The sequence below is a fragment of the Bacteroides sp. D2 genome, from assembly GCF_025147085.1.
Lineage (GTDB): Bacteria > Bacteroidota > Bacteroidia > Bacteroidales > Bacteroidaceae > Bacteroides.
Genome location: NZ_CP102261.1, coordinates 3575636 through 3806321 on the forward strand (window position 1 = coordinate 3575636; position 230686 = coordinate 3806321).

General features: G+C 40.0%; 168 protein-coding genes, 2 tRNA genes and 4 pseudogenes (2 of these 174 cut by a window edge). 93 read left to right on the forward strand and 81 right to left on the reverse strand.

Annotation, left to right across the window (positions count from 1 at the left end):
- On the reverse strand, positions 1–775 hold the 5' portion of the coding sequence (locus NQ505_RS12525; protein WP_009000661.1) for a tyrosine-type recombinase/integrase. It extends 152 nt beyond the left edge of the window; the window shows 775 of its 927 coding nt (coding positions 1–775); the start codon lies at positions 773–775; the stop codon falls past the left edge of the window.
- Between the two features lie 77 nt (positions 776–852).
- Here NQ505_RS12525 and NQ505_RS12530 point away from each other — a divergent pair, with 77 nt between their 5' ends.
- The gene (locus tag NQ505_RS12530; protein ID WP_259824845.1) at positions 853–1947 is read left to right on the forward strand and encodes a restriction endonuclease subunit S; all 1095 of its coding nucleotides are present in this window, start codon (positions 853–855) and stop codon (positions 1945–1947) included.
- On the opposite strand, the gene NQ505_RS12535 is transcribed toward NQ505_RS12530, so the two are convergent.
- Positions 1940–2497, reverse strand: a complete 558-nt coding sequence (locus tag NQ505_RS12535; protein WP_083852341.1) for a restriction endonuclease subunit S — start codon at positions 2495–2497, stop codon at positions 1940–1942. The genes NQ505_RS12530 and NQ505_RS12535 overlap by 8 nt on opposite strands.
- Before the next feature lie 67 nt (positions 2498–2564).
- Here NQ505_RS12535 and NQ505_RS12540 point away from each other — a divergent pair, with 67 nt between their 5' ends.
- A complete protein-coding gene (locus NQ505_RS12540; protein ID WP_009000663.1) occupies positions 2565–3122 on the forward strand; it encodes a restriction endonuclease subunit S in 558 nt (185 codons plus the stop codon).
- On the opposite strand, the gene NQ505_RS12545 is transcribed toward NQ505_RS12540, so the two are convergent.
- The 9 genes and pseudogenes from NQ505_RS12545 to NQ505_RS12585 all read right to left on the reverse strand — a co-directional run bounded on the left by NQ505_RS12545 (position 3115) and on the right by NQ505_RS12585 (position 17353).
- Positions 3115–4359 carry a restriction endonuclease subunit S gene (locus NQ505_RS12545; RefSeq protein WP_259824846.1) on the reverse strand — a complete coding sequence of 415 codons (1245 nt, stop codon included), beginning with the start codon at positions 4357–4359 and terminating at the stop codon, positions 3115–3117. The two genes, NQ505_RS12540 and NQ505_RS12545, sit on opposite strands and share 8 nt — an antisense overlap.
- 52 nt (positions 4360–4411) lie before the next feature.
- The gene (locus NQ505_RS12550) at positions 4412–5956 is read right to left on the reverse strand and encodes a type I restriction-modification system subunit M (protein ID WP_004302007.1); all 1545 of its coding nucleotides are present in this window, start codon (positions 5954–5956) and stop codon (positions 4412–4414) included.
- Positions 5957–5971: 15 nt separating this feature from the next.
- Entirely contained in the window at positions 5972–8803 is a 2832-nt protein-coding gene (locus NQ505_RS12555; RefSeq protein WP_009000666.1) for a type I restriction endonuclease subunit R, read from the reverse strand.
- Positions 8804–9025: 222 nt separating this feature from the next.
- Positions 9026–10252 (reverse strand): hypothetical protein, encoded by a 1227-nt coding sequence (locus NQ505_RS12560; RefSeq protein ID WP_009000667.1) that lies wholly within the window; start codon positions 10250–10252, stop codon positions 9026–9028.
- 76 nt (positions 10253–10328) lie between these two features.
- A pseudogene (locus NQ505_RS12565) lies at positions 10329–11121 on the reverse strand (AAA domain-containing protein); the annotation flags it as partial.
- A 23-nt stretch (positions 11122–11144) separates the two neighbouring features.
- Positions 11145–12770, reverse strand: a complete 1626-nt coding sequence (locus NQ505_RS12570; protein ID WP_009000670.1) for a DUF4435 domain-containing protein — start codon at positions 12768–12770, stop codon at positions 11145–11147.
- Positions 12763–13032: pseudogene (locus NQ505_RS12575) on the reverse strand (type I restriction enzyme endonuclease domain-containing protein); the annotation flags it as partial. The gene NQ505_RS12570 and the pseudogene NQ505_RS12575, both read right to left, overlap by 8 nt.
- A gap of 1 nt (position 13033) precedes the next feature.
- Positions 13034–14110 carry a YhcG family protein gene (locus NQ505_RS12580; RefSeq protein ID WP_004316539.1) on the reverse strand — a complete coding sequence of 359 codons (1077 nt, stop codon included), beginning with the start codon at positions 14108–14110 and terminating at the stop codon, positions 13034–13036.
- Positions 14111–14575: 465 nt separating this feature from the next.
- The gene (locus tag NQ505_RS12585) at positions 14576–17353 is read right to left on the reverse strand and encodes an AAA domain-containing protein (RefSeq protein ID WP_009000672.1); all 2778 of its coding nucleotides are present in this window, start codon (positions 17351–17353) and stop codon (positions 14576–14578) included.
- Positions 17354–17602: 249 nt separating this feature from the next.
- Here NQ505_RS12585 and NQ505_RS12590 point away from each other — a divergent pair, with 249 nt between their 5' ends.
- Together NQ505_RS12590 and NQ505_RS12595 are read left to right on the forward strand one after the other, a co-directional pair.
- Positions 17603–18643, forward strand: a complete 1041-nt coding sequence (locus NQ505_RS12590; RefSeq protein ID WP_242063729.1) for an alcohol dehydrogenase — start codon at positions 17603–17605, stop codon at positions 18641–18643.
- 15 nt (positions 18644–18658) lie between these two features.
- Positions 18659–19135 carry a low molecular weight phosphatase family protein gene (locus NQ505_RS12595; RefSeq protein ID WP_009000674.1) on the forward strand — a complete coding sequence of 159 codons (477 nt, stop codon included), beginning with the start codon at positions 18659–18661 and terminating at the stop codon, positions 19133–19135.
- Positions 19136–19145: 10 nt separating this feature from the next.
- Here the strand turns inward: NQ505_RS12595 and NQ505_RS12600 are convergent, their stop codons facing one another.
- Together NQ505_RS12600 and mnmE are read right to left on the reverse strand one after the other, a co-directional pair.
- Positions 19146–19988 carry a TrmH family RNA methyltransferase gene (locus tag NQ505_RS12600; protein WP_009000675.1) on the reverse strand — a complete coding sequence of 281 codons (843 nt, stop codon included), beginning with the start codon at positions 19986–19988 and terminating at the stop codon, positions 19146–19148.
- 52 nt (positions 19989–20040) lie between these two features.
- Positions 20041–21438 (reverse strand): tRNA uridine-5-carboxymethylaminomethyl(34) synthesis GTPase MnmE, encoded by a 1398-nt coding sequence (gene mnmE, locus NQ505_RS12605; RefSeq protein WP_009000676.1) that lies wholly within the window; start codon positions 21436–21438, stop codon positions 20041–20043.
- A gap of 134 nt (positions 21439–21572) precedes the next feature.
- On the opposite strand from mnmE, the gene NQ505_RS12610 reads away from it, so the two are divergent.
- Both NQ505_RS12610 and NQ505_RS12615 read left to right on the forward strand, forming a co-directional pair.
- Positions 21573–23480, forward strand: coding sequence for a PAS domain-containing hybrid sensor histidine kinase/response regulator (locus tag NQ505_RS12610; RefSeq protein WP_009000677.1), 1908 nt, complete (start codon positions 21573–21575; stop codon positions 23478–23480).
- 82 nt (positions 23481–23562) lie between these two features.
- Positions 23563–24222: an NAD(P)-dependent oxidoreductase gene (locus NQ505_RS12615; protein WP_004302018.1), complete on the forward strand. Its 660-nt coding sequence runs from the start codon at positions 23563–23565 to the stop codon at positions 24220–24222.
- Positions 24223–24336: 114 nt separating this feature from the next.
- Here the strand turns inward: NQ505_RS12615 and NQ505_RS12620 are convergent, their stop codons facing one another.
- From NQ505_RS12620 to NQ505_RS12635, 4 genes are all read right to left on the reverse strand, one after another.
- Complete coding sequence (locus tag NQ505_RS12620) at positions 24337–25215, reverse strand: nucleoside phosphorylase (protein WP_004302019.1); 879 nt, start codon at positions 25213–25215, stop codon at positions 24337–24339.
- Positions 25216–25371: 156 nt separating this feature from the next.
- Positions 25372–26373: a flotillin-like protein FloA gene (gene floA, locus NQ505_RS12625; protein ID WP_004304885.1), complete on the reverse strand. Its 1002-nt coding sequence runs from the start codon at positions 26371–26373 to the stop codon at positions 25372–25374.
- A gap of 22 nt (positions 26374–26395) precedes the next feature.
- On the reverse strand, positions 26396–26866 hold the full coding sequence (locus NQ505_RS12630) for an NfeD family protein (protein ID WP_009000678.1): 471 nt from the start codon (positions 26864–26866) through the stop codon (positions 26396–26398).
- 16 nt (positions 26867–26882) lie between these two features.
- Positions 26883–28304 carry a tetratricopeptide repeat protein gene (locus NQ505_RS12635; RefSeq protein ID WP_009000679.1) on the reverse strand — a complete coding sequence of 474 codons (1422 nt, stop codon included), beginning with the start codon at positions 28302–28304 and terminating at the stop codon, positions 26883–26885.
- A 183-nt stretch (positions 28305–28487) separates the two neighbouring features.
- On the opposite strand from NQ505_RS12635, the gene NQ505_RS12640 reads away from it, so the two are divergent.
- Together NQ505_RS12640 and NQ505_RS12645 are read left to right on the forward strand one after the other, a co-directional pair.
- Entirely contained in the window at positions 28488–29234 is a 747-nt protein-coding gene (locus tag NQ505_RS12640) for an ATP-binding protein (protein ID WP_009000680.1), read from the forward strand.
- A gap of 15 nt (positions 29235–29249) precedes the next feature.
- Entirely contained in the window at positions 29250–29621 is a 372-nt protein-coding gene (locus NQ505_RS12645) for a DMT family protein (protein ID WP_004304892.1), read from the forward strand.
- Between the two features lie 67 nt (positions 29622–29688).
- Here NQ505_RS12645 and NQ505_RS12650 read toward each other — a convergent pair whose 3' ends face one another.
- The 6 genes from NQ505_RS12650 to NQ505_RS12675 are packed head-to-tail and all read right to left on the reverse strand — an operon-like array spanning position 29689 to position 34200.
- Positions 29689–30702 (reverse strand): FAD:protein FMN transferase, encoded by a 1014-nt coding sequence (locus NQ505_RS12650; RefSeq protein ID WP_009000681.1) that lies wholly within the window; start codon positions 30700–30702, stop codon positions 29689–29691.
- Between the two features lie 30 nt (positions 30703–30732).
- Positions 30733–31314 carry a manganese efflux pump MntP family protein gene (locus tag NQ505_RS12655; protein WP_009000682.1) on the reverse strand — a complete coding sequence of 194 codons (582 nt, stop codon included), beginning with the start codon at positions 31312–31314 and terminating at the stop codon, positions 30733–30735.
- Positions 31315–31320: 6 nt separating this feature from the next.
- Positions 31321–32070, reverse strand: a complete 750-nt coding sequence (locus tag NQ505_RS12660) for a DUF6048 family protein (protein ID WP_009000683.1) — start codon at positions 32068–32070, stop codon at positions 31321–31323.
- On the reverse strand, positions 32054–32638 hold the full coding sequence (locus tag NQ505_RS12665) for a DUF6452 family protein (RefSeq protein WP_009000684.1): 585 nt from the start codon (positions 32636–32638) through the stop codon (positions 32054–32056). Before NQ505_RS12665 ends, NQ505_RS12660 begins: the two co-directional genes overlap by 17 nt.
- 21 nt (positions 32639–32659) lie before the next feature.
- Positions 32660–33610: a glycosyltransferase family 2 protein gene (locus tag NQ505_RS12670; RefSeq protein ID WP_009000685.1), complete on the reverse strand. Its 951-nt coding sequence runs from the start codon at positions 33608–33610 to the stop codon at positions 32660–32662.
- A 32-nt stretch (positions 33611–33642) separates the two neighbouring features.
- Entirely contained in the window at positions 33643–34200 is a 558-nt protein-coding gene (locus NQ505_RS12675; protein WP_032853840.1) for a DUF4199 domain-containing protein, read from the reverse strand.
- A gap of 308 nt (positions 34201–34508) precedes the next feature.
- Between NQ505_RS12675 and NQ505_RS12680 the strand changes: the two genes are divergently transcribed.
- A tRNA-Thr gene (locus NQ505_RS12680) sits at positions 34509–34582 on the forward strand.
- Between the two features lie 160 nt (positions 34583–34742).
- Here the strand turns inward: NQ505_RS12680 and eno are convergent.
- The 5 genes from eno to NQ505_RS12705 form a co-directional block, all read right to left on the reverse strand.
- Positions 34743–36023, reverse strand: a complete 1281-nt coding sequence (gene eno / locus NQ505_RS12685; RefSeq protein WP_004316472.1) for a phosphopyruvate hydratase — start codon at positions 36021–36023, stop codon at positions 34743–34745.
- 179 nt (positions 36024–36202) lie between these two features.
- Entirely contained in the window at positions 36203–36865 is a 663-nt protein-coding gene (locus tag NQ505_RS12690) for a pentapeptide repeat-containing protein (RefSeq protein WP_009000687.1), read from the reverse strand.
- A 30-nt stretch (positions 36866–36895) separates the two neighbouring features.
- Positions 36896–37273, reverse strand: coding sequence for a fluoride efflux transporter CrcB (gene crcB / locus NQ505_RS12695; RefSeq protein WP_004309778.1), 378 nt, complete (start codon positions 37271–37273; stop codon positions 36896–36898).
- An 18-nt stretch (positions 37274–37291) separates the two neighbouring features.
- Entirely contained in the window at positions 37292–38068 is a 777-nt protein-coding gene (locus tag NQ505_RS12700; RefSeq protein ID WP_004302049.1) for a hypothetical protein, read from the reverse strand.
- A 10-nt stretch (positions 38069–38078) separates the two neighbouring features.
- On the reverse strand, positions 38079–38912 hold the full coding sequence (locus tag NQ505_RS12705; protein WP_009000688.1) for a M23 family metallopeptidase: 834 nt from the start codon (positions 38910–38912) through the stop codon (positions 38079–38081).
- A 268-nt stretch (positions 38913–39180) separates the two neighbouring features.
- Here NQ505_RS12705 and NQ505_RS12710 point away from each other — a divergent pair, with 268 nt between their 5' ends.
- From NQ505_RS12710 to NQ505_RS12735, 6 genes are all read left to right on the forward strand, one after another.
- Positions 39181–41340 (forward strand): glycoside hydrolase family 97 protein, encoded by a 2160-nt coding sequence (locus tag NQ505_RS12710; RefSeq protein ID WP_009000689.1) that lies wholly within the window; start codon positions 39181–39183, stop codon positions 41338–41340.
- A gap of 164 nt (positions 41341–41504) precedes the next feature.
- Positions 41505–42914, forward strand: a complete 1410-nt coding sequence (locus NQ505_RS12715) for an amidophosphoribosyltransferase (protein ID WP_004302052.1) — start codon at positions 41505–41507, stop codon at positions 42912–42914.
- A 153-nt stretch (positions 42915–43067) separates the two neighbouring features.
- Entirely contained in the window at positions 43068–44291 is a 1224-nt protein-coding gene (pepT, locus tag NQ505_RS12720; RefSeq protein ID WP_009000690.1) for a peptidase T, read from the forward strand.
- A gap of 68 nt (positions 44292–44359) precedes the next feature.
- Entirely contained in the window at positions 44360–45445 is a 1086-nt protein-coding gene (gene gcvT / locus NQ505_RS12725; protein ID WP_009000691.1) for a glycine cleavage system aminomethyltransferase GcvT, read from the forward strand.
- Between the two features lie 151 nt (positions 45446–45596).
- Positions 45597–47870: a cation:proton antiporter gene (locus tag NQ505_RS12730; RefSeq protein WP_008644441.1), complete on the forward strand. Its 2274-nt coding sequence runs from the start codon at positions 45597–45599 to the stop codon at positions 47868–47870.
- 49 nt (positions 47871–47919) lie between these two features.
- Positions 47920–48345 (forward strand): HIT family protein, encoded by a 426-nt coding sequence (locus NQ505_RS12735; RefSeq protein ID WP_004302057.1) that lies wholly within the window; start codon positions 47920–47922, stop codon positions 48343–48345.
- 134 nt (positions 48346–48479) lie between these two features.
- On the opposite strand, the gene NQ505_RS12740 is transcribed toward NQ505_RS12735, so the two are convergent.
- The 4 genes from NQ505_RS12740 to NQ505_RS12755 form a co-directional block, all read right to left on the reverse strand.
- Positions 48480–48896 carry an RNA-binding S4 domain-containing protein gene (locus NQ505_RS12740; protein ID WP_004302058.1) on the reverse strand — a complete coding sequence of 139 codons (417 nt, stop codon included), beginning with the start codon at positions 48894–48896 and terminating at the stop codon, positions 48480–48482.
- Between the two features lie 101 nt (positions 48897–48997).
- A complete protein-coding gene (gene pth, locus NQ505_RS12745) occupies positions 48998–49564 on the reverse strand; it encodes an aminoacyl-tRNA hydrolase (RefSeq protein WP_032848766.1) in 567 nt (188 codons plus the stop codon).
- Positions 49565–49700: 136 nt separating this feature from the next.
- On the reverse strand, positions 49701–50291 hold the full coding sequence (locus NQ505_RS12750) for a 50S ribosomal protein L25/general stress protein Ctc (RefSeq protein WP_009000692.1): 591 nt from the start codon (positions 50289–50291) through the stop codon (positions 49701–49703).
- A gap of 137 nt (positions 50292–50428) precedes the next feature.
- A complete protein-coding gene (locus tag NQ505_RS12755) occupies positions 50429–50830 on the reverse strand; it encodes a PUR family DNA/RNA-binding protein (protein WP_009000693.1) in 402 nt (133 codons plus the stop codon).
- Between the two features lie 168 nt (positions 50831–50998).
- Between NQ505_RS12755 and nusB the strand changes: the two genes are divergently transcribed.
- The 6 genes from nusB to NQ505_RS12785 all read left to right on the forward strand — a co-directional run bounded on the left by nusB (position 50999) and on the right by NQ505_RS12785 (position 55102).
- Positions 50999–51925 (forward strand): transcription antitermination factor NusB, encoded by a 927-nt coding sequence (gene nusB / locus NQ505_RS12760; protein WP_009000694.1) that lies wholly within the window; start codon positions 50999–51001, stop codon positions 51923–51925.
- Positions 51926–51964: 39 nt separating this feature from the next.
- Complete coding sequence (yajC, locus tag NQ505_RS12765) at positions 51965–52288, forward strand: preprotein translocase subunit YajC (protein ID WP_004302063.1); 324 nt, start codon at positions 51965–51967, stop codon at positions 52286–52288.
- A 20-nt stretch (positions 52289–52308) separates the two neighbouring features.
- Positions 52309–53322: a CdaR family protein gene (locus NQ505_RS12770; protein ID WP_004305632.1), complete on the forward strand. Its 1014-nt coding sequence runs from the start codon at positions 52309–52311 to the stop codon at positions 53320–53322.
- Positions 53312–53929 carry a dephospho-CoA kinase gene (gene coaE, locus NQ505_RS12775; protein WP_009000695.1) on the forward strand — a complete coding sequence of 206 codons (618 nt, stop codon included), beginning with the start codon at positions 53312–53314 and terminating at the stop codon, positions 53927–53929. Before NQ505_RS12770 ends, coaE begins: the two co-directional genes overlap by 11 nt.
- Before the next feature lie 20 nt (positions 53930–53949).
- Positions 53950–54378 (forward strand): DUF5606 domain-containing protein, encoded by a 429-nt coding sequence (locus NQ505_RS12780; RefSeq protein ID WP_009000696.1) that lies wholly within the window; start codon positions 53950–53952, stop codon positions 54376–54378.
- 475 nt (positions 54379–54853) lie between these two features.
- Positions 54854–55102, forward strand: a complete 249-nt coding sequence (locus tag NQ505_RS12785) for a hypothetical protein (protein WP_004302068.1) — start codon at positions 54854–54856, stop codon at positions 55100–55102.
- Positions 55103–55158: 56 nt separating this feature from the next.
- On the opposite strand, the gene clpB is transcribed toward NQ505_RS12785, so the two are convergent.
- The gene (clpB, locus tag NQ505_RS12790) at positions 55159–57747 is read right to left on the reverse strand and encodes an ATP-dependent chaperone ClpB (RefSeq protein WP_004302069.1); all 2589 of its coding nucleotides are present in this window, start codon (positions 57745–57747) and stop codon (positions 55159–55161) included.
- Positions 57748–58032: 285 nt separating this feature from the next.
- On the opposite strand from clpB, the gene NQ505_RS12795 reads away from it, so the two are divergent.
- Both NQ505_RS12795 and NQ505_RS12800 read left to right on the forward strand, forming a co-directional pair.
- On the forward strand, positions 58033–58620 hold the full coding sequence (locus NQ505_RS12795; protein WP_004302071.1) for a DUF6621 family protein: 588 nt from the start codon (positions 58033–58035) through the stop codon (positions 58618–58620).
- Positions 58621–58690: 70 nt separating this feature from the next.
- Positions 58691–59587: a LysR family transcriptional regulator gene (locus tag NQ505_RS12800; RefSeq protein WP_009000697.1), complete on the forward strand. Its 897-nt coding sequence runs from the start codon at positions 58691–58693 to the stop codon at positions 59585–59587.
- Between the two features lie 228 nt (positions 59588–59815).
- Here NQ505_RS12800 and NQ505_RS12805 read toward each other — a convergent pair whose 3' ends face one another.
- Positions 59816–60442 (reverse strand): HU family DNA-binding protein, encoded by a 627-nt coding sequence (locus NQ505_RS12805; RefSeq protein WP_004302073.1) that lies wholly within the window; start codon positions 60440–60442, stop codon positions 59816–59818.
- 349 nt (positions 60443–60791) lie between these two features.
- Here NQ505_RS12805 and NQ505_RS12810 point away from each other — a divergent pair, with 349 nt between their 5' ends.
- The 4 genes from NQ505_RS12810 (at position 60792) to NQ505_RS12825 (ending at position 63762) form a co-directional block, all read left to right on the forward strand.
- Positions 60792–61766: a GNAT family N-acetyltransferase gene (locus NQ505_RS12810; RefSeq protein ID WP_009000699.1), complete on the forward strand. Its 975-nt coding sequence runs from the start codon at positions 60792–60794 to the stop codon at positions 61764–61766.
- A 58-nt stretch (positions 61767–61824) separates the two neighbouring features.
- Positions 61825–62256: a DUF1810 domain-containing protein gene (locus NQ505_RS12815; RefSeq protein WP_032853842.1), complete on the forward strand. Its 432-nt coding sequence runs from the start codon at positions 61825–61827 to the stop codon at positions 62254–62256.
- 18 nt (positions 62257–62274) lie between these two features.
- A complete protein-coding gene (locus tag NQ505_RS12820; RefSeq protein WP_004305673.1) occupies positions 62275–62649 on the forward strand; it encodes a YccF domain-containing protein in 375 nt (124 codons plus the stop codon).
- A 120-nt stretch (positions 62650–62769) separates the two neighbouring features.
- On the forward strand, positions 62770–63762 hold the full coding sequence (locus tag NQ505_RS12825; RefSeq protein WP_009000701.1) for a YeiH family protein: 993 nt from the start codon (positions 62770–62772) through the stop codon (positions 63760–63762).
- Between the two features lie 116 nt (positions 63763–63878).
- Here NQ505_RS12825 and recA read toward each other — a convergent pair whose 3' ends face one another.
- The 4 genes from recA to NQ505_RS12845 form a co-directional block, all read right to left on the reverse strand.
- Positions 63879–64913: a recombinase RecA gene (gene recA, locus NQ505_RS12830; RefSeq protein WP_009000702.1), complete on the reverse strand. Its 1035-nt coding sequence runs from the start codon at positions 64911–64913 to the stop codon at positions 63879–63881.
- A gap of 26 nt (positions 64914–64939) precedes the next feature.
- Entirely contained in the window at positions 64940–65395 is a 456-nt protein-coding gene (bcp, locus tag NQ505_RS12835; RefSeq protein ID WP_004325328.1) for a thioredoxin-dependent thiol peroxidase, read from the reverse strand.
- 29 nt (positions 65396–65424) lie between these two features.
- Entirely contained in the window at positions 65425–66618 is a 1194-nt protein-coding gene (locus tag NQ505_RS12840; RefSeq protein ID WP_004302080.1) for a saccharopine dehydrogenase family protein, read from the reverse strand.
- 97 nt (positions 66619–66715) lie between these two features.
- Positions 66716–67999 carry a hypothetical protein gene (locus tag NQ505_RS12845; protein ID WP_032853843.1) on the reverse strand — a complete coding sequence of 428 codons (1284 nt, stop codon included), beginning with the start codon at positions 67997–67999 and terminating at the stop codon, positions 66716–66718.
- 145 nt (positions 68000–68144) lie between these two features.
- Here NQ505_RS12845 and NQ505_RS12850 point away from each other — a divergent pair, with 145 nt between their 5' ends.
- The 11 genes from NQ505_RS12850 to brxL all read left to right on the forward strand — a co-directional run bounded on the left by NQ505_RS12850 (position 68145) and on the right by brxL (position 88737).
- On the forward strand, positions 68145–68933 hold the full coding sequence (locus tag NQ505_RS12850) for an META domain-containing protein (protein WP_009000704.1): 789 nt from the start codon (positions 68145–68147) through the stop codon (positions 68931–68933).
- 328 nt (positions 68934–69261) lie between these two features.
- Positions 69262–71175 (forward strand): molecular chaperone DnaK, encoded by a 1914-nt coding sequence (dnaK, locus tag NQ505_RS12855; RefSeq protein ID WP_009000705.1) that lies wholly within the window; start codon positions 69262–69264, stop codon positions 71173–71175.
- Positions 71176–71494: 319 nt separating this feature from the next.
- Positions 71495–72124 carry a BrxA family protein gene (locus tag NQ505_RS12860; protein WP_004319900.1) on the forward strand — a complete coding sequence of 210 codons (630 nt, stop codon included), beginning with the start codon at positions 71495–71497 and terminating at the stop codon, positions 72122–72124.
- The gene (locus NQ505_RS12865; RefSeq protein WP_009000707.1) at positions 72121–72732 is read left to right on the forward strand and encodes a BREX protein BrxB domain-containing protein; all 612 of its coding nucleotides are present in this window, start codon (positions 72121–72123) and stop codon (positions 72730–72732) included. Before NQ505_RS12860 ends, NQ505_RS12865 begins: the two co-directional genes overlap by 4 nt.
- 3 nt (positions 72733–72735) lie before the next feature.
- Positions 72736–76344, forward strand: a complete 3609-nt coding sequence (gene brxC, locus NQ505_RS12870) for a BREX system P-loop protein BrxC (RefSeq protein ID WP_009000708.1) — start codon at positions 72736–72738, stop codon at positions 76342–76344.
- A gap of 21 nt (positions 76345–76365) precedes the next feature.
- Positions 76366–79881, forward strand: a complete 3516-nt coding sequence (gene pglX / locus NQ505_RS12875) for a BREX-1 system adenine-specific DNA-methyltransferase PglX (RefSeq protein WP_009000709.1) — start codon at positions 76366–76368, stop codon at positions 79879–79881.
- A gap of 7 nt (positions 79882–79888) precedes the next feature.
- Positions 79889–82228: an ATPase gene (locus NQ505_RS12880; protein ID WP_009000710.1), complete on the forward strand. Its 2340-nt coding sequence runs from the start codon at positions 79889–79891 to the stop codon at positions 82226–82228.
- Positions 82225–82461, forward strand: a complete 237-nt coding sequence (locus NQ505_RS12885; protein WP_009000711.1) for a hypothetical protein — start codon at positions 82225–82227, stop codon at positions 82459–82461. The genes NQ505_RS12880 and NQ505_RS12885 overlap by 4 nt, the downstream gene beginning before the upstream one ends.
- A 34-nt stretch (positions 82462–82495) precedes the next feature.
- Positions 82496–84094, forward strand: coding sequence for an RNA-binding domain-containing protein (locus NQ505_RS12890; RefSeq protein WP_009000712.1), 1599 nt, complete (start codon positions 82496–82498; stop codon positions 84092–84094).
- A complete protein-coding gene (locus NQ505_RS12895; protein ID WP_009000713.1) occupies positions 84091–86631 on the forward strand; it encodes a PglZ domain-containing protein in 2541 nt (846 codons plus the stop codon). The genes NQ505_RS12890 and NQ505_RS12895 overlap by 4 nt, the downstream gene beginning before the upstream one ends.
- A 24-nt stretch (positions 86632–86655) precedes the next feature.
- A complete protein-coding gene (brxL, locus tag NQ505_RS12900) occupies positions 86656–88737 on the forward strand; it encodes a BREX system Lon protease-like protein BrxL (protein ID WP_009000714.1) in 2082 nt (693 codons plus the stop codon).
- 142 nt (positions 88738–88879) lie between these two features.
- Here the strand turns inward: brxL and NQ505_RS12905 are convergent, their stop codons facing one another.
- Positions 88880–93754, reverse strand: coding sequence for a RecQ family ATP-dependent DNA helicase (locus tag NQ505_RS12905; protein ID WP_009000715.1), 4875 nt, complete (start codon positions 93752–93754; stop codon positions 88880–88882).
- Between the two features lie 445 nt (positions 93755–94199).
- Between NQ505_RS12905 and NQ505_RS12910 the strand changes: the two genes are divergently transcribed.
- Positions 94200–95846, forward strand: coding sequence for a M64 family metallopeptidase (locus NQ505_RS12910; RefSeq protein WP_032853846.1), 1647 nt, complete (start codon positions 94200–94202; stop codon positions 95844–95846).
- A gap of 175 nt (positions 95847–96021) precedes the next feature.
- Here NQ505_RS12910 and NQ505_RS12915 read toward each other — a convergent pair whose 3' ends face one another.
- The 5 genes from NQ505_RS12915 to NQ505_RS12935 form a co-directional block, all read right to left on the reverse strand.
- Positions 96022–98277: a cation:proton antiporter gene (locus NQ505_RS12915; protein WP_009000717.1), complete on the reverse strand. Its 2256-nt coding sequence runs from the start codon at positions 98275–98277 to the stop codon at positions 96022–96024.
- Positions 98278–98328: 51 nt separating this feature from the next.
- Positions 98329–99345 carry an inorganic phosphate transporter gene (locus NQ505_RS12920; protein ID WP_004305685.1) on the reverse strand — a complete coding sequence of 339 codons (1017 nt, stop codon included), beginning with the start codon at positions 99343–99345 and terminating at the stop codon, positions 98329–98331.
- 15 nt (positions 99346–99360) lie between these two features.
- Positions 99361–100008, reverse strand: coding sequence for a DUF47 domain-containing protein (locus tag NQ505_RS12925; protein WP_004325331.1), 648 nt, complete (start codon positions 100006–100008; stop codon positions 99361–99363).
- A gap of 72 nt (positions 100009–100080) precedes the next feature.
- Entirely contained in the window at positions 100081–100722 is a 642-nt protein-coding gene (locus NQ505_RS12930; protein ID WP_009000718.1) for a DedA family protein, read from the reverse strand.
- Positions 100723–100871: 149 nt separating this feature from the next.
- Positions 100872–101303: a hypothetical protein gene (locus NQ505_RS12935; protein WP_009000719.1), complete on the reverse strand. Its 432-nt coding sequence runs from the start codon at positions 101301–101303 to the stop codon at positions 100872–100874.
- Between the two features lie 281 nt (positions 101304–101584).
- On the opposite strand from NQ505_RS12935, the gene NQ505_RS12940 reads away from it, so the two are divergent.
- From NQ505_RS12940 to NQ505_RS12985, 10 genes are all read left to right on the forward strand, one after another.
- Positions 101585–102844 carry a carboxypeptidase-like regulatory domain-containing protein gene (locus NQ505_RS12940; RefSeq protein ID WP_009000720.1) on the forward strand — a complete coding sequence of 420 codons (1260 nt, stop codon included), beginning with the start codon at positions 101585–101587 and terminating at the stop codon, positions 102842–102844.
- Positions 102845–102894: 50 nt separating this feature from the next.
- Positions 102895–103446, forward strand: coding sequence for an RNA polymerase sigma-70 factor (locus NQ505_RS12945; protein ID WP_009000721.1), 552 nt, complete (start codon positions 102895–102897; stop codon positions 103444–103446).
- Positions 103446–104300 carry a FecR family protein gene (locus tag NQ505_RS12950; protein WP_009000722.1) on the forward strand — a complete coding sequence of 285 codons (855 nt, stop codon included), beginning with the start codon at positions 103446–103448 and terminating at the stop codon, positions 104298–104300. The genes NQ505_RS12945 and NQ505_RS12950 overlap by 1 nt, the downstream gene beginning before the upstream one ends.
- A 21-nt stretch (positions 104301–104321) precedes the next feature.
- Positions 104322–105866, forward strand: coding sequence for a carboxypeptidase-like regulatory domain-containing protein (locus NQ505_RS12955; RefSeq protein ID WP_009000723.1), 1545 nt, complete (start codon positions 104322–104324; stop codon positions 105864–105866).
- Positions 105867–105927: 61 nt separating this feature from the next.
- Positions 105928–106104, forward strand: coding sequence for a DUF4250 domain-containing protein (locus NQ505_RS12960; protein WP_004302174.1), 177 nt, complete (start codon positions 105928–105930; stop codon positions 106102–106104).
- A 199-nt stretch (positions 106105–106303) separates the two neighbouring features.
- Entirely contained in the window at positions 106304–106843 is a 540-nt protein-coding gene (locus NQ505_RS12965) for an RNA polymerase sigma factor (protein WP_009000724.1), read from the forward strand.
- Positions 106844–106847: 4 nt separating this feature from the next.
- A complete protein-coding gene (locus NQ505_RS12970; RefSeq protein WP_004305697.1) occupies positions 106848–107192 on the forward strand; it encodes a hypothetical protein in 345 nt (114 codons plus the stop codon).
- A gap of 33 nt (positions 107193–107225) precedes the next feature.
- Positions 107226–107786, forward strand: a complete 561-nt coding sequence (locus tag NQ505_RS12975) for a hypothetical protein (RefSeq protein WP_009000725.1) — start codon at positions 107226–107228, stop codon at positions 107784–107786.
- Between the two features lie 48 nt (positions 107787–107834).
- The gene (locus NQ505_RS12980; protein WP_009000726.1) at positions 107835–110591 is read left to right on the forward strand and encodes an outer membrane beta-barrel protein; all 2757 of its coding nucleotides are present in this window, start codon (positions 107835–107837) and stop codon (positions 110589–110591) included.
- A 90-nt stretch (positions 110592–110681) separates the two neighbouring features.
- Positions 110682–112253, forward strand: coding sequence for a ClC family H(+)/Cl(-) exchange transporter (locus tag NQ505_RS12985; RefSeq protein ID WP_009000727.1), 1572 nt, complete (start codon positions 110682–110684; stop codon positions 112251–112253).
- Between the two features lie 85 nt (positions 112254–112338).
- Here NQ505_RS12985 and NQ505_RS12990 read toward each other — a convergent pair whose 3' ends face one another.
- From NQ505_RS12990 to NQ505_RS13090, 21 genes are all read right to left on the reverse strand, one after another.
- Positions 112339–114291 (reverse strand): LruC domain-containing protein, encoded by a 1953-nt coding sequence (locus NQ505_RS12990; RefSeq protein WP_009000728.1) that lies wholly within the window; start codon positions 114289–114291, stop codon positions 112339–112341.
- 187 nt (positions 114292–114478) lie between these two features.
- Positions 114479–115312, reverse strand: a complete 834-nt coding sequence (nfo, locus tag NQ505_RS12995) for a deoxyribonuclease IV (RefSeq protein ID WP_009000729.1) — start codon at positions 115310–115312, stop codon at positions 114479–114481.
- 200 nt (positions 115313–115512) lie between these two features.
- Positions 115513–118134, reverse strand: a complete 2622-nt coding sequence (locus tag NQ505_RS13000; RefSeq protein ID WP_009000730.1) for a DUF4962 domain-containing protein — start codon at positions 118132–118134, stop codon at positions 115513–115515.
- A gap of 40 nt (positions 118135–118174) precedes the next feature.
- A complete protein-coding gene (locus tag NQ505_RS13005) occupies positions 118175–119443 on the reverse strand; it encodes a sugar MFS transporter (RefSeq protein WP_009000731.1) in 1269 nt (422 codons plus the stop codon).
- Entirely contained in the window at positions 119440–120411 is a 972-nt protein-coding gene (locus tag NQ505_RS13010) for an ROK family protein (protein WP_009000732.1), read from the reverse strand. The genes NQ505_RS13005 and NQ505_RS13010 overlap by 4 nt, the downstream gene beginning before the upstream one ends.
- Before the next feature lie 42 nt (positions 120412–120453).
- Positions 120454–122082, reverse strand: a complete 1629-nt coding sequence (locus NQ505_RS13015; RefSeq protein WP_009000733.1) for a Tat pathway signal sequence — start codon at positions 122080–122082, stop codon at positions 120454–120456.
- 67 nt (positions 122083–122149) lie between these two features.
- Positions 122150–123766: a sulfatase gene (locus NQ505_RS13020; RefSeq protein ID WP_009000734.1), complete on the reverse strand. Its 1617-nt coding sequence runs from the start codon at positions 123764–123766 to the stop codon at positions 122150–122152.
- A 53-nt stretch (positions 123767–123819) separates the two neighbouring features.
- The gene (gene hepC / locus NQ505_RS13025) at positions 123820–125820 is read right to left on the reverse strand and encodes a heparin-sulfate lyase HepC (RefSeq protein ID WP_009000735.1); all 2001 of its coding nucleotides are present in this window, start codon (positions 125818–125820) and stop codon (positions 123820–123822) included.
- Between the two features lie 28 nt (positions 125821–125848).
- A complete protein-coding gene (locus NQ505_RS13030; protein ID WP_259824958.1) occupies positions 125849–127135 on the reverse strand; it encodes a DUF4995 domain-containing protein in 1287 nt (428 codons plus the stop codon).
- A gap of 179 nt (positions 127136–127314) precedes the next feature.
- Positions 127315–129753 carry a glycosyl hydrolase family 95 catalytic domain-containing protein gene (locus NQ505_RS13035; protein ID WP_009000739.1) on the reverse strand — a complete coding sequence of 813 codons (2439 nt, stop codon included), beginning with the start codon at positions 129751–129753 and terminating at the stop codon, positions 127315–127317.
- Position 129754: 1 nt separating this feature from the next.
- The gene (locus tag NQ505_RS13040; RefSeq protein ID WP_009000740.1) at positions 129755–132685 is read right to left on the reverse strand and encodes a chondroitinase family polysaccharide lyase; all 2931 of its coding nucleotides are present in this window, start codon (positions 132683–132685) and stop codon (positions 129755–129757) included.
- A 107-nt stretch (positions 132686–132792) separates the two neighbouring features.
- Positions 132793–134484, reverse strand: coding sequence for a RagB/SusD family nutrient uptake outer membrane protein (locus NQ505_RS13045; protein WP_009000741.1), 1692 nt, complete (start codon positions 134482–134484; stop codon positions 132793–132795).
- Between the two features lie 13 nt (positions 134485–134497).
- On the reverse strand, positions 134498–137644 hold the full coding sequence (locus NQ505_RS13050; RefSeq protein WP_259824960.1) for a SusC/RagA family TonB-linked outer membrane protein: 3147 nt from the start codon (positions 137642–137644) through the stop codon (positions 134498–134500).
- 18 nt (positions 137645–137662) lie between these two features.
- Entirely contained in the window at positions 137663–139804 is a 2142-nt protein-coding gene (locus NQ505_RS13055; protein ID WP_009000742.1) for a surface glycan-binding family protein, read from the reverse strand.
- Between the two features lie 23 nt (positions 139805–139827).
- Entirely contained in the window at positions 139828–141951 is a 2124-nt protein-coding gene (hepC, locus tag NQ505_RS13060) for a heparin-sulfate lyase HepC (protein ID WP_009000743.1), read from the reverse strand.
- 240 nt (positions 141952–142191) lie between these two features.
- Positions 142192–144459 carry a glycosyl hydrolase family 95 catalytic domain-containing protein gene (locus NQ505_RS13065; RefSeq protein ID WP_009000744.1) on the reverse strand — a complete coding sequence of 756 codons (2268 nt, stop codon included), beginning with the start codon at positions 144457–144459 and terminating at the stop codon, positions 142192–142194.
- Positions 144460–144971: 512 nt separating this feature from the next.
- Positions 144972–149033 (reverse strand): two-component regulator propeller domain-containing protein, encoded by a 4062-nt coding sequence (locus tag NQ505_RS13070; RefSeq protein WP_009000745.1) that lies wholly within the window; start codon positions 149031–149033, stop codon positions 144972–144974.
- A gap of 97 nt (positions 149034–149130) precedes the next feature.
- Positions 149131–149538 carry an ATP-binding protein gene (locus NQ505_RS13075; protein WP_004325354.1) on the reverse strand — a complete coding sequence of 136 codons (408 nt, stop codon included), beginning with the start codon at positions 149536–149538 and terminating at the stop codon, positions 149131–149133.
- Positions 149539–149550: 12 nt separating this feature from the next.
- The gene (locus NQ505_RS13080) at positions 149551–151488 is read right to left on the reverse strand and encodes a SpoIIE family protein phosphatase (RefSeq protein ID WP_009000746.1); all 1938 of its coding nucleotides are present in this window, start codon (positions 151486–151488) and stop codon (positions 149551–149553) included.
- 12 nt (positions 151489–151500) lie between these two features.
- Positions 151501–152451, reverse strand: coding sequence for an ABC transporter substrate-binding protein (locus NQ505_RS13085; RefSeq protein WP_009000747.1), 951 nt, complete (start codon positions 152449–152451; stop codon positions 151501–151503).
- Between the two features lie 11 nt (positions 152452–152462).
- Entirely contained in the window at positions 152463–153203 is a 741-nt protein-coding gene (locus NQ505_RS13090; RefSeq protein WP_032846221.1) for an anti-sigma factor antagonist, read from the reverse strand.
- A 210-nt stretch (positions 153204–153413) separates the two neighbouring features.
- Between NQ505_RS13090 and NQ505_RS13095 the strand changes: the two genes are divergently transcribed.
- Positions 153414–154559 carry an AraC family transcriptional regulator gene (locus NQ505_RS13095; protein ID WP_032853934.1) on the forward strand — a complete coding sequence of 382 codons (1146 nt, stop codon included), beginning with the start codon at positions 153414–153416 and terminating at the stop codon, positions 154557–154559.
- A gap of 132 nt (positions 154560–154691) precedes the next feature.
- Here the strand turns inward: NQ505_RS13095 and NQ505_RS13100 are convergent, their stop codons facing one another.
- Complete coding sequence (locus tag NQ505_RS13100; RefSeq protein ID WP_004325359.1) at positions 154692–156062, reverse strand: TrpB-like pyridoxal phosphate-dependent enzyme; 1371 nt, start codon at positions 156060–156062, stop codon at positions 154692–154694.
- Between the two features lie 132 nt (positions 156063–156194).
- On the opposite strand from NQ505_RS13100, the gene NQ505_RS13105 reads away from it, so the two are divergent.
- Genes NQ505_RS13105 through NQ505_RS13115 form a run of 3 tightly spaced genes read left to right on the forward strand, consistent with a single transcriptional unit; the run spans position 156195 to position 159778 of the window.
- Complete coding sequence (locus tag NQ505_RS13105) at positions 156195–158024, forward strand: TrkH family potassium uptake protein (RefSeq protein ID WP_009000750.1); 1830 nt, start codon at positions 156195–156197, stop codon at positions 158022–158024.
- A 4-nt stretch (positions 158025–158028) separates the two neighbouring features.
- On the forward strand, positions 158029–158715 hold the full coding sequence (locus tag NQ505_RS13110; protein WP_009000751.1) for a potassium channel family protein: 687 nt from the start codon (positions 158029–158031) through the stop codon (positions 158713–158715).
- Positions 158716–158746: 31 nt separating this feature from the next.
- Positions 158747–159778 carry an endonuclease/exonuclease/phosphatase family protein gene (locus NQ505_RS13115; RefSeq protein WP_009000752.1) on the forward strand — a complete coding sequence of 344 codons (1032 nt, stop codon included), beginning with the start codon at positions 158747–158749 and terminating at the stop codon, positions 159776–159778.
- A gap of 31 nt (positions 159779–159809) precedes the next feature.
- Here NQ505_RS13115 and NQ505_RS13120 read toward each other — a convergent pair whose 3' ends face one another.
- The 10 genes from NQ505_RS13120 to NQ505_RS13165 form a co-directional block, all read right to left on the reverse strand.
- Entirely contained in the window at positions 159810–160736 is a 927-nt protein-coding gene (locus NQ505_RS13120) for a CapA family protein (protein WP_009000753.1), read from the reverse strand.
- A complete protein-coding gene (locus NQ505_RS13125) occupies positions 160730–163165 on the reverse strand; it encodes a DUF3160 domain-containing protein (RefSeq protein WP_009000754.1) in 2436 nt (811 codons plus the stop codon). The genes NQ505_RS13120 and NQ505_RS13125 overlap by 7 nt, the downstream gene beginning before the upstream one ends.
- 49 nt (positions 163166–163214) lie before the next feature.
- Entirely contained in the window at positions 163215–163664 is a 450-nt protein-coding gene (locus tag NQ505_RS13130) for a hypothetical protein (protein WP_004302200.1), read from the reverse strand.
- 261 nt (positions 163665–163925) lie between these two features.
- Positions 163926–166373, reverse strand: coding sequence for a beta-galactosidase GalB (gene galB / locus NQ505_RS13135; RefSeq protein WP_032853850.1), 2448 nt, complete (start codon positions 166371–166373; stop codon positions 163926–163928).
- Between the two features lie 65 nt (positions 166374–166438).
- Positions 166439–167527 (reverse strand): arabinogalactan endo-beta-1,4-galactanase, encoded by a 1089-nt coding sequence (locus NQ505_RS13140; RefSeq protein ID WP_009000757.1) that lies wholly within the window; start codon positions 167525–167527, stop codon positions 166439–166441.
- Between the two features lie 23 nt (positions 167528–167550).
- The gene (locus NQ505_RS13145; RefSeq protein ID WP_009000758.1) at positions 167551–169293 is read right to left on the reverse strand and encodes a DUF5114 domain-containing protein; all 1743 of its coding nucleotides are present in this window, start codon (positions 169291–169293) and stop codon (positions 167551–167553) included.
- 23 nt (positions 169294–169316) lie between these two features.
- Positions 169317–170894, reverse strand: a complete 1578-nt coding sequence (locus NQ505_RS13150) for a RagB/SusD family nutrient uptake outer membrane protein (RefSeq protein ID WP_009000759.1) — start codon at positions 170892–170894, stop codon at positions 169317–169319.
- A 21-nt stretch (positions 170895–170915) separates the two neighbouring features.
- A complete protein-coding gene (locus tag NQ505_RS13155; protein WP_009000760.1) occupies positions 170916–173891 on the reverse strand; it encodes a SusC/RagA family TonB-linked outer membrane protein in 2976 nt (991 codons plus the stop codon).
- A 223-nt stretch (positions 173892–174114) separates the two neighbouring features.
- Complete coding sequence (locus tag NQ505_RS13160) at positions 174115–176724, reverse strand: cellulase family glycosylhydrolase (RefSeq protein WP_004325368.1); 2610 nt, start codon at positions 176722–176724, stop codon at positions 174115–174117.
- Between the two features lie 115 nt (positions 176725–176839).
- Positions 176840–180364: a two-component regulator propeller domain-containing protein gene (locus tag NQ505_RS13165; protein WP_009000761.1), complete on the reverse strand. Its 3525-nt coding sequence runs from the start codon at positions 180362–180364 to the stop codon at positions 176840–176842.
- A 147-nt stretch (positions 180365–180511) separates the two neighbouring features.
- On the opposite strand from NQ505_RS13165, the gene NQ505_RS13170 reads away from it, so the two are divergent.
- The 25 genes and pseudogenes from NQ505_RS13170 (at position 180512) to NQ505_RS13290 (ending at position 208333) form a co-directional block, all read left to right on the forward strand.
- Positions 180512–181063 carry a DUF4738 domain-containing protein gene (locus NQ505_RS13170; protein WP_009000762.1) on the forward strand — a complete coding sequence of 184 codons (552 nt, stop codon included), beginning with the start codon at positions 180512–180514 and terminating at the stop codon, positions 181061–181063.
- A 123-nt stretch (positions 181064–181186) separates the two neighbouring features.
- The gene (locus tag NQ505_RS13175; RefSeq protein WP_009000763.1) at positions 181187–182365 is read left to right on the forward strand and encodes a heparin lyase I family protein; all 1179 of its coding nucleotides are present in this window, start codon (positions 181187–181189) and stop codon (positions 182363–182365) included.
- A gap of 259 nt (positions 182366–182624) precedes the next feature.
- A complete protein-coding gene (locus NQ505_RS13180) occupies positions 182625–183575 on the forward strand; it encodes a tyrosine-type DNA invertase cluster 3b (RefSeq protein WP_009000764.1) in 951 nt (316 codons plus the stop codon).
- Positions 183576–183927: 352 nt separating this feature from the next.
- On the forward strand, positions 183928–184524 hold the full coding sequence (locus NQ505_RS13185; protein WP_004297022.1) for a UpxY family transcription antiterminator: 597 nt from the start codon (positions 183928–183930) through the stop codon (positions 184522–184524).
- Complete coding sequence (locus tag NQ505_RS13190; protein ID WP_259824983.1) at positions 184502–186916, forward strand: SLBB domain-containing protein; 2415 nt, start codon at positions 184502–184504, stop codon at positions 186914–186916. The genes NQ505_RS13185 and NQ505_RS13190 overlap by 23 nt, the downstream gene beginning before the upstream one ends.
- A gap of 22 nt (positions 186917–186938) precedes the next feature.
- On the forward strand, positions 186939–188066 hold the full coding sequence (locus NQ505_RS13195) for a Wzz/FepE/Etk N-terminal domain-containing protein (RefSeq protein ID WP_009000767.1): 1128 nt from the start codon (positions 186939–186941) through the stop codon (positions 188064–188066).
- A 19-nt stretch (positions 188067–188085) separates the two neighbouring features.
- The gene (locus NQ505_RS13200; protein WP_009000768.1) at positions 188086–189498 is read left to right on the forward strand and encodes an undecaprenyl-phosphate glucose phosphotransferase; all 1413 of its coding nucleotides are present in this window, start codon (positions 188086–188088) and stop codon (positions 189496–189498) included.
- A 63-nt stretch (positions 189499–189561) separates the two neighbouring features.
- The gene (rfbH, locus tag NQ505_RS13205) at positions 189562–190908 is read left to right on the forward strand and encodes a lipopolysaccharide biosynthesis protein RfbH (protein WP_009000769.1); all 1347 of its coding nucleotides are present in this window, start codon (positions 189562–189564) and stop codon (positions 190906–190908) included.
- 6 nt (positions 190909–190914) lie between these two features.
- On the forward strand, positions 190915–191700 hold the full coding sequence (gene rfbF / locus NQ505_RS13210) for a glucose-1-phosphate cytidylyltransferase (protein ID WP_009000770.1): 786 nt from the start codon (positions 190915–190917) through the stop codon (positions 191698–191700).
- A complete protein-coding gene (gene rfbG / locus NQ505_RS13215) occupies positions 191700–192776 on the forward strand; it encodes a CDP-glucose 4,6-dehydratase (protein ID WP_009000771.1) in 1077 nt (358 codons plus the stop codon). Before rfbF ends, rfbG begins: the two co-directional genes overlap by 1 nt.
- On the forward strand, positions 192776–193678 hold the full coding sequence (locus NQ505_RS13220; protein WP_009000772.1) for an NAD-dependent epimerase/dehydratase family protein: 903 nt from the start codon (positions 192776–192778) through the stop codon (positions 193676–193678). The genes rfbG and NQ505_RS13220 overlap by 1 nt, the downstream gene beginning before the upstream one ends.
- Positions 193666–194925 (forward strand): protoporphyrinogen/coproporphyrinogen oxidase, encoded by a 1260-nt coding sequence (locus NQ505_RS13225; protein WP_009000773.1) that lies wholly within the window; start codon positions 193666–193668, stop codon positions 194923–194925. Before NQ505_RS13220 ends, NQ505_RS13225 begins: the two co-directional genes overlap by 13 nt.
- Positions 194926–194981: 56 nt before the next feature.
- Positions 194982–196517 (forward strand): lipopolysaccharide biosynthesis protein, encoded by a 1536-nt coding sequence (locus NQ505_RS13230; protein ID WP_009000774.1) that lies wholly within the window; start codon positions 194982–194984, stop codon positions 196515–196517.
- A gap of 15 nt (positions 196518–196532) precedes the next feature.
- Positions 196533–197417, forward strand: a pseudogene (locus tag NQ505_RS13235) (DUF4422 domain-containing protein).
- A 184-nt stretch (positions 197418–197601) separates the two neighbouring features.
- Entirely contained in the window at positions 197602–198651 is a 1050-nt protein-coding gene (locus tag NQ505_RS13240) for a hypothetical protein (protein WP_009000775.1), read from the forward strand.
- A 134-nt stretch (positions 198652–198785) separates the two neighbouring features.
- The gene (locus tag NQ505_RS13245; RefSeq protein ID WP_232293048.1) at positions 198786–199640 is read left to right on the forward strand and encodes an acyltransferase; all 855 of its coding nucleotides are present in this window, start codon (positions 198786–198788) and stop codon (positions 199638–199640) included.
- Between the two features lie 142 nt (positions 199641–199782).
- The gene (locus NQ505_RS13250; RefSeq protein WP_009000777.1) at positions 199783–200976 is read left to right on the forward strand and encodes a glycosyltransferase; all 1194 of its coding nucleotides are present in this window, start codon (positions 199783–199785) and stop codon (positions 200974–200976) included.
- Positions 200973–202013, forward strand: a complete 1041-nt coding sequence (locus NQ505_RS13255) for a dehydrogenase (protein ID WP_009000778.1) — start codon at positions 200973–200975, stop codon at positions 202011–202013. Before NQ505_RS13250 ends, NQ505_RS13255 begins: the two co-directional genes overlap by 4 nt.
- A 27-nt stretch (positions 202014–202040) precedes the next feature.
- A complete protein-coding gene (locus NQ505_RS13260) occupies positions 202041–202637 on the forward strand; it encodes an SIS domain-containing protein (RefSeq protein ID WP_009000779.1) in 597 nt (198 codons plus the stop codon).
- Positions 202638–202643: 6 nt separating this feature from the next.
- A complete protein-coding gene (locus NQ505_RS13265) occupies positions 202644–203348 on the forward strand; it encodes a nucleotidyltransferase family protein (RefSeq protein ID WP_009000780.1) in 705 nt (234 codons plus the stop codon).
- A gap of 125 nt (positions 203349–203473) precedes the next feature.
- On the forward strand, positions 203474–204604 hold the full coding sequence (locus tag NQ505_RS13270; protein ID WP_008648566.1) for a hypothetical protein: 1131 nt from the start codon (positions 203474–203476) through the stop codon (positions 204602–204604).
- Positions 204605–204640: 36 nt separating this feature from the next.
- The gene (locus tag NQ505_RS13275) at positions 204641–205108 is read left to right on the forward strand and encodes a D-glycero-alpha-D-manno-heptose-1,7-bisphosphate 7-phosphatase (RefSeq protein ID WP_008648565.1); all 468 of its coding nucleotides are present in this window, start codon (positions 204641–204643) and stop codon (positions 205106–205108) included.
- The gene (locus tag NQ505_RS13280; protein ID WP_009000781.1) at positions 205105–206235 is read left to right on the forward strand and encodes a glycosyltransferase family 4 protein; all 1131 of its coding nucleotides are present in this window, start codon (positions 205105–205107) and stop codon (positions 206233–206235) included. The genes NQ505_RS13275 and NQ505_RS13280 overlap by 4 nt, the downstream gene beginning before the upstream one ends.
- A gap of 54 nt (positions 206236–206289) precedes the next feature.
- Entirely contained in the window at positions 206290–207363 is a 1074-nt protein-coding gene (locus tag NQ505_RS13285) for a glycosyltransferase family 4 protein (RefSeq protein ID WP_009000782.1), read from the forward strand.
- 235 nt (positions 207364–207598) lie between these two features.
- Positions 207599–208333 (forward strand): WecB/TagA/CpsF family glycosyltransferase, encoded by a 735-nt coding sequence (locus NQ505_RS13290; protein ID WP_009000784.1) that lies wholly within the window; start codon positions 207599–207601, stop codon positions 208331–208333.
- Positions 208334–208869: 536 nt separating this feature from the next.
- On the opposite strand, the gene NQ505_RS13295 is transcribed toward NQ505_RS13290, so the two are convergent.
- Both NQ505_RS13295 and NQ505_RS13300 read right to left on the reverse strand, forming a co-directional pair.
- Entirely contained in the window at positions 208870–209082 is a 213-nt protein-coding gene (locus NQ505_RS13295; protein ID WP_157179095.1) for a hypothetical protein, read from the reverse strand.
- A pseudogene (locus NQ505_RS13300) lies at positions 209021–209468 on the reverse strand (primase C-terminal domain-containing protein); the annotation flags it as partial. The pseudogene NQ505_RS13300 and the gene NQ505_RS13295, both read right to left, overlap by 62 nt.
- Before the next feature lie 40 nt (positions 209469–209508).
- On the opposite strand from NQ505_RS13300, the gene NQ505_RS13305 reads away from it, so the two are divergent.
- The 5 genes from NQ505_RS13305 (at position 209509) to NQ505_RS13325 (ending at position 213000) form a co-directional block, all read left to right on the forward strand.
- On the forward strand, positions 209509–209865 hold the full coding sequence (locus NQ505_RS13305; protein WP_009000785.1) for a hypothetical protein: 357 nt from the start codon (positions 209509–209511) through the stop codon (positions 209863–209865).
- A gap of 304 nt (positions 209866–210169) precedes the next feature.
- Positions 210170–211744, forward strand: coding sequence for an ATP-binding protein (locus NQ505_RS13310; RefSeq protein WP_009000786.1), 1575 nt, complete (start codon positions 210170–210172; stop codon positions 211742–211744).
- 3 nt (positions 211745–211747) lie between these two features.
- Complete coding sequence (locus tag NQ505_RS13315) at positions 211748–211819, forward strand: smalltalk protein (RefSeq protein ID WP_157179099.1); 72 nt, start codon at positions 211748–211750, stop codon at positions 211817–211819.
- 192 nt (positions 211820–212011) lie between these two features.
- On the forward strand, positions 212012–212458 hold the full coding sequence (locus tag NQ505_RS13320) for a PepSY-like domain-containing protein (protein ID WP_009000787.1): 447 nt from the start codon (positions 212012–212014) through the stop codon (positions 212456–212458).
- A gap of 41 nt (positions 212459–212499) precedes the next feature.
- Complete coding sequence (locus NQ505_RS13325; protein WP_009000788.1) at positions 212500–213000, forward strand: PepSY-like domain-containing protein; 501 nt, start codon at positions 212500–212502, stop codon at positions 212998–213000.
- Between the two features lie 64 nt (positions 213001–213064).
- Here the strand turns inward: NQ505_RS13325 and NQ505_RS13330 are convergent, their stop codons facing one another.
- The 3 genes from NQ505_RS13330 to NQ505_RS13340 form a co-directional block, all read right to left on the reverse strand.
- Positions 213065–214273 (reverse strand): L-serine ammonia-lyase, encoded by a 1209-nt coding sequence (locus NQ505_RS13330; RefSeq protein WP_009000789.1) that lies wholly within the window; start codon positions 214271–214273, stop codon positions 213065–213067.
- 19 nt (positions 214274–214292) lie between these two features.
- A complete protein-coding gene (gene corA, locus NQ505_RS13335; RefSeq protein WP_004302250.1) occupies positions 214293–215345 on the reverse strand; it encodes a magnesium/cobalt transporter CorA in 1053 nt (350 codons plus the stop codon).
- A gap of 86 nt (positions 215346–215431) precedes the next feature.
- Complete coding sequence (locus tag NQ505_RS13340; RefSeq protein WP_009000790.1) at positions 215432–217933, reverse strand: endonuclease MutS2; 2502 nt, start codon at positions 217931–217933, stop codon at positions 215432–215434.
- A 133-nt stretch (positions 217934–218066) separates the two neighbouring features.
- On the opposite strand from NQ505_RS13340, the gene NQ505_RS13345 reads away from it, so the two are divergent.
- From NQ505_RS13345 to NQ505_RS13390, 10 genes are all read left to right on the forward strand, one after another.
- Positions 218067–218151 (forward strand) — tRNA-Ser (locus NQ505_RS13345).
- Between the two features lie 306 nt (positions 218152–218457).
- Positions 218458–219642 (forward strand): trans-sulfuration enzyme family protein, encoded by a 1185-nt coding sequence (locus NQ505_RS13350; protein ID WP_009000791.1) that lies wholly within the window; start codon positions 218458–218460, stop codon positions 219640–219642.
- A 134-nt stretch (positions 219643–219776) separates the two neighbouring features.
- Positions 219777–223016: a SusC/RagA family TonB-linked outer membrane protein gene (locus NQ505_RS13355; RefSeq protein ID WP_009000792.1), complete on the forward strand. Its 3240-nt coding sequence runs from the start codon at positions 219777–219779 to the stop codon at positions 223014–223016.
- A 27-nt stretch (positions 223017–223043) separates the two neighbouring features.
- Positions 223044–224492, forward strand: coding sequence for a SusD/RagB family nutrient-binding outer membrane lipoprotein (locus NQ505_RS13360; RefSeq protein WP_009000793.1), 1449 nt, complete (start codon positions 223044–223046; stop codon positions 224490–224492).
- Between the two features lie 69 nt (positions 224493–224561).
- A complete protein-coding gene (locus tag NQ505_RS13365; RefSeq protein WP_004302256.1) occupies positions 224562–225212 on the forward strand; it encodes a response regulator transcription factor in 651 nt (216 codons plus the stop codon).
- Positions 225213–225284: 72 nt separating this feature from the next.
- Positions 225285–226214, forward strand: a complete 930-nt coding sequence (gene rlmF, locus NQ505_RS13370; RefSeq protein WP_009000794.1) for a 23S rRNA (adenine(1618)-N(6))-methyltransferase RlmF — start codon at positions 225285–225287, stop codon at positions 226212–226214.
- Positions 226215–226269: 55 nt separating this feature from the next.
- On the forward strand, positions 226270–227049 hold the full coding sequence (locus tag NQ505_RS13375; RefSeq protein ID WP_009000795.1) for an N-acetyltransferase: 780 nt from the start codon (positions 226270–226272) through the stop codon (positions 227047–227049).
- A 141-nt stretch (positions 227050–227190) separates the two neighbouring features.
- A complete protein-coding gene (locus tag NQ505_RS13380; protein WP_004302259.1) occupies positions 227191–228948 on the forward strand; it encodes a helix-turn-helix domain-containing protein in 1758 nt (585 codons plus the stop codon).
- Between the two features lie 64 nt (positions 228949–229012).
- On the forward strand, positions 229013–229375 hold the full coding sequence (locus tag NQ505_RS13385) for a DUF488 domain-containing protein (protein WP_004305785.1): 363 nt from the start codon (positions 229013–229015) through the stop codon (positions 229373–229375).
- An 83-nt stretch (positions 229376–229458) separates the two neighbouring features.
- Positions 229459–230686: the 5' portion of a Cof-type HAD-IIB family hydrolase gene (locus NQ505_RS13390; RefSeq protein ID WP_004302261.1), read on the forward strand. Its footprint extends 5 nt past the window's final position; only the first 1228 of its 1233 coding nucleotides appear in the window; its start codon is at positions 229459–229461; its stop codon lies beyond the right edge, outside the window.

Below are 230686 nucleotides of genomic sequence, written 5' to 3' on the forward strand. Positions count from 1 at the left end.
CAAAACTATGTCTAAGACCATGAAATTTTAGTTCTGGAATATTTAGATCTTTCATTAGTTTCTTGTAATAATTGCGATATGTTCTAGGCTCTGTAGGCTTTTCTTCATTTGTTAGAATGTAATAGTTGCCGTTCACTATCTTTTTCAATGGCTTTAGAATTCTGATTAATTCTTTTGTAATTGGGATCTCACGAATGGAATTTTTAGTTTTTGGAGTATTGATAATAAGTTCTGTATGTCTTTTCTCTCCATCAATGATATAGATGCGTTCAATTGTCCTTTTAATAGAAATTATTCCTAATTCTATGTTTATATCATCCCACGTTAAAGCACATACTTCTCCTATTCGTAGTCCGGTGCTAAGGCAAATATAAATTCCTAAATTCTTGAATGTAAAATGCTCTTGGATAAAACTCATGATCCTTTTTTGATGTGAGATACTAAGAACTTCTAAATGTTGTTTCTCATCTTCCGTTGGAAATCTGATTTCCCATTCTTTATAATTTAAGTATCCATGTTTTACTCCGAATTTTAATATCATTTTCAATACAATTAAAATATCCTTAATGGATTTTTTACTTAACCCATTATTAATCTTCTGAAGAGCAAATTCCTGTACCTTATTTTCTTCTAACTCATACATTTCTCCAAATGTCGGATAAATGTGATTTTCAAGAATTAGTACATACGCAGCAAATGTCGATTGTTTTACATATTGCTTTTTGTCTTCTTTCCAAAGTACGGAAATTTCTTTGATAGTTTTTTTTTGAATCATACTTATATATTTTTAGTTAAACAAAACAAGGTAAAGCTACGGGACATTGAGGATATAATTGCTATAATGTTCCCCATTTGAGATTTCCGGAGTTCAGTGGGGAGTGGAAAGAAACTACACTTGGCAAAATCGCAGAGATAACAAAAGGCAGTGGAATATCAAAAGACCAATTATCAGAGCAAGGTTCTCCTTGTATATTGTATGGTGAACTTTATACCAAATACAAGTCTGAAATTATAAATGAGGTATATAGTAGAACAGAGTTGGATTCATCTCCATTGGTTAAAAGTAAGGCAAATGATGTCATAATCCCATGTTCTGGGGAAACAGCTATTGACATATCAACAGCTCGATGTGTTCTGTTTAATAACATCCTGCTGGGTGGCGATTTGAACATCATAAGACTCAAATATGATGATGGAGGATTCTTCGCCTATCAACTTAATGGTGCTCGTAAAAAAGATATTGCTCGTGTTGCCCAAGGTGTTTCTGTTGTACACCTATATGGTGAAAACTTAAAGCAGATTAGAGTTTATTATCCCAACATTGAGGAGCAAAGGAAGATAACTCATCTATTGTCTCTCATAGATGGGCGCATTGCCACCCAAAACAAAATCATTGACAAATTAAAATCCCTAATTAAAGGGCTTGCGGTTGCGCTAACGACTAAAGGAAAACCTAATACTGCAATTTCGCAATGTTTAGAGTGTCATAGTTCTGCACTTCAAGAAAGCGAAGTTATTCCGAATGGATTGTATAAAGTATTTGGCGCAAATGGATTGGTTGGTTATACAGATGTGCCACAGATGAACGGTGATGCGATACTGGTAATCAAGGATGGTTCAGGTGTTGGTACAGTTTCCTATGCACAGGGCAAATTTTCGGTAATTGGCACACTCAACTATCTTACAGTCATAGGCAACAATAATTTGCGGTATCTGTACTTTGCGCTGTCAGTGTTCAACTTTCAACCGTACAAAACTGGTATGGCAATACCACATATCTACTTCAAAGATTATGGTAAAGCGAAAATATATTTCCCTCCGATTACCGAACAAAAGCGTGTCGCAAATGTGCTTGACAAATTGGAGAATAAACTCTTATTGGAACAAGGTATCCTTGCATCGTTCAACTGGCAAAAACGCTACCTATTGGGACAGATGTTTATATAAACATTTGGCTTAATAGATATTGTTTTTGTATTTGATATTTCTTTAATAGTTGATTTTCAATATCTTCTTTAAGCGATAACGTTGAAAGAGCATGACTAATTTCCTTTTGCTTATCTGAATCAGGTATTGGACATTTTATGTGATTTATATCCTTTAAGTAGGCTGTTTTCATCGTACCTTCTGTTACAATACGTTCAACTTCTTTTTGGAAATAGGAGGAACGCATAAAGTAATAAAGGTATTCAACATCAATGTTTGAATTAGGGATAATTCCTAAAATTCCTTGCTTGGTACAGATAGGATATTTGTTTATAGAAATAGCTCCGATTGTTGCTCCATTAGAATATATAATGGAGTTCGTGGGAATTAGCCATGCAGAAGATTTTTTGAGTCCTAACTCTGTAATACAGTCCTTGTTTGTTAATAAATATTTATTGTTCAAATCCTCTATTTTTATAAATGGGATATTGCCGTTATCATAAAATTCCATATTTGACGTAGTGGGTGTTCCGCCCTCACCTGCTTTACTATATAATGTTTCAAATGTCACTAACAGCCCACACTCCAGAGTTATTATATCATCTATAAGCCCTTTAATTAAGGATACGACATCAGTAATGTCTGCAATTAGTTTGAATTTACTTCATTCCGAAACTTGGGAACAATTCAAAATCAAAGATATAGCCCAAATAGGGCGTGGTAGAGTTATTAGCTTCATAGAAATTAGCCAGCAAAAGAACCCTACATATCCCGTATATTCCTCTCAAACATCAAATGATGGTATTATGGGCTACCTTGACGATTATATGTTTGAGGGCGAATACATCAGTTGGACAACTGACGGTGCAAATGCAGGAACTGTATTTTATCGTAATGGAAAATTTAATTGCACAAATGTTTGTGGTTTGTTAAAACTTAGGAAAGAGTTTGATACTCATTTTGTTTCATTGGTTTTGGCAGAAGCGACAAAGAAATATGTCTCAATAAACTTAGCCAACCCAAAACTTATGAACAATACAATGGGAAACATTCAAATACGCCTGCCAAAATTGGATGAACAAAAAAGAATTTCCATCATTTTCAGAAAGTTACAAAAACTATTGACCACACATAATAGTTTACTCGCCGAGTATACAAAGCAGAAACAATATTTACTCTCGCAAATGTTCATATAAACATTTGCGAGAGCAGGTATTGCTTCTGTTGATTGTATTGGTTAAGTATGAGTGATTCGTTATCAAGTTTTACATCGATACTTTGTAACATAGAAGCAATCTTAATGTTGTGACGATACTCATAATCAGGTATCATTATTCCACAAACAATGTCGGCATTGATATTGCTTTGTGTACCTGTTTCAAGATACTTATGAATATGCCTGCGCTTAAAATAGGACAAATAGTAATATAGATAATCTAACAGAGATTCGTCTTTCAATAGCATTGAAAACATTGCTTGGCTTGTAGCTATGGGAACTTGATTTATGGTGACTAACCCCACAGAAGCATACATTGACATAATTAAGCTATGTTTCGGTACTATCCAAGCTGAAGAATTGTCTAACCCGTTTTGACTTATATGGTTTTCTGTCTGCCAAATATACTTACCTTGTTTAGTAATGTCGTTGATACTTAAAAAAGGTATATCTCCATCATAGAACTTCTTATTTGTAGATGTGGGTGTCCCTCCAGCTTTCCCTTTAATAAAGTAAGAATTTAATCTATTCCATACTATTGGTTCTTGAGAGAATAATTTTGCACTAATTGCAGACTTTAGTTTCTTCAAATCCTCAATGATTTTGTTTTGGGTGGCGATACGCTCATTTATTAGACGTAATAGAGTTACTATTTTTGTTTGCTCCTCTTTCGAGGGAATACCTATGTAACACTCGGAGAAATTCTTTGTGCTGATTGAGAATACCTTTGTGCCTTGTGCAATACGTCTAATTTGATGATGAAATGTGTCCGAAGAGAAGGCATAGCCTTTGAAACCTATAACAGTTCTATCTGCATTATCTCGACCGTGAATTGTATGTAATCCACAAACAACATCCTTTTCATCAAGATCGTAAAACTCTACAGCTTTTGCAACTTCATTGGTGTCCTCCGAAGCATCAGCAAAGGCAATGTCCCCATTTTTACACAATTCAAAGTTTTTAGGCATATTCCCCTCTTTGATATTAGGCAACTTATCTTTACTCAAGTCAATCATAGTTGGAAGTCCAACGTGTATAAGCCCGTAGTGTAAGTTTTGAACTGTATTAGTCTCATATTCTAATTGTTCCCAGCACAGAGAATTGGTTGAATAGAAATCCAACAACTCTGAAACTTTGTATATTTCCCATTCTTCCGTAAACTCCGGAAATCTCAAATGGGGAACATTGCACTTATCTTTATTGTTATTATTTGCCATAATCATTTTATTTTTCTAGAAAATAACATTGAGGATTTGTAACGAACAAAAATTATTGGATTAAGCCTAGCTCTTTCAAATAAACATCTATCTGTTTATCTAGTTCTGCTCGTTTTGCTTCTAATTCTTTAATTTCAGTCATGACCGCATGGATATCTATTTCTTCTTCCTCTTCAAAAGTATCTACATAGCGAGGTATATTCAAATTATAATCATTCTCTTTAACTTCCTGCAAAGTGGCACAATGGCTATATTTTTCTATTTCTTTTCTTTCACGATATGTATCGATAATTTTTTGAATATGTTCAGGACGTAACTTATTCTGTGTCTTTACTTTTTCAAATTCTTTACTTGCATCTATAAAGAGGATATTATCATCTTCTTTGCGGCATTTTTTTATTACTAAGATACAAGTTGGAATACTGGTTCCATAGAAAATATTGGCAGGCAATCCGATAATGGCATCGATATAATTTTTCTTTTCAATTAAGAATTGGCGGATTTTTCCTTCTGCAGCTCCACGAAATAATACTCCGTGTGGTGCTACACAAGCCATTGTTCCTCCATCATTGAGATGGTAAATCATGTGAAGGATAAAAGCATAATCTGCTTTAGATCTCGGAGCTAATACTCCAGCCTTACTAAAACGGTCGTCGTTGTTGAATTTATCTGCTGCAGTCCAGTCTGCGGAAAAAGGAGGATTGGCAACTACGGCATCAAATTGTCTGTCTCCAAAAGCATCAGCTTCTAATGTATCTCCATTTTGGATGTCAAAGTCATTGTATTTTACACCATGAAGAAGCATATTCATTCTACAAAGATTGAATGTTGTAGGATTCTTTTCTTGGCCAAAAATAGAATCGGCTTTGCCACTTTTAGCTGTACGAAGAAGTAGGGAGCCGCTACCACATGTCGGGTCGAATACATCTTTTAATCGTACTTTGCCTGTTATCACAATCTCTGCTAAAATCTGACTAACCTCTTGCGGAGTATAAAACTCTCCCGCTTTCTTTCCTGCTCCGGCAGCGAATTGACTTATCATGTACTCGTAAGCATCCCCTAGAATATCTATATCTCCGGCTTCTTGTAATCCAAAGTCGATACCATTTAGTGCAATCAATACATCACTAATTAACTTATTCTTGTCGTCAGCAGTCTTTCCTAGTTTGGGAGAAGCTAAATCCAGATCAGAAAATAAACCACCAAAATCATCTTCACTATCCTGTCCTATTGTAGAATCTTCTATTTTTTTGAGTGAACGTTCTAAAGACGGCAAGATATTTTCTTTCTTGCTGATTAGCTCTATGATGGTGGAGTAAAGATATTCCGGTTCTATAAAATAACCTAGATTTTGAATACATTCTTCTTTTACATCCTGTTTTAATTCCTCATCCTTGCCATTCCATACCTCTTTGAAAGTAATATGATCTTCTTCTAATATTTCGTTGGCATAAAGTTCTATTTTTTCGGATAGATATTTGTAGAAAATAAAGCCTAAAGTGAAATACATAAAATCACTAGCAGACATATTTCCTCTTAAAGTATTGGCGACAGTCCATAATTGACTGCGCAATTTTTGTTGTAGTTCTTCGCTCATATATTTAATGTAATTTTATTCCCAGTTAAATAATTCTATTATCGAATGTAGTTTGTCCATTATCCTTTTGAGTAGTGTACGGCGTTCTTTTAGTCCGATTCTTTTCTTTTTGACGGCCTCCTGAAGGATTTCGGGCTTTTCTTTCTGTAAAAAATCGTATTCATTTAGAAACTTAATGAGGGCTTCTTCATCAATTCCTTCTTCTTCTGCCAACTCTTGAATAGCTTTATAACGTTGTTGACTAACATAATTCGTCAGTCTACTTTCTAAGTCAATTGAACCATCAGATTTAGATTTGCTAAATCCATCTTTGTCATTATCCACGTTTTGACGAATAAATCCATCTATAAGTTTGGCTTTGTTACGCATAACAGCATCTTTTATCATGGTATCTAAAATCTGCTGACGTCTTTCTTGATAATCATTGCTCGAAGGATCTAAGTCATTGATTAGTGTCAGGATATATGCTACATTTATCACGTCACTATGAAGGAGTTCCAGACAGAAATCAATATCGTCTAGAGTTCTTTCATCTTTGCCATAAGGAGGCACATCTGTATCTCCTGTATTTTTCTTGTCATCAGGATTGGGGTTAATTACCCCGGTGGTAATATCCAAATATTTACTTCGAAAATCCATGAACTCTTGTTCTGATAAGATGAATTCTTTGTCGTCAGATTCGAAGTCTTCATAGATTTGCATTTCTGCCCGCTTTTTTATAATTTCACGGAAAGCTAATACAAAGTCTCTTTTTTCATATTCACTTTGTAATTTGTCAATACTTTGTACATCAGGATATTTTTCTTTAAATTTCAAAGATAACTCATTAAACTTTTCTTTTACAACAGGAAAGGGCTCACGTAGAATTGTGTCTGCGGGATTATTGTTGCTAAATAATTTTATGGCAGCATCTACATTGTTTTTTAAATCACGGAAACATACAATTTTTCCGAAACGTTTCTTTTCATTTAATACACGGTTGGTTCGGCTAAAGGCTTGTAGCAATCCATGATATTCTAAGTTCTTATCAACATAAAGTGTATTTAGCTTTTTAGCGTCAAAGCCAGTAAGAAACATACCTACAACAAGAAGCAGGTCCAAAGGTTCCATATCCTTCTTTTTTTTCTTCATGCGTAGATTTATGTCATCATAATAGGCACTAAAGTTATCTGTTGTGAAAGATGTACCAAATGTGTTGTTATAGTCATTCATAATGACTTGTAGCTCATCTGCCGTAACTTTATCATTAGCATAGCCTTGGTTCATTCCTGTTTGTTCGTCATCTTGGCTGCTATTTGCTGCATATGTAAATACAGCCCCAATCTTAATTTTAGGATTGAGTTCTTTAAATATTTTGTAATATTGTAATAGCATGGGGACAGATTGGATTGCGAACAGCGCATTGAATTCGCCATCAACTGTTGACTTGTTGAAATTTGTAAGAATGAATCTGGCTATCTCTTTCATGCGAGCTTCATTCATATAATCAATCCCAGATTCATCTTTACCTTTATAATATTCAACTAAGAAACCTAGCACATTTTCATCAGCAATAGCATCTTTTATAAGATAGCGGTGAAGGCAGTCACTAAATACTTCTTTTGTGGTATGCTCTTGTTTGGCATTTTCTACAAATATAGGGGTACCAGTGAATCCGAAAATTTGAAGATTACTGAAGAATTTGACAATATTTTTATGGCAATCACCAAAATGACTACGATGACATTCATCAAAAATCATCACAACTTTCTGATGGCGTACTTCTTGAAGATACTTGTTATAGTAATCTTTGGTAATAGCACAATTCAACTTTTGAATAGTAGTAATTATGATTTTAGAATTACCACTTAATCGTTTGATTAGTTCATAAGTATTATCGGTCCCATCAACAGCACCTGGTTCAAATGCTTCGTATTCTGATTGTGTCTGTGTGTCTAAATCATGACGGTCTACAACAAACATAACTTTGTCTATACCATCAAGCTCTGAAACTAACTGGGCGGCTTTGAATGATGTTAATGTCTTTCCTGCTCCAGTAGTATGCCATATATAACCGTTTTTATTGGAGTTCTGTACTCGTTCTAATATACGTTCTACTGCGTAGAATTGATAGGGGCGGAGTACCATCAAACATTTATCCCCTTCGTGCAATACAATATATTTGCTTATCATTTTACCCAAGTTGCATTGGTCAAAAAAGAAATAAGCAAATTTACTTAAATCGTTAAAAGGTATATTTTCGGCGTCTGTCCAATTAAAAGTAAATTTGTAGCCTCCATTAGGATTGTTGGCAAAATAGCGTGTGTTTACACCATTGGATATGACGAATAATTGTATATAATCAAATAATCCATGAAATGAGGTTTTATGATAGCGTTGAATTTGGTTATATGCTTCTTTTAATTCAACTCCTCGTTTTTTTAATTCTATCTGAACTAATGGTAATCCATTTATTAAGATGGTTACATCGTAGCGACATTTTTTTCTCCCTTCTACTGTAATTTGATTGGATACCTGAAATTCATTTTGGCACCATTTATTTTTATTCAAGAATTCTACCCAAATACGTTCCCCATCTTCTGTTTCTAATGGGTATAGGTCACGCAGCTTTTTAGCTTTCTCAAAACGTGTACCTCCTTCTAAATAAATACAGATCTTTTCAAATTCTTTATTAGTGAAATGTTTTCTCTTGTGTAGGGAGAGTTCTCTTTTATTGTGTTTCTCAAGTTGCTTTTTAAAATTGGCGTACAGATTATCTTCTTCCTTGATGGAAATATATTCATAGTTCATTTCCATTAAGGTCTTTATTAATCCGCTTTCTAATACTTGTTCACTTTGAGTAACCATATGTTGTCGTATTTTTAATCCATAATCTAATAGATTAAGGATAAAAGAGCTCAAAGTTACAATTTTTTTAATGCAGAAAAAGAAAAGATAGTTTTAATATCTTACTTTTCTATCAAATTATGTCGTAAAACATTGATTTTATCGTTTTACTCTTGTGTAATTTAAAACTTAATCTCTCTTTCTGGTTACTTATTTGAAGTATATGGGAAATGATTTTCTAAATTAGGTTGGACGATATTTATTTATAATTTCTTCAAAAGAGGTTATAGTTTCATCTTCTAGAAATTCTTTAGCGAAAGGAAAACCGTCTATTGAATGATTGTGCTTACGTAGGTTCTGCAAATCAACAATATAATTGTTGATGTCTTCTTGGTTGAGCATAAGCTGACGATCTTTTAAGAAATCATATGATATCCCATTCTTTTGGGCTTCAATCATCTTCATATAGGCTGCTTCAAAACGATACAATTTGCGTACTCGGAGATGTACATTTTCACTATCGACTAAATGCGCCATGTCCATAAGTTTCTTTACTTCGTATTTGTTTACTGGTTTTCCTTGCGATCGTTCATATTCCCTAATCTTACGGGCCAGTTTTTCACGTTCTGCACCTAAGCCTTCATTATATCCATTATCAATAATATTATCACGGAATTCATAAAACTCTTCAATAGATATTTCAATATAATCGAAAGGTTTATCAGGCGTATTTATATCTTCTTTGTATATTTCCCAATTAAAAATATGCACTTTACTATGTAGTTTTTTGTAATTGCTGAATAATGCAACAACGTAATCTGCAACTAATATTACGTAGGGACAATGTGGGGTTCGAGTCCCCAATATACCTGAATCTCCTTTAATAATACCATCTTTTACTCTAAAAATAACATATCCATAATCGCCTAGTTTTTCTTTCGAGTTTATAATTTCATTATACGAATGTATATTTTTATTTAATATATCGCGTAGGGCGAATTCGTCTTCTCCATCCATGAATATCCCCATATAGCCAATTGCCATTCGCCAGTAGACAGATAACCAGAATAAATAAGCTATACGTGGATTAATGTCATTTTTCAAACCTTTATAATATTCTCCATATGTGGTCTCTAATACTCCGAAACGATTTTCACATTGATAGCAAAAGATGTTGTCGTAACAAAGGAGATTGGTGTTTTTCTCTAATTCTTCATCTGTAATTTCATGTCCCAAATCTTCTGCTATTTTTTCAGGTGCAACCTGGCTACCATAATATATCGCATTGTCTTCGGGATTGTTTATATGATAGAGTTCTACTATTTCACGATCACGTTTTGTTTTTCCGTCAAATGAGAAAGTTACTGCTGTAAGTAAATTGGGCACCATATGACTTCCTGTTTTATCAGCTTCCCTTATTGGGCATAGTGCACATAGACTGTCATTGCGTGGAATTATACAAGATTTCATAATATATTATTTTTATTGTAAGAGGACTATTTACTGGAATAATAAAAGATACAATTGAATACTTATTAAACTTCCATTATTGTGTTTGTAAATGTAATATTTCGTTTAGCTTATCCTCCATAATTTTCTTCTCATTACTACCAATAGTAGACAATCTCACCAACGGAATTCCGTACAACTCTAAAATACGATCCTTTTTAATATCACGTTCTGACTGACTCATTCCTGATTTATGGAATGTATAACCATCCGTCTCAATAGCCAATACCGGTTGTTTGCTCACACGATTATAAATCAGAAAATCAATGTGAGTATTTATATTTGCAGCATATTTGCTTTCCTCTTCATTCAACAGAGAATAATCCTGAATCAACATATAGAGTGGTAAATGGCAAATGATATTCGTTTCCCGATGCGACTAAATAGAATTGTGATTTAGCCCTCGAAACAGCAACATTGAGCAGGTTGGGATCGTCGGAAAAGGAAGTGATGACATCGTCGACAGTGGTCATAATGATAGCATCCTTTTCTCTTCCCTAAAATTTATGGACTGTTGCGACATCAATATCCTCTTCAAGTGCGGATTTTACTGCATCTACTTGTTTGTTATATGGAGCTATGACGCCAATTTCATCTGTTTCATAAGATAGATTCGGTAGTACTTCTTCTTCTTTGATGACATCTATTTCCCGTTGATTCATGTGGCTGCGGGAGTGGTTACCTTTGGCTGTCCGTATGGCACAAATGACATCCTCTTCTCCTTTATCACGTGTCATGATGACAAGATCTCCACCATAAAATTTCTGATTACAGAAGTTGATGATTCGAGGATGGCATCGATAATGTTCCCGTAACAAGGTTTGCGGTACAAATGACCAATCGGGGATAAAGTTTAGATGACTTCGATGGATGGCTCTTTCTCGTCCAAAATTGGCATATGTTTTTTAAGCGCTTCTATAATTCTTTCTTTTTTATCCGTTTTCATCATTCTCAGAATCAATTTAGGATATTCATTTGATGATAACTTTAGAATACCTGAAATTTGGAGGTGTAAGCTTTTCCGATTATAGATTTTCAGTAGGTTATCATAATCTTGCGATGTAACTATGGCATCAATTTTCTGTTTAGATTGGTTATATATTTGCGGAATATCAATAGAATTCACAATCTTTTGTGCTTGCGCCTCTAAAGCTTCCATTGTATTTTCACTAGGTTTTGTGTAACATTGAAGTTTATGGCGGATTTCTCTAGAACAAATTGAACATAGTTGTAAATCATATTCTTCTTTAAACTTGTTGAATAAAAACTGTTTTACCTGATTAAATGTTTCATTAGGTTCTAATGCTTGGTTCTCTGCCACTAGTTTTATTATATCCTCGATTAGGTATAAATTTTCGACTTCAGCCACATCTAGAGTGTAAATATTCGATTCCTTATAGCATGAAATCTCCGCTTCCGTCATATAATCACGATCTATTAGCCCTTTTATGCTGTAATTATGCATGTTTTTTATTCGCTCATTATTGAATGATTTTGTCATTTCTATGACTTTAGAGCAATCATGGCATGGAATTATGTTATAGTTACTGTAAACGAAAGGGTATAATTGATTATCGTAACTTCCTCTTTCTCCTTCGACAAATAGAACAGGTTTTCTATTGCCTAATACCTCAAACATTAAACTATCAGGAATATTTTCATCGGGATCTAATATTTTAATATCCCATCGATTATTGCCAAAATATGACTTAACCCATATTTTAGTTGCTTCTTTTCTTGAAGCAGCAAAGTCTAAATCATGAGTTATATATATGAATGTTTTGTTTGGACAGAATTCTTCAATTTTATCCCATAAACGATACATAATAGATTTGTGCAAATGTATTTCAGGTTCATCTATTATGATTATCATATTGTTCGGCGCAATAAGGCATTGACCTAATAGATAAATTGTTACTCTTTCTCCATCAGACATTTCTTTGGCATGATATTCCTCTGATGAAGTGGTTTTGGCTTTTATCTTTGCATCCTCAAGAATAATTTGTCTATGAGGATATATAGCATTCCATATAGAAGTAATTTTGTCTATAATCATTTGTGGAACATCGGCTTTCGTTTCACCTCTTTTTTCTTTATCCTTACAGTCTATAACATAAGCTCTATCTTCTTTATTTAAACGGGCAAAGATAGCAGATAAAACGCTGTCATAATCATCTATTAGTTTAGTAGTTAATCCATTCCCCCAATTCCATTTGTAATTTTTATCATGGTGAAGTTCTTCACCATAATATATTTTATTCCATGCCGCTTCTTCGCTTTTGATAGTGATACTATCCGGGATTGACAATGCTCTTTGAGCTGAAATTCTAAGGACTTCTCCATTTGCTGATTGCTGTTCAATCCAAGCACCTAGATGGCTTTTTCCACTTCCATTTGCGCCTACAATAACAAAATTTTGTACACTCTCAATTTTTGTAGGTTTATTGTTCACAGGTATGATTATAGACTTGTTACTCATTGTTTTTTTCTGATAAATTATTGTATTTGATGTTTGGTTCAGCAGCTATGGTGTATGAACTGCTTTCAGGAAACTCATATTTCTTCGGGGCTTTCTGATAAAGAGGTTCTGAATCATCATTATCCGTTCATTGTTCGCATTGACGAATGACTGTTTCCAAAGCATTAGCAGCTTCCTCGGGCGGATATTTATATTTCTTCAGCAACCGCTTTATCATTTTGCGCATTCCGGCTCTGGCAGATTCTTTTTTCTGCCAGTCAATGTTAGTTATCTCTTAATTTAGCTTCTATCTCTTCAATGGTAGGCATGGTACCTTCCACTTTTTCGGGATAGAACTTCTCCAGATCATATTCGGAAATACCCAAAGGTTGGCTGCTAGACTCCAAAGCATACTGAGCTTGTATGCGGTCTTTCTCTTTGCAAATCAGTAAGCCGATGGTTGGGTTATCCCGTCCTTCCTTACGCAGCAAATGATTGCAAGCCACCACATATCCACCTAATTGACCGATGTCGGCAAAAGCAAATTTGCCGATCTTTACCTCTACCACTACATAGCAGGAAAGCGAAAGATTATAAAAGAGCAAGTCGATAAAGTTTTCCGTTTCGCCTATTTCCAAACGATATTCTTTGCCCACATAAGCGAAACCTGTACCCAGTTCAATCAGGAATCGGGTAATGTTATTCAGTAGAGCATTTTTGAGCAATCGTTCATTGTAACGCCCAGTTATACCCGTGAAAGCAAAATTGTAGGGGTCTTTGGTCAACTCCTGTGCAAGGTCGCTCATCGCATCGGGCAATGTTTTTGTAAAGTTAGTCAGTGCCTTGCCCTGCCGCTCATAAAGGTCGGTGCTAATGAAATTGAGCAGCATACTACGACTCCAGCCGTTCTCCACCGTCTGGTGAACATAGAACAGAGCTTTGTCTATATCGTCTTTCACTTTATCCATTATCAAGCAATGGTGTCTCCATGGGACTTCAAATATTCCACCAACTTGGTGGAATAATTCCGTTTCATTTTTTCCACCAAGTTGGTGGAAAGTTTTCAGAGCATCCTTATATAACAAATAAAACTTCCTACAATAGTAGATATTACTCTTTGACAAACCAGCTGCATTGGGTATAGCTTCACGTAAATCTTTGCTCAATTGAGTGATAACACTTTCGCCCCAGCGTTCTTCTACGTGCAATTCAACAATGTCACGACCTAAAAGCCAGTTGAATTTCAACTGTTCCACATTAACTTTCACCGCTGCCTTTATTTGGCTTTGACGATAGCGACCGCAAAGGTCTTTCACCCATTGCAGATATTCTTTATCAAGTATGTTTATTGACTTGTTCATCGTAATCTATAATACTTCAGTTGCGTTAATTTTTAGTTCTCCTGACATCAGCTTCGGGAGAAGTGTGTCGCGCAGAATTGTTAACCTAATACTTTCCTGTTCATTTCTTAGTATTTGGTCGAAATACGATTTATTTATCTGCCTATTTTTGTAAAACAGATGATTCTTATTGTTATATGTATTGTATCTTATCCGCATTTTAATTAATGTATTTACGATGAGATAGTTTTTTGTCATTGTGATTAATGTTTATTTATGTACTCACTTTAAGTTCTTAGAAACTTTTAATGAGGTTGATGCAAAAGTAGAAAATAATTTCCATAGTGCTGTCGTACTTTAAATGAGAAGTAAATGTAGGCATTATTATTGATGTGATTGTTATAGTTGGGGTAAAATTTATTCTTTTGGTTGTTAGAATATGCAGAAACTCCTATTCTAACAAAAGAATGATTTGCAATGAACACTCTAATGCAAGTTTAATACTTCGCTTAACTTATCTCCAATAATTTTCTTCTCATTACTACCGATAGTAGACAATCTCACCAACGGAATTCCGTACAACTCTAAGATATGATCCTTTTTAATATCGCGTTCTGATTGACTCGTTCCCGATTTATGGAATGTATAACCATCTGTTTCAATAGCCAATACCGGTTGTTTACTCACACGATTATAAATTAGAAAATCAATATGAGTATTTATATTTGCAGCATATTTGCTTTCCTCTTCATTCAATAGAGAATAATCCTGAATCAACATATAGAGTGGTAAATGGCAAATGATATTCAAATGACGCATATTGATATTTTCTTTCAGGATATCTTCAAGTAATGCAAATGTGAGATTCTCGGAATCGTATTCGGATATTTTCTTGTGTTTCTTCAAATAGGCAATTCGGGCATCTGTATATTGTTCATATAGATAATCGAATATAGAATGAATCTTACTGGTGGAAACAGTGCCATTGTTATATTCGATATAAGCGATCAAATCGCTGATATTGCAGTCTTTGGGTTGTTCGTTTCCCGATACGACCAAGTAGAATTGTGACTTAGCCCGCGAAACAGCAACATTGAGCAGGTTTGGATCGTCGGAAAAGGAAGTGATGACATCGTCGACAGTGGTCATAATGATAGCATCCTTTTCTCTTCCCTGAAACTTATGGACTGTTGCAACATCAATATCCTCTCCAAGTGCGGATTTTACTGCATCTACTTGTTTGTTATATGGAGCTATGACGCCAATTTCATCTGTTTCATAAGATAGACTTGGTAGTACTTCCTCTTTGATAACATCTATTTCCCGTTGATTCATGTGACTGCGGGAGTGATTACCTTTGGCTGTCCGTATGGTACAAATGACATCCTCTTCTCCTTTATCACGTGTCATGATGACAAGATCTCCACCATAAAATTTCTGATTACAGAAGTTGATAATTCGGGGATGGCATCGATAATGTTCCCGTAACAAGGTCTGCGGTATATTCGGAATAACTTTGCAGATGGATTGCAAAAAACTCATATTGGCACAATCATATTCCGGCTTAATCAGGCACGCATTAGCGATAAAGTTTAGCTTTTCCTTATTTTCTTCCGTGACCACATTGGGAAGTTGCATGGTGTCACCGACAATGATTGCATTTTTAGCACATGACAAGGCTAAAGCTCCGGTCTCAACGGAAACCTGTGATGCTTCGTCCATAATGATATAATCATATACGGCATCTCGTTGCAGACTGCTTAATGATGAAAAGGTCGTACTTAAGATAATAGGGTATTCTTTCTGTACCTCTCGCCAATTATTTTTTAGATCAGGGAGCGTAAAGATGGGCTTGTCATGATTATTGCCATAGGTATGAAATAACTGATTCTTTAGATATTTCATTGATGTATCGGCCATTTGTCTAGCCATTTCTGCTGCATCTTTGTTGGCAAGTTCCTTTTCTAATGTGTCTATTTCAACTTCCAGCTCTGCGTACTTTGTTTGGTAGAATAAGATTTGGAAGTCAGCGATAATCAAACTCATCTCCCGTTTATAGAAACCTTTATCGGGGATTCTACAAATCGTTTTGCTCCTGAATTTAAAGAATAACCATTTCAACCGTTGAATAAAAGCTGCTATTCCCTGAAGACTTAATGATTGTTCTTTTTCTGCAAATTGCTGACATTCATTCCATAAATTCAGAAGGTCTGCCGAGCTGGAACTTTTCCGTTGTTGGAGAGTAATTTCTTTTGTTCCGAACTCTTGCAGATAATGTTGCCACTCTATTTTTAAAGCTTGTATTTCCTGTCTTGCCATGGCAAGGCGTTCCTGTTTGTAAAATATGCTTTTTAGTTCTTCGGTCTGATGATGTATCTGATTGAGAAATTGAGGTTGGTCGGCATCCGCATCATGCCATGACTCAAAGTTCTCCGGATATTGTTTTTCCTCTTCTTGAGTCTCGATGAATTTCTCTTTGTTAGCTGTGCTGCCAAGCAATGCAACAATGAATCCCATATCGTATTTGGATAACTTCTCAAGTACATTGACGATGGCGGAGTTATTATTAGATACTACCTGAACAGTCTTACCACGCACAAGGATATTGGCTATGATGTTCAGAATAGTTTGTGTCTTTCCGGTTCCCGGAGGTCCTTGCACAACACTGATTTGATTCTCAAAAGCTGCCTGGACTGCTTTTTGCTGGCTTGCATTACAACCAAAAGGAAAAATCAAGGTTGAGGCAGTCCGGGTCTGCATTTTATATTTTTGAGGATTCAGATATACAGCAATAGCTCTGTTGTTTGCGATAAAATGAATCTTTTCATATTGTTTTGCCAATAGCTTCGTTCCGTCATCGGCTTTCAATTCGTTCGCATCGGCAACTTTCTTCAAATATTCGAATATACTTTTCGAACGACTCTCTCCCAAGCATGATTCGATAATTTCTAAGTCCTTTTCTCTGTAATCATACTCTTTACCATTCTGAAAACGAATGTGCCAATAGCTGTGTGATCCGGCCTTGAAAATAGATAAGGCTTTGATATTTGATAAAGTTCTCCCTTTACTGATTATTTGATAATTATTGGGGTCCGGTTTGTCCGGATCAGTCAGCCAAAGGACATTTTCTTCTTTGTAAGTATACGCACTAGGAACATTTCGGAATACTACCTTATAGTTGCCATTATGATTTTGGCAGCTCTCTATTTCGGGAGTCTTGATTTGTCCTTTTATAATAATCAGATTTTCGGAAGTATCTATCATAGGCTTGTGTGTAAATATAATAAGTCGTGCTGGTGTTTTTATTTATTATTTTGGATATAAAAGTAAGAATATTTTCCAGAATATCAAAGCTGAAGTAGAAAAAACAGTGAATGACTTTATTCAGCTTTGTATTGTTATAAATATAGAGTGAGATTCGGTTTGGGAGTATTGAACGTGATAAAAGAGATTTGTTTTGCCAATGAAATCATTATCTTTGCAAGGTATACATTAATGAACAAGGAGGATATTATGCTTGCATACACATATATTGAGCACGGAAGGTTTGAATTGCAGGAGAAAGCGAGACCGGAAATAAAGGAATCACGGGATGCAATCGTGCGTGTAACACTTGGTAGCATCTGCACCAGTGATCTTCATATTAAACATGGCAGTGTGCCGCGTGCTGTGCCCGGAATAACTGTCGGGCATGAGATGGTAGGTGTGGTAGAACAAGTAGGGGCTGATGTCACTTCGGTGAAGCCTGGTGACAGGGTGACTGTGAATGTCGAAACTTTCTGCGGTGAGTGTTTTTTCTGTAAGCATGGATATGTGAATAACTGTACTGATCCTAATGGCGGTTGGGCTTTAGGTTGTCGAATTGATGGCGGTCAGGCGGAATATGTCAGAGTTCCTTATGCGGATCAAGGTTTGAATCGTATTCCGGATACAGTGAGTGATGAACAAGCTTTGTTTGTCGGTGATGTGCTTGCAACAGGTTTTTGGGCAGCACGTATCTCGGAAATAACCGCGGAAGATACTGTTCTTATCATCGGTGCCGGACCTACCGGGATTTGTACTTTGTTGTGTGTGATGCTGAAGAAGCCAAAACGCATTATTGTCTGTGAAAAGTCTCCTGAAAGAATTCGGTTTGTCTGTGAGCATTATCCTGATGTGTTGGTGACTGAACCGGAAAACTGCAAGGATTTTGTTCTCAAGAACAGTGACCATGGTGGTGCAGATGTTGTTTTGGAAGTGGCAGGGAGTGACGATTCCTTCCATTTGGCTTGGAATTGTGCCCGTCCTAATGCTATTGTCACGATTGTAGCCCTCTATGATAAACCACAGCTTCTTCCTTTACCTGATATGTATGGCAAGAATTTGATTTTCAAAACAGGGGGAGTGGATGGCTGCGACTGTAACGAGATTCTCATGCTGATTGAGGAAGGTAAAATTGATACTACTCCTCTTATTACACATCGATTTCCGTTGAATGAGATTGAGGAGGCCTATCGTATCTTTGAAAACAAATTAGATGGAGTTATTAAAGTAGCTATATCAGGAAATAAATAAAAATAGAATTTGTGTATGAAGAATATACTGATAGTAAGTAATAATGATATGTGCCGCAGTCGTATGGCACAGGAAATTTTGAACTCCTTCGGTAGAGGGATGAAGATTAGTACTGCCGGTATTTTGGCTGGAAATTCTGTCCCTGACGTTGTTTGCCAAGTGATGGAACAAAATGGATATGACTTTTCGCGTAGAAAACCCTGTGATGTTGCGACGTATGCCCAACAGACGTGGGATTATGTCATTACCCTTTGTCCGGAAGCAGAGGAAGTGCAAAAGGAAATGCAGGGTGTAGTGAGAAAATACGTTTCTTTCAATTTTACAGATCCCTTTCAGGGAGGAATTTATGTAGAAGATGAGCAGGAAGAACGGGTTAGGGCACTATATGACATCATGCATAAAGAACTGTATGAGTTCTTTCGGAGTGAATTGATGGAAAAGTTGTTGCCTCGCTGTTCCTGTGGCGCAAATACGTATTGTAGGTGTGAGTAGGAATTAAGTATCATATATGTACATCATCCGGTAATGGTGGCAGAATTGCGTCATTTTGAACACGAAGTTGCCAGAAAGCAATAGCGGATGCGGCAGCTACATTGAGAGAATCGACACCGTTTGCCATAGGAATGCGGACTACATAGTCCGCCTCATTAATTGTTTCGTTTTGAAGACCATCCCCCTCTGTTCCCATTACGATGGCTAACTTGGGTTCGGTTGCTAAGATAGGATTATCGATAGAGATTGATTTCTCCGTGAGTGCCATAGCGACTGTACGAAAACCCAGTTTGCGCAACTCATAGGGAGAACCGTCCAACCAAGTCCATGGTATCAGGAAGACAGAACCCATCGAAACCCTGACTGCACGTCGGTTTAACGGATCACAAGAATTGCGTGTTAATAATATAGCATCTATCCCCAAGGCGGCTGCGGAACGGAAGATGGTTCCGATATTAGTAGCGTCTACCACGCCCTCAATGACTACGATCCGTCGAGCTTTCCGACACACCTCCTCTACACTTGGTAGTGCCCGACGACGCATGGCACAGAGGACACCGCGCGTCAGTGTATATCCGGTCAATGTGGCAAGTAACTTTCTTTCACCGGTATAGACAGGTATATCACCACAACGTTCAATGATGCCAGCGGCATCACCAGTGATATGCTTCTGTTCACACAAGAGGGCTAAAGGCTCATAACCAGCATTCAGAGCTACATGGATAACTTTGGGGCTTTCTGCAATAAACAATCCTTTATCAGGCTCGATACGATTGCGTAATTGAGCTTCGGTGAGGGTACTGAATATTTCTACTCCGGAGTCTGTTAAGGATGATATTTCTATAATGGGCATAGTGATTTCTTTAAACGATCTATTTTATTGCAGCAATGATAGTATGCGCTTCTTACTTACCGATGCAAAAATGTTGAAAGATATTTTGAAGCACCATATCATTCGTAACCTCCCCCGCTATGTCCGAAATGAAGAAGATACACTCTCGTATGTCTTGCGAAAGAAAATCCCCGGAAATCTGCGAATCAAGTCCGTTTTGTACTCTATGAATAGCTTCCAAAGCTTTGTTTAAAGCTTCGTAATGTCTTACGTTTGTCACAATAATATCATTCTGTGTCACTGTAGGCAAGTGTGCGGCATCAATAAGCATTTTTTGTAGCTCACTTGTATTCTTCCGTTGTTTGGCCGAGATGAAAATAGATTCCGTAGATTCTTTGGGGAAGTCTTTTAATAAAGATAATAAATTCTCTTTCTGTTTATCTTCAATCAAATCAGCCTTATTGAATACAACAATCAAATGTTTTCCTTCGCAACGTGGAATTATTTTCTCCGATAACTGTTCAATTTGAGAAGCGGCATTCACAGCATCTACCATCCAAAGAACAATCTCCGCCTGATCCAACTTCTGAAAAGTACGTTCAATACCCAAACTTTCAATCGTGTCATTGGTTTCCCGGATTCCGGCGGTATCAATGAACCGGAAAGTGATTCCTCCGATATTGACAGTATCTTCGATTACATCACGTGTTGTCCCGTGAATATCACTGACAATGGCTTTATCCTCATTCAATAATACATTCAGTAAAGTCGATTTTCCGGCATTTGTTTCACCGATGATAGCTACGGGAACACCATTCTTAATGGCGTTGCCGACACTAAATGAATGAGCCAACCGCGAAATGACCTGTTCAATTTCATCTGCCAGTTTCCTTAATGCCGAACGATCGGCAAATTCCACATCCTCTTCGCTGAAATCCAACTCCAATTCAATCATGGAAGTGAAATTCAACAACTTGTTGCGTAGATCTGTCAGCTCTTTACTGAATCCACCCCGCATCTGGCTCATAGCCAATCGGTGAGTGGCAGCAGATGAAGAAGCAATCAAGTCCGCCACAGCTTCTGCCTGACTTAAATCCATCTTTCCATTGAGGAAAGCACGTTGCGTATATTCTCCTGGCTTGGCCATGCGGCAACCGTTCTTAATAAGCAGCTGCATCACCTGTTGAAGAATATAAGTGGAACCATGACACGTGATTTCCGTGCTGTCTTCTCCCGTATATGAATGAGGAGCACGGAAAAGGCTGACGAGCACTTCATCAATCATCTCATCTCCGTCATAAATACGTCCGAATGTCAAAGTATATGGTTTTTGTTCGCTTAATAATTTGCCAGTTTTGGCTGGCTTGAAGATGCTGCCGGTAATGGAAATAGCTTCCGGACCGGAAACGCGGATGCTTCCGATAGCACCGCCTTGAGCGGTAGCGATGGCGCAGATAGTATCTTGAATCATTGTTTTTTCTTTTTGGATGAGCAAAGATAATTGTTTCTAAGTAAAAAACAGAAAATTGAGCACAACTTGTGCTTTATTTGTTTATATTTGCTGCCGTGCAGTGGTACACCAAACAAAATAAAACAATAATGCTTATGGAACCAGCGATTAATTTATATTCTTCCAATGAAAAGAGTGAACTCATACGGGAGAACTCACAAGAAATACTTTCTGTCCTTGCAGCTCATCAAATAGCTTTGTGGGAATATGATATCATTACGGGCGAATGCTCTTTTTCTGACGACTATTTCTCTACACTTGGCTTGAAGAATGCCGGAGTCCTTTTTGAAGATATTGATAGTTTCTATCGGTTTGTTCATCCGGACGATACCGAAGCTTATAAGCAGGCTTTTGCAGAGATGCTTTCATCAGACTCTAAGACTTCACAAATCAGAGTTCGTTGTATTGGTGAACAGGGGAAAGTGGTTTGGCTGGAAGATCATTTCTTGTCTTACAAAGAGAGTTGTAAAAGCCATCCGGGTAAACTGCTGGCATATACGGTGAACGTCACTTCACAATGCGAAAAGGAGCAACATATCAAATATCTGGAAGAGTATAATCGCAAAATAATTGAAGCATTGCCGGAATTCATTTTTATTTTTGATGATAATTTCTTTATTACCGATGTCCTAATGGCACCGGGAACGATATTGCTTCACCCTGTGGAAGTGCTACGCGGAGCAGATGGACGATCTATTTATTCACCGGAGGTTAGCGACTTGTTTATTTGTAACATTCGCGAGTGCCTGCAAGACGGACAGTTGAAAGAAATAGAATATCCGGTTGAAGTGGATGGCGGTGTACATTATTTTCAGGCGCGTATCGCTCCTTTTGAAGGGAACAGAGTGTTGGCATTGATACATGATATTGGAGATCGCATTCTGCGTTCGCAGGAATTGATTGAAGCCAAACGTCGTGCGGAGGATGCTGATAAGATGAAGTCGGTTTTCCTAGCGAATATGAGCCATGAGATTCGTACTCCGTTGAATGCTATTGTTGGCTTCTCGGAGATTATTGCGGTGACGGAAGGTGAAGAAGAGAAAAGGGAATATCTGGAGATTATCCAGAGAAATAGCAACCTGTTACTACAGTTGATTAATGATATTTTAGACCTTTCCCGTATTGAATCCGGCAAATCGGAAATGCATTTCCAGCAGGTTGAGATTGCAGGACTAGTGGAAGAAGTGGAAAAAGTGCACCAGCTGAAGATGAAGTCGAATGTAGAATTGAAAGTGATTCGTCCCGAAGGAGAATACTGGACTTCTACTGATCGTAACCGTGTGATGCAGGTATTGTTCAATTTCTTGTCGAACGCGATTAAAAATACGGAAAAGGGAAGTATAACTTTAGGCTTGAAACATGAAGGACCCTGGCTGAAACTGTATGTCAGCGATACGGGTTGCGGTATATCCAAAGAGAAACTCCCTCAAATTTTCACCCGGTTTGAAAAACTGAATGATTTTGTGCAAGGCACCGGATTAGGGCTTTCAATTTGTAAAAGCATTGTAGAACGACTGGGCGGCCGTATCGAAGTAACTTCAGAATTAGGGCAGGGGAGTGTGTTTGCACTCTATTTACCCTATCAGGAAATACCGAAGGAGGTTGTCGAAAGAAGACTTCCGCATAAGAAGAATGTCGATGAGGATAAACGTAAAAAGATATTGGTGGTAGAAGATATTGAGTCGAACTTTGCCCAACTTAATATTCTTCTGAATAAGGAATATATTATTTCATGGGTACGCAACGGACAGGAAGCCATCAATAGTTTTATCCGCGAAAAGCCGGATTTGATTCTGATGGATATTCGTATGCCGATCATGGACGGTATTCAAGCTACTGAAAAGATCCGTACTATTTCCCTGACTGTGCCTATTATTGCAGTGACCGCGTATGCTTTCTATACTGAACAGCAACAGGCTATTCAGGCAGGATGCAATGCTGTTATCTCAAAGCCCTATTCTTTGGAAAGGTTGAAAGAGACAATAGAATCTTATATCGGATAATTAATTTTCTAAAAGAGAACTAACATTCTGAATGTTGTAGTGTTATTTATTATATAGTAGTAACATTATAATATATTAGAATATGGAGAAAGTGAAAAAGATAGTCCTTATCGGGGCAAGCGGCTTTGTGGGCTCTGCCCTTCTGAATGAAGCATTGAATCGTGGTTTCGAGGTTACGGCAGTGGTTCGTCATCCGGAAAAGATAAAGATAGAGAATGAAAATCTGAAAGTGGTGAAAGCCGATGTCTCCGCGCTTGATGAAGTGGCTGCCGTTTGTAAGGGTGCAGATGCGGTTATTAGTGCATTCAATCCGGGATGGAATAATCCTGATATATACGATGAAACAATCAAAGTTTATCTGACCATTATTGATGGAGTGAAGAAAGCGGGTGTTAATCGCTTTTTGATGGTAGGCGGTGCCGGTTCTTTGTTTATCGCTCCGGGCTTGCGTCTGATGGATTCCGGTGAAGTACCCGAAAATATATTGCCGGGAGTGAAAGCTCTAGGAGAGTTCTATCTGAACTTTTTAAAGAAAGAAAAGGAAATAGACTGGGTATTTTTCTCTCCGGCAGCGGATATGCGTCCGGGAGTACGTACAGGACGTTATCGGTTGGGAAAAGATGATATGATTGTAGATATTGTAGGAAACAGCCATATCTCTGTTGAAGATTATGCCGCCGCCATGATTGATGAACTGGAATATCCGAAACACCACCAGGAGAGATTTACGATTGGTTATTAATAAAAAAAATGGCTTGAATCCACACATATTATCAGTGAAAGATTCAAGCCATTATACATTCTTTTAATTGCAATTTTATTCTTTCGATTACAATTTATCCTTTTAAATATAGATTTATATCCTGTCAAGTACTGTCTTAATCAGCGTATCGATTGTATTCTTATATCCGGTGTTGGCCTCTTTGATAAGTCGGTTGGCTATCACCATGCAGACGGTCATTGCCTTGTGTCCCATCAACCGGCTAAGTCCTGCCAAAGCCGAACTTTCCATTTCGAAGTTGGTAATTTTGTAACCTTTATATTCGAACGCTTCAATCTTATCATTCTGTTTCGGGTCTGCTAACGGGATACGCAGTTCACGTCCTTGGGGACCGAAGAAACCTCCGGCAGCGATTGTCACTCCACGTACCATGTCATCTTTGGCGATCCGGTCGATCAATTCTTCACTGGCATCAATGACGTAAGGAGCAGGAGCGCACATATTTCCCGACCAACCCATGTGATTGAGGAAAGCACGTTCGAAAGGCAAATCGCATACGGCATTACGTCCGGCATAGAAATTCAGTAACCCATCGAAACCGATGGACTTTTGTGAACAGACAAAAGTTCCGACAGGCGTATTGGGTTGCAGACCGCCACATGTGCCGATACGCACTAATTCCAGTTGGCGGAACTGATCCTTTTCTTCGCGGGTGACAAAGTCGATATTGGCGAGTGCATCCAATTCATTCATTACGATGTCGATGTTATCGCAACCGATTCCTGTAGAGACTACCGTAATTCGTTTACCTTTGTAAGTACCCGTGATGGTTTTGAATTCGCGGCTTTCCACTTCACATTCTTTGTTTTCGAAATGAGAAGCTACGAGTGCTACACGTCCAGGGTCACCTACCAGGATTACTTTATCTGCCAACCATTCGGGTTTTACGTGAAGATGGAATACTGAACCGTCTTCATTGATTATCAATTCAGAGGATGGAAAGTACTTTTTCATGTCATTGAAAGGTTTTAGTTTTATAATAGGATTGTATCTATAAATAGAAACGCCGGAACCGGATTTAAGTTCAGAAGAAGTCTCTTTCTTTTTCCATAGAAAAGGAGAGAACGTCTTGCGACTGAAATGAAATCGGATTCCGGCGTTTGTGAACGATTATTTGCTCAATGGCTGATTGCCAGCATTGCCTGTTGTCGGCTTGGCGATATTCTCACGCATGGAAGTATCAGCTTCGATATTCTTCATGCGATAATAATCCATGATGCCTAAGTTTCCACTGCGGAAAGCTTCAGCCATTGCTTTAGGAACTTCAGCTTCTGCTTCGATCACTTTGGCACGAGCTTCCTGTGCTTTTGCTTTCATTTCCTGTTCGGAAGCTACTGCCATAGCACGGCGCTCTTCAGCTTTTGCCTGTGCAATATTCTTATCTGCATTAGCCTGATCGATTTGCAGAGCCGCACCGATGTTCTTACCTATGTCGATGTCCGCAATATCAATAGACAGAATCTCGAAAGCAGTTCCTGCGTCCAGACCTTTACGAAGTACAAGTTTAGAGATAGAATCCGGATTCTCCAATACCGATTTATGGTTTTCAGAAGAACCGATAGACGAAACGATACCTTCACCTACACGGGCAAGGATCGTATCTTCACCTGCACCACCGACCAGCTGGCGGATATTGGCACGTACTGTAACACGAGCCTTAGCTATCAACTGGATACCGTCTTTCGCAACAGCCGTTACAGGAGGAGTATCAATCACTTTCGGGTTTACAGACATCTGTACAGCTTCGAATACGTCACGTCCTGCCAGGTCGATAGCAGTAGCCATCTGGAAAGGCAATTCGATGTTGGCTTTCGATGCCGATACTAAGGCGTGAACTACCTTTTCTACGTGTCCGCCAGCCAGATAATGGGCTTCCAGTTCGTCGCGGGTGATATTTTTCAGACCGGCTTTGTGAGCTTCGATCATTCCCGGAACGATGATATACGGCGGAACGTTACGTATACGCATTAAGAATAGTTGTATCAGCGAGATGTTAACTCCCGAAACTTTAGCCGACAACCAAAGGAAGAACGGCACGTAATGGAAAAATATTATCAAGAAGATAATACCTCCGGCTATCAGAAAGATAGGCAAGTAGAAAGATGATTCCATTGATGTTTTTATTAAGTGAATATTATTCTTTGTGTTTCTCAACCATGATTGTACCGTCGGTGATCCGGCTTACGATTATCGGAGTCTTCTCATTGAGGAACCCGTCTATTGACTTTACCTCTACAATTTTTCCGTTAATCTCGGCAGATCCGATTTGTGCCAGGCGGGTAGTACTGATTCCTGTATCACCCACTTTGACGCTATCTTCTGCGCTACGGTCTACTTTTGAATCAATATCCTTTTTCAACGCCAGTTTGTCTAGCATCTTCGACCGCATAAACCAAATCAGTGATCCGATGCAGGCAACCGCTGATATGCCGAGAGTGGCAAATCCTCCTGCCATACCTAAATTGTCGAACGCATAGTAGTTGGCATACAGGATGCAAACCAATGCAGAAATTCCGGCCAGGCTAATGCCCGGGATGACGAACAGCTCTACCAGAAACAGTATGACTGCGGCAATAATGAGAACGGCGATAATGAGTATATCCATAGTTCAGAGTTATTATTTATTTTGTTTTTTCTGCATTACGTACATTCACTTCGAGAGCATCGAGTTCTTCGGACATTTGCAGTATCCGCTTTTCGAGGTCGAGAATGGCAGGAGCCATTTTTGCTTTTCCCTGTTGGTTGGCACCGGCATATTGTTGACGAAGGCTGTTCAGCTTTTCTTCTTGTTGATAATAGTCTTTTTCCATCTGCTGATAGCGTTGGAAAAGTGTCTTGGCTTTTGCGGATTTAAAGTCGCTCATCAGATAGTAAGTCGTATGGTCGTCAATGACAAACTCAAAATCCATGGCACGGCGTTCTTTGGGCTTATGACTGATAGCAGCTTTCAATCGTTGCAGTGCTTCGGTAACCGCTTGTTTATCCTTCCAGGTTTCTTTCAGCGAATGAATCTGTGCCAGACGAATGATCTCTTGCTGCTCCATTGCTTCATAATTATAAGTCTGTTTGGAAGTGTTAGGGATGAATACATAAATACATACCTTTCCTTCCGGTTGGAAACGGTCGGAAGCAAACCATCCGAGGTTGTTGTATTCATCGATGACGTACATATAATCGTTGTACGGCGAGTTGAACGGCATACCCACATTTTCCGGAACAAGATAAGTGTCGGTATTCGTGTTGTAGCGAGTGACAAAAATATCATAGCCACCCAATCCCTCGCCATCGCTGGCGTAATAAACGGTGACTCCATCCGATAGAACAAACGGATAATTCGCATTCCCGGAAGCATTGATACTACCCGGTAACGGACGTCCGTCACTCCATTCATTCAACAACTTGTTCTTTGAAAAGATATCAAGATTACCTTTCTCGCCCTTTTCGCTATAATAAATTTTATTTCCGATTTCTGTTTCATAAACAGTTCCCGGATGATCTCCTTCTGTCTTGAAGAATTCATTGAAAGTAAACAGTTTGCCCGATTCTTCGCTAATCTTATAAGCGTTCAGGAAAGTCGCTTTGTCCACAACGAAACTGTCGATGATACATACATCTTCAACTCCCTTCAACATACGGAGGTCGGATTTGCTTTTTTCCAGAAGCTTTTCTGCTTCTTCCGTCGGTTTTTTACGTTTACTTAAATCTGCGATATATTCCTCAAAGCAGTTCACAGCGTCTTCAAAGCGGTATGTCTCATTATATGCTTGTCCCAAATAGAGTTGTCCACCGGTGATACGTTTCTTTACCGCTATTTCAAGAGGTTTCACCGCCTCTTCCGCCTCTCCGGTTTTCAGGCAACATACGCCATACCAATAATTATAATTCCCGTTCGACGGTTGTGATTTAGCATACTTCTTAAAAACTGGTTTGGCTTGTTCGTACTCACCTTTGGTAAATAAGGTGCGTGCCTGTTCCAACGTTTGTGCAGAGACTTCGCAAAGGAAGAGGCTGCAAATTAAAAATAGAATATATTTTCCTTTCATCGTTTTGAGCGTTTATGAGTGACGGGTAGATTGAAAACATTGCTGCTTTCGGGCACCGGTCCATTTATCAATTGTTCAAAAGTACAAATTTATTAGAAATAAACCCTTTTTCAGTGATTCTATTATGTTAATTCTTCTTTAAATCATTCTTTTCGCTTACTTTTGCAGCCGATTTTCAAAGATATGACACAATTTACGGAAGAAGAGAAAACCATTCGCCGCATTGAACGGCGGTTTAGCAAAGGAGTGGTGCAATATGGATTGATAGAAGAAGGAGACAAAATCCTTATCGGACTGTCGGGAGGAAAAGATTCGTTGGCGCTTGTGGAACTATTGGGGAGACGCGCACGTATCTATAAACCTCGCTTTTCTGTCGTTGCCGTCCATGTAGTGATGAAGAATATTCCTTATCAGAGTGATACTGAATATTTGAAAGCGCACTGTGAAGCGTATGGAGTTCCCTTTGTGCAGTATGAGACTGCCTTTGATCCTGCTACCGACACACGTAAATCTCCCTGTTTCCTCTGTTCATGGAACCGTCGGAAGGCCCTGTTCACAGTTGCCAAGGAACACGGATGCAATAAAATCGCTCTCGGTCACCATATGGATGATATTTTGGAAACTTTATTGATGAATATCACTTATCAGGGAGCTTTCAGTACAATGCCGCCCCGGTTGGTGATGAAGAAGTTTGATATGACAATTATTCGTCCGATGTGTCTGGTTCATGAAGCTGATTTGGTAGAATTGGCGACTTTGCGTCATTATCAGAAGCAAGTGAAGAATTGTCCTTATGAATCGCAGTCCAGCCGGAGTGATATGAAAGGAATTTTACGGCAGTTGGAAGTGATGAACCCGGAAGCTCGTTATAGCCTTTGGGGCAGTATGACTAATGTACAAGAGGAATTATTACCAGATAAAATAGATTAATTTGAATAGATTGTTATGAAAGGATTCTATACCATTTTGTTGCTGATCGTATCTAATGTCTTTATGACATTTGCTTGGTACGGACATTTAAAGATGAAACAGGAGTACAGTTGGTTCGCAGCTCTTCCGCTGATCGGTGTGATTGCGTTCAGTTGGGCGATCGCCTTTTTTGAATATTCCTGTCAGATACCGGCCAATCGTATTGGCTTTATAGGCAATGGAGGCCCGTTTTCATTGATGCAACTAAAAGTCATTCAAGAGGTAATAACACTTGTTATTTTTACAGTGTTCACTACAATCTTTTTTAAAGGTGAGGCTTTACATTGGAATCATCTGGCTGCATTTGTCTGTCTGATTGCAGCAGTGTATTTCGTGTTTATGAAATAGATATTTGCCAATTGAATAGAGGTTCTGTTTTCTCAAGTAGAACCTCTATTTGTATAAAATATATATATTACGGAGTAGTTATGTATTTTTTCATTCCCTCCGTATAATAAGTCTTGAACTCTCCATTTTCTCCGCTATAAATAAAGTAGGCGTCAATCGTTGTATCCGCTTTGCAGAAAGCTTCCGCTTCTTCCAGTCCCATCACCATGAAGGCGGTGGCAAGGGCATCGGCAGTCATACAGTCTTTGGCGATTACCGTAGAGGACAAGATATTGTGTTGTACCGGATAGCCAGTTCTAGGGTCAATCGTATGGGCGTATTTCTTCCCATCCTTATAATAATAATTACGATAGTTTCCGGAAGTAGCCAAGCCTAAATCTGTTATCTCAAGAATTGTCTGTAAGTCTTGGTTTATGGCCAGTGAATCGTCGATAGGCTTATTGATTCCAATGCGCCATAAGCCTTTGGAAGGATTTTTCCCTTTCACTACCACCTCGCCTCCTATATCTACCATATAGTTTTTTATTCCCTTACGGTCGAGTAGTTGTGCAATTACGTCTACCGAATACCCTTTGGCAACGGCACTACAACTTAACATGGTACGAGGATCCTGTTTGATAACTTTGCCGTTATCCATTTTCACTTTTTCATATCCGGTGATTTGTAACAGACTGTCTATCATTAATGAATCAGGAAAAGCACCTTTTTTGAAACCGAATCCCCAAGCATTGGCAAGAGGGGCCACTGTAATGTCGAAAGCACCCTTTGTCTCTCGGGAAATTTCCATCGAGCGATGGAAACATTTCTGGAAAAAACTATCAGTCACCAGCTCTTCATTGCGGTTGACACGACTGATAACAGAACTGTCATTGAATGGAGATAAAGATTGGTCGAAGCGTTTCAGTTCAGCTTCTATTTCCGGTTTTAAATCACCATCATGCTGATAAGTAATCTTATATACTGTCCCAAACACTAAACCTTTGACACTGTAATAGTCAACTTGTTGATTATGTCTGACTAATATCCAGATAGTTGCCAAAATCAGGAAAGCCAGCCAAAGGAAACTTTTCTTTGTTTTCATACGCTCTTCTATTTGATGAGAAAACTCGTTTTATTGAAGAAATAAATGTTCAATTAATATCTTTAGTCCGATAATGACTAGAATGATACCTCCCCATAACTCTGCTTTCAGTTTCCGGGCGATGCCGCAGCCACATTGGATACCAAAGATCAGACCGATGAGTGACATGACAAATGAAACAAACCCGATGATGCTGATAGGCGGAAGGATTTCGGTATAGTCCTGAACTCCCAGAAAGGCAAAGGAAATGCCGATTGCCAATGCATCAATACTTGTGGCTATTGCCATGGTCAATACCACTTTCGGATTTGCCGGATTGAACAGTTTACAACATTCTTCTTCTTTGAAAGATTCTAAAATCATTCGTCCGCCTAAGAAGGCAAGGATTGCGAAAGCAATCCAATGGTCTACACTTTCTATAAGACGACTGAATGTCTTTGCACACATCCATCCGATAAATGGCATGATTGCCTGAAAAAAGCCGAAAGCAAAAGCCATGACTAGCATGGGTTTCCATCGGGTACGTTTCAGAATAATACCGCTTGCAATTGAGACAGCGAAACAATCCATCGCCAGACCTATTGCAAGCAGCCAAATCTCTAGTCCTGTCATTGTATTCTAAAGAGGCAATTTATAAATAAGGGAATAAGTGATTCCCATGTTACTCGATTTAAATTTTCCGTAACCGGGCACGTACCATGGGTCTCCATATTCTCCGGTAGATGCTTTGGTTTTGTATTTCATACGTACTGACCACCCCATGTTGAAGTTTTTGTAAATACGTACTTTGACGCCTAAAACGATTTCCAGCCATTGCACCGATCCTTTCATACCCAGATGACTGAATGGCACACTTCCTCCCCAATAACCGTCTTCCAAACTGGGGTTACCTATTACATCTCCCCAGATAGGATCATCTGCTGGCATCGTGGAAACATCATATTTAAATGAACTGAATGCATAGCGAAGTCCTGCATACAAGTAGCTGTTCTTCTCTTTTTTCTTTGCCATGGTGTTGTAGTCCACACCGATTCGGAAGAATGGGGCCATTTTGCTCTTATAGTGTATGCCTGTTTCGCTCCAGGTATCTGTTCCTCCCATACCAAACTCAATGGTAGGGATGAATTTATTCTTGAGGTTAACGGCTACGCTGACTTCAGAACTCATAAAGTCGCCTCCCAGCAGCTTGCTTCCAATGCCATATAAATCCACACCGACATACGTACCATTGTAGAGCGGAATGGTATCTATCTCGGCAACCTCTTTTTTCTTCTGATCTCTTTTGGGCGTTTGCGCTGGACGTTGCTGTTGTGCCAGCAACGGAAGCCCAATGCAAAAGAGCAGAAGCAGACTAATTAGTCGTTTCATCAGGTGTGCGTTCTGGCCGATAATTATAGAATATCTGCAAGTTCTCGATTTCATTTGTATTGGCTTCTTTATTTTTTATATGAAGAGAATCTATCTGATCCGGCTGCCCGTTGCCATAGGGAGGAGGGTTACCCGGTCTTCCCGGTTTTCCAAATTTAGCGCTGATTATATTTTGTTTCATCATATAACCACATTCCATGGACTGGAAATAAGGGGTATTCTGTTGTACAATGTATAATGTGTCAACATCTTTATCTCTACGTTTGGGATCGTATCTGAATATGAACACAGTAGTGTCACTTGTGTATCGTAGTGGCAACATCAGGGTATGCACATTCTTTTCATTGTTCAGGATGATAGAGTCGGTGCCCAATGCTGTGATTGTTAATGAATCAAGCGTGTCTTTTAATGCAATAGTAGGGTTATCCGGATTAATGGTATATATTGTGCAGTACATCATCGGACGTCCTGCCAATGAGCAATCGTTCTCATCCGAGCAGGCACTGTGTAAGCTGACTGCAGCGCCAATGATAGTCAATATGAGAAAGATACGAATTAAATTCTTCATAGTCAGTTTATTGAATGTGAATCAAATTTTCTTTTCTATCTGATAGTTATTCCGTTCCGGGGCATTGCGCGAGATGAGTTCGCCAAGGAATCCGGCTAAGAATAATTGCGTACCTATAATCATTGCCGTAAGTGACAAATAGAAATAGGGAGAGTCGGTCACCAGTCGGTAGGGGAGACCGTTGTACATGGCATATAGTTTACTGGCACCTACGATGATGACAGAAATCATTCCGATCATAAACATCAATGATCCCAACAGTCCGAAGAAATGCATCGGCTTGATGCCGAATCTGGAGAGGAACCAAAGAGAGAGTAAATCCAGATACCCGTTTACGAAACGGTTCAGTCCGAATTTGGTCGTACCATATTTGCGAGCCTGGTGTTGAACCACCTTTTCACCGATTTTCTTGAATCCGGCGTTCTTTGCCAGATAAGGTATATAACGATGCATCTCACCGTACACTTCGATATGTTTTACGACCTCTTTGCGATAGGCTTTCAGTCCGCAGTTGAAGTCGTGCAGGTTTTTGATGCCTGATACTTTGCGGGCGGTAGCATTAAACAACTTGGTGGGCAGTGTCTTTGAAATAGGATCATATCTCTTTTGCTTCCAGCCGGATACCAGGTCGTAGCCATCCTTTGTAATCATCCGGTAAAGTTCGGGGATTTCGTCCGGGCTATCTTGCAGGTCCGCATCCATCGTTATGACTACGTTTCCTTCCGCTTCAGCGAATCCGCAGTAGAGTGCAGGTGATTTACCGTAGTTACGGCGGAATTTGATACCTTTTACATGTTCCGATTGAGCTTTAAGCTTTTCGATCACTTCCCATGAATGGTCGGTACTTCCATCGTTAACGAAAATCACTTCGAATGAGAATCCGTTGGCTTGCATTACCCGTTCTATCCAAGCATAGAGTTCGGGTAGTGACTCTTCTTCATTGAATAATGGGATTACAACTGATATATCCATTTTTTAATTACTAATTACTTACGAATTACAAATTACGATTGAGCCACTCCGTCATTTTCCGGTTTGGCCTTTTTCATTACCATCAATGCGGTGGGAATGGCCAGGATACTTCCCCAAAATACATCCCATGACAATAGTTGCATGGTGATATTGATGGAAGTAAGTGAACGGGCGGTATCTATCGTTTCTTTTATAACTTCTTTGTTTTCTATCAGAGCCGGGGTGTTGGTCATCAGTTCGTCCCACAACTGGATGTAAGAGTTGATGATAAATCCATGATCGATGAATTGGAAATAGGCGTAGTGGGCCACAGCTACCAGCAGAGAAGCAAACATATACATAAATATGGTAAAGAGCATGGCATGCGAAAATTGGATACTTCCCCCGCAAATCTTATCCCGGTACATTTTCGCATAGTGATATCCGATGAAAGGTACGGATAATGTCAGGATTACAAATAAAAGCGAAAGGAAAGGTATGTGGAATCCCAGCGGAAATAATATGAACTTCAATATCCAGTAGATTCCCATATACGTGCCAAAATGCATGGCATATTTTTGTAAATAGCTTCTGTTCTCTGTCATCTTCATTTATAAATTGCGCACAAAGGTACAAATAATATCGGTTGGTAGGGGAAATCTGGTTGTTAAAGTTAATAAAGCAGAGGAAGTTGCTGTCTGAATATTTTTTTGCAATTTTAATTGCCTGAAATGTAGCCTGTTAGTCTTTTGTTAGTAAAAAAGTTGTCTGCAGCTATTGCAGAATACATAAAAATGTCTACCTTTGCAACCGCAAAACGGGTAAGTCCTATACGGCCAGCTCCCTTCGAATCCTCCAGGGCTTGATCGCAGCAAAGGTAGTTGGTTGTAGCGGCGCGATATAGATAGCTTACCCACCCGCCTCTTTAGCTCAGTTGGCCAGAGCACGTGATTTGTAATCTCGGGGTCGTTGGTTCGAATCCGACAAGAGGCTCAAAAAGGATATATAACAAATCCAAGAAAAAAGCATTCAGGTATTAGTCTGGATGCTTTTTTTCTTTTTATACCTTTTATTAAGAGGGTAAACAATGTAAAAGAGGTGCGTCAAAAAAAGTTCTTGACACACCTCCTTTAGTTTTATAGGGATTCAGTTTTTACTTGATTCTCTTGTATCCATACACAGCCAAATCGCCCAATTCCTCTTCAATGCGGAGTAACTGATTGTATTTAGCCATACGGTCTGAGCGGCTTAAAGAACCTGTCTTGATCTGTCCGCTGTTAGTAGCTACTGCGATATCGGCGATAGTAGCATCTTCTGTTTCACCCGAACGGTGAGAAGTAACAGTAGTGTATCCATGGCGGTGAGCCATTTCGATAGCGTTCAGTGTTTCTGTCAGCGAACCGATTTGGTTTACTTTAATCAGGATAGAGTTGGCACAGCCTTTTTCGATACCCATTGCAAGGAAATCTACGTTGGTTACGAACAAGTCGTCACCTACCAGCTGGCAACGGTTGCCGATGCGTTCGGTCAGCTTTTTCCAGCCTTCCCAGTCGTTTTCGTTCATACCGTCTTCGATAGAGTCGATAGGGAATTTGTTGATTAGTTCTTCCAGGTAGTCAACTTGTTCTGCGGAAGTGCGTTTCTTACCTTTTTCACCTTCAAACTTGGTATAATCGTAAATACCATCGTGGTAGAATTCGGAAGAAGCACAGTCCATACCGATCATAACGTCTTTGCCCGGTTCGTATCCTGCTGCTTTGATAGCGGCCAGAATAGAATTCAAAGCATCTTCCGTACCTTCGAGGTTAGGTGCGAAACCACCTTCATCACCTACAGCAGTGCTAAGGCCACGGTCTTTCAAGACTTTCTTTAAAGCGTGGAATACTTCAGCACCCATGCGCAGACCTTCTCTGAAAGAAGGAGCACCTACGGGGCGGATCATAAATTCCTGGAATGCGATCGGAGCATCGCTATGTGAACCACCGTTGATGATGTTCATCATCGGTACAGGCATTACATACGTATTTGTTCCACCGATATAGCGGTATAGAGGAAGGTCCAGATAGTTGGCAGCAGCTTTAGCTACGGCAAGAGATACGCCGAGAATAGCGTTAGCACCTAAATTCGATTTAGTCTTAGTGCCGTCCAATGCCAGCATTGCGTAGTCGATACCTCTCTGATTGAGTGAAGACATACCAATCAGCTTCGGAGCGATGATTTTATTTACATTATCAACCGCTTTTTGTACTCCTTTTCCACCATAGCGCTGTTTGTCACCATCGCGAAGTTCCAATGCTTCGTGTTCACCAGTGGAAGCACCTGACGGCACAGATGCACGTCCCATAATGCCGGATTCCAATACTACGTCAACTTCTACTGTGGGGTTACCTCTTGAATCGAGAATTTCTCGAGCTACAATTTTTTCAATTTTCATCGTTTCTATTGTTTTTGAATAAGATTTCTGCAAAAGTACGGACTTGACGGGGAGTGAGAAATCACTATAAATAGGTATTCTTTTTATGCCTATTCCCTATATGTCGTTAGTCCGACCTTATACTATAACAACGGGACGATGCTTTTTGTTTGAGTGCGGCGGAGTGAATTTGCAGGATTTTAATCTTCGATAATAACCCCTAACAGTGGAAGCAAATCCATAGCTTGCAGGGAAGTGATGACAGCCCCTTTCAAATCGCTGATGTTAAGCGTGATTCCGCTGATACGGGAAGTGCGCAAATCTATTCCGCGAAGCGGAGCGTGTGAAAAATCGGCTTCTACGAGATCGCAACTCTCAAATGCGACGGATGAAAAACGGCAGTCGTTCAGACTTCCGTTGCGGAGCTGGCTGTGTGCAAAACGTACCTGGTTCATTTTACTCATAGCCAGATTGATATAACCTGCGTTGCAGTCATGCAGCAAGACGTGATTCATCGTTGTTTCCGATAAATTGGTACCCAATAGTTTGCAGGAAATGAATTCTACCCGGTAGAGCGAACTTTCAGCGAAAGAAATGTTGGATAAGTCGCAGTTCTCAAACCTGACATCGGTCAGCTGGGAAGAACGGAATTTACATTCGCTGAATGTCTGATGCTGAAAGGTGCAGTTTTTGAAACTTTTATAAGATTTGTCGATGCCTTCTTCTTTTCCTTTGCAGAATAAAAGATGAGAGACGGTTTCTTCTCTGTCGAGCCATTCCTGTAGGGTAGTAGTACTGACTTCCTGCTCTTCCATCATGGGAGGAACAACGCGGACGGGTTTGGTTGGGTTTCTTTTAATCATGCCGTAAAGGTAGGATTTATATTCGAATTATTAAATCTGTTTTCCCACATATCCGCCGGCTAACGTTGCGGCTAATCCTATTCCTATACTTAATAATGTATATAGAACAAATGCTCCGTAAAATTCTCCTTTCAGCAGACCTACGCCGTCACTGGAGAAAGTAGAGAACGTTGTGAAACCTCCACATAAACCCGTTGTCAGAAACAAACGGACCTCGAACGGAAGGTGGAATCGCTCTGAAAGGGCATAGAACAGGCCGATGAGAAAACTGCCGAGAAGATTGACCGTGAAAGTGGCCCATGGAAAATGATAAGGGACGATTCGTTCGTGCATTAGCAACTGGATGAAATAACGCAGTGCACTACCGGTTCCTCCACCGATAAAGATATAGATAACTTCTTTACTCATTTGATTGAAAGATTGATATTATTTGTAGGCGGCTTCAAAATCCTTTTCGAATTGCTGGAAGCCTCCGGGATAAACAAGATTGATTTGTTCTGAAACGGTTGACGGATCATTTTTGTTTTGCAGAACGGATATGAACTTTTTGAATATCTCGCGGGGAACGCTCTCTATCCAAAAGGTGACAAGCGCATGCGAAAGGATATAAGAGTATTGCTCGTCCGTCATTTGCTGTTTCATAAATTTGCCTTGGCTGCTATTTAAAAATGTAGGAAGGTTTACTTCCCCCAGCATATACATCGTCCGAACTCTCCCTTGTTCGTATTCGGTAAATGTGTGGCGGACTGCTTTTTTGTGAATGGTGCAATGTTCGAAGTACTCCGACAGTCCTTCGTTAAGCCAGCTTGGAGGACGCTTGCCGAGAATCTGCGAAACGAAATGATGACTTAGTTCGTGATAGATGATGGCAAGACTTCTCTCCCGTCCATTCTCCCGTCCTAAGATGACTGCCTTTTGTAGCTTAGGTGAGTATGCACCGCTTGCCTTGATAGGCAGAGACACATTGATACTTTCTAAGTAATCTATTGCTTCTCTTCTATTTTCAAAAACATATAGTTGGAGGCTAAGCGTATCGGGCAGTCCGAATTGTGAATAGAAATCAACCTCATGTTGAAGAAACTGTTCTATCTTCTTCCGGTCTTTGTCGGGAAGCGGGTCACCGCCATATTCCACTTTTACGGTTTGGGCATGAAGCAAACCGCAGAAAAAGAAGACCGGGAAGAAAAGTAAAAATATGCGCATGATACATCTATTATTTCAGGTTGTGTAGCTTCATATATTTCTTTTTATCACGTTTACTCATGTCCTGCATGATAAGGTCATGGTCGGTCACAGCCTGATAGATGGTTTTCTCTTCCGGTTTCACATCTCCTTCAGTTGTGCGGAATACAGGAATAAAGTGGGAGTAAGGGTATCCGGATGATAATCCTCCTTTGAACTTATTTTCATCCAGAAAAAAGAAGGAGATGGCAGCACCTGTGGGGCCTGCCTTTCCTATGGCTTGTCCAACTTGTACTTCTTCGCCCGGTTCGATGAAATTCTCGTTCATCACCAGATAGGCTGCAAAAGTCTGATCGGGATGATAGATGAGCAGCTGTTGCGGGTTGGAGGTTTTACAGGCTATTCCGCTGCGGGTGGCGTAGATTGTATCACCTTGTTTGATGTGAAAATTCAAGGTCTTGAATGGTTCACGCGGATCGGTTTTCCAGGCTGTCTTTTGATTGTTTTTTACGGGTAAAGCATAAGGAGTCTGAATATTGAAATCTTTAGGAAACTTGCCCCGGTAGAACGTATAAGAAGAGGCACTTTTAAACGGATTGTCTACCTGTGCGTTCTTTTCTATTTTAAATATAGTGTTTTTTCCGTTACTTAAATTGTAGGAACGGTCGTTGGCACGATACAGATAATAGTCGCAATAGTCTTCATTGTAGTAATTGAGTTCGGTAGCTCCCTGAGCATCTTTTTCCCATTTTGACTCGATGATACCGTATGGACGTTCCAGCAGTTTACGTAAAGACTGCGCGGAAGTGTAGCTGGCGGACAATGTGAAAATCAATAGAGCGATCAATTTAAGGTGCTGTGCCATATTCTAAATAGTAAAGTGTTTATTGATATAGTTGGGATAATACGTTGCAAATATAGAAAGATTATGTAATATGCGTCTTTAATCCTTTTAATTTCTTCACCATAGACACTATATTTTTTCTAGCTTCTGGATTTGTTATCTGCTTTATATTTAAATGTTTATCCCGTTTTAACTTCTATATCCTTCTATATTTTCTTTATAAAGAAAAACACCTCTATTGTTTCCTGTCTATCTTTGCCATACGATTATTAACTAACTCATTTATGTCATGAAGAACATGAAAATAGGAACTGCAATATGGGTCTGCCTGTTGCTCTCTTTTTTCTTCGGCACATCAGCAAAGGCCGAAAGTATCACTTCTCCTGACGGACAATTAAAACTTAATTTCTCTGTCAACACGCAAGGAGAACCGGTGTATGAACTCTCTTATAAAGGAAAAGAGGTGATTAACCCTTCGAAACTGGGACTGGAATTGAAAAATGATCCCGGACTGATGAATGGATTCACTCTGGCCGATATTAAAACTTCTGCTTTTGATGAAACATGGGAACCGGTGTGGGGAGAGGTGAAATCAATCCGCAACCATTATAATGAAATGGCTGTTACCCTGAATCAAAAGGCGCAAGATCGTAATCTGATTATTTGTTTTCGTCTTTATAATGATGGCTTGGGGTTCCGCTATGAGTTCCCGCAGCAAAAGAATCTGAATTACTTCGTTATAAAAGAAGAACATTCGCAGTTTGCTATGGCCGGCGATCATAAGGCATTCTGGATTCCAGGCGATTATGATACGCAGGAATATGACTATACCGAATCCAAGCTTTCTGAAATTCGCGGATTGCTGCAGGGCGCAATCACCAGCAATGCTTCTCAAACGCCTTTCTCTCCAACGGGGGTGCAAACGTCCCTGCAAATGAAGACAGCCGACGGATTGTATATCAATTTGCATGAAGCGGCTTTGGTTGATTATTCTTGTATGCATCTGAACCTTGACGATCAGAACCTGATTTTTGAATCATGGCTGACTCCTGATGCGAAAGGGGATAAAGGCTATATGCAAACGCCTTGCCGTTCACCCTGGCGCACGGTGATTGTCAGTGATGATGCTCGTGATATTCTGGCTTCCAAATTGACTTTGAACTTGAATGAACCTTGTGCCTATGAAGATGTTTCCTGGATTAAGCCGGTGAAATACATTGGTGTGTGGTGGGAAATGATTACCGGAAAAAGTTCCTGGTCGTACACGGATGATGTTTATTCTGTGAAACTGGGACAGACGGATTATTCCAAAACAAAACCGAGCGGGCGTCATGCGGCCAATAATGACAAAGTGAAGCGTTACATTGACTTTGCTTCGGAACATGGATTCGACCAGATCTTAGTGGAAGGCTGGAATGAAGGCTGGGAAGACTGGTTCGGAAATTCGAAGGATTATGTCTTTGATTTCGTAACTCCGTATCCTGATTTTGACGTGAAGATGCTCAATGCGTATGCAAAGGAAAAAGGAGTGAAGCTGATGATGCATCACGAGACTTCCGCTTCTGTACGTAACTACGAGCGTCATCTTGATAAAGCCTATCAGTTTATGATAGATAACGGATACAATGCTGTGAAGAGCGGGTATGTAGGTAATATTATTCCGCGTGGAGAACATCATTACGGACAGTGGATGAACAATCATTATTTATATGCGGTGGAAAAAGCGGCCGAATATAAGATCTGTGTAAATGCTCACGAAGCAACCCGTCCGACAGGATTATGTCGCACATATCCGAATCTGATCGGTAATGAATCGGCTCGTGGCACGGAATATGAAGCCTTTGCAGGGAATAAGCCGTTCCATACCACCTTGCTTCCTTTCACTCGTCAGATTGGTGGACCGATGGATTATACACCGGGTATCTTTGATACAAAACTTTCTTTCCTGTCAGGCGACCACAGTTTTGTACGTACAACTTTGGCAAAACAGTTGGCACTTTATGTGACGATGTACAGTCCTTTGCAAATGGCAGCCGACCTTCCGGAGAGTTACGAACGTCACATGGATGCATTTCAATTTATCAAGGATGTAGCCGTTGATTGGGATGACAGCAAGTATCTGGAAGCGGAACCGGGAGATTATATTACCGTAGCACGTAAGGCAAAAGGTACTGATAACTGGTTTGTAGGTGGTATCACCGATGAGAATCCCCGTACTTCTGCTTTTACACTTGATTTTCTCGAACCGGGAAAACAATATGTAGCCACTCTTTATGCTGACGGAAAGGAGGCGGATTTTGAAAAGAATCCTACTTCTTACCAGATAAAAAAAGGACTGGTAACAAACAAGAATAAGATGTCTGTGAAGCTGGCACGTAGCGGAGGATTTGCAGTAAGTCTGATTGAAGCAACTCCCGCTGACTTGAAAACGATCAAGAAATGGAAATAAGATTCCGGTAAAAAGATTGTTTACGGATTCCCCGCTTTTTAATAAATATTAGTTGTGCTTCGCAAAGAAAACTAAAACTTTGCGGAGCGCTTTTTTTATAGGACGGATTCTTTTTTGTACTTTTGCGCCATCTTTTTTAAAACATCATCAATAAAGAGAACAACATGGGAGGTTTTTTCGGAACAGTCTCGAAAACTAGCTGCGTGACTGATTTATTCTACGGCACAGATTATAACTCACATCTGGGTACCAAGCGAGGAGGACTCGCAACATATAGTGAGGAAAAAGGTTTTATACGCTCCATTCACAATTTGGAAAGTACTTATTTCCGAACCAAGTTTGAAGGAGAACTGGACAAATTCAAAGGAAACGCCGGCATCGGCATCATTAGCGACACAGACGCACAACCTATCATCATCAATTCTCACCTCGGGCGCTTCGCCATTGTCACAGTCGCTAAAATAGTCAATATCCAGGAATTGGAAGAAGAACTTCTCAGTCAAAACATGCACTTCGCCGAACTTAGTTCGAGCAACACCAACCAGACGGAACTTATCGCATTACTTATTATACAAGGCAGAACTTTTGTGGAAGGTATCGAAAATGTGTTTAAGCACATTAAGGGTTCTTGTTCGATGTTGCTTCTGACGGAAGATGGTAGTATCATCGCTGCCCGTGACCGATGGGGACGTACTCCGGTGGTGATTGGAAGGAAAGACGGTGCTTATGCTGCAACGAGCGAATCGTCCAGTTTTCCGAATCTGGATTATGAGATTGAGAGATATTTAGGTCCCGGTGAGATTGTCCGTATGTATGACGATCATGTTGACCAGCTTCGCAAGCCCAATGAGGATATGCAGATTTGCTCGTTTTTGTGGGTATACTACGGTTTCCCGACTTCTTGTTATGAAGGAAAGAATGTAGAGGAAGTGCGTTTCACCAGCGGATTGAAAATGGGACAGACGGATGAATCGGAAGTGGATTGTGCTTGCGGTATTCCTGATTCGGGAGTGGGTATGGCTTTAGGATATGCCGAAGGAAAGGGGGTTCCTTACCATCGTGCTATTTCAAAATATACACCGACATGGCCTCGTAGCTTCACTCCGAGCAATCAGGAGATGCGTTCGCTTGTTGCTAAGATGAAGTTGATTCCAAACCGTGCCATGTTGCAAAATAAACGTTTGTTATTCTGTGACGATTCAATCGTGCGGGGAACTCAATTGCGTGACAATGTGAAGATTCTGTATGATTACGGAGCAAAGGAGGTGCACATGCGTATCGCTTGTCCGCCATTGATTTATGCTTGTCCGTTTGTTGGTTTTTCGGCTTCTAAAAATGCATTGGAGTTGATTACCCGTCGTATTATCAAGGAACTGGAAGGGGATGAGAATAAGAACCTGGAGAAGTATGCTACTACCGGTTCTCCGGAATACGATAAGATGGTTAGCATTATTGCCGAGCGTTTCGGTCTCAGTTCATTGAAGTTTAATACACTGGAAACGCTGATTGAGGCTATCGGATTACCTAAATGCAAGGTTTGTACACATTGCTTTGATGGTAGCAGCCATTTTTAAAGTAGTCAAATAGGATATTTAAGTATCCGGATAAAAGTATACAATAAAAAAGAGCCGTGAATTGCTTTGTAATTCACGGCTCTTTTTTTACCTTTACGGCACTATAAACTATCAATTTGTAAATTGTAATTAGTAACTTGTAATTAAAACAATATGACTTTAGTAGACAGATTTTTAAAGTATGTAAGCTTCGATACACAATCTGATGAATCGACAGGGCTTACTCCAAGTACTCCGAAGCAGATGATTTTTGCTGAATACTTGAAAAAAGAGTTGGAATCTTTGGGATTGGAAGATATTACTTTGGATGAGCATGGCTATCTTTTTGCTACACTTCCTGCCAATATAGATAAAGAAGTACCCACTATCGGGTTTATTGCCCACATGGATACAAGTCCTGATATGACGGGTAAGGATGTCACTCCGCGCATTGTGGAAAAGTATGACGGTTCGGATATTGTGCTTTGTGCTGAAGAGAATGTAGTCCTTTCTCCATCACAATTCCCGGAATTGCTGGATCATAAGGGAGAAGACTTGATTGTGACCAATGGAAAGACGTTGCTTGGTGCTGACGATAAAGCCGGGATCGCGGAAATTGTATCTGCAATGGTGTATCTGAAGGAACATCCGGAGATCAAACACGGAAAAATCCGTATCGGCTTCAATCCGGACGAAGAAATTGGTGAAGGTGCTCATAAATTTGATGTAGAGAAATTCGGTTGCGCATGGGGATATACGATGGATGGAGGTGAAGTAGGGGAGTTGGAATTTGAGAACTTCAATGCTGCCGCTGTTAAAATTACTTTTAAAGGACGTAATGTGCATCCGGGATATGCCAAGAATAAGATGATTAACTCAATCTATCTTGCCAATCAATTTATCACATTGCTTCCCTCGCAGGAAAGGCCGGAACATACGACCGGTTACGAAGGATTTTATCATTTAATCGGTATTCAGGGAGATGTGGAGCAAAGCACTGTATCTTATATCATCCGCGATCATGACCGTGCGAAATTTGAGAATCGTAAAAAAGAGATGGAACGCCTGGTTGCTCAAATGAATGCTGAACATGGAGCGGGTACTGCAACTCTCGAACTACGCGACCAGTATTATAATATGCGTGAGAAGATAGAACCGGTAATGCATATCATCGACACCGCTTTTGCTGCGATGGAAGCTGTGGGTGTGAAACCGAATGTAAAACCGATTCGTGGAGGTACGGATGGTGCGCAGCTTTCCTTTAAGGGATTGCCTTGTCCGAATATCTTTGCCGGTGGTCTGAATTTCCACGGTCGTTACGAATTTGTGCCTATCCAGAATATGGAGAAAGCGATGAAGGTGATCGTGAAAATTGCAGAACTGGTGGCTTCCAAATAAAAAGACGGTAATCTCCGGTAATACTGAATGCTTTTAATTTAATGCCTGATAATTAATACTTTTAAATAATGAAAACCACTCCGTTTACAGAGAAACACATAGCACTTGGTGCTAAAATGCACGAGTTTGCAGGTTATAATATGCCTATTGAATACTCCGGTATCATTGATGAACACATAACTGTTTGTCAAGGTGTCGGTGTATTTGATGTATCGCACATGGGAGAATTTTGGGTGAAAGGTCCGCAAGCGTTGGCCTTTCTGCAGAAAATAACATCCAACAATGTGGCGGCACTGGCTCCGGGTAAAATACAATATACTTGTTTTCCGAATGAGGATGGAGGTATTGTAGATGATTTGCTGGTTTATCGGTATGAACCGGAAAAATACATGTTGGTGGTGAATGCTTCCAATATGGAAAAAGACTGGAATTGGTGTGTTTCTCACAATACGGAGGGAGCCGAGTTGGAAAATTCGTCGGATAACATAGCTCAACTTGCTATACAGGGTCCGAAGGCTATTTCGGTTCTGCAAAAGTTGACGGATATTGATCTTGCTTCTATTCCTTATTATACATTTAAGGTTGGAACGTTTGCAGGTGAAGAGAATGTGATTATCTCCAATACGGGTTATACCGGTGCGGGAGGTTTTGAGCTTTATTTCTATCCGTCTGCGGCTGATTCTATATGGAAGGCTATTTTTGAGGCTGGTGAAGAGTATGATATTAAACCTATCGGTTTGGGTGCCCGTGATACGCTCCGGTTGGAAATGGGCTTCTGTCTGTATGGCAATGATCTGGATGATACGACTTCTCCGATAGAAGCCGGATTGGGATGGATTACTAAGTTTGTGGAGGGTAAGGATTTTATCAACCGTCCGATGCTGGAAAAACAGAAAGCGGAAGGTGTTACCCGTAAATTGGTTGGCTTTGAAATGATTGATCGTGGAATTCCCCGACATGGCTATGAACTGGTGAATGATGAAGGCGAGAAAATGGGAGTGGTGACCTCCGGTACGATGTCGCCTACCCGTAAGATTGGTATCGGTATGGGATATGTGAAACCGGAATATAGTAAGGTGGGTACGGAAATCTGTATCGATATGCGTGGTCGGAAATTGAAAGCTGTGATAGTGAAACCACCTTTTAGAAAGTAAAAAATAAGCTTGTTATTGTGTATAGCCCCGGATAAGTTACGACTCTATCCGGGGCTAACTTATTTTATGATGGTTATTGCAAAACATATCCGTAAATATGTTGTTTATCCCATAGAAATAATATAATTTTGTCATCAAATACGATAAAATAATGTCTCAATTACCTACTCTTATAGCTGACCTCGCACTTATATTGATTTGTGCCGGTGTTATGACTTTGTTGTTTAAGAAGTTGAAACAACCTCTGGTCTTGGGATATGTAGTTGCCGGATTTCTGGCAAGTCCGCATATGCCGTATACTCCTTCAGTGATGGATACTGCCAATATTAAGACTTGGGCGGATATTGGTGTTATTTTCTTGCTGTTTGCTCTTGGTTTGGAATTTAGTTTTAAGAAGATTGTCAAGGTGGGCGGTTCTGCCATCATAGCTGCCTGTACCATCATCTTTTGTATGATTTTGTTAGGAATAGGAGTCGGCATGGGTTTCGGCTGGCACAGGATGGACAGTCTGTTCTTGGGCGGTATGATTGCGATGTCGTCTACTACTATTATTTATAAAGCTTTTGATGATTTAGGATTAAGGAAGAAGCAGTTCACCGGACTTGTGTTGAGTATCTTGATTTTGGAAGATATTTTGGCCATTGTATTAATGGTGATGCTTTCCACCATGGCGGTAAGTCAACATTTTGAAGGTACCGAAATGTTGGAGAGTATCGGGAAATTATTGTTTTTTCTTATTCTGTGGTTTGTTGTCGGTATCTATCTGATTCCTGAATTCTTAAAGCGCTGCCGGAAATTGATGGGAGAGGAGACTCTGCTTATTGTGTCGTTGGCGCTTTGTTTCGGTATGGTAGTGATGGCGGCACATACAGGATTCTCTGCTGCATTTGGTGCATTTATAATGGGATCTATTCTGGCGGAAACAATCGAGGCGGAATCCATAGACCGGCTGGTGAAACCGGTAAAGGATCTTTTTGGAGCTATCTTTTTCGTATCGGTCGGTATGATGGTGGATCCTGCAATGATTGTAGAATATGCCGTACCTATTATAGTTATTACTTTGGCTGTTATCTTGGGACAGGCCGTTTTTGGTACATTCGGTGTTATTCTCTCCGGAAAGCCTTTAAAGACGGCTATGCAATGCGGCTTTAGTTTAACGCAGATCGGCGAATTTGCGTTTATTATTGCTTCTTTGGGAGTCTCTTTGCATGTAACGAGTGACTTTCTGTATCCGATAGTGGTAGCGGTTTCTGTGATTACTACTTTCCTGACTCCTTATATGATTCGTTTTGCCGAGCCGGCTTCTACTTTTGTGGATGCTCATCTTCCGGAATCATGGAAAAAAATAATGATGCGTTATTCTTCCGGTTCGCAAACAGCTCTGAATCACGAGAATTTGTGGAAGAAGCTAATCTTGTCAATGGTACGTATAACAGTTGTTTATTCAATTGTCAGTATGTCGATTATTGCACTTTCTTTTCGTTTTGTCGTGCCATTCTTTAAAGAGAATCTGCCTCATTTCTGGGCATCATTGTTGGGAGCGGTATTTATCATTCTGTGTATTGCTCCTTTCTTGCGTGCCATTATGGTGAAGAAAAATCATTCGGTTGAGTTTATGACCTTATGGCATGACAGCCGTGCCAACCGCGCACCGCTGGTATCGACAATCGTGATTCGTATTATGATAGCGGCACTTTTTGTTATCTTTGTTATTTCCGGATTATTTAAGGCGTCTATCGGATTGATTATTGGAGTGGCTGTACTTGTTGTATTGTTGATGGTATGGTCTCGCCGTTTGAAAAAGCAATCGATATTGATTGAACGTCGTTTCTTCCAGAATCTCCGTTCCAGAGATGTACGTGCAGAGTATCTGGGAGAGAAAAAGCCGGAGTATGCCGGTCGTTTGTTGTCGCATGATTTGCATCTTGCCGATATGGAAATTCCGGGTGAATCCAGTTGGGCGGGAAAGACATTGATGGAGCTGAATCTGGGGAAGAAGTTTGGAGTTCATGTTGCTTCTATTCTTCGTGGAAAGAGGAGGATTAATATCCCCGGTGGTTCTGTCCGCCTGTTTCCGATGGATAAGATACAGGTGATAGGTACAGATGAACAATTAAGTGTGTTTAATGAGGCGATGCAAAACGGAGCGAAGATAGACTGGGAGGTCTATGAAAAGAGCGAGATGGCTTTGAAGCAGTTTATCATTGACAGTGATTCTGTTTTTCTGGGTAAAACGATTCGTGAATCGGGTATCCGCGACAAATATCATTGTATGATAGCCGGTGTTGAAAGTGAAGACGGTACACTGATGGTTCCTGATGTAAATGCTCCACTCGAAGAAGGCGATGTTGTTTGGGTGGTAGGCGAAAAAGAGGATGTGTACCAATTAGTCGATCAAAAAAACGAAAAAGTACAAGCAGGATAAGAATGGAATACTTATTTTTGCAACGATAAAAACTTAAAATAATAATATCATGAAGAGTGATCCGAAAGAATGTCTGTATTGCCAGAACAATGAAACGCTGCATAATCTGATGATTGAGATTGCGCAATTGAGTGTGTCACGTGTGTTTTTGTTTAAGGAACAAACCTACCGTGGACGTTGTCTTGTTTCTTATAAAGACCATGTGAACGATTTGAATGAATTGAGTGATGAAGATCGTAATGCTTTTATGGCAGATGTAGCGCGTGTCACTCGTGCCATGCAAAAAGCTTTCCAGCCGGAAAAGATTAATTATGGTGCTTACTCGGATAAATTGTCTCATTTGCATTTTCATTTAGCACCTAAATATGTGGATGGACCTGATTATGGAGGTATATTCCAAATGAATCCGGGAAAGGTTTATCTGACTGACGCAGAATATCAGGAACTGATTGATGCTGTTAAAGCAAATCTGTAAAAAGAAAGGGCGAACTGCAACTCTATAAGTGGTAAGCTATACAAATCGTAAACAATGAACGGTGAGCAAGCCTGTGGATATAACGCAGTCTGTTCACCGTTCATTGTTTACGATTCATCGTTTTTCTATTTATCCTATTCTTCAAAATCGAAATCAAAGTCAAAATCATCCATAAACTCTGGAGTTGTAAATTCTTCCAGTTCCCGGCGATCTTTCTTGGTCGGGCGTCCGGTTCCACGTGCCCGGTCTACGAATCCGCTGATTTTGCTCATTTCAAGTAATTCATATTGATCGGGCGTCGTTACATTTTCCATCATTTCCGATACCAGTTTGGCTCCTACACGTTTCTCAATCGGTTGTAATACTTTGAATGAGTATGTGATAGGTGGTTTCTTCACTTGAATAACGTCACCCGGTTTTATCATACGGGCAGCTTTGACCAGCGAACCGTTGATGGTAATACGTCCTTTTTTGCAGGCTTCTGCTGCAATCGTACGTGTCTTGAAGATGCGGACAGCCCACATCCATTTATCTATTCTTGCTTCAGCCATTTTAGTTAGTTATTTAGTGATAAGTAATTAGTCGGTTAGTGGACGTTATCATTGATCGCTAACCGTTCATTGCTATCTTTATTTTTTATAGAACAGGTTCATCATTTCTTGTTGAACTGGTTCATTGTGATGTCGATACCGGCAAGACAGAAACTTTTGATAATTTCCCCTGCCATCTCCAGTCTTTCATCCATTGTCTTCCAGTCTTCATCAGTGAAGTGACCGAGTACGTAATCGATTTGTCCGCCACGTGGAAAATCACTCCCGATTCCAAAACGCAGACGGGCATAGTTTTGAGTACCCAGAGTGGCGGCAATATGCTTTAATCCGTTATGGCCTGCATCACTTCCTTTTCCTTTTAGGCGTAACGTTCCGAAAGGAAGAGCCAGATCGTCTACTACGATCAGCACATTTTCCAATGGAATATTTTCTTTCTGCATCCAATAACGAACGGCCAATCCACTCAGGTTCATAAAAGTCGATGGCTTGAGCAGGATCAACTGACGTCCTTTGATGGAAAAGCTGGTGGTGAATCCATAGCGTCCATCCATAAAAGGAGGAGCATTGTTAATTCTGGCCAATGCTTCTACTGTCATGAATCCGATATTATGTCGGGTTTCATGATACTCGGGACCAATGTTTCCCAGTCCGACAACTAAATATTTTATCATCGTTTTTCCGTAAAACAGTTCATTAATATAGAAAGAGAAACGCAGATTAATACAAATTAATGCAGACTGAACATCTGCTTTAATCTGCATTAATCTGCGTTTGAAGTATATCTCTTTACAGGGATAATCTCAATTACTTGCCAGCGGCTGCTGCTGCACCTCTTGCTGCACGAGTCAACTTAACAGCACATACAACGGCTTCTTTAGCACTAATCAGTTCAAGACCTTCGAAGCTCAATTCGCCAACTTTAACAGTCTTACCCAATCCCAGGTGAGAAACGTTAACGATCAGTTTCTCAGGAATTACATTGTACAAAGCTTTCACTTTGATCTTACGCATCTGCAGTGCAAGTTTACCACCGGCTTTCACACCTTCTGCAAGACCTTCCAACTGTACAGGTACTTCCATTACGATAGGTTTAGCTTCGTCAATCTGATAGAAGTCAACGTGCAGGATAGTATCTTTTACCGGGTGGAACTGAATATCTTTCAGGATAGCGTTTACTTTTTTGCCATCGATAACCAGGTCTACAACGTAAATGTGCGGAGTATAAACCAAGTTACGAAGTCCTTCGTTAGTCACTGTGAAGTGAACTACTTCATTACCTCCGTAAAGTACACAAGGTACACCACCGTCTTTACGAATTTCTTTCAAAGCTCTAGCTTGTTCAGAAGAGCGTTCTGCAATTGTTCTTGCAGTTCCTTTTACTTCAATTGATTTCATTTCTTTAAAAATTTGTGTTACTCTAAATTAAGTTAGTTTGCTTAATTCACCATCACACGATGTGGATTATCACACGATGTTGCAAAAAAGCGGTGCAAAAGTACGTCTTTTTTTTGAAATATCAAAGAGTTACTTTCTTAAAAGTCAATATCGATCTTAATTTCGCTCTCTAACTTGTTTGCCCGGGCTTCTTCGATTGCTTTCTGTTCACTTTCTTCATCTGCTTCGGTGTTCAGGCGGGCGATGTATTCGTTCGCATCACTGCACTCAATGAAGTTGACTGCTTCTTCGAGTCCTGCCATAAACTTCTGAAAGTCCTCCCTATATAGGAAGATTTTGTGTTTTTCGAAACTAACCTGAGAATCGTCACCTTCTCCCGTTATCACTTTCTTACTCTCTGTAATAGCCAGGAACATTTCATCTTTACGATTCTTCTTTACGTCAAGGTAATAGATGCGTTTACCTGCTTTAATGGACTTGGAGAATACAATCTCCTTATCATTCATGTCTGCGCTCATTTTCTTTTTTAAATCTTCCATATCTTTCGGTCCGTTTATAATCGGCCTCAAAATTGGATATTTTTTTTAAACTGTCAAAAGAAAAAGCGCAGAGAATCAAATACTGCATTAAAAAATGTGATTTATTAGTGGAAACTCATTAAAAATATCTACTTTTGCAGTTCGATAACAACAGTATTAATTTGAATTATGATCAACAGAGTTCTTATTCGTCTTAAGATTATACAGATAGTATATGCCTATTATCAAAATGGCAGCAAAAATCTAGACTCAGCGGAGAAAGAGTTATTCTTTAGTCTTTCAAAGGCGTATGACCTTTATAATTATTTGCTAATGCTGATGATAGCATTGACAGAGTATGCACAAAAACGTATTGATGCGGCAAAAGCTAAATTGGCACCTACGAAAGAAGAGTTGTACCCCAACAAGAAATTCGTGGATAACAAATTTATTGCTCAATTGGAAGTCAATAAGCAATTGGTAGAGTTTATAGCCAATCAAAAAAGAACCTGGGCAAACGACCAGGACTTCATCAAGGAACTTTATGAGAAAATTGTAGAAACCGATATCTATAAAGATTATATGGCTTCTGACGACCACTCATACGAGGCCGATCGTGAATTATGGAGAAAACTCTATAAAACATACATCTTTAATAATGATTCTCTCGATCAGGTATTGGAAGATCAGAGTCTGTATTGGAATGATGACAAAGAAATTGTAGATACATTCGTCCTGAAAACGATCAAACGTTTTGATGAAAAGAAGGGTGCCAACCAGGAACTGCTTCCGGAATTTAAGGATGACGAAGATCAAGAGTTTGCACGTCGTCTGTTCCGTCGTACTATTTTGAATTCCGACTATTACCGTCATTTGGTTAGTGAGAATACAAAAAACTGGGATCTGGACCGTATTGCATTTATGGACGTTATCATTATGCAGACTGCATTAGCAGAAATTCTTAGTTTCCCGAACATTCCGGTCAGTGTTTCGTTAAATGAATATGTAGAGATAGCGAAGTTGTATAGCACAGCTAAAAGCGGTAGCTTTATCAACGGTACGCTGGATGGAATAGTTAATCAATTAAAAAAAGAAGGTAAGTTGACTAAAAACTGATACCTTTGTCCATATAGTAGAAACTAAAACAGATTATTTATGAACGTATTGACTGTATTATTGCAAGCTCCTGCCGGTGCTGCCGGAGGTGGAAGTATGATGTGGATCATGCTGATAGCTATGTTTGTTATCATGTATTTCTTTATGATCCGTCCTCAGAATAAGAAGCAAAAAGAAATAGCAAATTTCCGTAAATCTCTTCAGGTAAATCAGAATGTGATTACTGCAGGTGGTATCCACGGAACAATCAAGGAAATTACTGACGATTACATAGTACTTGAGATTGCTTCTAATGTAAAGATTAAAATAGACAAGAATTCTATTTTCGCTGATGCTTCAGCTGCTAGCAATCAATCTAAATAATAGTTGATAAATAAGTGCCTATGTTTGATCGTAGGAAAATAGAATATACATATTTAAAACTATCAAAGAAAATTAAGGATTTTCTGCTCAGTGATAAGAGCAGAGAGTTCTTAATTTTTTTATTTTTCTTCTTGATAGCCGGTGGATTTTGGCTGCTTCAGACTCTGAATAGTGACTATGAAGCCGAGTTCTCCATTCCGGTACGAATAAAAGATGTTCCCAATAATGTAGTGCTGACTTCGGAACCGCCTTCCGAACTTCGCGTCAGAGTGAAAGATAAAGGTACGGTGCTGCTCAATTATATGCTGGGGAAAAGTTTTTTCCCGGTAAATCTAGGTTTTCTTGATTATAAAGGAAAAGATAATCATGTGAAGATTTACGCATCTGATTTTGAGAAAAAGATATTGAGTCAATTGAATGTGTCTTCCAAAATTCTTTCAATCAAGCCGGATACATTAGAGTATATCTATTCTGAAGGAAAGTCTAAGTTAGTACCTGTCCGCTTTCAGGGGAAAGTGACAGCCGGACTTCAATATTATGTATCAGATACGATTTGTAATCCGGATTCTGTATTAGTTTATGCTCCGGAAGGAATTCTGGATACTATCACCACCGCATATACTCAAAAGATAAACCTGGAGAATATTTCAGATACAACCCGGCGACGAATTCCGCTGAATTCTGAAAGAGGAGTGAAGTTTGTTCCGGCTTCGGTAGAAATGATATTTCCGGTAGATATTTATACGGAGAAAACAGTAGAGGTGCCATTACACGGAGTTAATTTCCCAGCCGATAAGGCATTACGTACCTTCCCTTCCAAAGTTCAGATAACTTTCCAGGTGGGGTTAAAGCGGTTCCGCAGCATAAAAGCAAGCGATTTTATCATCAATATTTCTTACGAAGAGTTGTTGAAGCTGGGTTCTGATAAATATACGGTTAAATTGAAGTCGTTCCCAAGTGGAATCAATCAAATCCGTATTGTTCCTGAGCAAGTAGACTTCTTGATAGAACAAATTACTTCTAATGTCGATTAAGATTGGTATAACCGGTGGTATCGGTAGCGGGAAAAGTGTGGTTTCCAGATTATTTGGAATAATGGGAATTCCTGTTTATATTTCAGATATAGAAGCAAAGCGTATCACGCAGACAGATCCGGTGATTTGTCAGGAACTTTGTGCGCTGGTCGGTCAGGATGTGTTTCAAAATGGTGTGTTGAATCGTTCTTTGTTGGCATCCTATATGTTTGGTCATCCGGATCGTGTGCAGAAAGTGAATGAAATTATTCATCCACAGGTGAAAGAAGATTTTCGTCGGTGGGCTGCCCGGTTTGGTGGTGAACAATTGGTAGGTATGGAGTCTGCCATACTTGTGGAAGCCGGTTTCAGGAGTGAAGTTGATTTTCTGGTTATGGTGTATGCGCCGCTGGAAGTGAGAGTGGAGCGCACCATAAAACGGGATTGTTCATCGAGAGAACAGGTGATGAAGCGTATTGAGGCACAAATGAGTGATGAAGTTAAGAGAAGTCATGCTGATTTTGTGATAGTCAATGATGATGAAACACCGTTAATTCCGCAGGTTTTGGAGCTTATTTCTTTGCTATCTAAAAATAATCATTACCTTTGCTCCGCAAAAAATAATTAATAAATAAAAGGATATATACTATGTTGAAGACTATCTTGTCTATCTCAGGTAAACCGGGATTATACAAACTTATTTCGCAAGGAAAAAATATGTTGATTGTTGAATCAGTCAATGCTGAGAAGAAACGTTTCCCCGCTTATGGTAATGAGAAAATTATTTCTTTGGCCGATATAGCAATGTATACGGACGATGCAGAAGTTCCTTTGTATGATGTGCTGGAAGCTATAAAAGAGAAAGAGAAATCAGCGCAGGCTTCTATCGACCCGAAAAAGGCTACTCCTGAACAATTGCGTGAATACTTGGCTGAAGTATTACCAAACTTTGATCGTGAACGCGTATATGTAGCAGATATCAAGAAATTGGTAGCTTGGTATAACATCTTGATTTCTAATGGAATCACAGAGTTCAAACCGGAAGGCGAAGTTAAGGAAGAAGCAGTTGCAGAATAATCTGTACCGTTTATTTAATTAAAAATAGAGAACATGATAATCATTTAAAATGGTTATCATGTTTTTTCGTATAAACACTTGTATGTTCAGGAAAAAATTAGTATTATTTGGGTAATCTTTTACTAAAATAAATATCTTCTACTTATATTGTAAATAATGATGCTTTTTTATGTATCTTTGTCGCTGTTCACTATTCTTGGGAATAGCAGTAGTGAACGGCGAATAACAATAGAGAACAAAAGCGTTATAAAGATATTATTCAAGACTTGAGATCTGGACAATATTGAACTACTTAGGAATAATGTTTAAACGCTCGTGTTCTGCCATGTATGTAAATATGTGGTTGAACATTAGTTGTTTTGCATGATTTAGCTAGTAGATGTCTAAAGCGTCAAGGGGGGATAATTGTAGTAAGTTCCCACGCTTTTTATTTTTAATAGCCTTCTAGGGGAGCAGATGGTTTTTGATGTAGGGTATGGAGACAATAACAAATAAAGAAGTAAACGTCCGTTTGGACAATGAAAAAGGGACATTATGCCTAACAGGTTTGTTGGCAGGTACAATGGTATTCCTTTATGATTCACAGGGAGAATTAAAAGGCAAACATAAATTTGCTTTGCCTTTATTGACTATGGAAATCCCTCAACAGGGTACCTATGTTTTGGTAATGAGCCATCCGAATTGCCAACCGGAAGTCCGGAGATTTACATATTCAGGGATATAAATAATACCGGTATGCTTCTTATCAAGCATACCGGTATTCTATTTAAATGGAAACTCTTAATTTCTGAATACCAATCCGTCTCCACCAGCGTCAACGGTAATTGCTTTACTGCGGTCGACTTCCTGGGAAAGTAACTTTTTGGATAGATCGTTCAATAGATAACGTTGAATAGCCCTCTTTACCGGACGAGCTCCAAATTCAGGATCATATCCCACTTGAGATAAGAAGTCCAATGCTCCTTCCGTCAGTTTCAGTTCCACTCCGTTTTCGGCAAGCATTTTCTGAACTCCCTTGATTTGTAAGAGTACGATCTGCTTGATTTCCTTTTCATTCAATGGTAAGAACATGATCGTTTCATCAATACGGTTCAGGAATTCCGGGCGAATCGTCTTTTTCAACATATTCATGACTTCCTTCTTCGTTTCTTCAATCACTTCTTCTTTATTGGAACCGTGCAACTTCTCCATCTGACTTTGTATATAAGAACTACCCATATTCGAAGTCATGATGATGATTGTATTTTTGAAGTTGACCACCCTTCCTTTATTGTCAGTCAGTCGTCCGTCATCCAATACCTGTAACAGGATATTGAAAACATCCGGATGAGCTTTTTCTATCTCGTCAAACAGGACAACAGAGTAAGGTTTCCGACGTATAGCTTCTGTCAGCTGACCGCCTTCATCATATCCTACGTATCCCGGAGGCGCTCCGACTAAACGGGAAACACTGTGCTTTTCCTGATACTCGCTCATGTCGATACGAGTCATCATCGTTTCGTCATCGAACAGGAATTCTGCCAATGCCTTCGCCAGTTCGGTCTTACCTACACCGGTGGTTCCGAGGAAAATGAACGAGCCAATCGGACGTTTCGGATCCTGTAATCCGGCACGACTACGGCGCACGGCATCTGCCACGGCTTCAATCGCTTCATCCTGACCGATTACACGTTGATGAAGTTCCTCTTCCAAGTGCAATAGTTTATCCTTTTCACTTTGCAGCATCTTGCTGACAGGAATACCTGTCCAACGGGAAACAACATCGGCAATGTCCTCAGCATCTACCTCTTCCTTAATCATGGCTTTATCGCCTTGCATATCACGTAGCTGCTTTTGAGTATCTTCTATCTCTTTGTCCAAAGCCTGAAGTTTACCGTAACGGATTTCGGCTACTTTACCATAGTCACCTTCACGTTCAGCTTTTTCTGCTTCAAATTTAAGATTCTCTATCTCAACCTTATTCTGCTGGATTTTATCCATCAGTGTTTTTTCACTCTGCCATTTGGCTTTAAAGGACTTTTCCTGTTCTTTAAGTTCGGCAAGCTCCTTACCGATGATTTCCAGTTTCGGTTTATCGTTTTCACGTTTAATAGCTTCCCGTTCGATTTCCAGCTGCTTGATTTTGCGGGAGATTTCATCCAGTTCTTCAGGAACAGAATCTACCTCCATACGCAGTTTGGCTGCAGCTTCATCCATCAGGTCAATGGCTTTATCCGGCAGGAAACGATCGGTAATATAACGGCTACTCAATTCGACGGCTGCAATGATGGCATCATCTTTGATACGCACATGGTGATGGTTCTCGTAACGCTCTTTCAGTCCACGAAGGATAGAAATAGTACTCAAGTTGTCCGGTTCATCCACTTGTACGATTTGGAAACGACGCTCCAAAGCTTTGTCCTTTTCGAAGTACTTTTGATATTCGTCGAGGGTTGTTGCTCCGATAGAACGTAGTTCTCCACGAGCTAAGGCAGGTTTTAGAATGTTTGCAGCATCCATGGCGCCTTCACCCTTTCCGGCTCCTACCAGTGTATGAATCTCATCAATGAACAGAATTATATCACCTTCTGATTTCTTCACTTCATTGACAACTGATTTCAGTCGTTCTTCAAACTCACCTTTATACTTTGCACCGGCAACCAGTGCTCCCATATCCAATGAATAGACCTGTTTGTTTTTCAGGTTTTCAGGTACATCTCCTCGAAGGATACGATGTGCCAAGCCTTCTACGATTGCTGTCTTACCAGTTCCCGGTTCACCGATTAGAATCGGATTATTCTTTGTACGGCGGCTCAATATCTGGAGTACCCGGCGGATTTCTTCATCACGTCCAATTACAGGATCCAGTTTTCCGCTACGGGCAGCTTCGTTCAGGTTGATAGCGTACTTTTCCAATGATTGATAAGTATCTTCACTAGATTGTGACGTTACTTTTTCTCCTTTCCTCAACTCGCTGATGGCATTGCGTAATTCTTTTTCCGTCATACCGGCATCTTTCAAGATAGTGGAGACGGTACTTTTCACAGTCAGCAATGCTAGTATGATATGCTCTAATGAAACAAACTCATCGCCCATTTCTTTAGAATACTGTGTTGCTTTCTGCAATACTTCGTTAGATTCACGACTCAGATACGGTTCTCCGCCGGATACTTTTGGCAGGGAGTCGATCTGTTTGTCGACAACAAGAGCTACCTGCTGTCCGTTCATGCCAAGTTTCTGGAAGATGAAGTTAGTGACATTTTCACCCACCTTCATTACTCCCTGCATGATGTGGACAGGTTCAATGGCTTGTTGTCCCCGGCTTTGTACCAGGTTCACGGCCTCCTGTACCGCTTCTTGAGATTTGATGGTAAAATTGTTAAAGTTCATATCTTTGTTCTCCTTTCTTATTTCACGTTTTTAATAACACCTAAGAGGGCGCAAAAGATTTGCCAAGTATAAAAATATGACAAAATAGCATGAGTATTAAGGAGTTAAAGGACAAAATGACCTTTTTATCTGGGAGTAACTGACGAATTTGCTATAAAATATCATTTGTTACCTGATACGCTTGTTTGTGTAATCTTAGCCTGTGATGAAAGAAAATAAATATTGAAAAGTGGATAAATAAAAGTATTGTAGTATCTTTATCCGCTGTAATAATATAGATGGTATATGAGTGATAAGCCCCAAATAAAACTTGCTGAAACAGTGGTGTTGATTGACGCTGCTTTTTTGAATTTTGTAATAACGGATATAAAAGGATATTTTGAAGAAACTTTGCATCGTTCTTTACAAGAGATAGACCTTTCGATGTTGACCACCTATATAACCTTGGATGCAGGGATTACAGAAGGGAAGAACGAGGTGCAATTTCTTTTTGTGTATGATAAAGAATCCAGTCGATTGCAATATTGCCAACCTTCCGGTTTGCAGGAAGAATTGAATGGAGTTGCGTTTCAGAGCCCTTATGGTGAATATTCTTTTGCCAGCGTTCCATCGGAAGGAATGGTGTCAAGAGAAGATTTGTTTTTGGATTTACTCTCTATCGTTTCCGATTCGGCAGACGTGAAAAGGATGATCGTTATTTCTTTCAATGAGGAGTATGGAAAGAAAGTGACTGATGCTTTGCATGAAGTGAAAGGCAAAGAGGTCATTCAATTCCGTATGAATGAGCCCGAACTTCCGGTGGATTATAAATGGGATATGCTGGCTTTCCCTGTCATGCAGGCGTTGGGGATAAAAGCGGAAGAATTGCAATAACTATTGTGCTTTTATTCTTTCTGTAATTCATTATTCGTCATTGATTTCTTAACTGTTAATCATAATTGCCGTGTCCGATTTTCGTTTAAAAGTATTTCAGAGCGTAGCGAAGAATCTAAGCTTTACGAAGGCTTCGCAAGAATTGTTTGTCAGTCAACCTGCTATCACCAAACATATTCAGGAGCTGGAGACTTACTATCAAGCTCGTTTGTTCGACCGTCAAGGGAGCAAAATCTCACTGACTAAGGCCGGAGAATTGCTGTTGAAACATAGCGAGAAAATCTTGGACGATTATAAACAATTAGAATATGAGATGCATTTGTTGCATAATGAATATATCGGCGAACTGAAATTGGGGGCCAGTACTACGATTGCGCAATATGTACTTCCTCCTCTGTTAGCGAACTTTATAGCCAAGTTTCCGCAAATCAATCTTTCTTTGATTAATGGAAATTCCCGGGGAGTGGAAGCTGCCTTGCAAGAGCATCGGATTGATTTGGGACTGGTCGAAGGGATCTTCCGCTTACCTAATCTGAAATATACTCCATTTTTGCAAGACGAACTGGTTGCCGTGGTGCATACACAGAGTAAATTAGCTGTCACGGATGAGATTACTCCGGAAGATTTGCTGAATATTCCTTTGGTTTTGCGGGAGAGGGGCTCCGGAACATTAGATGTGTTTGAACGTGCCTTATTGCAACATAATCTCAAACTTTCTTCTTTAAATGTATTGATGTATCTCGGTAGTACAGAGAGTATCAAGCTTTTTTTGGAACATACGGACTGTATGGGAATTGTTTCTATCCGTTCGGTGCATAAAGAGCTTGTAGCTGGCCATCTCCGTGTAGTCGAAATAAAAGGAATGCCAATGCTGCGCGAATTTAACTTTGTGCAGCTGCAAGGGCAGGAGGGAGGATTGTCACAGGTATTTATGCGTTTCGCTGGACATCATAGTAAAAGCCTGTAAGTTTGTCTTTTTCTCTCGTGCAATCGCTTCTCCAGAATAAGAAAAATGATTTTCATTTCTCATATTCTCATAATTGTTTTATAATAATCTTATAACCAGTTGATTACTGAATGAGAAATGTTTTGAGAAAGCCTATTTCTCATAGCTTCTTTAGTGAAATAGGCCTCAAAACTGTTATTTCTCATCTATTTTCGAGGTATTTCTCATACTGTTATCCCCTTCATTCGACTATTTTTTCTTTATATATACCCTGTGTGCTCCTCTTCCTGTGATTTCTATTCCAGAATCCGGTTGATGTCCCCACTGTCTTAGTTCGTTGGTTGCTGCTGTTTGCAACAATCCTGTTAGTTTGCGATATTCCCAAACGGTCAGGAAGGGATGTTCATCCAGATACTTTAGAGCTAATGCCAGTCGTTGTTCCGATGTGAATTTATTAGAGGATCGTTGCTTTTTCCAGGGTGCTCTTTCCAGTTGGCATCTTTCGCTGATATTTCTCACCATTTCTCGGTCTACCCGGAAATTTACACCTCCTATAAAGATACTTTGTGCGTTGCGATGACTCCCACCTTCTTCCGGATCTTCCCGCTCCTTGTCTCTGCCTAAAGTAAGAGAGGGAGTAAACGTTCCTATTCCGTCTATCTTTACCGAGCGTCCTTCTGCCATCAAATGCGCCATTTCAATGGCGGTCTGAAGTAGTACGCCTTCTATGTCTCCTGCACTGAATCCACTGACGTCGCCAACTCGTTGCGCCAACTCTTTTATGCTTGTATTATCTATCCGCGCAAATTTAGGATAAGTAATTCTTTTGCCTGTTTTCTGAAGATCGGGCATCTCCTCTATGATATATCTTGCCATATCATCTATTGTTTAAAGTATTAATAGATAAGTTCTTTTGTATTAGAGGCAAACTTCCTTTCTTCTAATAGTAAAGTTCCTTTTGATTAATTATAAACTATAAATGCAACTTTTGTTTTTATAATTGAAGCTTGCGTTTATAAAAACAAAGCTTTCATTTTTATAATCAAAGCTTGCATTTATAGTTTACTCTTATACAAAGATAAGTTTTCTATTTGACAAAAAGAAGTTTATCCTTAATAAAGAAGAAGTTTTCTATTAATAGTTTGGGAGGGAATGAAGATGATTAAAGAGAAAGGATATAACGGGATTTTATGCTTAATATATTATTTTCTAAAAAGTGGATGCAATGCTTCTGTTAGTTTTTAGAAAAGTGTATATTTGTAATATTATGAGTCATACTAATATCATGCAAGCTGAAGAAAATGATTTGGTAAACATTTTATCTTTGCAAAAGAAATCTTTTATGGTGGTGGCCGAACGAATGAATAAATTCGATCTTCCCCCTTTGTTGCAAAATCAGGATGAGATTTGTGATGAGTATCAGACAGGCATTATTCTAAAATACGTATCAGATGATGGACAGATTGTAGGTTCTGTCAGGGGATGTATGGATGAAAATAGAGTATGTCATATTGGTAAATTGATAGTGCATCCCGATTTTCAGAATAAAGGTATAGGTAGAGAACTTATGACTGAAATAGAACGATTATTTCCCCACTGTCATAAGTTTTCTCTTTTTACGGGTGAAGAGACACCCAATACTTTGCATCTATATAGCAAAGTCGGTTATAATATTGTATGTAGAAAAGAAATGGAGGGTATCAGCATGATTATTATGGAAAAAGAAAAACTTACTTATAGAGATTTTACGTTTGACGATTTAGAAACTGTTTGTAAATTACCTCGAAACAAGCTGGAACTGTTTTTTATGTTTCCTAAAGCTGATTTTCCTTTAACAATCGATCAATTAAAGAATACAATAAAAGATAGATTTGATTCGACTGTTGTTTTATTTAATAATGAAGTAGTAGGGTTTGCAAATTTCTATGAGGTAAGAGAATCTCAATATTGTGCTATTGGAAATGTAATAGTAAGTCCTTGTTTTCGTAATCGTGGCGTTGGCACATTTCTGATAAATGCTATGGAAGATATTGGGAAAAAGAAATATAATGTATCGGAGCTTCATTTGTCTTGTTTTGATGCTAATACGAGTGGGCTTCTGTTATATACTAAATTAGGATATAAACCCTATGAAATAGAGAAGTACATTAATAAGGAAAACGAAGTCTCGGCTTTAATAGAATTGAAAAAAGTGCTGTGATTCGAAATAAATCACTTATTTGATTCTGTTATCTCCTGAAAGTATGATAACTTAAAAAATGCGAGAAGTATCTATGACTAACTATAACTTACAACGATTTTTAGATGCCCAGCGAGGTGATTATGAACAAGCCCTTGCAGAAGTTAGAAACGGGCGGAAATATTCCCATTGGATTTGGTATATATTTCCTCAACTGAAAGGATTGGGCATGAGTTATAATTCACAGTATTATGGTCTTAGCGGCAAAGAAGAGGCTGAAGCATATCTTGCCCATCCAATTTTGGGAGAAAGACTTCGTGAAATAACGTCTGTTTTTCTTCAATTGAAAAATAAAACGGCGCAGGAAGTTTTCGGTTCGTTAGATGCGATGAAAGTATTGTCATGCATGACGCTTTTTAATGAAGTTGCTTCGGATGATTTGTTTCAGCAAGTGATCGGCCATTATTATCAGGGTAAAGTGGATGAGACAACAAAAAGAAAATTGGAATAATAACTAATACTATTTTATATGGGCTGTTTAATGAATCTATTGTGGTTGCTGCTTGGTGGTATCTTTACTGCTGTCGAATACCTCATTTCGAGTTTATTGATGATGCTGACCATTATCGGCATTCCTTTTGGGATGCAAACATTGAAGTTGGCCGGACTTGCTTTATGGCCTTTCGGTAAAGAAGTCAGAAGTGGGAACCGTTCCGGTGGTTGCCTCTATATATTGATGAATATCCTGTGGATATTTCTGGGTGGCATTTGGATCTGTCTGTCACATTTGGTTTTCGGGGCTATATTGTGCATTACCATTATCGGAATCCCTTTTGGATTACAACATTTCAAGTTGGCATCTTTGGCATTATCGCCTTTTGGGAAAGACATTGTAACAGTGTAAGAGTAGTTGGGAGAGAGTATGCTTATAATTAAAAGTTATAATGCATAATTAGAAACTATTGGTGGGGCTTGATTGTTTATCGTACCTTTGCACTCGGAAAACGATTAAAGACAAAAAGATATGATTTCAACAGCTACAAAAACTTTGCAGGCAAATAATAAGATGATTTATATTGCGCTGCTTTCCACTCTGACTTTCTTCCTGTTTTTAGACTATATTCCGGGATTGGAAGCATGGTCGGCTTGGGTAACTCCTCCCGTTGCTTTGTTCCTCGGACTTATTTTTGCATTAACTTGCGGACAAGCACATCCAAAGTTTAATAAGAAAACATCGAAATATCTGTTGCAATATTCAGTAGTAGGATTGGGATTCGGTATGAACCTTCATTCTGCTTTAGCTTCCGGTAAGGAAGGTATGGAATTTACGGTCATTTCAGTAATCGGAACATTGGTAATTGGCTGGTTCATCGGACGTAAATTGTTTAAAATAGATCGGAATACAGCTTATCTTATCAGTTCGGGAACCGCTATCTGTGGTGGTAGTGCTATCGCAGCAGTGGGACCGGTGTTGAAAGCGAAGGACAGTGAAATGTCTGTGGCATTAGGTACAATCTTTATCTTGAATGCTATTGTACTTTTCATTTTCCCTGCCATTGGTCATGCATTGAATATGGATCAACAACAGTTCGGAACATGGGCAGCTATTGCCATTCATGATACCAGTTCTGTAGTAGGCGCGGGAGCTGCTTATGGAGAAGAAGCATTGAAGGTGGCTACTACTATCAAATTGACCCGTGCTCTTTGGATTATCCCGATGGCTTTTGCTACTTCATTTATATTCAAGAGCAAAGGACAAAAGATCAGTATTCCATGGTTCATCCTCTTCTTTGTATTGGCATTGGTGGTAAATACTTATTTACTGGATGGAGTGCCACAATTAGGAGCAGCTATCAACGGTATTGCCCGTAAGACTTTGACGATAACTATGTTCTTTATCGGTGCTTCTCTTTCTATTGATGTTCTGAAAGCCGTTGGAATTAAACCTCTGATTCAAGGAATATTGCTTTGGATAATTATCAGCTTGAGTACATTAGCATATATTTATTTTGTATAAGAGATAAAAGAGAGAATGATATAAAAGAGAAAAAGGTGGGAGAATGATCGTATACGACTTTCTCCCACCTTTATTTATTTAGCTTTCAGCCTACGGATAAGCAGATCTAAAGCTATTTATTTCTTCTTCAATTCTTCAAAAATCAGTCCTTCCAGTTCTTCTGCCAGTTCAGGATTATCCATAATGCATTGTTTTGCAGCATCACGTCCTTGTCCTAACTTAGTGTCGTTGTAGCTATACCATGAACCACTCTTCTTGATGATTCCCAGTTCAGCACCCAAGTCGATAATTTCTCCGGAGTGGGAGATACCTTCACCGAACATGATGTCAAATTCAGCTCTGCGGAAAGGAGGCGCTACTTTGTTCTTCACTACTTTCACTTTGGTCAGTTTACCAAGGATCTCTTCACCATCTTTGATAGGTTGGCTACCACGGATATCCAAACGTACGGAAGCATAGAACTTCAAAGCGTTACCACCAGTCGTTGTTTCCGGGTTACCGAACATAACACCGATCTTCTCACGCAACTGGTTAATGAAAATACAAGTTGTACGTGTCTTGCTCACTGCAGCTGTCAACTTACGGAGAGCCTGAGACATCAAACGTGCCTGAAGACCTACCTTATTGTCACCCATGTCACCTTCGATTTCCGCTTTAGGAGTCAGTGCGGCTACAGAGTCGATAACGATGATGTCGATAGCAGAAGAACGGATCAGTTGTTCTGCAATTTCCAAAGCCTGTTCTCCATTGTCCGGTTGAGAGATATAAAGATCATCAATGTTTACTCCCAGCTTAGATGCATAGAAACGGTCGAAAGCATGCTCGGCATCAATAAAAGCAGCGATACCGCCAGCTTTTTGCGCTTCAGCAATGGCATGAATAGCCAATGTTGTTTTACCGGATGATTCCGGGCCATAGATTTCGATGATTCTACCTCTAGGGTAACCTCCAACACCAAGTGCCACGTTCAAGGCAATAGAGCCTGTCGGGATCACTTCTACTTGTTCAACACTATCATCTCCCATTTTCATGATAGAACCTTTACCGAAGCTCTTTTCTATCTTTTCCATGGCAGCCTGTAAGGCTTTTAGTTTTTCGCTTGATGCCATTTTATTATCTGTTTCAAAATTAAGTTCATCTTTCTTTGCCATACCTTATTCTTATATAATTAATGGAGTTATTGATTTAAAATCTGTGAGGCATGTTCCTTGGTCTTCACTTCTTTAGGAGTGATAATCCGTTCTACGATTCCCTCTTCATTAATCAGGAAAGTAGTGCGGAAAGTACCCATATAAGCACGTCCGTACAGTTTCTTTTCTCCCCATACTCCAAACTCTTCCACTAACTTTTTGTCAGTGTCGGCAATCAGGGTAAAAGGAAGATTGTTCTTTTCGATAAATTTCTGGTGCGACTTTTCATTGTCTACGCTGACACCGATTACTTCATAGCCGGCTTTACGTAGTTCGGAATAGTTGTCGCGCAGATTACACGCTTGTGCCGTGCAACCCGATGTACTGTCCTTCGGGTAGAAGTACAACACAATCTTTTTTCCTTTATAAGCACTTAAACGGATTTCTTCGCCTTTTTCATTGATGCCTAAGATTTCCGGTGCTTTATCTCCTACGTTTATCATAACTATCTTTTTAATGAACAAGTCTACTCTTATAATTCCAGATTTTTGTCGAACTCTTCATGCCAGGGAAGACCTTGCTTGTTGAGTTGTTCCATAAACGGATCTGGATTGAACTCTTCTACGTTGTTTACACCCGGACGCTTCCACTCACCTTTGAAGAACATCATGGCTCCGATCATTGCCGGAACTCCAGTGGTGTAGCTCACTCCTTGCATACCTGTTTCCCGGTAAGCTTCCTGATGGCTGCAATTGTTGTATACATAATAAGTACGTTCCTTGCCATCTTTCAAACCGCGGATACGACAACCGATAGAGGTTTCTCCTTCGTAGTTTTCTCCTAAATCCTGCGGGTTAGGCAATACAGCTTTCAAGAATTGCAGCGGCACAATCTTCACTCCGTTGTAATCAACTTCGTCGATTCGTGCCATACCGATGTTTTGGATAACGCGTAAGTGGGTTAAATACTCTTGTCCGAAAGTCATCCAGAAACGTGCACGTTTGATTGTCGGGTAATGTTTCACCAATGACTCTAGTTCTTCGTGATAAAGAAGATAAGAATCACGCGGACCGATGTTCGGATATGTCAGGTCTTTATGAATTTCCAGCGGACCGGTAGTTACCCATTTGCCATTTTCATAATAGCGTCCGTTCTGCGTAATTTCGCGGATGTTGATTTCCGGATTGAAGTTCGTAGCAAATGCTTTATGGTGGTTACCCGCATTACAGTCTACAATGTCCAGATATTGAATCTCATCAAAATAATGTTTAGCTGCATAAGCGGTATAGATGCCACTTACTCCCGGGTCGAATCCGCAACCGAGAATAGCTGTCAGACCTGCTTCTTTGAAGCGATCGTGGTAAGCCCACTGCCAACTGTATTCAAAGTGAGCTTCATCCTTCGGCTCGTAGTTAGCGGTGTCCAGATAGTTCACTCCAGCTTTCAGACAAGCTTCCATAATAGTCAGATCCTGATAAGGGAGAGCCACATTAATCACCATTTCCGGTTTGAAATCGTTGAATAAGGCTACCAGCTCATCTACATTGTCTGCATCAACTTTAGCTGTTTTTATATTGGGGTTACCTATTGCCTCGACGATTTTATCGCATTTTTCTTTCGTACGGCTGGCAATCATGATATCTGTAAATACATCGGCATTTTGTGCCACTTTGTGCGCAACGACAGTGCCAACACCGCCCGCACCAATAATAAGAACTCTACCCATTTCGTTAATTGCGAATTAAAATATTAAGAATATTGGAATTGTTAGCTTTGCAAATATACGTGATTATTTTCAGATAATCATTCGCAGCTACCCCTTTTTATTTGTAACGCTGCAAGGTTCCATTTTCAAATTCCAGTGTTTTGCCATTGTAGAACCAAGTTTCGAAACGATTGTCTTTTTTCAGCTCGATTTCTATCGGATCACCAATGGATAAACGACATTCCACTGTACTCATGCCCGTCTCCAGATCTCCCCGGGAGATAATCTGCCAACGATTTTCTGTGATACCCGGATATTTTTTATGTATATCTTCGAATCCGAAAAAGTCTTCGATATAATTTTCATTTCTGACGATAACATCATATTTCAGATCGGTTTCCAATTCATAGATTGCTCCGTCCTTGTCTTCTAATGAGAGAACAGCCAGACTGCCGGGAGGAGATAATCTAATATCTTTGATTTGCAGAACTGTATATCGGGGCAGGTGAACGCGTGATTCGGTCTGCTTGTCTTCAAAAGATATAATTCTTTTGGCTGGCAGCACCTTTTTAGGATAAACTGTCATTCCCATATATTTATTTTTCAGGCTTTCGATAGTGCCCAGACTCTTATTGGTGAAACTGAATGCATTTGAGAAATATTTCATTCTCTTTTCTCCTTGAAAATCATTCAGGTCCATGCCGGAGTTTGTTCGTGAAAGGGCAACTTCCAGATAATAAGAATGTCCCTGTGTATCTTTGAATACGATTTTTGCCGGATATGCCTGACTGCCGACCCCAATAGCGGTAATCGTTGCTTCCGTATTGACGGGAATGGCTATATCCCGGTAGCCGGAATAATTGTTGGCATCGTCTATCCGGACGCTTTCTGCTTGTATATAGACAGTTTTTCCTACCAACAGTTCTTTTGCAGTATCCACATCTTTCAGATAAACCAATCCGTTGATGCCGGCACGGGGAGCTTTTTCGGAGATCTCCTCCAGCCGCATATTCTTTATCTCATAATAATATTTTCCTCCCTCACATTCGAAGATGAAGCGAGTGGAGTAGTTAGTCCCGTTGGGGATATTCTGAGCTTTCTCTTCAGTTCCCGTGAAAGTGAGTATTTTATGTTTCAGCAGGCTGTTGTCTACCCCTTTCTCGGTCTCGTAACTGGAAAGGGTGGGAAGGAACATGCTCCGTGGAGATGGAACGAACATAAATTTCATTCCGGGTGTCCATTTGCCCAGCGGTAGCAACGGAAAGTTACTTTTGATAAACTGTTCTTCTTGGCCTACAGGGATTTCCTGTGCAGAAGGAGTAGTGACGATGTAATCGCTTTGGGCTGTGATAGGAGACGTACCACAGCAGAATAGAATCAAAGACAGGACAATTATTCTCATATTTGTTTACTTTAAGTGAACTATGTAAATTGTTCGTTTGTTGTACATTTACTGGCAAATGTATATATTTTATGTTGCATTGGATGTTATTTCCCAATCTTTTTGATATCTTTGCCCTCGATTTTAACTTAAACGTTATAACAATATGAAGAAAGTATTTGTTTCAATTTGCATTGCTGGTGCAGCACTTGCAATGTCTTCGTGCCGTTCGGTTGAGAAGGCAATTCCCCTGTCATCTATCAATGGTGAATGGAATATCATAGAAGTCAATGGCTCGAAAATCACTCCGGGCGAAAGTAAATCCCTTCCTTTTATCGCTTTTGATACAGCAACCGGTCGTGTGTCCGGCAATAGCGGCTGTAATCGGATGATGGGTAGCTTCGATGTAAATGCGAAGCCGGGAAGTCTTGAACTTACAGGAATGGCTAGTACCCGGATGATGTGTCCGGATATGACTACTGAAAATAATGTATTGAATGCTTTTGCGCAAGTAAAAGGATATAAGAAGGCAGGTAAGGACAAAGTGTATCTTTGCAATTCGTCCAACCGTCCGGTTGTCGTTCTACAAAAGAAGGAGGCTGATGTGAAACTTTCGGTTTTGAATGGAGAATGGAAAATAAAAGAAGTGAATGGTGAAGCAATTTCTTCCGGAATGGAAAAACAACCTTTCATTGCTTTTGATGTGAAGAAAAAGACAATTCATGGCAATGCCGGATGTAATCTGATTAATGGCGGTTTTGAAACCAGTACCAGTAATGCCAAATCAATTTCTTTCCCGGGAGTAGCAAGTACAATGATGGCTTGTCCGGACATGGAAACAGAAGGTAAGGTGTTGAAAGCTATCAATGAGGTGAAGTCATTCGATGTGTTGTCTGGTGGCGGCATTGGCTTGTATGATGCAAATGGCGCATTGGTCATCGTGCTGGAAAAGTAATAAATAGATCAATCTATATAATAGGATATGCCTGTGTCGCACATGACGACACAGGCATATTTTTTTTCTTTCATCGAACCAGAGCCGTCTGCATTTGTTTAAAGAAACAGTTGCTGACTGGCTTTGAATATGACTATGTCAGCAGTGTTTATTTATTAAAACTGTCTTTTTGGCAGATATTATGTCATGCATTCGTATAATTTCTTTTTGGCACACGGTTTGCTTTTTAGTAAGCGTCCGTTCGCGACGAGGCTCCTTGATAAGAGTCGGAGAAACAACCGGACAAAAAGAAATCAATGAATAAATAATAAATAAAAAAATAACGATCATGGGAAAAATTATTGGTATTGACTTAGGAACTACAAACTCTTGTGTTGCCGTATTCGAAGGTAACGAACCTGTAGTAATTGCAAACAGTGAAGGTAAACGTACGACTCCTTCTGTTGTCGCTTTCGTAGATGGCGGTGAACGTAAGGTGGGTGATCCTGCAAAACGTCAGGCTATTACGAACCCAACACGTACAATCTTCTCTATCAAACGTTTCATGGGTGAAACTTGGGATCAGGTACAGAAGGAGGTGACTCGTGTTCCTTATAAAGTAGTGAAAGGTGACAATAACACTCCGCGTGTTGACATTGACGGACGTCTGTACACTCCGCAGGAAATCTCTGCTATGATTCTTCAGAAAATGAAGAAGACTGCTGAAGACTATCTCGGACAGGAAGTGACAGAAGCAGTTATCACCGTTCCTGCATATTTCTCCGACTCTCAACGTCAGGCTACTAAAGAAGCCGGACAGATTGCCGGTCTGGAAGTAAAACGTATTGTAAATGAACCGACAGCCGCAGCTCTTGCTTACGGTCTGGATAAGGCTCACAAAGATATGAAGATTGCTGTATTCGACCTTGGTGGCGGTACATTCGATATCTCTATCCTCGAATTTGGTGGTGGTGTGTTTGAAGTACTTTCTACAAATGGTGATACTCATCTGGGTGGTGATGACTTCGACCAGGTAATCATCAACTGGTTGGTACAGGAATTCAAGAGCGACGAAGGTGCTGACTTGACTCAGGATCCGATGGCTTTGCAACGTCTGAAAGAAGCTGCTGAAAAAGCTAAGATTGAGCTTTCTTCTTCTACAAGTACAGAAATCAACTTGCCGTATATCATGCCGGTAGGTGGTGTGCCTAAGCACTTGGTGAAGACTTTGACTCGTGCAAAATTCGAATCTTTGGCTCACGAATTGATTCAGGCTTGTCTTGAACCATGTAAGAAAGCAATGAGCGATGCAGGTTTGAGCAATGCTGATATTGATGAAGTAATCCTTGTTGGTGGTTCTTCTCGTATTCCAGCTGTTCAGAAGTTGGTAGAAGATTTCTTCGGCAAGACTCCTTCTAAAGGTGTGAACCCGGATGAAGTGGTAGCTATTGGTGCTGCTGTACAGGGTGCTGTTTTGACAGATGAAATCAAAGGTGTAGTATTATTGGATGTTACTCCGTTGTCAATGGGTATCGAAACACTGGGTGGTGTGATGACTAAGTTGATCGACGCTAACACTACCATCCCGGCTCGTAAGAGTGAAACATTCTCTACTGCTGCCGATAACCAGACGGAAGTTACTATCCACGTATTACAGGGAGAACGTCCGATGGCTGCACAGAACAAATCAATCGGTCAGTTCAACTTGACAGGTATTGCTCCGGCTCGTCGTGGTGTTCCTCAAATTGAGGTTACATTTGATATCGATGCCAACGGTATCTTGAAAGTATCTGCAAAAGATAAGGCTACCGGTAAAGAACAGGCTATCCGTATTGAAGCATCCAGCGGTTTGAGCAAGGAAGAAATCGAAAAGATGAAGGCTGAAGCTGAAGCTAATGCTGAAGCAGATAAGAAAGAACGTGAAAAGATCGACAAGCTGAACCAGGCTGACAGCGTAATCTTCTCTACTGAAAATCAGTTGAAGGAATTAGGTGATAAGTTGCCTGCTGATAAGAAAGCTCCGATTGAAGCTGCTTTGCAGAAATTGAAAGATGCTCACAAGGCACAGGATTTGGCTGCTATTGATACTGCTATGGCAGAAATCAATACTGCTTTCCAGGCTGCAAGTGCTGAAATGTATGCACAGAGCGGTGCGCAAGGTGGAGCACAGGCTGGTCCTGATATGAATGGTGCTGCTGGCCAGCAAGATAACAGCAAGCACGGAGATAACGTTCAGGATGCTGACTTCGAGGAAGTCAAATGATTCCGATAAGGAAACAGATAATAAACAATAAGCAAAAGCGTGCAGCTCAATGAGTTGCACGCTTTTTACGTTTAGGAGTCGGTGAGATTGAGATAATGTTTTGGGCATCCTTCCCAACAGCTATTTGGAATCAATGATCTAGTGAAGTGGGAAATACACTTATTGTGTTAAAAAAGGCGGCAAAATTTATGGTTCAACCGAGTAACTTCATTACATTTGCGTTATGTATGCAATTATGGCAGATTTGAATCGCATTAAAGTAGTTTTGGAGATTGATGTGCGAGAACTGATAAATAAATCGAAAGAATAAAAGAACAATATGGCAATGAAGATAAATAGCCCTTATACGGCTGCAATTACGGGTGGAGGTTTTCTACTTAATGAGACGCTTGCTCTGCTTCCTCTCTTGCAAAGTGAAGATCGAGAAGAACTTCTCAAAGATGAACGATTGAACAACCGTGTACTGATGATTAATGCTGAAACATCAAGAAAGAAGGCAATCCTAGAGATTAGTCGTCGTTATGATACGATGTCACCTGCTTTCTGGCAGGACTTTTTAGTGATGACTGCCGCAGAGCAGCCTATTGCTCTCTTTTTTGTGATGTTGAAGACGTACAAAATACTTTTTGATTTTCATGTAAACGTGACGATACGTCGTTGGAACAGCGTCGCTAAGTCTGTGAAGAGAGAAGATATCCTCATGGAGTTTAATGAAATATCTGCTCGTGATGCATTTGTTGACTCGTGGAGTGAAGCTACGAAGGACAAAGTGATTAGTGCCTATTTATCTATTTTGCGAAAGATAGGAATTCTTGATAGAACTAACCAATTGCAAGTGCTTGATTGTACCAACTATCCATACTATTTGCAGATTGGCGAATCTTGGTTTTTGGAGGCTTGTTTGTTACAGCCTTATCAAATAGAAAAGATTAAAAACAGTTTGGCATGACGATAAAAGAACTGGATGATAAACTTAATAGTCCCGGATTTCAGGATACTGAGAACGGCGACTTATTCTATAATTTCTTCATCTACCAATATCCGGCAGAGAAGGAATATGATATCCGTAAGCAGATACAGGAGTTCAAACAAAACCTTATCCGTCCTACGAATTATGTGGATGTGCTCACGCTCGACTTGTTTGAAGAGTTCTGTAACTACCTCAATGGACAAAAGTTTCTCAAGTTCGACTCCATGCTGCAATATTTGCTCGAGAAAGAACAGGAGCAGCCCGATACGAGCGATAAGATATTCAGCACATTGGAGCGTCATGCCCATAGTGAGAAGTTCGTGAAATATCTGCATGAGCGGATCGTGGCGCATATCACGATTGATGATGAATACCGTCGCCCATACGTGTTTATCTATGGCATCGGCACCATGTATCCTTATCTTCGTGCCAATGAACTTTTGGCAAAGTACGAGGATTACAATGAGACCGGACGCTATAAAATCATTCTCTTTTATCCCGGACATCGGGAACAAAGTTCATTCAAACTCTTTGATACCTTAAATGACCATCATACTTATCGTGCAACCTTTTTAATAAACGAATAAACGATGCAACTACAAGATCTGTATATCAAATCCATTAATCGTCCGGTCAATCCGGCAGTTTCTGCTACCAAGTTCGATAAAGAGACCATTGATATTGAAATCAAGGAATACGTTTTTACCGATGAAATCCTCAATGGACTTTATCGCATTCTGAATGCTATCAAGAACAATAAACCTTACGACCATGTTGGTATTTGGATTGATGGCTACTACGGTTCGGGTAAATCTCACTTCTTAAAGTACCTCGACTACTGCATTACTCCCGAAACTCGCGATGTAGCTTTAGAACGTTTACTTGATGCTGTGAAAGAAATCGATCCTTTCGATGGTAAGCACAACCTTCAGTTTGAGTTTTCACAGGTTCAAGATATTGCTTCGTGGCTCAAGACTGCCACCATCGATACCTGTATCTTCAACCTCGAAACCTCCTACAATGCGGCTACCGACAAAAAGAAGGCTTTTTTGCAGGTGTTTTGGGATGAGTTTAACGGCAAACGTGGACTGAACAAGTTTAACCTCACCTTAGCACAGCTTTTGGAAAAACCGCTGATGGAGCGTGGGCTGTTGGAACAATTTAAGGAGGTGATTGCCGAGATGGGTGGCGATTGGAACAATCCCAGCGAGGCTGCCGATTTGGTGGATCAAGCCTTGGAGATGGTTGTAGATGCCGCTTGTGAACTCAATCCGCAGTTTGACCGCAACTCCCTATACAATCATATCGACAAGCGCGACTATGCCATCAGCATCGACCGCTTCGGCATGGAGCTGGCAGACTATATCAAAGACAAAGGCGAAGATTATCGCTTGATATTGCTTGCCGATGAGGTGAGCCAGTTTATCAATAAGGAACGCGACCGTTACTTGAATCTGCAAGAGATTATCACCAAGCTCTCTGAATCCTGTCACAATCAAGTGTGGGTGGCTTGTACAGCCCAACAGGACCTCAGCGAGATTATGGATGACTGTAATATTGGTGAAGAAAAAGACAAGGAAGGAAAGATTAAAGGTCGTTTTGAAGTGAAAGTATCACTCAAAGGCACGCAGCCCGAAGTGATTACACAGAAGCGTATTTTGGAAAAGAAGCCAGAGGTGAAAACCTATTTAGCTGCCATGTACGAGCAGCAGCAAGGAGCCTTCAGTCTCCAGTTTAAGTTACCAAATGCGTATAAGAGCTACGATACGGAGACTGACTTTATCGACTTTTACCCCTTTGTTCCTTATCAGTTTAAGCTCATCATGCAGGTGTTCGACTCTTTCCTTGCTTTGGGGTATGTGGCTAAGGAGGTGAAAGGTAACGAACGAAGCATCATCAAGGTGATTCACACTACGGCTAAGGCTCCCAACAATGCTCAGGCCGAAGTAGGTAAGTTCGTTTCGTTTGATGAACTTTACAACAATATGTTCGAGGAGGGTTTGCAGGCTCGTGGACAGAAGGCTGTGGATAATGCTATCCGCATTGCCCGTACCTATACTGACCCGAAATTGGCTGTACGTGTAGCCAATGTCCTCTTTATGGTTTGCAATATTTCGCAAACTGACCAACTAGTTTTCCCGGCAACGCTCGACAATATCACCACGTTGCTGATTAACGATATGACCACGCCTCGCCTCAATCTGAAGAATGAGGTAGAAAAGGTGGTCGATTTCCTTTGCGACAACAACATCATCCGTCGTGAACAAGGCCGTCAGGGTGCGCCCGACTTCTTCTCGTTCTATAGCGAAGAGGAAATGAAGGTAGCCGAGCTGATTAAAAGTCAGACTGCTGATAACAACCTACAAGCCGGTGAACTGAAAGAAATCTTCAATCGCTACTTGAAAGGATTGAAGAACAAGGAACAATATAAAACTCGTTCGTTTGCCGTGGGAATGACCATCAATCAGCGCAACTATCTCAGTAATAACCCCGATGTAGTGCTAGAATTTATGATGGATGACGACTATGATGCACCTGAACAACTTGCTCTGCAAAACCAGACCAATCGGTTGGTGTATTATGTGGGGCCACAGTTCCGTGCCAATGCTCGTTTGCGCAACAACTTCTATTGGTATTGCAAGGTGCAGAGCTATATGACCGCCAACCCTGCTACCAGCGACGAGAATGCTGCTGTGCGCGAAGAATTTAAAAAGCGTGCCAGCGAAGTGATGACTGGCATCATTGAGAGAGAGTTCCAAAAGATTCTCGACACCTGTCCTCTAGTAAGTGGTCTCTCTGTGATTGATGATGTAGAGTTGGGTAATAAAAAAGGGAATGACCGCTACTTGGCTGCTATAGAGAAGCATCTCTCCGGTATCTATACCAAAGCAGGACTGGTAGATTTACCGCAAATTCCCCGAAACAGTGATAAACTCAAGATAGCTATCCTTCGTCCCGTGAATCCGGGTGATTACGAGGGATTAAATGACTCGCTTACCGAAGCAGAACATGAGGTGGAAATTTACCTCAACAAGCAATACGAGGAGTTGAATGTGGGTGATGTGGTAGCCAAGTTCTCTAAAGCTCCGTTCGGTTGGGATGGCATTTGTACTCTTTATGTAGTGAACGAACTTGTACGCCGGCATAGGCGTGACTATAGTTATAGCAATAATCCCAATGTGGAGGTGAGTATTGTAGCAAACCGTTTGCTGAGCGAAACCAACAAGTTTACCATTCGTCCGGCTATAACCATTTCGTCCGAGGTGATTAATGGTTTCATTGCCGCTTGGAAGAACATCTTTGGTGTGAGCGAATCTTTCTCCACTACCGATAGTACACAACTATTCCGTCTCAGTCGAGAGAAAGAGAATGTGCGAAGTGTGGAGAATGTAGTAGCACGCTACAAGCAGCACTACAAGGATAATGCCGCATACTCTTTCAGTGCGCCGCTCGACGAGATGGTGACTTTGCTCGAAGGTTGGCTTGCCGAGCGCGATCCGTTGAAGTATTTCCGTCGTGTGATTGACGAACAGCAGCAGGCGCGCACCCTCTTCGATACTTGTAAAGAAGTCGTGCAGTTTGTCCAAGACCAAATGGGTAATTATAAGGATGTGCTCCACTTTGTACGCGATAATCGGGATAATTTTAGCTTCGTACCTATTGAGCTTCACGAGGCAGTTACGCAGTTGATGGGAATAGAGAATGCAGCATGGCCTATCGGTATACGTACTTATATGAAGCTTCGCAACACTCTTGCCGGAGCTATCGATGCTAAGCGAACAGAACTTCGCAAACAAATTGCTGAGGAATATGCCAAAACGTATGCTCAGTTGGAACAAGGCTGTAAGGAAAATGAGGTATCGACTTCTATTCTTTCAGATCAAGAGGTTATAGTAAAACTCAAAACACAACCGGATAGCATTCCTGTGTTGCAGACCAACCTTGATACCAATACATTCTTTGCTGAGCAAACGGCGAAGATATTGGCTGCAAAACCGAAGCCTAAACCTACGGTTGGTGATGACAAAAACAAGAAGGAGGAAATTCCTGCTAAGAAGTATCCTACACAGGTAGCTTTGAGTACTCGTACTACTTTACCTATTGGCTCAGAGGCTGATGTGGATAAGTATTTGGCACAACTCAAGAAGCAGCTAATGGCACATATTGACAAAGGCGAGACGGTAATGATTATCAAATAATGAAATGAAGGAATAAGATAGATGGATACCAATAGATTAAAGAAATTTGCTATTGAAGCACGCAATATATTAAAAGCGGGTATTGCCGCCAAACTCACCAGCTTGGGCTTCGACAACAAAGGCGAAGTGGCTGAGAATTTACGTCCGCAACTCTTGCAGGGCGGTACGCTTTGGAACGGACGGACTCTTTCCGAAGGATTCTTTCACCAATGGATGCGCCTCTACGAGGAGGTGCAGGCTAAAGGTGTGAATGAGGTGTACGAGCAAGCAGCTTACACATGGTTTAATCGTCTGGTAGCCATTCGTATCTTACAGAAGAACGGACTTTGCGAACCGGTAAGTACATATGCCGACTCTGCACATACCCCGCAGATTGTAAACCAAGCCCGGCAAGGGCTCTTCCCACCAATGGAGGAGGCGAGCAAACGTCACCTCTTGGAACTCCTTGATGACGATACGAAAGTTACTGAACAGTTTGCTGTGCTTTTGGTGGCATGGTGCCATGCCAATCCTATCCTGCAACGCTGCTTTGGCACTATGGAGGACTATACTGAACTGTTGCTTCCCGCCAATATTTTGGCGGAGAATGGTTTTATCGATCTCTTAAACCACACCGAGTTTATTACCGACGAAGAGTTTCGCTCGCCGGAACTGATTGGCTGGCTCTACCAATTCTACATCAGTGAGCGCAAAGATGAGGTATTTGCCAAGAAAGGCAAGTTTGAGGCTGATGAGATTCCTGCCGCCACACAGATCTTTACACCTAACTGGATTGTGAAGTACATGGTACAGAATACGGTGGGGCGCATCTATCTCGATAACAATCCCTATACTATTTTGACTTATAAGGAGAAATGGCAATACCTCGTGGAGCCTGCAGAGCCGACTCCTGCTGAAGCTATTCTTCATTACAATGAACTGACCGATCTGAAAGTAGCTGATCTTGCTTGTGGTTCGGGACACATCCTTAATGAGTGCTTCGATTTACTCTACGATCTTTATATCACTGAGGGTTATACTCGTGTCGAAGCCATAACACATATCTTCCAAGATAACCTTACGGGTATCGATCTCGATCCTCGTGCACAGCAACTTTCGCTTTTTGCGTTGACGCTGAAGGCTTGCCAACGTGATCATAGCTTTGCAGATGCACATTGCTTGCCACGGGTGCTGACGATGCCGAAGGTACAATTGTCATTGCCTACTGATACTCGATTAGCGGTTGAGATTGATGCAGTCAATACTTTGTTGAAGGATGCTGATTCTTTAGGTAGCATTATGAAGTTTGACCTTACATCTGTTGCTCGTGAATGGGTAGCTTCTTTAGTTGCTGAGAATGAGGCGGCTGCTTTGGTTATAGCGTTGACAGAGCAGTATGATGCGTTGGTGATGAATCCGCCGTATATGGGTAGTAGTAAGATGAATAAGAACTTGTATAACTATATTCAAAGTAAATATCCTGATGGCAAGACTGACCTATGTAATACTTTTATGTTTGTTGGAATGAATTCTCTTTCTCCAAATGGTAAGATGGGAATGATTAATATGCAATCTTGGATGTTCCAATCATCTTTTCTTAATTTAAGAAAATATTTTTTGAATAGTTATAATTTTGATAGTCTTTTACATTTAGAAAAACATTTCTTCGAAGAGCTAAGTGGAGATGTTGTGAAAGTTGTATCTTTTATTTGTTCAAAGCATCCACCTTTATATAATGGTGTATATTTCCGATTAACTGATGGCAAGTGCGAAGATAAGCGTTTAAATTTTCTGTCAAAATCTAATGTGTTTACTAATGTTTCACAATTTGGGTTTGAATCAATACCGGGTATTCCTATGGGGTATTGGGCTACTTCAAAGATGTTGAAATGTTGGGATAAATATACCCAAATATCAACTAAGATGGTTACGCGAGAAGGCATGGCACCGGCTAGTAGTGATAGATTTATTCGACTATGGCATGAGGTATCTAAGAGAAAAACAGACTTTGTATTATCAGATAATAAATCAACCTCACAAAAAAAATGGTTCCCTTATAATAAAGGTGGAGAGAAAAGAAAATGGTATGGAAATTTTGAATATTTAGTTGAATATGAAAATGATGGATACAATATCAAGCATAACTATGACATAAAAACAGGGAGACTTAGATCTCATAATTACAACGGGGATTTAGCATTTAAAGAAGGCATCACTTGGTCAGTTCTTTGCGATGCAGCTTTTGCTGTAAGATATACGCCATGTGGTTTCCTCTGGGATTCTGCGGGAGCAATGGGCTTTACTGAGGAAAATCTTGTATATTATTTAGGTTTGCTAAATAGTAATGTTATTGATAAATTTTTAAGGGTGTTAGCTCCTGGTTTAAAATTTAATGTTGGTGATATAAATCGTCTTCCACTCATAGAAAAAACTTCTGCTGTAATAGAATATGCCGTACAACATTCTGTATATATCAGCAAGCTCGACTGGGACTCTCACGAAACCTCTTGGGATTTTCAGCAGAATGGTCTTATCTCCCTTATAGATTTTGCCGAGCAAGACCTTACAACAGAGTCACTTATTGCCTTGTGTAGTACTACTGCACACAGTGATGCAGTAACACAGCAAGCAGATAAAAATCTTCGTGCAGTTCGTTTGCAAGACTTGATGGAACGTTATCATCAGAAATGGAGTACCCTCTTTATGCAGCTACATGCCAATGAAGAAGAACTCAACCGTCAGTTCATCGACATCTACGGTCTGCAAGATGAGCTTACTCCCGATGTGCCTTTGAACGAAATTACCATCTTGCAACAAGACGAGGTGAGCATTGAGGGCAATGCCTTGAAGTGGCACGATGAAGTAATATTGAAGCAACTCTTCAGTTACGCCGCCGGTGTATGGATGGGCCGTTACCGTCTTGATAAATCTAGTCTGCATATCGCTCACCCCAACCCCACAGCTGAGGAATTAGCTCCTTATACCTATAACGGTCACACCATCGAGATAGATGATGATGGCATTTTCCCCTTGATGGCTGCCGATAGTGGCTTCACAGATAATGCCTGCCTACGTACTGCTCAATTCGTGAGCGATGTGTTTGGTGCGGAGTATCAGGTGGAGAACCTTAACTACATTGAGCATACCCTCGGCAAGACCATAGAGCAGTATTGGCAAAAGGATTTTTGGAAAGACCATAAGAAGATGTATCAGAATCGTCCCATCTATTGGCTGTTTGCGAGCAAAAAAGGCAGCTTCCAGTGTATTGCCTACCTGCATCGCATGACACCTTATACCCCCGAACGCATCCGCAGTAAATATCTTCTGCCTTTCATTGAAACGCTAGGTCGCAAGATTGCCGATCTCACAACTCGCGCTGCCGACCTCAGCACAGCTGAGCGCAAGAAGCTTGATACGCTGAATAAACAACTTGAAGAGTGCCGTGAATATCATGACCGCCTCGCTGTAGTAGCTGAGCAAGCTATCCCGCTTGATCTTGACGATGGCGTGGTGGTGAACTATGCGAAACTTGGGGATGTAGTAAGTAAATTAAAATAAGTATTTTATGAATCCTATATATACTGACATACACATTCATACTTCGGAAAATCCTGATAATTTAAATATGGATTATGACTGGCGACTTTTACTCGAAAAGGTAAAAGTTAGGGCCTGTGGAAACGATCTTTTGTTGTCATTGACAGATCATAACACAATAAACAAGAGTGTGTATATTGATATAATGGCGCATATTAGTGATTACCCGATGTTGCATCTGTTGCTTGGAGTTGAACTACATATAAAGTATCGGAATAATTGTCCTGCATATCATTGTCATGCATTTTTTAAAAACAAAATTGATGTTGAAAATATAGATCGCATTAATGTCATTCTTGATAAACTGTATCCTCATAAGCTAGTGGAAAAAAAGGATGAAAGCATACCTACTTTGGAAAGCATAATTCATGAGCTTGACGAATATGATTATATTATGCTTCCCCATGGTGGTCAATCACATGCTACGTTTAACAAAGCTATTCCACGCGATACAAAGTTTGATACAACGATGGAACGGAGTATATACTACAATCAATTTGATGGTTTCACTGCTAGAAGTAAGGATAAGTTGGAAGATACCACAGAATATTTCCAAAAACTTGGTATCAAGGATTTTGTAAATTTGATAACCTGCTCAGATAATTATATACCTGAAAACTATCCCTCGGCTAAAGCTACTGATGCAGCCCCATTCATACCCACGTGGATGTTAGCAGAGCCTTCATTTGATGGACTTCGTATGGCGTTGTCAGAAAGTACTCGTCTTATATATAGTGATAACAAACCTGAAAGTTGGGCAGAATATATTCGAAGTGCAAAACTAAAAAGTGACTTTGCGGATATTGATGTTATTTTCACGCCGGGATTAAACGTTATTATTGGTGGCTCATCTAGTGGAAAGACTCTTCTCGTTGATTCCCTTGTAAAGAAAATAAAAGGAGGTGAGAATCCTTCCATCTTCAATACTTCCAATTATAAAAAATTTGAAGTTGAACACATTACAATCGACAATCCAACAGGAAGACATCCTCATTATATTGAACAGAACTATATAATGCAGATTGTCAATAGTCCAAATTCCAGCGAACTTACATCAATTGATATATTAAAATCACTCTTTCCAAAGGACGAAGATTTTGCCCAAAAAGTAGAAGAAGGTATTGCAACACTTCGCAAAGATGTTACAACTCTGATGAAGTGTGTAGAACGAATAGAAGAGATAGAGGGAGAACTGAACAATCTTTCTCAAATTGGCAAATTGCTGGTAAAAGGAGAGATTCGAAAAAATGTGATTGTTACCTTTCGATCGCAAGACAAGGAACGTGAAAATATAAAATATTCACGCAACAAGTATGAAGAGGATGTTAGTAGTCTTTCCGTTATTAAGAAATTTTTAAAAGAGAATCCCTTGGTAATAGATTGTGATAATGAGGTTGAAATCATTCTTGACCGCCTTTCACAAGCTTTTCTGTATGCCCAAGTTGACGAGGGTGTATCTAATGTCATAGATAGGCATTATCGAAATTATAATGAAAAACTCAAGGACAGAAATTCAGAAAGCCAGTCTAAGGCTCAAGAGTTTCAGCAAGTCCTTGCATTAATAAAAGAATATGCAGTAAAAGCCAAATTATTTGAGCAGACGCTTCAAAAGATTGCATCATACAATGTAAAAGAAATGTCCAAACAAGTGGTGGCAATGGGACATACCCTAGATGTATCTAATCGCTTTAATCTGACGAAAGATAAAGTTAGAAATGCATTTAATGAATTTTTAAAATCAGAGTTCAGATTTGCTAGCTATATTGACATTACTCCTGACCAACTTTATAAGTCACATTTCTCTCAACGACCCAAGGTTGAAGGATATGAGCAGTTTATTGAGAAAGTTGTAGGAATTTTCATGATAGAGAACAAACTGACATATCAAATTACCACAAAGGATGGACAGGATTTTCATAATTTAAGTGCAGGTTGGAAAACGTCTGTTCTTTTGGATTTAATATTGGGGTATGAGAAAGATACTGCACCTATTGTAATCGATCAACCTGAAGACAATTTGGCAACATCATATATTAATGATGGTTTGGTTCAAGCTATCAAAAGCGTAAAAAGCTCAAAACAAGTAATACTTGTATCGCATAATGCAACTATTCCTATGATGGGTGACGCACAAAATATCATTTATTGTAGGAATGAAAATGATAGAATCATTATCAGGTCAGCTGCTCTTGAGGGGCAAATAAATGGCGAACCCGTTTTGGATTTGGTTGCAAAAATCACAGACGGAGGTAAAGCTTCGATAAAGAAACGAGTGAAAAAATATAATCTTAAAAAATTTAGGCAATGAAATTAATATTTGAAAAGAACGAGAAAGGAGACATAGAGGTACAGATACAAAAAGGTACAAACCTCATATCTTTTAACTATGTTGAGATGCTAAAACAACTTCTCGACGATAATACAATTGCTGAAGATTGTGAGTTTGAGAATCTTGATGAAGAAGAAATTTCTGTACTTAAGAATATGCTTAATGATATAACAAAAGTTATTTCTGATGGACAAGGGACACAATCAGAATAACGTAATTTCTTTCTTTTAATAATTGTAATTACATATGACCGCAGAAGATATACAGAAACTCAGAGACCTCGGCGAAGTGAGCAAGGTACAGTTTAAAGAACGTATCTTGGATAAATATGATATAGGCTGCGAGCTAGTTGCCATGAGTAATGCTCGCGGAGGGCAACTTGTCATTGGTATTAACGACAAGACAGGAGCTTTTAATCCGTTGTCGTATGCCGAAGTGCAGGAAACCACCAATCTACTGAGCAATATGGCTTCGGAGAATGTGGTGCCCAATATCCTACTTGAGATAGATACGGTCAGCGTTGAAGGCGGCAGTGTAGTGATAGCTACTATTAAGGAAGGAATTAACAAGCCCTACCATGATAATAAAGGTATCGTGTGGATGAAAAATGGAGCGGATAAGCGTAAGGTTTTCGATAATGCGGAGTTGGCGGAGATGATGACCGAGTGCGGTAGCTTTACTCCCGATGAAGCCGCCGTTAAAGATGCCATGTTGGATGATTTAGATGAAGACACTATCAAGCAGTTCCTGCAAAACCGTTTTGCTATGGTATTGGAGAAAAAAGGAATGATTGGCGATGCTTTGCAGGAAGCGTCACTTGATGAGATAGCCAATACGATTGCCAAAGGACATGATCTTAATAAACTGATGCGCAACCTGCGTTTTATCCGTCCGGATGGGAGCCTTACAGTGGCTGCCATATTGCTCTTTGGTAAGTACACCCAGCGTTGGTTGCCTGTGATGACAGCGAAATGCATCAGCTATGTAGGTAATTCAATTGGAGGCAAGGTCTTTCGAGACAAGGTGAACGATGCAGTAATGGAAGGAAATCTTCTGCACCAATTTGAGACCATTATGTCTTTCTTCACTCGCAACCTCAAGAATGTACAAGTGAAAAAAGAGTTCAATTCATTGGGCGAGCTTGAGATTCCATACGTGAGTCTGATGGAGTTTGTAGTAAATGCACTGGTCCATCGTTCGCTGAATTGGAAAGCCCCCATACGTATCTTTATCTTTGATAACAGAGTTGAAATTCACAGTCCGGGCACGTTGCCTAACGGCTTGCAAGTAGAAGACATAACCAATGGCACCTCTATGCCCCGTAACAACTTCCTTTTTAGCAATGCTATCTATCTTCTTCCCTATACAGGTGCAGGTAGTGGTATTCAACGTGCCTTGGAGGAAGGGGTGCAAGTAGAGTTCACGAATGATGAGCGGATACACGAGTTTTTGATTACCATAAAGAGGAACAAAGACTTGGATAGTAATCTAGCTGACTCTGACACTACCCCTAACACTTTTCCAGAGCACTTAGACACTACCCCTAACACTTCCGATGAATGCCCTAACACTTTTTCGGAGCACTTAGACACTACCCCTAACACTTCTGATGAATGCCCTAACACTCATCAGATGAAACTTTCCAATAAACAAAAGGATATAGTAAACTTTTGTAGTGTACCGAGAAGTAGTCGGGAGATACTTGAGAGGGTAGGAGTGAAATATCATAATAGTAATATCAAAAGATATGTTACCGAATTAGTAGAAGCAGGGTATTTGGAGCGAACCATTCCCGATAACCCTTTTGATATGAATCAAAAGTATAAAAAGAAGCAATCATTATGACTCAAGAAAGAATATACAGTTATTTTCAGCGTAACCCGCAGTTGCATGTGCTTTTCATCTTCGACAAGGCGAATATCATTATGAATGATTTGGCAGACTGTTCGTGGGAAACTGAATATATCTATAAAGTATTTGATGGAGCTTGGTTCAACACTAAATATAACATTGAATACGCATGGAAAGAGAAACGTGTGGTATTACTCTTCCCATTAGGCACCTATCCCATGAGTGAGGAACAACAGCTCAGATTCCCTCTTATGGACATGCTGAAAGCTAACATGGAATATAAAGAGGAAGATTATGCCGCGTTCATGCAACAATATAAACTTCCAGAGAAATATCGCGCCTTTATCAGCCGCCATATCGGTGAATTGATGTCGAATAAGATAAATGCAATGCTGAAAGATCGGTTTATGCCGGAAGCATTCAGTGAGGATGTAGTAGTCCGCGGTTTTATTTCTTCTTATCTGGGTGAAAAGAGGCTCTTGGAATGGGAAAACATCATCATAAGAATGTTCATACTCGGATTGGATTCAGAAAATAAGAAACGGTTGGATTTCTATCATAAGTTGGAACGAAACAAGGATGCCAAGACAGCGGTCGATGAGCGTTTGACTAAGATATTTGGATTCAGTTACAAACCCAACCAAGAGGCGAAGGTGAAAGAGTTGGTGGAGAGTTTGAAGTATAATAGCATCACCCAACTTCTTGATGTGATTGCCGATGATTCCTACAAGGCTTACAAAATAAAGAGCAGTATAGCACTTGAACAAATGAATCGTATCTATGAACTGGGCACACGTGACCGGGAGTTTGCAGATAAATTCACGAAAGTGATGAAAGAACTAGGTGCTGATATTCGGGAAAAGGAACTGACAACCATTTATGGCATGGATGCTTCCTTCTATTACTTGACGGAAGAATTAGGTTGGCCTATTTTGCAAGAAATTGCCGGTAGCAAATTCGTGACAGAACCTGCAGAAATGCAAGAACGTTTGCGTTTGCTTTCCCAAAAACTTCCTGCCGATAGTGTGCTTCAACAAGCTATAAGCTTCTTGATGCAAATGGCCTTTTATTATGAAATGGTAAGAGGACTGGGTAGCCTGAAGTTGAATACTCCGGAAGCTTATGTGCAACTCTATACGAACGACTTGTATAGGCTTGACACCTTCTATCGTTGTGCATTGGAGGAATATCATGAATTGTTGTCAAAGGATGTTCCTATACTTACTTGTTTGAATGGACTGAAACAACAGTTTGATGGAGAGTATGCACGTATGGTTAATGTCTTCAATCTGGAATGGATGATCTGTGTGATAGAAAAAGGGAACTACTTTAACGACCTGTCGTTGAAAAAACAAGAGGATTTTTATGCTAATGAATGTGTCAGTAACAGCAAGCAGGTAGTAATCATCTCTGATGCGCTACGCTATGAAGTGGCGGCAGAACTGATGCAGGAACTGGCTAAAGAGAAACATATAGCAAAACTATCTGCATATCGTGCCATGCTGCCTACTGAAACCAAATACTGCAAGCCGGCTCTTCTGCCTCATACTTCATTGATATGGAAGAACAAAGAAATGCTGGTAGATGGTGAAGTATTAGACACATTAGAGAGCCGTTCGGCACAGGTGGCCAAATACAAAGAAAGTGCTTGTTGTGTAGACTATGAAACTGTAATCAAAGCAGATGTAAAAACAGCACGCGCACTATTTAAAAGTCCGTTGGTTTATATCTTCCATGATACAATTGACGCTGCTAGTCACGGGGCTGGAGCCGGAGATGTAATTGCGGCTTGTCGCAAGGCTATTGAACAGCTCGCTGTGCTGGTTCGTCGCCTTCATGCCTCTTGGAATGTGACGAATGTTGTGCTGACAGCCGACCATGGTTTTCTCTACAATGACGTGGAATTTGCAGAGAAGGATAAACATGCGGTGACAGTTGCGGGTATTATCGAGAAGAAAACGCGTTACTACGTGAGTGATCAAGTTAGCGCGCAAGAAGGGGTGGTGACAATGCCATTGGACAAAGTATCGGGTATGAAAGCCGAGACTCCTATATATATAGGAGTACCTATGGGTACCAACCGTTTGGCTGCTTCTGGTGGATACAGCTTTGCCCATGGCGGAGCGACCTTGCAGGAAATGCTTATTCCCGTGATTCATAGTTCGCAGAAACGCTCTGATAAGACTAATAAAGTGGGTGTGGCATTGGTTGATCACAATCTCGTGATGGTAAGCAGTAGATTGAAATTTCAATTGATACAAAGTGAAGCGGTTTCCATGACGGTAGTTGAACGTAAGGTCGTTTGTCAAGTGTATCAAGGCGATACACCCGTAACCGGAAAGCAAACCATTACGCTTGACAGTGCTGATACGATCAATTTGAATAACAGAGTATACGAGGTTGTGCTGATCTTGAATCATTCAGTACATTCAGGTATGCTACAACTACGTGTGTATGATGAAGAAGACTGTTTGAATCCACTTATTCGTGAAGTGGTGAAGAATAATACAATGATAGAACAAGACTTTTAAGTATTAGTGATTAAGTTTTTTGATATGACACTACAACAGAAAATAATGAATGCTTTCTTAGGTAAAGTGGTTCGTAAAGATTTGGCTTTTCTTGTAAAGGGAGGGCTCCCTGTACCTACATACGTATTGGAGTATCTGCTTGGGCAGTATTGCGCCTGTGATGACGAAGCAACCATAGAAGAAGGTTTGGAAAAAGTGAGACAAGTGATCCAAGATAATTATGTGCATCGCGCGGAGTCAGAAGTCATTAAGGGTAAAATCCGTGAGCAGGGTTGCCATCGTATCATTGATAAGGTGACTGTTACTCTCAATGAGAAAGCGGACGAATACCAAGCTCATTTTGCTAACTTAGGTCTTACTAATGTGCCTATTGGCACTCAATATGTGACAAACAATCCCAAGCTCTTATCTGGAAATGGTGTTTGGTGTATCGTCACTATTGGCTATATATCAGGCGAAGATATTAAAGTGCGCTGGGAAATTCAAACCCTGAAGCCTGTACAAATATCCAATGTGGATGTTCAAGATTATATAGATAAACGCAAGAACTTTACCACGGAGGAGTGGTTGGACTTCATGATGCATACCGTTGGGTTGAACCCCGACACCTTAAATCGTCGTGAGAAGTTTATTACGTTAGCTCGTCTACTCCCTCATGTTGAGAATAATTTTAACTTTATGGAATTAGGACCTAAAGGAACCGGTAAGAGTCATGTCTTTCAGGAACTGTCACCATACGGTGTTTTAGTGAGTGGTGGTGATGTAACCAGTCCCCGACTGTTTGTCAAGATGAGTGGTAATAAAGAGATTTTAGGATTGGTAGGCTATTGGGACGTAGTGGCTTGGGATGAATTTGAGCAGCAAAAAGGCCGCGCCGTAGATGCGGTATTGATTGATACCATGCAAAATTATCTGGCCAATAAGTCATTCAACCGCGGTAAGGGTACGCATGAGGCTTCCGCTTCTATTTGCTTTGTGGGTAATACGAAGCACACGGTTCCTTATATGCTAAAGAATAGCCATCTTTTTGAATCAATTCCTACCTCGTTTATCAAGGGAGCTTTTTTAGATCGTATCCACCTCTACAACCCGGGTTGGGAGATTAGGATGCTGAAGAAAGATAGCTTCTCAAAAGGATACGGTCTGATTACCGATTACATAGCAGCCATTATGCACGAACTGCGCAATAAAGATTTGACCGCATTATTGAAGGATTATGCTAAGTTTGATGGTTCCCTGTCTGAACGTGATCACTTGGCCATCCGGAAAACATTTTCCGGTATGGTGAAGTTGATTTATCCGGATGGTAACATGACGGACGAAGAGGCATTTGAGTTGATAGACTTTGCTGCCGAAAGCCGTAAGCGTGTCAAAGACCAGTTATATATTGTGGATGAGACATTTAATGCAGAGCCTGCCAAGTTCAGATACGTGCGTGAGAAAGATGGTGTAGAAATTAATGTGGAGACTCTAGAGAAGGTGAGTAATGCACTTATCATCCCTAACAATATTCACCAAGAATCTACTATTATGGCAAATTTGGATGATAGCGATATTCCGCTTTTCCAAGAAGGAACTGAAACAACAATGCAAGTAGAGCCTTCTTCAGAACGACAGTCTCGCAAAAGATTCATTCCTTTACAGGAAAAGAATCAGTTCTTCCGTTTAGGACAGACTGGGGTCACTTATCAGTCTCTCTTTGCCGAATATCTTAAGGATGCAACTGAAATCACGATTGAAGACCCGTTCATCCGAACAAGTTGGCAAGTAAAGAATCTCATGGAGTTTCTGACGATGCTCATTGATACCCGCGACGTAGATGACCTTAAAGTGCATCTGGTGACCAATGAAGAAGAAGATAAGTTACCTGATCTCATAGATAAACTGGATGACATAAAAAACGATATGATTGGCTATGGCATTGAGTTTGATTATAATTTCCGTGAATTTCACGATCGTTGTATCAAGGCCGACAATGGTTGGGTAATTTCAATGGGGCGTGGACTTGATATATACGAGAAGTATAGTCCGTATTCTGTTGCAGCCACTCGGCCGGATAAACGTAAATGCAAAGAGTTTATGGTTACATTCACTAAGGATAAATAGATAAATATGAGTAAACTAAGTAAGTCTTTTTAAAGAGTCTGTTGCTTTTCATTTTGATGTTTTAATAAGATTGACACTTTTTCTTATTCCCTAGGGTACAATTTACTTTGTTAGCTACTTCTTTCGCAGGAATTATCTTGACTTACAAAGAAAGAACCAAATCTGCTAAAAGAACAGCTGTTTCTGATTCATTTTTTTGTGCATCTTTGGGCTTCCATGCTACAACGAACCGTACAGATGCGGATTTCACCTTATAACCTCTTTCTTCCCACTCTGATAATGTGTCTTGCATTTTTAATGATAACCTTGCTACAGGTTTATTAGTTGATGAGCTATACAAAAAGAAATCATTATAATTCAAAGAATCCCCACCTCTTAATGCTAAAACTTCCTGCTTACGTTCTTTGAAGAATCCTAGATAGACATCTTTATGTGAGAGCTGTAGTACGATTTCTTCGGGCATGTCATACTGTCGTTGGTCGACAAAATATCGATCTGTACTTAAACGATTAAAGCAGTCACCGTTCGTGTGTATAAACAGCCGGTTTTTCGCACGAGTTATTCCTACATAGTATTTGCGCATCAGATAGGCATCTTTTGAATAATTATCAGATACTAGTATATACACGTCGTCAAACTCTCTACCCTTGGCTTTATGAATGGTTGATACCACTACTTCTGCTCCTGAAACATCACAAAAGTCTTCCACCGATGATTCAAATACAAACTCTTTGAAGTCACAGAGGTATTTTGCTTTGTTGGTTTGTTCAAACTGCTCTACACAACGCTTTACATATGTCAGACTTAGACTACCATCATAAGCAGAAAAGGTTGCATGTTTGGCTTCCTCCCATAATTCTTCTGGAATTAGAGGGGTTTTTGCTCGTTTGTCTATATACCGCAAGAGATACCTTATTTCGGCCATATTCCAGAAGCGCAAACCGTCCATCGACTGTATTAATTTGCTATTTATGCCATGTTTCCGCAAAAGAGCCATCAGGATAACAGCCTCTTCGTTTGTTTGGGTGAGTACACACGAAGTGCCTTTGTCTTTATGTTGAAGTAATTTTTCAACGAGTGGCTGATACATATACTTTGATTGATGGCGTGTTACTTCGACCCAACCCTCTTCTTTTCTCATGGAGATAATTGGCGTACTTTTTATTCTTTTATCAATGGTTCTCAAGAATCCGTTGGCAAAATTCACCGGATGGTGTGCACTGCGGTAATTTTCGGTCATCTCGACAAATTTACTTCCGTTTTCTTGTGTTAGTCGGTACATATAGTCGGAATCAGATCCACGGAATTCATAGATGTTTTGGTCATCATCTCCCACTGCTATCACACGCATTTCTTCGTTGTTGGCCATCAAGGCCCTTAACAGTGCATATTCTTCGACTCCCATATCCTGAGCTTCGTCTATGACCAGTACCGTCTTGCCTATTTTGTTTGGCTCTACTTCTCCTTGACAGATCATTTCGGCTGCTTTTGCAACGACACTTTTTGCATCTTCAAGATTTCCTATTCGCCCCAAAAGGTCGAAACAATAGGAGTGGAATGTCTTTATTTCAATAAAATGGGCTGCATTGCCTATCAATTCCATGAGTCTCTGTTTGAATTCAGTAGCCGCTGCCCTTGAAAATGTCAACATCAGAAGTTGCTCGTGTTTTACGTCTTCAAGTAGCAGAAGTGAGGCAAGTTTGTGAACCAATACTCGTGTTTTCCCGCTGCCTGGTCCGGCTGCAACCACAATGCAACGTGAATCCTTATCGGAAATAATCTCCATTTGACGTTTGGATAGCTGCCCGAACAACTGCTTGTATTTTTGTGGCGTCAAGTTACGTTGTATTTCGCTTACTCTGTCCCCTTTGAAGTATTTTGTAACAAACTTCCTGTAATCCATTTGGAAATAGTCTTGAACATATCGCAGGGCTGTATTGTAATCCCTAACCATCAGATTAGCATATTCGCCCACAATATGTACTTGCTGAATCTTCTGTTTGTAGAATTCGTTGAGCATCCGGTAATCATCCTGCTTGTATCTTGATTTGTTGTCCTTTATTCTTTGGATATTCATGGCGTTATAAAGAACCAGGAAACCGCCTTCAAGTTTTAGTGCACCAATTTTTGATAAGTACAGAAGTGCTTCTTCCACGTCTTCCAATTGAATGTCATCAAGTCCGCCGAAAAGGGATTGGGGGCTTGATTTTATTTGATTCAGAAGTTCTACTACAGAAAATTGGATAGCCTTATTGGGTGAATTTCCCGTTTCCGTATCTGAGGCGATCCTGTATAGCCATTCTATGGCGAAACGACTAATTTCCAATCGTTTTTCAAAACGCTTGATGGTTGATTCCAAGTCTGCCTGACGACTTATTTCTATATTACGAACCGCATCCTCTTTTTTGCGGGTATAGCCCTTGACGGTGAGGAAATAGAGTAGTGTCCGAATATCTTTTTCTTTGGATGTATTGATCCCGTTGTTTACTGCATTGTCATTCAGTTGCTTGCATGATATTCGCAAAGACTCGTCAGGAATATGGTTGAGGATATATTGTTCAAGTTTTGCAAAACGTTCGAGGAGTGTTTGCGACTTTCGTTCCGAGTCACCTGCATCCAGTAAATAAGCAGATATATCTTTGCTGTCTGCCAATATGCCTTCTTGTCGCATTCGTTCCACTACGGATATAACTTCTCTTTTGCTTATTCCCAAAATGTCTGCCAGATAATCAATCCGCGACTCTGCTTCTGAATCTTGGGCTTTGGCAATGTGTTTTTGGGATATCAATGATTTGATGATTCGGACTGCCTTTTCTATTTCGTCACGGTCGAAGAGCAATGACATTGATATGCGCTTTCTTGCTTCATCCATATTCTTTACCGTGATGCCTGTGGCATATACGTGAGGCACATTATTTCCTCTTATCAAGTATCCACTTTGTTCCAAAGCTGCTAATGCTGTTCGTACACGGGTTTCAATATCAGATACCGAATCGTCCCATCCTGCCTGCCGGGCAATTTCCAATGCAGAACAGCTGACTTTCATACGTTGTCTGGTAAGGTCTTTTATGGCTTTCCATACCTGTTGTATTTCACTGATGCTTAGTTTTGTTTGGTTCAATAGTATAAAATGCTTGTCCAAATCATTGTCACTATAAAGCACATAACAACGCGCGCTGAGGCTGGGATCACGACCGGCTCTACCTGCTTCTTGAACGTAGTTCTCCAGCGAATCGGAAATGTCATAATGTACCACAAGACCGACATCTTTTTTGTCGACTCCCATACCAAATGCAGACGTAGCCACGATGATGTGTACTTGGTCATTCATGAATGCATCTTGGTTGGCAATTTTTTCATCTGATTCCATTTTACCATTGAAAGGTAGTGCCTTATAACCGTCACGAGTCAATTTGGTTGCCAGTTCTTCAGTCCGTTTGGTACGTGATACGTAAATGATTGTCGGACAATTGGATTCAGCCACAAGTTCTCTTAACTTTAAATATTTATCATTGTCACTATCGGCATGTATGACGGAATAACGCAGATTTGTTCTTGAGGCTGTTGATGCGAATAATTCTAAGTCTAAATTCAATGTTTGTTTGAAATAGTCGCAGATGTCTTGTACTACTTTTTGTTTTGCCGTAGCCGTAAAGCAGGATACGGGTATTGGATTCTTGCATTTTTTCTTTTGCTGGTATTCTCGGATGAATTTACCTATGTAGAGATAGTCAACCCTGAAATCCTGCCCCCATGAAGAAAAGCAATGCGCTTCGTCTATCACAAATCTTACAACGTGGCGTGCTATCAATATTTTCTCGATAGTTTTTGAACGAAGCATTTCGGGAGATATATACAAAAGTGAGGCTTCTCCGTCTTGTACTCTTTGTATGGACAGTGCTCTTGTGATGGGGTCTAACATTCCATTTATGGTCACGGCATCCGTGATGCCTCTGTCGGCAAGGTTGTCTACTTGGTCTTTCATTAGTGACTGTAAGGGGGAGATAACAACCGTAAGCCCGTGTACAGAACGTCCTGCCATGAGTGCTGGTAACTGGAAGGTAAGTGATTTGCCTCCACCAGTAGGAAATATCGCCAACAACGATTTGCCTTTTACCGCAGCTTGAGCTGCTTGTTCTTGCAGTGGCTCGCCTTCGTATGTTCGAAAGCGTTCATATCCGAAAAATACTTTTAAGTTATGAAGCACGTCCAGTTGCGTATTGCAGTAGTCACAGCCTTCCCGGCAACTGGTGTGGCGCAGGAGTTTTACAATAAATTCCACTTCCGGATAATTGTAAAGTACCCATCCGGGAGTGATGGAACGGTAATCAGTAGTATCAATTAGAGCCAATGCGTATGCCAATCCGCATGGATATTGTTCGATGAGCATGTCAAGGTCAGCATGTTGGCAAATCTTTCCTGCATACAGTTTTTTTATAAGTTCAGGTATTCCTTCATTGATATACTCCGCATTCATTATGCGGAGAAATCCCTCAAACTCTTTTTTGCCCTTTAGTAGCGATGCGAATAGTATGCGCTTTTCTTTCGGCAATGAATTCCAGCATGCTATTTCGTCCAGTAACAAGTCGTTTGCTTTCTTGCAATCGTTCACCGGATTGTTCATCTGTTCACTAATCAGTTTGTCATCTTTCACAAGCCTATGGTAAGGGCGTTCCGGGAACAATAAAGGCGAGACATAAAGTGTATCAACTAAAATCCAGCGGCATGTTTTATCCGTGAACAGATATTTGGCATCATGATGAATGATATTGTGACCGCAGATGTAGTCTATATCACAAAGAAAACTAAACAATTCATCTTTGGAAGTTTTATGGAATGTCGTGCCATCATGTAGGAGTGCCCCTATATCATGGATTTTATGATCTTTCAAGCCAACTTCAACATCTACTATGGCATAGTTTGGGGCACTAAATGGTACAGATGTAATTTTATTACCGATGGCATTGTTTCTGTCCTCAGTTTTCTTGATTCCTATAAGTTTGCTCCATATTGACATATATTCAATATAATAAATTGTTTTATAATTTGAATTTGTTATGTATCTACATGGTTTTCTTATTATTGTTCGAGTACAATAACTCAATATCACATACAAAGGTAAGGATAAAACCGAAGAATCTGTTAAAATAACCGCTTTCTTTTGATTTTTATGCGTTTACATCCCGTTGTTTATGAATATCATATTTTTGTGGGCAAGAACTGTTGTTGCTTGTGAATGCTTATTTTCGGATTTGCGTTATATTTGCAACACATGTACGCAAGTCGCTAATAGATATATCATGTTGATTTTGAAGAGGTGAAATAAAATTGCTGAATGACTATTATTCTATATCGGAAAGTTCAAAAAAAAGTCCGTACGTCTTTTTTTTAGGGCGATTTGTCGAATAAATTTTCTGGTAATGAAAATGTAGCTTATCTTTGGTATAACCAAATAACATGTAATGGGTATGAGAACAATTTATCTTCTATTATTTCCCTTGTTTTTGTTTTTTATAGTATCCTGTACTGAAGATGAAGTAGATCCTAACTTTTCGATAGAGAATGTCGGAGATGTCGTGATGGGTTCGGCTAAAGGTTCGCAGGTAACAATCAGTTTTACGAGTACCCGTGAATGGAAGGCGAGTACAGTTGCGGATTGGTTTACAATCGCTCCGGTTTCGGGAGAAGCGGGTACGTGCAATATTACGCTTACTGCTATCAGTGAGAATATAACAGGAAATGTACGTACAGCAACACTTACATTAACTTCTGGGACATTGACGCAAGACATTACCATAGAGCAGGAATCGGCAGAATTTGTGAATCTTGAGCAGAATATATATAATGTATCTGTTGAAGGTGGGGAATTGGATATTAGATTCTCTACGAATATAGCTGAAGATGAATTGTTGATTTATGGTTCTTTGGGTACTGGCACTTGGCTGACACAGGAGACAAAAACTCGTGCATCCTCTTCCTATATGCTTAACCTGACTGTATTGCCTAATACTGATGGTGTTTCCCGTACTGCCTATATCTACTTTGTGAAAGTAACTGATATGGAATCGATCGTAGTAGAGATGGTTACTATCATACAAAGGGGGGAAGTGGCTAGTGAATCTACTGATTATTCGTCAGATAAAAAAGTACGTGTTCTGCAAACAGCAAAGTTGGGAAAAGGGCTTCCTATTGTGCTTATGGGCGATGGATTTATAGATACTGAAATTAACGATGGAACTTATGATGCGGTTATGGACAAAGCTTTTGAGAATCTTTTTACGGAAGAACCCATCAAGTCACTTCGAGATTATTTTAATGTATATGCAGTAACTGCGGTTTCGAAACACAATATTTTTGGTACAGGATATGAAACAGCGCTTGGTTGTGAACTGGCGGGTGGAAACAGTACGGGGATTTCCGGTGAAGATAATGCTGTACAACGTTATGTACAATGCGTGGATAATATAGATATGAGTGAAACATTGGCTGTTGTAATTCTAAATTCTCCTGTGTATGCAGGAACTACTTATTTTGGTTATACTAATCAGACGAAAGTGGTTGAGTTTGCTATTGCTTATTGCCCGGTGATATACGATTTGCAAAGTGAAAGTTTCAGGCAGGTACTTGTACACGAGGCTGTTGGACATGGTTTTGCCAAATTGGAAGATGAGTATGCTTATCAGGAAAATGGGACTATTTCTTCTAAAGAAATAAAAAATGTACAATATCTGCAGACATTAGGATGGGCGCAGAATGTTGATTTTACATCCGATCCATCTCAGGTACTTTGGTCTGCTTTCTTGAATGATAATCGGTATGCGTCAGAAAAACTGGGAGTATTTGAAGGGGCATGTACTTATATAAAAGGTGCGTATCGTCCTTCAGAAGAGAGTATGATGAATAGTAATACCGAGGGATTTAATGCTCCTTCCCGTAAAGCGATATATGATAAAATAATGGAAAGAAGTTTGCGTAAACAAATGTCTTATGAGGAGTTTGCCGTATTTGATTTGCAGAATAAATCACAAACGCGCAGTACTAAATCAACAGTAGGACCAAGTAAGCCATTCACACGTCCTCACTTTGTAAATAGAATGTTAAATAACTAAAGCAGATGAGGCTGAACTTCAAATTTAGTTTTGAGTTCAGCCTCATCTGGACTTTATATGTAACGTATTTATTTTGAATCAGAACTTTATTGCAGTATACAGCCTGTACAGAAACATTGAAGCTGTTGTATAGTGGGTACTTTACTTTTGTATTCCATTCTGGCTTAGATACCAATTACGTTAAGTACAGTATTTTTCTAATCTTTTCCCGGTTGCCCACAATCCAAACGAGATCTCCTAATTGGAAAGTTGTGTCTTTATCCAGGGTAATCAGTTCGTCATTTCGTTCAATAGCTACAACAATACTGTCATGCTTCTCTCCTAAATGAGACTGAGCGATGGTCTGATTTAAAAAGCGGAATTCTTCGTCTACCGTGAAAGAGTGGAGAGTTATCTTTTTATCCACTGCATCCATATCTGATGTATTTTTTACATCTTCTATTCTATTTCTGAATTCCTGTAATTGCGTATCTGTACCAACTACTGTCAATTTATCCTGCGGATAGATGTGTTCAGAGCTTTTCGGTATATATATGTTCAGATCGCCACGAGTGATTGCGACGACATTTACTCCAAAATTTTGCCTGAATGAAAGTTCTCCTAAAGACTTGCCGATGTAATCGGAATAAGGCGATACGAGGATAGATGTCAAATCAAGGTCTTTATCATTGAATTCGCTATTGAAACTTGTTTTTAGCGGGTGCCGTTTTTTAGCTACCTCTTCCCGTCGGTTAAGATTGGCAAGGAATCTTGTTTCCAATCGTGAATATTGCGTGAGGTCTTCCCTAAGAATAAGAATCAATGCTACCACGGCTATGGCAATAATCACACTTATTCCCCAGTTTAGTTTAAAGTAGCTGATGACTACACTAGTGATAAAGAAAAGAGCAACAGATACACGTCCCAGGACCAGGGAAACCAGGCGTCCGTGATTGTAATTCTCGTCTCTCCATAGCTTCAGGAATAATTCCGAAGAGTTGTATTTGTTGGAGATGAGCGCCCATAAAAAAGGAGTCATAAGTAGAAGAGTACCCAGACACATCACCAGGTTGATCCATACAGTGACAGGAGCAAACATTTCGCTGATGGCGGGATAAATGATTTGTATCGACAGCAGCCAAATAGCAGTGAGCAGTACGCTATAGATAACAACTCTCCCAATCATGTTTTTTAGTAATTTCTTCCAGTCACTATCGTGGTTCATGGTCTTCTTGCCGGAAGCATAACGATCTAATGTCTCCTGTACTTTAGTAGGCAATATTTTGTAAAGCCATTCGGCAAAAGGATTGGCTAAACGGATAAAGTAAGGAGTCGTGAAAGTGGTGATAACAGATACAGCCACAATGATAGGTGAAATAAACGGATCAAGCACTTTGAGCGAAACACCCAGTCCAGCAATGATGAAAGCAAACTCTCCGATTTGTGCCAGGCTGAATCCGGATTTGATGGAAGTATTCAGTGGTTCTCCGGATAAGAGTACGCCAAACGAAGAGAAAATGGCTTTGCCGATAATGGTAACCAGTGTAATGATGATGACAGGCCAGGCGTATTCTACCAATACAGCCGGATTCACCAGCATACCGACCGAAACGAAAAAGATAGCTCCGAAGAGATCTTTTACCGGTTGTATGATATGTTCGATATGTTCGGCCTCGATGGTTTCGGCAAGGATAGATCCCATGATAAATGCTCCTAGCGCTGTTGAAAAACCTGTGTAAGTAGCCAATACCACCATTCCCAGACAAAGACCGAGAGAGACAATCAGAAGAGTTTCGTTATTCATCAACTTCTTTGCTTTTTTGAGAAAGGCCGGAATAACGAAGATACCTATGAGAAACCACAGGATTAAAAAGAAAACGACCTTGAGCACACTTATCAGCAAATCTTCACCCACAAAGTCTTGACTCACTGCCATTGTGGAAAGAAGCACCATCATTAAGATAGCAATCAGGTCTTCCACTACCAGAGTACCGAATACGATACCGGTAAAACGTTGGTTACGCAATTCCAGATCATTGAAGGCTTTGATAATGATTGTAGTGGACGACATAGACAACATTCCCCCCAGGAAAATGGAATTCATTGTGCCCCATCCTAATAATTGTCCCACCAAATATCCAATGAGCAACATACTGATTACTTCGGTGATAGCCGTTATAAAAGCTGTGGAACCTACATTCATGAGCTTCTTAAAACTAAACTCCAGTCCGAGTGCAAAGAGCAGGAATATAACACCTATTTCTGCCCATATATTGATATTCTCAATATCTCCCACTGTAGGGAAAATATTAATATAAGGACCTGCCAGCAATCCGGCAATAATGTAACCTAAGACTAAAGGCTGTTTTAGCCATTTGAACAACAAGGTTATGATACTGGCCGATATTAATATCAGCGCAAGGTCGGCAATCAAAGTTGGCAAGTGTGACATTAGATGTGGGTTTATTTATTATAACATTCCTGATAGATAATATGTTTCCATCTATAAAAAGATGGAAACAATATAATAAATAGCTGCAGCTAAGAGTCCACTGACTGGAATTGTAAGAATCCAGGCAGTCATGAGGCTTTTGGTTACTCCCCAACGAACGGCAGAGAGGCGTTTAGTTGCACCTACTCCAATAATCGCTCCTGTGATAGTATGTGTGGTACTAACGGGGATTTTCAACATTTCCGTAATGTAGAGAGTGAAAGCACCTGCTGTTTCGGCAATCACTCCTTCCAGTGGGGTTACCTTGGTAATTTTTGTTCCCATTGTTTTCACTATCTTCCAGCCACCGGACATCGTACCGAGTGAAATTGCTGTGAAGCACGAAAAAGCAACCCAGTCGGGAAGGTCATTGATGCTGTTGATACCCATGCCCAATCCCATTGAATGGCCGGCTATCATGGCAGCGGCAATAATACCCATTACTTTCTGTGAATCGTTCAAGCCATGTCCGACGCTGAAGAGGGCGGAGGATACGAGTTGTAACCTCTTGAACCATTGCTCGGCTGTGTGGGGATGTGCGCGTCGGCAGATGTAGAGGACAAACAGGGTGAAACCGAAAGCAATGACCATTCCGATAAAAGGAGCCAGAAAGATAAAGGCTGCAATTTTAAGAATGATGTTAAGCTGAATTGCTTCAAATCCGTTTGCCATAATGGCAGCTCCTGCAAAACCTCCGATAAGGGTGTGTGAGGAAGAAGACGGAATCCCTTTCCACCAGGTAACCAGGTTCCAGGTGATAGCCGCTATAACTCCTGCTAATATAATGGGCAGGGTGATATATTGCTCTACCACAGTCTTGGATACTGTATTGGCGATACCGAATCCACCTATTATATATTTGGCAATGAAAAAGGCTACGAAATTGAAGAAAGCAGCCCATATTACAGCTTGAAAGGGAGTAAGCACTCTGGTAGATACGATGGTAGCTATTGAGTTTGCTGCATCGTGAAAGCCGTTGATATAATCGAATATCAGAGCCAGAATGATGATAGTCACTAATAATTCCATGTGTTCCGGCTTGCTTTATGCGTACTTTACAATCAGATTTTTGAGAATCTTGCCTACATGCTCTGCGGCATCGGTCGTTTTTTCCAGTTCATGCATGATCTCCTTTATTTTGATAAGTTCAATGCAATCTTTTTCCTCTTCGAAAAGTTTGGTGATAAAGAATTCATATACATCATCTGCCTGGTTCTCGATTTCATGCAGTTTGGAACAATATTCACGGAGAAGGGTCGGTTTCTTACGGAATGTTTCGAGTTCGTCCATGGCTTTGCATATATAGATCGCTTCCTCCTGAATCAAACGGCTCAACTCTTTGCCATTCTCTGAAATAGGACGGGGATTGTAAATAGAGATTCGTTTGGCACAACTGTTTATTCCGTCAATGACGTCATCCATGCAGGAAGCTAAGTCATGAATATCTTCGCGGTCGAAAGGAGTGATAAAGGTAGTACCTAATTCATCAAAAATCAGGTGTGTCAGTCTGTCGCCTTCCCGTTCCAGGTCTTTGATTTTTTTGTAGTAGTCCGAACGTTCTGTAGGTGAGTCATGTTGCAAGCTTTCTATTAAAACAACTGATGCTTCGCAGAGCACTTCTGATAGCTGTTTCAGTAAAGGGAAAAATTTGGGCTCCTTTGGAGTAAACCGGCTAAAAAAAGAATTTTTCATAAGTGTAAAAACTTTAAATTGTTTTTTCTTCTCTATTTATATTAGTAACAAATAAATACAGATTATAGTTTGCTATTTTTGAGATTTTAGTTTGGCACGTACTACCTCTATGATGGCAGGCAATACAGAGATAAATATGATGGCTACAATCAGTAACTTCAGGTTTTCCTGTACAAACGGAAGGTCGCCGAAGAAATAACCAGCATAACAGAATACAGCAACCCAGACTGCACCACCAACTAAATTATACATCATAAAATAGTAGTAATTCATTTTTCCCATTCCTGCTACGAAAGGTGCAAACGTGCGTACTATCGGGACAAACCTGGCTAGAATAATTGTTTTCCCACCATACTTTTTATAGAACTCGTGTGTTTTCTCCAGATAACTTTGTTTGAATATCCTGGAGTTGGGATTATTAAACAGCTTTCGACCGAAGAAATGTCCTATCATGTAATTGCAGGAATCGCCTAATACGGCAGCGGCAAATAAAATAATGACAAGTATATGCACGCTGATGGGCATATCGGGTAATGCTGAAATGGCTCCTGCAACGAAGAGTAAAGAATCACCGGGAAGAAAAGGAGTGACCACTAATCCGGTTTCACAGAAGATGATAAAAAACAAGATGGCGTATGTCCAGGCATGATAATCACGCACAATCATCACCATATATTGATCGATATGAAGTATAAAATCCAATAAAAAGTCCATTTTATATACTTTGGTTATTATTGTAATGAAAGAATGTTATAGGCTTCCAGACCATAGTGAATTCTTTTTTCACTCAAATGGTGGATGCAAACAGAAAGTGGGGCATAAAAGACTTGAATTGTCCTATGCCGAAAAAAGATATAAAATGGCTAAATGAGTATGTGTCCTAATGAATAGATATGATATCTATCGGAATATTTAAAAAGATTGGTATAATATGAAAAACCTGTCCATTGATTTTTAGGAAGTTGAATCTTTAGCGAGCTTAGTATGCGGATAGTGACAGAAGGAATATTGAATCTTAGTATTTTTAAGGGAGAGAGGTGGCGGAAGGAAAATGGATTTAAAACGCCGTTATCGTTATTGTAATTTTGCTTTCCGGCGTATTCTTTTGTCTTGACTAGTTTCTGTTCTTGATCCAGTTGTATAATGCTAGCTTTAGAGGTATATGAATTGGAATAGGTTTGTATGCCGTTACTACCGGCTTCTAACCGGTATGCCTCTTGTGCTTCGTCGGAAATCAGATGGAATCCCCAACACAGAAATACGCCTAATAGTATACAAAATATGTACTTCATCATAACGGCCGCAAAGGTAGAAACTATTTTTATATGAAATACATATTCACAAGCATAATTAACAATTATATCAGTGATTACCGGGAATTATTCTTTGAAGTTGCTTATCGTAAATTTCATCGGAGTATATGTTATCCCATTGGTACATTGTTTCTTATTAATTCCCGGATATAACATTGGAATATGATTTCTTTTTCTTTTTTTTGTAAAAGCTGTAGGGTATTTCCAGTCTGAGCGCTCTTATAAATAGAAACGTAATTTATTTACCTTTAAAAAGCATCAGTATGAAGAATGTAGAAAAACACTTGGTTGGATGGCTGTCAGTTTGTTTGCTGCTTTGTAGCTTTCCTGTGTGGGCGCAAGGAGATGCCGGAGATTATCTAACAATCGTTGGTATGGTGAAAGACAAGCAAAATAAAAAAGCTCTGGAGAACGTAAATGTATCTGTGCATGGCAGTAATATCGGCACTGTGACGAATGCGGAAGGAGAATTTGCTTTGAAAATCAAAAAAACAGAAGCACTGCGCGAACTGGAGATTTCACATATAGGTTATGTAAATAATCATATCTCTCTGGAGAAAGAAACACCCTCTAAGTTGACGGTTTGGCTGACACCTCATGCTAACCTGCTGAATGAAGTGGTGGTGTTTGCTGAAAATCCACGTATGATTGTAGAGAAGGCAATCAGTAAGATTTCTCTAAATTATAGTGATAAGCGTGATATGCTGACGGGATTTTATCGGGAGACTGTACAGAAAGGGCGTCGGTATATTGGTATATCGGAGGCTGTGATCGATGTGTCCAAAACAGCCTACACTAATAGAAATACTAATTATGACAAAGTAAGGGTGGTGAAGGGACGTCGCCTGCTTAGCCAGAAAGCGAGTGATACATTAGCTGTCAAGGTTGTTGGCGGCCCTAACTTGAGTATCACTTTGGATGTTGTGAAGAACAAGGGAGCATTACTCGATATGGAAGAATTGAATAATTATGAGTTCTGGATGGCGGAATCCATGCTTATAGATAACCGTATGCAGTATGTTATTAATTTCCGCCCCAAGGTAATCCTTATGTATGCTCTCTTGTATGGCAAATTATATATCGATCGTGAACGCTTGTCATTTACCCGTATAGAGATGAGTCTGGACATGCAGGATAAATCGAAGGCAACCACTGCCATTCTATATAAAAAACCTCTCGGTTTAAGATTCAAGCCGCAAGAGCTGTCCTACCTGGTCACTTATAAAGATGTGGAGGGAAAAACTTATCTGAATTATATTAGCAACACAATCCGTTTCAAATGTGACTGGAAGAAGAAACTGTTTTCCACAAGCTATACAGTAGCTTCCGAAATGGTCGTGACCGACAAGAAAGAAGGAATGTTGGAGACTATTCCCAACAAAGAAGCCTTCAGCTTGAATCAAATATTCTATGATAAAGTAGACGAATATTGGAGTCCGGACTTTTGGGGAAACTACAATATCATCGAACCTACGGAATCTTTGGAGCACGCAGTGGATAAATTAAAAAAGCAATCGAATTGAAACAGGGATAGTTTTCTTATATTTGAGGTCAATCATAAAGAAAAGCAAGTATGCTGGATGAACTGCTCATACTAAAAAAGATAAAGGGAGGTGACATAAAAGCGTTTGAGGAACTCTTTCGCCGTTACTATTTTCCTCTTTGCTGTTATGCGGCAGGCATTACCGGGCAAATGGAAGTGGCTGAAGAGATTGTGGAGGAACTTTTTTATGTACTTTGGAAAGAAAGGGAGCGCTTACAGATCTTTCAGTCCGTTAAAAGTTACTTGTATAGAGCGACTCGTAATCAATCTTTGCAGTATTGCGAACACGAGGAAGTTCGGAACAGATACCGTGAAACTGTATTGACTACTTCCAACCCAGAGCAGTCAACAGATCCTCATCAACAGATGGAGTATGAGGAATTGGAGAGATTCATAAATGGAACCCTTGAAAAGCTGCCGGTTCGCAGACGGAGGATTTTCGAGATGCATCGTCTGGAAGGGTGGAAATATGTCGAGATAGCGACGCAGCTTTCGCTTTCTGTTAAGACAGTAGAGGCTGAAATGACAAAAGCCCTCCGGACATTACGAGAAGAAGTAGAAATTTATATTCACATGAAGTGATGAAAACAGATATTTATAAAATAAAGACAGATCAGGCGTGGAATCGATTGTATAATCGCTTGGACAATGACCGTTTACTTGCGAAAGTGGATGAAGGCCACCATACACGCAAATATTCACAATGGATCAGGTACGGAGCAGTTGCCGCCGTTTTGATAGGCGTCATTTGGGGAACTTTGTATTGGGTGACCGGTTCTGATAAAGAACTGGCACAGCATCTTCTTACACAGGAAAATCAAGGTGTTTCCACTTTGGCAACGACTCTCGAAGACGGTTCTGTCGTACTCTTGGCAAAAGAAACTTCCCTGTTATATCCGAAACATTTTATTGCTGATAAACGGGAAGTGAGTCTACAGGGAAATGCGTTCTTTGACGTAGCAAAGAAGCAGGGACAACCCTTTTGGATTGACACGGAGCAAGCTAAGATTGAAGTGCTAGGTACTGCTTTCAGTGTGCAAAGTGATGAAAATGCTCCGTTCCGTTTATCCGTACAAAGAGGGATAGTGAAGGTTACTCTAAAAAAAGGAAATCAGGAGTGTTATGTAAAAGCGGGGGAAACGGTAGTAGTGCGATCACAACAATTAGTCGTTTTGGATACAGATAAGGAGAATGAAGAGTGGGGCAGCTTCTTTAAGCATATACGATTTAAAGATGAATCGTTAGCGAACATTCTGAAAGTCATGAATCTGAATTCGGATAGTTTGCAAATACAAGTTGTCTCACCGGCATTGGAGGAACGTCGGCTGACTGTCGAATTCTCTGACGAATCTTCTGAAGTTATAGCTAATCTGATAGCTAGTGCGCTCGGTCTGCAATGTATCTGGCAAGGAGATATTCTTTTATTATCGGAATAGAACTCATTAAAGTTGGGAAAAATGAAACAGGCTTATCATTATCTGTCCGTTCTGCTGATACTCTTCTTCTTCGTCGATATGATGAGAGCGGATGGAAGTGATGTGCTGGAACGTATAGTCAGACTTCCCAAGATAAAAGGTACTGTTTATTCATTGTTGAGTGATGTCTCTCAACAGTCGGGATATATGTTTATTTATGATAGTAAAGTCATTGATAACGATGCAGTAGTGAAGATAAAGGGAGGCGAACGTTCCATTCGTCAGGCAGTGTATGACATCGTAGGAAATACCAGTCTGGAGTTTCAAGTGATGGGCACTCACATCCTGATTACTTTCCCTTCGGAGAAAAAGGTACGTGTGCAACAAGATTTTGTTCCGGAACAGATAACAAACTTTGTCATTATCGGTACTTTGCTGGATAAGGAGACAGGAATACCTATCTCTTCTGCTACTGTTGGAGTGCGAGGAACATCTATTGGCAGTATAACGAATCAGAATGGAGATTTTAAACTGTCTTTACCCGATTCTTTGAAAAATGATTCGATTACTTTTTCTCATATAGGTTATCTTTCACAGGACATAGAGTTTGCTTTGCTGGTTGGACGGCACAATATACTTAGTCTCGAACCTAAAGTTGTCCCTTTGCAGGAAGTGGTGATTCGTCGAAGTGATCCAAAGAAACTTTTGCGTGAAATGATTGAGCGGCGGAATAAGAACTATTCGCATACTCCGGTATATCTGACTACTTTTTATCGTGAAGGAGTTCAGTTGAAAAACAAATTTCAAAACTTGTCGGAAGCTGTGTTTAAGGTTTATAAGACATCCTCATATTCTTCTGTACCGGATCAGGTGAAGCTGTTGAAGATGAGTCGGCTAAGTAATGTAGAAGCAAAAGACAGCTTGCTTGTAAAAGTAAAATCCGGAATTCAGGCTTGTATCCAGATGGATATCATCAAAGATATGCCCGAGTTCCTGACTCCTAGTGTAGAGAAGGGTATTTATGACTATACTTCAGAAGGAGTAACATTTTTAGAGGACCGATTTGTAAATGTGGTGCATTTTGAACAGAAAAAGGGAATCAGCGAACCTCTTTTTTGTGGAGAACTATTTCTTGATTCCGAGACAAGTGCTCTATTGCAAGCCCGTCTGGAAGTTCATCCTGTATATGTGAAGAATGCGGCAGGTATGTTTGTCGAAAGGCGTACGCGTAACGTGCGAATGATTCCTCAAAAGGTGGTATATACAATTTCTTATAAACCGTGGCAAGGGACTTATTACATACACCATATCCGTGGAGATCTTCATTTCAAAGTGAAACGGACAAAAATGCTGTTCGGCAGCCGGGATCTTCATATCTGGTTTGAGATGATTACTTGCAAGGTGGATACCGAACAAGTGGTCGTATTTCCCCGTACAGACAGATTGCCCACCCGTACCATCTTCTCTGACACCTATTTCAAATATGATGAGAACTTTTGGAAGGACTTCAACGTGATCCCATTGGAAGAGGAAATCAGTAAACTGATAGAAAAGATCTCTTTGAAGATAGAAGAAATAGGTGATTGATTTGTTTTGTCATTCAATGAGATTGCTGTACCTTTGCATCCGGTTTAAAAGATTGTATGTTATGGAATTACCAAAAGATCCGATGATGTTGTTCAGCGTCATCAATATGAAGTTACGTGATTGTTATTCTTCACTTGACGAACTTTGTGAAGATATGAATGTGGACAAGGATGAATTAGTGAATCAGTTGAAAGCCGTGGGCTTTGAATATAGTGTAGAACACAATAAGTTCTGGTAATCATTTTCTTGTTTACAACTTATAGATAAACTACTAAAAGTGCCTTCATCGCCTTTACAAAGGATATGGAGGCACTTTTTATATCTTATGCGCAGCTTCTCTCTTACTCTTTCTTGTTAATAAAAGCAAAATGCGGATTCACGTATTTAACTTCCCCGCTCTTCTTCGTTCTAACTAATAAAGCTCAGAAAAAGAATTGATGATAAACGAGAATAAAATTCGTGAAGCTTGTGCCTCGAATCGCGAACGGGGATTCAAGATGTTGATGGACTCTTTTCAGGTACCGATATATAATTATATCCGTAGACTGGTCGTATCTCATGAAGATGCGGAGGATGTGCTTCAGGAAGTCTTTATCCGGGTGTTCCGGCATATCGATCAGTTTCGCGAAGAAAGTTCACTGTCAACCTGGATTTACCGGATTGCCACGAATGAGAGTTTACGCTTGCTGAACGGTCGTAAAGATGAGGGAGTTGTTTCTGCAGAAGATGTTCAGGAAGAGTTGATGGGCAAGTTGAAGGCTTCCGATTATATTGATTATGAAAATGGGCTGGCAGTGAAGTTTCAGGAGGCCATTCTAAGTTTGCCTGAAAAGCAACGGCTTGTATTCAACTTACGTTATTACGATGAACTTGAATATGAAGAGATTGCCCGTGTACTGGATAGCAAAGTGGATACACTAAAAGTGAATTACCACTATGCGAAAGAGAAGATTAAGGAATATATATTAAACAGATAGAATGATGAAAAAGGATTTTGATTTTGACGATATTGGTAAACGGACACCTTACCGTACCCCCGATGGATTCTTCGAGGATGTGCAACGAAAGGTGATGGAACGCGCCGGAGTGAAGCAACAGCGGAAATCTCACATGAAGCTGATTATTTCTACGGTGATTACCATGGCGGCAGTATTGATCGGATTTTTGTTTGTTCCATCTTTGAGACAGGCAGATGAGGTGAAAACGTCTTCTTCGAAAGTATTAGCTAATGGTACAGAATCTGTAGATAAATGGATTAAAGAACTATCGGATGAGGAGTTGGAAGAGCTCGTCAGCTTCTCTGAAAATGATATATTTTTGAATTAAGTAACTCAATCATTATTTTTAAACGTGAAGATTATGAAGACTAAATTTATTTATGTAATTTTGGCTGTCCTCTTGATGGGAAGTCAAATGGCCTTGTCTGCACAGAATACAGATAACAAAGAGAGAAAACAGCGTCCTACACCGGAACAAATGGTGCAGATGCAGACTAGCCAGATGGTAAAAATACTGATGTTGGATGATGCAACAGCTGCCAAGTTTACTCCGGTTTATGAGAAATATCTGAAAGATTTACGCGAATGCCGTATGATGTCCAAACCGAGAACTGAAAAAGCGAAAAAACAAGGGACAGATGCTAATGCTAAGGAAGAACGGCCGTCCATGACTGATGACGAGATTGCGACCATGTTGCGGAATCAGTTTACTCAAAGCCGTAAAATGCTGGATGTTCGTGAAAAGTATTACAATGAATTCAGCAAGATACTTTCGCAGAAGCAGATTCTGAAGATTTATCAGCAGGAGAAGATGAATGCTAATAAGTTTAAGAAAGAGTTTGACCGCAGAAAAGGACAGAAACCGGGACAGGGACATCACCAGGGACAAAGACCTCGCGCTCCACATCCGGACCAGAAATAAAGATTAGGTTTATTTTATTATAGTTTTATTTTACTAAATCAACACAATTTGAACATAGACAGCCATATTTATTCTTTTCAGTACCGTTTGATTACTTGCTATGTCTTGTTACTGATTAGTTTGACTGTTTTTGCTCAGTCCGGCAAAGAGCGTTTTTCCGGTCGTGTGATTGATACTGAAACCTATCAGCCGGTACCGTTTGCTACGGTCCGGCTTTTAGCTTTACCGGATAGTACATTGTTGGGCGGCGGCGCTACGGATGCTATCGGTAAATTTCAACTTTCCATTTCCATTCCTAATCATGTAACTAAAGCGAAGTCTTTATTATTACAGGTTTCATATATCGGATATAAGCAGGTTTTTCATCCCGTTTCCATTTCCGGCAAAAGTTCTTCTTATGAATTGGGGGATATAAATCTGACTCCGGAAAGTTATGCTTTAGATGAAGCAGTGGTAGTGGGGCAGGCTCCAATGGCGGTGACAGAGGGCGATACAACGGTATTCAACGCTTCTGCCTATCGTACTCCCGAAGGTTCAATGCTTGAAGAATTGGTAAAACAGCTTCCGGGAGGTGAAATAGATGCAGACGGTAAGTTGCTGATACATGGCAAGGAAGTAAAAAAGATTTTGGTGGATGGTAAAGAGTTTTTCTCTGATGATCCGAAAGCCGCTCTTAAAAATCTTCCTGTGGAGATGGTGGAGAAGTTAAAAGCGTATGAACGTCAATCGGATTTGGCACGTCTTACGGGAATAGATGACGGAGAGGAAGAGATGATTCTGGACTTGTCTGTGAAAAAAAATATGAAACGGGGCTGGATGGAGAATTTTATGGGAGGATATGGAAGTAAAGACCGTTATGAATTAGCCAATACCTTGAACCGTTTTCGTGAAAACTCTCAATTAACCATTATCGGGAATCTGAATAATACCAATAACCAGGGATTCTCGGAATTACAGAATGAATCTTCCAGTTCAACAGGCAATATCCGTAGCCGGATGGGACTAACTACCTCCCGCTCATTGGGGCTTAATGCAACTTATGACTGGAAGCGCGTTAAATTACGTTCAAATGTTCAATATGTTGGCACCGATCGTTTGGAAGATAGCCGTACCACAGTCGACAACTTTCTCCGGGAAGATAAATCAATCAATCTTGGCACGAGTCATAGCCGGCAACAGAATCACGAACTGGTAGCCAATGCTTCTCTTGAATGGAAAATGGATTCTGTTACTACATTGATTTTCCGTCCTCAATATCGTTTCGCAGCCAATGATAGAGAGAATAATGGTTTTCAGGAAGGGTGGGGGAATGATGTGTTGCTGAATGAGAGAGAGTCCTCCGGCACTAATCATAATTCCCGGTATAATCTGGCACTGATGTTGCAGCTTAGTCGGAAATTGAGTCGTCTGGGGAGAAATGTTGCTTTGAAGGTAGACTATGGTACTAATGCTTCAGCTACGGATCGGACGAACCTTTCCACCACCCGATACTTCAAAAATAATACGAAGAAGATTCAGAATCAGAAAATAGAGGATGATGTTGACGGATTCAATTACCGGGTGCAGTTGGTGTATGTAGAGCCATTACCGTGGCGGCATTTCCTGCAACTACGTTACAGTTATCAGTATAGAGTGAATAATTCCGATCGCTTTGTCTATGACTGGGATAAGGAATTGGAAGAGTTTGCTCCTGATTTTGATGAAGAATCCAGTAACCGTTTTGAGAATCAATATACTAATCATTTAGTAAATCTTGCGATACGTACCTCGCAAAAAAAGTACAATTATAATATTGGTGTTGATTTTGAACCTCAAAAGTCTGTTAGCCATTCATTGTTGAGTGATGCTCCCGAAGATCAGTTGGAAAGATCGGTCATGAATTTTTCGCCTACTGTCAATTTCCGCTATAAGTTTTCAAAACGCACCCGTTTGCAAATTGTGTATAGGGGAAAAGGGAAACAGCCTAATATACGTGATCTCCAACCTGTGACCGACCGTACCAACCCTTTGAATATCCGTGTCGGAAACCCTTTGTTGAAGCCTTCATATATGAATACTTTTACGCTGAATTTCAATTCTTATAATACCAAACATCAGCGAAATATGGTAGCTACCGCTTTGTTCGAGAATACCATTAACAATGTAACCAATCAGGTGACTTATGATAGTGAAACCGGTGTACGAACTACATCTCCGGTCAATATGAATGGTAATTGGCGGGCCATGGGTTCTTTTTCTCTCAATACCCCTTTTAAGAATCGTAACTGGATATTTCGTACTTACTCCTATCTGCAATACCGGAATCAGAATGGCTATACAACCTTGAACAAAGAAGAACCGGTGAAAACTTCCGTACAGCATTTAACGGGACGTGAACGTCTACGGATTACTTATCGTACCCGCCAAATGGAACTTACAGGGCTTGTTGGTCTGACTTATAACAATTCTTATAATGACGTACGGGAGAAACGTACTGAAACTTTTGATTATCAGGCAGGAACTGAATTGCAGCTTTATCTTCCCTGGGGGATGGAGTTATATAATGACCTGACTTATTTCCTTCGTACCGGATATGGTTATGAGGGTTATGCCAAAGCAAATTTCATGTGGAACTGTCAGCTGTCAAAAGCCTTTTTGAAGAGGAAACAGTTACTAATCCGCTTCAAAATATATGATATTCTTCATCAGGACATTTCTATGATACGCACGATAACCGCTACTGCCATTCGTGACACTGATTATAATGCACTGGGTTCTTACTTTATGGTGCATGCTATCCTTCGTTTGAATATGATGGGAAAATAATTAGAAATTAAATCTTCATTAGTTTGAAAACCACAGCAGGGTTTTGATTGTTGTATGTCCTACGTATAAAAACAATGTAAGGCTGGCTGAATGTTTCGACTGATAAAAAAGATAAAAGATAAAGGTCGTTGGCGCATTTTTAAACTGAAGTTGATTGATGCCCGACTGTACTTTGTCAGTATCTTCGTAGGATTACTGACAGGACTTGTGGCTGTGCCTTATCATTACCTATTACAGTTTTTCTTTAATCTCCGTCACGATTTCTTTGATTCTCGTCCCAAATGGTATTGGTACATACCTCTTTTTCTTTTGATGTGGGGAATACTTGTATTCGTATCCTGGTTGGTAAAGAAAATGCCGCTTATTACCGGTGGAGGTATTCCGCAAACACGTGGAGTTATCAATGGTAGGGTTGATTATAAACATCCTTTTCTGGAATTGGTGGCAAAGTTTGTAGGTGGAATACTTGCATTAAGTACCGGATTGTCTTTGGGGCGTGAAGGTCCCTCTGTACAAATAGGTTCGTATGTTGGATATTTGGTTTCCAAATGGGGGAGGGTGCTTAGTGGTGAACGGAAACAACTATTGTCTGCCGGTGCCGGTGCCGGGTTAGCGGCTGCTTTTGCTGCCCCATTGGCTTCATCATTGTTGGTGATCGAATCTATTGAGCGGTTCGATGCACCTAAAACAGCTATTACCACGCTTTTGGCAGGAGTAGTGGCAGGTGGAGTTGCCAGTTGGATTTTCCCGATCAATCCTTATTTTCATATTGATGCTATTGTACCGGGAATGACTTTCTGGGGACAAGTGAAATTGTTTCTTTTGTTGGCAGCAGTGGTTTCTGTCTTTGGGAAGTTCTTTTCTGTCACCACTCTTCAGGTGAAACGTATTTACCCTGCTATTAAGCATCCGGAATACGTGAAGATGTTGTATTTGCTTTTTATAGCTTTTCTGATTTCTATGGCCGAGTTTAATCTGACCGGAGGAGGGGAGCAGTTCTTGTTATCACAAGCTATGCGTCCAGACACACATATTCTCTGGATTGTCGGCATGATGCTGTTGCATTTTGTTTTTAGCACTTTTTCTTTTTCTTCGGGTTTACCGGGAGGAAGTTTTATCCCGACGCTGGTGACGGGAGGACTTCTTGGACAAATCGTGGGATTAATTATGGTTCAACAGGGTGTTATTGCTTATGAGAATATTAGCTATATCATGTTGATTTGTATGTCTGCATTCCTTGTAGCAGTAATCCGTACCCCTTTGACAGCTATTGTATTAATAACCGAAATTACGGGGCATTTGGAAGTCTTTTATCCCTCTATTGTTGTAGGAGGATTAACTTATTACTTTACGGAAATGCTTCAAATAAAACCGTTCAATGTTATTTTATATGATGATATGATTCATTCACCTGCATTTAAGGAAGAACCCCGTTATACATTGTCTGTAGAAGTAATGAGCGGATCTTATTTAGACGGGAAAATAGTAGATGAACTCCGTTTGCCTGAGCGTTGTGTGATAATTAATGTTCATCGTGACCGGAAGAACTTGCCTCCTAAAGGGCAAACATTAATGCCCGGCGATCAGGTGCAAATAGAGATGGATTCGCAGGATATAGAGAAACTGTATGAACCTTTAGTCAGTATGGCGAATATTTATTAATTGTCTGACTCTTATCCTTTGATATATACAAGAATAGCTGAAAGAATCTCTCTTTCAGCTATTCTTGTATTAGTATATTAAGTATTTATTTTTTCTTATACCAATCGGAGTTTGTACCATATTTAGCCCAATCTATAAATTTAGGATAGATTTCATTGATAGGCTTTTTCTCATTTTTATTGAAATTCTTTAATTCTGCAATATCATCAGCGTTGGCATTTGCCAAATAGAATGCAAAAGGATAAATATTCTCTTGATTAGATACATAATAAATACCTTCATTGGGCTTGGAACGGTCATCGTTTTGTCCAAAGAAAGAAGTGTCGACTTTGGAAGTCGGTTTTTGCATTGGGCAATGAACTTCCAAGCGATTACCTTCTTTACTGGGACGATAAATGAATGCGTCGATTGATGTTTCCTGTTTTTTATTTGAATTTTTATCTCCGTATTTGAACGTTACCTTATATTCGGCATTCGGGTTTGTTTTGACATTATCAGTCAATATGATTGCATTACTTTCACGGGTAAATTTATCAGTTCCTGAAGCTACAGTGAACTCTTTTTCACCTTCTTTCTTAATTAAGTATTCGGTTGACTGTGCATTTCCTGCATTTGAAAGGGTGAAACCTAATCCGTTAGTGAATACTGTATACTTATTATATAAAGTTTTAAACGTAAATGACTCGCTTAAGATTTCATTGTATATATTGAAAACTTTTTGATAAGTATACTGAACCAATACGTCATTCATGTCATAATCACCAGCTTTAGGCCATTCATCTTCAAATGCGTATACACCGGTTTTTTCGATGGTTGTATTCAAGTCTTCATCTACAGGAGGAACATTGGTTATTTCAGGATTAGCTTTTAATGAGAACACAACATCTGTAAAGTTTTGGTCGTCCATGAAATCTTCAAAAGCAATAGCAATGTTGTTGTTTTTATCTCTAAACATAGCTGTACGTACATCTATATTGCTATTAACTTTGGTGCTGAATCCCTTTGTGGAGCAAGCATAAAATCCATAGGTTAGAGTATGGCTATTGAAACCTGTAAAATAAGTGTTCCATGCGTTGCATGCGAGAACAAAACCGATGCTATATCCTTTGGGAAAGTTCGTCCCCTCCGGGTGTTCAGGATCATCAAAATATTTTAGTTGTACAGCTGTACCTTCTTCTATACCTTGAGGAGAAGCTTTGAGGCTCCCGTTATTCCACGTCATTTGGGTATTGGGGAATATAGCATATACCTTTACGTCTTTCAGGCTAGTAGGAATCTGATTAGGTCGGTAATAGTAGTAGCCTAATGAGCTGTTCCAACATGTCCACCCTTTCAATGCTGTTAATACTACGGCTGTTTCATCTTTCTCTACGTATAAATCCGCTTGAGTACGATAATCTTCAGGGCAATCTTTAAAAGTATTTAACACTTTATTTACAGTAGTACGTAATTCATTCATTTCAGATTTACTCAATGTGAGTTTAGGGTCCTTACCTTTATAAGCGTAATTAATGACTCCACTGTACTCATCGTATTTACCTAGATTCGTCTTCCATCCTAGATTATCAAATCTATTCTCATCAAATTTTGTAGATTCTCTGTAGGATGCTCTAGTCGTAGGTTGCTCATCTGTGTCTGATACTTTCAAAACACCATTAACAATTTTCCCAGGTATTGCTCGTCTGGCGAAAGGTGATGTAGAAACGATATATACATCAGATACATAAGCTGGCAAATCAACCGTTGCGGTAAATTTACCTTGTTCGTCTGTCCATGCACCGTCTAATGCCTGAACATTTTCTTTTAAGGTAATAGTGTTTTCACTTTCAATTAATGGATTTCCATCATAAATGGAGAAAGGGACTCTTGATTCAGAATCGGAATAGTCAATTTCTACTTGTACTTTTTGTACGGTAGAGAAACTAGAGGGATTAGTACCTGTTCCTGGATCTTCCTGGTATAAGTCTTTGTCACTGTCTACACAACTGCTTACACCCATTGCAATAATCATTGTACATGCTAACCAAAACTTCTTCATATGCGTTGTTTTTTGTTTATGCGATAATTTAAGTCTGTTTTGTGTTTTAAAATAAACCCGTAAGTTCTTTGGAGGTCAAAGGCTTACGGGTACAAAGATATATATATTATTCAACACAATCATCGAAAAGTTGAATAATTTTTCGAAAATATATTCTATAACTTGTATTTTTTATTCTTTTGTCTCATTATTCCATACTTCTTAGCCATGTAATTTCTTCTTTCCATTTACTTTCATCCGGAGTTTCGAGTATCAACGGTATATTATCAAATCTGGAATCTTGCATCAATCTTTCAAAAAAAGCTTTGCCAATCAATCCTTCACCGATGCTATCGTGACGGTCTACATGGGTGCCTAGCGCTTTTTTTGAATCATTCAAGTGCATACCACGAAGATAATTGAATCCCACTTCCTTGTCAAATTCATCAAATACTTTATCGTATTCATTGACAATATCGTAACCTGCGGTATAAGTATGGCAGGTATCGAGACAAACACCTACCCGGCTCTTGTCGTTTACTCGGTCAATGATATATTTCAACTGCCAAAATTCACTACCTAAATTACTTCCTTGTCCGGCTGTGTTTTCAATAACGGCTGTTACACCTTTTGTTTTCTCTAAAGCGAGATTAATGCTTTCTGCGATAAGTGACAGACAATCTTCTACTGATACTTTATTGAGAGAACTACCGGGATGAAAATTTAAAAGTTTCAATCCAAGCTGTTCGCAACGTTGCATTTCATCCAGAAAAGCGGCACGGCTTTTTTGAAGTCCCTCTTCCTCCGGATGTCCCAGATTGATAAGATAACTGTCATGTGGCAGGATATATTCCCGTTGGAAACCATATTTCTCACAATTCTCTTTGAAGAGACTGATACTTTCTTCTGTTAGCGGTTTACTTACCCATTGACGTTGATTCTTGGTGAATAACGCAAAAGCATTTGCTCCTATTTCATGCGCATTAATGGGTGCGAACTCTACGCCACCAGAGGCGCTAACGTGTGCTCCGATATATTTCATTGTTCTTTCTTAATTTATTTTACTCTGCAAATATAACGTTTTTAAAGGAGTATATGTTTGTAGAGAGAACTCTTCTTGGTTGTAATTCATAGGACCATGTACTTTATACTTTGTTTTTTATCTTTTATCCTCTATAAAAAATATCCCGTTATTCAATTTATAGAAGATTGAATAACGGGACAGTTTTTTGGGGGGGGAGATTAAATCTCAAAATCCGGTAAATAGTCTGTCAGAACTTTATTAACCTGTTTCCCTTTCACCTGATCTGTTACCGTCGTTGCACCTTCCTTTTTATCGGGATCGTAGTTTAAGGAAACTTTCTCCACTTTATTACTAACGTGAATAGCGGCTTTTCCTTTTTCCGTAAGGTTGCAAGTGATAGTCCAGTCACCTACTTGAATGATATTGCCTTTGCGAACTACCTGCATATCCAGACGGTTATCTCCATGTGTATCCATCACAGTCAGGAAACGGGCGGTTTTGCAAGGAACAGTTGTAGAAGAAAAATGCCAGTGATTAGGATATTTCACTGCTTTTCCTTGTGCATTCGTCACATTTTTCCAGTTGGTCGGAGCACAGAAGAAAGTATCTACCATTGCCTGTTCCGTTTTTGCCGAACTGAAAAGATGGGCAACAGAGATACCACCGGCTTTATTCCTTCCGGTTACTTTCACCTCATTGGGCAGTTCCTGTATTTCCATCGGTAATTCTACAGTATGTAAAAGGTAACTCCATGTAACAGCCTCCTTTCCTTCCAGTTCATCATAAATCACGAAAACTCCGGTACTTCCCAGTTGGATGATATGGCGGCGGAACATATCCAGTTTATTCTCATCCCATCCTTTTTCAGGCGTATATTGCGTACCGGATAGTTCGCCACGTTTCAGCCATAGGGGAGAAGTCTCTTTACCATAAGCATTGGAAGCATCTCCTACCATATAAGCGATTTTTTCTCCTTCATACCAACGCGGAATCCAGCCATATCCTTCCGTTCCAATCTTTTGAGTCATTCCATTTACCAAAATGCTATTGTGCGCACGGGTGTTACGGTAAGAATACATACAATGATCGTCCGTAAAACCTGTACGATGTCCGCTGCTATAAAAAATGGCTTTACCTCCATAGAATGTATTAAAAGCATTCTGATTGGCCAGTGCATGGGAAGTGGAACCATAAGAACTGGAGCGGAACGATAACATGGCATTCTTATCTATATCTCCCAAAGAGGTATTCATCGTACCGATTCCCGTTTCATTGAATACTTTCGCCATGGGTAGTTCGGCAAGAGTATGTCCTTCTTTGGGGAGAGCTTTCTTGGTTGTACAACGATACCAGGTCAAGTCTCCTGATTTTCCGAGGAAAGTTTTTTCCATGATATCCGGTTCCTTTTGCAGAATGGTACGTACATAAGCGGCCGCCCACGGATTATTACATTCACGTGCCAAGGCATCCGCATAACCTACTCGTGTACCGTTCGGCTTCATCTTGCTCTCATGTGAATTGCCTTGTCCGGCAGATTTTGAGAATGGAGGCTGCTGGTAGATGACGTAAAATACATTGTTGTTATACCACGGATCAGCGAAGAAATCGAATCCACTGATACGGGAGTAGAAAGCGGGAACTTCAATCAATGTGCGAAGATTGACCTGGAAATAGGAATCACCATTGTGCCATCCTCCATCCGCATTGAGACCCGGTAGACGGGATACCCATTCATTGTAGCAATAATCCACCCAGGTGGAAGCCATCGGGAGCTCACCATACGTAGCAAATGCCGCCATATTCAAGATACGGAAAGTCATTTGCCAGACATGATTATCAGCAATGCGGTTTTCCAAGTGATTGACATATTCATGATAGAACTTCTTTCCATTGTCACGAATCGTTCTTAGGAGTAGTTTTCGCTCATCCGAAGTCAACAGATTGTACCACGCATCATACGCTGAAGTACTCATGGATAAAATAGTAGAACGATTGAAATCTCCAGCAAAGTACTTACTGCTTTTCCAGGAAAGGATTTCTGAAAGACGCTTTATACCTTCTTTGTAGTATACCTCGTCTTTCGTTAGTAGGTAAGCGCGTACCATGGCTTCGATATTTGCTTCTTCACGGTCTACAATCTTACGACTTTCCCGAATCAGGGCAGAACGATATTGAACAATGTTTGTCAGCTTGACAACCTGGGTTGTATCAATTTCTTCTTCCAGATGTTTCAGCGGGTGGTTCAGGCATTTATCGGCTTTTCGGATATAAGCCTGTGCCTCCGGATTGTTTTTATTCCGTTCGATGATATTATCCCAATCTTCGGCATCAAGCAAGATGCGGGGATGAGTCTTGGGCAGTTTGGCTAATACTTCCTGTAGAGAAGGAGGGTTGAATGTACGTATGTGTTCGTCTATATAAAAATGATAAACAGGTGACCATTCTTCTTTTCCTTCTTTGTCAACGTAGGCATGTTGCCAATACCATTTCCCTTTTTCAAAGAGTTTGAATGGGTTGAAAAAGGCCCATTTTCTTTCGGCGGTAATCACTTCCGATTTGAATTCGGGGTCGCGTGCAATACGGATGCGGTAGGTTACTTCGGGTTTGTAGTCCTCTTCTTCAACTCCGTCCAATACAGCACCGAGGTGCGGGAACTTATCCGGCCACATAAAACGTGGGGGATTGACAGTAATATGCTGTCCGTTCAGGGGCGAAGGTGTTTCGCGGACCTCGTGCATTAATGTCTGTTGAGTCAGACGCATGATTCCTTTTTGCGCATACCCGCTGGCGGATAGCAGAATGGTGAACAAGAGAAAAATAGATATTCGTTGTTTCATCATATAACTTTGCCTTTTTTATTCATCATTTGTTGTTCAGCGTTCAACGTTGTTTGAACAAATCTTTCAGACGAATAGTCTTGTTATTAATCAGTGGACGTGCCCAGAAGCCGATAAAGGTGATATATCCTACAAAAACAAGGATAAAGAGCATACCCGTGCGAAGTGATGTTGCATCTGCCAGCGTACTTACAATCATCGGACCACCGGCACCACCTACAATTGCCGAGCATAGTATACCTGCGAATGAACCGTGGTGCTGTGACGCGGAGTTCAGTGCCAATGAGAATACGATGGAATACATCATGGAGATGCTAAATCCGACAGCAGGGAAAGCGATTATAGATACTTCTTTGCTTCCGAATAATGCTAATAATAATAGGATGATGGTCAAAATTCCGGAGATTTGTAGTAATCGCTTGCTATCAATCAATTTGAGCAGGATCATACCTACCAGACAACCGGCTGTCATCAATCCCCAGAAATAGCTTACGGCTTGTGCACCGTCTGTTTGCGGGTTAACTCCGTGGTACTGTTCCAGAAAGGTACTCATAAAGATAGAAGTTCCCTGTTCCGTACTTACGTAGCAGAAAATTCCCAAGAAAAACAGCCATACATATTTTTGTTTGAATAAAGCCAGATATGAATTTTTAGACCCGCTTTTCTCATCTTCTTTCAATTCGATCTTGGGAAAGCGGGAGATACCGACAGCAATCAACATTACTAACAATAGGATTGTAAATACCCAGTAAAGAGATACCCACGGCATTTCTCGTGGGGTGATATCGGCCAACAAGTCGATAAAGAAACCTTTACCAGCTGTATAGGTTGCCGGATCAAGTTCACGAATCAGATAAGTATATACCAGAGGGCTTAGGAAAGAAGCGATACCAAACATGAATTGTGCCAGTTCGGCGATGAATGCATAATTTTCTTCTCCTCCTACGGTACGTTGGAGCGGATTCAATACAGTTTGTAACATGGCCATTCCTAACCCGATGATGAAAGAAGAAGCTAATAATATCGGATAAGTATGCATACAGGCAAACAGGACGGTGCCGATGAACGGCATCAGGAAGCCACCGAATAATACCGGTTTTTCACCGAAACGGTCAATGAGTAATCCGGCAGGGATAGACATGATGGCATAGGCCAGGAAAAAAGAGGTCGGGATAAATCCCGCCATTGCCAGGTCACTTAGATTGAAGTTGTGGATAATGTCCGGAATGAGTGGTCCCAGAATATTAGTAATAAACGAGATGGTGAACCAAAACGCCATAATCAGCGTCAGCATTCCTAAATTCTTTCTCATAATTTAATCAGGTTTGGAGCAGATAATTGAGTAAATACAAGTGACGCGGCTCCAATACTCCCAGCCTTGTTTCCAAGAGCGGCAGCTATGATTTGGGTATTCATGGCACAGTCGGGGATGGCATAACTACGCGCTTTTTCACTTACTTTCTGAATGTAAAAATCTCCGGCTTCGGAGAGTCCTCCGCCGATCACAATCTTTTGAGGACTAAAGATATTGATAAAGCCTGCAATTCCATGTCCCAAAAAGTCACAGTGTTCTTCCAGTGATACTTTTGCAATCTGATCCCCTTGCTTGTAAAGGCGGACAATCAATTCTCCGTTAATCTCCTCATTCGGGTAGGAGATACCTGCGTCTGCTATTCGTTGACTGAAGCGGCGTACCAAAGCGGAAGTGGAAGCATAGTGTTCCAGGCAGCCGACAGAACCGCAAGCACAAGGTTCACCATTGGCAATGAGAGGTACGTGTCCCAGTTCCGTTCCCCGGTTGGCATAACCGTTGAACAATTTGCCGTCGATGACTACTGCACCGCCAATACCTGTTCCTACTGTCAGGAAGACAACATGAGTAGCTCCCTGACCGGCCCCATACATTGTTTCTCCCAGTCCCATTAGATTGGCATCATTTCCCAATAAAGCAGAAAGTCCGGTTTCTGTTTCAATGCGGTCTGCCAAGTGAATGTTTTCCCAACCGTTGATGTTTTCCGCACCTCCTAAAACAACACGGTTCGTACAATCTACGATACCCGGTGTTCCGATTCCTATACCATCAATTTTATAGCCTTTTTCTTGTGCAAAGGCTTTCACTTCATTGATAGCAGTAACCAACTGTCCGATGACAGCTTCTGCTGATACATCGGCTTTCGACGGTAACTTTCCTTGAAAGTAAAATACGCCTTCATTATCAATAAGGGCGTATTTTACTGAAGTTCCGCCAAGGTCAATTCCTATAGCGTATTCTTTTTCCATTTCTATTTAAGTACTAGATTATTCATTGCTTTTACTGTTTAACTACACTCTTTCCGCCCAAATCGGTGAACTCCAAGCCCATTGTCCGTCACGTTGGTGAACGCGTACATAGTAGTAATCCGTATCACGTTGCGGGTCTTTATCTTCCATGTAGTGTTCCAGAGTGAAACAGCTTTCCGGCATAGCACGATTGAAAAGGATCGCCTCGCTCAACCAACCGATCATGAAGTGTGAACGTGAACCTTCGAGCAACTCGCCCAACGTATGTTCAAACTTCTTGCCATTGAATTCGGCAATGATCTTACCGTCTTTGGGCATTTCCACATCTAGAATGACGGCTTGCATGGCTGCTGTAGTCGTATTCGGATTTTTGCTGCTATACATATCCAGTTCGGTTTCCTTGTCGCCAACGGATACAATACGGTTGACATGCGTGTGGAATTCAGTTTCACCTTCTTGCGGAGAAGTGAACGCTGCGCCACGGAAACAAGGAGTTACACTATGGATCTGTCCTTTGTCCACGGACAGTTTACCCTGCCAATGTACGTATTTCTCTTCACGATTCCAACCAAAATCAACTTTAACTTTGCAACGTACCGTATCACCTTCCGGGGCAATCGGAGTCAGCGGGCCATTCATGCGAGCTAAAATCTGTCCGTTCTTGACAATATCTACATAGTCGATACAGCTTTCACCTGTAACGTTCAGATAGATACGGCGGCTGTTACCGCGAACCACGTCACCCATGAAAGCGTCGTTGAGGCGGAAGTCGATAATAATTTTATCACCGGTTGCGGCACATACATGGCGGGTGCGGAGAGCTTCCCAAATAGCGTCGCGAGTCAATGACGGAGCCATGACACCGATACGACCGTCGCCATAGCTTCCCGGATAACCGGAATGTTGGTCGGTAGAAGCCATGATACCGAATTTGTTGCCTAATTCAAGACCATATTGAATGGTTCCTTCCCATTGGCGCGGACCCATATCGTGTAGATAAGGATAATCTCCCTGATCGCTTTCTGCCAGACCATGACGGGAATACATTTCTACGAATGGGGTAATATCTCCTTCGGTAAAGCATTTCCAGTTGTAACCGCGATAGCCGCCCTGGTAACCCATGTGATGTGGAGTAATAAATACTTTGTGTCCTTTTGCCTTCTGTTTCCAGTCTTCGATAGAAGTACATTCCACAAGCGGTGCGTCGAGATCATAATTCAATGCAACATGGTCACCATGTTCCATGCTGTGGGCCTCGTATCCGACAAAAGTAAGGAACTCACCTTCTTTATTGTATTCATTCGTCATTTTTACGTACTTCTCATAACCGCCTTCACGCAGACGTTTGAAAGCTCCCGTGTGATAATCGATCACCCATTTCAGGCGAGGATCATCTGCTCCGGGAATATCCGGCCACATAGCATGAGGAGTGACACTGACAAAATCCAATTGTCCTTTTGCAGCTTCAAAAGCGTCGCGCATGTCTCCGTGTCCGTATGTGATGTTGCAATGGTTGTGTAAATCGCCCCAGTACATTTTGAGGTTACTGGCTGACGGCATAATCTTTTTTGCTTCTTTGCTTCCAGCTGCGCAAGAACCCAGCAAACTGCCTGAAGCTGCCAATCCGAGGAAAGACCAGCCTGTGTTTTTTAAAAACTTTCTTCTATCCATGGTTTTATCTAATTTATTCGGTAAACTAATAATGAAGCATATTAATTCTTATTTATATGTTCTCCTCTTAGCGGTTTTGCATTTGCCGGCGATCACCTTTAAAGAGGACTTTTTCTTTTTCATCCGGGTCAGTATCTTTGTACTGTTTTTGAGTGTCCTGAAGTAGCTCCATCAGCTCTTTTTGTACTTTAGCATATTCCGGTTTGCCGAAGACGTTGTTCATTTCTCTCGGATCAGCTTTCATGTCATACATTTCCCATTCGTCAATATCGTTGTAGAAATGAATTAGTTTGAAATCTTGTGTACGGATGCCATAGTGACATTTTACAGAGTGTTCTGCAGGGTATTCATAATAATGGTAATAAGCAGCTTTACGCCAGTCGGTCGGGGTTTTGCCTTCGTTGACCAATATCGGTTTCAAAGAAGCTCCTTGAATATCTGACGGAATATCTACTCCGGCAAAGTCGAGGAAGGTAGGAGCAAAGTCTACATTCATGCTGATTGCATTACTGGTACTTCCTGCTTTGATTGCTTTCGGGTAACGGATGATAAGAGGCATGCGCTGACATTCTTCATACATGAAGCGTTTGTCAAACCAGCCATGTTCGCCAAGAAAGAAACCCTGGTCGGAGGTGTAGACAATGATTGTATTGTCCAGTTCACCAATCTTTTCGAGATAATTCAGTAGTCGGCCGATATTTTCGTCTACTGCCAGAACCGTAGCCAGATAATCGCGCATATATTGTTGATATTTCCAGCTGATTAAAGATTTGCCTTTCAAGTCACCTTTGCGATATTCGGCAATGCGCCCGGCGTATACAGAATCCCATTTATCCTGAACTTCAATTGGCATACGTTTATATACACTATAAAGACGGTTGGTTGTATCTTTCAGCATTTCTTCACGAGTCATCAATTTGAGATCCCAGTCGTTTGTCAACGTGTGCTCGATAGACATATCCTGCTCGCGAGCAGCTCTTCCACGACCTTCGTAGTCGTCGAACAGATTAGCCGGTTCCGGAAAAGTTGTATTGTTGAATATGCCCAAATGGCGGGGAGCGGGCATCCAGTTACGGTGTGGGGCTTTCTGGTGATACATCATGCAGAACGGTTTGTTCTTGTCACGTCCTTCAAGGAATTTAATTGCTTTGTCGGTAATAATATCCGTAGCATATCCTTTTTCTACGATATGTTTTCCGTCTTCCCAGAAATCAGGATCGTAATAGTCACCTTGCTCATGTTGGCCGCTAAGGATACTCCAATGGTCGAAACCTTGCGGTTCGCTGATGAGATGCCATTTGCCAATCATGGCAGTCTGGTATCCGGCTTGCTGAAGAAGTTTGGGGAATGTCTGCTGATCGCCGTTGAATGTACTTGCATTATCGGTAAAACCATTTTCGTGACTGAACTTGCCGGTGAGGATGCAAGCGCGCGAAGGTCCCGAAAGAGCATTGACAGCGTAACAATTATCAAAGCGAATACCTTCATTGGCAATCCGGTCCATATTAGGAGTTTGAATCAAATTTCCTCCATAACAGGACATCGCTTGGGTAGTGTGATCATCCGTCATCATGAAGATAATGTTCGGCTGTCTGACTTCTTCTTTCTTTTGGCTGCTGCAAGAAACGAGACTTAGTGCTGCCAATGGGAGGAGTAGGGTAGAGGAGGTGTAATAGTTTTCCATAATGATAAGAAGCCTCTCCCAAGAAAAGGGGCAGGGAGAGGCTTTGAGGCTTTTTATAGTTTGTATTTTAATGACTGTTTCTTTCCGTTTACTTTCACTTCTACTTCCAGACCGTTTTCATCGAACGCTTTGTTCTTGAATTTAGCGTCAAATTTAGGGGCATCTGCGCTTTTCTTAACCGGGTAGATAACAGTGATGTAACGTACAGCTTCTTCGCCGTCTTTTCTCACGTTGAACGATACATTCATACGTTTATAGCGTTTGCGATAAGCTGTTGAACACCATCCTGGTTCTTTCTTCATACTCATGCCAGCAGGGCCAAAGCATTGCAGTTTCATATTGCTTCCATCCTCAAACTGTGTCAGGAACGTCATGTCTTCGCGGCTGTTGGCAATTTCTCCTTTCGGCATCTGATAGTGAAGATTGATAGAACCTTTACCGCTACCTGCCATTTCATCTACAATGACAAAGTAAGTGTTATCAACGAAGAAAACAGAACGACGGTGTTTCAGATTCTTGTAACTCGGATTTTCAGTCACTAAAGTCTGGATAGCACCTTCCGGTTGCCATAACTTTGTAACAGATTCTGTTGTCTCGAGATTTTTGTTGTCCAAGGTTACTGTGTTGTGAACACAAGTCTGACGGTGCCAGTTGCGTTGTTCCATTACTTCGCCTTCACCGGCGTATACATACGAACCTGAATCCGGGAACAAATTCTTGCCGTTGAACCAAAGTTCAAATGTACCATTATCCGGCTGACAGTGCCAAAAAGCTTTCGGACCTGCCTTTACTACCATTTGGGTAGCATCCATTCCCCATGAATTACGGAATACAAAGAAGCCTGATTTCAGGAAACCTTTAGACATATAATCCGGCAATGCACCTTCTTTCCCTTCTGTAGCAAAGTATTTGATTGCCTGGTTCTTCGGGAACAGTTTGCTCCATGACTTGTAGTTTTTCACCATTTCTTTCTTTGTTGTCAACTTGGCGTCGCTGAAACATGGATTGGTGTAATCAGGGAAAGAAATGTTTGCATAGAACATAATCATGTTTTCAATGGTATCCAAATAATCTTGAGGGAATTCCTTACGGAATCCGTTGGCATCTGCGATACCTAAAGCTTTACAGAAAATGTTAATAGCTGCCAGATGATAATGTGGATCAAGTTCGAACTGTCCGCCATCTTCGTATACCTGTACGTGAATTTCACGGTTCAGAATGTCGATACCACTTTTTCTCCAAGCCGGAGCCTCTTTGAATTCAGGGAAAAAGGCACCTGCATAAATCATGCGTTGAGCTTCAAACAGTAAATGGTTGCCTTGATCCGAGTAATTAGCAAGGATATGTACAGCATGTTTGTAATAGTTCACCAGGAATTCTGTCAGGAAGTCCGGAGTGAAAGAAGGTGAGGGAAGGAATAACTGGAATTGCGAAGTCTGGTCTTGCAGACGATTACTCACTTCCAGAGGACGCCATGCAAAACGTACGTTTTCTACTTCGCCTTTGATTTTTCCATCACTTACCAGCTCATATTCTTTCTTGTCCATCTTCACCAACGGATTCTTTTTAATCCAGTCGATATACTGGTGTGCCCATTCTTTAGCATATTTTTCATCACCGGATATACGGTAAGCTTTACCCATTGGAGTGAACCATTTGTGACGGTGCAACTGCCAGCGGAGCTCATTATCTTTCACCGGCCAGTATTGCCAGTTGATATCTTCTCCATAATTGTAAGAAGGTTGATAACCTTTATGTACGAAGAATGTATGTTTCAATCCGTCATCCGCCCATTGCTGTTCTTCTTTGCTGATAGTCACCTTGTTCAGATTGATATCCGGAGTTTTTACGTTGGTACGTGCACGGTAATAGTCCAGTAATGCTTTGGCAGCATCCTCATCTTTACCCTCCTGATGCAAAGCTTTTACTTTCTCCAGTCCCGGATAGTCCAGGTTAAGAAGAGAAAAGACTTCGCTTTTCAGTTCTTGGGCATAACCCTTGCTTACGAAACATGCGATTGCAAGCAGAACGATGTATTTTAAAGTTTTATTCATGATATAATAGGTGTTATAATTTTATGTATTAGATATCTTTGTAGTTGATACCTTTCAGATCCATGAATCTCTTCAATGCTTCCAGATAATAGTAGTCAGCATAGTTCAGCGGAGTGTCGATTTCAGAACCATTGGGCAGTGAACCTACGGAATGCATCAAAATGAATCCTTGATTGTCACCCACTTTTGCAAGATATGCATCACTTGACAGACTCTTCAGAATTTTTTCCGCATAATCCAGATATTTCTGTCCATCGGGAACCATTGTGCTTAGTTCGATCATTGCAGAAGCAGTGACAGAAGCAGCAGATACATCGCGTGGAGTTTCTTTGGTTACAGGAGCATCATAATCCCAATAAGGAATAGCGTCGTCTGTTTTTACGCGATCCATAATCATATCAGCTATATCCTTTGCAAAGTTCAGGAAGATACTATCATTTGTTTCGCGGAAACAAGCGGTATATCCGTACACAGCCCATGCCTGTCCGCGTGCCCATGAAGAATCATCGTTCTTGCCTTGGTGGGTTTGTTTTCGTTCTACTGTACCATCGCTGTTATAGCTTACTACATGCCAGCAAGTATAATCCGGGCGGAAGTGATTATGCATCGTTGTCATGGCATGTTTGATAGCGATGTCTTTATATCTATTGTCGCCTGTTGTTTTTGCTACATTGAACAGAAGATCAAGGTTCATCATATTGTCGATGATAACCGGGAAGTTCCATGTTCCGAAATCCCATGAACGGATAGCACCGATAGAATCATTGAAACGACCGCAGAGGTTATCGGCAGTTTCTCTCATCACAGCAGCGATGGTATCGTTAGGTGAAAGACGTTCTGCATTGCCGTAGCTACAGTTGACCATAAATCCCAAATCATGTGTACCTTTATAATAGCGTACCGGATTCAGAAGATTGGTATATTCGATTGCTTGAGTTTTCAGTGTATCGTTTCCTGTCAGTTCGTATGCATACCATAATGAACCGGGGAAGAAACCGCTTGTCCAGTCATAAACGTTACAGAGGCGACGTTTGCCTAATTGCTCGGCAGTAGGTTGTGCACGTAGGGAATCTTTAAATGTTAATGAATCTCTTTCCAACTGACGGCAAAGGAAATCCATGTCATAGCCGGTACGGATGGAGCGTGGCAACATCCCTGTACCACTAACTTCTTCAGCAGAAAGTTGTAATTGGGCAGAAGCTACATCCAGTCCTTTTTTTATCCAACTGTAGTCTTCCTTTGGGGTTATCTGGCACGACGCGAGTGCAATACTAACCGAAGCAAAGAGAACAAGTTTCTTTTTCATGTTATTCATTTTAAGTGATTGTTTTTAGAAGTTTTGTACTGATGCAAAAGTATGCGAACTATTTTATTTTTAATGATACGAATGTTGAAAAGGACATTGAAACAGATTTTAGACTATTAGTTTTGTTGAAAAAACTATTAATTTTGTCAAGTATGTCCTTTTAAAGGGGATTTCAGCCCTATATTTTATCATTTGAATGAAATCTTTTTCCTTTCACCTGCATTGAAATGAGTCTTTCTTATCATATCTTTGTAGGTAATATTAGTGGTTTGTTCATACGGACTAGTGACGTATGCAACAGTTATTTTACCTTTTTCCCATTCCATATCTACAGTAAATCCTCCTCTTGCTTTTAGTCCTTTTATATTTCCTTTTTCCCATGTAGGAGGTAAAGCAGGAAGTAGATGGATATTTCCCTTATGGCTTTGCAATAGCATTTCAGCAATACCGGCTGTTGCTCCAAAATTTCCATCGATCTGAAAGGGTAGTGCATTTAACAGATTACGGTATAAACCTCCTTGATTTTCAGCTTTAGTGTCAGAATCAACATAATTGATAAGATTACTTAATGCTTCATAAGCTTTTAAAGAATTGTACAAACGTGACCAAAGAGAAATTTTCCATGCCATGCTCCATCCGGTTGTTTTATTGCCGCGAGCGTTTAGAGATTTTCGTGCGGCATCGAAAAGTTCTGGAGTATAATCTGTAATATCGCATCCAGGATATAATCCGAAGAGATGTGATACATGCCGATGTTGGGGCTCATTCTCCATATATTCTTTATCCCATTCCAAAAGTTGCCCTTTACTACCGATCTGATATTTCTTCAATTTGTTTACTTTTTGGGTTAATTCTGCACAGAATAGAGAGTCTGTCTGAAGTACTTTTGATGCATTTATTGTATTTGAAAACAAAGAACGGATAATTGCTATATCCATTGTGCTTCCCTCGCATACAGATGCAGAAATACCATCTGGCATAAGATAAGCATTTTCAGGGGAAGTACTGACTGGGGTTACCAATTCTCCTTCACTGTTTTCTACCAGCCATTCCGAGCAGAATGTTGCTGATCCTTTTAGTATAGGATAGTATTTCTTCAGGAAGTCTATGTCTTTGGTATATAAATAATGTTCCCATATATGATTACATAACCAAGGGCCGGACATATTCCAAAAGAACCAGTATACAAATCCGTCTGATGGATAGGCTTCTCTCCATATTGAAATGTTATGGTGGATAGCCCAACCATTCAAACCATACATATCGCGTGCCAGATTTTTTCCTTTATCTGCAATTTCTTCTATGAGTTTGAATAATGGTTGATGGCATTCAGACAGATTAGTGACTTCTGCCGGCCAGTAATTCATTTCCAGGTTGATATTCAGAGTGTATCCCGAATTCCATGGAGGCAATACCTCGTTATTCCACAATCCTTGCAGGTTTAGAGGTTGTCCTTCACCACGTGAACCGGCTATCATTAAATATCGTCCGAACTGAAATAGTTGTGTGATAATTGTTTGATCCTCTTTTTTCTTGAAGAGTTTTAGTCGTTGGTCTGTAGGTGTCTTTTTTAGTTGTTTGTTCGTATGAAGGTTGAAAGATACCCGCTTAAATAAAGACTGATAATCAGTAATATGTTCTTCTTTTAGCTTTTTATACGAGTGCTTTTCGCTTATTTTTCTATAATTATTAATTTCTTGGTGTGGGTTCTTACCTTCCTTACTCGGACTTTTGTGTAGTCCATTGTAACTGGTAGCAGCATATAATACTAATGTAACCTCGCTGCAATCTTGCGCAATGAATTGGTTGTTCTCTATCACTAACTTCCCATCTTTATGGCTTGAAAGGAGACATGCTTCGAAAAAGGTACCTTTTCCACCCAGTTCATTTCCATAAATTACTTGCTTTTTTTGTATGACATGTCCCGTTTGGTCAAAGTATTCCGGATGCAATCGTTGAGTATTGAAACGCTTCATGTGTTCTATATCTCTTCGTTGGGCATGTGCAGGAGCTTGTCCTTTCAGATAAATAGCTTGCGAGTCGGAATCTTGGGTTACAGGATGCGGTGATTCTAAATGGGCGGTGAAATTCAATACTGGTTTAGAAGCACTAAGGTGAATAATAATGGCCTGTGCCGGATACGAAGCGAATACTTCTCTTCTTATTGCTATGCCATTTTGTTTATAAGAAGTAGTGACAATAGAGTTATTCATATCCAACGAATGGATGTAATCAGTGATCGCTCCTTTGGAAGCGAATTCTATATAAAGATCTCCAAAAGGCTGGTAAGCTTCATTAAGTCTGCCGATCCATTTTTGTTGTATGATATTTCCCGCTTCTGTATTTTTTCCTTCGTTAAGCAGTTGACGTATATGCCCAAGATCAGATGCTACATTTATATCCTTTGGTGTTTCAGGTTCCCCACTATAGAGAGTGTTTTCATTAAACTGTATTCTTTCTTTTTGGGGTTCTCCAAAAATCATGGCTCCAAGACGTCCATTGCCTACAGGCAATGCTTCTTCCCATACTTTTGCAGGTGATTTATACCATAATGTCAGGTCACTCTGAGCATTAGAATCTAATATATAAAAGCAAATAAGCAGTAATGTTATTAATCTATGTTTCATATCAGATATTGGTTTGATGTAATAAAAGAGTGTAGTTTTCTCCCCGGATAGTGGAGATGGTTACGTAAGTTTTATTTTTCTCTTTGTCATGAGATACCTTTATCGACTTTTGAAGGCATTTAACATTATATATTCCATTGATTGTTAATTGCGTATTGAAAGCTTTTTCTTCCTGTACAACATCTTCTTCGGTTAGTAAGCCCATGTGTGCACGTGATGCTCTCCGCATATCCGGTTCACAGATGGAAAGTCTGAAAGAATCGTTCTCTTCTTCTTTTTCTAATATGTAAGAGAGAGGAATATTTACTTGAGTAACCAGTTGCTCGGTATATGTTTTTAGAGGATTGAATAAGGCACCGCAAATGATACCTGCCGTTTTGTGACGAATGATATGTGCATCATTATCCTGAGCTACTATCTCTATCGGACTATGATTTGATAAAAGTCTTTTAGCTGTTTTTTTATCTTTTTGCTTCAGTATGTAGTATTGGTATTTAGCGTCTATAGCTGGTGCTCCATGTTCTATATAGGCTCTTGTGTGGGTTCCCTCGCAAAGAGTCCGTACAGCTCCTCCTTTTACTACATACATGAGTGAAGGATCTGTGAGAATATACCCTTCATCTATTCTTTCTTTACTTGTGTTTTTATCAAATGATTGAAATAATGTTGTAATTGTAGGGTATCTTTTGTCTTTGGTTTGGATATCTGATCCCAGACAGAGCAAAAAGTCTTCAAATACAAAAACGGACTTGTTAGCCCGGAAGGAATTGTCATAAGTAATATCATGCATTCTGAAAGAAAACATTGCGCTTTTTTTAGAACCATGGATACCCGTGAGGAATGTCTCGTCTGAAAAATTGCGATGCCCGGAACTTGATCCGCCTTTATCTTGCAATACATATTCCGGTAATACTTTTGTAGTAGCCCCAGGGATATAGTTCCAGTCGAAATCACTCTCTTCCGGATTGAAAGACTTATATTTATTCTTTAAATCAAAATATTCTATTTGACCATAGGATAAATAACGTCCCTTTGTGTTTTCTGTTGCTGAAGACTCAAAATCCCAAATATAGCGGCTGAATCCTTTTATGTTGAAATGGAATAAACTGTCTTTGGCAATCAATAGACCGGAGTAAGGCATAAACAATGTCCCATTGACTTTTTCTTCTTTGGAAATGGAAGTAGATGCCAATTGGGTTAATAATTCAATTTCTCCTACTGTGCTGGTATATGCGAGGTTGGAGTTTACATTACTTACGTAGTTTGTTATAGCTTGTCTATTACTACCAGACTCCAGAATTCGTTTAAAAGCAGCTGTTAATTCCTTGTCTGGTTCCTTATATGATAAAGATACATAAGCAAATGCAGGTAACAGTGTTTCTAAAATTTGTTGTCCTTTTGGGAAACGCCCTACGGTTCCGGCAGGTACATTTAAACCTGCACAGAAGAAACGAAAAGTTAATAAGCCTTGTTTCAGATTATGTAAAGTTGATTCGGATAATGCATAAGGAGTGTCATGTAATAAATAGGCTATTAATGCTCCTGCATAAAGTGCATGAGGATAATAGGCACTATTATAGGGTCCTCTATGATGATAACCGGAAAAGTCCGGTTTGAATGTTCCGAAGAATCCGGGAGCTATTCCTAAAGCATTATCCATATAATTTTTAAACGCGGTCAGTGCGACTTGCTTTTTTTGTTTATCGTTAATTGATAATGCATAAATGAGTTTGGGAATAGCCAGTGCCCGTAGATTATCTGCTACCTCTCCGGCATTTGCCGGAGTTTGATAGCATGTACCAAACATTGTAAACCAGTTTAAAGTTTGAAGTTCACGTTCCAATAACTCGGTAGAAAGTTGCTCTTTTAACAGAAAAAATGAGTGGAAATAGCCGGAACTTCGTAGTTTCTCAAAACATAAAGTCCCCATCCCGCTACCGTCTGCCCAGCCTTGATCGTTGAACCAGTCATAAATATAAAGCACTTTTTTTAGACTCTGAACGTTTTGATTTTTTCGATAGTCAAGTGCCAATGGAAGCAGTATGTTTTCATTAATCGTACGGAATTTCTTCAATTGCTGCCCTTCTATAGTAGTAGGGGCACCCATTGGAAACAAGGGCTCTCCTTTGGGGGTATTGTCTTCATTATATTGTATCTTAATTTTCTGCGCAGCTTTGAGACCGGTTCGGATAAATACTTCTTCATTGTCTTCTCTCATCTTTATCCATTTGTCTGATGATTGTTGTCCGCTTCCGAGATACCATGTCGTAAGTCTGTCTGCGATAATCTTTATTTGTTGATCTTCAGCAGTAATAATTTTCTTTACTTGAGGTGTGGTGTTTCTGTAGCTTACAAAATCAGAGACTAAACTATAATCCTTACGGTTAACCTTATATTGCGCATCTGACATATTTTGCCAGGAAACTTTTGGTGTGAATTCTAAAAAATCAATGAAAATGACCCCTTCTTCTGTCTCTTGTGGGAATTGCATTTCAACAGACTTTATATTACTCTTGGGTGGCATATTCATATCTCCTTGAAACTTGGCCCAAATACACCGCCAGCCTTTAAAATTGAGTAGAAAAGGAAATCGACAGACTTCTTTTTCATTAGTATCTTTGAATGAGAAAATTAGATGTTCGTTGATGGGAAATTTGTTATAAATCCATAGATTAATCCCTCCGTTTTTATTTTGGCAAGCTTCAGAAATTCCGGACGGTGATTGAAGGGTAAGGATTGCTCCTTGTTTCCAGTTGATTTGGAGTGATTGGTTGCCTAATTTGTATTTGTCAGCAGAGATATTAAGCGTACCTTTATTTATGCTCCAATCTCCGGGGATTTTGTTATCCTCAAATGAATAGATTTGAGAAAAAGCAGATTGGCTGGTAATAAATGATACAAGAAGAGCGATTATACAAATATTCTTTTTCATGGTATATGGAAGGTGAGGGGATAAATGAATAATTGTGATGAAAGCGTTACAGGAAAAAAGAGCTTTTTCTCTGTAACGCTTTCATTACTATATGGAGGTACAATTAGTTACCATCCAGGGTTTTGATTAAACTGAGTACACAAGTCCATCTCTTGTTGTGGTATAGGCAGTAACTCGTTTTTGTTCTTCTTAGTGTAGTCAACGCATACATAATATCCATCGCCACCACTATACCAGTTTACCAAGTCTTGAGCTGTCTGTTTGATGCTTTCGTAGTAAATTCCCCAACGAACCAAATCTTGTCGGCGGTGTCCTTCGAATGCCAATTCATATGCCCGTTCATTACGTACGGCTTTTTGGAATTCTTCATAAGACATACCGGATAAATCCGATTTACTGTTGTCTGTATCTACCGGAAACCCGAAGCCACGTCTACGTACCATATTAATGGCTCTGTATGCATCATCTGTCGGACCTTGTTTCCATTCATTCAAGGCTTCTGCATATAGAAGTAATACATCAGCATAGCGCAATATATACCAGTTGATGTTGGAAAGATTGGCGTCGATCAGGTAGTTGGCACTATTAACGTAGTCTTCTGTATCCCATTTTCTTGGACATACATTATCAATGTATGATTTCTTCAATGCATCTTTAGCATCATCTTTGATGGCGTCTTCAATATTACCACTACTGTTTATCACAATCTTTACTCCATCTTCACCGGTATCAGTGGCCTTACCATATTTATAATCCGCAAAAGACAATCCCCATCTCTTATCGCTTTCACGATCTTTCCAGTCGCGTAAAAAAGTAGGAATGACACGCCAGTTACCAGCATTACGAACGCCTCTAATACCACTTGCTTGTACTCCGTTCCATTTTCCAATACGTCCGCAAGGATCATTGGCTGATACTCCGGTAACAGTAGGAGCATAGAAACTTACTTCAATCAAGCTTTCTTCTTCGTCCCAAACACCATTGCAGGTGTTTTTCCATAATTGTTCGTAGTCGTCGAGCAAATGATGTTTGCCGGACTCAACTAGAATTTTTGCAGTTTTTGCAGCATCTTCCCATTTACTTGTATCATGAACGGGATAACCTGCCCAAGTGGCATATACTTTAGTTAACAATCCTAATGCCGCACCTTTAGAAAGGCGGAAGCTATTATCGGAACGTATATTATCATCTATTGCATATGGCAGATTATCAATGGCATATTGCAAATCAGCTTCTATAAATTTATATACATCTGCAGGATCAGCTTGTGTGAAAGTAGAGGGATGTTGTCTGGACTGTTCTGTATTGGTAATCAATGCTACATGTCCGAACCAGCGTACTACTTCGAAATAGTATAGGGCGCGTAGACAACGTGCTTCCGCCATATAAACTGCTGCCTTTTTATAATTAGTTTCGTCATAGGTACCTATTTTTTGCTGCAAAGCTTCGATAAAATCGTTTGCACTGTAGATTGCATTGTACAGGTTTGCCCATGTAGTTGCGATTTCAGTTTGGGAACTGGTATAAGCGTTTGATGGAATAAGACGAAGTCCATCAGTACTATTACCCGTTACTTTAGCAATGTCACTAGGGATGGTGAAATAAAGCGATAAATGGAAACCATATATGCCATCCTGAACCATATTACGATATACACCCAAAAGCACATTTTCTGCTTCTGTTGCATTATTCATATAGTTTCCTTTCTCAATCTCTGTATAGCTGGTTTCATCTAGCGAACAGGATGAAACTGCGATTGCACAGGCTAATGTGCACAAGTAGTATTTGAAATTTTTCATTGTCTTTTTCTGTTTAGAATTGAACTTCTACACCAAATGTAAATACTCTGCTCTTAGGATAAGCTCCCCAGTCAAACCCAGGCATAAGTGGGCTGCTTTTCATGTTCACTTCCGGGTCATAGCCGCTATATTTAGTCAGACAGAATAAATTCTGTGCCGTACCGTATACACGCAGACGGTTAATGTATGCTTTTCTAGTCCATTTATTAGGGAAAGTATATCCCAATGTGATATTCTTTAAGCGTAAGAATGAACCGTCTTCGATGAAGCGTGAGTATAATTCATATTTCACATATCCTTTAGCAGAAGGAACGCGATTGGAAGCATGTGTCGGAGTCCATCGGTCAGCTACTTCTGCCAGTTGGTTGCTGCGTTCGTCTTGCGATTGTGTATTAAACATACGGGTCGCATTATAAATATCATTACCATATTGGAACTGGAGCATGAAACTGAAATCAATGTTTTTGTAATTGAAGGTGTTGGTGATACCTCCATACCAGTCTGGCTGACCATTTCCAATAGTTGTACGGTCATCTGTTGTAATGACACCGTCTCCATCTATATCTTTATATTTCACCATACCTGGTTCAACTGTTTTTCCTGCATGTTGGCTTATGTCTGCAATTCCAGGTTTCAGTTGCATTGTTCCGTCAGGTAACATGTTGAAGTCAGATGTTTGATATACTCCATCGAAAACATATCCATACATTTGTCCAAGAGAAGAACCCACAATTGAAATATAGTCATTTCCATTGAAGTTACTGTTGAATTTAGTTGCCGACTGTATGTATGATGTTCCGTCTTGCAATGCTTTCAATGTATTTTTAATGAACGAAATATTGAAATCGGTCTGCCATAAGAAATTGCGGGTTCTGATGTTAGTAGAATTGATGTTCAATTCAATACCCTTATTCTCTATTTTACCAATATTCTGCCATTGAGAATTGAATCCGGTTACATAAGCTAATTTTTGTTCAAGTAACAGGTCTTTTGTGTTTTTTAGAAAGAAATCAGCTGTCAAATTCAGGCGATTTTCAAAAAAACCTACATCAATACCTAAGTTAGCGGTAGTAGAACCTTCCCACTTCAGAGCTTTATTAGCCAACTGTTTAGGATTCAGTACTGTAACCAGTTGTTGACCTACTCCATATTTGCTTGCTGTATACAAGTCCATTGACAAATAGTTTGTGATACGGTCATTTCCTACTGTACCCCATCCAAGACGAAGTTTCAAATTTGATATTGGAGTGATATTTTTCATGAACTTCTCTTCTGATATACGCCATGCGGCAGAGAATGATGGGAAATATCCCCATTTGTTTTTTGCAGAGAATACGGTAGAACCATCAGCACGAATCGTCGCTGTAAATAGATAGCGGTTATCAAAGTTGTAATTTCCACGTGCAAAGAATGATAATAGCTTTTTATCGCTTCTTGAAGTGGATACACTACTAGGGGTAGCTCCGATTCCAAGGTTATCGTTACCAAGATTTTCAAATGGAAAATCTTTAGCTTGTCCATATAAAAGTTCAGAGCTTCTGAATGCGAACTCATGTCCCAACATAACATCAAATGAATTTTTCTTATTGATTTTATGTTTGTAAGTTAATGTATTACTGCTCTGCCAACGCAAGTCTTTCTGCATTTGTGTAGAACCATAAACACCTCCACTACGGTATGCCTGACTTGACTCTGCGCCATAGAAGATATCTCTCCTTGTATTAGTTGTATTGTAAGTCGCTGCGGCTTTGAAAGTGAGATTCTTCATCAACTGAATACTTAATGAGGCATTAGCTCCCCACAATTCTGCTTGTCTCCAGTCTTTTACAGCTTCTGCTTGTTTAATCGGATTGATTTGTGAGTAAGTTGCGTTTTCACTTAATTCCAATGGGTCAAAAACGGAGTTCAACAGCTCTTCGTTAGTAACACTATTACCTCCTGTAGGACGGAAACGCAGAATGTTGGATAACATATTCAGTGTTCCTCCTGTTCCTGAAGTACCGATACCTTCTTTTACAGTATTTGCATAGTTGATAGTAGCATCGAAAGTAATAAATTTATTAATCTTTTGATTGATACGTAATTTAGCTGAATTCTTTTTATAACCACTATTCTTAAAAATACCATTTTCATCGAAATGTGAGAATGAAGCAGCATATTTAGTTTCTTTTGTACCTCCACTGATACTAAAATCATGGTTTTGAGACCAAGTCGGTTTGAAAGATTCACCTTGCCAGTCGATACCCGGGTCGGTCAGATAGTCTTCCAGTGTTTGATGACGGTAGGGATTTCCATCAGAATCGTTTCCTTCCTGATAGTAAGTTGTACCATATTTAGTTGGATTGAGTTCCACCTGTAATGCTGCAAACTCGTATGTACTAAGCATATCCAGTTTCTTTGGAATGTTGCGATAAGTGGCAGAACCGTTATAAGTAATGACAGGTTTTCCTTCCTTACCGGATTTGGTTGTAACCAAAACAACACCGTTGGCTGCACGTGCACCATAAATAGCAGAAGCGGAAGCATCTTTTAAAACTTCAACTGATTCGATATCAGAGTTTGCAAGATAATCAATATCACCAACTTCAAAACCATCGACAATATAAAGTGGGGAAGAGTCTCCATTTACCGTGCCGACACCACGAATTTTGATGTCAAAACCTGAACCGGGAGTACCATCCGATTGAGTGATTTGCACACCGGCAATTTGACCTCCAAGAGCTTCCACTACGGAACCTGTTTTGAAACCTTCTATGGATTTAGCTGCAACAGAAGAAACGGAGCCTGTCAGGTCGCTTTTTTTCATGCTACCGTAGCCAACCACAATGACTTCGTCTAGCATTGCATTGTCAGGTTCCATTTTGATATTCAGGTTTTTGGTACCTTTTATTTTAATCTCCTGATTCTTATAACCAATATAGCTGATAATTAATGTTGCATTATTATTGGCTTTAATAGAGAATTTTCCATCAAAATCTGTAACTACCCCTTTTTGAGAGTTTTTCACTTGAACTGTTGCTCCGATTAGCGGAGTATCCGTTTCGTCGATAACCACACCGTTTACAGTGATTTCCTGACCAAACGCAGTGATTGCAATCAAGAGAGCTAAGAGGGTAAGATACCCTCTTTTGCTCAATGTATTAAAGTTTATATTGTACATATTTATATTAGATTTAAATTAGAAACTTTCATCAAACCAAATAGCTAATGGGAATATCTGGTTTTTGGTTGTACCGTCATTTGCAAGGTCATTCTGTGTACCGTCAGTGACGAAAGACATTCTTCCGATAAATACACCATTGGCATATACTCCTTCCGTATCTTTCCATTTGCCCGGATTGATAACAACAGATAAATCTTTGTTATTAACATATCCCAAAGCTTGGTTCGTATTTTGAGAATTGTCATAGTAAGACATAGGACCTCTGGCACTATAATTAGGCGTTTTTCCTATTGTATTATAATATGTTGTCCATAAGCCATACATGAAACTACCTACAGTTGATTGTATTCCGTCAACATGATCTCCTATGAAGCTGTAATAATAGAAATCTCTACGATAGTCCATCAGGAATTTGGTGTAGTCTGTATAAGGTGAACCACTTAGTTTTACTACCGGAGCTGGCGTCGTACCACCCTTAGCAGGATTCATTTTCACAGCGAATGGAGTATATTCAACGAATATATCGTTTTTGTCTTTGTTTTGTCGTATAAAGACAGGTACAGTTTTGGAGACAGCCTCTTCACCTTCACCTACTGTTGCAGTGACAAAGAGCACACTAACACCATAATTACTATTCCACTTATTTTCACTAAATGAAAGTTCTCCTGTTTCTGAAATAGTAGTACCACTTAATGCGGTTGTATTTTGTATCTTAACTTCCCATTTAACCGGACGTCCTTCTGGAATATCTGTTTTCGGAGTTAATTTTGCAGCCAAGAGTGTCGCTTTTTTATCATAATCAAATTGATCTGCATAATTCTCTTCAGGAGTAAGTCCTAAATTGTTTCCATAGCGTATGAATGTAAAACTATTAGGATTTTTGGTAATATTCAATGTGAAGGTCGCTGTTTGCTCACTCTTGTTGTTCTTGGCTTTTACTGTAATAGTGTATGTAGCTACCTCTATTGAATTACCCTTCTTAGCCGAAATAGCACCAGTTACCGGATCTATATTCAGTTTATCGGTCAATCGGGAGTCCAAATCAACGAATGAGTATGTAAGTTCGTCTCCATCCACATCTTCCGGAGTAAATTCAAATGCTACACCTTGTACCTTTTCTTGATTAGCATATTGAAGCTTGGTGATAGGATTGATAAATGCCACTATATTAATAACAAAAGGAGTTTCATCGAAATCTTTGCTACCGTATTGATTAGTTGCTGTAACGACTACACTATAACTATTGTCGATCTCCAGTCCATTGTTACCAGCAAGTGTAATAACACCGGTTTGTTCATCTATAGTGATGGCAGAGGTTTCAGGTGAAATAGATTTAATCTTATATGTCAGTCCATCTGTTGATCCTTTAAGAGTGGGTACACTAGATGTAAATGCTTCATCTTTTTCCACTTTCACAGAACTGGGATTATATGTTAACGTGAGAGGACTGGAAATGATCTTGAATGTAACTGCATTCTCATAAATACCAGCTCCTGCTTCTGTTGTTAACTTCAGATTCAATACGTATTTGCCTGGGAGTATTTCTCCTTCGTACTTGTCATTAACCGTGATTTTTCCGGTTTTGGAAATGGCAAAGTATTCTTTTCCTTCTTCTTGAATGATTTCATACTTGCTAATGTGTACATGAGTTCCTTCTTCTGTCTTTACCTGAGCACTGGCTGATTCTTTATAAATGTCTGCAAAATCAACTGTAACTTCACTAGGATCTACCGATATACCATCTGGAACCGGTGCTAGCATATTTACTGTTATTACATCCTTGAATTCATAATACTTGCCGTTAGATATACAAGATATGCTAATGCAGTAAGTACCAACAGGCAAATTATCCGTATCAGTTAGCTTTATGGCTCCTGTGCTTGGATCTGAAATCTGAAAGCTACTCGTTTCATATACTTCTCCATTGAGGGTAACACGAGTAATAGCAAAATCTGAGGGAGTACCTCCGATGTAAGTAGGCCCGGACATATTAAAATTCATAGAGGGACCTATGTCAGTAACGCCGGCATAGTAGATCGCAAACTTCGTAGAGTCCGTTGTCTCAGGATCTGTACAAGAGATGCCTGTGATACATAACCCTATTGTCATTAAGATTGCAAAGAATCTTGAAGTCAGGTTTTGTAAATTAGATTTCATTGTTCTTAGATATATTAATTAAATTATAATGTATAGGATAACTCATACTTTTGTCCATCGATAGTAACTTCAACTGCGGCACCATTTTCATGGAATGTACCTGCGCTTGTTTCTGTATTATCTATGAATTTGGCATCGATATTTATCTTTTCAAAATCAGCTTCTGTTTTGAATGGATAAATCACAGTGATGAAACGTGCCGCGCCATTTTCAGGTTTTGTGATATTTACCCGATAAAATCTGCGTTGGGTCTTTTCTTCTATTTTATTCGAAGTATAGGCGGTGTTATTGGTAGCACTGTAACCTGTCTTAGTTTCAACAAATGTTCTGAATAGCATATTGTTGTTATCTGTAAATAAGGTATGAGCTCCATATTGGTAGTTTGCACTTTCATCGTCAATCACTACGTCTTTGGTGTCCGGGCATAAATTAAAGCTCAAATTCACAGAAGGAGTGGAACCTTCTCCATAACCTTCATCTACAAGAACAAAGAAGGTATTGTCTACGAAGAACACAGCACGGCGATGTGTTAAATCACTATAAGATTTATTTTCTGTAACGAGAATATTAGTTCCTTTTTTAGTTTCTTGTTTCAGAAATTTTCCACTCATATAACCTTTTGCTATATCCTTTTCTTCTCTTGTCATTGTATTATGCATCTTTGTTGCTGCAAATGCTGCACGATCGGCATTGCTGGAAGATGTTCCTCCGTATGTGTATACCCCTGCATCCGGGCAGAAATTCCGACCTTTCCGGTAAAGTCCGAATGTTCCATTATCAGCTTGGCAATGCCATTTGTTTTCCGGATTATTGTTATTCTTCAGAATCATCATGGTTGCACTGCTTTCCCATCCGCTACGTAGCATATAATATCCCGAAGCATCATAGATTTGAACCAGTTCTGTAGGTTTCGTTCCTTGTTTTCCTTCAGTTGCCATCCATTGTATTTCTTTATCATCAGGAAACATTTCCATATATTTCTTGAAGTTTTTCAGTAATACGTTTTTAGTCCATGAAACAGAACGCGTGTCGTTGAAATTATCTATAGTGTAGTTGGGATAAATAATATCCACTACAAAACGGGCGGCTTTCTTAAGCAGTTCTGTATAATTGGAAGGAAACAAACTAAGTTTGTTATTCAATTGGGCCAGTTTATAAATACTATATAAGTCATTAACAACCCCTATATGATAACTGGGATCTAATTCTACCTGTACTCCATCTGCAAGAAATTGTGCTGTTACTTGCTCGCTGATTTTTAATGAACCTTCATTCAACCATTCTGTGGCGTTCTTGAATTCTGGCATTAACATTCCTGCAGTTGTAACAGCTTGTACTTGAGTTACGTAGATATTACTTCCATCCGTGAAATAATTCTTACGAATACATTCCACTTCATCTGCCAATGCGGTTAGAAAAGTAGAAAGCCATTCGGGAGTAAAATTCGTTGATTGGATGAAATGAGGCATAATATTAATCTGGTCCAATACCCTTTCAGCAGGTTGAAGCCCATACCACTGCACGGCATCTTTATCTACGGTACCTTCGGGGCAAGGGAATGTATTTAACCAATCATTATATACTGTTATCCAAGAAGAAATGTAATTCTCATTTTGATTGACTCTGTATGCTTTGGCTTGGGGAAGCATCCATTGGTGACGATGGATTTGTGATTTAAATTCCTGATCTGTCATTCCACTAGGGATATAACTCCAGTCTATTTTTCCATCTTTTTTAAATGAATAATAAACTTCATTTCCATTAGCATCTACTGACTCTTTGAAATTGCGCACATAAAAACGACTATCCAATGCTTGATCTGCTATATTTTGCTCAAAAGCTGTTATTGATGGATTAATCAGATTTATATTGGGATTGTTGATATCGGATCTGTTCCGATAATATTTTAATAATTCATATGCAGCATAGTAATATTCGTTTGCTTCATAATATGATTTTACTTTTTCCAATCCCGGATAATCAAGGTTGATTACTTCAAAAAGCCTTGCGTTAAGTACATCATTCGGTTTATTATTAGGAAGTGACTCAATGTTTCCTCCTTCTTCTGCCCCCAGAATATTTTCATCATCTGTGCATCCTGTAAATGAAAGCAGAGCGAATAAACAAATAAAAAAGATGTTCTTCATACTTTATTAGGTTTTAATTATTAAAAGTTTTATTTTACTGTTTGCAAATATAACTTGATTATTTATTGCAAGCGATTCGTCTTGTTCAAGCTTTGTTCAAAAATGATTTTTTGATATTAATCTTGTTGAATCATATGTTATTTTTGTCTAATAATGGGGATTTAACTCTATGATATAGACTATTAGATATCATAATGCCATCCTTTTCAGACATAGTTTAATGCTGTATTTTGGATAATTTTAGGTGTTAGATTGGACAATTTTCAGCCCAAAGCAATTTTTGGATGATTTCATAATTGGGGAGATAACAAAATTTTGTGGCACTCCTTGTGGGTAAATTAAGACTTCTTCTCCTTTCTTTAAATCGATTTGATATGTGTTATCGGATGAGCTCACAGTAAAGGTCCGTTCTCCCTTGAAAATAGGATTAGGCATATCTGTTGTTATTATGCAAGGTTCACCTGCTAAACTTTTTATATGAATAAACTGCGTCTTTCCATCTTTCCGGCTGGCAGATACTTTAAAAGCTCCTTCTGTGCGTAAGCCACAGTATGCTACATCCTGCCATGTATCAGGAACTGCTGGGAAAATACGAATCTTGCCACCCCAACTTTGTAAAAGCATATCATGGATACACTGCGCACCGGACAGAGGTGTTTCGATAACGGGACCGCTTTCTTTATACATGGTGGTAGGGCTAAGGTATTTACCAAATAGTTTATTTAAATATGTAAGTGCATCGTTTCCTTTACCGATAGCAGAGGATATGGAGGATGCGCCTGTACATGAATAACCGAGCAGGGCTTTAGGTTTACTTTGCCAGAAAGCTAATGATTTCTCTATAGTTTCGATGTCGTTTGGTTGTTCTTTATTGATAAGGTATAGAGGGTAGATAGCAAGCAAATGGGAGTAGTGTCTATGAGAAAAGGCATACGGCATACCTTTTCCGATAAGTAACCCGTTCTCATCCATAGGATATGGAGTGAGGTTAAGGAGAACATTTTTCCATGTATCAATTAGCGGATCTTGGATCTTTAATCTATGCGCCGATTCTACTAATGTCTGGCATCCCCAGCGGAGTAATGCAAGATCAAAATTGCAGTCTTCAACGACGTCATATTCGGGTGAGTAAGTTGTAGGAAGATGCAATTTTCCGTCGCTTCCTTGTTTTAAGAAATGCAGATAATAGTTGATTGACTCTTTTAGTAGTGGAAATAATTTGTGTCTTAATACGTCGTCGTCCATCTTGTGGCGATAAATGAGCCAGAGATTATGACAAGCCCAAGGAAGTAATCCCACTTGTGCCTTGCCTTTTCCCGGAATTCCAACTTCACTTGTCATACATTCAAGATTGGAGGCGACTCCGATACCTAATGAGTTATGGCGATACGGAGCAGGGATGTTAAGGCGTAATTGATCCACATGATTATAAAGAGCATTTTCTAGTGAAGCTGCTAAGTCCAGATGATCGGAGGCGTTCAGAGCCCAATATGTGAGTTGCACATTCAGATTCCACCAGGCATTTGGCCACGGTGTTTCTGTAAGCCATGGACCTGTATTATCTATTAAAGCACGGTCACCACGAGTAGCAGAAGCCAGTTTATACATTTGAATCCAGTAGAAATTTTCTTTTTGTGCCTCAGGCAGTGTAATGAAGCTGGATGGATAGTAGGCATTCCACCATTTCCGATGCGTGCATTGCAGTGAATCATATCCTTTATGTATGGCATTCTGAATTTCTGTTTTGCATATTTCACTGGAATTGTTTTGAGGATATGTATGGGTAAGGTTTATCCATAGAGTCCGTTCTTTTTTAGATTGTTGAGTCTCTTGCCAGCCTACTGTTGTCTGACCTCCTGCTAATAACTTCTGAACGGATAAACTAATATTTCTATTTCGACTGATTGTTGGTGCAGGGTTGAGCTCATAATCTTGAGGTATTTTATTAGTTTGTCCTCGTCTCTTAAAAATGAGATAACGCGGGCTATTAGCTTCGGCAGCTATCCATTCCCATTTAAAATCATTTTCATCTCCTTCGGTAGTTGCTTTCACTACGATAATCATGTCATCAGCATGAACAATCGTCTTTAAATGAATGACTCCTTTGGTCGTTGTTATATCTGTTGATGCTTCGGCATTCCAAAGATCAAGGCGCATTTGCCCGCTGATAATTTCTCCTTTAGGGCGTAATGCGAAATGTCCGGTGAGCAGCCTGGGGATTCCAAAAACGTCTCTTTTGGCACGGTGGTCGTGTACATCACAGTTCCCTGTTTCTAAGCGTATGTAGTTTTCCCCGGGTTCTTTATAGATCATTAATCCTAGTTTCCCATTACCTAAAAAGGCTGAATCATACCAATATTCAGGCAACTTTTCCCATATCATATCTTGTTGACTCATAAATTGGGGCCAGTCAATATCTTGTTTTATAATTGTCGGGTGGGCATTCACAAAAAGAATGCTGGTCAATGATAAAAGTAGGTAGGAGTACAATTTGTTTAAAGAATTCATAGTATACTTTTTTTGTTTTTTAATTAATGATGATCTCTCTGCAAATATATGGAGTATGACAATTTTACGACTATTGGTATTGTTGAATAGTCTTTCATTTTTGTCTAATGTTTTTGTTTGTATGGGGTAAAGAATGTATTTCTTCTTTAAAGGTTGAAGATTTTCGGGAATTAGCTTTCAGTATTCGTTATGTAGAATATTACTCCTTTTAGATACAATAATGATCTTATTGGCTACTTTTAAGTAATAGCTTCCCTATTGATATTTATTTCATTGCCTAATGAGTTTTCGTTTGACTTAAGTCGAATGATAGTTTAACTAAAGTCAAGCTTTCGTTCAACAACTGTCAAACGAAAGCTCGCTTGGTAATAAGATAAATAATACTAATAAGAGAATAAATTGAAAGCTGCATAGTAATTGTATTATTGTCAGTAATAGCATTTTATGTTCTTTTCCGAACCGAAATGAACATAAATCTCAAGCCAGCAGATTCATATTCGGAATTCACTGATTTATCCTTTTATTTTCTTAATATACTCCGTGGGTAAACATCCGAAATACTTCTTGAAACTCGTAGCAAAATAAGACGGTGTATTGAATCCTACCATTGTACTGACTTCTGCTATTGTATAGCGGCCATCCTTGAGTAACTTTGCTGCTTCGTTGAAACGGATCTTTCGTATAAAATCGATAGTCGATTCGCCTGTGATAGCTTTCAATTTAAGATGCAGGTTAGAACGACTCATATTCATTTCTCTGGCAAATTCGTCAGTAGAGAATTCAATATTATCCATGTTTTTTTCTACAATAGCTACGGCACGTTTCAGTAAAGCTTCATCCATGGCGTTAAACGTAATCTTTTCCGGTTCCACTTCCAGGGATTTGGAATACCGTTCAAGCATACGTCTACGGGTACGCATCATATTCTGTATCTTCGTAGTCAGGATAGCAAGTGAGAATGGTTTCGGGATGTAATCATCCGCACCCATTTGCAGACCTTCCATCTGGTCTTTGACTTCGCTTTTAGCAGACAGGATAATCACGGGAATATGACAGGTACGGATATTTTGCTTCACATTCTTACACAGTTTGATACCATCCATCACAGGCATCATGACATCAGTTACAATGATGTCAACTTCATTGTCTTTCAGTTTTTCCAAGGCTTCTTCACCATTCCCGGCTTCCAGCGTATTGAAGAGTTCTGCAAGTCCGCTGCTAAGATAATGGCGGATTTCATTATTGTCTTCTACAATAAGAATAGTGCCACGCTTCTTGTCACCGGCTTCGATCGTTTCGTTTTCGACCTTTTCCGTATCAATGAAATACATTTCTTTCGAGTTGGTGGAATATACCTGACCTTCCTCATTCAGAGTGTCATTAGAAGCCAACTCGGAGGATTTATAGGTATTTATGTCTTGTGGCAGATAGACAGAGAAAGTACTGCCTTTACCCTCTTCACTATCCAGTTCGATACGACCATGGTGCAATTCTACCAGACGTTGTACCAGTGAAAGACCGATACCACTTCCTACATGCTCACTCTCTATCTGATAAAAACGTTCGAATATTTTTCCCTGTTTGTTGATAGGAATGCCAATACCGGTATCACTAACTTGCAGTACCAGCCAATTATTTTCCTCTTTTAATGTCACAGTGATACTTTGACCACTTTCCGTATATTTGAAAGCATTTGAAAGCAGGTTATTAACAATCAGTTCCAGATAATTAGGATCAAAAAGTTCCTCTTTATCTTCCAATTCGGAATGGAGAGTATAAGTAATCTTTTTGTGGCGCGCCAGTTTATCATAGAACAAGAAATTATCTTGTATGAGTTGATGTGCATTCTCTTTCTTTACTTTTAACTCGAAAACTCCCAATTCGGCGCGGCGATAATCCATCAATTGATTGACAAGATGTAGTAGGCGATTAGCGTTGCGTTGGATATATTCCAGTTGATTACGAGTCCAGCGGTCACTGATCTTATTGATTATTTCTTGTAGAGGAGCTAAGATAAGAGTCAACGGCGTGCGAAGCTCATGGGAAATATTGATGAAGAAACGCATCTTCATCTGGTTGATTTCTTCTTGATGTTCCTTATCCCTGCGTTCAATCTCCAACTCTGCCTCCATGCTTTTACGCATCCAGAAGAAGCGGAAGACGAAAGTGATAAAACCGATAAAAATAGCGAGGAAAAGCACGATTGCCCACCAGGTCTTGTACCATATAGGGAGAACAATGATTTCTAACATCGTAGGTACAGTGTTCCATTTCCCGTCACTATTAGCAGCTTTTACCAGAAAATGATAAGTGCCTTGCGGTAAGTTGGAATAGGAGACAGCACGTTTGTCTGTCAGATAATACCACTCTTTATCATATCCTTCCAATTTATAAGCGAAAGTATTGTGTTGACCTGAAATATAGTTGGATACCACAAATTCAAGTGTAAAAGCCGTTTGCCATGATTTTAGCGTGATACTTTCTGTTTCATTGATATTCTTAGTCAAGATACCAGTTTCATCATCCGGACGGACTGTTTTGTTAAACAGTTGAAGTTTAGTGATAACTACCGGAGGAGTGTAAGGGTTGTCCAGTAGGAGTTCCGGGCGGAAAGTTGTGATCCCGTTGATACCTCCGAAGTACATTTGCCCGTTAGAGGTGCGGCAGAATGAAGAAGTATTAAACTGATTACTTTGCAACCCGTCGGATTCTGTAAAATTGCGGAACTTCTCTGTCTCCGGATTGAAACAGGAGATACCACGGTTGGTGCTTACCCAGAGACGCCCGAAAGTATCTTCCAGGATACCGTAGACCACATTATTGGGTAAACCGTTAGCTGTTGTATATCGTTTGATTTTCTTCTCTTTTTCATTAAAACAGTAGAAACCTTCACGCGTACCTACCCAAATGATGCCATTGGCAGCTTCATAAATGCAATTGGTAAACATCTTTGTTACAGATGATTCCGGAAGGATAGGAGCTTTTTCTATTTCGATCCCTTCCTGCTGAAAGACTGATATACCTTCTTCACCACCGATCCAAAGACGTTTACGAGAATCTCTGAACAGGATTGTGATTCGTTGTGAAGTAAATGGCGTACCGTCTTTTTCTTTATCTATGGTGGTGAAGCTCCGTTTCTCCGGATTAAAACTAACCAGTGCACTTAAAGTTCCTAATAAGATACTACCTTCCTTGTCAGGAAGAATGGCATACACATTTTCATTGACCAACTGGCTATTCAGCTGATTGAAACTTTCCATTTGTCCACTGTTGCGGTGGAGAACAGTCAGACCACCGGCATGTGTTCCTATATATACAAGTGATTTTTGTTCGTCTACATATACGGCTTTGATATTGTTGGAACCAATACCGATTTCCCGTTCGTCTTCCTGCAGGATATAGTGTGTAAACTGTTGTGTCTTTGGATTATATAAATTCAATCCACCATCATTTGTTCCTATCCATAAGTTCTTATTTTTATCTTCGGTAATGCAACTGACTACATTGTCACTTAGAGAATTCTTATATGGAATACGTTGGATATTCTTGAATCTGTTGCGGATCGGATGATAATAGTTTAGTCCTCCGAAATATGTTCCAAGCCACATTCCGCCCTGCGAATCCATAAAGATACTGCGGACCGAACGCTGTGACAGACTGCCGCTTTCTACCGGACTACTGCTGTAAGAAACGAAAGAATCGTTTCCTTCATGATAAATGTTTAGATCATTGAATGTTCCTATCCATAGGCGATTTTGCGAATCCAATGCCAGAGAACGGATATAATTGGAACTGATACTTTTAGGATTGGAAGAAGAATGATGATAAGCCTTGACTTCTTGTGTTTTCGGGTTAAATAGAAGTAGACCGGCTCCTTCGGTAGCTATCCAGATGCGGGTAGGAGATTGTTGCAAAATGGCTTGAATCTGTTTAGTGCCCGTTATCGGAGTAATTCTTTCCAGTTTCTTTTGAGGAATGGAGTAGCTGTAAAGCCCGTCAACCGGGGTGCCGATATAGATAATATCGCCCTGCCTGTAAAGAGCAGAAGCCACTATCTTATGCATAGCCGTACTAAAAGAATCATCAACGAATCGTGATTCTTTAATATCGAACATAGTCAGACCTTCCTGTGTACTTATGAGCAGTTGTTCCGGTGAGATCTCCGCAATACCGTTGATTTGCAGCTTCTTCCCCTTCTTTTCGTAGAAGAAATTTCTGAACTTATCCTTCTCCTCATCATAATATGACAAACCATCCCGCGTGCCGATCCAAACCCGTCCCTGACTGTCAGTCTTTACGATTCGCGAAATGTCATTAGCGATGCTGTTCGGATCATCTTCATTGTGCTGATAAACTGTAAATGAATACCCATCGTACTTGTTAACTCCGTCATAAGTTGCGAACCACATATTGCCTCGTTGGTCCTGATCGATAGAGAATACAGTACTTTGTGACAATCCTTCATTAATAGAGATATAGGAGAAGTTGATTTGCTCCGGAATATCAGAAAAAGCATAATTAACCCCTGCGCATAGAAAAAGTAGACAGATTGCTATTTTGTTAAGGCTGCTCATTATTAGTTCATAAGATTAATAATGGCATCAAAGATAGTGAAATCTTTGATATACCCCATGAATTGGCTGGAAAACTATACAATCTTTCCGCCCCGCGTCAAATGTCTTTTTTCATAATGAGGTGATTCTCATTGTCGATACGTTGGTAAGATATTTCGTTCATAATGCTTCGTATGAGGAATATTCCCAGACCTCCGATTGGACGTTCCTCCAAAGAAAGTGTAACATCTACTTCATCTACTTGTGTCGGATCAAAAGAGGCTCCCTTGTCCGTTAATAGGAAAACAAGTTGTTTTTCGCTGTAAGTTACTCTTAATAGGATGGTGTGTTGCTCTTGAGTTGGATAGGCGTACATAATAATATTGGCTACGGCCTCTTCCAATGCCAGATTGATATTCATTGTCGTTTCAAATGACAAAGAAAGTTCCTCTCCCAGTTCTTCGATGAAACTGGCTAAAACTGAAATTTCATTTAAATCGTTTGAGATCTTTATTTCTCTTTCCATAATGATATGTGCTTAATTGTTTGTTGTTCCGGGTTCATATTGAATAAGTAAAATAGTCAAGTCATCGCTGGCTTCGGCTTCCTTGACATGCTCTGCTATAGAGTCCACTATACCATTTACAGTGGTACGTACGTCAGACGTGGTATTATCAGACAATGTTTCCAATAATTTCTCGTCTCCATATAGCTCTTTCTCTGTATTTTCAGCTTCTGTCACTCCATCGGTGTAAAGGAACAGTTTACTTCCTTTTTCCAATGTCGTTTCATCTTCGGTATAGGCAAATTCTTCAATGACGCCAACAAATATCTGGGTCTTGAATTCCAAGAAAGAAACCTGTCCGTCCGGACGAATCAGTATGGGAGGATTATGTCCGGCATTACACAGTTTCAGTTTTCCCGTTTCCAAATCAAGGATGCCAACGATAAGCGTGACAAACATATTGGAATCGTTATTATCAGATATTGAATTGTTCATATCCGTCACAATCTTGGCCGGTGAAAGCACCTGCTGAGATAAAGTGCGGAACAGACTGCGGGTGATTGCCATAAACAGAGAAGCGGGTACTCCTTTTCCTGATACATCGCCGATTAGGAAGTAGAGGCGGTTACCATCCATATAGAAGTCATAAAGATCTCCGCCTACTTCTTTCGCAGGATGAAGTATGGCATGCAAATCTACATCACTGCGTTCGGGGTAGGGAGGGAATATCTTGGGAAGCATTCCCATTTGTATTTCCCGGGCTATAGAAAGCTCGCTTTCAATTCGTTCTTTGCTGGCAGTCGTGTCTTTTAGTTCAACTACGTAAGTAGATAAAGAGTGCTGCATGAAGATAAGCGAATCATATAGATCCCTGATTTCATCGTTGGAATGCACTTCTGGTATGGTAACATCAAATCGTCCGGTCGCAATTTCGCGGGCTGACTCGGAGAATTTCTCCAGTGGGCGGACAAGGCGTCGGATGATGCTGTACACAATCAGGAATAAGGCTATCATCCCCACTATAAAAGTATAGATGATTGTTCGGGATGTACTGTCTAGTTCCTGAAGAATTATCTGGCTTGGACAAACGGTGCATACTGACCATCCAATCTGGGGAATAGTTGTATAAAATGCATACGAATCTACTCCTTTGTTATCGAAACGCATGGTTCCGGAATGTCCTGCCAGCATTTCATGTCCGATCTGTTCCTGTGCAAGATTCTCTTTGGCAAAAGCTTCGGAGAATATCGTTTCGTTCATGATCTTATTCCTGTCCATGTGGGTCAGGAAACTTCCGTTGCGACTGATTAAATAGGTGTAGCTGGAAGGATATGGCTTCAGCAAGCTAATTGTATCAGTGAATTGCGTCAGAGATATATTGGCTGTAAAGACTGCGACTAATTTCCCATCACTGTCAAACAGCGGTTTGGCATAAGTACTCATGATGAAATTTCCCCCTCCGTCATCATAATAAGGTTCGCTCCAGTAAGGTTGTTTAAGCAGTTGGGGAATGAGATACCAGTCCATGCATGGATAGTCATAATTCTGGCTACCCAATACCTGGTAAGTGATTTCGCCGTTTATTTCATCTTTGAAGGAAGCATAAGGCATGAAATATTTCCCTTTTTCTTTGTAATAATCGGGAACGAAAGCGATGCCACTTCCTACAATGAACTGATTGTTTCTAACAACAGATTCAATAATGTTATGTAAAGAATCCGGGTGGTCTATGTTTTTTTCCAATACCCAAACGGACTGCTCTATGGTAGTCTCTACCGACAATAGCTGACCGCTGATTTCAGTTGCAATGTTACTTAATAGTCCATGAGTACGTTCAATGGCAAAGTCCGTTACTTTCTGGTGACTATAATAATAAAATAGCGCCATAATAGTAGCAAAGATAATCAACGTAAAGGAAAGTACGTAGATACTTAGCCGGGTTGCAAAGGAACGGGAAAAAGTGTGTTTCATGAATGAATGTGATTATTTTACGAAATTTTCATAACGAATGTCGCTGGTGTTTTTGATTTGATCTGGCAACAAAATACTAGTTGCCAGATCAAATACTTCTCGGCTTAGCCGATAGGGACGTTGCCCGCTCTTCTTGTTTGTTTGTAGCCGTAAGATCTCATCCAACATTTTACGCTGGTGATATCTGTTGGTTCCTATGTTGTGTTGATGCACTTGTTCCATTATAATGTCCAATGTTTGTTCGCGGTGTTCGTTTGCCCATTCCCACCCACGTATGCTGGCACGGGCCAATTTCTGTACAGCTTGGGGATATTTCTGATAGAATTCTCTGCTAACATAAAGTCCGTCCTCCGGCAGGTTATATCCATAATCCGAGAAATGCATGATATGAATTGAATCAGTCTTTACACCGGCTTCAATCAGTTGTAGAAACTCATTGTAACTTCCTACGAGACAAATATCCACAGCTTTCGATAGGAAAATGTTGACTCCTCCATTGAAACGTATCCATTCCACCTGGAGTTGATATTTGTTGGCTATTTGATCCAGTAGTTCTTGACTAAGATGATTCCATACCCCTATTTTCTTATGTTGCAAAGATGAAATACCCTTAAGTGGCGAACGACTGACAAGCATCAGACTGTTTTCCTGTGAGGTTTGCAAGATATTGACTACCTGTGCACCTGCAAAATATTCAGTCAAGGCATACGATAGGTTCATAACTACCGCTTGCGAATACCCTTTCTGCAGAAAAGAAAAAGAGCTTGCCGAAAGCGAAGGATGTACCACATGTACGTCAAGTCCCTCTTCCTTGTAGAATCCCAGTTTGTCGGCTACGTAATAGCCTGCAAATTGTGCTTGTGCCGTCCATTTGGGTGTGAGATTAATGGATTGTGCATTCACCGGTTCTGTCAGAAAGAACAGAGATAGCAAGATACTGCAAATAATAGATGCTTTTCTCATTATAAATGGAATTAACGAATGATAAAAAGGCCGGAACAGCCTGTCATATCGAATATTTTCCGTATTTCCGCACGCATAGCTTCCAAAACAAGTTGTCCATTATGTTGTTTTACGCTTTTCTGGAGTGTAATTAGACTTCTCAGACCGGAACTACTAATATATAACAATCCTTCACAATTGATTATAATATTAGGATTTTGAACGTTTAATAGAGGTAGGATGAGAGCGTTGAATTCATTAGTATTGGCAGTATCCAGTCGTCCTTCAACAGTGAGTATGATTACTTCCTCTATTTTACATAAGTTCGTTTTAAGAGTTGCTTCCGGTTTGAAATCCATTTCTATTTTTTTAGTCAGGATTAGTTCGTTTTGGCTGTCCGTCGAATGATATTCTACTTTATCCATTGTTCGGCGAATCAAGAAGAGTCCCAAACCTTGTGTCAGTTGCTGTTCCAGAGATAGTGCATTTCCTGATGCTTCATTTTCAGATTTTGTGGGATCGAATGAAATACCATCGTCAATAATCTGGGCAATCAGTAGGCCGGGGGCCACGGAAGTTTTCAATGTAATTTCACCTTTTTGATTTTGAGGATAACCGTGATGGATAATATTGCTTATTGCTTCTTCAATAGCCAGATTGAGACTCATTGTTATGCCGGAAGGTAAATGTAATGACATGCCTAATTCTTCGATGAATTGGGCAATTATTGAGATTTCTTCTACCTGATTTTCGATGGTGATTTCTTTTTCCATATTCTTTAAGTAGCGCGTCATATTATAATTGTTCTTGTTAGGAGTAAATGCTGGTACAAAAGTATTAGTAAAGGTGAAAAGTCTGAAATATATTACCCCCAAATGGTTCCCATTTTAGCAAATCTCCCTATATTGGGACGCTTTTTGCGAGTGGGATGCTCTCGTTCTTTTCGCGAAAAGACTACTTTTGTCGCTCAAAACAAAAAAAACATGGTAAACGTAATTGTTCTCTGCATTGAATTATTGTTGGATATTGTGGGCTTGGTATTGGGAATACTTGTTTATTCACGTTCTTCAGATAATAATGGACTTACAAAAGCATGGGGAGTATTGGCTATCACTCTGTCCTTTCTTCTTTTGTGTGATAATCTGGAATGGATGTGGATTTTCAGTAGAGGAGGTGAGGAGACAATTCCGCGTTTTACTGAAGTTCCGATGAATCATCTTTCGGTATGGCATATTGTCCGGGTGATTGTCTTTTTTCAGTTCTTTTCTATTTTTCCTATAGCTTCATTGAAACCGGGCTGGATGACTTTTTCAAGAGTCGTCAGTTTATGTATCCCTATTTTGCTGATTACATGTATAGCTTGTTGCTATGAGTTTTTCAACGGTCACTATACTACTCTAAAATCTTTTGCTTCTATTCGGGAGAATATTGGTGAACAGGATGTACGGGTAAGGCTGATGCTGTTTGTAATCAGTGTAATTACTCCTTCCGTAAATTTCCTTTTTCCATATATGAGACGATGGATTCCGATTCGGCGTAAACAGAGCCAGGCAATGTCGATTTATATGATGTGTTTTGCTATCATCATGTCCGGCTATATTTGGCTGATGCTGGGCACTAGTGGATTATGTTTTAACGTATTCGGCTATATTGTAATCCTTCCCGTCCTTTTTTTAAATATACTATATTTGCGTAATGAGAATCCGCTTTCTTTACCTCCCCAGCCTGTAGAAGAGCTGGAGATGGAAGAAATAGAAGCCATCCGGGAAATTGCGGTTTCGCCTGTCGTTCTTGAACTATCCAACCAGATGCAAAGTCTCATGAAACATAGTAAATCGTTTACTAATCCTCAATATTCCTTGCAGGAATTTCTGAATGATTTGAATACGAATGAAAACAGGCTCAATAAGGCTCTTCATTATGATGGCTTTTCCGGTTTCAGGGATTATATTAATTTCTACCGTTTGCAGTATTTTAAAGAACAGGCACAGTTGAAAAGGGAGCTTACAGTAAAGGAATTAATGTTTTTGAGCGGCTTTACCTCCCGCTCCAGTTTTTACCGTTATTTTGCGAGTGTGGAAAAAATGTCTCCCAGTGAATATATGGAGATGCTCAATAGAGAAAATTAATAAGGGGTGTGGGAAAAGAATCACCACAGATCATAGAATTAGCACGGATTTGATTGTAATTCAAAGATTATCAATGCAGAATCGATGTTTCTTTTATGTAATCTGTGGTGAAACTTGAAACTAACAGGTTATTTATTTAGCTAAATCTCCTATTTCGTCTAAATTCTTCTGAATATCATCATCAGTCAATGAATAGTTTACCAAGTCACCGGCCAAATACTTATCATAAGAAGTCATATCGATCAGTCCATGTCCGGAAAGGTTGAACAGAATCACTTTTTCTTCTCCTGTCTCCTTGCATTTGTTAGCTTCGCGGATAGCTGCTGCAATAGCGTGGCTGGATTCTGGAGCCGGAATAATACCTTCAGACTGTGCAAACAGACAACCTGCTTCGAAAGATTCCAATTGCTGTATATCTACTGCTTCCATCAGATTGTCCTTGAGCAACTGTGAAACGATGACACCTGCACCATGATAGCGAAGACCGCCGGCATGGATATGGGCCGGAGCAAAATTGTGTCCTAAAGTAAACATCGGTAGCAACGGAGTATATCCGGCTTCATCACCGAAGTCATACTGGAACTTACCACGTGTCAGTTTCGGACAAGATGCAGGTTCGGCAGCAACGAAACGAGTCTTTTTCCCTTCCTGTATCGTGTGACGCATGAATGGGAAAGAGATACCTCCGAAGTTGGAACCACCTCCGAAACAACCGATTACGATATCCGGGTATTCGCCTGCCATTTCCATCTGTTTTTCGGCTTCCAGTCCGATAATAGTCTGATGAAGAGTAACATGGCTAAGTACAGAACCAAGCGTATATTTACAGTTGGGAGTCATTTGTGCCAGTTCAATAGCTTCAGAAATGGCTGTTCCCAATGAACCCTGGTAAGTAGGGTGTTTAGTCAGAATATCCTTACCGGCACGGGTAGACATGGATGGAGAAGGGGTTACCTGTGCTCCGAAAGTCTGCATGATGCTGCGGCGGTATGGCTTTTGTTCATAACTGATTTTTACCTGATAAACAGCAGCTTCCAAACCGAAAACCTTAGCTGCATAAGAAAGAGCGGCTCCCCATTGTCCGGCACCGGTTTCAGTGGTGATGTTGGTAACTCCTTCTTCTTTGCAATAATAAGCCTGTGCCAATGCAGAGTTCAACTTATGTGAACCGATAGGACTGACACTTTCATTCTTAAAATAGATATGAGCCGGAGTACCGAGTGCTTTTTCCAATCCATAAGCACGAACCAGCGGAGTACTGCGATAGTACTTATACATTTCGCGCACTTCTTCCGGTATTTCGATCCATGCATCGGTCTGATTCAGTTCCTGATGACACAGTTCCTTAGCGAAAATCGGATACAAGTCTTCCGCTTTCAGTGGTTGTTTGGTTCCCGGATGTAACGGAGGCATAGGTTTGTTTACCATATCAGCCTGAATGTTGTACCAGTAGTGTGGAATTTCTTCTTCGGGTAAAATATACCGTTTTCTTTTTTCACTCATAATATTGTAGTTTTTTAGTTTCTTGTTGCCAAAAGTACTCAATTTTTTAATATTCAGAAAATTTTGTCAACAAAGAATCGGTTCTAATTGTTATTTTACTTAAGTTTGCACGACCCTGTTAAAAAAGATGATATGAAGATTTATCATAAGTTTTTATTGTATCAAAATAAACTGCTAAAACCCTATGTACGTATCCTGTTAGGACTGGTAGAAGCACTCACCTATCTGGCATCTCTGTTGTTGATTGTCGGAGTAGTATATGAACACGGTTTTCCCTTATCCATAGATGAAGTGGCTAATTTGCAGACATTGTATAAAACAGTCTGGATTATCTTTCTGATTGATGTTACTTTACATATTTCACTGGAATACCGGAATACTAAAAAACAATACCGGCGATTAGCCTGGATATTAAGCGGGTTATTATATCTTACTCTAGTACCCGTCATTTTTCACCGTCCGGAAGAAGAAGGAGCTATTTTGCAGATTTGGGAATTCCTGCATGGGAAGTTTTATCATCTCCTGTTATTACTAGTCCTTTCTTTCCTCAACTTGTCCAATGGGCTGGTGCGCCTGTTGGGACGGCGTACCAATCCTTCTTTGATATTGGCAGTCAGTTTTATGGCCATTATCCTGATTGGAGCAGGTTTGCTGATGCTTCCGCGCTGCACGGTGAATGGTATTACCTGGGTAGACTCTTTATTTACGGCTACCAGTGCCGTATGCGTTACAGGTTTGGTTCCGGTAGATGTATCCACTACATTCACCACTTCCGGATTAGTTGTCATTATTCTATTGATTCAGATTGGAGGATTAGGAGTGATGACATTAACCAGTTTCTTTGCCATGTTCTTCATGGGAAACACCTCCATTTACAATCAGCTTGTTGTACGTGATATGGTTAGTTCCAATTCGTTAGGTTCATTACTGTCCACCTTATTATATATATTGGGCTTTACCTTAGTCATTGAAGGGATTGGCATGGTTTCGATTTGGTTTAGTATTCACGGTACGCTGGGAATGACTTTGGAAGGCGAGTTAGGTTTTGCTGCTTTCCATGCTATATCAGCTTTTTGTAATGCGGGTTTTTCTACACTTTCCGGTAATTTAGGGAATCCGATGGTGATGACCAATCATAATGGACTGTTTATTTCTGTTTCTTTGCTGATAATCTTCGGTGGTATCGGCTTCCCCATTCTTGTCAATTTCAAGGATATTGTATTATATCACCTGCGTCGTTTCTGGAAATTGGTCCGTACACGCAAACTGGATCGTCACAAAATGCAGCATCTTTATAACCTGAATACGAAGATTGTGTTAATCATGACTTTCCTGCTTTTATTAATCGGTACATTAGCTATTGCTGCTTTTGAGTGGAATGCTTCTTTTGCCGGTATGCCTTTGGCAGACAAATGGACTCAAGCCTTCTTTAATGCCACTTGTCCGCGAACAGCCGGTTTCAGTAGTGTCGATCTGGCATCGTTGAGCGTGCAGACTTTATTGGTTTATCTATTCTTGATGTGGATTGGTGGTGGTTCACAGTCTACGGCAGGTGGTGTGAAAGTGAATGCTTTTGCGGTCGTGGTTCTGAATCTTGTAGCCGTATTGCGTGGTACTGAACGGGTAGAAGTGTTCGGTAGAGAATTGTCTTACGATTCAATCCGGCGTTCCAATGCAACAGTAGTCATGTCATTGGGAGTGCTATTCATTTTTATTTTCACATTGAGCATACTCGAACCGGGTGTTTCCATCATGGCATTGACTTTCGAATGTGTCTCTGCACTTAGTACTGTGGGATCCAGTTTGAATCTGACTCCTCATTTGTGTGATGCCAGTAAGTTGTTGGTATCCTTGTTGATGTTTATCGGACGTGTGGGATTGATAACATTGATGTTGGGAATTGTCAAACAGAAAAAGAATACAAAATACCGTTATCCGAGTGATAACATTATAATAAACTAAAGATATGAAGTATATTATTATCGGTTTAGGAAATTACGGTCATGTGTTGGCCGAGGAATTGTCTGCGTTAGGACACGAGATTATTGGTGCGGATATTAGTGAAAGTCGTGTAGATTCAATCAAAGATAAGGTTGCTACGGCTTTTGTCATTGATGCCACTGACGAACAATCATTATCAGTGTTGCCATTAAATAGTGTGGATATAGTAATTGTAGCGATTGGTGAGAATTTTGGTGCATCGATACGTGTTGTTGCTTTGTTGAAGCAGAAAAAGGTTCCCCGCATCTTTGCCCGTGCTATTGATGCCGTGCATAAAGCGGTGCTTGAGGCCTTTGATCTTGAAAGAATCCTGACTCCGGAAGAAGACGCAGCCCGTAGTCTGGTGCAACTGCTCGACTTCGGCACAAACATGGAAGGGTTCCGCATCGATCAGGATTATTATGTTGTGAAGTTCACGGTTCCGAAGAAATTTGTAGGGTATTTTGTGAATGAGTTAAATCTGGATGAAGAGTTTCATCTAAAAATGATAGGCTTGAAACGGGCAAATAAGATAACCAATTGCCTGGGTATTTCTCTAACTGAACTTCATGTGAAGAATGAATTACCGGGGAATGAGAAAGTGGAAGAAGGAGATGAACTGGTTTGTTACGGCAGATACCGAGATTTCCAAACTTTCTGGAAAGCTATTTAAAATGTAACAGTTGAACTTAAAACTAAATAAAATGCGATTAACCAAATTACTATTGATAACACTTTTACTACTGGTCTCTGTTTGTGCAAAAAGCCAGAAAGGCAATGAATTTACAGTATTGCAATGGAATGTATGGCAGGAGGGAACAATGATACCGGGAGGCTATGATGCCATTGTCAATGAGATTGTTCGTTTGAAACCAGATTTTGTAACTTTCAGTGAAGTGAGAAATTATAATCACACTAACTTCACTGCCCGTGTCTGTGCTTCACTTCAGGAAAAGGGACTTCAATATTACTCTTTTTACGGCTATGATACCGGTTTGCTAAGTAAACATCCTATCACAGATTCTCTGACAGTTTTCCCGGAAAATGGGGACCATGGAAGTATCTACCGATTAACTAGCTCTGTGAATGGACGTAAAGTAGCAGTTTATACAGCGCATCTGGATTATCTGGATTGTGCATATTACAATGTTCGTGGATATGATGGCTCCACTTGGAAAGAAATCCCTTTGCCCACTTCAGTGGAAGAAATTCTCAAAATCAATGTCGCTTCTCAACGGGACGACGCAATTCGTTTGTTTATCACCCAGGCAGAGAAAGACCTGGCTAATGGTTATGCAGTAATTGTTGGCGGAGATTTTAATGAACCCTCTCATCGTGACTGGATAGAAAAAAATAAGAACTTATATGACCATAACGGCTTTGTCGTACCTTGGACGGTGACAACCTTGCTCGAAGAAGCAGGATTTGTAGATAGCTATCGTAAGATTTATCCCAACCCTTTGACGCATCCCGGTTTTACTTATCCATCGGATAATCCGGCAAAAACTCCGGAGAAAATAACATGGGCTCCAAAAGCCGACGAGCGTGACCGGATTGATTTTGTTTTCTATAAAGGTGATGGTCTGGATGCAAAGAAGGCAATCATATTCGGTCCGAAAGGGTCTATCGTACGCGCGCAGCGTGTGCAGGAAACATCTAAGGATAAGTTCTTGTTACCGCTTGATGTATGGCCTACGGATCATAAAGGATTGTTGGTGACTTTTGGAAGTAAATAATCCGATTTCAGCAGAAGAATGCATACCGGATTTATTGCATTTCCGGTTTGCATTGATGGATCGTTACAGGATGCACTTTAACTTTGCATGTCGTAGATGTGAAATCAAGCTGCACAATCTGGCTTTGTGATGTTTCCGGTTTTCGTTGGTCGAATACAAAGTTGCCCAGACTATAAAAGATGGGCTTACCATTGAAATATTCCTCTTTCTGAATGACGTGCGGATGATGTCCGATGATAGCATCCGCACCTGCACGAACGAGTCGGTGTGCTCCCTTTCTTTGGTTTAGAGTAGGAGAGGATTGGTACTCGATTCCCCAATGGAGAATAACGACCACATAACTTTCGGGATTCTCTTGCTTGAAGTCCTTGATTTCCTCTTCTATTTCTTCCGTGGTTTGCTGGCAAATACCGGGATCATTTTCTAAATATACCCAATTCTCCAAAGGAAGTGTAACTGAATTGAAGAGTGCTACTTTAATTTTTCCTTTCTTTATCACTACGGGTTGACAACTCTCGGAAGAAGTATTACCATATCCTATCGGAGTGATTCCTGCCGATAAGAGATGCTGATAAGTATCTGTCAATCCGCTTCGTCCCTGATCCATAGTATGATTATTTGCTAAAGCCGCATGACTAATGCCGGCTTTAACCAATTCTTCCATCCATCTCGGTTCCGCGCGAAAGATATATTTCTTGTGTAGCGGCGAACGAACGGAAGTGACGGGACATTCCAGATTGATTACCGTAGCGTCCATTTGATGAAAGAGAGGAGCTACTGACGCAAATAAATCTTCGACACCTCCCCGTTGAATCTGTTGGCGTACCCCTCTGTCCAGAAGAACATCTCCGGTGAAAGCGATAGAGAGACATTCTTCTGACGGGTGCTGGCAGGCAGTAAGCAGTAACAGACCTATACTACCTATAATCCGGTTAATTCGGGAAAAGGATATTAGCATCCTGAACTATAAAAAACTCTGTCATCTACTTTCGGTTCTTTCTCCAGCAGGATCTTTTTCATCCATTCCGGGACGGCAGGTGCTTTCTTTTCTTCCAGCATTTTCTGCCACTCTTCGTCCGTGAGCCGGGTATCCAGTGGCTGGACAAACTCGTAGTAACTAAATGTGGCACCACGGGTAAGATAGAGATTACCCTCTATTTCTACTACCACATAGATATTGTTGGCATTTCCTGTTGCCACATGCAGTACTCCATTCTTATCACATCCACTCACGTTGCGGGTATAAATATCAGCCACTACAGCTATCGACTTGTCCGGACCTTGCACTAATGACCAGTTATCCAGATGTAAATCCGGATCGAGCACAGACAGAGTGAAATATTCTATACTACTTCCCATATACTCAAGAGTGCGATATTCCTGTTCGGTCAGTTTTTCTCCCCGCAGTTCCTTTTCAGTTACTTGAATCAGAAAGCTGACATAGTCTTGCAACTGCTCTGTTTTTCCTTTCAAGTCATCCGTCAGGCAATTGCTTTGTTGCAGAACCAGTTGGGTGGCTTGCAGAATTCCTGACATTTTCTTCCAGAAAGGAAGATTCGGTTCTACATATCCCACTACGATCGGATCAGGAGGGCCGGCACCTCCACATTCTGCAGCCATGGGCTGTTCTCCGTAAAGGATCGCGTCATTCTTCAATTCAGCCCAAGATGCCAAAGCTGTATTCAGGTTCTTGTATCCCCATTCGGGTGTTTGCATAAATCCCGGCTGGCTCTTATCCGTTTTCTGCATGGTGAACAGACTTTTCATCCATAATTCGTAGACAGATACTTGCGCAGGCTGGGAAGCTTTGAATTTATCTTTCAGTTTTTGTAATTCTCCGGTATACTGGTTCCAGTTGCCCGGTTCTTTGTAAAAATCAGTCAGTAAAGTCTCGGCGGAGTTTACTCCGAAAGCGGCAAAGACATCCAATCCTTTCGGATAAGCACGTTTGCTGTTTGGGGTGACGTCTACCAATTCCTGAAGAACTTCATTATCTGCCAGATATCTTTGTGGCATAAAGTTGATTTTGTCCCGGCAGGAGATTTCTATTTTAGGTTTGATCCTGTTCTTGCTTTTTGCCAGTTCAATGAGCGCTTGATTCACCTTTTCTATTTGAACCGGAGTCAATGCATCTTCAGTATATTCTGCTTTATTTTTCTTCAGAATCTGTGCAATATCGAGAAGAGAAAGATTATCAGTCTCACCCATCAGGAAGGTAAGTGGTGTATAGACGCGTTGGTATAGTTCCATTAGTGGTGTCTCGGCCATATCCTTATAAGTGGATAGTACGGTAGCTTGAAAGATTGCTTGTTTGAGCTGTTCTTGTTGTTCTCTGCAAAAGCAGGCAGTTTGAAGCCACATCATAGCCTGAAAGTATGCCTGTAATTGGGGTTCACGGGTATAATGTCCGCGTGGTTTGAAAAGACTGTATGGGAAGTATGCCTCTTTGTATGAAAGAAATTCCGAGAAATCATCTTCTTGTGCATTAATATGTTCTATTTCCTGTTGATATGCTTTTTGATACTTAGCAGGGAGATTGGGCGTTTCCTTTGTCAGCAAATAATAAGGGATAGCATAGAAAGTAGCGGCATATTCTGCCATATCTTTCAGAGATTCGTCTTCTGTCTGGCGGGAGATGCTTATGCAAGTTGCGTTGAGTGATAGACATAGTCTTTCCAAAGTAGGAATGATGTGTTGTTTCTCCAGACTTTTCAGTACATAAGAGAAATACATGTGAAATGCCTGTAAATATAAGTCAGTGGTGATGAAATTGGGCACTTGGCGATAATCATTCTCTTCGTAAGCATGAAACAACTGTAAGTTACTTCCCTCTGTAATGGCAAAGTTGTTCTGTTGCAACTTGGCTAGTAATGCCTCGTCTATATCTTTGAATTGGAACAGGTTGACTATATTATTTGCATTTCCTAAATAATAAGAGTCTCGTTGAGTAAACTGTTGCTGACGCATTTCTGCCATGCGAGCATCGATGCGTTCTACAAAAGCCTTTTCTTCAGCCGTCAGTTTGACTTCATCATAGTTTTCCGGAAATTTATTCTCTCCGTTTGCCTCCGATTCTTCCCATAACTTCCAGACAAGATCATTATACCATTTCGTATTGGCCGAGAAGAAAGCATTGATGTCCGCTTCCATAAAATGATAACCGTGTATAGCGTATGGATAACTACGTAATAAACGTAACTCCTGAAAAGAGTAACGACTGATATCCTGCTTCAAATCAATAGATTGAGGTAGAACCGTATCGGTCAATAATGAAGTGGCAGTCGTAACAGTATCTTGTGCCAATGCCGTTGAGGTGTTTTTATTCTTGTTCTTGCATCCGCAAAGAATAAGAACTAGTGTACAGGACAGTAATAATAGTCGTCTCATGTTTTTCATTATTCTATAAATTGCCATATATAAATGATAGTATCTAACGTTAACGTTCAAGAATGCGTTTGGCCTCCTTTTCTTCTGTCTCGCGTTTCAGATATCCCTTAAAATCCAGACCAAAACCTCTCCATGCATATTCCGCTATCAGATATTTTCCACTTCGTTCCCGTTCCATGGTGCGTATCAACACAGAAGTATGTTCACGAATCACTCTGAAATCTTCCAAAGGTTGTGCTACCCTCGAACCTAACCAAAGTGGGCGGATATACGCTTCATCTGCAATCCGGTAAATGAATAACCGCTTGTCAGGTTTGGGATCGAATCGGGTAGGCTTGATAACCCCCACAATGATTTCCGGCATCCCGTCTCCTGTAACATCTCCATAATCAAACTGATAGACTGGATAAGGCAATTTCCAAACAGAGTGGGAGGGTTGGTCTGTATTCAAATGAATGACATAGAGCGAATCAGATTCTTTGTTCAGAGATACTTCCATGTGTCTTTGATTAACTTGCCATTCAAACCTGTTTTCTTTCCGGCATGAACAGAACATCAGTAAAAGACCTGTAAAAATAAGGAAGTGAATCCTGTGCGACATATCTGTAACGTTTTCTTTGGCAAAGATAGATATTAACCTGTATTTACCTGCTTCTTTTCTCGTAAAAGTGAAAAATCCAGTATATTATATATGAAAACCACCGGACTTCTCTTTAGTTAAGAAATCCGGTGGCTTATCAGATATTATAAAGCGTATGCCTTATTTCGTTTGAATACGAATATTTCCGGCTTTCACTCCATTTGCTTTGGCTGTAAATACAATTTCTCCGGCAGTTTCACCAGCTTGTATGATAGCTGTCAACATTCCGTTGAAAGCATGCATCTTCGGAAGATGAAATTGTTCCAGATTTGTCGGGTCGCCATTGGCAGCGGCACGATATTTACCGGTTCCCTTTGCAGAGAAGTTAATCTGACGATTATCAGTAGGGCAGAGGTTACCATCTTTGTCTACAACTTTCACAGTCACATACGCTAAGTCTTTTCCGTCTGCAGTCAATTCGTTACGGTTGCTGACCAGTTCGATATGATGAGGTTTTCCGGCAGTGCGAACCACTTTTTCCGCTACAGCTTTTCCTTCTTTGTTATAGGCTACTACTTTTACTTCTCCCGGTTCATATACAGCATCCATCCACATCAGACGATAGCGGTTCTTCAACGAACTATTATTCTTGCTTTGTTTACCATAACTTTTACCGTTGATAAACAGTTCGGCTGTAGGATAGTTGGTATATACAAATATAGGAGTCACTTCGCCTTCACGTCCCGGCCATGTCCAGTGAGGCAGAATATGCAAAGTTTCCGCATCCTTATTCCATACACTGCGATACAAGTAATAGCGGTCTTTAGGCAGACTGGCAAGGTCGATAATACCAAACATGGAACTGTGATTGGGCCATGCATCCGTATCATAAGGTGATGGCTCGCCCAGATAGTCAAATCCTGTCCATACAAATTGTCCGATTGTCCAATGGTTATCGTCGGCCAGTGCAAAGTCCTCGTCCGGAATATTTGACCAGGAACAGGCTTCCACATCATAAGAGGAACACTGATGGTCTTCATACTTAGTACTTTTCTTATCCTCTACCGGGAATTTGTATACCCCGCGTGAACTGACAGTAGAAGCAGTCTCACTACCCAGAATCAGATTCTGCGGGAGTTGGTCATAAGATTCCTTATAGCGTTGGGTACGGTAATTAAGTCCCGGAATGTCAATCATTGCTGCAAATCCGTTCGCAAGTACACAAGTAACCTGATCCATTCCACAAGTGACAGGACGTGTCGGATCTTCGCGGTGGCAAATATCTTGCAGGAATTTCGCCACTTTATAGCCGACAGGGCTACATTGGGTCGGTACTTCATTACCGATACTCCACATAATCACACACGGATTATTCCGATAATTATGGAGCATATTTACCATATCACGTTCCGCCCATTCATTGAAATAACGGTGATAACCGTTTTCGCACTTGGCAATGTCCCATTCATCGAACGGTTCAATCATCATCATAAATCCCATTTCGTCACACAATGCTACGAGTTCGGGAGTCGGCATATTATGAGAAGTACGGATAGCGTCACATCCCATATCTTTCAGCAATGTAAGTTGATGGCGAAGCGCTGCCACATTAATAGCGGCACCCAGCGGACCTAAATCATGGTGATTACATACCCCTTGGAATTTGCGATGTTTTCCGTTCAGATAGAAACCCTTATCAGCGATATATTCAATGCTGCGGATACCGAAACGTGTCGTGTAAGTATCCACCAGTTTATCATCTGCGTAAATTTTGGAAACAGCCTTGTAGAGTGACGGACTTTCCGGTGACCAGAGTTCGGGCGCATTTACAATAAAGTTTTGTTCGAATGGTTGTCCGTGATTAATGCGGCTCGTATTCTCTTTGCTGGTAACCACTTTTCCGTCCGGAGAAAGAATCTCTGTCTCTATACGGATTTGTGTTTTCTCACCGGCATTATCAATCTTCGTTTGAAGACGTACGGCTGCAAAGTCCTTGCTGACATGAGGAGTTGTGATTTGTGTTCCCCATACAGGCACGTGCACTTTATCAGTCACGATCAGATGCACATTACGATACAAACCTGCTCCCGGATACCAACGCGAGGACTGCGGACGATTTTCCAAACGTACGGCCAGCGTATTATTCTTTCCGTCTTTGTTTAATAAAGACGTCACGTTACAGTGGAAAGAGTTGTAGCCGAAAGGCCAGAAACAAGCTTCTTTTCCATTTACATAGACACGTGCTTCGCTCATGGCGCCATCAAAGAGCAGCGTCACCTCCTTATCGGCAGGAGCATCAAAACTGGTTCGATACCATCCGGTGCCTACATAAGGGAGCCCACCGGTACGTCCTGTTTTCAAGGAAGCCTTTTTCTCGAAGTTCTGTGTTACAGCTACATTCTGCAGGTCATTATTCATATCGAATGGACCGAAAATCGCCCAATCGTGTGGAATAACAACCGATTCCCATTTAGTGTCATTAAACTCCGGCTGGCTAGCCTCTTTAAAATCTCCTTTACTGAATTTCCAGTTTTTCTCGAGCAGCGTCTCACTACGTTGCGCTTGCAATGTGCAAGCGGCGCCCATCAAAAGTACAGCTAATAACTGTTTTTGGTGTTTCATGTTCATTTTTGCTTTTCAGGTATAAAATATTTTGGATTCGGGGTAAAGTTATAAAAAATGATTCAATAATCTTATCTCTTGAAAGCATTAAATGCGCTGGTCGGTTTACCACTGTCGTCAAACATGCCTTTGTGATAGCCTTTCCAACCACCGTAACTTTGAGGTTCCCAAGTGAAAACACCGAGGCATTGATCTATTTCTTTAGCTTTAGTCATGAAATCGGTAAAAAACTCTTCTGCTTCTTCATAATTCCAGTAAATACCAAGCTCACACATCATGACAGGTGTATTATATCGTTCAATCAGACTTTTCATATTAGCAATACAATCATTGTTTAATTGTCTCCAGTCTTGGGTATCCGGTTCCGGATAAAGAGACATGCCGATTACATCCCATTTTCCCCCATCAGCTTTCAGACCGTCAAACAGCCAGATATATCGATTGGGATTATTGCCCTGATCGATATGTACGATAACTTTAGCTTCCGGGTAGATTGTTTTAACGGCATCGTATCCCGCTGTTACCAGTTGAGCGAAGTTGGCGGTTTTTCCGCTGCTAGCAGCTCCGTCAGGTTTTAACATGCCTGTACGTGTCTCATTACCCACCTGCACCCATTCCACATCGATACCTCTTGCTTTGATTGCACTTAATACTTCAGTGGTATGGTCGGCTACTGCTTGTTTTAATTCATCAAAGGATAGGTCGGCCCAAGCTGCCGGTTTCTCTTGCCGTCCCGGATCCGCCCAAATATCACTATAATGGAAATCAATCATAATACGGTAGCCTAAGTTGTGAGCGCGCCACGCCTTGGTCACTACATCGTCTTTATCACACCATCCTTCCGGATTAAAGAAACCTTCCTCTTCCGACCATCCCTGATCGGGATTTACCCATACACGTAGACGGATGGCATTCATGCCCAAATCCCGGAGTAGTGACATACATTCATGTCCGTTTCCTTCAGCATCATAGAATTTGTAACCTTCCTTTTCCATTTCTGTCAACCAACTGACATCGGCTCCTTTGGCAAAACCAGACATGTCATAGGCTTGATCTTGATTTTCCGGAAATACCGGTTTATCATCATTGTCGTCACAGGCTGTGAAGAAGGCTCCGCACAGTAGTGCGGAAGCCATCAATATATTTTTGAATCGTTTCATAATTATATACTGTTATCTAAAGGTTATTTATTAGAAGCGGAATAAGTACCGTCTATCAGATTGACTGTGATAGTATAAGTTCCGGCAGTCAATGGAATACCGTCGTTACTGTTATAATATAGTTTTCCATTGCTTCCTCCATACGCTCCGGTCCAGTCATCTTTTATATAAAATTTGATTCCCCAGTTAGAATCTTGTGATAACGTAATCGTTCCCGAATATTCTCCGGTAGTTCCTGTTGTGGCGATAGGATATAAATTGTTATCCCCCTCTATTCCATAATAACAATAGATGTTATTTCCAACTGCATAAGTTTTATAGGTCAACTCTTTTAATGAAACGTCAAACAGATAAAGACCGGCAGCAGGTGCAGGAATATTCTTTGCTTGTCCATTTACAAGAGTTCCAGCTTCTGCCGTACTTTCCGAGTCATCATTGGCAATGGTGTACATTTTGTCGGTGTCCCATGCATCTCCTGATGAGAACAGGGTCATCGCATAATTTCCGTATTGTGAGTTGACATCCACTATACCTGCATATTTTTGTTCTTCCTTATAGTACACTTCAATTTTATGATCGTATGTCCAGTCGCTACCTTGGCCGATTCCCGGCAAATACAAATATTGTCCCTCTTCCGGTTCCGGCTCCGGTTCTATAGAACCTTCTTCTACTGATACAGTCCATTGTTGAGGGTTACTTAGATCGATAGAAAGCGTACACTCTCCTGCCTGTGGCACATTAACTGTTATGTCTCCAGCTGTTTCTCCGAGATTTAACGCTGTGCTACTGCCGCTGAATGCCATAGGAGTATCTTTAGCTTTCGTGTCATCAATGTCGTATCCCCCATTATCATTCGGATTGGCACATGTATGGTCATATAATTTACCCGTTCCACTGATTTGGATAGTCATACTTCCGGCTGCATTAGCATTGAATGTAGCTGTCCATTTTCTGTTTGTTTGGTTAAATTCCATTGTTGCATCGATATCTCCACTGACGTTCAATGTTGGTATTTGTATTCCGTTCCATTGCTTATTATTCGTGTCAAATGTGATATAATAGCAACCTCCAACTCCTGGGAACCAGCATTTCCAATCTCCTGCTGTAGTTAGTAAGAACGGCATTCCGGTTTCGTTGTCATTTCTCCAGATCGTTCCGTTGGCTTCTTTAATCAGGAAGTTGTACCAGGCATTTACTCCTACAAATCCTTTGTATACACCATCTGTATTTACTGAAAATAAACTCATACCGGTGTCTGTGCCGTTTTGATCCAGCATGCTGGCGAAACGCATATCCAGTTCATAAGGAGTGATGGTGATTACTTCCACATTGCTATATGCCGGTTCGATGTTGTTCCCCGTTGTTCCTTTCAGTCTGAAATAGAATTTAGTGGCTACATTGGCTTCAACCCCCAGATTATTGGTAACAATATTCAATTCGGCTCCATTGTAAGTCTTGGAAAGAGAGGTTTCGGTAGACTCTACGATCGTTCCGGAGAAATCTTCGTTTAATGCAACCTGTATACTTGTTTTCAATAAGTTGGTCGGTTTGAAATCCGGATTGTTGATAGCCAATGTCCGGTCGGTCCATGCCAGTGACAGAACATTCTTTTGTGCGATATCTTCCGTCAATACAATGTTGTTTGTAGAAGCTATCAATTCATTTTCTGTCAGGCTCGATAAATAATATTTATCTGCGTCATCTTCACAGGCACTCAATATAAAGAGAGCCGCCAATGAAAGGAACAGACTATTTATTGTTTTCATATATCGTTTGTATTAGAGGATGATTAATAATTTTCATTATATAAATTGGGATTAGCCGTCAGTTCGGTAGCCGGTATCGGATAGATATTATACTTGCTATTTACAGCTACGCCACCTTTTTCACCACCTTTCCATTGCCACAGATATTTGTCGGTAGTGAACATTCCGAAACGGATTAAGTCGGTACGACGGTACCCTTCCCAATAAAGTTCACGGGCACGTTCTTTCAGGATAAAGTCCAGTGTCAGGTCGGCTTCCGCTTTATTATGAGAGTCGTCGCCATAAGCACGTTCTTGCAGTTTATTGATATATCCCAATACGGTTCCTTTATCACTACCCGTTCCGCCACGTACCACAGCTTCCGCCATCATCAGATATACGTCTGCCAAACGGAATAAAGGATAATCTGTATTTACACCACCATCTGCAGTGTTGGAAGCAGTTGCTCCGGCATCTGTCAGGTTAGTCCATTTTTCTACAAAATATCCGTTTGACTGGTTATCTATCACATCCAGATATTGTGTTTGTCCGTCAGTGAAGAACATATAGCGCTTATCATCAGTTCCACTAAATAAGGCCGGAATTTCTCCACGTACACGGAACATTCCCCAACCGCTTTTCACACCATAATTTTCAGGAATCTGTTTGTCGGAAGTATTACTTACGGCACCACAGACGATGTAGGTGGAAGAACCCCAAGATACGGTATGTGTAGCGTCCACAGGTAAGGTGAATATAATTTCGTTGGCAGTACGCTTATCATTATCCGCATTGAATAGTTTGCTGTAGTCATCTTCCAATGAATATCCCTGTGCGATGGCCTGTTGACAGGCAGCGATACATTCTGTATACTTCGACGTTTCAATATACACCTCTGCGTTCAGATAAAGTTTGGCAAGCAATGTATAGGCGGCTCCTTGTGAAGCACGTCCATAAGGACAATCCCCTTTGCTAAGCATATCATTTGTAATGGCATTTAATTCAGATTCTATATAACTGAAAATTTGTGCAGACGTATAACGTGGAGGCAGATAGCCGACAGTCGGGTCATTCTCTGTTATGAACGGGATGTTGCGGAATAAGTCCATTGCATGGTAGTAGAATAAAGCACGCATGAAACGAGCTTCAGCCCGGTAATGGCGGATTTCAGCTTGATCCTGTTCGCTAAATTCTGCCAGCTTTTCATCGGTTGCGTTACGGAGAAATTCATTGCACAATGCTATGTTATAATAAATCCGATAGTACATGTCCGATACCCAAGGATCATTAGCATCCCAACTTAAATAAGTCAATCCACTCACATTATCACCTGACAACCAGGTAGAGGCCACCTCGTCTGTTCCACATTCCTGCAGGTTGAAGAAGCAACGCATGTAATCCTGTCCACTATTACTGCTCAAGTCTGGATCACCCCCTTTTTCCTGTCCGGTGGTCACCATGGCAGCATATATCTTACCTAAAACGGCTTTATAGTTTTCAGCATTGGTATATATCGTAGAAGATGTTTCGTCTTCATGCGGATATTGGTCTAAGTCGCCTATGCAGGAGTTCAGCAATAATGCACTGCAAAAATAGAAGGCTGTATATAATATCTTTTTCATGATTCGCTTGTTTTTAAATAGTTAGAAGTTGAAACCTACATTCAGTGAGAAGGTGCGCGGACGTGGATAGAAGGAATTATCCACACCATTAGGAACCTCCGGGTCGACACCGCTGTACTTGGTGATACAGAATACGTTCTGAACCATAGCACTCACATTCAGGCTACATCCTTTGCAGATTTGACCGAAATTATAGTTCAACGATAGATTATCCATTTTCAGGAAAGAAGCATTTTCTACATAATAGTCGGACAAGTACTGACGGGTCTGGAATCCAGTTTTCAGATAACTTGTAGACAGGTTATTCAATTGATAGGAGTTGTAGCTTACTGTTTCCCAGGCTCCGGCATTCATAGCCATGGCATTATAGACATAGTTGCCGATGTTTGCACGCAAGCTTGTACTCAAAGTCCATTTTTTCCAGCGCAGTGAAGTACTGAAACCGAGAATGTAATCCGGAGCGGGAGAGTGGTAACGATATAAATCGGAAGAGTTGATTTGTCCGTCTCCATTCACATCAAGATAGGCACCTTCTACCGGTTTTCCTGTTTTTTCATCATAGAGTTGATGATAAACGTAGAACATATAAGGGGCGTATCCCTCACTTAACGTTTGTACTTGGTAACTGTCGATATATGGACCTACTGAGGTATTTGTAGCGACAGTTCCGGCAGATAAAGACAGATTTTTTACCTTCATCTTTTGCCAAGTCATGTTGAAGCTGACATCCCAGTTCCAGTCTTCTGTCTGGATAGGAGTTGCATTCACGCTGAATTCAATACCCTGACTGTCCACATTTCCCACATTGGTGGTGATGTTACGGTCGAAGGTGGTACCTGCTGCGGCGGGAACTGTTGCAATCAAATCTTTAGTTTGGCGAGTGTAGTAGTCAAAGCTACCGGTAATACGGTCTTCCAGAAAGCCGAAGTCGAATCCTATATTCCATGAAGTAGTGGTTTCCCATTTCAAGTCAGGGACGTAAGAGCTGGGACGGTAGGTATGAATATATTCATTTCCCATGATACCTTCCGCACCATTTTGGCTTTGAGTATAGATAGGTAGATAATTGTAGTTACCAATACCGTCCTGTTGTCCGGTCACACCGTAACTGGCACGAATTTTCAGATTGCTCAATACTTTATTATCTTTCAGGAATGATTCTTCTGTCACTCTCCATCCTAATGCCACTGACGGGAACGTACCCCAACGTACATTCTTGGCAAAGCGTGAAGTAGCGTCCCGGCGGATGGTGGTAGTTAGCATATAACGTGAATCGAACGAATAATTCAGACGACCGTAGTATGAAAGTAGTACATGGCGTTCGTCTTTAGCCTTTGAAGTCTTTTGTATTTCTCCCAGCGTGTTCATTTCGTAGTAAAGCGGAGTCGTAGCTTTCCAATACTGATAATCGTAACCGGCTGTTACGTCAAAACTACTTTTAATCGATTCTACCAATTTGTTGTAGTTGGCATACAAAGTCAGCAGGCGATTTTCTTTCTTCTGTGGGCCGTAGCTGTAATCCAGACCGGAAGTGGTGTAATTCTGTGCAGCTTCTGCCGGAACATATACACTTCCCTTACCTTGTGCATAGTCGTAACCTAATGTAGCGTGCAGTTTTAAATCGGGGAAGAAATGAACACGATAGTCTGCATCGATATTTCCGATGAAACGTCTTACGTTACTTTGGGAATCATTCATTTTGATAAGTCCCACCGGGTTCATTACAGCACCGTTGGCTGGTGCACCTGTATTGTCTATTGCTTCCGTGTATCCTCCAAAAGTATCCAGTCCTGAATAAACGGGGATGGTTGGGTTCATTGTAGAAGCTGCCCAGATAGCATTTGTGTTACCAAATGTATTGTTATTAATAGACCCTTTCGCATTAATATTCAGTTTCAAGTGGTCTTTGAAGAAAGAGGGGGTCACCATGATGCTTCCCGTGTAGCGTTCCGCGTTGTCTGTGCGTAACAAACCACTTTGATTGTAATAACCTACTGATATACGAAATGGCCAGTTTTTAGCAATTTTTCCGGAAATACTAAGATTATTATCCGTACCGAAAGCATTCTGATAGATTTCATCATTCCAGTCCGTATGGGCTGTGCCGAGTAGAGATTGTTGGGCAGTCGTTCCTTGCGTACGGATGGTGTTGACAAATTGGTCATAACTTAGCATATCAGCCAGCTTAGTACGTGTCTGGATGGAATTTGTCGTACTGAAAGTAAATTTCAGTTTATCCGAACTTCCTTTCTTGGTAGTAATCAGAATAACCCCGTTGGATGCACGCGAACCGTAAATGGCAGTCGAAGAAGCATCTTTCAGAATGGTCATACTTTCAATATCGTTCGGGTTGATGAGGCTAAGGAAATTCCCGTCATTACCGCTGATGCCTCCCTGTTCCAAAGGAACACCGTCCAGTACGATCAAAGGGTCATTACTAGCGTTCAGTGAAGCACCACCACGCACACGGATCGTGCTTCCCGCAGTGGGAGAACCACTGTTGGACATGATTTGCACACCGGAAATCTTACCATTAATCAGTTGCTCGGGAGAGCTGACCAACCCCATGTTGAAGTCCTTGCTGCTGATGTTAGTTACCGAACCTGTCAGGTCACTTTTACGCTGCGTACCATAGCCGATTACTACAACGTCGCTCAATACCTGTGAATCACTTCTCAACTGGACATTCAAAGTAGTACTGTTGGCAGGAACTGGTACTACCTTTGTTTCATATCCTACATAAGAGAATTGCAACTCTTTGCTGCCCTGTGGCACATTGAGTGTATAATTACCGTCGAAATCGGTCACTGTTCCGGTAGAAGTACCGACAATGAGGATACTTACTCCGATCATCGGTTCCTTGTTCTCGTCAATCACTTGTCCGGTGATTTTCTTGCCTCCTTGTTGGGCGAAGGCAGGAATGATGCCTCCTAAAAAGGCTGTACACAACATAAGTAGTACAGTCAGATGGCGTAGATTTAAGATATTCCTGTTCATAATTACTGTGTTATTGATAATAGATTTATTTTTACTTTTTATTTAAAAATCAGCGGCTTTTCTCTTTCTGTCCCTTCCGTTTGCTACCCCCTTTCAGAAGGCTTCAGACGTGGTTCAGACGAAAGATTTGTTCCTCACCGAGGAAGACCTTGTTCCTCACCGATGAACGACCCTTTCCTCACCGAGGAACAAAGGCTTCGACAACGGGGAACTTTAAGAACGATTATTCCAGCCAGATATTTCCTAGTTCAATTTCAACTAACTCTTTCTTGTTTCCTGACATTGATAGCTCCAGCTTCTCAATCTTTTCCGGTAGAAAAGCGATTTCCGTTTCCGGATGGAAATACTGTTTCAAGAATGTCGGATAAGCTATCGGCAGCAGTACCGTGTCTGTCTGGCGTAAATCTTTCAACGGTATCCGTATGATTCCCTCCGATGATGGAGCAGGACAAGGGCTTTTATAAGTATATCCGTCTGACGTTACGAAACCGGCACTGAGTCCTTCCGGAAGTGCTTTCGTGCGATTTACCCGGATACAGAGAACGCTACAATCCTTTACTCTTTCTTTTCTTTCTTCAATCAGGTTCTTTACGAACGTGCGGAGGAAATAGTGCGGATTTTCTCCTTTAGGAGTAAACCGGAACCGGAGCAAAGGTTTTTCCACCGGAGAAGAATCAACCAAAGTACGTTGGAGATCATTCCATTCGGGAAGCGTGTATGCTTCTATCCGGCTATCTGCGTCCGTAATAGTCAATAGTGGTATCGCACTATCTGGGGCAACAACACGAGTAGTCCAATAGGCTCCGGAAGTATAATTCCAGTCCAGTGGATTTTCCTTTATTCCCGATGATGAATTCCTGTAACCGGAATTTCCTGTGGGATAAGTGCGAGTGCTGTTGCCCCGGCATACGATGATGTTATACCTGAAACAATCATCCTTTATTTCTCTAGCGGGTATCGTTGCCTGATAGGTATATCCGCCTGTATGTTTCATCTTGATATATGGATTGTGCTCATTCCAAAAAGATATCTTATCGGTGTAGATAATCACAGAATCCGGGAATTCGGTTCCTACCACCTGTGCACTAATCGTCAAATCTTTATTTGCTTCAGTGGTTGCCGATGGAGTATGAACGACTTTATAATCCGTCACACGTGGAGCAGGAGCCACATATTCTCCGATGCGGATGGAATTCCATTGAGAGTCTGCCTGCCAGTTCTGTTTGGGCGTACAGTTTTTACGTTTCAGCAGATAGGTACCCGGACAAAGTCCGCGGATAATCCCGTCTGTCACATCTCCTTTCTGCTGATTTCCTTGATTGAGGGCCGTAAAGGTAAATTCCATCCCTAAATCAGGTATTTGAAGAGCCATGTCCCAAGCACCATAAGCAATGGTAACCACTTCTTTATCGAGTGACGGTTTGGCAAACGGATCGTTCACCACTACCGCGTCCGGCATCACTTCCAGTCTCCAGACTCCCGGTTCGAGGCAATCCATGAAATAAGTACCTGTTCCCTCATAACGAATAATCGGAGAACTGCCACAACCGGCAATGGAAACAAGTTGTGACGCATCTTTGGGCTGGGTGTTGGTATGATTGGAATAATAGAATTTCTTTCCATTATTTAATTCGCTCAAGTCCTCTGTATAACTGACACGAAAACCGTCACCAAATAAAGTGTCCTGTGGATAACTGCCGTATGATTCACCTCTTTTCAGACTGCGTGCAGCTTCGGCGGCTATCTTCATACTGATAGCTTTATGAGGCGTATAGGCAAGATTCAAGAAATGAGTCTGATATTCCGTATTGGCATAAGCAATATCCATCGGATCATACGCAAACTGGGTAATCCATTGAAAACCTGCTGTACGGAAAGTACGTACCATGGCCGGATACATATAAGAATACATGATATCTGCCGGATCGAACTCATATACCATCCGTGTTTTCTTATCGAATCCTTTCACTTTATCGGAAAAGGGAATATCATAGCGGTCTATATAGGGAAGGAAATTTCCCTGCTGTGTCTGTCCGGATACCAGTCCGATGGGATACCATTGATAAGTAGTTCCCTGAATGGCAGTTTCGTAATAAGCCTCTACTACATATCCGTTGTGGCTTACATTATAGAATACAGGTTTGCGGTTTCCTGTTTTATTGATCGCTTTCAGCATCCGGTTAATATAGGCTTTTACCTCTTCCTTCGTACCGGAATGACAAGGTTCATTATTGATTTCGAATCCAACAATGGAGGGATCGTCTTTATAAGCTAACCCCGTATATGGATTGACGTGCTTCACCAAACCATGAAGATAGGTTTCTTGTGCAGCGATAGCTTCCGGGTGGGAGTGCATATCGCATTTATCATATTTATAGGAGAAGCCGCCCGTCTGTATGTTTCGTTCGGGATATCCGTTCCCGAAGTTGGTCTGCGCGGTAATCACAATATGAATATTGCGTTCTTTGAGTTTGGCAATCAGGTAGTCCATCAAGTCGAGATGCTCGTTTTCGAGGAGATTTCCCTGTCCGTCTGTCAGTTCCACATCCCATAAATGAATACGGTAAGCATTCAGTCCCAGACGGGAGATATGATATACATCTTTGTCTATAGCAGCTTTGCGGTCCAGTTCCAAATATCCAATGGCACGGTAAGCATGGGCGAAAGGCAGCGTATAATTAACACCGAAAAAGGAAGCCTCCCGGCGGGTGTCACTCCAACGCATCACCCCATTTCCATCTATATATATAATAGGTGTAGAGGATGATTTGCCTTGCACTTTGACAAAGGCAGATATCAAACAAATAAAGGTAAGGATCAACAGTCTTTTCATGCTATCAAATTTATCGGTTTATTGACAGCAACAAAAGTAATTTATTGGTCATTTCAATAAAAGCACAGATTGGACATATAAGGATAAAAATAGGACGAAATGCCCCAAAATGCCTCTACAGGTCTTCATTAAGGTACTGGCGTGGCGTTTTTCCGAATTCTGCCTGAAAACATTTGGAGAAGTAAGAGTGATTGGAAAAGCCTACCATGTACATCACTTCGGCAACGGTAAATTTCTTTTGTTGCAACAACATGGCCGCCTTTTTCATCCGGATCGATTTGATGTATTCCACTGGAGACATTCCGGTCAGCTGTTTGATTTTCCGGTAAATCTGCTTATTGCTGATACCGGATAATTCACAAAGTGCATTCACATTCAATTCCGATTCAGAAAGATGGTCCTCAATCAGGCGGATAATGTTCGACAGAAATTTCTCATCTTGAGATTCTGCTTCGATTGGTTTAAGAACAGGCAACGATTCCAACTGCTTTTTCACCTGTGTCGCCGGAATCTCTTCTTTCTCTACGGCGATGACAGGGATATTCAGGCCAATGGAAGTTCCTTTTCCTTCGTTCGAGGTGACTCCGTTGATGTGACCGCCATGAAGTTCCGTATAAGTCTTGACCAGATAAAGTCCGATACCCGTACCTTCCTTATTGCCGGAATGTGGAGACTGGAAAAAGCGCTGGAAGATATATGGAATATCTTGTTGCGGGATTCCGCTTCCTGTATCTGAAACACAGATATCCAACAATCCCGTTTCTTCACGATAGAAAAGAGACAGACGGACGCTTCCGCCATCCGGGGTGAATTTGACGGCATTTGAAAGCAGATTATCTAAAATCACTCCAAGTTTGATGGCATCCATATCAGCATAAATCTTGGCTTTATTTGTCTCGAAATGGAATGTGATCTGTTTGTTTTCCTCATAGACAGAAAACAGGCTACGGCTGAATGACACAAGTTCGATGCGCGACAAAATCAGCAGTGAATCTTTATTATCCTCTATCCGGTTGAAGTTTAATACCTGATGAATCAATGAGTTTATTTTCATTGCATTACGCTGCACCTCCTCCAGTGTCTGTTTCTCATGCACTTCTTCTGCAACGGGGAGCAATTGACTGACAGGAGCGATAATCCGGCTAAGCGGTGTCTTTAATTCATTAGACAAATTGGTAAAGAAAGCCATTTTCTGGCGTGATTGCTCCAGAATCTTCTCTTTTTCCATTCGTTCCATTTTCAGACGGTTCTTGACACGGAAAAAGTTGATAACCCAGGCAATGAGGCTCAAGAATAAAAGAATGTAGACTATCTTTGCCCAAAGTGTGTAATACCATGGAGGGAGAATTTTAATATTCAGGATATATGGATGCTCGGAAGGAGAACCGCTCTTTTCCACTTTGCTGATTACCAGCTGATAATCCCCATAACCCAGATTACTGTACGTAATGCGATTCGTGTTGGATTGCAGGAAATTCCATTCTTTGTCCATACCTTCCAGCCGGTAGACGAATTCATGTTTTTCTTCTAGCGAGTAGGGGAGGTCTGAAAGTTCGAAAGCCAGGTTGTTCTGGTCGTATTTTAGTTCGATAGCATCGGTATAACGGATGTTGGGAATATTCTCTCCGGTATGCGGAGACATCAGTTGATTGTTGATATATAAGGCAGTCAGTAAAATGGAGTGTTCCGGCTGACTCATGGCTTGTATTTCGGGACGGGATATGCCGAACCCGTCTGCACCTCCCAGATAGATATTTCCATCTTCCGGATCAAACATGAGACTGGTGAAACGTTTATCCGTCAGGCTTTGCTGGCGGGCATCCATTGTTCTCCGGTCGATGATCCAAAGTCCGTTAGTGGTGGAAACCCAGATATGTTCTTTTACAGAGGTCATAGACAGAATCTCGTTATTGCTGAAATTGCCGAAAGAGATACTTTGCTGACTCGAGTCTTTGGGATTGATACGCATCACCCCTCCGTGAAATCCTACCCAAAGCATGCCGTCTTCATCCCGTAAAAGGTAGTTCGGGCTCTTCTCGCCACTTAATTCATCGGCAAACAGCTTTGTCACTTGTCGCGTACGGGCATTGATTTTGTCTATCCCTTTGCTGTTGTATAACAATACCCATACATTACCTTCCGCATCAGGGACAATCTGATTAATGAACATCCCCGACAGCCCATTATGAATGGAATAATTTTGATCGGCCACATACGATTTTCCGGCAGATTGTATCAGTTTATGTTTGTCCACAACAAAGATACCTCCGAGACAGGTGGCGATCCAAAGCTTCCCGTCAGTATCTTCAAACAGGTAATAAGCCCAGTTGGTATTATAAGTTCCTGTACTGTCTACGATGTTGTAGTGTACAAATTGATGGGTATTATAGTCATAGCGGTTGATACTTCCGTCTGTGGCTATCCATAACTGCTGTTCTCTATCCTCGTAGATGTGCCGTATCCGGTTGTGGGATAACGGATGTTTTTTATCCCCCATTCTATACCAGATAGCATCGTGTTTATTGCCTGCCGGATGGGTGAACCGGATCACTCCGTTTGTACCTCCGAACCAATAGAATCCTTTGGAATCCCGGAACAGGGAATAGAACTGATTTCCGTCTCCCGTGCCTGTGATTTGAGAAATCGGTACAAATTGCAGCGCACTGTTATAGCGTGACAGGGAAATGCCATAATCTGTTCCCAGCCAGATATTATGTTCCTGATCCGAGAATATGTTCCAGATAATATTGTTGGTTAGTGACTGGATATTGCGTGAATCGTGAATGATATGCTGCAAAGGTTCTTTGTCATTCTGGTACACATAAAGCCCGTTGTCTGTACCTGCCAGCAAATTTTCATCTCCGTCCAGTGCCAGTGATTTGATGGAGTTGTTATGAAATACCTCTATCGCCTTCATCTCTCCTGTAGTGGGATTGTATTGGAAGAGATAACCTTCCATCCCGATCCAGATACATTGTCGGGTGGTGTCTTCCAACAGAGAATTGACAAACAAATTGCTGCCTCCCCGGTTAACGGGCAAAAGGATGTTTTCAAATTTTCCACTTGCCTGCACATAGCGGCATAATCCGTTGTAAGTACCTATATAAATTTGATTATCTTTTGTCTGAATGACGGAATAGATGGTGTTATGAGGCAATCCGGTCTGTTTGCTATCGAAATGATTCAGTTGACGGCTTTTTAACTGATAAGTATATAATCCATTCAACGAACCTATCCACAATGTATCTCCCTGGAGTACCATGGTACGGACATCCGTTGGGAAATCAGTATCCGGTTGCTCATATTTGTCTGTTCGATAGTTATAAACAAGAATCCCGTTATCTGTTCCCAGATATAAATAAGTGTTATCTGCTATAATACCGCAGTAGATACGTGTGTTAGTACGTTCTCCATACGTGAAATGCTGTTGTGTGGAATAACCGTCATAACTGAATAAACCCTTGTTGGAACCCACCCATATCAGTCCCTCGCTATCTTGCAGGAAGCAACTAATCACCGAAGCTTCGGCCCCGAGATAGATGTTGTCGAATTGCTGATAATTTACTTTTTGCCCATACACATTGCCACTGCTACAGTAGGCAAGGATGAGAAAAAGAATTGTTGTAATTCGTTCGCGCATGGTGTTAGGTTTGCAGGTTTTTAAATCTGTAATTGTTGTAAAAGTATTCCTTCTTTCCTGCAAATGTAGGAAAAATGTCGGTTACACTTGTAAATATCCCGCTCTTTTTGTTCCTTTGCTATCTATTTATAAACAGAAAACTTACGTATGAGAAAACTAATTTATTGGCTTTTATTGCCGTTGGCAGTGGCTGTGAGTGCATGTGGCGGTAAAAAAGGATCTTCAGATAATACGTCGACATTGGCGATGATAGACAGTGTGGATGCTCACGGATTGCAGCGTATGCAGACGTCTAAGAGCGAAACCGACTTTAAGTTTAAGGGGAAAGATTATCATTCCCTCGTTTCGCGTACTCCGGATGAAAATCTGCCCCATGTGACAAACGAGATGGGAGATACCTATGTCGACAATAAAATAGTGTTGCACCTGACGCGTGGTAACGAAACTGTGTTGAACAAGACCTTTACCAAGAATGATTTTTCATCGGTAGTCGATGCAAACTTCCTATCTAAGTCTATATTGGAAGGTATTGTATATGACAAGACTACTCCGCAGGGAATTGTGTATGCAGCGAGTGTTTGTTATCCGCAGACAGATTTGTATATGCCGCTTTCCATAACGATTACCGCTGATGGAAAAATGAGCATACAGAAAGTGGATATGCTTGAAGAAGATTATGACGATGAAGCACCCAATTAAGCTTGTAGGCGGGTGTTGACAGTAAAATTACACAAATGTGAAAACATTTGAGACAAAAGAAAGGCAGCCAATGAGGTTGCCTTTCGTATTTTTGCACCGTCAACAAACTTAATACCGAATAGAATGAAGAAAAACATTTTTGCTATCTGTGTGGTAGCAGTAGGATGTACGGCACTGACCGCTCAAACCAAAGATACACAAACGTTGGTTCCGCTTACGGAACGGGTAAACGTGCAGGCGGATTCGGCACGCGTCAATCAAATTATAGACGATTGCTGGGTAGCAGTAGGGACTAAAAAGCCTCATGCAATTCAACGCGACTTCACACGTATGTTCAACGGTAAGCCTTCCTATCGTTTTGAATTGAAGGAAGATGATAACACCCTGTCAGGATATGCCAAAGGGGAAACAAAAGGGCGTGCGGAATTTTTTTATTGTTATGCAACTTCCGATGATTTCAAAGGCCTGCCTGCCGATGTTTATCAGAAAGCACAGATTACCAAAACCGTATATCATCATGGGAAGGGTATTTGTCCGCAAGGAGCTTCCCGCGACTATGAGTTTTCCGTATATATTCCTTCTTCATTGGGTAGCGATGTCTCGACAATTTTTGCTCAATGGCATGGAATGCCGGATCGTACATTGGTACAAACTCCACAGGGCGAAGTGAAGAAACTGACGATTGACGAGTTCGTTGAACTGGAAAAGACTACGATCTTTAAAAAGAATGAAGGGTACGAGAAAGTAGCCAAGCTGGATGAACAAGGTAATCCGGTGAAAGACAAACAAGGAAATCCTGTATATCAGGCCGGAAAGGCCAACGGATGGCTCGTGGAACAAGGAGGCTATCCTCCATTGGCGTTCGGGTTCTCCGGCGGATGGTTCTATATCAAAGCAAATTCCGACCGAAAGTGGCTGACGGATAAAGACGACCGTTGCAACGCAAATCCCGAAAAAACACCGATCATGAAACCTGTGACATCAGACTATAAAGCATCGACCATTGCTTACAAAATGCCTTATGCCGATTTTCCGAAAGACTGCTGGATTACATTCCGCATTCATATCGACTGGACAGTCTATGGCAAAGAGGCGGAAACGATTGTAAAACCGGGTATGCTCGATGTGCAGATGGACTATCAGGAAAAGGGGAAAAAGGTTAGTAAACACATTGTAGACAATGAAAAAATCATGATTGGACGTAACGACGATGATGGTTATTACTTCAAGTTCGGTATTTACCGTGTAGGTAATAGCACTAAGCCGGTATGTTACAATCTGACAAACTATTCAGAAAGGTAATTAGTCAGAAGGTAAAAAGAGAGTGATATCCGGATGTTCTTTTTGTGAGCATCCGGATATTTTTTTAGTTCTTTTACCGTTTATTTGTCAGCGCAGCAATGATAGTGATACCATTTTTACTGTCATAATTTGCTGATTGTAATAAAGTTAAAAATGATAAAAAATAGGACTGCATCTAGTAAGTACGTGTCAGGTATGCAAAAAGATTTGTTTTTTTGCCGCTTGCCAAATGGCATATATAAAATAACTAGTGATGCAAATGATGAACAAAAATGGGTTTAGCCGATGTGCAGAGTTCTACATCGGTCGTTTGCGAAAGGAAGGAAGGCATTCTACAGCGCATGTCTATAAGAATGCTATCTTCTCTTTTAGCAAATTTTGTGGCACGTCCAATGTGTCGTTCAGACAGATCACCCGCGAGCGTTTACGACGTTACGGGCAGTATCTTTATGAGTGTGGCTTGAAGCCTAATACGATTTCTACGTATATGCGTATGCTTCGTTGTATTTATAATCGAGGAGTGGAAGCAGGTAGTGCACCTTACGTACCCCGATTGTTTCATGATGTTTATACGGGAGTAGATGTTCGCCAAAAGAAAGCTTTGCCTATTGGTGAATTACGTAGACTTCTGTATGAGGATCCCAAATCGGAGCGTTTGCGTCGTACGCAGGCTATTGCTGCCCTGATGTTTCAATTCTGTGGAATGTCATTCGCGGATTTAGCTCATCTGGAGAAATCAGCTTTAGATCAGAATGTGTTGCGGTATAACCGTATCAAGACTAAAACTCCGATGAGTGTGGAAATACTTGATACTGCAAAGGAAATGATTAACCGACTTCGTAGTAATCAGGATTCTCATCCGGATTCTCCGGATTATCTGTTTGATATTCTTAGTAGTGATAAGAAACGGACGGATGAAAGGGCTTATCGGGAATACCAGTCTGCCCTTCGTCGATTCAACAACCGTTTAAAGGACTTAGCGAGAGCTTTACGTTTGAAGTCTCCTGTCACTTCTTACACACTTCGCCATTCTTGGGCAACGACAGCGAAGTATCGGGGAGTATCGATTGAAATGATTAGTGAATCATTGGGACACAAATCTATAAAAACCACACAAATCTATTTGAAAGGCTTCGGACTTAAAGAACGTACGGAGGTAAATAAAGGGAATTTATCTTACGTGAGAAACTGTTGTATAGACAGATGGTAGATATATAAAATATTGATAATCAGAAGTAAAATATGTGTGTTACTTCTTAGGTAACAGAACTTAAATTTGACGCAAAGATAGACAAAAACACGAATAGTAAGCAAATATTCTTCCACTTTTTTTCGTTTTATCTGAAACATAGAGCAAAAAACTATCTGAACATGAAATAATCTTATTTCCATGCTCTATACTTTTTCATTGCCTAATTCAATAGTTTTCTTATTGAATATTAGGCTTTTCCATTTTCTACGCCTTTGTCATGTATGTGATTTCTATTTTCACTGTAGTATGCGTTTCGTGTATGTATTGTCTGTTACCTAAGAAGTAACGGATGAACATGGGGTAAAAAAATATGATTTTAACGAAACCGAAATCAGTAAATGCCGGGCCTAGTAGTGGGACAGGGGAAGGCGTAGCACACTCAAAACGCTGGTATGTAGCACTCGTTCGAATGCACCACGAGAAGAAAGTTGCCGAGCGTTTATCTAAGATGGGAATTGATTCTTTTGTTCCCGTTCAGCAGCAAATTCATCAATGGAGTGACCGTCGTAAGATGGTTGATACAGTCTTACTCCCAATGATGGTTTTTGTACATGTCAATCCAAAAGAACGTATGGAAGTCCTTTCATTTTCTACGGTCAGCCGTTATATGGTGATGCGTGGAGAGAGCACTCCTGCCGTTATTCCTGACGAGCAGATGGCCCGTTTCCGTTTCATGCTCGATTATTCCGAAGAAGCAGTCTGTATGAATGATACTCCACTAGCGCGTGGTGAGAAAGTTCGTGTCATAAAAGGTCCTTTGAGTGGACTTGTTGGCGAACTTGTGACTGTAGGCGGGAAGAGTAAGATTGCCGTTCGTTTAAATATGCTTGGCTGTGCTTGTGTAGATATGCCAATCGGTTATGTAGAATCCACAAAAATCACCAATGACAACACGAAGAAAATTTAACGTATTTCTATTCATTCTGTTGCTGGGAGTTTTTTCTCCTTTAATGGCTCAAAGCATGAGCGACTCCCAAGTTCTTGAATATGTCAAGGATGGCATCCGCCAGGGTAAAGAACAGAAACAACTAGCCTCTGAACTGGCACGTAGAGGTGTGACCAAAGAACAGGCAACTCGTGTGAAGCAACTATATGAACAACAAAACAATGTTAATGCTTCCAATGCAACGGGTACCGATGTCAATGAATCACGCCTTCGTGAGGAAATGAAAGAAAACACTTCCGATATGCTGGAAGACCACCCGAGCACTCAAGACCTCGCACGTGGGAACCAGGTTTTCGGACGAAATATCTTCAACACCCGTAACCTTACTTTTGAACCCAGTGTCAATATCGCCACTCCCTTGAACTATCGTCTTGGTCCCGGTGATGAAGTGATTATCGATATCTGGGGAGCCAGCCAGAACACTATCCGCCAACAGATTTCTCCTGACGGCACGATCAACATTCAGAAAATAGGTCCTGTCAACCTGAACGGACTAACTATTGCTGAAGCCAATGACTATCTCAAAAAAACATTAAACAAGATATATAATGGTCTTAATAATGCGAATGATCCCACCTCTGACATCCGTCTGACTTTGGGCAGCATACGTACTATCCAGATCAATGTAATGGGTGAGGTTGTCCAACCGGGCACTTACTCCCTCTCTTCTTTTGCCACAGTCTTTCATGCACTTTACCGTGCGGGTGGAGTCAGTGACATAGGAAGCCTTCGCAATGTGCAGCTGGTACGTAACGGCAAAAATATCGCCACGATCGACGTCTACCAATTTATCATGAAAGGAAACATTCAGGATGATATCCGTCTTCAGGAAGGCGATGTAGTAATAGTTCCTGCCTATGACGTATTGGTTAAGATCGACGGAAAAGTGAAACGCCCAATGCGTTTCGAAATGAAAAAGGATGAGAGTCTATCCACTCTTATCAGCTATGCCGGTGGCTTTGAAGCCGACGCCTACACCCGTTCCTTACGTGTCGTACGTCAGAACGGACAGGAATATGAAGTAAACACAGTCAAAGACCTTGACTATAGTGTCTATAAAATGCGAAACGGTGATGTTGTGACCGCTGAAGCCATCCTTAACCGCTTCATCAACAAACTTGAAATTCGCGGAGCCGTTTATCGTCCCGGCATCTACCAGTTGAATGGAAAACTGAATACTGTCCGTGAACTGGTAAACGAAGCTCAAGGTCTGACCGGTGATGCCTTCTTAAACCGTGCCGTTCTCTACCGCCAGCGTGAAGATCTGACTACCGAAGTTGTTCCAGTAGACATTAAAGCCATCATGGACGGTACTTCCCAAAACATCATCCTGATGAAAAACGACATCCTTTATATTCCGAGTATTCATGACCTGGAAGACAGAGGCAACGTCGTAATCCACGGTGAAGTAGCCAAACCGGATTCTTATCCTTATGCGGATAACATGACCCTTGAAGACTTGATTATTCAGGCAGGTGGATTACGTGAAGCCGCTTCAGTAGTTCGTGTAGATGTATCCCGAAGAATTAAGAATCCTCGTAGTACAGTGGATAATGATACTATCGGCCAGATATATACATTCTCTTTGAAAGAAGGCTTTATAGTAGATGGAACCCCTGGCTTTGTCCTTCAACCTTACGATGAAGTTTATGTACGTCGTAGTCCGGGTTATCAAGCTCAACAGAATGTGGTTGTTGAAGGTGAAATTCTGTTCGGAGGCTCTTATGCTATGACCAGTCGTGAAGAACGTCTTTCGGACTTAATCAATAAAGCGGGAGGTGCAACGAATTATGCCTACTTACGTGGTGCCAAACTGACTCGTGTGGCCAATGCAAGTGAAAAGAAACGCATGGGTGATGTGATCCGCTTGATGAGCAGGCAGTTGGGTGAAGCTATGATGGACTCTTTGGGTGTTCGTGTGGAAGATACCTTTAGTGTTGGTATTGACTTGGAAAAAGCATTGGCTAATCCTGGTAGTACAGCAGATATTGTCTTGCGTGAGGGTGATGTGATTTCTATTCCGAAAAATAATAATACAGTAACGATCAATGGTGCCGTAATGGTTCCGAATACTGTTTCTTATATGGAAGGAAAGAATATAGACTATTATTTGGATCAAGCTGGTGGTTATTCTGAAAATGCGAAGAAGAGTAAGAAATTCATCGTTTATATGAATGGTCAGGTGACTAAAGTTAAAGGTAGTGGTAAGAAACAGATTGAGCCGGGTTGTGAGATAATTGTGCCTAGTAAAGCTAAGAAGAAAACTAATATTGGCAATATTTTAGGTTATGCTACTACATTCAGTACTTTAGGAATGATGGTTGCTTCTATTGCCAATTTGATAAAAAAATAAAGGAATAACAGCTTATATCACTATGATAGAAGGAGAATCTGGAAAAGAAATAAAACAAAAACATAATAATCATACGGATGAAGAAATCGAAATTGATTTGATGGAGATTTTTCGTAAGATTATTGCTATTCGTAAGACAATTTATAAAGCTGCTGGCATTGGTTTAATGTTTGGCGTTATTATAGCAATAAGTATTCCTAAGCAGTACACGGTTGAAGTTATCCTTTCTCCGGAAATGGGTAATAACAAAGGTGGCGGTTTATCCGGTTTAGCTGCTTCTTTTTTAGGAAGTGGAGTTTCTATGGGTGACGGTACTGATGCCTTGAATGCTTCTTTATCTGCTGACATTGTATCTTCTACTCCTTTTTTACTGGAGCTTTCCGCAATGAATATACCGGTAACAAAGAATGAAGTCATGACATTGAACACTTATTTAGATGAGGAAACATCTCCCTGGTGGGGTTATGTAATTGGACTCCCGGGTATGGTAATTGGTGGGGTAAAGTCCTTGTTTATTGCGGAAGATGAATCCATATCTTCTGATAAAGTAAGTCGTCAGGGTACAATTGAGTTGTCAAAGAAGGAATTGATGAAAATAGGAACTTTGAAGAAAATGATTGCTGCCTCTGTGGATAAGAAAACCTCGATGACTTCCGTTACTGTAACTTTTCAGGATCCTAAAGTTGCTGCAGTCGTAGCCGACTCTGTAGTTAAAAAATTGCAGGAATATATTATAGACTATCGCACTTTCAAGGCAAAAGAGGATTGCCTCTATCTAGAAAAATTGTTTAAGGAATGCCGGCAGGAATATTATGCTGCCCAAAAGAAATATGCCGATTATTTGGATTCTCATGATAATATCATTTTGCAGAGTGTCCGTGCCGAACAGGAACGCTTGCAAAATGATATGAACCTTGCTTATCAGATATATAGTCAGGTTGCAAATCAGCTTCAGGTTGCCAGAGCCAAAGTTCAGGAAGAGAAGCCTGTATTTGCAGTGGTAGAACCAGCTGTTGTCCCCTTGGAACCTTCGGGGACTAGTAGAAAAATATATGTTCTAGCATTTGTCTTCCTGTCTGTTTGTATTGTTATCTCTTGGAATTTATTCGGAAAAGATCTCCTGAATAAGTTCAAAGAAGTATGTGCCTAAAATCAATCTTTAATGTGATATGGTATCAACCACCAGTCAAATCAATAAATTTATAGAATTTATAGCAGTTCTGGGAGACTTGATTATTCTGAATCTGGTTTTGTTCTTTCTCCTTTTCTTTTGGGAGGAAGCTTTTGTCTCTTTACCTTTCTCTTGCAGAGTTTCATGGATGATGACTTCATTAAGTCTCTGTTATCTGGCCTGCTCGGGTTCCCGTGGGAGGGTTTGGGACAGTCGGGGAATTCGCCCCGACCAACTAGTGTTGCGCGTGTTGAAGAATATTATAGCTTTTTCCATCTTTTGGGCATGTATCATGACTTTTAGTGGAATCTCTATCTATTCTCCTCTTTTCTTTGTCGCCTATTTTTCTTTCCTCTTTGTCATTTTAAGTATTTATCGTATCATTATCCGTCATTTTCTGATAGTTTATTGTGCTAAGGGCAAGCATAGACGTTATGCTGTTTTTATAGGAGGAGGCAATAATATGCAGGTGTTGTATGAGGAGATGGAAAGTTCTCTGGCGTCTTCTCTATATGAAGTCGTGGGTTATTTTGATATAAAACCGAATGATGCCCTTTCCTCCCAATGTTCCTATCTGGGTAATCCTGACGGTTTTTCAGATTTTATGTCTGCACACCCGGGAATCAAACATGTCTTTTGTTCTTTGTCGATGGAAGAGGGGCGCTATAACTTTTCTATTATGAATCATTGTGAAAACCATTTGCTTTATTTTCATGGTGTTCCTAATGTTTGCAAAGGTTTTCCTCGTCGTATTTGGCACAGTATGGTTGGCAATATGCCTATTTTGAATCTGCGTTATGAGCCTTTAGGTAAGATGGAGAACCGTATGTTAAAACGGATATTCGATATTGTTTTTTCCGGTCTTTTTCTGGTTACTGTTTTCCCCTTTGTTTATCTTATTGTTGGAAGTATTATAAAATTAACTTCTCCCGGTCCTGTATTTTTTAAGCAAATGCGTACGGGTTTGAACGGTGTAGATTTTGTATGTTACAAATTCCGTTCGATGAAAGTGAATAATGAAGCCGACAGTAAACAGGCTACGGCTGATGATCCCCGGAAAACCCGATTTGGGAACTTTCTCCGTTGTTCTAATATAGACGAACTCCCCCAGTTTATCAATGTCTTTAAGGGTGATATGTCACTAGTAGGTCCCCGTCCACATATGTTGGCTCATACGGAGACTTATGCCCGTTTGATTGATAAATATATGGTGAGACACTTTATAAAACCTGGGGTAACCGGCTGGGCTCAAACGCATGGCTTTCGTGGTGAAACGAGGGAACTATCACAGATGGAGGAACGTGTTAAGGCTGATATTTGGTATATGGAGCATTGGACAATGTTGCTTGATTTATATATCATTTATAAGACTATAGCAAATATAATTGTTGGAGAAAAAAATGCATATTAAGATATCTTTTACAGGCATATTATGAATGCCTTACATATCTCTACTAAAAAAATAGATCTGCTTATGAATAGAAAAGACACCCTGAAGCAACAAATCCTTCAGTTATCTCGTGAATATTATAATGAGGTTCATCGGGACTCCAAAGTCTTTGAACCCGGGAAAAGTTTTGTAAATTATGGTGGTCGCTTTTTTAATGCTGAAGAACTCGTTAATTTGATTGATTCCTCTTTGGACTTCTGGCTTACAGCAGGACCTTGGGCTCATAAATTCGAGAAACGTTTTGCAGACTGGTTGGGGGTTAAATATTGTTCGCTGACAAATTCCGGGTCTTCTGCAAATTTATTAGCATTTATGACATTGACTTCTCCACTATTGGGAGAGCGTCGTATAAAAAAAGGTGATGAGGTTATAACAGTAGCTTGTGGATTTCCAACTACTGTAACGCCTATCATTCAATATGGTGCGATTCCAGTATTTGTAGATGTGACGATTCCGGAGTATAATATAGATACAACTCAACTGGAAACTGCTTATTCTGATAAAACCAAAGCTGTCATGATTGCCCATTCGTTGGGTAATCCTTTCGATTTACAGTCGGTAAAAGATTTTTGTGATCGTCATCATCTTTGGTTAGTTGAAGATAACTGTGATGCCTTGGGTTCAGAATATACCATTAATGGTGAAACGAGAAAGACAGGGACTATCGGTCATATTGGTACTAGCAGTTTTTACCCACCACATCACATGACAATGGGTGAGGGTGGTGCTGTGTACACAAATGATCCATTGCTCAATAAGATAACCAATTCTTTCCGTGATTGGGGGCGTGATTGCTGGTGTGTAGGTGGTGTAGATAATACTTGCAAATATCGTTTCAGTAAACAATTTGGTGAGTTACCTGTAGGTTATGATCATAAATATGTTTATTCTCATTTCGGTTATAATTTAAAGCTAACCGATATGCAAGCGGCTATTGGTTGCGCCCAATTGGATAAGTTGGACAGTATAGTATTAGCTCGTAGAAAGAATTTCCAGACTTTACTTGACGGTCTGAATGATACGGAAGGACTAATACTTCCTGAACCTCAAAAGAACTCTAATCCTAGCTGGTTTGGTTTTCTTATTTCAGTGAAAGAAGATGCAGGGTTCACCCGTAATGAATTATCTGAATATTTGGAGAGCAAGAAAATACAAACCCGTAATCTTTTTGCAGGAAACCTGTTGAAACATCCGGCTTTTAATGAAATGCGACAAAACGGTGAAGGTTATCGTGTTATCGGTGATTTGAAAGGTACAGATTTTATATTGAATAATACTTTCTGGATTGGAGTTTACCCGGGTATGACTGAAGAAATGCTCCAATATATGATTTCCACAATCAAGGAATTTGTTACATCCCGTAAAGCGTAGAGAATAATGAAAGCAGTCATTTTCGCAGGAGGTTTTGGAACCCGTTTGAGTGAGGCTACCAATCTTATTCCCAAACCGATGGTTGAAATAGGTGGAAAGCCTATTCTTTGGCATATTATGAAGACTTATAGTCATTATGGAATTAATGAATTTGTTATCTGTTGCGGTTATAAACAATATGTTATAAAAGAATATTTCGCCAATTATTTTCGTCATAATAGCGACCTTACAGTCGACCTGTCCAATAACAGTGTTGAAATACTTGATAATCACTCTGAAAATTGGAAAGTGACTATGGTTGATACCGGCTTGAATACCCAAACAGGAGGGCGTCTGAAACGAGTACAGAAATATATTGGTGATGAACGCTTTGTTCTTACTTACGGTGATGGAGTAGCGGATATAAATATAGCAGAGAGCATTAAGGAACATGATTTATCAGGTTGTGACATTTCATTAACAGCTTACAAGCCCGGAGGCAAATTCGGAGCTTTGCAAATAGATTTGAATAACAACAAGGTACTTTCCTTTCAAGAAAAACCGGATGGTGATCGTAATTGGGTGAATGCCGGCTATTTTGTTTGCGAACCTAAGGTCTTTGAATATATTCCTGCTTGTGATGATACTGTTGTTTTTGAGCGTAAGCCTCTTGAAGACTTGGCGAAAGATGGTAAAATGCATGCTTATCGTCATACAGGTTTTTGGAAGCCGATGGATACACTCCGTGATAATGTGGAACTCAATGAAATGTGGGATAAGGGGATAGCTCCCTGGAAAGTTTGGGGTAAATAATGGATATAGACATATTTAAAAATTTCTATAGAGGGAAGCGTGTTCTTGTAACCGGACATACAGGCTTTAAAGGTAGCTGGCTTTCTATCTGGCTCCATGAGTTGGGAGCGGAAGTGATCGGGGTGGCTAAAGATCCGGCTACAGATAAAGATAATTATGTGTTGTCCGGAATAGGAGGAAAAATAAAAGCTGACCTGCGTGCTGATGTTCGTGATAGTCAGCGAATGAAAGATATTTTTCAGGAATATCAACCCGAAATTGTTTTTCACTTGGCTGCCCAACCTCTAGTACGTTTAAGTTATGAAATTCCCGTTGAAACGTACGAAACTAATGTAATGGGGACGATTAACATATTGGAAGCTATACGGATAACGGATAGCGTAAAGGTAGGTGTCATGATAACTACCGATAAATGTTATGAAAACAAAGAGCAACTTTGGGGCTATCGTGAGAATGAACCGATGGGTGGTTACGACCCATATTCTAGTAGTAAGGGAGCGGCCGAAATAGCTATTGCTTCTTGGAGGCGTTCTTTCTTTAATCCAGAGCAATATGAAAAGCATGGTAAAAGTATAGCCAGTGTTCGTGCAGGTAATGTGATTGGTGGTGGTGATTGGGCTTTAGATAGAATTATTCCTGATTGTATTCGCGCTTTAGAATCAAATAAACCTATTGAAATTCGTAGTCCGAAAGCTATTCGTCCTTGGCAACATGTATTAGAACCATTAAATGGTTATATGTTATTGGCGAGTAAAATGTGGAATGAACCTACCGAATACTGTGAAGGTTGGAATTTTGGCCCACGAGTAGAAAACATTATTTCTGTTTGGGAAGTGGGTACAAGGATTCTAGAGAATTATGGAAAAGGTGAATTGAAAGATTTGTCAGATTCGAATGCTTTGCATGAGGCTGAGCTATTAATGCTTGATATTAGTAAGGCTAAGTTTCGGCTAGGGTGGGAACCGCGGATGGATATAGAACAATGTATCCAATTAGTTATAGATTGGTATAGGTGTTATAAAACAGAGGAGGTCTATGGATTATGTTTAGAAGAAATTAAGAAATTCATCGGATAATGGAAAAAATATTTCTGATTGGAGGTAGTGGTTTTATAGGAAAAAATTTAGTGAATTACTTATCTGGGAGATATGATATTTTTGTGATTGACAAGCTTATTGATGTGAATTATTTTTTAGAACGCCCTGCCATAAAAACTTTGAAAATAGATTTAGTGGAACAGAAGGTACCGGAAGATTATCCTTTGCCAGACTATATCATAAATTTAGCCTCTATAGTAACGGCAGAACGTGATATTTCTCTCTTTGACGGATTAATAAGTAGTAACCTAAAAGTTTTGCTAAACTTGTATAATCGATTTAAGGATTGTTCTCAGTTGAAACTTTTCATCCAGTTTGGGAGTAGTGAAGAATATGGGAACGAAGGAGTGCCTTTTATTGAAACAATACGCGAGGTTCCAAATTCTCCTTATGCACTTGTAAAGCAATTAACAGTCAATACAGCTTTGATGCTCCATAATAATTATGGTTTCCCGGTTATGGTAGTTCGTCCGGGTAACCTCTTTGGACCTTATCAAAGTGCTAGTAAATTTATTCCATATATCATAACCCAGCTAAAAGAGAACAAACAACTTGATGTTACATTCTGCGAACAAAAGCGTGATTTTATTTATGTGGAAGATTTTGCATGGTGTATAGGAAAACTCATAGAACATCATTCATGCATAATAGGTGAAATTGTAAATGTAGCTAGTGGCATAAGCATTTCACTGCGTGAAATCATTGAAATTTGTAAAGCTAATATTGGTAGTACTTCACTGATTAATTATGGTGCATTGCCATATCGAGAAAATGAAGTCATGGATTTAAAGTGTTCTATAAATAAGTTGGAGACAATTGTAGGGCATTCTTTGCATTTTGATATTGTAACACGGTTAAAGACTTTCTCATGCATACAATAATATTAGGTGCTGGTATTTCGGGATTGGGGGCAGGGTACTCTCTTGCTCAAAATGGGAATAATCCAATAATTTTAGAAAAAGACGAAACCTATGGAGGACTTTGTGGTAATTTTACCATCGAAGGATTTCGTTTTGATCGCTTTGTACATTTCTCTTTTACTAAAGATGAGAAAGTAAATAAATTTTTTGTAGATAGTAGTCCAGAAATATATTGCCATAAACCTAATCCATTTAACTTCTATAATGGATTATGGATAAAGCACCCAGCTCAAAATAATCTTTTCCCATTGCCGAAGGAAGAAAAAGAAAAAATTATAGCTGATTTTCGTGGCAGACCCAAAGTGGATTCTTTAGTGGTAGAAAATTATGAACAATGGCTTCGTATTCAATATGGTGATTATTTTGCTGAACACTTTCCTATGGTGTACACTCGTAAATATTGGATGACTGAAGCTTATGACCTTGAAACTCGTTGGATCGGTAGTCGTCTTTATCAGCCTTCGCTTGATGAAGTGATACAAGGTGCGCAAACGGCAGATACTCCAGTAACTTATTATTCGAAAGAAATGTGTTATCCAGTAAAAGGAGGTTATAAACAATACCTTGTTACTTTGGCTATGGGGCAAGATATTCGTTATAATGAGGAGGTAATAAAAATATCACCACAGAGTAAAAGTTTACATACTGCCAGTGGTACAGAATATACTTACAATCGGCTCATTAGTAGTCTTCCTTTGCCTATGATAGTGAAAATGTTGTCTGATGTACCAGAAGAAGTGCTATCTGCTGCTAAGATGCTTCGTTGTACTTGTGGTTATCAAATTTCTGTAGGTTTGAAAATAAAAGATATTCCTCCTTATTTGTGGTGGTATATATACGATGAGGATATTCTTCCGGCCCGCGTATATTCCCCTTCTCTGAAATCTCCAGATAATGCTCCTGAGGGATGTTCTTCGCTACAATTGGAAATTTATTGTGAACAAGGTAAATATACGAATGAGGAATTGATTAGTCAATCTGTGGGTAAGCTTATAAAACTAAATGTGATAAAACAAGAAGATATTCTTTTTATAGATGTACGTTATGAAAAATATGCAAATGTGATTTTTGATCAGAATATCTATACTATGCGTAAAATAGTTCGTGATTATTTATGGTCGATAGGTATAGAGACTATTGGACGTTTTGGAGAGTGGGATTATCTGTGGAGTGATCAAAGCTTATTGAGTGGGTTAAGGAAAAGATGACTTTAAGAAAAAAATCGAAAGGATTATTTTGTGTCTTAAAATAACGGTAAAAAAGAATGTTGTCAACTACTGAACAAGAAAACAATAAACGGATAGCAAAAAATACAATATACTTATATATCAGAATGTTCTTAACAATGATTGTGTCATTGTATACATCGCGTATAGTGCTACGAGTATTGGGAGATTCTGATTATGGATTGTATAACGTAATTGGTGGTATCCTTACCATGTTCTCAATGTTCAGCGGAGCTTTAACGGTGGGAACACAAAGGTTTCTGACTTTTGCTTTGGGAGAAAAAAACTTTGAAAAACTGCAAAGTACATTCTCTATGGTATTGGGGCTTCATCTGGCTATTGCTGTGGTCATATTGCTATTGTCTGAAACTATAGGTCTGTGGTTCTTTTACGAATATCTTAAGATACCGGATGGACGTATGACTGCTGCATTATGGGTGTATCAGTTCACGATATTAGGTTTTTTGATAAACCTAATCCAGCTACCGTTCCAGGCTTGTCTCATTGCCCATGAAAAGATGAGTATGTATGCCTATATGAGTATTTATGATGTAGTGATGAAACTTATGTTGGTGATAATACTACAATATGTTACTTTTGATAAGCTGGTATTATATGCTGTGGTGGTGTTTGTTGTAAACCTCACATCTGCTGTCATCTATAATTTCTATAGCCGGAGGCAATTCAGTGAATGTACATTTAGAATTGCATGGGATGGAAATTTGGCCAAAAAGTTTGCCTCATATAGTGGATGGAATATAGTTGGAGGAAGTATTGGATTTTTCACTAACCAAGGTATCAATATTCTACTGAATATATTTTGTGGGACTATTGTTAATGCTGCAAGAGGCTTGTCGATAACAGTCAATACTTTTCTTTTGAATTTTGTTAATAATTTCCAAACTGCTGTAAATCCACAAATCGTGAAATTGTATGCAGCAAATGAATATGATAAACTTCATCGTTTAGTGATATATAATTGTCGTATTGCTGAGTATTTATATCTTCTCATCGCAATTCCCATTTTTATAGAGATCGAATTTGTACTTAAAATTTGGCTTGGAGATTATCCCGAGTATACTCCTGTGTTTGTACAAATTATTTTAATTCAATCAGCATGGAACCCACTTAGCTATCCTGTGGGTATGTTAATTCATGCTTCAGGCAGAATGAAATGGCCTTCTATATGGGCTTCTCTCCTGATTTTGATTTTTCCAATATCATATATCTTGTTGAAAACAGGCTATTCTCCTGTAACAGTTTATATCGCAAGTGCAACAATCTGGTTGTATCTTAATGGTTGTAATCTATACTTTGCTAATCGATATACATATTTGTCAATCAAAAGGGTACTTCATGAGGTATATTTCAATGTAATTCCTGGTGCAGCAGTAATGTTTATTATTCCATATATTATTTCAGAACAGATGGAAACAGGCTGGTCCAGTTTTTTAGTCGTAAGTAGTGTGAGTCTCATTACTTCTACTTTGGTGATTTTTGTATGGGGGATGACTCCTAATATGAGAATTTTAGTTTTAAAGAAGTTACATATAAATAATCAATTAAATAAATAATCAATGAATAGAAAAATGTCAATAGGTGTATGTTATTATTTGCCAGAGCCAACATATATATGTAATGAGTATTGTATTCCTATCCAATTAGGTTTTTATGAAACAGGTATTGAGATGGGAATTCAGAAAGATAATACGGGTGACAATCGTTCATTAAAACATCCTAGTTATAGTGAATATTCAGGTGTGTATTGGTTGTGGAAGAATATGTTTTCTGAATATAAAGGTATGGTGCATCATAGACGTTCTTTTACGTTGGAAAACATCTCTCTGTCTAAAAGATTTGGAATCTATACTGGACTATTGATAAATTATGCCAAAAATATGTTCAAGCATTCAGCTATAACTTACAATGAGATAGTGGAATGTAAAAGTAGTGAGGAATATAAATAAAAACTAGATTGTTTTTTGAGAAAATTGCCTAATTTGTTTGAGCGTGGTTGCGATATAGTCGTACCTAAACCTTATCATTTTTATAGAATAACTGTTGAAGAATATTTTGATGAAAGAGTGGGAACAATAATAATGCGTTTATTACGTCTAATATTAAAAAAACAGTATCCTAATTACTATCCATATTTTGAAAAGACACTGAGGGGAAGCCGTCTTTATTATGCTAATCTAGAAATTATGCGTAATGAAATATTTGACGAATATTGTTCTTTTATTTTCGAGGTATTTGATTTGTTGGAAAACGAATTATTGAATAAAAAACATTATATTGATCTCAATAAGGAATTTGCATTATATAGAGTCTTTGGATATGTTGGTGAACTTTTAACTAATACATTTATTTTGAAAAAAAAGGCAGAAGGATTAAGAGTGAAAGAATTTACTGTATTATTTAATAGTGCAGTAAAGGGTAACAACACAACTGACTATAGTAATATAAAGTTGTAAATAATGAAAAAGTAAGCGTTCAATTTCTACGTCTTGTATGTAATTGATATCCTAGCTAGCTTTACATCGTAATCAAAAAGGATGCATTTATGTATAATAGGAGCAAATTCAGTTGCAATTCAAGATGTACCTTCTTTTTGTGTTGTAGCAGGAAATCCTGTTAGGGTAATAAAAAAATAGAAATATGAAATCAGTATTACTTATAGCACCCACATTTCTTAACCTGTATATAGATCTGAAGATTGAATGGGAAAAGCGTGGGTATAATGTCACGTATATCGAAGAAGAATCATATAGCTTTGACCCTTCTCTTATAAGAAACAAGCAGCTAAGCTATTGGAAGGAAAAATTATACATCCAATTCTTAAAAAAGAAAAATATCCAACTTTATGAGAAGAAACTGAAAGGAAAGACTTTTGATTATTTAATGGTAATTAATGGAAAATCTTTCCATCCTATCCTGCTAGATCAGATAAGGCGTGATAATCCGATGGTAAAAACAGTACTCTATCTTTGGGACAGAACTTATAAAAATTACCGATTTGACAGGAATTTTGATTGTTTTGATAGAGTGGCTACATTTGATAGGGAAGACGCCAAGCAATTTAATTTGGAGTTTCTTCCTCTTTATTGGATCGAAGGTAATAGATCACAATGTGCAAAATATAAGATATTTGCATTCGGATCTTATCGTAATGACAGAAAAATTATATTTGAGCTTCTTTATAAAGTAGCAATAGAAAATGAATTGCCTAGCTATATAAAGCTATATATTCCATCTGTTCCAAAAAGTTTATTATCAAGAATAAAGACTGTTATAAAAAAAATAACTAAAAGGAAATCTTGTAATGATTGTAATCAAGATATTCTTATACATGAACCTTTATCTCCCTCTGAATTTCGTAAATGCATATATTCTTCTTTATGTGTAATAGATACTTATAACGATTTTCAAGAAGGTATGACGCCACGTTTTATGTGGGCATTAGGAGCAGGGAGAAAAATTATTACGACTAATAAAAATGCGATTAATTATCCATTTTACTCCCCTGATAGAATATTGGTTATTAACAATATGGTTGACACGACTTCTTTGCTGTTGTTTTTGGATGAAAAAATAAATAAAAATGAACAGATTGAAGATTTGATAGTACAATATCGTATAGATAACTGGATGAACTATTTGCTTTGTGGAAAAGAAAAAAGAGCTTCAGTCTGTAAGGGTGGATTATAAGAACTTGCTTCCACAGGCTATTGGTTTGGAACCAAATAATAAATATTAAAAATCATGTTTCAATATTTTGGCAAATGCTCTCAAATTAAACAAATTGAGAAATATCAAGCATGGTACATTAAAACAGTAAACTGTTGAAATTACAATTAATCTATAAAATGAGTATAAATAATTTTATTAACCGAAGTTTTGGATTTATCGAAAGAAAATTGAGTGTTAATCGCATTAATTGGTTTTGTACTCTTTATTTCAATTTCAGGACACTTCCTTTTAATATTGCCTGCAAATTACCTGTATATATTTATGGTAAAATAGAACTTGTATCTTTAAATGGTTCTGTATTGTTCGATTGTATTCCGGTAAAAGGTATGGTGAAAATTGGCAAACATAGAGATTATTATACGCCTCCAACTAAAACGATTGTCAAAATATCCCAATTGGGGCAAATTGTTTTTAGGGGTTATTGCAATATCTCTCAAGGAGCCATCATAAACATAACAGATGGTTGTCTCACACTTGGTGATCGTGTATGGATTGGTCAGTCCGTATTATTGGATTGTAATAATAGCATACAATTAGGTGAGGGAACTCGAATAGCTTATGGATGTAAATTCTCAGATAGTAATCATCACTATATTGTTGATGGGGATGGTAATATCCCGAGAATTAAAGGCCTTATTGAGATAGGTCGTTACAATTGGATAGGAAATAATACAGTTATAACTAAGGGATGTAAAACGACTGACCATACTATCTGTACACACGGAAGTCTTCTGAACAAAAATTATCCTCAAAAATATGATTCCAATGAGTCTATGCTGTTAGCTGGAACACCTGCAAAACTTTTAAAGGTTGGTTATCAGAGAATTAATTCAGCGAAACTTGAAAATGAAATAGTTGATTTTTTTAAAACTCATCCTAATGAAAGTGTGATGTCAATGCATCTTCCTCTAGTTAACAACACTTGCGAACTTATCTATTATAAATAGATATAAGTCATTTCACAAGGGGATTTCAATGATATGCAAAGATTGAATAATAGATAAAGTGAGAATAAAGACTACTGAAAGAATAGAAGTATGAGAGTATTAGATGAACTAGAAAAACAGAATGAATGTTTAAAAAAATAAAATGAAAATTGCTTTTTTATTACGCCCTTGGCCTATTTATGGTGGTGGAGAAACAGTAACTATTACTTTATCAAATGAATTTGTAAAACGAGGTATAAGTGTTATTGTATTCTACACAAAGGATAGCAAATCGCAGAATGTACCTTTGATTGATAATAGGGTAAAATCGGTGTTTGTTCCGAATATCAAATCAGATGAACATCAGTTTTCTTTCACAAAAAATGAAATATCTTTTGCGAGTAAATTTTTGTCTGATCATGTAGAAAAAGAAAACATTGACATTATTATAAATCAATGGTGGCCTGCTCAAACGACTCAAAATGCGCGTAAAAGGGCAAGAGTCGTGCAGTGTCTTCATATGTCACTCTTCCTTCCTGCCAATTACGACAATCTCACTTGGAAAGGTCTGGATATAATAAAAAAAATAATGGGTAGAACATTGTATGACTATATACATAAAGAAAGTCGATGTAGGCAGCTTGAAGAATCTCTCCCTTTTGTGGACAAGTATATATTTCTGGCAAAGGGGTTTATGAATGATTATGTCTCTTTTCGGAAAAATGACAGGAATCTAGCCAAATTGGACTTTTGTAATAATCCATTGCCATTAGAATGCTCTTTTGATAAAACTGACTTCAATAAGAAAGAGAATATGGTCTTATTTGTCGGTCGCATGTATGAAAGTCATAAGAAAGTATCGGTCATGCTAAAGATCTGGAGAGAGATAGAAGCCGATAGAAATCTGGATAGTTGGAGTTTTACGTTAGTGGGGGATGGTCCCGACAAACCTATGTTTCAAAACATGGCAAAAGAAATGCAGTTGAAACGGGTAAAATTTGAGGGGTATCAATTACCATTGGATTATTATAAAAAAGCAAAGATATTCTTGATGACTTCTGCTCATGAAGGATGGGGGATGACATTGGTTGAATCACAGCAGAATGGCGTTGTTCCTATAGTAATGGATACCTTTTCTTCTTGCCATGACATCATTGAAAACGGAGAGAGTGGATTCATTGTTGGCATGAATAATGTGACTGAATATATAAAACGGCTTAAATCGTTGATGATTGATGAGGATATGCGTATGTGTATGGCATTGAAGGGCTTGGATACTTGTAAGCGGTTTAGCGTAGAAAAGATTGTTGATAGGTGGCAACAGATTTTTAACGAATTGCTCAAAGACAAATCATGATTATTCGAAGTAAAGCTCCCCTGCGTCTCGGACTGGCAGGTGGTGGAAGTGACGTGTCGCCTTATAGTGATATCTATGGAGGGCTGATTCTTAATGCCACCATTAATCTGTATACTTATTGTACCATAGAAGAAACCTATGATGGACTGATTACCATAGATAGTGATGACGCACGTTGCTATAAGAGTTATTTGGTGGCAAAACAGTTGGAGATTGATGGCGAGGCAAGTCTTATAAAAGGGGTATATAATCGAGTAATGAGAGACTTTGACATAAGTCTGCGAAGCTTTAAGATTACAACTTACAACGATGCTCTCGCGGGTTCCGGACTTGGTACTTCATCGGCTATGGTTGTGTGTATCTTGAAAGCGTTCATAGAATGGTTAGGTTTACCGTTAGGCGATTATGAAGCGTCCCGGTTGGCTTATGAGATTGAGCGTAAGGATTTGGCGTTGTCCGGTGGTAAGCAAGATCAGTATGCGGCAGCTTTTGGTGGTTTCAATTATATGGAGTTCTTGCCAAATGATCTTGTGATAGTGAACCCTTTGAAGATTAAACGCTGGATAATGGATGAGTTGGAAGCTTCGATGGTTCTCTACTTCACCGGTGCATCCCGTAGTAGCGCGGCGATTATCGAACAACAGCAAAAGAATACTTCGTCAGGCAACCAAAACGCCATAGAAGCCATGCACAGGATTAAACAGAGTGCGAAGGATATGAAACTGGCATTGCTGAAAGGTGACATGAATGAATTCGCCCGCATTCTTGGACAGGCATGGGAAGACAAAAAGAAAATGGCCAATGCTATCAGTAATCCCATGATTCAAGAAGTTTTTGATGTGGCAATGTCTGCCGGTGCATTGGCTGGAAAAGTGAGTGGAGCTGGTGGTGGTGGCTTCGTAATGTTCATGGTGGAGCCGACACGCAAGAAAGAAGTGGTGAATGCATTGAAAAAGCTTAATGGTTTTGTGATGCCTTTTCAGTTTACCGAGGGAGGTGCGCATGGGTGGAAGATTTATCCGACCGACAAAGTGTGATATAAATAAAGAGTAAAAAATTTCAATATGGATTCTATCGATATAGTAAGAAAACAGGTGTGGAATAGTGCATATGTAAAGAATTTGTTACTAGAGAATGAAGCGGTAATAGCGCGAATAGCTCAGGTTGCTGATTTGTGTACGGAGGCATATAGAAATGGTAAGAAGACATTATTTGCTGGTAATGGTGGTAGTGCTGCCGATGCTCAGCACTTTGCTGGCGAGTTGGTCAGTAAATTCTATTTTGATCGCCCGGGGCTTCCTTCAATTGCGCTGACGACAGATACATCTATTATTACCGCCATTGGCAATGATTGTGGTTATAAGCAGATTTTTGCTCGTCAGATACAAGCTCAAGGTGTGAAAGGAGATGTGTTTATCGGTATCTCTACATCGGGTAATTCAGAGAATATTGTAGAAGTATTGCCTGTATGCCGTGAGAAGGGTATTACGTCTATTGCGCTGACTGGTGCAAATCCCTGCAAGATGGATGAATTTGATATCGTTATCAAGGTTCCCAGTAATGAGACGCCCCGTATACAGGAGTGTCAGACCCTGATTGGACATATTATCTGTTGCATTGTGGAGGAGAATATTTTCAGTGAAAAGTACAATAACAAATAAGGGCTAATGGAAGTGATAATCTTGGCGGGCGGATTGGGCACACGTTTGCGCAGTGTGGTGAGTGAGATACCCAAGTGTATGGCCCCCGTGGCGGGAAAGCCTTTCCTTTGGTATCTATTAAAGTATCTTGCCAGATATGAGGTTTCACGTGTAATTCTTTCCGTAGGCTATCTGCGGGAAGTCATCTATCAATGGATTGATGAAGTAAAAGATGAATTTCCGTTCACTTTCGATTATGCGGTGGAAGATGAACCTCTCGGTACGGGTGGTGGTATCAAACTTGCTATGGACAAGATTGAAGGAACGGAAGCCTTGATTTTGAATGGAGATACATTTTTCGATGTAGACTTGAACGATCTCATCTGCAAGCATCTAAATCAAAATGCATTGTTGTCTTTAGCTTTGAAGCCCATGAACAATTTTGACCGATATGGAAATGTGAAGTGCAATGAACGTGGTGAGATTCTTGTGTTTGAAGAAAAGAGGTATTGTAAACAAGGGATGATTAATGGAGGTATTTATGTATTAGACAAAGTGACTCCGTTCTTTGACCATTTACCCCGGAAATTTTCATTTGAAACACAAGTCTTAGAACCGAATAGTGGTAAAGGATGTATATCAGGAATTGTACAGGATCGTTATTTTATTGACATTGGAATCCCGGAAGATTTAGCCAAGGCCAATATTGAGTTTCCTAATCTTTCTTTCTAAAACAGAAATTAACCTATGAATTTAGTGGATATTGATGTCGCAGGATATGATACATGTGTTTTGCCAGATTATGAATGGAAATAAAGTAATCGAGTGCTTATGTATATCTTTTATAAATAAGCTTGATGAGATCTAATGTGTTTTATACTCTATTTGTAGTAGTATATTATCCAATATGCTTGTTGTTGTACTATGAATGGAATTTTGATTATTCAGATGAAATTCTGACAGCATTACTTGTTGCTTATTTCTGTATGCAAAGTAAGAAGACGTTTAATAAAGAGTTTTGTTGTTTTTTACTAATCATGATGGCTTATGTAGCGTATTCCATTTTTATTGCTATAACATCTGTAGATGCAATTTTTTATGATTTGCAACAACAAGTGAAACCTTACCTGATATTTTATGCGACTTTTGCAATATCTCCACAATTTACCACTGGGCAATGTCGTTTCTTGAGAAAATGGGTTCTGTTTTGTTATGTTTTATATTTTATATCTATTATTCCGCATATAATCGAAAATTTAGGGTATGACAGAGCTGAATTTAGTCGAAATTCTATCGTTTGTGCTTTGTTATATTATTACTTTTCAACAGAATCAAGAAGGGCAGTAATCATAACCCTATTAATAATGACAAGCGGCTTGCTTTCTCTTAAATCTAAATTTTTTGGAGAATATATTTTGATGGTTGCTTTGTTTTTATTAGTCAAGAAAAAAGTGAATTTTAAATCAGTAAAGGCAATATGTATTGAAGTAATATTGTTGGTCGTTGTTCTTTTCTTTACTTGGACAAAATTTAGTTTCTATTATATAGAAGGATTTAAAGATTCAAGTCAAGAACTGGCAAGGCCTATATCCTATATAACGAGTTTAAAGATATTTGTTGACTATTTCCCTTTTGGTTCAGGATTCGCAACATTTAGTTCAAATGCAGCAGGAGTGTATTATTCTCCTTTATATTATAAATATAATATAGATGGAGTGTGGGGGTTAAGCCCAGATAATCCTGCTTTTTTGGCTGATGCATTTTATCCTTTATTAGCTCAGTTTGGGATAGTCGGAGTGCTGCTTTTTTGTGTTTTTTGGAGAAGACGATTTTCTCAAATTCAGAATATTAATATGTTGAAATATTATCGACTTGCTATAATGGCGAGTCTATGTCTATTGATAGAGAGTGTAGGCGATACATCATATCTTTCATCTCCGGGTATTGCCTATTTTTTAATATTAGCTCTATGTTTAAGAAAGATATGATTATTAAGAGTGGATGGATTGGATAAAAATCAAGTCATGAATTTAGTGGATATTGATGTTGCAGGATATGATACCTTACTGCTGGACCGCGACGGAGTGATTAACAAGCTCTGCCCGAATGACTATGTGAAATGTTGGGAAGAGTTTGAATTTTTGCCTGGCATTTTTGAAGCATTAGTGAAATGGAATAAACATTTTAGGCATATTTTTATTGTAACAAATCAGAGAGGTGTAGGTAAGGGAGTAATGACAGAGCAAGCTTTACGGGGACTACATTGCCGAATGTGTGAAGAGATAATATCGCATGGCGGACGGATTGATAAAATATATTATTGTACGGCGTTGACGGAAAAAGACAACCGACGAAAGCCTGGGAACGGTATGTTTTTGGACATACTGCGGGATTATCCGGATGTAGAAAAAGAGCGTTGTTTGATGATTGGTGACAGCGAGAGTGATATGAAATTCGCGGAGAATTGTGGAATCAAAGGAATATTGTTATGAAAAGGGAAACAATAGTCTACTTAAATTTAGGCTTTTTTGATACGGACGTTACGGTGGTCAAAGAACTGGCAAAGGTGTATGATTTGCATTGGTTTGTCTTACGGTCGCCTACAGAGCCTTATGATGTTGACTTTTTTAGAGAATTTGTGAAAGGAAGTGAGATTACATTGCATCTTTATCCTTTCAATTTCAGGAGAAGAAGTCTGAAGATGCTATGTTTGTTTGCGGATTGTTTCAAAGAAATAAGAAAAATACATCCTTCTTTGATTTATTCCTGTTGCCAAGATTTATATTTTCAGGGTCTTTATTTACTGACATGTGTAAGAATACCGCTAGTTATGGGAATTCATGACGTTAAGAATCATTCAAGTGTAAAACCTCCGCTCTTTTTGATTATTTCCCAATGGATTGCTTTAATGACAGCTCGATGTTATGTGTTATTTTCCAAAAATCAGTATGAATTATTCAAGCAACTTTATCCCAACAAAAGAAGCGAGCTTGTCGGTATGAGTTATAAAGATTTCGGGAGACCTAGTGTACAAACTTGTAATACAATAAAAGAAGAGATAAAAATACTGTTTTTTGGAACTCTTCAGCCCTATAAAGGCTACGATTTATTGTTCGATGCTTTTGAGAGGCTAATAGAAGAAGGAATGACAAATTTGCGATTGTCACTTTACGGACGATGTGGCAACCAAGAAATAGAAAGAATATGTAGAGAGAAGATCAAACATCCGGAGTTTTATGAAATGCATCTGGAATTTGTTGATAACAGAGAGATTCCTGATATTTTCGCCAGTCATCATTTCGCGGTTTTTCCCTATCGGGATGCTACAAATTCAGGTCCACTGATGATCGCTGTAAACTACGGGCTTCCTGTCATCGCGCCAGATCACTCTTGTTTTAAAGATGTATGTACCGATGGAGTTAATTCCTTATTATATGATAATAAAGAAAAAGAGGCATTATATGAAAAATTAAAATACCTCTCTCAAATAAGCTATGACGACTACATGATTATGCGAACGAATTGTGATATACTAAAGTCTACATTCTCGGAAGCTACTATTGCGCAGAATTACATAAATTTATTCAAAGTGATAACTATCAAAACAGATGGAAAGTAATATTAAGTATTAAGAAAAAAGATACTATTCTATATTCTAATCTAATTATATTCGATGAAAATAATCGTAGTAGCTCCATCCTTAGATCCGTCTAAGAATGTGAGTGGCATTTCTTCTGTAACAAAATTTATAATATCCAACAATAAAGAGCAGGAGTACATTCATTTTGAATTAGGGCGGAAGGATAATGAAGAAGGTGGCATATTTCGCATATTTTCAATTCTTAAAAATATGAGAGAGTGGAAGAATATGCTGAACAAGGAAAGGGATGCTATCATTCATTATAATTTTCCATTAAGTAAGGCATCAATTTTAAGAGACCCATTATTTATGGGAATAGCTTTACAACAGAAACGGAAGATGGTAGTTCACATACATGGTGGTGTGTTTTTGACTCATTACAAAGAAGCTTCATCCTTTTTAAAATGGATTCTGAAAAAAGTTTTTAGTTGGAATGTTCCATTTATTGTCTTGGGCGAAAATGAGAAAAATATCATCGAGCAAACTTTAAAAGCTAAGAGGGTATTTTTATTGCCTAATTGTGTTGACCTGCAGGATGCTGAATCATTTGAACGAGTGTATAATTGGATAGAACCTTTAAATATAGGATATATAGGGCGTATTGCTGTGACAAAAGGAATGGAAAATTTATTGCAGGCTTGTCGTGAGCTGAAAGCTAAGCAAATTCCGTTTATCGTAAAATTAGCTGGAGCCGAAGAAGTGAAAGATAGTTTTTTACCATTATTTGACAGCTATTTGGGGCATCAATTCATTTATGCAGGGATTGTGTCAGGTGAAAAGAAAAATATTTTTTTGAAAAGTCTTGATGTATTTGTTTTACCTTCTTATTTCGAAGGTTTGCCCATGTCATTACTCGAATGTATGAGTTATGGAGCAGTGCCTGTTACCACTAATGTTGGTTCTATTGGTGATGTGGTGGAAGATTGCAAGAATGGTTTGTTTATAAAGATGAAAGATACGGATAGTATAATTGAAGTTCTTACGAACTTAAATAATGATAGGAAAATGTTGTCAAGATTGGGAAATGAAGCGAGGGCAACAATATTCCAGAATTTTAATCCTCACAAATATATTCAAAATTTAAATGCCATATATGGAATGGCTTAATTCCCTTATCATATATCCCATTCTTACATTATTGAAAATGGATAAAGACTACAATTGTGATATTTTTGAAAACGGCAATCAGGATTATGATAATAAATAGTACTTATGTGTAAGTTAAAAACTTTACCGATTTTAGTTAGCAGAAATGTAAGGCATAAAAACTATTGTGAAGCAGTATAGCAAAGACGAACAACGGAATTTTATGAAAAATGTATAATAAGGTAATTGTAGTTATATGATTAAACTAAAAGAACTCTCTATCATGGAGAGTACAGAGCAACTAAAATTATTACCACAAGGAAAGTTGCTGATAAACACTATTAATGCACATTCTTACAATACTGCCGTGAAGGATCCACAATTTGCCAAAGCGCTGATGAAGGGAGATGTACTTATTCCTGATGGAGCAAGTATTGTGAAGGTTTGTAAATGGCTAAAGATGCAAAGCCAACCGCGGGAACGAATAGCAGGTTGGGATCTCTTTGTTCTTGAGATGAATCGCCTTAATGAGAAAGGAGGTCGATGTATGTTTATGGGTAGCTCGGAGAAAGTACTGGCATTGATTAAACAACGGGCAGCAGTGGATTATCCGAATTTGGAAGTGGTGACTTATTCTCCTCCTTATAAACCGGAATTTTCACAGGAAGATAATGCGGCTATTGTGGCGGCTATCAATGAGGCAAATCCAGATCTTTTATGGATTGGTATGACGGCTCCCAAGCAGGAAAAATGGATTTACAGTAATTGGCAAAAATTGAATATTCATTGTCATGTGGGTACCGTAGGGGCGGTGTTTGACTTTTACGCTGGTACTACTGAACGGGCTCCATTATGGTGGCAACAACATTCGTTGGAATGGTTTTATCGACTGCTAAAAGAGCCTAAACGAATGTGGCGTAGATATCTGGTAGGTAATGTGTTGTTTTTGTGGAATATATGTAGAGAAAAATATGGTTATACAATGAGATGAGAGGTATGGCAAGGAGAGAATGTTCGTGATTAGTTTTATGTGGTGGACCATGCTACTTAATAGTTGTAAAAGGGATGCTAACGAAAATAAATATGGTATAAAATAAAATGTTGAGATGTAATAAACACGTGAGTGTTTCGTATGTGAGATGAAAAAAATGTAGGTCCCTAGCTTCATGCTGTTTACAGCATGATTCTCCTACATTGTGGATTAGAAATAGCGCGACGGCGCATTTCTAATCCATGCCCTGACATCGGAGGTTAAAGCCGATGTGAATTTCCCACTATATCAACTGTCTGTGAAGATCGTTGATATTTCCTGATTTTACGTATAGTGACGTATTTAGACATACAAATAAAAAAAACATTGGGAGATTTGTATCGAAACTTCCCAATGTTTGATTTCAATCATTGAGATGTTTTTTTTAAATCTTCCGGTGTTTTTCCGACTTTCCAAAAGGACAAAAGGACAAAAAGACATCTATGACTATTATTTATTCATCTTAGTATAAGAACTATGAGGTACATTGCTGATTTTTAATATGTTAAATGCTTTAGTGGACGTGTGGCCTTACGAATATTGAAATCGTGTTTTGCGCCAACCTGAATCGTTTTGTCTGTCAGGAAATGATTGGGCAACTCTTGAACGAAATTACGTATATTGTCAGGATTCTTCGGTGGAAGGATCGAGTTCGGAAAGGAGAGTGACATCTTGTTCGCGTTTGCTTCCGTCTTCAATAATACAGTCATTTAGTAAATTGGTAATATTATTGTATAAATTTCGGGGAAATTAAGGAGCTCCTTTCCAGAGTTCCTCTCCCAACCAATAGGCTCCGTCGTCGGCATCGGAATTTTCTGTAGTACCATATGTCCTTTTTGTCCTTATGTCCTTTTGAAAGGAGGGTGCGTTGGTGGGGAGGAAGAGGGTGCATGTTCATTAACTTGTTTGTATTCAGACAATAAACACTTGTTAATTCTTTGGGACGAAAATCTGTGTGCTTGAAAAATGCAGTAAGCTCACGTAATATGCTTTCTTGCGGATAGTGTCGGCGGCAGGCTTCACAGGCAAGTTTGAAGACGTTGGAATGACGTTGTTCGGCGATTAGATGACGAAGGAAAATATGGGACAAAGCAAATAGAAACTGGAATATTATAAATTATTAATTATCGAATGACATGGCAAAAGAAAAACAGAAACCATACGAGTTTTTAAGCAATTTGGTATTGGCTTTAATGGGAACGGATCGTATTTTCAGTAACAGTTTCTTTATCAGCGAATTTGCTATCTCTCCCAATACATTGGGGGAGATAAGACGGGGAGAGGATATGTGCATTTATCAGTATGTACGGGTGATACAGTGTATGATGAAGTATCTTCATTTACTTGTTCGGATGGATATGTTGCTGAAGGAATTAAGAACCGTATTAGCTTCCAATTGTGATTTGGTGGTTGCTACGATTCCGCACCGTTTTCACGGAACTTACCAACCGAAAGAGTGGGTGGTAGTAATGCATTGGGATGGTATAAAATAAATGTTGAAATGAAGAAATATGTAGGTCCCTAGATTCATGATAAACTCATGAAATCCCTACATTTTGCAGGTTAGAAATCGTACAGCGGTATATTTTTAACTTGGCCCTCATATCGGTGTAAAAACTGATATGTATCTATATGTGAAATATGCCAGCTGTCTGTGAGGATCGTTGGCATATTGTTTTTAGAGGAGATGTTGGTTAACGCTATCTTTTTGTCTGTTTAAGAAAAAATAATAATGTCTTGTATAATACCTGTTTTCGGATTTACTTGTTATCTTTGTGATATATATATAATGTATATATGATTGATATGGAAAATTTGCAAAGATTATATCCTATCGGGATACAGACATTCTCGAAGATACGGGAGGGAAATTACCTCTATATTGATAAAACAGAATATGTTTACCGGATGACACATTCGGCTTCTGACTATATGTTTTTAAGTCGCCCACGGCGTTTTGGAAAGTCATTGCTCACTTCTACGTTACACAGTTATTTTTCCGGTCATAAAGAACTGTTCAGAGGGTTGGCTATTGAGAAGCTGGAGAAAGAATGGATGGAGTACCCTGTACTACATTTCGATATGAGTACCGCCAAACATGTAGATGAGGAACAGTTATTTCAAGAATTGAATTTGAAATTGTTCAATTACGAAGAAATTTATGGAAAGTTAGAGGAGGAGATTAATCCCAATCAACGTTTGATGGGGTTGATAAAGCGTGCTTATCAACAAACAGGTAAGAAAGTGGTCGTACTTATCGACGAATATGATGCTCCTTTGCTGGATGTGGCGCATGAACGGGAAAATCTTGATGTATTGCGCAACATCATGCGCAACTTCTACAGTCCATTGAAAGCGTGTGATCCTTATTTGCGATATGTGTTTCTGACTGGTATTACCAAATTCTCCCAACTCAGTATATTCAGCGAACTTAATAATATTGAGAATATTAGTATGGATGAACCTTATGCTGCTATCTGTGGTATTAGTGAAGATGAAATACGTTCTCAAATGAAAGAAGATGTGGAGGGATTGGCGAAGAAGTTGGAGATTACTCCAGAAGAAGTTTTGATGAAACTGAAAGAAAATTATGACGGGTATCACTTTACTTACCCGTCGCCTGACATATACAATCCATTCAGTCTGCTTACAGCTATGGAAAAAGGTAAGATTGGTTCTTATTGGTTTGGCAGTGGTACGCCTACATATCTGATAAAGATGCTGGATAAGTTTGGCGTAGTACCTTCCGAAATCGGGAAGAAAAAGGCCGCTGTAGAGGATTTTGATGCACCAACAGAAAGGATGACAAGCATTATCCCGTTGTTATATCAAAGTGGTTATATTACGATAAAGGACTATGATGAGGAATTAGACTTATATACATTGGATATCCCCAATAAGGAAGTAAGAATAGGCTTAATGAAAAGTCTTCTCCCATATTATGTTGTTAGTAAAGCACCGGAAACCAATACTATGGTGGCGTATCTTTCTCGAGATATCCGTAATGGGGATATAGATGCTGCATTGCGTCGTTTGCAAATGTTCTTGTCCACCATACCTCAGTGCGATAATACGAAATATGAGGGACATTATCAGCAAATATTTTATATCATATTCAGTTTATTGGGGTATTATGTGGATGTAGAAGTTCGTACTCCCCGTGGCCGGGTGGATATGGTACTTCGTACAGAAACCACATTGTATGTGATGGAATTGAAGTTGGATAAAGGAGCGGATAGGGCGATGGAACAGATTAACTTGAAGAATTATCCCGAACGTTTTGCTTTGTGTGGGCTCCCGATTATAAAGATAGCTGTCAGTTTTGATAGTGAACGATGCACAATTGGGGAATGGAAGATTATGGAAGGATGATTAATTTTGAAAGTGATTATTGCTGTTGCCGGTGCAATTGCCGGAGTGGTTGGTGTGCAGGTAGCAACTTTGTAGTGGGTATCTTATAAATAGATATAGTTAGGTATGAATGGCAGGCGGGGGTATTAAATCCCGCCTGCTTTTTTAGGATGGTTAAAGAATACAAAAAAAGAGCAAACTCATAATATTCCTAAATCTTTCCAGAATCTGTATCGTTATTTGTAGCATAGAATAAAGTATAGTATTAACGCTAAAAGAATAACGATTATGAAGAAAATTCTATCTTTACTTGTGTTGGCTATTGTAGCCGTACAGTTTTCATTTGCAAAAGATGTGATAACCAAAGACATGAATCAGTTACCGCTTCCGGCACGTAATTTTATCAATGGTAATTTTACAAAACCACAGATTGCTCATATCAAGATTGATAAAGATATGATGGAGTCTACCAAGTATGAAGTAGTATTGATGGATGGTACGGAAATTGATTTTGACAGTAAAGGCAACTGGGAAGAGGTAAGTGCAAAAAAAGGACAGGTTGTTCCTGTTAGTATTATTCCGGGATTTGCTGTCAATTATTTGAAGTCTCATAATTTTGTGAACGAAGGAGTGACCAAAGTCGAACGTGACCGCAAAGGATATGAAATAGAATTGTCTACCGGACTTTCTTTCAAATTTGATAAGAAGGGAAAGTTTATCAAGGCTGATGATTAACTGAAGATTTGTGATAAATAGACCTAAACAAGAAGATAGCTATGTGGAGATTTAAGTTTAGCGCTTGGGCAGTGGTATTGATGATGACTGCTCTTTCGTTTGGCGCATGTGATAATGATGATGATGATACTTTTGTTCCGCCCAGTAATATTACAGAAGCTTTAAAACAGGTATATCCGGCTGCCCAGAATGTAGAATGGGAGATGAAAGGTGCCTATTATGTAGCTGACTGTTGGGTAAGTAATGACGAACTAGAGGTTTGGTTTGATGCCAATGCCAATTGGGTGATGACGGAAAATGAACTGAATAGCATAGACCAGCTGGTGCCGGCTGTTTATACGGCTTTCATGGATTCCAAGTATAATACATGGGTAGTGACGGATGTGTATGTGTTGACTTTTCCACAAAATCCGATGGAGTCTGTGATTCAAGTGAAGCAAGGTAGCCAACGCTATGCGCTTTATTTCTTACAGGAAGGCGGATTGCTACATGAAAAAGATATTAGCAATGGAGACGATACAAATTGGCCGCCGACTGAATAGTTTTTAATCATAAAAATCAAAACGGGCTATTTCTATAAAAGGAATAGCCCGTTGTTTTTTATAATTACATTTGTTTATAATCCTTAGCTAACCCTCCTTCACTTGTTTCTTTGTAAAGTGATGGAAGGTCGTGTCCGGTTTGTTTCATTACTTGCACAACTTTGTCGAAAGAGACACGGTGCATACCATCGGTGAAAGCTGAATAAAGATTAGCATCCAGCGCACGTGCAGCGGCGTATGCATTTCGTTCGATGCAGGGAATTTGTACCAATCCGCATACCGGGTCGCAAGTCATTCCCAGATGGTGTTCCAATCCCATTTCTGCTGCATACTCAATCTGTGCCGGGCTACCTCCGAATAATTGATTAGCGGCAGCCGAAGCCATTGCGCAGGCAACGCCTACTTCTCCCTGGCAACCTACTTCTGCTCCGGAAATAGATGCATTGAATTTGACAATGTTGCCAAACAATCCGGCAGTGGCTAACGCGCGTAGAATACGCATATCACTGAAATCACGGCTTTTCTGGAGATGATATAGTACGGCAGGCATCACTCCGCAGGAACCACAGGTAGGAGCAGTCACAATTTTTCCACCGGAAGCATTTTCTTCACTTACTGCCAAAGCATAAGAAAAAACAAGTCCTCTTGATTGGAGGGATTGTTTATATCCGGTAGCACGTATATAATAGGTGGAAGCTTTTCGTCTAAGGTTTAGTGGGCCGGGAAGTACTCCTTCCGCTTCCAGTCCACGGTGAATGGCATCTTTCATGGTGGCCCACACTTCAGCCAGATAATCCCATATATCTTCTTCCTCACATTCCTTCACGTATTCCCAATAACTTTTTCCGGTATCTTCACACCATTGAAGTATTTCGGTCATGTTTTCCATGTCATATACATCCGGACTTTCGATGGTCGGATTATCATTATTTTCTGCCAGTGCACCGCCGCCAATACTGTAAACAGTCCAGTTTTCCTGCACTTTATCATTACTGTCCAGAGCTGCAAATGTCATTCCGTTGGGATGGAACGGTAGGAAGACTTTGGGCTGCCATACAATTTCTACCGGAGCGATGGGTTGTAAAGTGTCTATAATAGCTACATCCGTCATGTGCCCTTTGCCTGTAGCTGCTAAACTGCCGTAAAGGGTTACTTTAAAAGATGCGGCATCCGGATGACGTTCCAGAAACATTTCGGCAGCTTTGCGCGGTCCCATAGTGTGGCTACTGGAAGGTCCTGTACCTATCCTGTATAGCTCTTTAATCGATTTCATGACTGATGATGTGTTTTTGTTAATACCATTTCTTTTTTCTGAAGTACAAATATACAATAATACCGATAATTGCCATTATAATCCAGGCAAATAAATACCCGTACTGCCATTCCAGTTCCGGCATCCATTTGTAATTCATTCCCCATACTCCGACCAGAAATGTCAAAGGGATAAAGATGGTGGATACAATGGTTAATCTCTTCATGATGTCGTTCATTCGTAAGTCATTGTTGGAGATGTATAGATCGACTAATGAAGAAAGGGTTTCCCGGCAGATTTCGATGGTTTGTAATACAAATTGCAAGTGGTCGTTTACATCATTGAAAAAGGCGCGGTTCACTTTATGGATGAGCAGATTTTCTGCTCGCAATAGCTTTATATATTGTTCTTTTAAGGGGAGGATTGCTTTTTTCATTAGCATATATTGGCGTCGTAATGCCTGAATCTGGATACCGATGTCGTCTCCGCTGGTGATGGTTAGCAATTCTTCTTCCAAATCTTCGAGTGCGTCATCGATGGAAGAGATGGTTGAAATGTAGTTTCCCATCACGCTGTTGAGCAGTACGCTAAGTAGATAATCTGTTTGACGGCTGCGTATCTTCAGAACATCATTACGCAAGGCAGAACTGACATCATCAAAGAAATCAGTTTCTTTTTCGAGGAAAGTCAGTACATAATTATTTCCTATGATAAGGCAGACTTGCTGTTGGAGCAGTTCATCCAGTTCATTTTCTTCTTTATGTTCGTTCGGATAGAATATCTTTAAGATCAGGACAATGTATTTATCATGTTCTTCTATCTTGGTCGGATGATCCGCATTCAATATATCTTGTAAGACAAGGAAGTCTATTTCGAAATGACTGCAAATTTCCCGGATAGTTTCTGTGTTTTTCATTCCGTGTATCTGTAGCCAGTTGATTTGATCGTTGTTCAGCGTACCTTTGATGGCTTGAAAAGTATCACTAGAACTTTCCTGCATCTCGGTAGCATTGTAAGTACAAAGATGTAAATGGGTAGGAGTAAGACTTTCTCCTGTATAAATAAGCTTTTCGCTTAACAGATTATTCTTCATGCTTTATTCTCGTTTTAGAAAACCACTGTAACAAAGGTAGTGGTTTTCTAAATGAGAACAAGTTCTTTGAACGTTTTGTTTACGTGTTAGTCAAAATCGACTACTGTGATTCCGGCACCGCCAAACTGTACATGTTCGTCGGAATAGTGGCTGACTCCCGGTACGGTAGCTAGATATTGGCGGATAAGTGTACGAAGTATTCCCGTTCCTGTGCCGTGAAGGATACGTACACGGTCCATACCGACTAATATGGCGTCATCGATAAAATAGGTGACTGCTTGCAGAGCTTCGTCTCCACGCATTCCACGTACATCAATGTCCTGTTTGAAGCTAAGCTTCTTTTCGTACATCTGATCGTGTGTCTGGCTGCTGACAAAGGTGCTTTTGGCGATTCCTTCCGTCTTGGGCGTATGATTGGTACGTTCCAGACGGTCTATTTTTACGGTCGTTTTTATGCTTCCAAAAGCAACAGTCGCATTTTTACCACTGATTTCCATCACTTGGCCGATGCTTGTCTGTCCTTTGATTTTTACATTTTCTCCTACTGCAATCGGCACTATTTTAGGGGCACTTGATGGAGAAGAGACTGCAGCTTTCGGTTCGCTCTTCTTGTTTTTCTTCCGTTCTTGCTTCTCCTTTAGTTTCTCCATTTTTTTTGCAATCTTCTCTTCATGCTCTTTAGATGCCAATGCATCCAGAGAAGTACGGAAGTCTGTTAGTTCCTGACGTGCCTGGCGCGTCTTTTCCTTTTCGGCTTGCGCTTCCTTTATTGTACGAATCGTATTTTCAATGCGGGCATTGGATTCCTGAAGCATGCGTTCCGCTTCTTCTTTTGCTTGCCGGATAATCTCTTTCCGGGATTTTTGCAATTCTTCCATCTCTGTCTGATAACGGGCAATGGTTTCTTCCATGTGCTTTTCCCGTTGACGGATGGTTTGACGTTTTCCTTCCCAGTAACGCTTGTCGCGTACAATATCCTGAAGGTATTTGTCTGCATTGATATATTCGCTTCCTACGATTTCCGAAGCATCTGCGATGACATCTTCCGGTAGTCCGATTTTTCGTGCAATTTCTACGGCGAACGAACTTCCCGGATTACCGATTTGTAATTGGAAAAGTGCTTGCATGAGATGACGGTCGTAAAGCATGGCTCCGTTCACTACTCCTTCATGATCTTCGGCAAAATGTTTCAGATTCTGGTAGTGGGTAGTGATGACTCCAAATGTTCCTTTCTGGTTGAAACGTTTCAGTACAGCTTCGGCAATAGCACCTCCGATTTGCGGCTCCGTACCTCCACCGAACTCGTCAATCAGGATGAGGCTCCGTTCGTTACAGCTCTTCATCATGATTTTCATATTGGTCAAGTGAGAAGAGTAGGTACTCAAATCATCTTCAATAGATTGCTCATCACCAATATCGATAAAGATGCTACTGAATATACCGGCATGACTACGTTCGTGCAAGGGAATCAGCATGCCGCATTGCAGCATATATTGCAGCAAACCGACTGTTTTCAAACAGACGGACTTACCTCCGGCATTCGGTCCGGATATAATAAGGATACGTTGTTTTTGATCGAGCTCTATATCCAGTGGTACAACTTTCTTTCCATGTTTGGCTAATGAAAGTTGTAATAAAGGATGCACGGCCATTGTCCAATCCAGTAGTTGCTCATTCTCTACAGCGGGTTTCAGACTATTGGTCTGTATGGCGAAGTAACTTTTCGCACGGATAAAATCTATCTCTGCCAGAAATTCGTATGATTGAAGAATTTCCGGGATAGATGGACGAAGGATATTCGAGAACTCGGTAAGGATGCGAATGATCTCACGTCGTTCATCACCTTCGAGTTCACGGATGCGGTTGTTGGCTTCTACCACTTCCGCCGGTTCTATAAACACAGTTTTTCCGCTGGCGGATTCATCGTGTACGATACCTTTGATTTTTCGCTTGAGTCCGGGGGCAACTGGAATCACCAGACGTCCGTCACGCATGGTGGGAGCTACATCTTTGTCCACGTATCCTTCGGACTGCGCGCTACGCAGGATGCTGTTTAATGAACGGGAAATATTTCCCATCGTACTGGCAAGTTCGCGACGTATGCGGGCTAATTCGGTAGAGGCATTATCCTTGATCTTTCCATATTTGTTAAGAATGCCGTCTATTTTCCCTATCAGTTGCGGGAACACGGCAATATCTCCTGCCAGTCGTTTCAGGCTGGGGTAGGGGGTATTGTTTTCTTCTTCATCTTCATTCCGATGTAGAAAGCGTACAATGTCACGGATGGTTTCTAATGAACGGCGTAGGTCAAATAATTCTTGTTCGTCCAAATACATTCCTTCTATTCGCACACGTTTTAGCGAAGGACGGACATCAAAGAAAAATTGATCGGGAAATCCGTCCTCTTCCTGGATGATGCGGACAAACTCTGTTACTTGGTTTAATTTCTCCTCAACCTCTTCATGTTGCTCGGAAAAGTTCATGTCTGTAACTCTTTCTTCACCTAAAGTACTGAGGCACTTATCTTTTAGTAACTGTCTTATCTGGTCGAATCCTATCTTTTGCTCAAAGTTTTGAGGGTATATCATATTTCTGTTCTTACTAATGAACTGCAAAAATACGATTAATTCGCGAAAAAAATATCAGAATGTTTGCAGATTTAAAAATGATTCGTACCTTTGCACCGCTTTCAACGGAAAGCACTTCTGATAAAGGAGTTTTGGAGAGGTGGCAGAGTGGTCGATTGCGGCGGTCTTGAAAACCGTTGTACCGCGAGGTACCCGGGGTTCGAATCCCTGTCTCTCCGCTTCAATTAATAGATAAATCCCTGTAAAGTAGTACTTTACGGGGATTTTTTATTTTGTGTATGTGAATAAGATAAGCATAAAAAGGGGCGGTTTCTGTTGAAATAGAAAATAACACTATTTGAACTGTTTATTTTAGAATAAACACTCTTTTTTTAGATTGAATTTATCGGTTTAAAGAATATTATTCCAAAATGCTTATTATCAGTTAAATATCTGTTTTTATCTACTGTCAGATTTCAGTTTTTATATCTACCTTTGTTCTTATTGTACGAGATTTGATAGTTATAATATTAATGAATAGAATGATGAAAAAACAGACCCAAGCGATTCATACGCAGTTCCAAAGAAGAGATGCTTACAATTCTATCAGTATGCCGGTTTACCATACAGCGGCTTATGAATTTGACAATGCCGATGACATGGCTGATGCTTTTTGCGGGCGGACAGATGCTCCGGATTACTCCAGAGTGATGAATCCCACAGTGACTTTTTTTGAGAATAAGGTGAAGGAACTTACGGGGGCAGCAGAAGTCATAGCCCTCAATTCCGGTATGGCTGCTATTAGTAATACATTATTTTCAATTGCAGCTGCAGGAAAGAATATAGTTACATCGCGTCATTTGTTTGGTAATACTTATTCGTTTATTGCTGGTACATTGTCCCGCTTCGGGGTGGAACCTAGATTGTGTGATTTGACAGACATTGGAGCAGTAGAGAAAGTAGTAGACAGTAATACCTGCTGCATTTATATGGAGATTATCACCAATCCGCAGATGGAAGTGGCGGATTTACAGGCGCTCTCACGGATAGTTCATGAAAGGGGAATTCCTCTCATCGTTGATACTACGCTTATTCCTTTCACAGAATTCGATTCACATAGCTTAGGCGTAGATATTGAAGTGGTTTCCAGTACCAAATATTTATCAGGGGGAGCCACTTCCATTGGTGGTTTAGTAATTGATTATGGTACATGTCCGGGATTCGGTAAACGTATGCGTACAGAGATGTTACTCAATCTGGGAGCTTATATGACTCCTCATGTGGCCTATATGCATACTATCGGATTGGAAACATTGGACGCGCGATATCGGATACAGTCTGCCAATGCCGCTATGTTGGCTGGTAAGCTTCGCATATTATCTGCTGTCAAACGTGTGAATTATGTGGGGCTGAAGGATAATCCATACTATGCTTTGGCACAAAGACAGTTTGGTCCGACTGCCGGTGCTATGATTACGATAGACCTGGAAAGTAAAGAGACGTGCTTTGCTTTCATCAACCGACTGAAATTGATACGTCGCGCTACTAACTTGTTTGACAATAAGACGCTTGCTATTCATCCTGCAAGTACTATTTTTGGACCGTTTACTGATAAACAGCGACAGGACATGGATGTGTTGGATACGACTATCCGTTTCTCAATTGGTTTGGAGGATGTGGATGATCTGTTTGACGATGTCAGACAGGCTTTGGATAATAAAAAGGATTAGAAGCAAAAATCCAAAAGTCATATACGAAACTGTAAATATACCGCAAATATGGTATATAAAATGCCATTCATACGGGATTTATCAGTTTGTATATATCTAATACCTTTGCCCCATCATTTTAACAGTAAACAATAATGGGTAAAAGGATTCATTTATTTTTGCTTGCTCTTGCAATAGGAGTGATACAAGGGGCAGCACAGGTGACAACAGTGCGGGGCATCGTCACCACAGAAGAAGATGGGGAGCCGGTTATCGGTGCCTCAGTTATAGTAAAAGGAACTGCATTGGGTACCGTAACTGATGTCAACGGGAGATTTGAACTGAGTGGACTCCCGCCATCAGCCACCCGGCTGCTAATCTCTTACATTAGTCTGATGGCAAAAGAGGTAGCTATTGCACCACAGGTATCGGTAACACTGAAGAGTGATACGCATCTGCTGGATGAGGTAGTAGTAACGGCTTTGGGTATTTCACGCGAGAAAAAGGCATTGGGCTATACGGCACAGGAAGTAAAACAGGATGCTTTGGTGCAAGGGAAAGATAATAATCTGTTAAATTCGTTGAGTGGTAAGATAGCCGGTGTGCGTATTACCAATACACAAGGAGATGTTGGTTCCAGTCGCATTGTTATTCGTGGTGAAACTTCTATTGCAGGTGAGAATCAACCGCTTTTTATTGTGGATGGAATCCCAGTGGATAATTCGCAGCTTAATGCACGTTCCAGCGGACGTGATTTTAAAAATGCAATAGCAGACCTGAATCCGGAAGACATAAAAACACTTACTGTATTGAAAGGTCCGAATGCCGCTGCCCTTTATGGTGCGCGTGCTGCTCACGGTGCTATTGTCATCACTACTAAGGGAGGAGACAAAAGGCAGAAAGGGATAGGGATTACATTACATTCTTCCACGCAAGTCTCTTTTGTTGCTACCTTGCCGGAGTTTCAAAATCTTTTTGGACAAGGGGCAGGGGGACGGTTCAGTTATGTAGATGGCAAGGGTGCAGGTGTGAATGATGGGGTAGACGAAAGCTGGGGGCCACGTCTTGATATTGGTTTGTTGATTCCTCAGTTCGATAGCCCATTGGACGCTGACGGTAATCGTGTGGCTACTCCTTGGGTATCCCATCCCAACAATGTACGCGATTATTTTCGCATGGGTATTTCTACAAACAACGGTATTTCTATTGCCCGTGGAGACGACAAATACCAGTTCCGTGTAGGATATAACTACGAAAAACAAGTCAGTATCGTTCCTGATGCTGGAACTAATAAGACGAATATCAGCTTAAATACGGATTACCATCTGGCAAAATGGATTGTGGTGGGAGCTACGGCCAATTACATCGTTTATACAGCTCCCAGTTTACCGGGGTCAGCTACCCCCTCGGGCAGTAACGTACGTTCTAACAGTCCTATGCTTCAGTTCTTGTGGTTCGGACGTCAAGTGGATACGAACTCATTGAAGGCGGACTATACTCGCAACTGGAATTCAAGCTATTACGACAATCCTTTTTGGAGTGCTTCTTATAATACACAGAGTCAGGAACGTCATCGTCTGATAGGTGATCTGCATGCCGAATTCCGTCTGACAGATGGGTTGAATGTGCGTTTCCGTACTAGTACCGACTGGTATAATGACCGGAGGAAATCCAAAGTAAAATGGGGGAGTGCAGGTGCCGGTTCGCCTTACGGCAGTTATGCTGAAGATGCCTATACGGTGAAAGAGAATAACACAGAAGTATTGGCGACTTATATCAAACAGTTGAATAAAAATTGGGGAATTGACGCTCTTCTGGGTTTTAATGTACGTAACAAACAATATGAGAATAATTATCAGGCTGCTCCTCGTTTGGCGGTTGCTGATCTTTATACATTGACTAACTCGCGTGATCCGCTCACTTCGTCCAATGATTTCTACCGTTTACGGCAATATGGTCTTTACGGTTCCATACAACTGGATTACCGTCGTTGGGCTTTCTTGAATATAACAGGACGGAACGATTGGTCGTCTACACTACCTGTGGACAACAATTCTTATTTCTATCCTTCGGTGACGGCTAGTGTGTTGCTTTCTGAAGCTTTCGGGTGGAGAAGTAAAGCTGTTAACTACCTAAAAATACGTGGAGGATGGTCTCAAGTGGGAGCAGATGCCAATCCTTATCAATTGGCAACGGTCTTTACTTCAGAAACAGCTTTCAATGGGAATCCACTTCAAAGTTCTTCTACCATTGGTATGAATCCGAATCTAAAACCGGAGAATACGTCATCTATAGAAGCTGGTTTCGAGGCGGCTTTTTGGGACAATCGCCTATACTTGGATTTCACTTACTATAAGACCGATAGTCGTAATCAAATATTGAAACTAGCTACTACTGCTGCCAGTGGGTACACGTCGCAGGTGCGTAATGCCGGACATATCCGTAATCGTGGCTATGAAATACAATTGGGCGCTGTTCCTATACAAACATCGAAAGGGTTTCGTTGGAATCTGGATTTGAATTATGGTGCCAACAGCAGCAAGGTTGTCAAATTGGATGATGAAGGTTTGATTACGAGTTACCAGCTCTACTCGTCTGGTATTCAGATACTGGCTTCAGTGGGCGAAGCTTATGGAACCCTGTTCGGCACTTCATACGTGCGTGATGCTAATGGAAACGTTGTGGTGGATGCTAACGGTCTGCCTAAGATTTCGACCACTAATAAAACGTTGGGGAAGTTTACGCCCGACTGGACAGGCGGTATCAGTAACACTTTCAGTTATCGTTCGTTAAGTCTTTCTTTTCTGATAGATGCAAGTGTAGGTGGTTCTATTTTTTCCAACACTAATAAAACTGGAAAATATACCGGTGTATTAGCTAACACATTATCGGGCCGGGATGCCGAGCACGGTGGCTTGTGGTATTATACTGACGCCATGGGTAACAATGTACGATTACCAGAATCTCCTTCTTATTCCGTATCCTCTGATGGACTTTACTATGCCCAGGTCAATGGGCAATCCACCCGTGTGTATCAGGATGGCATTATGGTAGAAGGAGTGACGGAAAGTGGTTCTAAGAACGAAGAGGTTGTATCTGCCGAGAAATACTACCATCGTATTTACAGTATTGCTGAAGCTAATGTATATGATGCTTCTTACGTGAAACTACGAGAAGTCGCTTTGAGTTACCGTCTACCTCGCTTGTGGACGCAGAAACTGCATTTGCAAGAAGCTTCCGTTACACTGACGGGACGTAACTTGTGGACTATTTATAAGAGCGTCCCTAATATAGATCCGGAATCGGCTTTGACTACTGGAAATGCACAAGGAGTAGAAGCCTATTCATTGCCTACAACACGTTCCTTTGGTGTGAACCTTTCCGTGAAATTCTAAATGTGAACCTTTAAATAATAGGATAAGATGAAAAGAAGAATATATTTTTTATATATAATATGGGTACAAGTGGTTGCCATTTCCCTATCATCGTGTGATGATGAATTGACTGATATCAACCGCAACCCCAATGCCACTGAAAATCCACAGCCGGCTTATTTACTTGCCGCTGCACAGTATCATGCCGCCAATCTTTATTGGGGAAGTAGTACGAACTATAATTCGACTCTGTTGTGGGTGCAACATTGGGCTAAAATACAATATACAGAGCCAGATTGCTATAATGTGGATAATGGTAGCTTTACCACTACGTGGGACACCGGCTATGCAACGCTAATAACTGACTTGAATGCTATTATCAGTTCGGAACTCGGAAATGATAATTATCGAGGGATAGCTACAGTGTGGCGTTCGTGGGTTTACCTGTTGCTGACCAATCTGTATGGAAATATACCATACAGTGAATATGCACAAAGTGTAACACCCTCTTATGATTCGCAAGAGACTGTTTTGCGCGGGCTTTTGGAGGAGTTGATTGCTGCTGACCAGTTGCTTTCTACCACAGGAGGAACGGTAGAAGGGGATTTGATTTACGGAAATGATATTACCCGCTGGAAACAATTGGCCAACTCCCTACGGCTACGTATCGCCCTTGAATTAGCTGACCGTGATGAGGATACAGCGCGTCGGGTTATTGCTTCCCTTTGGGATAATCGTAACAGTGTAATAGATAGCAATGATGCTATAGCCCGTTTTGTTTTTACTTCTTCACCACAATGGAATCCATGGGCATCTGCTTTCAATTCACGTGATGATCAGCGGGTATCAAAAACGTTGATTGATAAACTGAATGAATGGAATGATCCGAGAATTGGAATTTTAGCCCAGCTACCTCAAGACGAAAGTGTGAAAAACTATGTAGGAGCTGCCAATTCCTTATCTGCTGATGCCGCTAATAATCAGGGATTTAATAAAGTTTCCCGTCCCGGTACTTATTTTTTGAAAGATAGCTCTCCGGCTGTATTTTATACGTATGCCGAGGTCTTGTTTATCTTTGCAGAATCCGCTGCACGCGGCTGGATAACGGCTGATGCGGAAACGCTCTACCGCGAAGCTATTACTGCTTCATTGAATCAGTTTGGCATTATAGACAATCGTATAATCGATTCCTATTTACAGCAGGAGGCAATTCGGTTCGACGCCGCACATTGGTATGAATCTATCGGCTGGCAGAAGTGGATCGCTTATTATGGACAGGGACCCGATGCTTTCACTGACTGGCGCAGGCTCGGTTATCCCCAGCTTATCCCTGGTCCCGATTCCGTTTTGGGTTCCGGAGAGTTACCTCGTCGCTTTTTTTATCCCGTAACGGAACAATCACTGAATGGTAAGCAGTATCAGATTGCCATATCCCATCAGGGAGCAGATGAGATTACTACCCGTTTGTGGTTTGATGTAGCTAATAAAGAACGATGATACCTCCGTGTCTCCGGGCTGCAATATGCGTTTGAAAAATATCCGTTGAATTTAAAAATCAGAATAACAATGAACACTGACATTACATTTATCATAGCAGATAATCAGGATATAACCAGAATGGGAATGCATGGATATATTTCCGCTATATTCAGTGGATGTCGCATGATAGATGTGACAGACAAGAAAGAGCTCATGCTTGCATTGGTAGAATGTAATGACAGTGTCGTTATACTTGACTATACACTGTTTGACATCAATGGTATAGAAGAGTTTCTTATTATAGAAAAACGTTTTCCGAGAGTTCGTTGGATATTGTTTTCCAATGAATTGAGTGAAGACTTTATTCGTAGGATGAGTATAGAAAGGAATATTGGTATGATTTTGAAAGAGAACTCCGGTGAGGAAATTCATTCTGCATTGATGTGTACAGCACACGGGGAACGATTTCTTTGTCATCAGATAACCAATTTATTGATAATCGGTTCCGACAAACCGGAAATTCATTCTGTTTTGACTGTTACAGAGATTGACATTCTTAAATTGATAGCACATGGGAAATCCGTGAAAGAAATAGCATTGGAAAGAACCTCAAGCATTCATACTATTATCACCCACAAAAAGAATATTTTCCGGAAGTTGGGTGTGAATAATGTATATGAAGCAACTAAGTATACTTTACGCGCCGGGCTGATTGAAATGGTAGAATATTATATATGATATTCAGAAGAGTGTTAGGATAAGAGTTAAGAAGAATTTGTAGGCAGGAAAATTCTCTGTATCTTTGCCCGCATGGCAAAAAAAGGTGAGTTACATATAAGAAATAAGCACAATGGTCAGTATGATTTTTCATTGTTGATGGAAAATTATCCTCCATTAAAGAGATTCGTATCGCTCAATCCCCTCGGAATACAAACTATAAACTTTTTTAATCCGCAAGCGGTGAAGGCTTTGAACAAAGCATTATTGGTAACTTATTATGGCATCCGCTATTGGGACATACCGAAGCAATATTTGTGTCCGCCTATTCCCGGAAGGGCGGATTACATTCATTATATTGCCGATCTTATCCAGCCGAACGGAACAACACCGGATTTACCGGCGGGAGATGCTAATGGTCAGAAGTCAAAATGTAGATGTCTGGATATTGGGGTAGGTGCAAATTGTATTTATCCGATCATAGGCCACACTGAATATGGATGGACTTTCGTTGGTACTGATATTGATCCGGTTTCGATAGAAAATGCACGAAAGATAGTGACTTGCAACCCTGTGTTGGCTCATAAGATTGACTTGCGACTTCAGAAAGACAGTAAGAAGATTTTCGATGGAATTATTATGCCTGATGAGTATTTTGATGTGACAATATGCAATCCTCCGTTTCATAGTTCGCGTGAAGAGGCGGAAGACGGAACGTTACGCAAATTAAGCAGTCTGAAAGGTACGAAGATAAATAAAGTGCAGTTGAATTTCGGTGGGAGTGCGAATGAACTTTGGTGCGAGGGCGGAGAAGTACGTTTCTTATTGAATATGATTTCCGAGAGCCAAAAATATCAGAAGAACTGCGGATGGTTTACGAGTTTGGTTTCTAAAGAAAAAAATCTGGAAAAGTTATATGCCAAACTAAAATCGGTGAATGTGTCCGAATATAAAGTTATTCGAATGCAGCAGGGAACTAAAAGTAGCAGGATATTAGCTTGGCGATTTTCTACCAACTCATAACAATGAGTGAATATCGAACTGTTATTTGTTTAACCTATTAATTAAATAGAATATTATGGAAACCAATTACATCACTTTGACAAAGGAGAATATTGCAAACGAACATATATGCTGTGCTTTCTCAGATAAGAAATGCAAGGATAGTTATGAACTCAAAAAAGAATGGCTGAAGAAAGAGTTCGATAACGGCTATGTGTTCAGACGTATTGATGAACGGGCAAAAGTGTTTATCGAATACGGTCCTGCTGAAAAAGCATGGGTTCCGGTGAATGCTTCCAATTATCTGATGATAAACTGTTTCTGGGTGTCAGGTAAATATAAAGGTTGCGGACATGGTAAGGCATTATTGCAGTCTGCCATTGATGATGCAAAATTGCAGGGGAAAGATGGGCTTGTCACAGTGGTGGGCACTTCTAAATTTCATTTTATGAGTGACACGAAATGGCTGTTGCGACAAGGTTTCCAAACAATAGAAAAACTTCCTTACGGATTCAGTCTTTTAGGTTTGAAACTAAACCCGGCTGCTCCTGATCCTTCTTTTAATGATTGCGTGTTGGGTGGTGAGTGTCCGGATAAGGGTGGAATAGTCGTTTATTATACCCATCGTTGCCCGTTTACGGAGTTTCATGTTCGCGGTTCTTTGGTCAGTGCTGCTAAGAGCAAAGACATTCCATTGAAAATAATTGAATTGGAAAGTATGGAACAGGCGCAAAATGCACCTACTCCGGCTACCATATTTACTCTTTTTTATAATGGCAAGTTTGTAACGACTGACTTAAGTGTATGCCTTGAAGGGCGATTGAGCAAAGCATTGGGCTGTGATTCAGTAGAATAGCTGACTTGGAACCATGTTACGTCTCTAATATGTTTAGCTAATGTTTCTTATTTTTATTTTGCAAATTTAAATTGTGTCTGCACATTTTTTGGAAAATACATACCTTTGGATAATTAATGATTAAACACGATTAAGAGTTTTATGCGTTTTTGGGTATGTATTTTTGTGCTTCTATTTGTACACAATCAATTTTCAAGGGCTGATAAAATTATAAATAATGACTCTTTGTATACAGAAAAATATATCAGAGATATTTATATTTCCAACCCCAAACGTGCTTTACAGTTGTTGGATGAGGCCGAAACCAGAAAAGCCTTCCCTCTGCGTCTGATTAATGAATTGCGCAGTTTGTCATATCGTAATATGTATATGAATAAACTAGCTTTTATGTATGCAAGGAAGTCGTACTTGCTTGATTCCATCTCTCAAAGAGAACCTAAGCACATGTTGAAGATGACGGTTTATTTAGCTGAACTTTCATCCATAATGAGTAAATATAATGAGAGCATGCATTATGCTCTTAGTGGAATTATGCAGGCTCAAAAACTGAAGGACAGAGAGGCGGAAGCTAGATTGCTTTTTTGCATAGGAGAGAATAATTGGAGGCTGTCATTGAAAGATGAGGCGTATAATTATTTTGGTCGTACGATTGAATTACTGCGTGGGTCAAAGGATATGAGAGAAATGATGCTGCTTTCCTATTATTATGGAGCAGAGATGGGATTTTTAATGACAGATTCCCGTATTGATGAAGCTTTGGCTCTTGCTTATGAACGTGAAAAACTTCTTAAAAAATTAGAGAAAGTACCGGAGGTTCCCGAAGGCTACATTGATGGTCAATATAGCTATTTATATGCAAATTTGGCCTATATTTCTTATTTAGAAAAGAAATATGCGCAAGCAGAAGGATATTATCAAAAATATCTGGCAATAAAAGAATCTCATACTCCGGATGGCAAGATGTATTCGATTCCTTATTTGATTCTTTCCAAACAATATGAGACAGTAATAGACAACTGTAAGGACTTTAAAGAATTGTTGAGAACACAGCGGGATACCTTGAACGCTCAATATTTAACTATACTTAATAAGGAAGTCCAGGCATATCTGGGGCTGAATCGTTATAAAGAAGCCGCAGAAATACGTGAAACCATCATTGCAATAACGGATAGCATTAACAGTACCGACAGGAAAAATGCTGCATTAGAATTGAACGCGATGTACGGTGCTTCCGAAAAAGAAGAATACATCGCCGAGCAAGCCTCACAGCTAAAAATAAGGAATGTTTCACTCTGCTTTTTGGCGTGTATTGTAGTGCTGACCCTGTTTATACTTTGGCGTTTGTGGCGTTTCAACCATATAATCGAGTATAAAAACAGGATGCTTGCCAAACTGATAAACGAGAAATTTGCCAATAAAAAAGATGGTAATCAGTTATTGGAAGTGTACGAGGAACAGGAGGTTTCATCAGAATTGGAACCGGAATTGATTTCTCCTGAAGAACAGGATGAACTTTTGGACGAAACAGACAAAGAAAGTGGGGAAGAAGAGGAGAACAAGAAAATATTCCAGGAATTAAATCATACAGTCGTTCAAAAACAGCTATATCTTTCTCCAGAGCTCTCAAGAGAAGATTTGGCGCAGATTGTACATCTGAATAATGCACGCTTTGCCCGGATGATAAGAGAATGCACCGGAACTAATTTCAATGGGTACATCAACGGACTGCGCATTAATTATGCGATCAAGCTAATGAAAAAATATCCTAACTATACCATACGTGCCATCGCTGATGAATCCGGATTTAATAGTGCCCCGATATTATATAACCTTTTTAAGAAAAAGACGGGAATGACTCCTTATGAATTTAAAAAAGCGCAGGACACATTGAGGAATTAAATAGTTCTACTAAACAATTTTCGTTTTTCCCGGTTTATCTATTGATAACTAAATATTAATGGAAATGATACAGGTAAGGATAAAGAGGGTTTACGAAGATTTTTCAGAAACAGATGGATACCGGGTGTTGGTAGATAAATTATGGCCACGCGGAATGAAGAAAGAATGGTTGAAATACGATTATTGGGCAAAAGACATAACACCATCCCCTACATTACGTAAATGGTTTCATGAAGATATTCCCGGACATTGGGGAGATTTTGTCACGCAGTATCAAAAAGAGCTGGATGCTTCTCCATCAATGGCTGATTTTCTGACTCTTATCAAACCACATCCGGTGATAACACTACTTTATGCTTCAAAAGAACCGGTGTATAATCACGCCCGAATTCTTCGCGATTATCTGGAAATGCGTTTGAGAGAGTGAAATTAAAGTAATTTTATCTGTTTACGCTTTCTGTCGTTCACTCAATTTCCTACCTTTGTAATCTAAATCAAAATCGTGTAATCATGAAGTATAAATTATTGGTTCTTGATGTAGACGGAACACTCCTCAATGATGCGAAAGAAATTAGTAAACGTACATTGGCTGCCCTGTTGAAGGTTCAGCAAATGGGAGTACGTATCGTATTGGCATCCGGCAGACCGACTTATGGCTTAATGCCACTAGCTAAGATGCTCGAACTTGGAAACTATGGAGGTTTTATCCTTTCCTATAATGGCTGTCAGATTATCAATGCACAAAACGGAGAAATTCTGTTTGAACGTCGGATTAATCCCGAAATGTTGCCGTATCTGGAAAAGAAAGCCCGTAAAAACGGTTTTGCTTTATTCACTTATCATGATGATACGATCATAACGGATTCTCCTGAAAATGAACATATCCAAAATGAAGCCCGGTTGAATGACCTGCAAATAATCAAAGAAGAAGAATTTTCTGCTGCCGTTGATTTTGCTCCTTGTAAGTGTATGCTGGTGAGCGATGACGAAGAAGCATTGCTTGGTTTGGAAGATCACTGGAAGAGACGACTGAATGGGGCGTTGGACGTATTCCGTTCGGAGCCCTATTTTCTGGAAGTAGTTCCCTGCGCCATCGACAAAGCCAATTCTTTGGGTGCTTTGCTGGAGGTGCTAGGTATGAAGCGTGAGGAAGTGATTGCTGTGGGCGACGGTGTGTGTGACGTAACAATGATTCAATTGGCGGGGCTGGGCATAGCTATGGGACATTCACAAGACTCGGTGAAAGCCTGTGCCGATTATGTGACTGCTTCGAATGAGGAAGACGGAGTGGCCGTTGCAGTGGAGAAGGCTATCATATCCGAAGTGCGTGTAGCCGAAATTCCCCTTGACCAACTGAATGCGCAGGCACGCCACGCATTGATGGGAAACTTGGGAATTCAATATACCTATGCCGACGAAGACCGTGTGGAAGCAACAATGCCGGTAGACCATCGTACCCGTCAGCCTTTTGGCATTTTGCATGGCGGGGCTACTCTTGCATTGGCGGAAACAGTTGCCGGACTCGGTTCAATGATTCTTTGCCAGCCGGACGAGATTGTAGTAGGAATGCAGGTCAGTGGAAACCACATATCTTCTGCACATGAAGGAGATACAGTGCGTGCAGTAGGAACAGTTGTACATAAGGGACGTTCCTCCCATGTATGGAATGTAGACGTGTTTACTTCAACAAACAAACTAGTGTCTTCCATACGGGTAGTCAACAGTGTGATGAAAAAGA

Bases quoted from the DNA above. Each gene is read 5' to 3' on its own strand.
- NQ505_RS13295 (WP_157179095.1), bottom strand. From the start codon at position 209,082: ATGACTGTATTATTGAAGACGGAAGCAAACGCGAACAAGATGTCACTC.
- NQ505_RS12690 (WP_009000687.1), bottom strand. From the start codon at position 36,865: ATGATTAAAAGAAACCCAACCAAACCCGTCCGCGTTGTTCCTCCCATG.
- NQ505_RS13115 (WP_009000752.1), top strand. From the start codon at position 158,747: ATGCGATTAACCAAATTACTATTGATAACACTTTTACTACTGGTCTCT.
- NQ505_RS13130 (WP_004302200.1), bottom strand. From the start codon at position 163,664: ATGGAAGTATCTCTGAACAAAGAATCTGATTCGCTCTATGTCATTCAT.
- NQ505_RS12610 (WP_009000677.1), top strand. From the start codon at position 21,573: ATGGAACCAGCGATTAATTTATATTCTTCCAATGAAAAGAGTGAACTC.
- NQ505_RS12615 (WP_004302018.1), top strand. From the start codon at position 23,563: ATGGAGAAAGTGAAAAAGATAGTCCTTATCGGGGCAAGCGGCTTTGTG.
- NQ505_RS13145 (WP_009000758.1), bottom strand. From the start codon at position 169,293: ATGAAAACAATAAATAGTCTGTTCCTTTCATTGGCGGCTCTCTTTATA.
- clpB (WP_004302069.1), bottom strand. From the start codon at position 57,747: ATGAACTTTAACAATTTTACCATCAAATCTCAAGAAGCGGTACAGGAG.
- NQ505_RS13365 (WP_004302256.1), top strand. From the start codon at position 224,562: ATGAACACTGACATTACATTTATCATAGCAGATAATCAGGATATAACC.
- NQ505_RS12915 (WP_009000717.1), bottom strand. From the start codon at position 98,277: ATGTCACACTTGCCAACTTTGATTGCCGACCTTGCGCTGATATTAATA.
- hepC (WP_009000735.1), bottom strand. From the start codon at position 125,820: ATGAATAAAACTTTAAAATACATCGTTCTGCTTGCAATCGCATGTTTC.
- NQ505_RS13040 (WP_009000740.1), bottom strand. From the start codon at position 132,685: ATGAAAAAGAATATTTGTATAATCGCTCTTCTTGTATCATTTATTACC.
- brxL (WP_009000714.1), top strand. From the start codon at position 86,656: ATGACACTACAACAGAAAATAATGAATGCTTTCTTAGGTAAAGTGGTT.
- NQ505_RS12660 (WP_009000683.1), bottom strand. From the start codon at position 32,070: ATGAAACGACTAATTAGTCTGCTTCTGCTCTTTTGCATTGGGCTTCCG.
- NQ505_RS13270 (WP_008648566.1), top strand. From the start codon at position 203,474: ATGAGATCTAATGTGTTTTATACTCTATTTGTAGTAGTATATTATCCA.
- NQ505_RS13310 (WP_009000786.1), top strand. From the start codon at position 210,170: ATGATTGATATGGAAAATTTGCAAAGATTATATCCTATCGGGATACAG.
- rlmF (WP_009000794.1), top strand. From the start codon at position 225,285: ATGGCAAAAAAAGGTGAGTTACATATAAGAAATAAGCACAATGGTCAG.
- NQ505_RS12990 (WP_009000728.1), bottom strand. From the start codon at position 114,291: ATGAAGAAGTTTTGGTTAGCATGTACAATGATTATTGCAATGGGTGTA.
- NQ505_RS12580 (WP_004316539.1), bottom strand. From the start codon at position 14,110: ATGAACAAGTCAATAAACATACTTGATAAAGAATATCTGCAATGGGTG.
- NQ505_RS12590 (WP_242063729.1), top strand. From the start codon at position 17,603: ATGCTTGCATACACATATATTGAGCACGGAAGGTTTGAATTGCAGGAG.
- yajC (WP_004302063.1), top strand. From the start codon at position 51,965: ATGAACGTATTGACTGTATTATTGCAAGCTCCTGCCGGTGCTGCCGGA.
- NQ505_RS12700 (WP_004302049.1), bottom strand. From the start codon at position 38,068: ATGCGCATATTTTTACTTTTCTTCCCGGTCTTCTTTTTCTGCGGTTTG.
- galB (WP_032853850.1), bottom strand. From the start codon at position 166,373: ATGAACATGAAACACCAAAAACAGTTATTAGCTGTACTTTTGATGGGC.
- NQ505_RS13200 (WP_009000768.1), top strand. From the start codon at position 188,086: ATGGTATCAACCACCAGTCAAATCAATAAATTTATAGAATTTATAGCA.
- NQ505_RS12675 (WP_032853840.1), bottom strand. From the start codon at position 34,200: ATGAAGATGACAGAGAACAGAAGCTATTTACAAAAATATGCCATGCAT.
- NQ505_RS12600 (WP_009000675.1), bottom strand. From the start codon at position 19,988: ATGCCCATTATAGAAATATCATCCTTAACAGACTCCGGAGTAGAAATA.
- coaE (WP_009000695.1), top strand. From the start codon at position 53,312: ATGTCGATTAAGATTGGTATAACCGGTGGTATCGGTAGCGGGAAAAGT.
- hepC (WP_009000743.1), bottom strand. From the start codon at position 141,951: ATGAAGAACATCTTTTTTATTTGTTTATTCGCTCTGCTTTCATTTACA.
- NQ505_RS12880 (WP_009000710.1), top strand. From the start codon at position 79,889: ATGAATCCTATATATACTGACATACACATTCATACTTCGGAAAATCCT.
- floA (WP_004304885.1), bottom strand. From the start codon at position 26,373: ATGGAATCATCTTTCTACTTGCCTATCTTTCTGATAGCCGGAGGTATT.
- NQ505_RS13165 (WP_009000761.1), bottom strand. From the start codon at position 180,364: ATGCGCGAACGAATTACAACAATTCTTTTTCTCATCCTTGCCTACTGT.
- NQ505_RS13055 (WP_009000742.1), bottom strand. From the start codon at position 139,804: ATGAAATCTAATTTACAAAACCTGACTTCAAGATTCTTTGCAATCTTA.
- NQ505_RS12540 (WP_009000663.1), top strand. From the start codon at position 2,565: ATGTCTGCAATTAGTTTGAATTTACTTCATTCCGAAACTTGGGAACAA.
- NQ505_RS12740 (WP_004302058.1), bottom strand. From the start codon at position 48,896: ATGGCTGAAGCAAGAATAGATAAATGGATGTGGGCTGTCCGCATCTTC.
- NQ505_RS12865 (WP_009000707.1), top strand. From the start codon at position 72,121: ATGACGATAAAAGAACTGGATGATAAACTTAATAGTCCCGGATTTCAG.
- NQ505_RS12885 (WP_009000711.1), top strand. From the start codon at position 82,225: ATGAAATTAATATTTGAAAAGAACGAGAAAGGAGACATAGAGGTACAG.
- NQ505_RS12705 (WP_009000688.1), bottom strand. From the start codon at position 38,912: ATGGCACAGCACCTTAAATTGATCGCTCTATTGATTTTCACATTGTCC.
- NQ505_RS12755 (WP_009000693.1), bottom strand. From the start codon at position 50,830: ATGGAAGATTTAAAAAAGAAAATGAGCGCAGACATGAATGATAAGGAG.
- NQ505_RS13020 (WP_009000734.1), bottom strand. From the start codon at position 123,766: ATGGAAAACTATTACACCTCCTCTACCCTACTCCTCCCATTGGCAGCA.
- NQ505_RS12810 (WP_009000699.1), top strand. From the start codon at position 60,792: ATGCTTCTGTTAGTTTTTAGAAAAGTGTATATTTGTAATATTATGAGT.
- NQ505_RS12960 (WP_004302174.1), top strand. From the start codon at position 105,928: ATGGAATTACCAAAAGATCCGATGATGTTGTTCAGCGTCATCAATATG.
- pglX (WP_009000709.1), top strand. From the start codon at position 76,366: ATGGATACCAATAGATTAAAGAAATTTGCTATTGAAGCACGCAATATA.
- NQ505_RS12955 (WP_009000723.1), top strand. From the start codon at position 104,322: ATGAAACAGGCTTATCATTATCTGTCCGTTCTGCTGATACTCTTCTTC.
- NQ505_RS13100 (WP_004325359.1), bottom strand. From the start codon at position 156,062: ATGAGTGAAAAAAGAAAACGGTATATTTTACCCGAAGAAGAAATTCCA.
- NQ505_RS13190 (WP_259824983.1), top strand. From the start codon at position 184,502: ATGACAACACGAAGAAAATTTAACGTATTTCTATTCATTCTGTTGCTG.
- NQ505_RS12930 (WP_009000718.1), bottom strand. From the start codon at position 100,722: ATGGACTTTTTATTGGATTTTATACTTCATATCGATCAATATATGGTG.
- NQ505_RS13050 (WP_259824960.1), bottom strand. From the start codon at position 137,644: ATGTACAATATAAACTTTAATACATTGAGCAAAAGAGGGTATCTTACC.
- NQ505_RS12815 (WP_032853842.1), top strand. From the start codon at position 61,825: ATGCGAGAAGTATCTATGACTAACTATAACTTACAACGATTTTTAGAT.
- NQ505_RS12570 (WP_009000670.1), bottom strand. From the start codon at position 12,770: ATGAGTAACAAGTCTATAATCATACCTGTGAACAATAAACCTACAAAA.
- NQ505_RS12630 (WP_009000678.1), bottom strand. From the start codon at position 26,866: ATGGATATACTCATTATCGCCGTTCTCATTATTGCCGCAGTCATACTG.
- bcp (WP_004325328.1), bottom strand. From the start codon at position 65,395: ATGATAAACGTAGGAGATAAAGCACCGGAAATCTTAGGCATCAATGAA.
- NQ505_RS13330 (WP_009000789.1), bottom strand. From the start codon at position 214,273: ATGAAATCGATTAAAGAGCTATACAGGATAGGTACAGGACCTTCCAGT.
- NQ505_RS12555 (WP_009000666.1), bottom strand. From the start codon at position 8,803: ATGGTTACTCAAAGTGAACAAGTATTAGAAAGCGGATTAATAAAGACC.
- rfbF (WP_009000770.1), top strand. From the start codon at position 190,915: ATGAAAGCAGTCATTTTCGCAGGAGGTTTTGGAACCCGTTTGAGTGAG.
- NQ505_RS13230 (WP_009000774.1), top strand. From the start codon at position 194,982: ATGTTGTCAACTACTGAACAAGAAAACAATAAACGGATAGCAAAAAAT.
- NQ505_RS12820 (WP_004305673.1), top strand. From the start codon at position 62,275: ATGGGCTGTTTAATGAATCTATTGTGGTTGCTGCTTGGTGGTATCTTT.
- NQ505_RS12780 (WP_009000696.1), top strand. From the start codon at position 53,950: ATGTTGAAGACTATCTTGTCTATCTCAGGTAAACCGGGATTATACAAA.
- NQ505_RS13250 (WP_009000777.1), top strand. From the start codon at position 199,783: ATGAAAATTGCTTTTTTATTACGCCCTTGGCCTATTTATGGTGGTGGA.
- rfbH (WP_009000769.1), top strand. From the start codon at position 189,562: ATGAATAGAAAAGACACCCTGAAGCAACAAATCCTTCAGTTATCTCGT.
- NQ505_RS12735 (WP_004302057.1), top strand. From the start codon at position 47,920: ATGAAGAGTGATCCGAAAGAATGTCTGTATTGCCAGAACAATGAAACG.
- NQ505_RS12560 (WP_009000667.1), bottom strand. From the start codon at position 10,252: ATGAAATCTTGTATAATTCCACGCAATGACAGTCTATGTGCACTATGC.
- NQ505_RS13195 (WP_009000767.1), top strand. From the start codon at position 186,939: ATGATAGAAGGAGAATCTGGAAAAGAAATAAAACAAAAACATAATAAT.
- NQ505_RS12665 (WP_009000684.1), bottom strand. From the start codon at position 32,638: ATGAAGAATTTAATTCGTATCTTTCTCATATTGACTATCATTGGCGCT.
- NQ505_RS12895 (WP_009000713.1), top strand. From the start codon at position 84,091: ATGACTCAAGAAAGAATATACAGTTATTTTCAGCGTAACCCGCAGTTG.
- dnaK (WP_009000705.1), top strand. From the start codon at position 69,262: ATGGGAAAAATTATTGGTATTGACTTAGGAACTACAAACTCTTGTGTT.
- rfbG (WP_009000771.1), top strand. From the start codon at position 191,700: ATGGATATAGACATATTTAAAAATTTCTATAGAGGGAAGCGTGTTCTT.
- NQ505_RS13160 (WP_004325368.1), bottom strand. From the start codon at position 176,724: ATGAAAAGACTGTTGATCCTTACCTTTATTTGTTTGATATCTGCCTTT.
- NQ505_RS13000 (WP_009000730.1), bottom strand. From the start codon at position 118,134: ATGATGAAACAACGAATATCTATTTTTCTCTTGTTCACCATTCTGCTA.
- NQ505_RS13375 (WP_009000795.1), top strand. From the start codon at position 226,270: ATGGAAACCAATTACATCACTTTGACAAAGGAGAATATTGCAAACGAA.
- NQ505_RS13120 (WP_009000753.1), bottom strand. From the start codon at position 160,736: ATGCTAATATCCTTTTCCCGAATTAACCGGATTATAGGTAGTATAGGT.
- NQ505_RS13045 (WP_009000741.1), bottom strand. From the start codon at position 134,484: ATGAAAAATTTCAAATACTACTTGTGCACATTAGCCTGTGCAATCGCA.
- mnmE (WP_009000676.1), bottom strand. From the start codon at position 21,438: ATGATTCAAGATACTATCTGCGCCATCGCTACCGCTCAAGGCGGTGCT.
- NQ505_RS13110 (WP_009000751.1), top strand. From the start codon at position 158,029: ATGAAGTATATTATTATCGGTTTAGGAAATTACGGTCATGTGTTGGCC.
- NQ505_RS12950 (WP_009000722.1), top strand. From the start codon at position 103,446: ATGAAAACAGATATTTATAAAATAAAGACAGATCAGGCGTGGAATCGA.
- NQ505_RS13185 (WP_004297022.1), top strand. From the start codon at position 183,928: ATGATTTTAACGAAACCGAAATCAGTAAATGCCGGGCCTAGTAGTGGG.
- NQ505_RS13150 (WP_009000759.1), bottom strand. From the start codon at position 170,894: ATGAAAAAGATATTATATACAGCCTTCTATTTTTGCAGTGCATTATTG.
- NQ505_RS12925 (WP_004325331.1), bottom strand. From the start codon at position 100,008: ATGAAAAATTCTTTTTTTAGCCGGTTTACTCCAAAGGAGCCCAAATTT.
- NQ505_RS12650 (WP_009000681.1), bottom strand. From the start codon at position 30,702: ATGAAAACAAAGAAAAGTTTCCTTTGGCTGGCTTTCCTGATTTTGGCA.
- NQ505_RS12970 (WP_004305697.1), top strand. From the start codon at position 106,848: ATGAAAAAGGATTTTGATTTTGACGATATTGGTAAACGGACACCTTAC.
- NQ505_RS12945 (WP_009000721.1), top strand. From the start codon at position 102,895: ATGCTGGATGAACTGCTCATACTAAAAAAGATAAAGGGAGGTGACATA.
- NQ505_RS12805 (WP_004302073.1), bottom strand. From the start codon at position 60,442: ATGGCAAGATATATCATAGAGGAGATGCCCGATCTTCAGAAAACAGGC.
- NQ505_RS12585 (WP_009000672.1), bottom strand. From the start codon at position 17,353: ATGATAGATACTTCCGAAAATCTGATTATTATAAAAGGACAAATCAAG.
- NQ505_RS13090 (WP_032846221.1), bottom strand. From the start codon at position 153,203: ATGGAAAAAGAAATCACCATCGAAAATCAGGTAGAAGAAATCTCAATA.
- NQ505_RS13085 (WP_009000747.1), bottom strand. From the start codon at position 152,451: ATGAGAAAAGCATCTATTATTTGCAGTATCTTGCTATCTCTGTTCTTT.
- crcB (WP_004309778.1), bottom strand. From the start codon at position 37,273: ATGAGTAAAGAAGTTATCTATATCTTTATCGGTGGAGGAACCGGTAGT.
- NQ505_RS13340 (WP_009000790.1), bottom strand. From the start codon at position 217,933: ATGATATACCCTCAAAACTTTGAGCAAAAGATAGGATTCGACCAGATA.
- NQ505_RS12645 (WP_004304892.1), top strand. From the start codon at position 29,250: ATGAAAGGATTCTATACCATTTTGTTGCTGATCGTATCTAATGTCTTT.
- NQ505_RS13225 (WP_009000773.1), top strand. From the start codon at position 193,666: ATGCATACAATAATATTAGGTGCTGGTATTTCGGGATTGGGGGCAGGG.
- NQ505_RS12965 (WP_009000724.1), top strand. From the start codon at position 106,304: ATGATAAACGAGAATAAAATTCGTGAAGCTTGTGCCTCGAATCGCGAA.
- recA (WP_009000702.1), bottom strand. From the start codon at position 64,913: ATGGCAAAGAAAGATGAACTTAATTTTGAAACAGATAATAAAATGGCA.
- NQ505_RS12670 (WP_009000685.1), bottom strand. From the start codon at position 33,610: ATGGATATATCAGTTGTAATCCCATTATTCAATGAAGAAGAGTCACTA.
- NQ505_RS13125 (WP_009000754.1), bottom strand. From the start codon at position 163,165: ATGAGACGACTATTATTACTGTCCTGTACACTAGTTCTTATTCTTTGC.
- NQ505_RS13015 (WP_009000733.1), bottom strand. From the start codon at position 122,082: ATGGATAGAAGAAAGTTTTTAAAAAACACAGGCTGGTCTTTCCTCGGA.
- NQ505_RS13380 (WP_004302259.1), top strand. From the start codon at position 227,191: ATGCGTTTTTGGGTATGTATTTTTGTGCTTCTATTTGTACACAATCAA.
- NQ505_RS13350 (WP_009000791.1), top strand. From the start codon at position 218,458: ATGAAAAAACAGACCCAAGCGATTCATACGCAGTTCCAAAGAAGAGAT.
- NQ505_RS12785 (WP_004302068.1), top strand. From the start codon at position 54,854: ATGGAGACAATAACAAATAAAGAAGTAAACGTCCGTTTGGACAATGAA.
- NQ505_RS12910 (WP_032853846.1), top strand. From the start codon at position 94,200: ATGGGTATGAGAACAATTTATCTTCTATTATTTCCCTTGTTTTTGTTT.
- NQ505_RS12825 (WP_009000701.1), top strand. From the start codon at position 62,770: ATGATTTCAACAGCTACAAAAACTTTGCAGGCAAATAATAAGATGATT.
- NQ505_RS12795 (WP_004302071.1), top strand. From the start codon at position 58,033: ATGAGTGATAAGCCCCAAATAAAACTTGCTGAAACAGTGGTGTTGATT.
- NQ505_RS13170 (WP_009000762.1), top strand. From the start codon at position 180,512: ATGAGAAAACTAATTTATTGGCTTTTATTGCCGTTGGCAGTGGCTGTG.
- NQ505_RS13285 (WP_009000782.1), top strand. From the start codon at position 206,290: ATGAAAATAATCGTAGTAGCTCCATCCTTAGATCCGTCTAAGAATGTG.
- NQ505_RS12940 (WP_009000720.1), top strand. From the start codon at position 101,585: ATGAAGAATGTAGAAAAACACTTGGTTGGATGGCTGTCAGTTTGTTTG.
- NQ505_RS13035 (WP_009000739.1), bottom strand. From the start codon at position 129,753: ATGAAACATAGATTAATAACATTACTGCTTATTTGCTTTTATATATTA.
- NQ505_RS12770 (WP_004305632.1), top strand. From the start codon at position 52,309: ATGTTTGATCGTAGGAAAATAGAATATACATATTTAAAACTATCAAAG.
- NQ505_RS13095 (WP_032853934.1), top strand. From the start codon at position 153,414: ATGGTAAACGTAATTGTTCTCTGCATTGAATTATTGTTGGATATTGTG.
- NQ505_RS12595 (WP_009000674.1), top strand. From the start codon at position 18,659: ATGAAGAATATACTGATAGTAAGTAATAATGATATGTGCCGCAGTCGT.
- NQ505_RS13385 (WP_004305785.1), top strand. From the start codon at position 229,013: ATGATACAGGTAAGGATAAAGAGGGTTTACGAAGATTTTTCAGAAACA.
- NQ505_RS13360 (WP_009000793.1), top strand. From the start codon at position 223,044: ATGAAAAGAAGAATATATTTTTTATATATAATATGGGTACAAGTGGTT.
- NQ505_RS13260 (WP_009000779.1), top strand. From the start codon at position 202,041: ATGGATTCTATCGATATAGTAAGAAAACAGGTGTGGAATAGTGCATAT.
- NQ505_RS12920 (WP_004305685.1), bottom strand. From the start codon at position 99,345: ATGGAATTATTAGTGACTATCATCATTCTGGCTCTGATATTCGATTAT.
- NQ505_RS13280 (WP_009000781.1), top strand. From the start codon at position 205,105: ATGAAAAGGGAAACAATAGTCTACTTAAATTTAGGCTTTTTTGATACG.
- NQ505_RS13325 (WP_009000788.1), top strand. From the start codon at position 212,500: ATGTGGAGATTTAAGTTTAGCGCTTGGGCAGTGGTATTGATGATGACT.
- NQ505_RS12845 (WP_032853843.1), bottom strand. From the start codon at position 67,999: ATGAGAATAATTGTCCTGTCTTTGATTCTATTCTGCTGTGGTACGTCT.
- NQ505_RS13175 (WP_009000763.1), top strand. From the start codon at position 181,187: ATGAAGAAAAACATTTTTGCTATCTGTGTGGTAGCAGTAGGATGTACG.
- NQ505_RS13275 (WP_008648565.1), top strand. From the start codon at position 204,641: ATGAATTTAGTGGATATTGATGTTGCAGGATATGATACCTTACTGCTG.
- NQ505_RS13010 (WP_009000732.1), bottom strand. From the start codon at position 120,411: ATGGAAAAAGAATACGCTATAGGAATTGACCTTGGCGGAACTTCAGTA.
- pepT (WP_009000690.1), top strand. From the start codon at position 43,068: ATGACTTTAGTAGACAGATTTTTAAAGTATGTAAGCTTCGATACACAA.
- corA (WP_004302250.1), bottom strand. From the start codon at position 215,345: ATGAAGAATAATCTGTTAAGCGAAAAGCTTATTTATACAGGAGAAAGT.
- NQ505_RS12750 (WP_009000692.1), bottom strand. From the start codon at position 50,291: ATGAAATCAATTGAAGTAAAAGGAACTGCAAGAACAATTGCAGAACGC.
- NQ505_RS12550 (WP_004302007.1), bottom strand. From the start codon at position 5,956: ATGAGCGAAGAACTACAACAAAAATTGCGCAGTCAATTATGGACTGTC.
- NQ505_RS12620 (WP_004302019.1), bottom strand. From the start codon at position 25,215: ATGAAAAAGTACTTTCCATCCTCTGAATTGATAATCAATGAAGACGGT.
- NQ505_RS13070 (WP_009000745.1), bottom strand. From the start codon at position 149,033: ATGAGCAGCCTTAACAAAATAGCAATCTGTCTACTTTTTCTATGCGCA.
- NQ505_RS13080 (WP_009000746.1), bottom strand. From the start codon at position 151,488: ATGAAACACACTTTTTCCCGTTCCTTTGCAACCCGGCTAAGTATCTAC.
- NQ505_RS12545 (WP_259824846.1), bottom strand. From the start codon at position 4,359: ATGGCAAATAATAACAATAAAGATAAGTGCAATGTTCCCCATTTGAGA.
- NQ505_RS13290 (WP_009000784.1), top strand. From the start codon at position 207,599: ATGATTAAACTAAAAGAACTCTCTATCATGGAGAGTACAGAGCAACTA.
- NQ505_RS12730 (WP_008644441.1), top strand. From the start codon at position 45,597: ATGTCTCAATTACCTACTCTTATAGCTGACCTCGCACTTATATTGATT.
- nusB (WP_009000694.1), top strand. From the start codon at position 50,999: ATGATCAACAGAGTTCTTATTCGTCTTAAGATTATACAGATAGTATAT.
- NQ505_RS13355 (WP_009000792.1), top strand. From the start codon at position 219,777: ATGGGTAAAAGGATTCATTTATTTTTGCTTGCTCTTGCAATAGGAGTG.
- NQ505_RS12840 (WP_004302080.1), bottom strand. From the start codon at position 66,618: ATGGGTAGAGTTCTTATTATTGGTGCGGGCGGTGTTGGCACTGTCGTT.
- NQ505_RS12935 (WP_009000719.1), bottom strand. From the start codon at position 101,303: ATGATGAAGTACATATTTTGTATACTATTAGGCGTATTTCTGTGTTGG.
- NQ505_RS12635 (WP_009000679.1), bottom strand. From the start codon at position 28,304: ATGAAAGGAAAATATATTCTATTTTTAATTTGCAGCCTCTTCCTTTGC.
- NQ505_RS13030 (WP_259824958.1), bottom strand. From the start codon at position 127,135: ATGAATAACATGAAAAAGAAACTTGTTCTCTTTGCTTCGGTTAGTATT.
- NQ505_RS12850 (WP_009000704.1), top strand. From the start codon at position 68,145: ATGAAGAAAGTATTTGTTTCAATTTGCATTGCTGGTGCAGCACTTGCA.
- NQ505_RS12640 (WP_009000680.1), top strand. From the start codon at position 28,488: ATGACACAATTTACGGAAGAAGAGAAAACCATTCGCCGCATTGAACGG.
- NQ505_RS13305 (WP_009000785.1), top strand. From the start codon at position 209,509: ATGGCAAAAGAAAAACAGAAACCATACGAGTTTTTAAGCAATTTGGTA.
- nfo (WP_009000729.1), bottom strand. From the start codon at position 115,312: ATGAAATATATCGGAGCACACGTTAGCGCCTCTGGTGGCGTAGAGTTC.
- NQ505_RS13155 (WP_009000760.1), bottom strand. From the start codon at position 173,891: ATGAACAGGAATATCTTAAATCTACGCCATCTGACTGTACTACTTATG.
- NQ505_RS13265 (WP_009000780.1), top strand. From the start codon at position 202,644: ATGGAAGTGATAATCTTGGCGGGCGGATTGGGCACACGTTTGCGCAGT.
- gcvT (WP_009000691.1), top strand. From the start codon at position 44,360: ATGAAAACCACTCCGTTTACAGAGAAACACATAGCACTTGGTGCTAAA.
- NQ505_RS13005 (WP_009000731.1), bottom strand. From the start codon at position 119,443: ATGAGAAAGAATTTAGGAATGCTGACGCTGATTATGGCGTTTTGGTTC.
- NQ505_RS12710 (WP_009000689.1), top strand. From the start codon at position 39,181: ATGAAGAACATGAAAATAGGAACTGCAATATGGGTCTGCCTGTTGCTC.
- NQ505_RS13255 (WP_009000778.1), top strand. From the start codon at position 200,973: ATGATTATTCGAAGTAAAGCTCCCCTGCGTCTCGGACTGGCAGGTGGT.
- NQ505_RS12715 (WP_004302052.1), top strand. From the start codon at position 41,505: ATGGGAGGTTTTTTCGGAACAGTCTCGAAAACTAGCTGCGTGACTGAT.
- NQ505_RS13220 (WP_009000772.1), top strand. From the start codon at position 192,776: ATGGAAAAAATATTTCTGATTGGAGGTAGTGGTTTTATAGGAAAAAAT.
- NQ505_RS12985 (WP_009000727.1), top strand. From the start codon at position 110,682: ATGTTTCGACTGATAAAAAAGATAAAAGATAAAGGTCGTTGGCGCATT.
- NQ505_RS13240 (WP_009000775.1), top strand. From the start codon at position 197,602: ATGAAATCAGTATTACTTATAGCACCCACATTTCTTAACCTGTATATA.
- NQ505_RS12860 (WP_004319900.1), top strand. From the start codon at position 71,495: ATGGCAATGAAGATAAATAGCCCTTATACGGCTGCAATTACGGGTGGA.
- NQ505_RS12655 (WP_009000682.1), bottom strand. From the start codon at position 31,314: ATGACAGGACTAGAGATTTGGCTGCTTGCAATAGGTCTGGCGATGGAT.
- NQ505_RS12890 (WP_009000712.1), top strand. From the start codon at position 82,496: ATGACCGCAGAAGATATACAGAAACTCAGAGACCTCGGCGAAGTGAGC.
- NQ505_RS13320 (WP_009000787.1), top strand. From the start codon at position 212,012: ATGAAGAAAATTCTATCTTTACTTGTGTTGGCTATTGTAGCCGTACAG.
- brxC (WP_009000708.1), top strand. From the start codon at position 72,736: ATGCAACTACAAGATCTGTATATCAAATCCATTAATCGTCCGGTCAAT.
- NQ505_RS13105 (WP_009000750.1), top strand. From the start codon at position 156,195: ATGAAGATTTATCATAAGTTTTTATTGTATCAAAATAAACTGCTAAAA.
- NQ505_RS13180 (WP_009000764.1), top strand. From the start codon at position 182,625: ATGATGAACAAAAATGGGTTTAGCCGATGTGCAGAGTTCTACATCGGT.
- NQ505_RS12975 (WP_009000725.1), top strand. From the start codon at position 107,226: ATGAAGACTAAATTTATTTATGTAATTTTGGCTGTCCTCTTGATGGGA.
- NQ505_RS13065 (WP_009000744.1), bottom strand. From the start codon at position 144,459: ATGAATTCTTTAAACAAATTGTACTCCTACCTACTTTTATCATTGACC.
- NQ505_RS12905 (WP_009000715.1), bottom strand. From the start codon at position 93,754: ATGTCAATATGGAGCAAACTTATAGGAATCAAGAAAACTGAGGACAGA.
- eno (WP_004316472.1), bottom strand. From the start codon at position 36,023: ATGAAAATTGAAAAAATTGTAGCTCGAGAAATTCTCGATTCAAGAGGT.
- NQ505_RS13140 (WP_009000757.1), bottom strand. From the start codon at position 167,527: ATGAAACGATTCAAAAATATATTGATGGCTTCCGCACTACTGTGCGGA.
- NQ505_RS13075 (WP_004325354.1), bottom strand. From the start codon at position 149,538: ATGGAAAGAGAAATAAAGATCTCAAACGATTTAAATGAAATTTCAGTT.